The following is a 229,242-nucleotide window of genomic DNA, read 5'->3' as shown; positions in this document are numbered from 1 at the left end:
TACCAGCCGTCCGAGTCCGGCCGCGAGGAGACCCGGAGCGCGCGCCGCGAGGAGGGCGAGGACGCGACCCGGCGCATCGTCGAGGCGGGCGACGACCGGGGCGTCGAGGTAGTCACCGCCATCGAGGAGGGGTCGCCCGCCGAGACCATCGTGTCCTACGCCGACGAGGCGGACGCCGACGTACTCGTGATGGGGACCCACGGGCGCTCGGGCGTCGACCGGTACGTCCTCGGGAGCGTGACCGAGCAGGTCGTCCGCACCAGCGAGGTGCCCGTGCTGACGGTCAACCTCGCGCGCCAGCGCCGGGCGGTCCGCGACGACGAGACCGCCGTCGAGCGCGCCCGCGAGGCCGTCCGGGAGGAGGGCCACGACGTCGCCGGGATACCCGAGGACCCCTACCGGGAGAGCAACACGTGGATAGTTCGGGTCCGGACCGACGACGGCGGAGCCTTCAACGTCCACATCGACGCCGCCTCCGGCGAGGCCCGGGTCGCGCGAATCGGCGGCGACTGAGCGCGGCGGCGACCGAACGCCTCGGCGGCACCCGAGCGCGTCGCGAACATCTGCGCGGCGTTCCCGTCGGCTGGGACCGGCAGGAAACACGTTCGGGGGAAGAGCCACTGTCGCGTTCGGACGAGTTTCGAGCGTGATGACCGCGACACCGACCGACGAATCGAGCCCGGAGTCCGTACCGTGGCCCCAGCAACTGTACGACAGCATCTGGCTGTTGGCGGGTGCCGCCCTGCTGTTTTTCACGCTGTCGTACATCGTCTGGGGGCTGATCGACCTGCTGACCGTGGGGATGGGGTGAGCCATGCGCTCGCCGCTCGACTCCCCCGACGGCGACTGGTGGTCCGAGAAGGTCAATCGTCGGGAGACCATCTGGCTCGGCATCAGCGGCGGCTGGGCCGCCGTGCTGTTCGGCTGGATGGCCGGCTGGACCCAGCTCGGCGACCAGAACCCCACCGGGCCGACCGAGCGCGTCACCCCCGAGGACTACCGCGAGAAGGTCGCGGCCTACAAGGAGGAGGCCGAGGAGACCGACGACGGGCTGGTGCCCCCGAGCGAGGACGTGTTCGTCGGCGCGATGCGCTACGGCTGGGACGGCCTCCCGGCGGTGCTGGAGGCCGGCGAGAGCTACAAGTTCCACATCGGCTCGTACGACGTCCAGCACGGGTTCTCGGTCCGGAAGGGCGACACCCTGAGCAAGCAGATGTCGCTGCAGGTGCTGCCCGAGTACGAGTGGGTCGTCGAGATGGAGTTCGACGACCCCGGCACGTACCACGTCGTCTGCAACGAGTTCTGCGGCGTCGGCCACCGAACAATGCACGGCGCGTTCACGGTGCGGGAGTGATTTCATGTTGGGACGCTTCCGCGGCGACTACGACGCCGACGGCTTCCGGACCTGCTCGGTGACCGGGCTGAACATCCACCGGTCGGCCGAGAACATGGTGAAACTCTACGGCCTCACGAGCGTCGTGGCGCTGCTCGTGGGCGGCATCTTCGCCTTCTTCGTGGCGATGACCCGGTGGGAGGCGGTCGGCCTCCTCGGGGCCGAGGACTTCTACACGTACACCAGCATCCACGCGTGGAACCTGCTCATCTTCTGGATGATATTCATGGAGGTCGCCATCCTCTACGTGGCCGGCCCGTTCGTCCTCGGCCGGAAGCTGGCGATGAAGTCGGTGGCGAAGGTCGCCTACGCCGTGATGGTGGTCGGCGCGCTGGTGATAAACTACGCCATCTGGACCACCGACCAGCCGAATCAGGCTCCGCTTCTGACCTCCTACGTGCCGCTCCCGTCGTCGGCCGACTTCTACCTCGGCGTGGTCGTGTTCCTCGTGGGCGCGCTCGTGGCGGCCGTCCCCTTCCTCGCGACGATATGGAAGGAGAAGCGCGCGAAGCCGAACGCGACCCTCCCGCTGGTCACCTTCGGCGGGTTCATCGCGGCCATCGTCGCGGCCGAGGCCATCGTGGGCGGACTCATCACGTTCGTCCCGACGTACTTCTGGCGCATCGGGGTCGTGGAGTTCCTCGACCCGGCGTGGTACCGCCAGATGTACTGGATTCTGGGCCACGGCACACAGCAGATAAACCTGCTGGCGATGATAACGGTGTGGTACTTCATGACTCACGTCGTCGGCGGCGCGGTCGTCGCCAGCGAGAAGGTGTCCCGGACCGCGTTCGTCCTCTACCTGTTTTTCATCAACATGGGCGCGGCCCACCACCTGATGTCCGACCCCGGCCTCTCGTCGGCGTGGCGCGTGTGGAACACCTCCTACGCGGCGTACGGCGCGGTCATCGCGTCCATGATTCACGCGTTCGCCATCCCGGCCGGCCTCGAAGTCGGCCGCCGGGCCAGAAACGAGGGCGGCGGCACCTTCGGCTGGCTCTGGTCGTCGCCGTGGAAGGACCCCGGCTTCTCCGCGACCATCCTGAGCATCGTGATGTTCGGGTTCCTCGGCGGCATCACCGGCGTCATGATGGGCCAGATGCAGCTCAACGTGACGTGGCACAACACGCTCGCCACGCCCGGCCACTTCCACGCGACGGTGGTGCTGGGCACGACGCTGGCGTTCATGGGCCTGCTGTACTACGTGATACGCCTCGTCTTCCGCAGGGAGTGGGTCGCCAAGCCGCTGGCGACGATTCAGCCGTACCTCTACGGCGGCGCGATGGGCGTCGTCTGCCTGATGATGATGTACCTGGGCGTCCTCTACGGCGTCCCCCGACGCCACCCGTCGGTCACCGACATCCCCGGCACGGAGTTCGACTTCGCGGCGGCCGAGCCGCTGTTCGCCATCTTCGGGGTCGCCGCCGTCCTCGCCGTCGCCGGCGGCGGGCTGTTCCTCGCGCTCGCGGTCGGCTCGCTGCTGTTCGGCGACGACTACGAGGGCGAGCCGGCCCCGACCGGAGCCGGCCCCATCGTCGCGGCCGACGGCGGTGGCGACGCCGACGGGGAGCCGGCAGGCGAGGACGCGAGCCGCGAGGACGACGAACCGGCGGCCGACGACGGGGAAGCGACGAGCGAGGACGCCGCCGATGGCGACGAACCGGCGACCGACGACGGGACCGCGACCGGCGACGGGAGTGCGACGGACGGCGACGCCGGCGGCCTCGCGGTCCACGCGATGAGCATGCGGGGCACCTTCCTGCTCACGCTGGTCTTTTTCGCCACGTTCGTCGTCACCTACGCGCTCAACTGGTACCTGCTCAGCCAACTGTGGAGCATCGGGGGCTGATTCGCGAGTGACGCGCACACTCCTCGCCCGGCTGCTCTCGCTGTTGAAGCCCCGCATCGCCGCGCTCCTCTGCCTGACCGGCGCGTCCGGCGCGCTGGCGGCCGGCGGACTCGGCCCGGTCGCGTTCGCCGGATTCGTCCTCGCGGGCCTGTGCATGGCCGGCGGCGCGGCCGCGCTCAACTGCTGGTACGACCGGGACGTCGACCGGCGGATGGAGCGGACCGCCGACCGACCCCTGCCGCGGGGGGAGCTATCGCCCCGCGTCGCGCTCGGCTTCGCGACGGCCATGCTGGTCGCGGGCACGGCCGTCGGCCTGCTCGCGGTCTCGCCGACCTCGGTGGCCTACATGTGGCTCGGCGTGGCCGCCTACGTCGGCCTCTACACGATCGCGCTCAAGCGCCGCCACTGGGTCGCCACCGTGCTGGGCGGCTCTGCCGGCTCGTTCCCGGTGCTGGCCGGCTGGTCGGCGGTCCGGCCGCTCGAACCCGCCGCGCTGGTCGCGGCCGCGCTGGTGTTCGTCTGGACGCCGGCCCACGCGTGGGCGCTGGCGCAGGTGTACCGCGACGACTTCGAGGCGGCGGGCATCCCGAAGCTTCCCGTGGTCGCGCCCGACGCCGTGGTCCGCAGGCGGGCCGGCGCGTCGGCGCTCGCCACCGTGGCGGTCGCGGCGCTCCTGCTCCCGCTGGCCGGCGTCGCCTACGCGACGGCGTTCGTCGGCGCGGTGCCCGCGTACCTGCTGGCGTACCGCCAGTACCACCGCTCGGGCAGCGACGCGACCGCAGTCCGTGCGTTCTTCACCTCGAACCTGTTCCTGACCGTGCTGTTCGCAGCGTGGGGCGTCGACGGCGTGGTCGACGGCCTCACCTCCGGTACGGCGGTGCTGGCTCCGGTGACGTTCTGGCTGTTCGTGCGGCTGTGGACCGCCCGGCCGTCGCTCCGGGGCGTGTCCGGCGCGGTCGGCGGCGAGTGGCGGTCGGTCCGGACGTGGCTCCCCGCGCCGGACGAGTCGCCCGCCGAGGCGACGCCGACGCCCGGCGACGCGGCCTCGGCGTCGGGCGACGCGACCCCGACCGGCGAGCCGGCTGGACGGGGCGAGTCCGCGCCCGCCGAGTCGGTCGGCGACCCCGGCGACGACTGAGCGCCCACCGGACGAACGGATTCGGGGGAAACCCCTCCGGTTCCGGGCGACAAGCGTCGACCGGGAGGGCCGTCCTTGACGGCGAACGACCGACCATGACCGAACGAACTGGAGCGACGCGACACGATGAGTGACCGAACCGTAACGACGCCGTCACCGGTCGAGTGGACCCGGAGCGTCGTCTCGAACGCGTGGCACACGCTGCGGACCGTCTACTACGCCAACAGCGTCTCGTGGCGCGCGCTCAAGAGCGGCGCGCTCGTGTTCTTCGGGTTCTTCCTCTGGTCGGCGTCGAACATACTGCTGTCGTACCAGCCGTCGTGGACGTTCCTCCACTACCCGATGGCGTACGGCTTCGTCGTCCTGCTCTACGGGCCGATTCACCACAGCGTCGTCATCCCGCTCGCCGTCAGGTTGCGCAAGCGGGGCGGGCTGAAGACCCGAATCGGCCGCCGACTGCCGAACGTCGGGCTCGGGGCGTTCCTCGCGGTCGTGGTGATACTCGGGACGTTCCCGACCGGACCCATGGTGTTCGACTTCGGGGCCGCGTTGGACGACGCGGGGGCCGACGTGAACCCAGACCTGCTGTGTACCAAGTCGGGGCCGACCGACGAGCGGGCGGTCCACTGCCACCTCTCGGAGTCGGCGGGCGTCGACTCGGTGGCCGTCGAGAGCGGCGGGAAGACCATCCACACCGACGACTCGCCGCCGTTCGAGTTCACGGTCGGCGAGGACGAACTCGCCGCCGTCACCGACCAGAAGCAGTTCCAGGTGGTGCTTCGCGACGAGAACGGCGAGACGCTCCGCCGGTACACCCGGACGCTCGGGATGGTCTCGGAGGGGTAGTCGCGTCCGAACCGCCGTCGCTCGACCGGCGACGACACCGAGTCGAGCGCGGGCCAACCGGTAACTAAAAACCGACCAGCGTCGATAGCTGGGACCATGTTCGCGCCCGCTCGGCGACGGCTCGCCGTCGCAGTGGCTCTGGCGTGTTGTCTCTCGATGGTGGCCTCCGTGGCGGCCGTGCCGGCCGGTTCCGCGCAGAGTTCGGCCGACCGACCGAACCCGTGTGCGGGGACCGTCACCGAACCAGCGACCGGCACGACCGTCGTCAGCGTGCAGGGGTTCGAGTTCGGCGAGGACGGCGGCAAGCGCCCCGCGAAACTGGTCGGGGTCGGTCCTTCTGGCGAGATTCGCTGGGTCCACGGGATGGCCGAGAAGTACGACGTGACGTGGGGGTACGACGTCGACCCGCTGGCGAACGGCAACGTCTTCGTGACCGCGACGCTGCCCGACGAGCGGACGCTGGTCTACGAGTTCGACCCCCGGACGCAGGAGCGCGTCTGGAGCCAGACGTTCGACCTGGCCGACACCCACGACGCCGACCTCATCGGCGGCGGCGAGGAGATTCTGATAGCCAACATGCGAAACTACGACGAGGAGACGGGGGAGAACGACGACAGCCTGCGGGTGTACAACCGCACGACCGGTGAGTTCGAGTGGGTCTGGCGGTTCGACGACCACTACGACCCCGACCAACTGGAGGAGAACTACACCGACGACTGGACCCACGTCAACGACGTGGACCGAATCGGCGACGGTCTCTACCTCGCCTCGCCCCGGAACTTCGACCAGGCCATCGTGGTGAACCGCTCGACCGACGAGATAGCGATGAAACTCGGCGCGGACGGCGAGAAAGACGTGCTGAACGAGCAGCACAACCCCGACTACCTCGAAAGCGAGAACGGCACGCCCACCATCCTCGTCGGCGACAGCGAGAACGACCGCATCGCGGAGTACGAACTCGCGGGCGACCCGACCGACGGCACCGACGGCTGGAACCGGACGTGGACGCTCGACGGCGACCTCGACTGGCCCCGCGACGCCGACCGACTCCCCGACGGCGACACGCTGGTCACCGACTCCAGGAACCACCGCGTGGCCGAGGTAACCCCCGAGGGCGAGGTGGTCTGGGAGGTCTACGCGCCGTGGCTGATATACGACGCCGCCCGGCTCCAGACGGGCGAACACGGCGGCCCGACCGCCGAGGACCTGAACGCCACGGGAACCTACGAAATCGACGGCGGCGCGAACCTCCACGCCAACGAGAGCCGACTGACGGCCTGCCACCGGACGCTCGAAAACGTCAGCGGGTGGGCCGAGGGTCAGGCTCCGGAGACGACCGACGGCGCGACCGGCGACGACACCACGGAGGGCGCGCTGGCCGGGAACGGCGACGACGGACGCGCCACCGACCTTCCGGAGAGCGGTGCCGACGTCGACGCGGGCGACGAGACGACCGACGCCGACAATTCGACCGGCGTTCCCGGATTCGCCCCGCTCGCGGCGCTCGCTGGCCTGTTCGTCGCGCTCGTCGGAATCCGGCGACGGGCCGCGTAGCGGCTCCAGAATTCCGTTTCCTCATCGGTGATACGGCCACCACCTCGGCGTCTGCGCGAACGGAGGTGAGTGCAGGCTCGCCATGAACGACGCGACGTGACCTCAGGTTCCACGCTAGCGTACGCTAACTTCACTTTCCACGGTCGGCGCGCGCTGGCGCGACCTCCGTGTCGCGCCAATATGCGCGAGGGAGGGGCGCGTTCATGCGCCCCGAGGCTGGGGAGGCGTGAGGCCTGCCGTCGCGGTGCGGTGGCGGTGCGGTTTCCTCGGCGGACTGAACGGGCGAGGCGGGCTCGCGTTCACGTGGTCGCCTCAGCGACCCCTCTCCGTCGCAACTACGTCCGTCGGAGATGTCGCTGAGCGACCGCGAGCGCGCCGAGGGCGTTCGAGGCTGTGGTTTCGGTCGAAGCGTCGTCACAGTGCGGGCCGAGGGCGTTCGAGGCGTTGTTTGCGGTTCCAGCATTGTCACAGAGCGTGCCGAAGGCGTCCGAGGAGTTGGTTGCGGTTTCTGTGCCGGAGAGTACGCGGAGGGCTTTCGAAACGTCGTTTCCACTCGTGTCCGCGCGTCCAGAAACGACGTTTCTCAGAGCCGGTATCGCTCGCCGTCGACCGCCAGCGGCTCCTCGAACGCCTCCTCGGCCGGGTAGAAGTGCGAGAGGTGGACCAGTCGCGTCTCGTCGGCGTTCAGTTCGTCGGCCAGCGAGAGCGCGCCTTCGCGGGTCATGTGCTTGGTGCCGAACGTCCGGGGCACGCCCGACGAATCGTGGTGGTCGCCGCCGAGCGGGTGGTGGTCGCAGAGGTGTGCGGGCACGATGGCGTCGGCCAGCAGCAGGTCCGCGTCGGCCAGCACGTCGCGACTCTCCTCGGGGACCGCGTAGCTGGTGTCGCCGGTCAGCGCCAACTTCGCCCCCGACTCGGGGTTCTCGATTGCGAGGCCGTAGCAGACCAGCGGCGGATGGTCGACCGGCACCAGCCGCACCTCGAAGCCGCAGGTCTCGAACGGCTCGAACGGTGCGCGGTCGTGGACCGTCACTCGGTCGAGGTAGTCGTACTTCGAGCGAATCGTGTCGGCGACGCTCTCGTCGGTCGCGGGGTCGCGTTCGCTCGCGGCGTGGACCGGCAGGTCATCGAACAGCCGGTAGGCGTTGCCCAGCCCGTCGAGGTGGTCGAAGTGAACGTGGGTGACGATGGCCTCGTCGGGCAGCGCGACGTCGCGGTGGAGGAACTGGTGGCGGAAGTCCGGGCTGAGGTCGACCAGCAGACACTCGTCGGTGCGCTCGTTGCGGACGTGGACCGAAAACCGCGAGCGCTCGATGCCACGTTCTTCGGCCGCCGCGCAGGTGTCACAGTCGCAGCCGGGCGTAGGCGTGCCGGTCGTGTCGCCGGTTCCGAGGAGCGTGACCTGCATTCGCGCGGAGGTAGTCGCTTGGGACACAAAGCTTTCGGGGGACCTGCGTGGAGTGGTGTTCGGATGCGTGGACGTGACCGCAACTAACTCCGCGAACGTCCTCGGAGCGCTCTCAAACCATAGGACAGCAATCACAGCCTCGAACGCCCTCGGCGCGCTCGCCACCGTCGGAGGCAAGCTCCGACGAGCCCTCGTTCGCTTCGCTCACGAGGAGGCCGCTCAGCGACATATCTCGCCCTCTCCGCACCGCCCGGCCGAGATAGGGGTCGCTGAGGCAACTGAACTGCACGCGAGCGCGCCTCGCCCGTTCAGTCCGTCGGCAGACAAACCGCGTCTGCCGAGCCTGCGCGCGCTTCGCTTGCGCAGACGCCAAGGCCAACCGCACCGCACAGCCCCGCACCGCGACGGCGGGCCTCACTCCTCCCCAGCCTCGGGGCGCACGAGCGCGCCCCTCCCTCGCGCATGTCGGCGCGAGATGAACTCGCGCCAGCGCGCGCCAACGTGGAAAATCGAGTCAGCGTACGCCCGTCGCGTTCGAGTTGCATCCGAGGTCCCACTGCGCGTCTGCACACTGCCCTGCGTCGGGGTCACGGGGAGCGACGACGCGTCCCGGTCCGCGACCGGCTGGAACCAAACCTACTTGACACGAGGGGCACAATCCGACGTCATGAACGCGGTCGCAGTCCTCGGCGCGGTCTTCGCACTCATGGGCGTCGGCTTCGGCTGGTACGGACTCCGACCGCTCGCGGTCCTCCCGCGCCTTCTCCGTGCGGAGGTCGTCGACCCGCCGAACGTGTCCGCGGACGACTCGTTCGCGGTCTGTCGCGGTCTGGCCGAGTCGACCGGCGAGTCGGTCGACGCGCCGTTTTCGGGCGAGTCGTGTCTGGGCGTCGAGTACGAGGTCTCCGAGCGCGCGCTCATCCCGTCCGAGATTCCGCTCACGTGGACTCGCATCGACGACGGCGTCGCCGCGGTCGCCTTCGAGTTGCGCGGCAGTGGGGCCAGCGTCGGAATCGACCCCGAGTCGCGGCGGTTCTCGCTCGACACCGCGAGCGAGACGATTACCGTACCGGCGGGCCAGCGCCCGCCCGACAGAGTGGCGTCGTTCGTCGCGGTTCGAGACGGCCTCGACCCCGCATCGACGGGCCCGTTCGCGCGCCTCGGCGTCGGCGCGCGCCGGTACACCGAACGCCGGGTCGACCCCGACGAGCGCCACGTCGTCGCGGGCCGCCCCGAGCGCCGCGACGGACGGACAGTTCTGGCGGGACCGCTCGTGATAGCCGACCGGTCGCCGCGCGCGGTCGCTCGTCGTCGCCTCCGGACGGCGGCGTTCCCGCTCGTCACGGCCGTCCTGTGTCTGGCGTTCGGGGCCGGACTGCTCGCGCTCGCGTAGTTCGGCGACGCGAAACAGGGAATCGTTCGGGGTCGAACGCGGCCCTCACGCCGTCTCGTACTCGGTCTCGTAGATGTCGCCGATTTCGTCGGCGAAGCGGTCGAGGATTTTGCGGCGTTTCTTCTTCATCGTCGGGGTCAGCAGGTCGTTGGCCTCGGTGAACTCCTCGCCCACGAGTCGGAACTGCTTGATTCGCTCGTGGGACTCGAACTGCTCGTTGATGCGCTCGACCTCCTCGTCTATCCACGCCCGCACCCGGTCGTCCCGTCGGAGGTCGGCGTCGTCGTCGGGCAGGTCGACGCCCTCGGCGTCGGCGCGCTTGCGGACGCCCTCGACGTTGGGCACCACCAGCGCGGAGACGAACTTCTGGCCGTCGCCGACCACTATGCACTGCTCGACCACGTCGCTGGCGGCGAACGCGTCCTCGATGGGGCCGGGCGCGACGTTCTTGCCGGTCGAGAGCACCAGCAGTTGCTTGGCGCGCTCGCGGAACTCGACGTAGTCGTCCGGCCGTATCTCCATGATGTCGCCGGTCCGGAACCACGGGTCCCCGCCGTCGTCGGCCTCGGTGAACGCGCGCTCGGTCTCCTCGGGCATCTCCCAGTAGCCGTCGGTGACGTTCGGGCCCCGCACCAGCAACTCGCCGACATCGCCGTCGGTGTCCTCGAAGACCCCCCCGGCGACCACCGACTCGTCCACCCGGACCTCCTGGTCGACCACGGGCGGACCGACGGTACCGACCTTCGGCTCCTCGGGCGGGGTGACCGCGATGACCGGCGAGGTCTCGGTCAGACCGTACCCCTCCAGAATCGGCAGCCCCATCCCGTGGTACAGCGCACACAGCTCGGCCGACAGGCTCCCGCCGCCGCTGATGAAGAAGTCGATGTTCCCCCCGAGCCCGTTCTGGACCGTCCGGAAGACGAGCCGGTCGGCCACCGCGCGCTTGGCCCGCAGGACGGGTCCCGGGTCGTCGGTCTCGAAGTACTCCCGGCCGACGTCGGTCGCCCACGAGAACAGTCGCGCCGAGATCGGCGAGGACTCGGCCTGCTCGCGGATGGCGTCGTACATCCGCTCGTACACGCGCGGGACGCTGGTCGCCGTGGTGGGTTCGACCTGCTGGAAGTCCTCCTGCAGGGTCTCGGGGCTCTCGGCGTAGGCCACGCACGCCCCGCTGGCGAACATGAGGAAGTGGCCCGCCAGCCGCTCGAACACGTGGGCCAGCGGGAGGTACGAGACGGTTCTCGACTCCTCGTCGATGACCGGGACGCCGTTGTCGGCCTTGTCGGGCCGTGGACCGAATCGGCGTCGACACTGGTTGACGTTCGCCCGGAAGTTCCGGTGGGTCAGCTTCACGCCCTTGGGCCGGCCGGTGGTTCCGGAGGTGTATATCAGCGTCGCGAGGTCTTCGGGGTCGCGGGCGTCGACCCACGACTCGTACTCGTCGCGGTCGAAGGCCTCGCGGCCGGTCTCGTAGAGGTCGCCCAGCGTCAGCACCTCGAAGTCGGCCGCTTCGGCGAGGGATTCGCCCCCGGCGTCTGCCCCGCCGAGTTCGTCCATCGTCACCGCAAATTCGAGGTCGAGCGCGTCCTGCACCTCGACCACGCGGTCGAGCAACTCGGCGTTCTCGACCACCACGCCGTCGGCGTCGGGGTCGTCGAGCAGGTACTCGACCTGTCTCGACGAGGACCCGCTGTACACCGTGGTCACGACCGCGCCCGCCGCCAGCAGCGCGAAGTCGGTCTGGGCCCACTCCATCCGGGTGTTGGCGAAGAGGGCCACGCGGTCGTCGGCCCCGACGCCCAACTCCCGGAAGCCGGCCGCGAGCGACCGCACGACGTCGCGCATCTCGTCGTACGCGAGCGTCCGGAACTGCCCGTCGGCCGCCTCCCGGATGGCGGTCCCGACGAGCGACCGGTCGTAGATGCCGCCCTTGTACTGCTGGGCCGGGCGGTTCTCGTGCCGGGCCGCGCTCTCCTCGAACAGCCGAGGGATGGTCGACTCCCCGAGCACCTCGTCGTCGTACGCCCGTTCCGCGTCACGCCAGGCCATACCCCTCCATGAGGGCTCCGCGACAATAAACTCCGCCCGAACGTTGAGCGCGTTCAACCGGGTTTATCCCCGTGGCGTTCGCGTCGGACGCGACGACCGCGACGGACTTTCGGGCCGACGCCACGGGAGTCGACCCTGCGCCGACCGAGACCGCCGAACCGGAGGTCCACATTTATCCGTCATCGGTCCGACGACCGCCTGTGAGCGAGGAGCGCTGGAGTTCGCGCGAGGGCGTCCTCGTCGTCGACGCGACGACCGGTCAGATACAGGCGACCAGCGCCGGGTGTGCCACGCTGCTCGGCTATTCGGCGTCGGAGTTGCGCGGGGCGAACCTCGACGACCTCGCGGTCACCGGGGACCCGCCCGTCGTCGGCGACCGGGGGCGACTCGACCGCGCCCGCGACGACGGTGCCGTCGCGTTCGACTGGCGGGTCGAAACCGGCGGCGGCGACGACGTGGCCGTCGGGGCTCGGGCGAGGCCGCTCGGGCGCGACCGGGACTTGGCGCTGGTCACGCTCCGGGAGCGAGCGGGTCCCGCCCACCCGGCGGGCGTCGGCGACCGGTACCGGACGCTGTTCGAGAACGACGACCTCGTCCTCTGGGAACAGGACTTCTCGGAGGCCAGAGCGTACGCCGAGCGGCTCGCGGACACCGGCGACGAACTCCGCGCGGTCGTCGACCAGAACCCGGCGGAACTGCTGAACATCTTCGAACGCGTCGACGTACACATGGTCAACGACGCCGCTCTCGATTTCTACGGCGCGGACTCGAAGGGCCAACTCGTCTCGAACCTCGGGGAGCTGATGACGCCGGCCACCCGCGAGGGGCTGACCGAGATGTGGCAGGCGGTCCTCGACGGCGAACGGTACGTCCGCAAGGAGTGTCAGTTCGTCCCCCTGGACGGCGAGGAGGTCAGACACGAACTGATGGAGCTGTACGTCCCCGAGCGCCACGCTGACGACTACTCGCTCGTGTTCACCACGGGGACTGACATCACCGAACGGAAGGAGCGCGAACAGCAGTTGGCCGACGCGAAGGCCCGATATCGGCGGATTCTGGACCGCTCCTCGGACTACGTCCTCATCTGCACCCAGGGCGGGACCATCGACTACGTGTCGCCGGGCATCGAATCGACGCTGGGGTACGAACCGTCGGACCTGATCGGCTCGGACGCGTTCGCGCACGTCCATCCCGCCGACAGGGACGACGTTCGCGGAACGTTCGAGGAGATGCTGGCCGCGCCGGAGCCCGACGCCACCGTCGAGTATCGCGTCCGGGCGAAAGACGGCTCCTACCGCTGGGTCGAAGCGCGCGGCGGCAACTACCTCGACGACCCGCTGATCGGGGGCGTCATGGTCACGATTCGGGACATCGTGCGACGCAAACGGCGCGAGCAGGAACTGGCGGCCGAGCGGACCGCACGCAGCACGCTCCAGAAGGAACTGGCGAACGTGGCGTCTGTCGAGCGGTTCGCCAGCGCCGCGTGTGCGGAGCTGGTCGCGATGGACACCATCGCGTTCGCGCAGATCGGGCGAGTGACGCCGACCGACGACGTCGAGCGACTGGCCTCGGCCGGCGACGGTGATCACGGGGACGAACTCGCCGTTCCCGACACACCGGCCGGACGGGACCCGGTACGCGCCGCGCTCCGGGACGACGAGCCCCAGGTTACGCGACGACCGGCCGAGGCCGACAGCGACGACCGTGACGACGGGCTCGGGTCGACGGTCGTGACTGCCCCGGTCACGCACGACGGCGTCGCGCGCGGCGTCCTCGTCGCGTACCGCTCGGCCACCCCCGTCATCGGCGAGGAGCGCCTGTTGGACCTCCTCGAAGAGTCGGCCGACGTCCTCGGCTACGCGATGGCCAGCGACGCCCGCCGTCAGGCGCTGGCGGCCGACGAGTGGGTCCGGCTCACGATCACCGTCGAAACCGCCGGCACGCCGCTCTCACAAGCGGTCGCCGCGACCGGGGCCACCCCGAGAGTGGTCGCCGCGATTCCGCGACGCGACGACGCGGTGTTGTGTTTCCTCGACGTGGCGGACGCCCCCGAGAGCTTCGTCGGCGCGGCACGGGCTACCGAGGGCGTCGACCGCGTCGAACGCGTCGCCGACGACGGGACGCGAGTGCAGGTCGTCGCGTCCGGGACGGTCCCGAGCGCCGTCGTCGCCGACCACGGCGGCAGCGTCGACGAGGCGCGGGTGGCCGAGGAGTCGACGACCCTTTCCGTCCGGTTCCCGCGCGGGACCGCCTTCGATTCGGTGCTCGACGCACTGACCGAGCGGTTCGACGGCGTGACGACGAGCGAGTTCACGACGGCACCGCCCGACGCGGCGAGCAGCGATCCGCTCTCGGCGCTGACCGACCGCCAGCGGGAGGTGATAACGGCCGCGTACCGCGCGGGCTACTTCGAGCAACCGCGTTCCCAGAACGCGAGCGAACTCGCCGAGCAACTCGGCGTCGCCCGCCAGACCTACGGTGAGATACTCCGGGCCGCCCAGCGGAATCTGCTCGCCGGCCTACTCGAGGAGTCGGGATGAGGGGAGTCCCTGCGAGTGCAGGGACGGAATACTCGGTGTCGCCCTCCAAACGGTCCCGGTGAATGAGGCACGTAGAAGCGAACGTGACCGCTGGACGGCGCGGACAGGTATTTCTGGAGACCGACGACGGTCGACCCGTTGCGGCGGCGGGCGCTCTAACGCGGGGTCGATAGCGTGAGTGACGGGACCGCCGAGCGGCTCGACCGCCTGGAATCGCTCGTCGCCGAGCAGCGGGCACTCATCGAGCGACAGCGCGACCGCATCGGGAGCCTGGAAGCCGACACCGACGGCATCGACGCGCCCCTGCTGGCGAACCGCCGGAACGCGCTGAAAGCCGGCGGCCTGCTCGCCCTGCTGTTCGGCGGCGTCGGCACGGCCAGTGCGGACGCGCAGGGACGGGTCGGAACGAGTGGTGATCCGCTGGACGCACTGTACGCCGAGGAGCTGAACGGCGGCGTCACCGATGACAGTGCGATGACGAATCTACTGGGGAACGGACTCGCGCTTTCCGGTAATGCTCTGACCGCCGACTTGGGTAACGGGCTGGGCTTCGACGGCTCGAACCGGGTCACCGTCGAACTCAGCCGACAGGGGTCGGGAACGGCGCTGTTGTCGGACGTTACGACCGACGGCGTCGAACACCGATCAGTGTCGGGCGCGGACGGCATCTCCGTCACCGAGAGCGACGGGACCGTCTCCATCGGGTCGACCCCGACGACCACCGAGACCATCAGTAGCTTCACCAGCGGCGATCTCGCCTCCTCGTCCAACGTGATCATCTCCGACGGCAATCTCGAAGGTGGGAGCGGTCAATCGTCGACAGCGGACAGGCTCCCGGACGGCGGTACATTCAGCAACCAAAACGGGCTTCGGTCCGGAATCGAGATCGAACCGCAGACCGATCTCACCCGCATCTCGGTGATGATCAGTACCAATACCAGTGGCGAAAGTACCGTCTACCTCGTGGATACCGACCTCGACACGATCACACAGGAGCCGTCCCCTGGTGCGGGAAACTCGGTTACGCTCACCGCAGACCTCTCCGCAGGGACGAAATACGGCATACTCGTCGACGCACAGGACGGTGGCGACCGGAGCGACGCGTCGTTCCCGTTTACGTCACAGTACGTCGATATCACCAACGGTGCATACGACCAAGCCGGAACCTACGCGAATATAGAGGACGCGATTTGTGTTAGAAAAGTGACTGGATTTCCCCCGCCGGGTGGAGAGGCGACCATCGAGTGGCCCGACGTGACGCCGGTGAGTTGCTGGGAGACGGCAACGTTTCAGACGGTACAGACCGGCGGGAGCGTCGAGGTCTACGTCGAGACCGACGACGGAAGCGGCTGGTCGACCTGGGGGTCCCATCCGGTCGGTCCCGGAACGGACCTGTCGTCGATACCGGGCGACAGCCGCGTCCGGTTTCGCGTGGAGTTCACCGGGTCCCAGGAGTCCGGCACGCCCAAGCTGACGCTCGCCAGTCGACAGTACCGGCCATGACCGACGACGGGCCGGACGAACGGGCGCGCCGGAACGCTGCTCTCCCGACAGCCACGGACGCGGACGTCGGGAGAAAACGAATCGGGGACGACAGCATGAGCGAGACCCTTCACCATCGACTGGAAACGCTGGTCGAACGGCAACAGTCGACCGCCGAAACGCGACGGTCGGGTATCGCACAACAGCACGGCCGCGTCGACGCGGTGACCGACGCGCGCCTGACCGTCTCGAACCGCGAGACGACCGTCGAGACCGTCCCCTTCGAGAGCGGGGTTTCCGTCGCCGAGAACGGAGCGGGGGTGACGGTCGAGGGATGACCGACGCCTCGCGCAAACTCGCGGCGCTGTACGCCGTGACCGTCCTCGTGGGTGGGACGCTGGCCGGCGCGACGGTCGGCGGTCTCACTGCCGCCGGGGCCACCGCCGGCAACCAGGGCGTCGCGCTGTCCTGCGTCGACAGTTCAGGGGGTGGGGCGTACGTCGCCGCTTCCGGGCTGACCGTCTACGAGAACGCCGCCGACGTCCACTACGCGACGTTCGACGACGGTGGCGGGACCGTCACGCTCCACCGGGCGGGGAACGCGGGGACGGTCGCGCTCTCGGCCGCCGGCAACGCGGCGGCTCGCGTCGACGTGGCGACCGACGCCCGGACGTGTCTCGGGAACGTCGACGGCGGGGACGCCCCCGTCACTGTCGACCCGGTCGGAACGCCCGCGATAGTGGTCGAGTCCGACGTCTCGAAGCTCGCCTACCGCGACCCCGTCTACGACCCGAGCGACGACGGCGCGGACGTGGCGCTGGACGCGACCGGACGGGTCACCCTCTCGGTCGCGTCAACGGGCCTCGACGACGGAACGACCGTCGTCGCCGACACCCCGTCGGGGGTCGAACTCGCCCGGAAGTCGGTCCCGGCAGACGGGTCGGTCGAGTTGACGGTGTCGGCCGGAACCTACCGCATCGACCTCCACACAGCAAGCACTCCGTCAACCACGACGCCGGACGCGGGACCGTCCCAGCCGTCGTCGGGAGGGTCGAACGCAGCCTCGGCGGCGTCCTCGACGACCGCGCCGTCGGAGTCGACGCGGACGGCGGCCTCGACGGTGACGTCACCGTCTACCGAAACCGCTTCCGGGGCGACGACGTCCGGCAGTGACGCGCCTTCGACCGTCGCCGCGACGGCCACGAGCGCCGACTCGGCCACGGCGACGCGAGCCACGTCGGCGCTATCGTCGCCCACGCCCAGTCCGGAGAGTGGCGTTCCGGGGTTCGGCCCGCTCGTCACGGGCCTCGCACTCGCCGCGCTGGTTCTGGCGACCGCGCGTCGCGGCCGCTGAGTCAGCCCTCGCGACGCTCGAGCGCGGTCACCACGCCCCGAACGTTCAGCTTTTCCTCCTCGCGGGCCTTCCGCTCGTTCCACACCTCGCCCATGTCGGTGGCGTCCGCGAAGTGCTCCTCGACCGCGCTCTGGTCGCCCAACTCCTCGTACTCGGCTTCGACCGACTCGACCCACTCCCGGAGGGTCGCGGCGTACTCGTCCAGCAGGTCGGAGTCGTACGCGACCGGGCCGAAGTGCGGGTACAACAGCGCCTTCGGATGGAGGTCCCTGATGGTGTCGAGGTCGGCGAGACACTGGTCGAGGTCGAAGTTCGGCGGCGGCGAGGTCTGGCGGACCGTCTCGCGGTCGGGCACCCAGATGCCCGCCGCGTCGGCGACGAACACCGAATCGTCGTCGCGGTCGTGGTAGACGCACTGGTGGGGCGCGTGGCCCGGCGCGTGGTACACGTCGAGGCGGTGGTCGCCCAGGTCGACGGTGTCGCCCGCGACGAGTTCGACCACGCGGTCCTCCGAGACCGGCTTCGGGTCGACGTAGAACTCCCACTGGTCGCCGACCGCCGCCTTCGTCCCCTCGACGAGTCGGGAGGGGTCGACGAGGTGTGGCGCGCCGATTTCGTGGACCATCACCTCGGCGTTCGGGCACGCCGCCGCGAGGAAGCCAGCGCCGCCCGCGTGGTCGAGGTGGACGTGGGTAGGGAGAATTACCGCCACGTCCTCCCGGGCGATGGAGAGTTCGTCGAGCGCGTCGAGAATCAGGTCGTGGTGGGTGCCGATGCCGGTGTCGACGATGGCGGGCCGCGCGGCGTCGTAGACGTACACCGCGCCGTAGCCGTCGGTGTCGTACATCCCGGTGTCGAGGTAGTACAGATCCGAGCAGTTGCCGGTCGTGACCTCCCGGAGGTCGCCTCTCGTCATGGTCGAGTGTGGGACCGGACGGGGTAAAAGGAGTTCGTCCGCGGAAGTTCAGTCGGCGAGTTCCTCGCCGGCTTCGACCGCGCGGCGATAGAGGCTCGCACTCATCCGGAATCCCTCGCCGGTTAGCGCGTCGAGTTCGTCGACGTACGCCTCGAACGAGAGCCGTTCGCGGTCGAGTGCTTCGAGCAGGACGTAGATGGTCCCGCCGACCGCGACCCCGAGCGACTCCGCCGTCGTCCGCGCGGCGTGGTCGTCGGTGAGACAGCGCGCGTCTTCGGCTTCGGCGAGTGCGATTGCCGTACATTCGCCGCGTTCGAGCCCGGACGACCGCTGAATCTCGTCGGCCCTGTCCTCGATTTCGTCGGGGAGTTCGTGAACGTCGAGGAATCGGTCGGCGGCCGTTTCCACCTGCAGTGCGTCGGCGTACTGCTCCTCGCGGCCTCGGGTGACGACCTCCTCGTAGACCGCGTCGGGTACGAACGCGCTGTCGAACAACGCCTCCAGATACGAGAGGCCATCGAGTTTGGCGAGGTAGATGAGGACCGTCGAGTCGGTGACGACGACCTCACTCATCGTCGCGCACTGCCGCGATATCGGCTTCGAGGTCGCTCTCGTCGTAGTTCGTCTCGACGCCGCGCTCGTCCAGCACGTCGAGGAACCGCCAGACGGAAACGTCCGCGAGTTCCGCTGCGCGACCGAGCGAGACTGTCCCTTCCCGGTAGCGCCTGACCGCCGTCTCGATCTGCCAGTCGCCGACGCCGCGTTCGAGCAGTCTGTTGATGGTCGTCGAACGGTCGGTCTGCTCCTCGTCTTTGATTCGTTCTATCTTCTCGTAGAGGTCCTCGGAGACGCGAGCGGTGACGTGCTTCTGGCTCATGCGTACACATTTGGGGCTATCGTGTATCAACGTTTGGCTCGGTGCCCTCGAAGTTACTAACTCTGCCGGGTAGGTGATTTGACTGTCTAATATACTTCTCTACCGTCTCTCCGTTAACAACCTATACATATTATATATCACAAGGGCGTACATATAGTAGGTTGTGAGGAATGCTGGGCCAAGGGAGGGGATATAATACAGGACATATAAATATGGCTCGGAGACGCTCTGCACGATTCCGGAAAAATTAAAATTAATAAATAAGATTATAATATTTGCCACGTATAGAGATAGCATGGTGGCGAGTATGTATCTATTTATAAGATATTTTGACAATATTCTATAAACTCGCTCCTTTCCCATAGCTGCATTATCACTATTCGACTCATACGGTCTTTCTGAATATAATTTCTACTATTAATATAGTATTAAATATTTATTTATTGGATTTGTATTTCTAGTGGTTTAGGGAAGTGTGGTCGGCTCATCGTACTGGAACGAACACACCAACTTCGTCACCCCTTGCCAACCCCTCTCCCACGAACGATACGGTTTTTTGCCGGGAGCGGGATGTGACACGTAGGAATGCTCGACCGGAACTACGTACGCGAGAACCCCGACGAGGTCCGCGCGGCGCTCGACGACAAGGGCGTCGAGGGCGTGGACTTCGACCGAATCCTCGAACTCGACGCCGAGTGGCGCGACCTGAAGGCGCGGGGCGACGAGCTCCGTCACGAGCGCAACGAGGTCAGCGACCGCATCGGCGAGTTGAAGCAGGCCGGCAAGCACGACGAGGCCGACGAGGCCATCGCGACCTCGCAGGAACTCAAGGCCGAACTCGAAGAGGTCGAGGACCGCGCCGACGAGTTGAAAGCCGACCTCGACGAGGCGATGCTCGAACTCCCGAACGTGCCCCACGAGTCGGTGCCCGTCGGCGACGACGAGGCCGACAACGTCGAGCGGTATCGTGAGGGCTTCGACGACCTCCGGGACCTCCCGGACGACGTGACCCCGCACTACGAACTCGGCGAGGACCTCGACATCCTGGACTTCGAGCGGGGCGCGAAGGTCAGCGGCGGCGGGTTCCAGTTCGTGAAAGGCGACGGCGCGCGCCTCGAACACGCGCTCGTGCAGTTCATGCTCGACGTCCACCGCGAGCAGGGGTACGTCGACGTCCTCCCGCCGATTCCGGTCAACAGCGCCTCGATGCGCGGCACGGGCCAACTGCCGAAGTTCGCCGACGACGCCTACCGCGTGAGCGCCCGGCAGGACGACGAGTACGACGATGACGACCTCTGGTTGTTGCCGACCGCCGAGGTGCCCGTCACCAACATGTACCGCGACGAGATTCTGCTCGACGAGGACCTGCCGGTCAAGCATCAGGCGTTCTCGCCCAACTTCCGGCGCGAGGCGGGCGAACACGGCACCGAGACGCGGGGCTACGTCCGCGTCCACCAGTTCAACAAGGTCGAACTCGTCAACTTCGTCCGCCCCGAGGAGAGTGACGACCGGCTCGAAGGCCTGCTGAGCGAGGCCGAGGAGGTCCTCCAGCGCCTCGACCTCCCGTACCGCGTGCTCACGATGTGTACCGGCGACATGGGGTTCCAGCAGGCCAAGAAGTACGACGTCGAGGTGTGGGCTCCCGGCGACGACATGGACGACGGCCCCGAGGAGGGCGGCCGGTGGCTCGAAGTGTCGTCGGTCTCGAACTTCGAGGACTTCCAGGCCCGGCGCGCCGGACTCAGATATCGGCCCGAGCGCCACGAGTCGGCCGAGTACCTCCACACGCTCAACGGGTCGGGCGTCGCGCTGCCTCGGGTGATGGTCGCCATCCTCGAATACTACCAGAACGACGACGGCACCGTCACGGTACCCGAACCCCTCCGGCCGTACATGGGCGGCCAGGCGGTCATCGAGGGCCACGAGAAGGTCGGCGAGAGCGCGGTCGGCGCGGGCGAGGCGGAGTAGTTCGGTCGCCCGAGACGCTCCGTCACCCCGTCACTGCAACCACGTCGCCACCGCACTCGGGACACGCCTCGCGGTCGGTGAACAGCCGCTCGCCGCAGTCCCGACACTCGTAGTCGGCTTCCTCCGAGGCGGCCGACTGCGAGGCCTGCTTGAACTCCTCGACCTTCTTCCCGAGGTCCCTGAAGAGGCTCATGGGTTCCTAGAGCGAGGGCCGACGGCGTGTTAAAACTTCGCAGTGCCGGCGGAGTCGCGGTACGGTACCCGGAATCGGCCGACGCGGGCCGCCTTTCGCGATCTCGCTCTGTCAGCGTCACACGCGAGCTGTGCCGTCGTGTCCCACGATTGCACGACCTCGCTCACGCTCCTCCCGCACCACGGCCTCCTGGCTCCGGACGGTGCAGGCCCGAACGCCGCCTTCCGGTCGAGAGCCGACGTCACGTCCGGCTCTGGTACAGGAGGACGACGCTGGCGAACCCGACGAAGAGGTCGGGAAGGAACCCCGAAGACACCGATTTCCGGGCGGGGATGGAACCCGAAGACGACCTGCACGAGGGGGTTGGACGTGAACGCGTACAGCAGCAACGCGAGGCTCAACACGAGCAGGCTGCGCGTGTACTTGTTCGGGAGGTCGCGGTAGAGCCGCACGTAGATGCCCGCGAGCGCGACCAGCAGGAGGCGGTTCAGCGTCGTGAAAAACACTTTCGCCACGACGGGGACGGCTTCGACCCCGAGAACGGTTCCGCGCCGCCGAACGGCTCGCCTCCGGACGACGCTGACAGTAACAGCTCACAGTAGCGGCGACGGCCGGCCGTGCTCGGAGACGGCTGACGGATGGGGAGGTTGCGATTCGTGGCGCGCTGTGCCCGGTTTACCCGGCTCACAGGTCGTCTTCGTCGAGTCGCGCGACGTCACCCTCGACGCCGCGGAACTCGAAGCGCGCGCCGCCAGCGTCGCTTTCGGCGAGTCCGAGATTCCAGCCGTGTGCCGACGCGATATCGTCCACGATGTTCAACCCGAACCCGGTCCCCTCGTCGTGAGTCGTGTATCCGACGTCGAACACCTGTTCGCGCTCCGCTTCGGGAATCCCTGGTCCGTCGTCGGCGACGTAGAACCCCGTGTCGTCGAGGACGCCGACTGTCACCGTCACGTCCGCGCCACCGTGCTGTCTCGCGTTCCGGAAGAGGTTCTCGAAGAGCTGGCGGAGCCGACTCGGGTCACAGGCCACCGTCCCGAGGTCGTCGGGGGTGTGGAGCGTCGCCGACTCCGCGCCTGCGACCTCCCAGGCGTCGGCGACGACGGCGGCGAGGTCTACGGTCTCGAACTCGTCGACGGCCTCGCCCTGGCGCGCGAGCGTCAACAGGTCCTCGATGAGGGAGTCCATCCGGTCGAGCGCGTCGCGCACGCGCTCGAAGTCGGCCTCGTCGCCGCTCTCCTGGGCGATGTCGAGGAAGCCATCTGCGACGTTCAGCGGGTTGCGGAGGTCGTGAGAGACGACCGTAGCGAATTCCGCCAGTCGTTCGTTCTGTCGCGCGAGTTCGCGCTCGCGGGTCGCCAGGAGGTCGACCATCTCGATCGACGCGATGGCGTGGCCGAGCGACTCGCCGACCTCGGAGAGGACCTCCGTCTCGCGTTCGTCGAACACGTTCTGGCGGTCCGCGTAGATGCTGAGGAAGCCGTAGACGGTATCAGCGTGGACGATGGGAACGACGGCGAGCGACTCGAAACCGTGTCGCTCGAGGAGCTCCCACCACGGCTCCATCGACGGGTCGGCGTAAACGTCCGGAACCGTCTGGACCTCCCCCGTCCGAATCGCTCGCCCGCCAGCGCCGTCGCCGGTTTCGCTCTCGTCAACCGTGACAACGATAGACTCGACGTAGTCGTCAGGAAGGCCTGCCCACGCCGCCGGTTGGACGACGTCGTCCGCCTCGTGGTAGCGTCCGACCCAGACGCCCTCGTACGGGTCGGACTCCGCAAGACGGTCGCAGACTACCTGCTCGAGCGTCTCCCGGTCGTCCAGCTCGACCATCTCCTGTGTCGCGATGCGCAGCGTCTCGTTGATACGGCTCAACTGCGCGATCGACCGCTGCTGGGCGAGCCGTCGGACGTCGTAGACGCCGACGAAGAACCCGGTAAGCACGCCGAAGGGAATCACGTCGAAGAGCGGCGCGAACACGCCGGGCACTGCGACGCCGAAGAGAGAGACCGTCGTCGGCAACGTGGAGGCGCGCGCGAGGACGCCCGCAAAAATCCACGCGTCGAACGCTGCAATAGCAACGCCGCCGCCCATCGTCCACGCGAGTACGCGACCGACGAACTCGGGCGGTACGAGGCGTTCGTCGGCGACAGCGACGCCGACCGTGACCACGAGGAGCGAAGCGGCGAGCGGGGCGGCGCTGATCGCGGTGCGGGCCGGCGTCTGTTGCAAGCCGAACACGTCGTTGAGGTGGACGGCGACGAATAGAGCCCCAATTGCGGCGATGAACGCACCGACGACGCGGGACGAGAGCCTGAGCATTGTCGGACCGTAAGAGGGGAACCGGCGTATCATATCTGTTACGGACGCTTCGAACGCTCGGTCCGAGAACGCGACGGGAGGTCGAGTCGGACGGTCCCGCGTTCGCACGACTGCACCGGCGACGCTCCCGCCGGACCACGGGGTGGGGTCCGCTCGACGTCTCACCGGGTGTAGGTTCGAATCCGCTCGATTCGGCCGTCTTCGACCTCGAACGCGTCGACGAACTCGAACATGAGGTCGCCGTCGGCGTCGAACAGCCGGCCGCGGGCGGCGTAGCTCCCCTCGCCGTTCCGGTAGGTCGCCCCGACCTCGTGGGCAGTTCCGGTCTGGGGTCGACCGCCGCGCATGAACTCCACCAGCGTCTCGCGGCCCTCGATGGTCCGGTCGGGGCGCTCGTGGACGACGCCGGGCGCGAGCAGGTCGGCGAACCCCTCGTAGTCGCCGGCGTCGATGGCGTCGTAGTAGGCCCGAACCGCGTCCTCGGACGAGTCGGTCATGGCCGGACAGAGACACGGCGACCCCTCAAAGCCTGCGGTGGCGTCGGGGGCCTGCCGAGGGACCGTCGCGTTTATCGGGGTCGCCCGAATTGAGGCGAGTATGGACGCCGTCCACGCCAACTACCCGTTTCTCGACGCCTCGCGCGAGGCGGTCCGGGAGGCGGACCTGGGCCTGGCCGAGCTCGTCACGGCCGGCGGCTCCGGCGACGCCCGCCATCCGGCGGTCGAGCGCGGCGTCCAGCGGGTCGAGCGCGCGCTCCTCGACGGGAGCGTCGACCTGCCCGAGGGCCAGCGTCACCCCGGCGTGCAGGCCGAACTCCTCTCGTACCCGGTCGCGCGGGTGCTGGTCTCGCTGCTCGACGCGCCCGGCGCGATAGACAAGTACGCGACCGCCGAGGCCCGGACGGCCCACGAGCGATTCGTGGCCGACTTCGAGACGCTCGACGACGACGCCCGCGCCCCCGACGACGGGAAGGTCCCGCTCCGGTACGTCCTCCGCGAGTTCGACCTCGCCGACCGGGTCGACCTCTCGGGTCGGGGCGGGGACGGGCGCGACGACCGGACCGAACGCGACGACGGGGTCGCGATGGCGGTGACGGCGTACCTCCGGCTCGCGTCGGGCTTCGAGGGCGAGCGCTGGCGGCTGGTTACCCGAGCGCTCGCGGACGGCTGGGTGTCGCTCGCCCGCGAGGAGCTCCACGAACTCCTCCGGGAGGCAGTCCGCCAGCGGGTCGCCGACGGGCTGCCGACCCGGGTGCCCGAGCAGATCGCGGCGGGACTGACCGACGAGGTGGCCGAACTCGAGGACGCCTTCTCGGAAATCGACGTGACCCGCGACATCGACGTGCTCGCGCCCGAGCGGTTCCCGCCCTGCGCGTCCGGGCTGGTCGAGCGCGCGCAGAGCGGGGCGGACCTCCCGCCCCACGCCGAGTTCGCGCTGGTGTCGTTCCTCGCGAGCGCCAACGCCGACGACGAGCAACTGGCGGCACTCACCGGCGCGGAGACCGAGGCCGAGTTGCGGGCGCTCCGCTATCGCGCCGAGCGCGTGAGCGACGAGTCGGGAGCCCAGTACGCGCCGCCGTCGTGCGCGACGATGCAGGCGTACGGCGAGTGCCCGGTGGCGGACGAGGACAGCAGTATCGAGGACCCTCGTTGCGAGACGATCTCGCACCCGCTGACCTACTACGAGGACGCGCTGGCCGACGCGGAGTAGAGCGACTTCGCAGTTCGTGCGCCCGCCAGACGGTCTTGTTCGCTCGCCAGACGGTCTTGTGCGTCCGCCTACCGGTTTTGCGTCCGGCGCGCGCGAGTAACGTGCGCGAGGGACGAGCGAACGTAGTGAGCGAGGAGGCTGGGGAGGTGTGAGGGTGCGGCTCTCATAGGTTCCGGCAGAAGCTAGCTTGGTCGACTTCGCGTAATTCCGTAGAAGCTAGCTTGGTCGACTTCGCGTAATTCCGTAGAAGCTAGCTTGGTCGACTTCTCGTAAACGTGGACGCAGGTACGACGCTAGCTTCTGCTGATGCCTCTGAGAAGCCACATGGCACCGCAACCACACGCTACCGCAACCGTACAGCACAGCACCGCAACCACACGCTACCGCAACCGTACAGCACAGCACCGCAACCACACGCTACCGCAATCGCGCCGGGCGAGTGCCCGCCGGCTACGCCGGTCGTTTGTCTCGGGGCTACGCCTCGACGCCCAGCACGCGCTCTGCCGCCGCGCCGACCTCGGGAACCCGCTCTTCGGGCGCGTACACGCCCAGTCGCCACTGGGCGCGCCCCGCCGCGCGCAGCCCCTCGACTACCGGCGATTCGTCGGCCAGCCGTCGGACCTCGCCGTCGACGACCACGCGGGTCGAGGTCTCGGGCATCCCTGGGTCGTCGGGCGCGTCGACCAGCACGGCCTCCGGGGCGACGTCGGCCACGTCCGCGATCTCGCGCTCGAACGCCCGGACCTCCTCGTGGTCGGCGGCCACGACCGCGTCGGGCACCGCCTCGCGCTTGGCCCACATCGCGCGCTTGTAGAGGTCGCGGCGTTCGAGCCGCCGGGCGGCGTCGGCGGTGGCGTCGCAGTCCCGGAGCGCGCCCAGCAGGCGGTCGTCGGTCATCCGGGCGAACGTCTCGGCGTCGAGGCCGGTCGAATCCAGCAGGCGCTCGCCGGCGCGTTCGAGCATCGCGCCCGCGATGCGCGAGACGTGATGGCGATACACCGTGGCGTTCATCAGCGCGCGGGCGACCAGCGTCCCCTCGGCGGTCCGGACGTTTCCTTCCGAGAGCACGAGGTCGCCGTCGCGGAACCGGAGCGCCGCCAGCAGCCGCGAGTAGTCGATGGTGCCGTAGGGAACGCCGGTGTGGTGGGCGTCGCGCACGAGGTAGTCCATCCGGTCGACGTCGAGCTCGCCCGCGACGAGCTGGCCCAGCTTCCCCTCGCCCGACACCAGCGCGGCGACCTCGCCGGGGTCGAGGCCGTGCGACGCGAGCACCGCCGCGAGGCGGTCGTCCGCGGGCCGGTCGTCGGCCCGCTGGTCGCCCGCGAGCAGGTCGCCCACCTCGTCGTGGTGGCGGCCCAGCCGGCGCTGGATGATGCCCTCGGTCTGGTGGCCGTACGGCCCGTGGCCGACGTCGTGGAGCAGGGCGGCCGCCCGGACGGTCTTGGCGCGCTCGCCGTCGACGCCGAGGCTGTCGAGCGCGCGCCGGGCGAGGTGGTAGACGCCGAGGCTGTGCTCGAACCGGGTGTGGTTGGCCGAGGGGTAGACCAGCCGGACCGTGCTGAGCTGCTTGACGTGTCGGAGCCGCTGGAGGGCGGGCGTGTCGAGCAGGTCGGCCGCGAGGTCGCAGACGGGGACGTGGTCGTGAACGCTGTCCTTGATGGCCTTCATGGGTCCCGGGTTGACGGACCGGTGGCAAAAAGCCCCGGATACGGGCGGCCCCCGCGACCGGTCACTCCGGGTCGACCACCCAGGTCGTAATCGGTAACGCCACGACGACGAGAAGTAACACGACCAGCGTCGGAACGCGTCCGATTTCGCATACTGTGTGATGGGGCCCCCGACTCAGACAGGACGCCTCGGGGAAGACGAGTGCCGGGACGACGAGGAGGACGCCGACCGCGACGGAAAGGACCAACACCGCCGTTTTGAGGTCGTGCCCGCCCACGAATCGTGACGGTACTTTCCGAACCGGACGCAAAAATCCAGCGGAAGACGAGTTCGACGCCGTCTCTGCGGGTCGAACGAAACGATTGAAGCGCCGGCCGCCCGAACACGCGTGCATGCCCTACGCGGACGCCGACGGCGTCGCGATTCACTACGAGGTCGACGGGGACGGCGCGACCGGGGAGACGGTCGTCCTGCTCGCCGACGCGGGGTACGGCGCGTGGCAGTGGAGCTGGCAGTACCCCGCGCTGGCCGGCCCCTTCGAGGTGGTGATTCCCGACCTGCGGGGTGCGGGCGATTCGGACGCCCCCGACCGGACCGGCGCGTACGGCGTCGCCGCGATGGCCGACGACCTCGACGCGGTGCTGGCCGACTGCGGGACGCGGACGGCCCACCTCGTCGGCGCGGGACTGGGCGGGATGGTCGCACTCCAGTACGCCCGCGAGTACTCGCGGGCCGACTCGCTCGCACTCCTCGGCACCTCGGCCGGCGGTCCGCGGGCCGCCCCGATTCGCCCGGAACTGCGAGAGCGACTGGCTCCGGACCCGGGCGACCCCGACGCCGTCCGGCGGTCGCTCGACCCGGTCGCGGGCGAGGAACTGCTGGCGAGCGACGACCTCGTCGAGCGAATCGTGACGTGGCGGCGCGCCGAGGACGCCGACCGCGAGGCGGCGCGGGCCCGCCTCGACGCGATGGCCGACTTCGACGCCAGCGACTGGCTCTACGAGGTCACGCAACCCGCGCTCGTCCTCCACGGCGCGAGCGACGGGGTGGTCCCGCCCGAGGACGGCCGCCTGCTCGCAGAGGGACTGCCCAAGGGCGAGTTCCGCGAGTTCCCCGGCGAACGCCTCTTCTTCGTGGAACGGTCGAAGGCGGTCAACGACGCGCTGGTCGGATTTCTGGAGGCACAGCGGGCGGACTGAGTGGAGCGCGACGATGGTCCACTCGGCTTCCGACCCCGCGTTCGTCGTCGGTTCGTCGCGGTCCGGTCAGCTACGCAACCCCAACTCCTGTACGGTCGGGACGTGCCAATCGTACGACACCGCGACCAACCGGACCAGGACGGTCGTGCCCGCACACACGGCCGCGGCGACGCCGTCGACGCCCGCGACGCTCGATAGAAGGACGTAGGCGGTCCCGCCCAGCACCGAACAGCTCGCGTAGAAATCCTCGAAGAGGATGAACGGGGACCGATTCAGGAGGACGTCCGCGACCGCACCGCCGCCGACGGCGTTGATGGTCCCGATCGCGACGACGCCGAACGCCGAGACGCCCGCCTCGGTCGCGACGATAGCGCCGGTCGTCGTGAAGGCGGCCAGCCCGATAGCGTCCGAGACGAGCGTAATCGGGTGGGTGTCCGGCGTCGACAGGACCACGTTGAGCCCCATCGCCAACCCGACGCCGAGGAGCCCCAACCAGATTTCTATCGGGGTCTGAAGCGCCAGCGGCACTCGCGTCACGAGGAGGTCCCGGGTCGCCCCGCCGGCGAACGCCATCATCAGCCCGACGATAGCGATTCCGAACAGGTCGAACTCCTCGCGAATCGCCTTCGACGCGCCCACGAGCGCGAACGCGACCAAGCCGACCGTGTTCATGGCGGCGAACGGGTCCCCGAACAGCGCCGTGAGGACGTCTTGACTCACTGGCCGTGGTTACGTGAGCGGGCGTCTTGAGCGCTCCGTCTCCGGACGTCGTCGCCCTCACGCCCTGCCCCGTCCCGCTCGCACCCAGCGGTTACTGTCGCTTGGCGGGGCGACCGGTCGTCCGCTTTCGAGGCGGCGATAGCAGTCGCTCGCGAGCGTTAGAGAGACGGGGTAGGTCGGCAGCGAAACGCACGTGGAGACCACGCGCGTCGAAAGGTCGCTGTTCGACCGTGCCGCCTACCGTCCCTCTCTCCCGCCGGTACAAAACACCTCCGCTCCGAAGCCGCAACAACGCCTACGGTCGCCCGCGTCGAACCGCTGGGCATGACGCTCTCGCTCTCGCGGCGCGCCGACCTCTGGGGGAATCGGACCGCGCTGGTCGACGCCTCGGCCGACCGCCGGGTGAGCTACGCCGACCTCGACGCCGAGGCCGACGCGATGGTCCGGCGGCTGGCCACACTGGGGGTCGAACCGGGCGACGCGGTCGCAGTCCTCTCGCGCAACCGGGTCGAGACGCTGGCGCTTCTGTTCGCGGTCCGCCGTCTCGGTGGCGCGTTCGCGCCCGTCTCCCACCGGCTCACGCCCGCGACCGTCGCGGGGCCGCTGGCGGCCGTCGACCCCGAACTCGTCGTCCACGAGGCGGCCCAGCGCGACCTCGTCCGGGAGGTGGCCGACGACGTGTCGGTCTCGTTCGAGGAACTCGCCCGCGAGGACGCCACCGAGTACGAGCGCGCCGACCCGGCCCCCGCGGACTCGCTGTTGGCCCTCCACGGGACGGCCGACGCCGACCGGCCTGCGGTTGGCGAGGGCGCGCGGAGCAATCGGCCGGGCGAGTCGCTGGACGAGGACCCCCGGACCGCCTCGCGCGTCGCGGACCTCCCGGCCCGCGCGGTCGAGTGGAACTGCGTCACGGCGGTCGCGGCGTGGGGGCTCGGCCGCGACGACTGCGCGCCCGCGCTCCTGCCGTTCTCGGACGCCGACGGGCTGCTGGGGCTGGCGCTCCCGCTGCTGTACGTCGGCGGGCGGGTCGTCGTCCTGCGGGCGTTCGACCCGGAGTCCACCCTCGCGGCCGTCGCCGAGGAGGACGTGACCGCACTGGTCGCCGGCGCGACCGAGTACCGCGAACTGGTCGAGTCCGACGGGTTCGAGGCGACCGACTTCGGGCGCGTGGCGTGGGCCGCCACTCGGTCGGCGCTCCCGGGAGACGTCCGCGCGGCGCTGGCCCGGGAAGTCCCCGTGTGTCGGACCTACGGCCGCGCCGAGACCGGGCCGAACAACCTCCTCGTCCCGCCGGGCCGAGCCGAGGGGGCCCACGACGTCACCGGCCCGGCTCCCGACCGCGTCGGGCGGCCGTTCCCCGACTGCGAGGTTCGACTGGTCGACCCCGAGAGCGGTGACACCGTCGCGGAGGGCGGGATCGGCGAACTCCAGTTCCGCGGGCCCGTGACCGCACGGGGGTACGTACCAGTCGACGGCGAACTGCAAGCGACCGACGAGTTCCCGGAGTGGGTGTCGACGGGCGACCTCGCATCCCGGGAGGACGGCGACTACTACCTGCTCGGCCACGCGAACGAGACCATCGGGGAAGCGAGCCAGCGCGTCCATCCATGCGAAATCGAGCGCGCGCTGGCGGGCCGCGAGGACGTGAGCGCGGCCGGCGTCGTCCCCGACTCGGCGGGCGTGCTGGCGGCGTTCGTCGGCGAGGCGACCCCGGGCGAACTCCGGTCGGTCGTAGCCGACGCGCTCCCCGAGGACGCGACCGTCCGGCGGGTCGAGCGCGCGGCGTCGCTCCCACGGCGGCCGACCGGCGAACTCGACCGGGCGGCGCTTCGCCGGCAGTTCGAGGGCGAGGAGCGATTCGACGAGGGGTGAGGCGTCGGAGACGGAGTCGTCCCGGATACCGGCAGAACTCCCCACTGCGGAACGCCTTTTGGCCTCGGAGCCTCTTGTTCGGGGCAATGAGTCGATTGCGAATCGCGTTCATCAACGCCGCCCACGAGGGCGACGACACCCGGCGGAACTTCCGGCGGGAGCTCGACGCCGACCTCGCGGAGTTCGACGCGACCGGGGGCGACCTCCCCGCTACCCTCGACTTCGACGGCGTGGTCGTCTCCGGGTCGCGGTCGTCGGTGTACTGGGACGAGGAGTGGATTCAGCCCACGAAGGCGTGGGTTCGCGACGCCGTCGAGGCCGGACTACCGTGTCTGGGCGTCTGCTGGGGCCACCAGCTTCTGGCCGACGTCCTCGGCGGCGAGGTGGCCGACATGGGCGAGTACGAAATCGGCTACCGAGAGGTCGAGCACACCGGCGACGCCCGGCTGTTCGAGGGCGTCGACCGGCGGTTCACCGCCTTCACGACCCACTCGGACGCGGTGGTCGACCTGCCGCCGGGCGCGACCGAGATCGCGACCAACGACTATTCGAACCACGGCTTCCGGAAGGGGAACGTCTTCGGCGTCCAGTTCCACCCCGAGTACGACGCCGAGACCGCCGAGACGGTCACGAGGGGCAAGGACCTCCCCGAGGAGCGGCTCGAGGCCGTCCTCGACGGCATCACCGAGGAGAACTACCGCGCGGCCTGCGAGGCCAAACTCGTCTTCGAGAACTTCTGTGCGTTCGCCCGCGAGGTCCGCGAGTCCGACGCCGACCCCGAGGCGACCCTGGCCTGACCGTCGCTCCCGCCTCGTCCCGCTCCTGTCGCGCGGTTCGACCGAGAGCGTACTTGAGTGGTGTGACCTGTGAGCCAGCAGCCACACCCCCGTCGGAGATGTACCTGAGGGTAATGAAAGACGGGTTAGTCGACGGTCACGGAGACGAGTCCCGGAACGCCCCCGGGCCGCGCGACGCCGCCGCGCCCCCACTGACCCAGGACAACGTCTTCGACGCGCTGTCCTCGAAGCGGAGCCGGTACGTCCTCACGTACCTCCGGGGGGTCGAGTCCCCGGCGGAGATTCCGGCGGTGGTCGAGGCGGTCGCGGAGTGGGAGACCGGCAAGCCCATCGGCCTCGTGTCCGAGGAGCACTGCGACCGCGTGCGGACCTCGCTGCGCCACTCCCAGCTACCGAAGCTGTCGATGATGGGGCTGGTCGAGTACGACGAGACCGCCGGCGTGGTCGAGCGCGGCCCGCACGCCGAGCAGGCCGACGCGTACCTGGACGTCGCCACGGACAGGGACGAGAACGTGGCGCTGTAGCCGCGCGTCGGCACCGCCGGGCCGGCAGAGTTCGGCCCGGACCAGATTAATGAAGTATCTGGTACTCCGAAGTGGTCGCATGGGCGACAGTAGCTCCACCCGCAGACGGTCCGGAACCGCAACCCATCGGGACACCGCGCTGACGCTCCTGGAACTGGACTTCGTCGTCGCGACCGTCCTCGTCGCCGGCGTCGCGTTCGTCGCGACCACTCGGACCTCGACCGAGCTCGACCCGTTCCTGAACGCTGCGAGCGTACTCGGCTCTGCGTCGATAGTCGTCTCGACGGCGCTGGCGCTCCTGCTCGTCGTCGAGACCACGTTCGTCGAGGTGACCGAGGAGACCGGCTGGCTGCACGACCACCTCACGGGTCTGGTCGGCGTCACGGTCGTCGTCACGGGGTGGAGCCTCCCGCTGTTCGCCACCGGCGCTATCGTCGGCCACTACGGCGGGTGGGACCTGCCGTCGGCAGCGTCGTGGTTCGTCGCTCTGCTGGCCCTCCTCTACGCCGTGCCGACGGTGTACCTCTTCCGGCGGAGCTACTTCGCGCGGTTCGGCTACCCCTCGAACTCGCCACAGAGCGAGTAGGAGCGTTTTTCACGCTCCCCGCCGGACCTCCCGGCATGCTCGATTACGTTTCACTGGAGTCGGACCTCGAGGAGGAAGAGCGCCTGATTCGGGACACCGCCCGCGAGTTCGTCGACGAGCAGGTCAAGCCCGACATCGGCGACCACTTCGAGGCGGGCACCTTCCCCACCGACCTCATCCCCGAGATGGGCGAGATGGGCTTTTACGCGCCCAACCTGGAGGGGTACGGCTCGCCCAACGTCAGCGAGACGGCGTACGGACTGCTGATGCAGGAGTTGGAGGCCGGCGACTCGGGCATCCGGTCGATGGCGAGCGTGCAGGGCGCGCTCGTGATGTATCCCATCCACGCCTACGGCTCCGAAGAGCAGAAGGAGCGCTGGCTGCCGGGCCTCGGCGAGGGCGAACTGGTCGGCTGTTTCGGCCTCACGGAACCCGAACACGGCTCGAACCCCGCCGGGATGGAGACGCACGCCCAAAAGGACGCCGGCGAGTACGTCCTCAACGGCTCGAAGACGTGGATAACCAACTCGCCCATCGCCGACGTGGCGGTGGTGTGGGCCCGGGACCGCTCGGCCGACGAGAACCCGGTCCGGGGCTTTCTGGTGGAGACCGACCGCGACGGCGTGACCACGAACAAAATCGACGACAAGCTCTCGATGCGCGCGTCGGTGACCGGCGAAATCGGGCTCGACGACGTGTACGTCCCCGAGGACGCCGTCCTGCCCGGCGTCGAGGGGATGAAGGGGCCGCTGTCGTGTCTCACGCAGGCCCGGTACGGCATCGCGTGGGGCGCGGTCGGCGCGGCCCGCGACAGCTTCGAGACCGCTCGGGAGTACGCCACCGACCGCGACCAGTTCGGCGGTCCCATCGCGCGCTTCCAGATGCAACAGGACAAGCTCGCCGAGATGGCGACCCAGATAACGACGAGCCAACTGCTGGCCCACCGGCTCGCGGACCTGAAGGAGCGGGGCGACCTGCGGCCCCAGCACGTCTCGATGGCGAAGCGAAACAACGTCCGGATGGCCCGCGACCAGTCCAGAGTCGCCCGCGAGATGCTGGGCGGCAACGGCATCACCACCGACTACTCGCCGATGCGCCACATGGCGAACATGGAGACGGTGTACACCTACGAGGGCACCCACGACATCCACACGCTGATTCTCGGGGAGGACCTGACAGGGATTCCGGCGTACGAGTGAGCCGATAGGCTCCGAGTAAAACCGGAATGCCTGTCAGCGCCGGGCGTTTCCGGCTGACGAGTGACGCGGTAGAATCCGCGCGAAGCGAGGATTACGCGGCTCCGACGGCCTCGAGTAGTTCGTCGTAGTCGGGCTCGTTCGTGGGGTCGTCGGCGACCCAGCGGTACGCGACCGTCCCGTCCGCGTCGAGGACGAACACCGCGCGATTCGCGACGCCGTGGAGGCCGAGGTCCGCGATGTCGATTTCGAGGTCGTACGCCCGGATGGCGTCGCCCGCCGTGTCGCTGACGAGGTCGAAGTCGAGGCCGTGTTCCGCGCGGAACGCGCCCTGCGCGAACGGCGAGTCCGCGCTCACGCCGAAGACGGTCGCGCCGGCGTCGCGGAGTTCGTCGAGGCGGTCCTGAAGCGCGACCATCTCGTTCGTGCACGGCGGCGTGAACGCGCCGGGGAAGAACGCGAGGACGACGGGGCCCTCGCCGAGATGGTCGTCGAGTTCGAACGTCTCGTGGTCGCTGCCGCGATACGTCGCCGAGAACGTGGGTGCGGTATCGCCGGTCGATGGCATACGTGACGTCGCTTCCGACCCGACCTAATCCCTGGGCCGAACGTGTTGGGCCGTCGAACGCCCGGGCCGGAACGCTGACCCCGCCGTCGCGGACCTCTGGGCCCTTCCTCACCGCTACACTGTAGTTTCGTCGGCGTCACGACCTCGTATGGTACGCCGCGAGACCAAGCTCGTCGGCACGTTCGCCCCGCTCGCGTTCGGTCTCTTTCTCGTCGTCAGCGACTACACGGACCTCGGGGCGGAAGCCGCCATGTTCGTCCTGTTAGTGGTCGGCGTCGTCGTGCCACAGGTGCTGTTGCGGTACACGGAGGTCGGCGGCGGGCGGTAGGTACCCGACCACCGGCTCCGCCGCGCTACCGCACTCGCGCCAGCGCCACGGCCGCGACGACGGCGGCGAGCAGTCCGGCGACGGCGATAGCGGGCGTGAATCCGGGGACGGGGCCGCCGTTCTCGCTGTCGGTGTCGCTCCCGCGAGCGGTCGCTCCGTCGTCGCTCGCGGGGCCGCCAGTCGTCGCGCCGTCGCTCGGCGTCTCTCCACCCGTCGTTTCGGCGCTGGTGGGTTCCGGGTCGGCCGCCTCCGGCGAGGTCACCGCCACGATGCGCTCCGAGAAGTGACTCACGCCGACGCCGACCTCGGCGCTGGCGTTCGCGCCCTCGGCGACCACGTATCGGGACTGCTGGCTGCCGACCGCGCCCGCCAGTTGGCTGTAGGTCGCGGCTTCGGCGGCGGCCTCGCCGTCGACCGTCACGGTCGCCTGGTCGGCGTCCAGCAGGGCCGGCGAGACGCTGGCCAGCAGAATCGTCCCCTCGCGGGTCGTTCGGTTCACCGCGAGCGAGACGTCGCCCTCCCGCACTCGGTCGGCCGTGACGGTGGTGTTGTCGTCGTACGTCACGGCGTCGACGACCGCCCGCGGAGCGTCGCTTGCGCTCTCACCATCGCTCGCGTTTCGGGGGTCGGTCACGCTTCCGGGGTCGTCCGCGTTTCCGGCGTTGCTCGCGTTCCCGGTTCCGTTTGCAGTCCCGCGCTCGGTCGTCACGTACACCTCGGCGCTGGCCGCGCCGTCCGCGAGGAGTCGCTCGCGCTCGTCGTCGGCGGCGTCCTTCCCGGCGGGGTACGACCGGACGGCGAGCCGGGCGTCCTCGCCGAGTCTGGCGGTCACGTCGCCCGCGTCGGTGACGCCGACCGCGCCCTCGCCCACGACGAAGACGGTCGCCTCGGTGCCGTTCTCGGTCGTCACCGCCACCGCCGCGTCGCCGTCGGCCGCCGCGCTCGCGCCCGGCGGGAGGTCCGCGACCGCGTAGTCGGTCCCCTCGCCCGACGCCACCACGAGGACGCCGTGCCGGTTGTCGTGGGCCGCGAGCGTCGCGCCGGTCTCGGCCGCGATGCGGGCCTCGGTCCCGGTGGTCGCGGTCAGGTTCAGTCCGGCACCGTCGACGTGAGTCGCGGCCGACAGCGACGCGTTCGCGTCGACCGGGTCGGACTCCTCGACGCGCTCGCGGGACGCGACGCGGAGCGAGTCGAGAATCGTCTCGCCGTCGACCGCGTAGTCGGTCACGGCCCGGTCGTCCACGTCGAACGAGACGTGCGTGCCCGCGTAGCTGTGGACGCCAGTTCGGTCGGGCGCGCCCGCCGCGCTCGCGGCGGGCGCGACGCTCGCAACGAGGAGGAGTACCAGTAGGTCGGTCGCGAGTCGCTGCATGACGGTCGGGCGTGGACGGCAGTTCAATATAAAATTAGGGTATTCTTTGAATAGTAGGCGTTCGGATAAGCGCGACCGACGGTCGATTGCGCTGGGTGACCCAATCGGCATTCCTGGCGGACTGAAAGGGCGAGGCGCGCTCCGGGAACCCCGACGACGTAAGCACCGCAGGAGCGACGCGACGAGGAGCGCAGCGAGGCGCGGGACCGGAGCGCGCCGAGGGCTTTCGAGGTCACAACCCTACTTTAGCGCGATATCTCCCGGTCGTCCTCGGCCAGCACGCGCTCGACCTCCTCGCGGGTGACCACCGCCACGTCGCCCGGAATCGTGCGCTTGAGCGCGGCCGTGGCCGCGCCGTACGCCAGCGCGGTCGGCACGTCCGCGCCCGCGAGCCGGCGGGCGAGAAACGCCCCGACGAAGGCGTCGCCGGTCCCGATGGGGTCGAGCGTCTCGGTCTCGACGGCGGGTTGCTCGTAGGTCTCGCCGGCGTGGCGGGCGAGCGCGCCGTCCTCGCCGCGAGTCAGTAGCACCGTCTCGAAGTCGAACTCGTCGGCGAGTCCGCCCGCTATCCCGGCGGCGTCGCCATTTCGGGCCAGCACCTCGCGGGCGTCGCGCTCGGCCACGACGAGCCGGTCGACCGCCGGGAACAGGTCGGTCAGCGTCTCGCGGGCTTCCTCGGGACTCCAGAGCTTCGACCGGTAGTTCACGTCGAGCGAGGTGGTCGTCCCGGCCGCGCTGGCCGCTTCGAGCAGGTCGGCGGTCGTCGCTTCGAGCGTCGCCGAGAGCGCGGGCGTGATGCCGGAGGTGTGGAACGCCTCGGCCTCGCGGACGCGCCCGACCGCCAGTTCCTCCGGCTCGGCGGTGGTGACCGCCGCGTCGCGCCGGTCGTAGACGACGTTGGTGCCGCGCGGCTCGCCGCCGTCCTCCAGATAGTAGGTGCCCTGTCGCCCCTCGTCGCTCCACGCCACGTCGGTCTCGACGCCGTGGCGCGCGAGCCCCGAGACCACGCGCCGGCCGAGCGGCGACTCGGGGAGCTTGGAGGTCCACGCGGCGTCCGCGCCGAGGCGGGCCGCCGCGACCGCGACGTTGCTCTCCGCGCCGGCCGCGCGGAGTTCGAGCCGGTCGGCCGCCTCCAGTCGCTCGCTGTCGGGCGGCGAGAGCCGGAGCATCGTCTCGCCGAAGGTCACGAGGTCGGTCATACCTCGTGGGTCGGGGGCGCGCGGCATAATGTACTCGGTCGCGAGTGTCCCGACGTCGCCGGAAGCGTCGCGTCGACCGTCCGGCTTCGAATCGTTTAACCGCCGGAGCGGATACGCGTCGGTCGGGAAACGATGGGTCGCGAGGACGACGAGACGACGTTCGAGGACGACGCGTTGGACGACGAGGACGTCGCCGACGACGAGCGCGAGGCACTGTTGACGATAGCCCACGGTGCGGTCGTGACTTCGGGCGGCGTGTCGGCCCAGCGCGCGCTCGTCTCCGCCACGGAGTTCGTCGTCGCGCGCGGGCTCGGTCCCGTCGCGTACGGCGTGTACGCGCTGGCGTGGCGCATCGCGCAGTTGCTCGTCCGACTGGTCACCTTCGGCAGCGTGCCGACCCTCCAGCGATATCTGCCGGCCTACGACGGGGACCCGGCGCGGCGCTCGCGCGTCGCGGGGCTGGCGTTCGCCACCACGCTCGGGGTCGGCCTGCTCGTCGTGGCGGGCGCGTGGACGCTCGCCCCGTGGATAGACGCCGCGACCGTCGACGACCCGGCGTTTCCGACCGCGATGGGGCTGTTCGGGACGCTCGTCCCGCTGCTCGGACTCGTGATGGTGTGTGCGGCGGTCTTCCGCGCGGTCGGGTCCGCTCGCGGCGAGGTGCTGTTCAACAAGCTCCTCCGACCGGCGGTGCGGCTGGTCGGCGCGAGCGCGGCGGTGGCGCTGGGCTACTCGGTGGTCGGCGTCGCGGGCGCGATACTCGCCTGTACGGTCGTCCTCGTCGCGGTCGGGGTCCCCGCGACGGTTCGGGCGACGGGCGTTCGGCCGTCGCTGCGCGGCGTCGGGAGCGAGGCCCGCCGGTTCTACGACCACGCGGCACCGGTGGCGATGAGCAGCCTCGGCAAGGTGTTCCAGAACCGGGTCGACGTGTTGCTCGTGGGCGCGCTCCTGACGGCGGTGGCGACGGGCATCTACAACGTGGTCCTCGTGTTGGTGTCGATAGCGTGGATACCGCTGCTGTCGTTCAACCAGTTGCTCCCGCCGGTCGCCTCGGACCTCTACGCCGACGACCGGATGGAGACGCTCGGCGCGGTCTACTCGTCGGTGACGCGGCTCATCGTCACCGCGGTCGTGCCGATTCTGGCGGTCCAGTTCGTCTTCGGCCGGGAACTGCTCGCGCTGTTCGGCCCGACGTACGCGCGGGGGTACGTCCCGCTCGCGGTCTACCTCGGCGGCGTGTTCGTCGGGAGCGCGGTCGGCGCGACCGGCTGGCTGCTCATGATGACCGACCACCAGTACGCCCGGATGGCGCTCGACTGGCTGCTCGCCGCGTCGAACGTCGCGCTGACATACCTGTTCGTGCGCGAACTCGGGCTCGCGGGCGCGGCGCTGGGCACCTCGCTGGCCATCGCGGTCCAGAACTCGATTCAGGTCCTGCTGCTCCGGCGCTTCGAGGGGCTGTGGCCGTTCGACGCCGCCTTCGGCAAGCCGGTCGCGGCCGGGGCAATCGCGGGCGCGGTGATGCTGGGCGTCCGCGCGATGGTCGGCGGCCGCCCCGCAGTCGTCTTGGGCACGATTGTCGGACTGGCCGCCTACGTCCTCAGCCTGCACCTGCTGGGAGTCGACCCGCGCGACCGGCTCGTCGTTCGGGAACTCGCGGGCCGGTACCGCGACGACGTGGCCGAGGCGGTGCCGTTCTGAGCGTCGCGCTACCTCGTCCCGTTCCGAATCGCGTCCCGGATGCGCTCGGCCTCGGCCTCGTCGCTGGCCGAGACGACGAACGTGGGGTCGTCGAGGTACGCGCCGGACTCGACGCTCGACGCGAGCCCACGGCTCAGCCCGGCCCCGTACGCGACCTCGCCGTCGAGGACGGTGAGCAGACACCAGCCGGGGTCGTCGTCGTCGGAGTTCCACCGGCAGTTCGCCACGCCCTCGTCGGTGAACCCGTTGTCGGTCAGCACGTCGACGAATCGCCGCGCGGCCGCCTCGGTAGGTTCGACCCGCACCGAGGGCGGCAGGCTCTCGCCTCCGCCTTCCACGGAGCCGACCTCGGCGAAGTCGTCGGACGTGAACACGGTCTCGCGCCGGTAGTCGGGGTCGCTCTCGGACTCTACGGGGTAGCCGGCGACGACCGCGAACGCCGTCTCGTCTTCCCGAGCGGTCGTTCCGTCTTCGCTCGTCGGATCGGCTCTCGGGCGGGTCGACGGCCGCCGAGCAGCCCGCCGTCCACGCCGACAGCGCCGTGCCACTGCACGCCAGAAGGGCCCGTCGTTTCATATCGTCTAAAAATGATTTTTTGGCTACGTCTTCGTTACGATTCCCGGTGCCGTCACTCCGCCCGCCGCCCTCCGTGACCCGGATAGTCGCGCTCGAACCGCTCGCCGATCTCGTCCTCGCTGAACTCGATGATGACGGGCCGGCCGTGCGGGCAGGCGTAGGGGTTCTCGCAGTCGTCCAGCGCCGACAGGAGGTCCACGACCGACCCCTCCCGGAGCGAGGTGTTGCCCGTAATCGAGGGGTAGCACGCGAGGTCCGCGAGCAGGTCGTCGGCCACGGCCTCCACGGTGTCGGCCCGGTCGTCGGGGTCGGTCGAGACGAACTCCGCCAGCGCGTCCCGGAGGCGTTCGGGGTCGAGCGTCTCGTCGAGGACGGTCGGGGCGGTCCGGACGACGACGGTTCGAGTACCCTCACCTTGCTTTGTGGCCCGAAATCCGAGCCGTTCCAGCGGCTCGCGGTACTCGTCGAACACGGCGGCCTCGCCCGCCGTGAGTTCGAGCGTCACTGGCTCGGCCAACATCTGGGCGGTCGCGTCGTCGGCGAACGCTTCGCGGAGCCGCTCGTAGTTGACCCGCTCGTCGGCGGCGTGCTGGTCGACCAGCACGAGGCCGTCCGGCGTCTCGGCCACGAGGTAGGTGTCGTGGAGCTGACCCAGCACGCGCATCCGGGGCAGGCGCTCGAACGCGGGCGTCTCGGTCGTGCCGCCCGACAGCGACGCCGACTCGGTGGCCGGGTCGAACTTCCGGTCCGTGGGTGTCGTCCGGTCGGCGCGGCCCGTCCGGTCGTCCGCCGGCGAGCCGCCGGCGGGCGCGTCCGCACTTGCGAGTGCGGACGCGCCCGCAGACGAGTTCTCGTCCGCACCCGGGTCCGGTTCCGCGTGCGACCGCTCGCCTGCGTCCGGTCCCGCACCCTCGTCCGCGCTCGCGTCCGCTCTCGCGCTCGCGGCCGGGCCTGCGGACGAGTCCGCAGGCCCGGCCGCATCCGATCCCGATGGCGGGTCCGAATCCCCGCGCGAGTCCGACGGGGCGTCCGCGCTGGCGTCGAGCGTGGCCTGCTCGCGCGACTCCGAGGGGACGAGTCTCGCCTGCTCGTCGCCGGAATCGCGGCCGCCGGCGTCGGCCGTCGGGTCGCGCTCGGGAGCGTCGCCGCGCCCAGCCTCGTCGTCCGGGTCGTCGCGCTCGGGTTCGATTCGCGTCTCGTCGGGGCTACTCCGGCCGCGCGGGGCCGACGACCTGACGAGGCCGTGGTCGAGCAGCGCGTCCTCGACCGCCGACTCGACCGCCGCGCGCACGGCGGCCTCGTCGCCCCACCTGACCTCCATCTTGCGCGGGTGGACGTTGACGTCCACCGCCTCGCCCGGCACGTCGACGAACAGGACCGCGAAGGGGTAGCGGTCGGCCGCGAGTTGCTCCCCGTAGGCCGACAGCACCGCCTCGCGGACGACCGACGACCGCACGTACCGGCCGCCGACGAAGGTCGAGAGGTATTCGCGGCTACTTCGGGTCGTCTCGGGGTCGCTGACGTAGCCCGAGACGGCCACCTCGCCGGCCCCGTCGGCCGCCGCCTCGCCCTCGATCGGTATCATCGAGGTGGCGACCTCGCGGCCGTACACCGACAGTAGCGCCGACTGGCGGTCGCCCCGGCCCGCGGTGGCGAACACCTCCCGGCCGTCGTGGGTCAGCGACACCGCCACGTCGGGGTTGGCGAGCGCGTACCGGGTGACGACCGCGTTGACGTGCGAGAACTCCGTGGTCGTGGTCTTGAGGTACTTCCGGCGCGCGGGGGTGTTGTAGAACAGGTCAGTGACCTCGACGGTGGTCCCCGCCGGGCGGCCCGCGGGACCGACCGACTCGACCTCGCCGCCGGCCATCCGGAGTTCGGTCGCGGCCCCGCCCGACGCGGTCGCGGCCCCGCCGTCTCGCGGCTTGGTGGTGATGGTCGTCCGCGAGACCCCGCCGATGGTGTACAGCGCCTCGCCACGGAAGCCGAGGGTCCCGACGCCGGATTCGAGGTCGTCGATGCCCCCGATTTTGCTGGTGGTGTGTTCGCGCACCGCCGCGCGCACGTCGGCCTCGCTCATCCCGACGCCATCGTCGCTGACCGCGATGCGCTCGGTGCCGCCGTCCGCGACGGTCACGTCGATTCGGTCGGCGTCGGCGTCGAGGCTGTTCTCGACCAGTTCCTTGACCACGGACGCCGGGCGCTCGACCACCTCGCCCGCCGCTATCTGTCGGACCGTGTCGTCGTCGAGCCGCCGGATGTTCGTGTCCCCGGTCATTCGGCAAGTCGTCGCGGGCTACGGACCCGGCCCTGATAAAGACCGCGAGCGAACGCCGGGCGCGACGTCCGAGGTAGTTTCGATAACGAACACTGTGATATTTATCCGTGCGTGAATAATGTCGGCTCATGAACCGATTGACCCGCAGGCGGTTGTGCGCCGCCCTCCCCGCGACCGCCGCGCTGGCAGGCTGTCTCGGCGGCGGCGGTCGGCGACACCTGCTCGCCGCGACGTCGGGGACGATAGACGACCGCTTCCTGGTAGACCCGACCCGGAGCGCGCGCCACGTGGCCCGACACGCCGACGAACTCCTCGACGACCTGTTCGCGGACGGCCGACTCGTCACCCTCGACGCGAGCCTCGACGGCGGACTCCGCCACCCGGAGACGCCCGCAGGGGTCCGGCGACGTCGGCCGACCTACGTCGAGCGCGAGGGCACGTACTACCGGCTCCGAGTGACCGACGCCGAATCGACCGACGTCGAGGCGTGGGTGGTGTGGTTCGAGCCGGTCGAAGACGCCTCGGGCGTCGACCCGGTCGACGCCGACACCTTCAGTTCGGACCGGTACGGCGCGCTCGACGCGAACGTCCTGTCGGCCGCGCGCCGGATGGCGATGAACTCGGTCGCGGCCGACGAGGACCACGCCGAGACGCCGCTCCGGGACCGGGGCGTCGTCTTCTTCGACCCGCTCGACCCGGCGGACAGCGACGTGGTTCCCGACCCGCCGTTCGAGTACGGCCGGGTCACCGACGGCCGACCCGGCCTGCCCGACGAGCAGTTGCTCCGGTTGCACGTCGAGCGGGCGAGGATACCCACGACCCGGTACGTCCACGAAATCGAGCGCGTGACCGACGACCCGGCGGCGTTCCGCGAGCGCGTCGAGACGACCCACCTCGACGCGACGTTCGACCGGGACGAGCTCGACGAGGGCGTCCGGGAGATTCTCGACGGACTCGGCGAGGCTCCCTACGAGGAGGACGGCAACGCCTCGAAGTCGCTGGCGACGCTCCTCGAGCGACTCGACCTCTCGTCGGTCGAAGTCGCCGACGGGGAGACGAGAGCGCGGCGCGAGCGCTACTACGCCTACGACGGCTCGTACTACGACGCGACGTACACCCTCGTCGTGGAGTGAACCGGCGCGCTCGCGAAGCCGGGCGCTCCCGGCCCGGCGGGGCGCGAGAGACGGCCGTCAGTACTCGAAGTCGTAGAACTCGTCGAGCAGTCCCCGGACGTAGCCGCCGGTCGACTGCATGCAGTTGTGGGTCTGCTGGTAGACCGTCTCGTCCCACAGCGAGGGGAAGTCGGTGCCGTGGGCCATGAGTTCCTCGAAGATGGACGTCGAGTACTGGGTCGAGGTGTTCGCGAGGTCCTTACACTCCTCCTCGACGCTGGAGATGTAGTAGGGGTAGCTCGCGTCGTCGAACGACTCCTCGAAGGACTCGTCGAGATACGACGCCTCCTCGCCTTCCGGGAAGTTGTCGTAGATGAACCCTTCGTAGCCGTAGTGCAACTGGAAGCGCGGGTCGAGGTACTGGTCGCACCCGGTCGCGCCACAGCCCTCCGGCGACGGGTTGAGCTGCTCCCAGATAGCTCCGGTGTGGAGCGGGACGCCCATGTCCTGCAGGTAGTGAACCGTGTACCCGATGTACTCCCGGGAGCTGTACGAGTCCTCGGCGTTGTCCATCATGTACTGGCCCTCCTGGGGAGCGCCGCCGAACGCCGACGGGCCGATTTCCCACTCCCAGACGTCGAGCGACGGCGGGTCGGGCCAGTAGAAATGGTAGGGCGGCTGCTTCTTGTCGGGGTCGAGGTCGTCGATGGCGCTCTCCAGCGCGTCCTTGAGGAATCCCGGCACGTAGCCCGCTCCCGGCAGCCAGTCGGCGCTACAGTCCTCGCAGCCGAAGTCGTCGGGCTCCCGGGCGGCCTCGGCGACGTCGTCGACCTTGTAGCTGAACACGTCGAAGTCCTCGGCGGCCGACCGGACCTGTCGCTCGTGGTCGCCGGGATTCCACTGCGGTTCGACGTCGCCCTCGGACTCGGCCGCCAGCCCGTCGAACGCGGAGCCGGCGACCTTGCTGAGCGCGGCGCGCCGCTCCTTGCCGAGCGGGTCGACGCTCCCGTCGACAAGCCGATAGGTCAGCTCGTTGCCGTCGCGCTCCTGTTCGACCGCGTAGGTCGAGCGCACCTCGTCGACCATCTCCGCGCGAAGCCGGGTCTCCTCGCCGTCGACGGGCGACAGTTCGAGCAGTTCCCCGATGCGGTCGCGGTCGATGGTCGCCAGCCAGTACTGTGGCCCCAGCGCCTCCCAGACGTCGTCGCCGACGGTCTTGTAGTCCACGTCGGGGTACGGAAGCTCGTCGTCTTCGGGGTCGATGCGGTGGTCGTCGGCGCTGACGGTCCCGACGCCGCCGACCGCCGAGACGCTCGCGACCGCCGAGCCTGCCGCGATACGCTTCAGTACGGTTCTTCTGGACGTGTTATTTTCAGTCATCGCAAGGGATAGTAGAAACTACGGGGCAATATATTTTTCCAAAAGAAAACTGCAGAAATATATTGTCTGCGGTCGTCGAGCGACGCTCCGGGGCGACTCAGAGTCCGGCGTACGGCCCGCCCTTCGCCTCGGTGAGCCGGTCGACCTGTTCCTCCGTGAGGTCGATTTCGGCGGCGGCGAGGTTCTCTTCGAGTTGGTCGACGGTGCGCGCGCCGACGATGGGAGCGCTGACGCCCTCGCGGTGGGTGAGCCACGCGAGCGCGGTCTGAGCGGGCGTGGCGTCGACCTCGTCGGCCACGGCGTCGAGTTCGTCGTGGAGGTCGAAGTTCTCCTCGGTCAGGTAGGCGTCCTCGAAGCGGCTGGACTCGGCGGCCCGGGACTCGCCGGTCAGGCCGTCCTCGCGGTCGTACTTGCCGGTCAGGAAGCCCTGTCCGAGCGGACTCCACGGACAGACCGCGAGGTCCTCGCTCCGCGCGAACTCCAGATAGTCGCCCTCGATTTCGCGGTCCACGAGGTTGTACCGGGGCTGGAGGACGGTGAACGGCTCCCAGCCCTCGTCGCGGGCGAGTTGGTTGGCCTTCGCGACCTTCCACGCGTTCGGGCGCAGGGTGGAGGCTCCGAGGTAGTGGACCTTGCCCGCCTCGACCAGCGCGTTCAGGGTCTTCATCATCTCGCGGGTGGGCGTCTCGTCGTCCCACCGGTGGATGTACAGCACGTCGACGTAGTCGGTGCCGAGCCGGTCGAGCAGTTCGTCGACGCGGTGGCGGACGTTCTTGCGGTTGGTGCCCCGGCTGTTGGGGTCGCCGTCTCGAATCTGCCAGTATATCTTCGAGGCGATGGTGAACCGCTCGCGGTCGCGGTCGGCCAGCCAGTCGCCGATCCACTCCTCGCTCTTGCCGCCGCCGTACACGTCGGCGGTGTCGATGTACCGCCCGCCGGCGGTCTCGTAGGCGTCGAGGAGGTCGTGAGCGCGGGACTCGCCGATTTCGACGTTGCCCTCCTCGGTCTCCTTGCCGAACCGCCACGTCCCGAACTGGAGTTCGCTCGTCTGGATGCCGGTGCCGCCGAGTCGGACGAAGTCGAGGTCGACGTCTTCGAGGTCGGTCATGCCGACCGAACGTAGGTACGACGCGCCCAAAAGGCTTCAGCATCCGGCAGAGGCGGTGGGCGAGAGGCCGTCTCGCCGACCGAGAAGCCGGGTCCCGCGTCGGGCGGCGGACGCCGTCCAGGGGACTATAACCAACTACCGGCCTCGCTCGGTGAACCATCCGGCGTCCTGGTGGACTGAAAGGGCGAGGCGCGGTCGCGTTTACGTGGTCGTCTCAACGACCCCTATTCGACGCAACTACGTCCGTCGAATATGTCGCTGAGCGACCGCGACCGCGCCGAGGGCTTTCGAGGCCGTGGTTGCAGTTTCAGCGTTGTCGCAGAGCGGGACAGGGATTCTTCGCGCGACGCCCGACTACTCGACCTCGCGCGCGACCGCCAGCGACCCGAAGAAGCCGAAGTAGGCGACGACCCCGCCGAACAGCGCGAGGTGGGTCGCCCACCTCGGCGCGCCGAGATAGCCGAACAGCGCCGAGACGGCCGCGACCCACCCGACCGCGAACGCGAGGTCGACGACCATGTCCGACCGGTGGTCCCGAACGTGGTCCCGGACCGCGTCCGCGACGTCGGCCATCACGTCACTCGGCCTCCCGCTCGTCGACCACCAGCACCGACCGGTGGGTCGACCGGAGCACGCGCTCGGTGACGCTTCCGAGCAGCATCCGCCGGACGCCCGACCGGCCGTGGCTCCCCATGACTATCAGGCCGACGTCGCGGTCGGCCGCGAAGTCGGCGACCACGTCGTGGGGCTGGCCCGCCCGGAAGTGCTCGGACACGTCGAGGCCGCGCTCGCGGCCCCGCTCGGCGACGTACTCGGTCGCCTCCCGGGCCTTGGCTTCGAGTTCGTCCATCTCGCCGAACCGCCCGGCCTTGACGCGCTCGACCTGCTCGGTGCCGAGGCTCAGGTCCATCGCGTCGACGTTGACGACGTAGAGGGTGTGGACCTCCGCGTCGAACCTCTCGGCGACTTCGAGCGCCTCCTCGACCGCGACCTCGGCGGTGTCGCTGCCGTCCGTGGGAATCAGGATGCGTTCGTACATGTTCAGTCACCTCGCTGGGGTTCGTCGCCGTCAGCCGATGCGTCCGCCGAGGGTCGGCTCTCTGGGCTTACCCGCCCTCCATCGGTCGCGACCTCCTCGGCGCTCTCCTGCTGGCCCATCGGCTCGGGGCTGTGACATTGCCGGACGATGCGCTTGATGCGCTCGGGCGGCTCCTCGGTCGCCAGCGACACGCCGATGGTGACCGCGAACACGATGGGCGTGCCCGCGAGCGCGGCCCCGACCGCCGGGAACACGTCTGCGTACAGCGGCACGACCGGCCCGGCGTCGGTCGCGAGGACGAGTTCGTTCAGCACGGCGGCGGTCCAGATGACCAGTCCGGTGGTCATCCCGGCCAGCGCGCCCTGCCGGTTGGCGTTCTCCCACCAGAGCCCGAGGAAGAACATCGGGAACAGCACGAGCCCCGCCAGCGAGAACGCCAGCGCGACGAGTTCGCCGACCAGCGCGGGCGGGTCGAGCGCGGTGACGGTCACGATAGCGCCCAGTCCGATGATGGTCGCGCGACCGATGAGCAACTGCTGGCGCTGGGTCGCGTCGGGGTTGACGATGTTGGTGTAGATGTCGTGTGCGGCCGCCGACGAGGCCGAGATGAACAGCCCCGCCGTGGTCGCGATGGCGGCCGCGACCCCGCCGGCCGCCACGAGGCCGACGAACCACTCGGGCAGGTTGGCCAACTGGCTCGCCAGCACGACGATGACGTCGCCCTCCGCGCCGCTCATGCCGTTCGCGCCGTAGACCGGCCCGACGACGTTCGCGTAGAGGTCGGTCCCGAACGCCGCGAACGCGGGCGCGCTCCAGTACAGCAGGCAGATGAAAAAGAGCCCCCAGACGGTCGACCACCGGGCGGTGCGCTCGCTCTCGACCGTGTAGAACCGCACGAGGACGTGGGGCAGTCCGCAGGTGCCCACGATGAGCGAGAACGCGGTCGCCACCCAGAGGTAGAAGCTGTCGGTGGCGAACGGCTCGGTGAACTGGCTGTCGAGTTCGCTCAGCAGCGCGCCGTACTCGATGTGTGGCAGGAAGGTCGAGTAGCCCTGCGTCCAGCCGACCGCGTACAGCCCCGCGAGGAAGGCGACGATGAGGATGACGTACTGGACGGCCATGTTCTTGGTCGCGCCCAACATTCCCGACAGCGCGAGGTAACCGACCGTAATCGACATCATCAGGATGACCATCGTGGTGTAGTCGCCGCCGAACACGTAGATGCCGACCAGCCCCATGCCACGGGCCTGCCCGACCGAGTAGACGAACCCGATGAGGATGGTCGTGAGCGCGGCGATGGCGCGGGCCGCGTCGGAGTCGAACCGGTCGCCGACGAAGTCGGGCGCGGTGTACTTCCCGAACCGACGCATCTGGGCCGCGAGGAAGATGAGCAGGATGAAGTAGCCCGTCGACCACCCGACCACGTACGCCAGCCCGTAGTAGCCCGACAGCGCGATGAGCGCCGCCATCCCGAGGTACGACGCGGCCGACATCCAGTTCGCGCCGATGGCCATCCCGTTCTCGACGTTGCCGATGGACCGGCCGGCGACCCACAGGTCCTCGGTGTCGGCGACCCGGAAGACGTAGCCGATGCCGAGGAACAACAGCAGCATCGCCGAGACCATCACCGCTGGGATGGCCTTGAACGAGGCGTTGAGCGCGTCCGGCAGCAACTGGAGCGGAATCATTCGCCGCCACCTCCGTCGGTCGCGGTCGCCTCCGCGGAGTCGTCACCGCCGGTCGAGTGGTCGATGCCGTACGCCGAGTCGAGTCGGTCCCGTCGTCGCGCGTACACGTACGAGAGGACGAGCGCGCCGGTCGGCGACACGACCGCCGTCAGCAGGTAGTGCAGCGGGAAGCCGAGCACGGTCACGCTCGTCATCGTGTCGGTCGCGAGGTAGGTCGCGACCACGGGGCCGAACACCAGCAGCGCCCACGCCGCGAACATCGCCCAGATTATCCTGAGGTGGTCGCGCATGAACGGCGTCGAGGGCCTGAAGATGTTGACCTCGGCGTCGAGGTAGTCGGCGGTCTCGCGACCGGCGGCGACGCCGCCGTCGGCCGCGACCTGTGGCTGTGAATCTCTATCGTGCGTGTCGTTTTCTGACACGGCTTCGTGCGTGTTGTCTTCGGTCATGGGTTGTGTCTTGGAATCGAGTCGTTCGAAGGGTGAAAACGGTCGTCAGGCGCTCAGTCGTCGACCTGCTGCTGGATGTCCTCGACCACCTCGGGGTTGCGGAGCGTGGAGGTGTTGCCGAGGCCCTCGCCGTTGGCGATGTCCTCCAAGAGGCGACGCATTATCTTGCCCGAGCGCGTCTTGGGGAGCTCGGGGGTGAAGACGACCTGTTCGGGGCGGGCGATGGGACCGATGGCGTCCTCGACGCCGGCGACGATGCGCTCGCGCAGGTCCTCGCCCTCCTCGTAACCGTCCTCGGTGATGACGTAGGCGTAGACGGCTTCGCCTTTGAGGTCGTGGTCGCCGCCGACGACGGCGGCCTCGGCGACGCCCTCGACGCCGACGATGGCCGACTCGATCTCCATGGTGCCGAGGCGATGGCCCGAGACGTTGATGACGTCGTCGACGCGGCCCAGCACGGTGATGTAGCCGTCGTCGTCGAGCTTCGCGCCGTCCTCGGGGAAGTACACCCAGTCGGACGGGTCGTCGCTGTCGGTGTCGGAGTACTCGGCCCAGTACTCGTCGACGTAGCGCTCGTCGTTCCGGTAGAGCGTGCGCAACATTCCGGGCCACGGTTTCTGGACCGTGAGGTAGCCGGCCTGTCCGGGCTCGACCGCCTCGCCCGCCGCGTCGACTATCTGGACGTCGACGCCGGGGAGCGCGGGGCCGGCGCTCCCGGGTTTCATGGTCTTGACGCCCGGCAGCGTCGTGACCATCATGCCGCCGGTCTCGGTCTGCCACCAGGTGTCGACGACCGGGCACTCCTCGTCGCCGACGTGCTTGTAGTACCACTTCCACGCGCGGGGGTTGATGGGCTCGCCGACCGTCCCGAGCAGGCGGAGCGACGAGAGGTCGTGGCGGTCGGGGTACTGCTCGCCCCACTTCATGAACGCCCGAATCGCGGTCGGGGCGGTGTAGAGCTGGGTGACGTCGTAGTCGTCGATGATCTGCCAGAGGCGGTCGCGGTCGGGGTGGTCGGGCGTGCCCTCGTACATGAGGCTCGTCGTCCCGAGCGCGAGCGGGCCGTAGACGATGTACGAGTGGCCGGTTATCCAGCCGATGTCGGCCGAGCAGAAGTAGGTGTCGTCGGGCTTGACGTCGAGAACCGCCTGGGAGGTCCACGCGGCCCACGACAGGTAGCCGCCGGTCGTGTGCTTGACGCCCTTGGGCTTGCCCGTGGTGCCGGACGTGTACATGAGGAACAGCATGTCCTCGGCGTCCCGCGCGACGGGGTCGACGGTCGCGCCGTCGTGGTCGGCGACGAGGCCGTCGTAGTCGTGCTCGTTCGAGTCGAGCGCGTGGCCGTGGTCGTCGTCGCCGAGGCGGTCGACCACCACCACGTCGCTCACCTCGTGGTCGACCCCCGCCAGCCCCTCGCTGGTCTTCTCGTAGTGGTCGAGCGCGTCGCCGCGCCGGTAGTAGCCGTTGGCCGTCACCAGATACTCGGAGTCGGCGGCGTTCATCCGCGTGGCGAGCGCGTCGGCCGAGAAGCCCGCGAACACGACCGAGTGGGGCGCGCCGAGGCGGGCGCACGCCAGCATCGCGATGGGGAGCTCGGGTATCATCGGCATGTACAGCGTGACGACGTCGTCCTCGCCGACGCCCAGCTCCCGGAGCGCGGCCGCGAACTCGTTGACCTCGCGGTGCAGCTCCTCGTAGGTGTAGGTCCGATTGGCCTCGTCGGTCGGCTCGCCGACCCACTCGATGGCGGGCTCGTCGCCGCGCTCGTCGAGGTGGCGGTCGAGGCAGTTCGCCGACGCGTTCAACTCGCCGCCGGTGAACCACTCGAAAAAGGGCGGGTTCGAGTCGTCGAGCACCTGGTCGTACCCCTCGGTCCAGTCGAGGAGGGCGGCCGCCTGCTCCCAGCAGTCGGGCCACTCCGCTTCGAACTCCTCGTATATCGACTCGTCGGCGACGTTCGCCTGCTCGACGAACGCTTCGGGCGGCTCGAACGCGTCCTGTTCGGCCAGCCGCGCTTCGAGTTGTACGTCTTCGTCCTTGTCCGACATGGATACCATTGACCATATCCTAATACTATATAAACAATAGAACTAACTATCACAATTTGCGGCTAACGGGGTTCTGGCGGCCTCTACTCCGAACTCTCGAACCGCTCGGTCGTCGGGCCGGCCAGTCCGCGCTCGGGGTCGCCGGAGGCGGTTAAACAGTTAGTGTGGTCCGGCGTCCGGCGCGCTCCCCTCGGCTTCGTCGAACACCGCGTCGAGCACCTTCTGCTCGGCCTTCCGGAGGTGGTTGTGGAGCGTCGGCGAGGAGACGTCCATCGACGCCGCGAGCTCCTCGGCCGTGCTGCCCCGGGGCCACTCGAAGTAGCCCGCGAGGTAGGCCGCCCGCAGGACCGACCGCTGGCGCTCGGTCAGCCGGTCCCGGACCGTCTCGCGGACGCCGGCCGCGCTCCGCGTCGGCGTCTCGACCTCCCGCTTCGAGCGCAGGTCGGTGTCCGGGAACGACGCCTCCACGGCCTCGACGACCCGCCGGACGTCGACCTCGCGCGAGAAGACGCCCGAGACGTCGAGCCGTCCGTCCTCGGCGGCGAGTTCCCGGACGGTACCGCCGCGCTCGACGAGGACGGTCGCGACCGACTCGCCCGAGACCGCGAACTCGAACAGGGCGCGCTCGCCGCGGTCGCGGATGAGCCGCGCGTCGTCGACCGCGTCGGCGTCGGCCACCCGGTCGAGCACGTCCCCGACGGCGGCCCCGCTGGCGGTGACGAAGTACAGCAGCGAGCGGTCCTCGACCGGGACGACGCCGTCGAGTTCGAACCGGCAGTCGAGGTCGGCCGAGGCCGCCGCGAGGAACGCGCGCTCGTCGGACGTCCGCAACGAGAGCTCCACGCCCGTATCGGCCAGCAGCAGGCGCTTTCGCGCGATGGCCGTGACCGCGCGGCCCGCGCGCCGGCCCGCGTCGGCGAGCAGCGTCCGGTCGCCCGGGCCGAACGAGTCGTGGGCCACGCAGAGCAGGCCGTGGACCGCGTCGCGCGACCGCACGGGTGCCACGGCGACCGACCGCCGCGACGGCGGGCCGTCGGTTGCGACGTCGTCGACGACCGTCACCCCCAAGTCGTCGCTCCCGTCGGACGGGTCCACCGCGTCGACGGCCGCGGTCGGCACCGCGCGGCCGGTCGCAGTGGCGTCGCCCGTCCGACCGCCGTCGTCGGTCGAGGCGGCGCTCGCCCGGACCGTCCCGTCCTCGTCGCAGACCCAGACGGCCCGGTAGACGTCGGCCAGCCGGTCGCAGAGCGCCCGCTCGACCTCCTCGGCGCTGGCGGCGTCGGCGAGCGCCTCGCCCAGCGACGCCGCGCAGTCGAGGCGCGGGTCGTCGCCGTCGCGGCGTGGCTCCCGGCCGCGCCGCCGGTCCTCGGTCGCGGGGAGCGCGTCGCCGGCCGCCCCGTCCGCGAAGGCGTCGACGACCGTGGCCCGACTCGGCGCGTCGAGGTACGGCGCGAGGCTCTCCAGGCTCGCCCAGCCGCCGACCGCCTGGACGACGCGCGGGTCGACGCCCTCCTCGACGAGGTGGCGGTGCGCGAAGTGCTTGCGGAGGTCCCGGCAGGTGACGTCGCCGAGGTCGTCGGTCCGGTCGGTGACCGCCCGGACCAGCATCTGGACCCGTCGGGTCGAGACGTCCACGAGGGGGTCGTCGTCGGCCACGCCGTTGGCGTTGGCGAACTGCCGGAGGGCGTGGGCGACCTCCCGGGGCGCGTAGGCGGTGCGCGTCCCGCCGTCGCCCTCCGGAACGTCGAGCAGGTAGTGGGTCTCGCCGCCGCGCTCGCGCTCGCGCAGGTCGCCGGGCCGGACGCGGACGAGCTCCGAGGCCCGGAGGCCGACCCGCCCCGCGAGCAACACCACCAGCTCCTCCCTGTAGGTCTCGGTCCGTCGCCGGAGGCGCTCGAACTCGTCGGCGGTGAGGTAGTCGTCGTCCGCCATCTCTGTTCGTTCTTTCCACGGAAGACGAATAAAACTTGCTACGGTAGCGCCCATATTGGGCCGTCTCCATTCGAAACCGGCATAAAAAGCGGATACGGTCTGGAAAGCCGTTTCGCTATCTAGAAAGATGGCGAAACGCTATCGGTCGAGCAGCGACTCGAGTTCGCCCACGACCTCCGGGTTGCGGAGCGCGCTGGTGTCCCCGAGGTCCTCGCCGTTGGCGATGGCGGCCAGATAGCGCCGGACCACCTTGCCCGACCGGGTCTTGGGGAGCGAGGGCGCGAACGTCACCACGTCTGGCACCGCGACGGTGCCGATGGTCTCCGCGACCGCCGCCCGGACCCGCTCGCGGAGCGCCCCGTCGCCCGCGACGTTGGCCTCGGGGCTGACGAACGCGTGTATCTCCGACTCCCGCCTCGCGTCGTCCGACCCGACGACCACGGCGGCCTCGGCGACGCCCTCGACGCCCACGATGGTCGACTCGATCTCGGTGGTGCTGAGCCGCCGCCCCGACAGGGTCAACACGTCGTCGGCCCGGCCGAGCAGATGGAGGTAGCCGTCCTCGTCGCGGACCGCGTTGTCGCCGGTGTCGTAGCGCCACTCGCCGTCGACCGTCCGGGTCCGGCGCGCGCCCCAGTCGCTGGCCTCGCACAGCGACCGGGCCATCCCCGGCCACGGGCGCGTGAGGACCAGTCGCCCGGACTCGCCGGCGGGGAGGCGCTCGCCGCCCGGGCCGACCACGGCGGCCTCGATTCCGGGCAGGCTCTTGCCCACCGCGCCGGGCCGCATCCGGTCGACGCCCGGCAGCGTCGAGAGCACGATGCCGCCGGTCTCGGTCTGCCACCACGTGTCGACGACCGGACACTCGCCGTCGCCGACGTGGTCGCGGTACCAGTGCCACGCGGTCTCGTCGATGGGTTCGCCGACCGACCCGAGCAGGCGGAGCGACGAGAGGTCGTGGCGCTCGGGGTGCTCCTCGCCCCACTTCATGAACGCCCGGATGGACGCCGGCGCGGTGTAGAACACGTCGACGTCGTTGCGCTCGATGATGCGCCAGATGCGGTCGGTCTCGGGGTGGTCGGGCGTGCCCTCGTACAGCACCGTGGTCGCGCCCAGCGCGAGCGGGCCGTACACCGCGTACGAGTGGCCGGTTATCCACCCCACGTCGGCCGAACACCAGTGGGTGTCGTCGGGGCCGAGGTCGAGGACCGCGTGGGAGGTCCACGCGACGTGGGCGAGGTAGCCGCCGGTGGTGTGACGCACCAGCGTCGGCTCGCCGGTCGTGCCCGAGGTGTAGATGAGAAAGAGCAGGTCGGTGGCGTCCCGGGACGCGGGCTCGACCGCCGCGCCCTCGTGGTCGGCGACGAGGTCGGCGTACGCGCGGCCGTCGCCCGCCGGTCGCTCGTCGCCGAGCCGGTTCACCACGACCTGCTCGACCGCGTGGTCGACCGACGCGCAGGCGTTGTCGGCCCGTCGCTTCAGGTCCAGTGCGGTCCCGCGCCGGTAGTAGCCGTCGGCGGTCACTAGGAATCCCGAGTCCGCGCCGTCGAGCCGCGTGGCGAGCGCGTCGGCCGAGAAGCCCGCGAACACGACGCTGTGTGGCGCGCCGATGCGGGCACACGCCAGCATCGCTATCGGGAGTTCGGGGAGCATCGGCAGGTAGAGGGTCACCACGTCGCCCTCGCCGACGCCCAGCTCCCGGAGCGCGGCTGCGAACGCGTTCACCTCCTCGGCGAGCTCCCGGTAGGTGTGGGTCCGGGTCTCGTCGAGTTTCCCCTCCCACCGGATAGCGACCTCCTCGCCCCGACCGGCCTCGACGTGGCGGTCGACGCAGTTGTACGCCGCGTTGAGTCGCCCGCCGGGGAACCACCTGACGGTCCCCGCGTCGTCGTACACCGCGTCGTAGGGGTCGTCCCACGCCAGCATCTCGGCGGCGCGCTCCCAGCACCCGGGCCAGCCGGCCCGCTCGAACGCCTCGCGGTCGGCGGCGGTGACGTTGGCCGCCTCGGCGAACCGCTCGGGCGGGTCGACCCACTCGCGCTCGCGGCGGGGTCCGTCCTCGCTGCTGTCGGCCATCGTTCCGGACTTGGCGCAAACACGGGAAAAACGTTCGGCTCGCGTCGGGCGGGTTCGCCGGGCCGCGAGGAGTCAGTCCTCCAGTTCCGACTGCCACTCCTGAATCCTCGTCAGCGCCTCCACCGGCGTCAGGTCGTTGATGGTCGCGTCCTCGACCGCCGACAGCACGCGCTCTTGCTCGGGCGTCAACCCGTCGCCGTCCCCGCCGTCCGACCCGTCGCTCTCGCCCGTCTCGAACTGGCCCGACCCGAGGTCGAACACGACCTGCTTCGTCTCGCCGGCGTCTCCGTCGCTCTCGGCCGCGCTCCCGCGCACGTCGATGGCCTCGTCCTCGCGGAGGCGGGCGAGGACGTCGCGCGAGCGCTCGACCACCGGGTCTGGCACGCCCGCGAGGTCCGCGACGTGGACGCCGTACGAGCGGTCGGTCGGGCCGTCCTCGACGGTCCGGAGGAAGGTCACGCTCTCGTCCGATTCGCCCGCCGAGCGGGACCCCGTCTCCCCGGACGACGGCGGTTCGCCGTCGACTGCGACGTGGACGTTCCGGACGCCGTCGAGTCGGTCGGCCAGGCTCGTGAGTTCGTGGTAGTGGGTCGCAAAGAGGGTCCGCGCTTCGATGCGGTTGGCCAGATACTCCGTGGCGGCCCACGCGATGGAGATGCCGTCGTAGGTCGCGGTGCCCCGGCCCACCTCGTCGAGAATCACCAGCGAGTCCTCGCTCGCCGAGTGGAGGATGTTGCTCAACTCCTGCATCTCGACCATGAACGTCGAGCGGCCCTGCGCGAGTTCGTCGAGCGCGCCGACGCGGGTGTAGATGCCGTCGACCACGCCGACCTCGGCGGCGTCTGCGGGCACGAAGCTCCCGATCTGGGCGAGCAGGGTTATCAGCGCGGCCTGTCGCATGTAGGTCGACTTCCCCGACATGTTCGGCCCCGTGACCACCAGAAAGCGGCGGTCGTCGGTCGCGTGCCCGCCGGCACGCTCCCCGTCCGGCGGCGAAGCCGTCCCGCCCAGTCGGAGGTCGTTGGGCACGAACTCGGTGGTCTGCTCCACGACGGGGTGGCGGCCCGCCTCGATTCGGAGGTCGCCGTGTTCGCGCAACTCGGGGCGGACCCAGTCGTTGTCGACCGCGTGGACCGCGAGGCCGGCGAGCGCGTCGACCGTCGCCAGCGCCCGGCCCGCCGACCGGAGCAGGGCCGCGCGGTCGGCGACCCGCTCGCGCAGGTCGGCGAACAGCTCGTACTCCAGTTGCCCGCGGCGCTCCTCCAGTCGCATGATTTCGCGCTCGCGCTCGTCCAACTCGTCGGTGGTGTACCGCTCGGAGTTCTTCAGGCTCTTGAGCCGGTCGTAGCGGTCGGGCACCTCGTCGGTCTCGCTGTTGCCGACCTGAATGTAGTAGCCGTCGGTCTTGTTGCGGTCGACCTGCAGGTGGGTGATGCCGGTCTCGCGCTTCTCGCGGTCGGGCAGCGCGTCGAGCCACGACTCGACTTCCCGGTGGCGGTCGAGCAACTCGTCGAGGTCGTCGTCGTGGCCCCGGCGAAACAGGCCGCCCTCCGTGACGGTGCCGGGCGGGTCCTCGACGATGGCGTCGAGTTCCTCGCGGAGGCGCTGGGCCGCCTCGCGGTCGGGGCGGTCCAGCACGTCGGCCAGCGGCGAGGCCGCGAGCGTGGGGTCCGAGGCCACCGCGTCGGCGACTTCGGGGACGAGTGCGAGGGTCTCGCGCACCCGCAGGAGGTCGCGGGCGTCGGCGCTCCCGTGGGCGGCCTTGCTGGCGAGTCGTTCGAGGTCGTAGGCTCCGCCGAGCAGGTCGCGTATCGTCTCGCGGGCCAGCGCCGAGTCGGCGAACGCCGCGACCGCGTCCCCGCGCTCGCGGAGCGTCGGGAGGTCCTGTCGGGGCCGCTGGAGCCACTCCCGGAACAACCGTTCGCCCGCGCTGGTCTCGGTGTGGTCGAGGACGTCGAACAGCGACCCCTCGCGGTCGCCCTGCATCGTCTCGGTGAGTTCGAGGTTGCGCTGGGTCGTGGCGTCCAACTCGACGTGGTCGTCGCCCGCGTAGGTCCGCAAGCGCGTCATCGAGGACAGGACGCCCGTGCCGGTCTCCTCGACGTACGACAGCAGCGCGCCCGCCGCCCGAATCCGGGGGTCGTCGCTTCCGTTGGCGTCTCCGTCCGCCAGTCCGACGCTGGCGAGGGTCTCCGCGCCGAACTGGGCCTTCGTCTCGTGGGTCGCCCGGCCGGGCGCGAACGCCTCGGCGCGGTGGTGGGTGACCGTCGCGTCGGTGCGCTCGGCGAGTCGGTCGCGGACCGCGTCGTCCTCCCGGACCGCCGGGCCGGGCAGCACCTCCACGGGGTCGAACCGGTAGAGCTCGGTGAACGCGCGATCGGTCGCCTCGGCGGCGTCCTCGCCGGTGGCGTCGGTCACGAGAAATCGCCCGGTGGTCACGTCCGCGAGCGCCAGCCCGTAGCGGTCGGGCGCGGTTCGGGCGACGGCGGCGAGGTATCGCGCCTCGGCGTCGGTGGCCTCCAGCAGGGTTCCGGGCGTCACGACTCGCGTGAGTTCGCGGGCGTGGCCGTCGTCGGTCTCGTGCTGGTCGGCGACGGCGACCCGGTAGCCCCGCTCGACCAGCCCCTTGAGGTGCGGGGTGAGTTTGTCCACCGGGACGCCAGCCATGGGGTAGCTGGAGCCGTGCGAGGACTTCTCGGAGACCTTCAGGTCGAGGAGGTCGGCGACCCGCCGGGCGTCCTCGCCGAAGAACTCGTAGAAGTCACCGACCTGCATCACGAGGAAGTCGGCGTCGGTCTCGGCCTTCAACTCGAGGAACTCCCCGACGATGCCGCCGACCTCGGCGTCGCCCTCAGCGTCGGCCACGCCGACACCCTCCGCGATAGCGAGACGAAATCATACTCGGTGACAGGTGCGAACCGGACTAAACGGTGGTGGTTCGGCGACCGAGCGCCCCCGCGTCTCCGGGAGCAAGCGGTCGCACACTCGGAATCCCACGTTCGAAATCCTTTTACAGCGCTCGCGGCCAAGTAGTGAGTAACTGAGCGATACACATGGAAGTCGAAATCCTCTCCGAGGAGCAAAATCCCATGCTCCACCGGTCCGAAGTGCGGTTCCAGATCGTCCACGACGACGCCACGCCGTCCCGGCTCTCGGTTCGGGACAGCCTCGCGGCCAAGCTCGACAAGGACTCCAGCGAGGTCGTCGTCCACGAGATGAACACCAAGTTCGGCATGCGCAAGACCGTCGGGTACGCCAAGGTGTACGACAGCGCCGAGGCGGCCCGCGACGTCGAGCAGGACCACATGCTCGACCGCAACAAGATCACGGCCGACGCCGAGGGCGAGGCCGAGGCCGAGGCCGAGGAGGCCGAGTGATGGCGCGAAACGAACTGTACGACGACGACGGCACGACCGACAAGGAGCAGTGCACCCGGTGTGGCGACGCGTTCCTCGCCGACCACGGCGACCGCCTCCACTGCGGTCGGTGTGGCTACACCGAGTGGAAGTAAGGCGATGCGCCGAGCGGACGCGAGGGGCATCGTAAAACCGCGAACGGGGACCGAGGGGCGCGGAGCGCCCCGAAGGGAGCCGTGAGCGAGCCACTGCGCGTCCTCGGCATCGAGGGCACCGCGTGGGCGGCCAGCGCGGCCGTCTACGACGAGGATGCGGACGCCGACCCCGTTTTCATCGAGACCGACGCCTACCAACCGGAGAGCGGCGGCATCCATCCGCGAGAGGCCGCCGAACACATGAGCGACGCGATTCCGCGCGTCGTCGAAACCGCGCTCGCGGACGCCGACGGCCCAATCGACGCGGTCGCGTTCTCGCAGGGGCCGGGGCTTGGTCCCTGCCTGCGGACCGCCGGGACCGCCGCGCGCGCGCTGGCCGGGACCCTCGACGTGCCGCTGGTGGGCGTCAACCACATGGTGGCCCACCTCGAAATCGGCCGCCAACGGTCGGGCTTTTCCTCGCCGGTGTGTCTGAACGCCTCGGGCGCGAACGCTCACGTGCTGGGCTACCGCAACGGCCGGTATCGCGTCCTCGGCGAGACGATGGACACCGGCGTCGGCAACGCCATCGACAAGTTCACCCGCCACCTCGGCTGGTCCCACCCCGGCGGCCCGAAGGTCGAGGAGGCGGCGACCGACGGCGAGTACCTCGACCTCCCGTACGTCGTCAAGGGGATGGACTTCTCGTTTTCGGGCATCATGAGCGCGGCGAAAGACGCCACCGACGACGGGCGGGCAGTCGAGGACGTCTGTTACGCGCTCCAGGAGAACGTCTTCGCCATGCTGGCCGAGGTGGCCGAGCGCGCGCTGTCGCTGACCGGCAGCGACGAACTCGTGCTGGGCGGCGGCGTGGGCCAGAACGCTCGACTCCGGGAGATGCTGGCGACGATGTGCGACCAGCGCGGGGCCGACTTCTTCGCGCCCGAACCCCGATTCCTCCGCGACAACGCCGGGATGATAGCGGTGTTGGGCGCGGAGATGCTCCGGGCGGGCGACACGCTCGAAATCGAGGACTCGGCGGTGGACCCGAACTTCCGGCCCGACGAGGTCGCGGTCGCGTGGCGGGACCCCGACGAGTCGGTCGCCCGGTGGCGCGAGCCGGGCGAGCGCGTGCAGGGCGCGGAGGCGACGGTCGACGTCGGCGCGGAGACGGTCACCAAGCGCCGCCTGCCCAAGCGCTATCGGCATCCCGAACTCGACGCGCGGCTCCGGCGCGAGCGGACGGTCCTCGAAGCCAGACTCACGAGCGAGGCCCGCCGGCACGGCGTGCCCACGCCCGTCGTCTACGACGTGGACCCCCAGGAGGGCACGCTCGTCTTCGAGCGCGTGGGCGAGGCCGACCTCCGGGACGCCCTCGCGGTCGAACGCGTGCGCGCGGTCGCCCGACACCTCGCCGCCGTCCACGGCGCGGGGTTCGTCCACGGCGACCCCACGACCCGGAACGTCCGGGTCGGCGACCGCACCTACCTCATCGACTTCGGACTCGGCTACTACACCGACGACGCCGAGGACTACGCGATGGACCTCCACGTCTTCGGCCGGAGCCTCGCCGGCACGTCCGACGACGCCGACCGACTCGGCCTCGAGTTCGAGGACGCCTACGCGGCGGCCGGCGACGACCCGGCGGGCGTGGACGCCGACGCCGTGCTGGACCGCCTCCGCGAGGTCGAGGGCCGGGGTCGCTATCAGTGAGTTCGCGTGCGTACGGACTCGCACCCGGCGCGGTCGCGATGTGGGTGCGGTCTCTCATCGGCTCAAGCAGTAGCTGGCTTCGTGATTCGGCGAGCATAATATTCCTGTCATTACTCGGGTATCCGACGCTCATCGGACGTCAGAGACGCCGCGCGTCCGTCCGCATCCGACGAGCGACGGTTTCGAGCGTTCACCGGCGCGAAGGTCACACACGAAACACGATTCTCCAGCGACCGTAGCCAAAGCACTTTATTCCTCTCCGCCGTACACCTCTCACATGGCAGACAAGCCCACCACCGGCGAGCTGTTCGGCGTCCCGTACAACTTCGACCGACCCAGCCTCGGACGGATGCTGTCGGCGTACTGGCAGCCCGACGAGGGGATGCTGACCGAGAAGCCGTTCGGCGTCGGCTACACGCTCAACCTCGCCAACTGGCGGTCGTGGATCGTGCTGGCGGTCGCCGGCGCGCTGCTCTGGCGCGAGCGACAGGGCGAGCGCGAGCGCGCGGCGGCCGAGGAGGGCCCGGTCGAGGTCATCGTCGACGACGACTGAACGAAGTCGACTTCGAGGGTTCGGGTTTTGGCTACGTTTCGTGTGAGCCGAGGACTGTGGAGTAGCGTCGGGACCGTGCGGTAGAAAGCCCCCGCCCGCTCTCCGAACCGCAACTGACAGCACCGCGAGGTCGGCCCGGAAAGCCCCCGCCTGCTCTCCGAATCACAACTGACAGCACCCCGAGGTCGCCCAGAAAGCCCCCGCCCGCTCGCGGTCGCTCAGCGACATATCCGACGGACGTAGTTGCGTCGGATAGTGGTCGCTGAGACGACCACGGGCCTGCGGCCCGCGAGCGGGCGGCCCCTTTCAGTCCCGCCACGGCGGCCGCGTCGCGGGGCGCAACTCGGTGGTCCGTGTCACCGAGCGCGGCGGCTCCGAACGTGGCGCGAATCGTCGAAAACCTGCGGTAGTGCCGGATTTCAGTACGCGTAGCTCGGGAGCGAGCCGGGCGTGACGATGCCGGCGTGGTCGTCGTCGGCGTCGAGCTTGTCGAGCGCGGCCTCGAAGTCGGCGTGGCGGACCTCGGTCCGGCCGTCGCGGATGGCGAACATCCCCGCTTCGGTCGTCAGGCTCTCTATGTCCGCGCCGCTCTTGCCCTCGGTCCGGCCCGCGAGCTCCTCGAAGCCGACGTCGTCGGCGACCTGCATGTCGCGGGTGTGGATGTCGAGTATCTTCCGCCGGGCCTCGGCGTCGGGCGCGGGCACCTCGATGAGGCGGTCGAAGCGGCCGGGCCGGAGGATGGCCCGGTCGAGCATGTCGAAGCGATTCGTGGCGGCGATGATGCGAATCTCGCCGCGGTCCTCGAACCCGTCCATCTCGCTGAGCAGTTGCATCATCGTGCGCTGGACCTCCGCGTCGCCCGACGTCTTCGAGTCCGTGCGCTTGGAGGCGACGGCGTCTATCTCGTCGATGAAGACGATGGCCGGCTCGCGCTCGGCCGCGAGTTCGAAGAGGTCCCGGACCAGCTTCGCGCCCTCGCCGATGAACTTCTGGACGAGCTCGGAGCCGGCCATCCGGATGAACGTCGCGTCGGTCCGATTGGCGACCGCCTTCGCCAGCATCGTCTTGCCCGTGCCGGGCGGGCCGTGGAGCAGGACGCCGCTGGGCGGCTCGATGCCCACCGTCTCGAACTGCGCCGGATTTTCGAGGGGCTGCTCGACCGCCTCGCGGACCTCCCGAATCTGGTCGTCGAGGCCGCCGATGTCCCCGTAGGTCACCTCGGGCGAGTCGTCGACCTCCATCGCCTGCGCGCGGGCGTCCTTCTCGGACTCCAGGCGGGTCTGGACGGTAAAGGAGTCGTTGACCGCGACCCGGTCGCCGGACTCTATCCGCTCGCGGAGCTTCGGCGAGACCTCGGTCAGCACCTCCTGGTTGTTGCCGTGTTGCTTGATGACGATGCCGTCGTCGGTCAGCTCTTCGGCGGTGGCGACGTACAGCGAGGTGGTCTTGAGCGTCTCGTTCTCGCGTTCGAGGCGGTCGACCTCCTCGCGGAGGTCCGACCGGCGCTCCCGCGCGGCGTCGAGCCGGTCTTCGAGCGTGGCGTTCACGTCGACGATCTCGCCGTAGTGGTCACGCAGGGCCGCGAGCCGTTCCCTGTCGGTCATTTCGGGGTCGAGTTCGAGTGTGGGTTGGTCTGGAAGAGTCGGGCTACGCGACATGGTCGTTGTTGGTCCCTATGCCACCAGCTTAAAAGTGCCTTTGGGTCCCGGTCGTTCTCCCGCAAAAAAGCGTTCCGGTCGGGCGGCTCGCGCCCGGGCGGTCGGGCTCAGAGCAGCGATTCCATCTCGTCGAGGTGGTCGTCGTAGGCGTCGAGCGCGCGCTGGATGGGCTCGGGCGAGGACATGTCCACGCCCGCAGTCCGAAGCAGGTCGAGCGGGTACTCGGTCGACCCGCTTTGGAGGAACTCGCGGTAGCGCTCGGCGGCGGGCTCGCCCTCCTCGCGGATGTCCTCGGCGAGCGCGACCGCCGCGCTGATGCCCGTGCTGTACTGGTAGACGTAGTACGCCCGGTAGAAGTGGGGGATTCGGGCCCACTCGCGGGCGATGCGGTCGTCGACGACCGCCGGCTCGTAGAACTCCGCTTTGAGGTCGCCGTATATCTCGTCGGCCTTGCCGGGCGTGAGCGCCTCGCCGTCCTCGACCAGTTCGTGGGTCCGGTGTTCGAACTCGGCGAACATGGTCTGGCGGTACAGCGTCGACCGGAAGCGTTCGAGGTACTCGTTGAGGACGTGGCGTCGGAACGTGGGGTCGTCGACGGCGTCGAGCAGGTGGTGGGTCAGCAGCGACTCGTTGACCGTGCTGGCGACCTCCGCGACGAATATCTCGTAGTCGCCGTAGACGTACGGCTGGTTCTCGCTGGTGAGCTGGGAGTGGAGCGAGTGGCCGAGTTCGTGGGCCAGCGTGAACATCGAGGAGATGTCGTCCTGCCAGTTCAGCAGGATAAAGGGCTGGGTGTCGTAGGTGCCGCCGCTGTACGCGCCCGAGCGCTTGTTCTGGGTCTCGTACACGTCGACCCACCGGGAGTCGAGCCCCTCCTCGACGCGGCGCTGGTAGTCGTCGCCGAGCGCGCCCAGCGCCTCCACGACGTGCTCGCGGGCCTCCTCGTACTCGACGTCGGGCGTCTCGGTCTCGGTCATGGGCATGTAGAGGTCCCACATCCGGAGGTCGTCGACGCCCAGACTCTCGCGCTTGAGTTCGGCGTGGCGGTGGAGCTTGTCGAGGTTGTCGTGGACCGTGTCGACGAGGTTGTCGTACACCTCGACGGGGATGTTGGGGCCGTCCATCGCGGCCTCCCGGGCGGTGTCGTAGTTGCGGATTCGGGCGAGGCGCACGTCGGCCTTCACGCTGTTCTTGTACGCGGTGCCGATGGTGTTGTGGACGTCCTCGATGGTGTCGAAAAAGCCCTCGTAGACCGTCCGGCGGAACTCGCGGTCGGGGTCTTTCAGCAGCGTGGTGAGGTTGTTGGTCGTTATCTCGACCGCCTCGCCGTCGGGGTCCTCGACCGTGGGGAACTCCACGTCGGAGTTCATCAGCATGTTGTATATCTCGCCCGACGCGCCCGTGACCTCGCCGAGCTCGGCCAGCACGTTCTCGACCTCGGCCGACCGGGTGTGTTCGGCCTGCCGGAGCACGTCGTGGAGGTAGTGGTCGTAGGTCTCCAGCCCGTCGGTGGTCGCTATCATCTCGTCGAGTTCGTCGCGGTCGAGCGTCTGTACCTCGGGTTCGAAGTAGCTCCCCGCGCTGTTGGCCTCCGACGCCAGCGTGGACGCGCGGCTCGACAGCGCCTGATACTGCTGGTCGGCGGTGTTCTCGTGCTTGCGCATCCGGGCGTAGGACGCGATGGTCTCGACCTGTCGGAACAGCTCCTCGCGGAGTTCGAGCACCTCGAGCAGCGTCTCGCCGTCCTCGGTGGCCCGCCCCTCGTACGCGGACAGTTCGTCGAGGCGCTCCTCGACCGACTCGTAGGCGGCCTCCCACTCGTCGTCGGTGGCGTAGATGCTTTCGAGGTCCCACTTGTACTCGGCGTCTATCTCCGACCGTTCGGGAACCGAACTCATACACATCCGTATGGAAAGCCGCGCCGTAAGCCTTTGTCATTCGGAATCGGGGTTCCGGAACTCGTCCGCGTCCCACAGCAGGGACCGTCACGGAGTCGTGCGACGAGTCGAACCGGAATCCCTTACAGCGCCGGCCCGCTTGACCCGACCATGAGCACGATTCGGGTGGCGCGGGGAACCGGAACCGGCCCCACGGAACTGGCCGCCTACGACGCGGCGCTCGCGGACGCCAACCTCCACGACTACAACCTCGTGACGGTCTCGTCGGTCGTCCCGGCCGACGCCGAGGTGGCGTCGGTCGGCACGGCCCCGGACCTCGGACCGGCGGGCCAGCGCCTCACGGTCGTACAGGCCCGAGCGACTCGCGCGGGTCCCGGCCGCGTCTCGGCCGCGCTCGGGTGGGCGACCGGCGACGGCGACCCGGGGCTGTTCTACGAGGCGGCGGGCGAGACCGACCCCGGGGACGTCGCCGAGCGCGTCCGAGTGGGACTCGAAGCGGGCCTGGACCTCCGGGAGTGGTCGGCGGCCGACGAGCGGGTCGAGACCGCCAGCGTCGACGTCGAGTCGGGCACCTACGGCGGGGCGGTCGTGGTGGCGGCCTACGGCGAGAGCGAGCCGATTCTGTAGCCAGTTCGTTATTCGGCCGTTCCCGCGGCCGGCGACGTTTCCGCGCGGCGCGCGCTGCCGTCACCGCGCCCGTGGCGCGATTTCGCGGTTACTCGTCCGTCCCGACAGATGCTACTTCTTCGACACGGCCATCGGGGACCGGCGGGCCGGGAAGGCTAGCTGTTGTCTCGACCCGTGAGACACCGCAATCCCACGATTGGAGCGCGTCTCACATCTCCCTCGCGTCGCTCGCGCGCCGGCGGTCGGACACAGTCGGAGAGCGGATAACGAGCCAAAGAGCAGGTGCCGGGCTCCGGTGCTGAGAGCAGATTCCAGGGGTCCGAGTGCATCGCGCTCGGAATCCCGCGCCGTCCTCCTCACCTGCCGCAGGCAAGAGCTTTTATCCCCTCGGGCCACTATGGACGTGCGTTAGATGAACGGGAACAACCCCTACGGCGGCGTCCCGGGCGTGACCGACGCCGGCCAGCGCGCGAACGCCGACGTGCCCGACCTCTCGCCCGAACAGAAGGAGTCGCTCCGGACCAGCATCACGACCATCGCCACGCAGACCCGCGAGTTCCTCCCCGACGAGTACGTCGTCGGTTCGACCGTCTCGGACGACGGCAACGGCCCGCAGGCCCAGGTGTCGGTCCAGCCGCCGGTCGGCCACCCGGTCAGCGCGGGCTTCCAGCCCGACGGCGACGACTTCGACGGCGACGAGCTCGACACCCACGAGGAGGGCGAGGTCGCGCGCGGCCTCGCCGCGAGCGCGGCGCTGCAGGTCAAGCAGATGCTGGGCGACGACGTCCCCCCGACCGCGCGGTGACGGGCCCGGGACGGCGTCGGTCCCACTCTACGCTGCCAGCTCGGGGGTCGTCCCGTCGACCGGCACGCTCGCTTCGCTCTTTTCCGACGAGTCTCGGGCCCACGGCGGGTCGCCGGGCGGCCCTCGAGAACAGCGCTCGGCGATAGGACCCGCGGTCGTCGACCGACTGCCGGACCGGACGGCTCGCCCGTCGCTGGCGACGCGGACCGCGGCTATCGTTCGAGGACCGTGCCGCCGGCTCCGACCGCGACGTCGGTCGAGCCCCGGACCACGGCCTGGAGGTTCTCGCCGGTCGGCGTGGCGTCCTGGGTCCACGTGGCGTCGGTCAGGTCGAACACCTTCCCGCCGCCCCCGACGGCGAGTCCGTCCTCGCCGTCGCCCGCGACCGCGAGGTCCCGGAGTCCGGCGTCGCCGAGGCTCTCGGGCGTCCAGTTCGCGCCGTCCCAGTGGAAGACCATGCCGCCACCGCCCGAGACCCACACGTCGTCGGCGGCGTGGCTGTCCACGCCGTAGAAGTTGACGTTCGCGTCGGCGATGCCGATGCCGTTCCACGTCGTGCCGTCGTCGGTCGCGTAGGCGCGCTGGTTCGTGTCCACGACGTGGCCGGAGCGCGCGCCGTGGAAGTCGACGGCCGACAGCGCCGAGCCGCTGCCGGGCGTGAGGTAGTCCCACGTCTGGGACGCGCCGTTCTCGAAGCTGTAGTACAGTTTGCCCGAGTCGCCCGCCACGTAGACGTCGGCCTCGCCGGCCTCGCCCGTCACGGCCACGTCGTTGAAGTTGTTCGTGCTGCCCGTGGGCGCGGAGTGGTCGTAGAGCACGCCGGTCTCGACGTCGTACTCGCCGACCGCGCCGCTCGCCCCGACCAGCCAGAGGCGCTCGCCGTCGTCGGTCACGTCCGCGCCGAACAGCGAGTTGCCGTTGCCGGTGACCCCGCCGTCGAACGCCTTCCGCCAGCCCTTCGCGGTGCGTTCGAGGGCGACGCCGCCCCCGCCGATCGCGTACGCGCCGCCGTCGGTGTGTTTCACGTCGTGGAGGGTGTTACCGGTCGGCGTCTCGGCGATTGTCCAGTCCGTCTCGGCCGCGGCCGCCGTCCCGGTCGCGGGGAGGGCGGTCGCGCCGACCGTTGCGAGCGATGCCGTCAGGAACCGTCGTCGCGTCGTTCGAGTCATGTCCAGTCGGCGGTGAGCCACGGCTCTCACTTCAAGGACCGTTTTCGTTTGTGACGTTTACTCGGTTTAAATCCGGGCGAGAACGCACGAAACCGTATATTTCTAGCGGTAGTGGCGGTTGGTTTCTCCCCGAAAGTTCACGCAGGAAGTTGGATAAACAATGACGAAAACGAGCCGAACTTTCAAGTGCGGAATCCCGCCGGCGGGAATTCACCGCGGTCGGCGGGTCGTCCTTGCCCCTCGCTCACTTGCCCCAGAACGGGTCGCGCTTGCGCCGCTTGTCCAGATACGCGTTGAGCGTCTCCAGCTCGTCGACCGGGATGTCCTCGGACAACTCCTGTTCGAGAATCTTGGCGTGCTTCTCGGGAATTTCGGTCCAGAGTTCGTCGCCCTCCTCTATCTGGCGGCCGACCGTCGGGCCGTCGATGGCGACGGACACGCGGTCGCCCCGCCGGGCCTCGTCGACGTCCTCGCCCTGCTCCTGGATGCCCTTGAGCTGGCCGACCCGGTCGGGTTCGTTGCCCTCGAACAGCGCCACGTTGGAGTTCTTCCGGACGGTGCCCGACAGCACCTCGACGCCGACCACGGCGGGGTCGTTCTGGCGGAAGGTGTGGTCGGGCAGAATCTGGAACCGGGCGGGCCGGGTGATGTTCTCGAGGACGGTCTCCTGCTGGGCGCGTTCGAGTTCCGCGACGTGGTCCTCGTACTCCTCGACCAGTCGGTAGATGACGTCGCTCTCGAAGAGGTTCACGGCGTCGCGCTCGGCCTGCTCGGCCGCGTCGCTCAGCACGTCGACGTTGAACGCGAGGATGGTCCGGTGTTTGTCCTCCTCGGCGGTCGAGGCCACGCTCACGTCCCGCGGGGCGACGTCGCCGACCTCCGCGCGCATGACCGGAATCTCGGCCTCCTCGAGCGCGCTCGCGATGGCCTCCAGACTTCCGAGGGTGTCGGCTTTGACGACGATGCCCTGCTCTTCGGTCGCGACCTCTATCTCGGAGAGTTCCGCCCGGACCTCGGCGACGACGTCGTCGAGGTCGCGGTCCCGAACGACTCGGACGGGTGCGCCCGCCATCGCGTCGTCGAGGTCGGGCGCGGCGATTTTCACCCCCGAGGCGGCCGCGATTTCCCTGACCTTCTCGAACCGGTCCTCGGTGCGTATCTCCTCGAGGTCGCGGGGCTTGAGGAGCGCGCGCACCTCGGTCACGATGGGGTCGTTTTTCGCGCCGACGACGATGGTCTCGTCCTCCTGGACGGTCCCGTCGTACAGCACCACGTCGAGGGTCTTGCCGAACCCCTTCTCGTCTTTGACTTCGAGGACGGTGCCCGCGCCCGGCCCCGAGACGTCGATGGCCATGTCCTCCTTGAGGTAGCGCTGGGCCAGCCCCATCAGGACGGTCAGCACGTCCGGGACGCCCTCGCCGGTCTCGGCGCTGACCGGCACCACGCCGATGTTGCCCCGGAAGTCCTGGACGCGCCAGTACATGTCGGCCGAGAAGCCCTCGTCGCTCAACTCGCCGATTATCTCGTACAGTTGCTCGTCGAGTTTCGAGCGCGCCCGGTCGCTCTGGGCGTCGTACGTCTGCTGGATGGGCGCGTCCTCGTTGGGCTTCCACCCCGGTACGGTGTCGATCTTGTTGGCGGCCACCACGAACGGCGTCTCGGTCCGCTTGAGGATGTCGATGGCTTCGAGCGTCTGGGGCTGGAAGCCGTCGTTGACGTCCACCACGAGGATGGCGATGTCCGCGAGCGCGCCCCCGCGCGAGCGCAGCGTGGTGAACGAGTGGTGGCCGGGCGTGTCGATAAACAGCAGCCCCGGCAGGTCGAAGTCGTCGGGGTTCACCAGGCTGCCCGCGACTTTCGACACCACGTCGAGCGGGATGGCGGTCGCGCCGATGTGCTGGGTGATGGCTCCCGCCTCGCCCTCGATGACGGTCGAGCCGCGAATCTCGTCGAGTAGACTGGTCTTGCCGTGGTCCACGTGTCCCAGGACGGCGACGATGGGCGTGCGTAGACCCGTTTCGTTCTGGCGTGTATCGGTGTCTGACATAGCTACCACCGGGGAGAGAAGGTCTCTTACTAATGCGGTACTTCGCGCGGCATTTAACTGTTGCGAGGCTCGGCCCGCCGTCACGCGGCCGTCGACGCCCTCGCCGCGGGCGAACTGTCTCCCCGGCGGGGCCCGTCGACGCGCCGGCTCGGCGCGGACCGCGTCCGACCGCTCGCCGCGCCCCGTGTCCTTTATATAGAAGCGCTCAGTATCCTCCCGTATGTCAGAAATCCTCGCCGAGAACCTCTCGGGGAAAGCCGTCATGGGGTCGGACGGGACGGAGCTCGGCATGCTGTACAACATCACGATGGACCTCAAGACGGGCGAACTCGCCGACCTGCTCGTCGAGCCCGACGAGCGGTTGAACGCCGACGCGGTGGAGTTCGACTCCGACGAGGAGGGTCGGTTCCAGGTGCCCGTCAAGCGCGTGCAGGCGGTCAAGGATTACATCGTCGTCCAGCGATAACACTCGTTTTCAGGTTCATGTACGTTCTAGACGCCTCCGCGTTCATCGAGGAGTACCACACCACCGACGACATCGCCACCATCCCGATGGTGCGCGAGGAACTCGAGGACGAGAGCGCCTACCGCTTCGACGCCATGGAGGGGTCGGGGATGCACATCCACATTCCCCAGGACGGCGCGGTCGAACGCGTCCGCCGGGCCGCCGAGGAGGTCGGCGACCTCGCGACGCTGTCGACCACCGACGTCCGGCTCGTGGCGGCCGCCTTCGAACTCGACGCCACGCTCGTCACCGACGACTACGCGATGCAGAACGTCGCCGAACACCTCGACGTGAGCGTCGACGTCATCGCCCAGGAGGGCATCGAGGAGCAGCGCGACTGGCTGTTCCAGTGTCAGGGCTGTGGCCGCGAGTTCGACGAGAACAAGGACCGGTGTCCCATCTGCGGGAGCGAACTCACGCGCAAGAATCCCTCGAACGCCTGACGGCGAGACGCCCGGCCCGCCCGAAAGACGGGACGCCCGACCGAGTCGAGCGCCCCGCCCGACCGGACTCCCGGGCCTGAAACGCCGGTCAGACGTCTTCGCCGTCTATCTCCTCGAGGCCCAGCGCGACGAGCTGGTGGAGTACCTCCTGGGTGGTGAGGTCGTACTCGCGGGCCAGCGCCTCGATGCGTCTGGCGAGGTCCTCGTCGCAGTCGATCGCGTAGCGACGCTCCATGCGACTTTCGAAAGTATTTGAAGCTGTTAAATCTACGTCAGACGCGGAGCCGACGCGAGACCGACGTCCGGCACACCTCCGATTCCAAACTGTTCGTCCGACGGCGCGAGTTCCCCGCCTCACGCTCCGCCGGTCACCTGGAGGTACAGCACGAGGAAGGTGATGGCGTCGTACGCGCCGTGGACGAGTATCGGGACCGTCAGGTTCCCCGTCTGCAGGTAGGTCGCCCCGAGGACGACCGAGAGGCCGAGGATGACCACGAGCGTCGTCGCCAGCCCCGACAGGCTGGCTCCGGCCGCGTAGGCCGGGATGTGAGCCAGCGCGAACACCGCGCTGCCGACCGCCACAGCGCCCCACTCGCCGAAGGCGTCGTACAGGTCCTTCTGGACGACGTTTCGGTACAGCAGTTCCTCGCCGGGACCGACCAACAGGAACGCCGCCGGGACGAGCAACAGCAGGAACGTCGGGTTCCCGTTGGCGGCCGACTGCTGGACGCTGTGGTCGGCGGTCGCCACTCCGAGCCGGGCGAACAGCGCCGAGACGCCGAACTGGAAGCCGACCAGTGCGACCGTGCCGCCGACCGCGTAGCCCGCGTCGCGGCGGCTCGGCCACTCGACGTCGAGGAACGACCGCGACTTGCCGGTCCACCGGAAGTACGCCAGCGCGACCGTCCCGGTGCCCAGTCCCAGCGCGACCGAACTCACCACTTGCTGGAGCGCGGTCCCCGGCTCGCCGCCGGCGACGCCCGACACCGCACCGAGGAGGAGGCTGGTCCACGCCGCGATGGCGAACAGCCCGAGATAGCCGACCGCCAGTCCCCACGACGCGGCCTTGACCGCCGGCCCGAGCGACGCGGGGAATCCCCGGAGGTCGCCGTACGCCGCGATTGCGCCGCCGACGCCGCCGGCGAGCCCGAACGCCACGGCCCACCACGAGGGGACGGTCGCTCCGCCCGCCAGCGCGCCGGCGGCGGACAGTCCGAGAAGGCCCACCGCGCCGACGCTCGCGAGTCCGGCGACGACCGAGCCGGGGCCCCGGGCCAACACGCCGTGGCGTCGCAGCGAGAACGCGACGAACGCGACCCCGGCGAGCGCCGCGAGCGGGACGTTCTCGACGGGACCGGCGGCCGGGGCGTCCCACGGCAGCGCGGCCGCAACGAGCGCGAGTCCCGCCAGCGCCACGCCCACGCCGGCCGAAGACGAACGGTCGTCCATGCCAGATTCGAGGGACGGCCGGGCTAAAGGCCCTGCGCTTGCGGGCGCGGCCACGGTCGCACGGGCCCGCCGCGCCCGCGTGGTCTCACTCCACCGTCAGCGTGGTCTTGTCGGCCACCGCGTCGGCCTCCTCGAAGTCGCCGCCGCCGAGCAGCCCGCGCGCCGCCTTCTTGCCCCACTCGACTGCGGGCTGGGTGAACGTCGAGACCTCGGCGAGTTCGCCGTACAGCACGCAGGCGGCCTCCATGCCGTAGAGGAGTTCGCCCAGCCCGCGCTCGTCGACGCGGTCGACCTCGACCCGGACGGTGGGCCGGCCCGCCTCGGCGAGGCTGGCCTCGGTCGCCTCGAACTCCGCGTCGAGCAGGTCCCCGAGGGTCGAGCCGCCGAGGTACGACAGGCCCTCCAGTTCGGTCTCGGGAATCGCGCGGTCGCGACGCTCCTCGGGCCGGACGAGCGTGACCAGTTTGTCCCGAGGCCCCGCGCGATAGAGCTGGAGCTGGGAGTGCTGGTCGGTCGCGCCCAGCGCGCGGGCCGGGGTCTGGCCCCGACCGTCCTTGCCCAGGCTCTCGGCCCACAGTTGCGCGAACCACTCGGCGAACGTCTCCAGCGACTCGGCGTAGGGCATCATCGCGTTCACGCCCGCGCCGCGCTCTTCGAGGGCGTAGGCGGTCGCGCCGTAGGCGTACGCCGGGCTCTCGTACAGCGAGCCCGCGAGCCGGTCGCCCTCGTCGCTCGCGCCCGCCAGAATCGCGTCGAGGTCGTGCCCCTGAATCGCGGCACACGCCAGTCCCACGGTCGAGAGCGCCGAGAACCGCCCCGGGACGCCCTCGGGCACGTCGAGCGCGGGCAGGTCCTCGCGCTCGGCCAGCCGGCGCAGGTTGCCCTCCTCCCCGGTGGTGACGAAGGTGCGGTCGGTCCAGTCGACGCCCGCGTCGGCCATCGCTTCGCGGACCGCGAGGAAGTTCGCGAGCGTCTCGGCGGTCGTGCCCGACCGCGAGACCACGTTCACGGCGGTCGCGTCCAGCGGCAGGTCGTCGAGCAACCGGGAGACGTGTTCGGGGTCGACGTTGTCGAGGAAGTACGCGGGCGTCTCGGCGGGCAACGCACTCGCGAGAGTGGCCGCGCCCAGCGCCGACCCGCCGATGCCGACGGTCACTATCGCCTCCGCGTCGGCGAACGGCTCGACCGCGCGGCGTATCTCGTCGGGGTCGACCGTCTCGGGCAGGTTCAGCGCGGCGTACCCGCGTTCGGCGTCGGCGCGACCGCGCTCGATTCGCTCGTGGGCGTCCGCGACCCGCTCGTCGAGGTCGTCGAGCGCCGCCCGGGAGACGCCGGGCTCCGCGACGCCGGCGAGTGCGTTACCGAGGTCTACGCGCATGGTTGTCGTCTGCATCCGCGGCCGGACGAGACAAAAAGTACGGTGGTCGGCATCGCGCTCGCGAAATCATCAGCGGGCTGTCACTCGGGACGGCGTTTGATAAGTGATGGCGGCGTAACTCGGAGCGTGACCGACGACGCGCCGCGGTTCGACATCCCGCGCCACCCCGAGCGGACCTACCCGCGGGGCGGTGGCGTGGAGTACGAGGGCGGCACGGTGTTCCGGCTCTCGCCCGACGACGGGGCGACCGAGGCGGAACTGGCCGGGGTCGTCGAGCGCGTGCTGGCGGGCGACCGCTACACCTACGGCGACTGGTTCGAGCTCCCGGCCCCGGTGTACCTCGTCCACGACCGCCGCCACGCCACCGCGCTCCGTGTCGTCGTCCGGGACGGGACCGTGGAGTTCCACGTCCTGCCCGACACGGCTCAGGCGGCGCTCCGGGGGCTGTACGCCGGACTCCGCGAGGCGGCCGACTGCTCGTGGCGCGTCGAGTGCGAGACATCGGGCCCGGACTGACGCCGCGCCGACCTGCGGGTGGCGGTCCGCGAGGACCGGAGCGTCCGTCCGCGCGGTATCTTTTTGCCGCACCCGCGTCATCGGGACCGTAATGAGTCTCCCCACGACCGACGACGTGACCCTTCGGACCACCAGCACCGCCGAGGAGATGTGGGACCTCGTAGAGGGCGGCGACCCCGCGACCGCCCGGCGGTCGTACCCGAGCGGCTGGCTGTGGGCGACCGGCGACGAGGCGGTCCGGTCGCTGCTCGACGCGGTCCTCCGGATGGACGCGGGCGACCGCTACGGGCGCGACGACCTCGCGTCGCGCTCGGGGCTGGACGAGGAGGCGGTCGAGCGCGGCGTGGACGCGCTCATCTCGCTGGGCGTGCTGGTGGCCGACGAGGGTGCCTATCGGGTCAACGACCGCTCGATAGTCCGGCACGCGGCCGGGGAGCTGTCGGCGGCGGTCGCGGAGACCGACGCGCCCGACGGCGAGTCGGGCATCCAGTACCTCGCGCGCCACGAGTCGGTGCGGCTCATGGTCGACGCGCTGCTGGAGGTCGACCCCGGGCGCTCGCTCGACCAGGAGGCGGTCCACCGACTCACGGGCGTCTCGCGCAAGCGCGTCTGGCATCACGTCGAGAAACTGGTGGCGCTGGGCGTGCTCGCGGAGTCGGGCGACGAGTACGAGGTCGTTGGCGACGGCCCCGTCCTCCGGACCGTCCAGGCGCTCGACGCGGCGGTCGTCGGGGCGGCGCTCGCGCCGTCGCACCCCTGAGCAGCCGCCGGGTTCCGCTCGCGCGGGGCTACGCGGTGGCTTCCTGTGACAGGTCGACGTACTGGGACTCCCACTCGCGGCGGGCCTCGATCTCGCGGTCGCCCCTGTCGGTCAGCGTGTAGTAGTTGGTGCGGCGGTCGCGCTGGCCCTTCTCGACGAACCCCTTGTCGACGAGGGTGTCGAGGTTGGGGTAGAGACGGCCGTGGTGTATCTCCTTCTCGTAGTAGGTCTCCAGTTCGTCCTTGATGGCCAGCCCGTGCGGTTCGTCCAGCCCGGCGATGACGTACAGCAGGTCTCGTTGAAATCCGGTCAGGTCGTACATCGTTCCCCCTATAGTCTGAAACCTTTGTATCGGCAAAAGGATGATGGCCGGTCGTCCCCGTCGTACCTGTCACGGGGCCGTGACGCCGAAATCCGACGACGGAATCGGGACGACGGCGTTAATCATCCCATACTCGCGGAGTGTCCCCGCCGCCGGACGACGCGGGTCGACCTACTCCACGCTCACCGACTCGAGCCACACGTCGGCGACCGCCGACCCGCCGGTCCTGCTGGCTCGCGGGATGGCGACCAGCCGAATCGACTCGCCGGTCGACGCTGCGTCGACGAGGTCGTGTTCGAGCAGCGCCGTGACGGTCCCCCGGCGGTCGTCGCTCGACTCCCGGCGTTCGCCGCCGGCGTCCCCGCGCCCGCCGTCGGGGTCGCGGAGTTCGACCTCGCGGGCGTCGACGTACTCGCTGGCCGCCGGCGCGAACGAGAGGTAGCCCACCGAGTTGCAGTCGGGGCACTTGGCGTGGCTCCGGAACCGGCGGCCGCGCTGGACGACCTGGCGGGTCACGGCGTCGCACTTCGCACACCGGAACCCCGCGCGGACGACCTTGGGGCGGACCGGTCCCTTTTCGGCGACCGTGCCTCGAACCGTGTAGAGCCGGTTGAGGTGGTCGGCCCGGAGCTCGCCGACCGTCACCTCGCTGTCGCCCGGCAGGTCGGTCACGCGCAGGTACGCATCGCCGAAGTCGCGGTCGCCGACGTCGCGGTCGGTCTCGTCGGCGCAGAACTGCCGAAGCGCAGCCCTGCCCGCCCGCAGCGCCTCGTCGGGGCGGGCCAGCAGCGGCCGCACGAACCGATAGTCGTGACCGACCCGGTCGCAGCTCACCGACAGCGCGCGCTCGTCGGGGTACTGCTCGACGAACCGGCGAACCGACTCCGCGCGGTCGCGGTACACGTACTCGTACCACTTCTCCGTCAGGTCCCCGCTTCGGAGCGACATTGCCGGCCCTTCCCGCGCGTCGGGCTTTGTTACACGCCTCCTGCCGCGAGCCCGGACCGGTTAGCGTCGACCTGCGGGGCCGGCCGCTGAGGACGGAAACGGCCGACTGCGCCACGATTCGCGGGGTCGAGGGTCCCAGCGAGCCCACGTCGTTCTCGCCGCCGACGCCCCGGACCGCGAATCGTCCCGAGACGCCGTCGGGCCGTCCCCCGACCCCCGGCCCGCGCCGCGCTCGCGGCAGGACGGTCGTCGCGGCGCTCGGGCGTCACCGCGCCTGCGCTGGGGAAACCGCCTTCGAAACGCCCTCGTCGATTATTTCTCGTGATACCGACCGGGTGGGTTTAAATTGCTGGAATGCGTTCCCCGAAGCAGTAGCGAAATGCAACCGATGGAAGCCGTGTACGTCGCTCTCAGCGTCGCTCTCGTGGTGGTCGGTCTCGTTCTCGTGGGCATGGCAGCGCGCGCCTACATCCAGACGGACAACCGGGCGATGCTCCTGCTGATGGTCGGGTTCTCGCTCGTCGTCGGGGCGGCGGTCGCCACCACGTTCAGCGCGTTCCTCACGGACTTCTCGGCGAGCCGCATCCTGCTGACGGTCAACTACGCCGTCACGACGGTCGGCTACCTGTTCATCGTCGCGAGCGTCAGGGCGCAGTGAGACGGGCGGGATGCTGTGCGGTGCCGTGGCGGTGGTGAAGTGGCGGCGGTGCCGTGGCGGTGGTGTACGGCGTTTCATCGGTTCAAGCAACAGCTAGCGTCTGTCGTCGCCGATTTCTGCCGTGAATGACTGTCGCCGACTTCTGCCGTGAACGACGGTCGCCGACCTCTGACGTTGACGCCCGTACGTCCGACCCACGAGTGTCCAGGCTAGCTCCGGCTTGAACCACTGCGAAACCGCAGCCCACGGTTCCGGACCCGACGACCCGATTCGGTCGGTCCGACGCCGCGCTCGCCCTGCCGCGTCGCAAACCTACTTGCCCGTGGCCCGCCACGCGTTCGGCATGACCGACGCCGACGAGACGAGCGACTTCCAGCAGCGACTCCGCGACCGCGAGCCCGTGATCGGCCACTGGCTCTCCATCGGCCATCCGGCGGTCGCGGAGGTCTGCGCCCGCGACGCCGACTTCGCGGTGGTCGACACCGAGCACGCGCCGACCGACCTCGAATCGGTGGCGAACGCCGCCCGCGCGGTCGAGGCCGCCGGCGACGCCGTCGCGCTGGCCCGCGTGGCGGACAACGATTCGGTCCGCATCAAGCGCGCGCTCGACACCGGCGTCGGGGGCGTCGTCGTCCCGATGGTCGAGTCCGCCGAGCAGGCCCGAGAGGCGGTCCGGGCCGCGCGCTACCCGCCCGAGGGCGTCCGGGGCATCGCGGGCTCGCGGGCCAACGACTACGGCCGGGACCTCGCCGGGCAGGTCGACGGCGACGCCGACCCCGTGGTCGTCGTGCAGGTCGAGACCGAGCGCGCGGTCGCGGACGCCGCCGACATCGCCGCCGTCTCGGGCGTCGACGCCCTGCTGGTCGGCCCCGCCGACCTCTCGGGGTCGCTCGGTATCTTCGGCGAGTACGACGCCGACGCCTTCCGCGAGGCGGTCGAGACCGTCCTCGACGCGGCCCACGAGTCGGACGTGCCGGTCGGCACGCTGGCGACCAGCGACGAGGACATCCGGCGGTGGGCCGACTACGGCTACGACTACCAGATAGTCGGCGTCGACGCGGGCTACCTCGCGGCCGGGGCCGAGCGCGCCCGGCGCGCCTACGAGGACGCCACGCGATGACTCGACTGACGTGCTACCGGTGTGGCGCGACCGAAGCCGACCTCGACCGCAAGCGGTGTGATTGTGGCGAACCGCTCTGGTTCGACGCCGCCGACGCGGCCGCCGGGTTCGAGTGGCCCGAGTCGACCCCACCCGCCGACGGTTCCGCGCCCGACGCGCCAGCCGAACGCGGCGTCTGGCGCTACCGCGACCTCCTGCCGGTCGACTCGCCCGGACCGAACGCGGGCGTCGTCGCGGCGGCGGGCGACACGCCGCTCGTGCGCGCCGCGCGACTCGACGAGGACGCCGGGTGCCGAGTCTGGCTGAAAGACGAGCGCGCCAACCCCACGGGGAGTTTCAAGGACCGGGGCAGCGCGGTCGGCGCGGCGCGGGTCGCCGGCGCGGACGCGGCGTGGCTCGGCACCGTCTCGCACGGCAACATGGCGGTCAGCGTGGCCGCCACCGCCGCCGGCGTCGGCGCGAGCGCGGTCGTGCTGGTGCCCGCCGACGTGGCCCCGGCGCGACTCGCCGCCATCGCCGAGTACGACCCCGAAATCCTCCGCGTCGCGGGCGACTACGGCGCGCTCTACCGCCGGACCCACGAGGTCGACGCGCCCGTGACCTTCCTCAACTCCGACGCCCCGCTCCGGGTCGCCGGCCAGAAGACCACCGCGCTCGAAATCTGCGAGGCGTTCGTCCGCGGCGCGGCCGGGGACGGGACGAGCGCGCCCGACGCAATCGTCCTGCCGGTCAGCAGCGGCGGCCACGCCAGCGGGGCGTGGAAGGCGCTCCGGGAACTCCGGCGCGCGGACCTGCTCGGCGACGACGCGCCGCGGCTCTACCTCGTGCAGGCCGGGGCCTGCGACCCCATCGCGGCGGCGTTTCGGGCGGACGCCGACGAGGTGACGCCGCTCGCGGATCCCGGCGAGACGGTCGCCTACTCCATCGCCAACCCGGACCCGCCGAGCGGGACGCGGGCGCTCGCGGCGGCCCGAGCCACCGGCGGCGCGGTCGTGTCGGTCCCCGACGACGAGATTCTGGACGCGAGGAGCCGACTGGCTCGCGACGCGGGCTTCGCGGTCGAACCGTCCTCCGCGACGACGCTCGCGGGACTCCGCCGGCTCTCGGCGTCGGGCGAACTCGGGGCCGAGGAGGAGGTCGTCGCGGTGCTGACGGGCCGGGGATTCGGCGCGGCGAGCGACGGGGCGTCGCCGCCCGACCCCGAGACGGTCGACCTCGCGGCCGTCCGCGACCGAATCGAGTCGCTGGTCGCCGGGACGTGACTCGCAGATGACGACTCGCGCTGAGATGACGACTCGCGCTGAGACCTCGAAAATCGCGGTGTGGTTTCGGACGCTGGGACTGTAACTGTATCTTCGAACGCCCTCGGCGCGCTCTCAGACAGCAGAATCGCAACCATATTCTCGAAAGCCCTCGGCGCGGTCGCGGTCGCTCAGCGACATCTCCGACGGACGTAGTTGCGACGGAGAGGGGTCGCTGAGGCGACTGAACTGCACGCGACCGCGCCTCGCCCTTTCAGTCCGCCAAGGTGACCGCGAAGCACCGCACAGCCCCGCACCGCGACGGCGGGCCTCACGCCTCCCCAGCCTCGGCGAGCGCCTGAACGCGCTCGCCTCCCTCGCGCGCGTCGGTGCGGTCACGAGGACCGCACCAGCGCGCGCCGACCGTGGAAAATAACGTCAGCGCGCGGCGAGGGAGAACGATTGCGTATCCGAACACGGCCCTGGAAAGCCGGGCAAACGCTTTAGCGGAAACGCGCCGAAATCGAGCTACGTGCCCGCACTCGAAGACCCCCTCGAAATCGGCGGCGTCGAGCTTCCGAACCGGCTCTACCGCGCGCCGCTGCTGGAGTGTGCCGGCGAGGGACCCGACGCCGCCGAGGCGCTGGCGCGCGAACTCGAACCGGCGGCCGCCGCCGGGGCCGGACTCGTCTTTCAGGGCGCGGCCCCCGTCCGGTCGTCGGGCGGCCGGGTCGCGCCCTCGATGACCGGGTTCGCCGACGGGGAGTTCGTCGCGGGCCTCTCGACGCTGACCGGTGCGATTCACGACCACGGCGGGCGCATCTTCGTCCAGCTCGACCACGGCGGCCTCCGGAGTCTGGAGGCGTGGCACGCCGAGTACCGCCGGGCTAACCCCGACCGCCGGCAACTGGCGGTATCGCGCCCGCCGTGGCCGCTCCGGTTGCTCGACCGGCTCGGCTTCCTCGATGTGGACGCCCGCGTCCTCTCGACCGACGAGGTGTACGACCTCGCAGCCGACTTCGGCCGGTGTGCGGCCTGCGCCGCCGACGCGGGCTACGACGGCATCCACCTCGCGGGAGCGAACATGGGCATCCTCCAGCAGTTCCTCTCGCCGTTCTACAACCGCCGGGACGACGAGTTCGCCGACGGCGTGCGCTTTTTCGAGGTCGTCCGCGAGGAGATACGCGACCGGGCGGGCGACCTCCCGGTGGTCGTCAAGGTGCCCGCCGAGACCGAGGCCCCGCCGTTCGTCCGCCGAGCCATCGGGACCGACGACGCCGTCGGAATCTGCGAGCGACTCGACGAGGCGGGCTACGACGCGCTCGTCCCGGTTCGGGTGTCGACGTTCTGGGACATGAGCATCGTTCGGGGCGAGTTCCCGGCCCGAGCGTGGCGCGACGAGCGCTTCCGCTCGGGGTACGAAGCGGCGTTCGGCAGTCGGTGGCGGGCCGCGCTCGTGGCGGCGGCAAATCGGGCGGAAGCGGTCGTCTACGACTTCGAGCCGGCGTGGAACGCCGACCTCGCGCGCCGGGTCCGCGAGCGCGTGTCGGTGCCGGTCCTGCTGGAGGGCGGCGTCCGGACCCGCGAGCAAATCGACGCGCTCCTCGGGGACCGCCAGCGAGCCGGCGGCGGCGCACGAGCCGCTGACGGCGGGCGAACCGGCGGCGACGGCCGACTCGGGGCCGACTCCGCGCCGGCCTGCGACGCGGTCGGGATGGGCCGACCCTTCTACGCCGAACCCCGGCTGCCGGCCCGGTTGCTCGACGCCGACCGAGACGGCGGGGACGGCCCCACGGCGGTCGTCTGCGAGGACTGCAACAACTGCACCGTCCCGCAGGCGACCGGCGCGGACGGCGTGTGTCGGACGCCAGACGTGCTGGCCGAGCGCGGGCGGCTGGCGCGGGCGGGCGCGTACGAGCGCTCGCCCGACGACGACCGCTAGCCCGACCGACGCCGACCGGTGGTGGGTGCGGGCGGCGTGGGCGACGTCTCGTTCGTCACCGACGACGACGGCAACTACGTCGGAGCCGAGATAGCCGTCGACCGACGGGACGGGCGGCTCGACGTGTTCGTCCGGGACGGGTAGGCGCGGGCGAATCCGGGGGCCGTGCGCTCGACCGGCCAGTAGCGTGCCCTCGGACGCCACGGCCAGGCTCGTCACAAGCGGGGTGCGAAGAGGGCGAGGCTGCCGTGGACGGGGCCGCCGGGGCGTTCGCGGTCACTCGGCTCCGGTCGCTTTTCCGAACACGACCACCCGAGCGGGGCGTACTTCTTTGCACCGGGCGGCCGTAGTCGCCCGACATGGCCGACGATTCCGACGAGTCGCGGTCGCGCGACCCCCACGACGACGAGGCGTCGGCCGGCCTGTCGTTCTCGCTGCCGCCGATCACGCTTCCGGAGGTTCACCTGCCCGAGCGCGTCCGACTCGTCTTTCCGGTGCCCGAGCCCCCCGAGAAGGTCTCGAAGCCGATTCGGGTCGACGCGTCGTGGGGACTGGTCGCGGTGGCGGTCGCGGACGCCCTCGACGCGGTCGCGGTCGTCTGGGCCGGGCCGGAGGCGCTGGCGTGGGCCCGCGCGGCGGTCGGACTCGCCGTCGGCGTCGCGCTGGTCGGCGCGCCCGGCCTGCTCTACGTCTGGGAACTGCTCGCCACCGTCGGTGGGATGGGTTGGCTCGCGCTCGCGCCGACCCTGACCGCGCTGGTCGTGGTCCGGCTGTTCGCCGACGCGGAGTGACTGCGACCGACGACGAGGGCGTGCGGATGCGCCCTCCCGTAGTTTTCGGCAGTAGCTAGCTCCGCCGTCCCCGGCGATTCGTTCCGACGGTCAGTAGCGTCTCCCCGACGGACTCCACGCTCCAAGCCCCGAAACCGACCCACTTTTGGCCCCGCACTCTCGCCAAACCAGCATGGACCGGTCCGCGCTCGTCGCCGTCGTCGCCGGAGCCCTGCAGGGCATCTTCGAGTGGCTGCCCATCTCCAGCGAGGGCAACCTCACCGTCCTCCTGACCGCGCTGGGCGAGTCTCCCGCGGTCGCAGTCCAGTTCTCGCTGTTCCTCCACGTCGGGACCGCGCTCTCGGCCACGGTGTACTACCGCGAGGAACTCGCCGACGTGCTGGCCGCGCTCCCCGACTGGCGGCCGAGGTCGGCGTTCGCATCCTCGACCGACCCGCACGCCGACGAGACGGTCACGCTCTCGTTTCTGGGCGTCGCCACGCTGGCGTCCGGCACGGTCGGCATCGCGGCCTACGCCACGCTCGACCACGTCGTCTCGGCGCTCACGGGCGGGGCGTTCGTCGCGCTCGTGGGCGTCCTGCTGGTGCTGACCGGCGTCCTGTTGCGGGTCGCCGACGACGCCGAGTCGGCGGGCTGGGGCGCTTGGCTCCGCCCCGCCGGCGTGGGCTTCGGCGGCCGGGACGCGCCCGACCTCGTCGACGCCGTGGTGGTGGGCGCGCTGCAGGGACTCGCCATCCTGCCGGGCGTCTCGCGGTCGGGCACCACGGCGTCGGCCCTGCTGTTCCGGGGCCACGACGGCCCCTCGTCGTTCCGGCTCTCGTTTCTGCTGTCGATTCCGGCCGCGCTGGCCGCGGGCGTCCTCGTCGTCGTCGACGAGGGCGTGCCGGCGGTCGCGCCCGTGCCGGCCCTGCTCGCGCTCGGGACCGCCGCGCTCGTGGGCTATCTCACCATCGACGCGCTGATGCGGGTGGTCGAGCGCGTCCCCTTCTGGGGGGTCTGTGTCGGCCTCGGCGCGCTGGCGGTGGCCGGCGGCGCGGGACTGGCGGTGTAGTCGGCGCGCGACTCGCGGCCCACGCCGCAGGTCACCACGTCAGCCCTTCGTAGGTGATGCCCTCGCGGGGCTCGACGATTCGGCGACCGTCCACCACGACCGGGGTCGCCATCCGGTCGAACTCGTCGTCGAGGGCGGCGAACTCGTCCCAGTCGGTGACCACCAGCGCGGCGCTCGCGCCGTCGAGGGCCTCCCCGGCGGCGTCGGCGTACTCGATTTCGGGGAAGCGCTCGCGCATGGTCTCGGTCGCCACCGGGTCGTAGGCCGCGACCGTGGCACCGCGCTCGCGCAGGCCCTCGACGACCGGAATCGCCCGGGAGTTGCGCACGTCGTCAGTGCCGGGCTTGAACGCGAGGCCGAGGACGGCCACGCGCTCGCCGGCGGGGTCGACGTGGTCGTCGAGCAGGTCCAGCATGCGCTCGGGCTGGCGGTCGTTGACCTCGATTGCGGCCGCCAGCATCGCCGGCTCGTAGTCCGCCTCGCGGGCGGCGGCGACCAGCGCGGCCACGTCCTTCGGGAAGCAACTGCCGCCCCAGCCGACGCCGCTCCGGAGGAAGCGCTCGCCGATGCGGTCGTCGAGCCCGATGGCCTCGGCCACCTCGTAGGCGTCGACGCCGTACTCCTTGCAGACGTTCCCGATGTCGTTGACGAGGCTGACCTTCGACGCGAGGAAGGCGTTGTTGGCGTACTTTATCATCTCGGCCTCCCGGATGCCGGTCTCGACCAGCGCGGCCTCGGAATCGGCGAGCAGGTGCTCGAACACGTCCCGGAGGCGCTCGCGCGCGAGGTCGGTGTACGCGCCGAACACTACCTTGTCGGGGTCCCGGAAGTCGGCGACGGCGCTGCCCTCGCGCAGGAACTCGGGGTTCATCGCCACGTGGAGGTCCTCGCCGAGCGTCTTGCCCGAGGTCTCGGCCAGCAGCGGCGCGACCGTCTCCTCGGTGGTTCCCGGAATCACGGTCGACTTGACCACCACGAGGTGTGGGTCGTCCTTGCCGGCGAGCGCCTCGCCGAGCGATCGGACGCCCGCCTCGACCGCGCCGAGGTCGATGCTGCCGTCCTCGCGGGCGGGCGTCGGGAGCGCGAGGAAGGTGACGTCGGTGTCGACGACCGCGCCGTAGTCGGTGGTCGCGTGCAGCCGGTCGCCGCCGTGTTCGGCGAGCAGGTCGTCGAGGCCGGGTTCGTGAATCGGCGCGTCGCCCCCGTTGATGGCGGCGACGACGCCCTCGTCGATGTCGACGTTGGTCACCTCGTGGCCGTCCTCGGCGAGGCAGGCCGCGACCGTGGTGCCGACGTAGCCGCTGCCGACGATGCTGACGTTCATCGTTCGTTCGGTCTTCGGGTATTTCCTTGAGGTTTCGGGTCGATTGACGACGTAGTGTCCCGTTACGGACGAGGCCAGCGGCTCGGTTCCGGCCTCTCGGCGTCTCCGGGAGAACGCCCTCGGACTCGCGGCTCGCGGTTCCGGACTGGCCCCGCTCTCGAACCAAACCCTTACGTGGAGGGTCCAGTGTGGTACGGTAATGGGAACGTCTCACGAACCGGTGGGCGGAGGCGGGGACGAGACGAGCCAACTCACGCTCGAAGTCTGGCATCCCGAGTGCTGGACGCTGGAGACGACGGCGGCGGTCGACGCGGGCCTGCTCGCCCACAGCGTCCACGAGGTCGAGGACCTGATTAACGCCCGGCTCACGGCGTACGCCGACACCCACGACGAGATCGATGCGCTGGTCGAGGCAATCGCCGAGTCCGAACTGACCCAGCGCGTCGAGCGGATTCACCACTTCTTCAATCCGAACCTCCGGACCGACGCCGCGGGTAACGTCACCGAGGAACTGCTTGTGCGCTACGACTCGGCCAACAGCATCCACGACGCGTTCCTCTCTCGGGGGTTCATCCCGGACGAGGAGATACGCATCTCCGACGGCTACGAGTACTGGACCGTGGTCGTCACGGCGTCCCGCCAGACCGTCCGGACTCGCCTCGACGAGATTCGCCGGGAGATGGACGCCGAGATCACCGTTCGGGGGATGAAGTCGCCCGAGACGACTGCGAGCGCGTCCGAGACCGGGAATCGACTCTCCGAGCGCCAGCTGGAGGTGTTCGAACTCGCCCGGCGCGAGGGCTACTACTCGTGGCCCCGCGAGACGTCGGCGACGGAACTCGCCGAACAGTTGGACGTGGCGAAACCGACCGTGCTCGAACACCTCCGGAAGGCCGAGGCGAAGCTCCTCGACCCCGACGGCTGACGCCCTCGACCGGCTCCGAATCGGGGGCCAGTCGACTCCGAGCCGACGAGACCCGGAACGTCCCTTCCATGATAGGTCGTGGCTATATGCTGGTTGATTAGCATTCATCTCGTCGTATGTCAACGAGCGACAGGGGAGCTGACGAGGGACTGTTCGAGCGGCTCACCGAGGGGCCGTTCGGGAAGATACTCCTGCCGGCTATCATCCTCCAGTCGGTGCTCATCGGCGGCGGGTACGCGACGGGGCGGGAGATAGTCACCTACGGCGCACAGTACGGCGCTGCGGGCTGGCTCGCGGTGGTCGGCATCTGGGTCGGGTTCACCGTGATGGCGGTGTTGACCTTCGAGGTCGCACGGACGTTCGGCGTCTACGACTACAAGAGCTTCATCGAGCAGCTCATCGGGCGGCTCTGGCCGGCGTTCGACGTGGTGTTCCTGGTGATGGCGGTGCTGGTCATCGCCATCATGGCGTCGGCGGCGGGCAACATCATGGAACAGACCATCGGCATCCCGTATCTGGTCGGCGTCAGCCTGGTCGTCGTCGTGGTCGGCGTGCTCAGCTACGCCGGCGAGTCGTTCATCGAGCGGTTCAAGACCGGCGGGACGACCTTCCTCTACCTCGCGTACGTCCTGTTCGGCGTCGTGGTGCTCACCCAGACGTGGGGCGACGTCACCGCGGTCTTCGCGTCGGGCGACACGTCGTACGTCGGCGACGCGAGCGCGCTGTCGGTCCTCCAGTCGGGCGTCCTCTACGTCGGGTACAACCTCGTGGTGTTCCCGGCCGTGTTCTTCGCGCTCGACCGCCAGACGTCCCGGCGCGAGTCGGTCGTCTCGGGACTGCTCGCGGGCGCGCTGATGACCATCCCGTTCGCGCTGACGTACGTCTCGTTCATGGGCTTTTACCCGTCCGAGGAGGTCATGGGCGCGTCGGTGCCGTGGCTCCCCGTGTTAGAGAGCGTGGGCGGTCCCGCGCTCATCGCGTTCTACGGCGTCGTGATGGGCTGGACGCTCATCGAGACCAGCGTCGGCCTCATCCACGCGCTGGTCGACCGGGTCGACGAGAACATCGCCGACGTCGGCGTCGGCCCGCTTGAGGGCCAGACCAACCTGTCGAGTCTCCAGGCCGGACTGCTGTCGGTCGGCGTGCTGGTGGGCGCGCTCGTGCTCTCGCGGGTGGGCATCATCGCGCTGGTCTCGCAGGGGTACACGATGATGGCGTACGTCCTCATCGCGCTGTTCGCGGTCCCGCTGCTCACGGTTGGCGTGGTCCGCATCCGCAACCCCGACTGGGGCTCGGGCTTTTTCGGCTCCGACGGGTCGAGCGCCGCGACCGCTCGCTCCGACGACTGACGCTATCGGTCGCTCCTTCCCTCCGTACCTTCTATGAGAGGGGGTGACGTTTAGAAGCGGGCGTCCGAACCCCCGACGCCATGAACCTCCGAGAGCAGTTCGACGTCCCGGTGCCCGCGATCGTCCTCGCGGAGGGCGAGTTCGGCGAGACCGGGGGCAAGACCGCCAACGGAGTCGTCACGCACAGCGAACTCTTCGACGCCCGCGCGGTCGTCGACGCCGAGACCGCCGGCCGGACTCCGGCGGACGTGCTCGGGACCGACGACGCGCCCGACGTTCCCATCGTCGAGTCGGTCGAGGCGGCCCTCGACGCGGCCCCCGATGCGCGGGCGCTGGTGATCGGCGTCGCGCCGGCGGGCGGCGACCTGCCCGACGCCTGGGTCGCCGACATCGAGGACGCGATTCGCGCGGGCTGTGACGTCGTCTCCGGGCTCCACGTCTTCCTCTCGGAGGACGAGCGCTGGACGGAACTGGCCGACGAGCACGGCGCGCGGCTGTTCGACGTCCGGAAACCGCCCGGCGGCGACGAGCTGCGCGTCGGCGACGGCTCGGTCGACGAGGTGGCCGCCGACGTCGTGCTCACGCTGGGCACGGACTGTGCGGTCGGCAAGCGAACGACCACCTTCGAGCTGTATCGGGCCGCCCGCGAGGCGGGCCTGGACGCCGGGTGGGTCGCGACCGGCCAGACCGGCATCATGGTCGGCGCACACGAGGGCGTCGTCGTCGACCGCGTGCCCGCCGACTTCGCGGCGGGCGTCGTCGAGGACGCGGTCGCGGCGGTCGGCGCGGACCACGACCTGGTGTTCGTGGAGGGGCAGGCGTCGCTGACCCACCGCGCCTACTCCGGGGTCACGCTGTCGATACTCCACGGGTCGTGGCCGGACGCGGTCGTGCTCGCCGACGAGCCCGGCCGCACCGCCCGGACCCACTTCGAGTCGTTCGCCGTCGAGGGCGTCGACGCCGAGCGCCGACTGGTCGAGGACCTCTCGGACGCCGACGTGGTCGCCGTCTCGACGTGGGGCGATTCCGCGGTCGAGGGTGAGCGCCACGACCTCCCGGTGGCGAACGTCTACGAGGACGGCGGCCCGGCGGCGCTGCTGTCCGCAGTCCGGGCGGGGCTCGCGGACGGACGCGGGACGGCCGAGGACGCAGGGAGCGTGACCGGCGAATGAGCGAGATCGCCTCCCTGTCGGTCCGGCGGCTGGACCTGCCGCTGGAAGCGCCGTTCGAGATATCGCTGGGCACCCAGCGCGAGGCGTCGAACCTCCTCGCGACCGTCGAGACCGAGTCGGGGACGACGGGCTACGGCGAGGGGTCGCCCCTCCCGCCGGTGACGGGCGAGACCCAGTCGGCGGCCATCGAGACCGCTCGGGCGGCGGCCGACGTGGTCGAGGGCCGCGACGTCGGCGACTACCGCGCGCTGGTCGCGGACCTCCGGTCGACGTTCCCGGGGATGGTCTCGGCGCTGTTCGCGGTCGAGACGGCCGTGCTCGACGCGTACTGTCGGGAGCGCGGACTGGCGCTCTCGGAGCTGTTCGGCGGCCGCCCCGAGCCCGTCGAGACCGACCTGACGATTCCCATCGTCGACCCCGAGACCGCCAGCGAGCGCGCGACCCGCGCGGCCGAATCGGGGTACAGCCACCTCAAGATAAAGACCGGCTCCGAGGTGGCGTCGGACGTCGAGCGGGTCGTCGCGGTGGCCGACGCCGCGCCCGGGGCCGCGCTGAAGGTCGACGCCAATCAGGGCTGGTCGCCCGCGGAGACGGCCCGGTTCGCCGACGCGGTCCGCGAGCGCGGCGTCGACCTCGACCTGATAGAGCAGCCCGTGCCGGCGGCCGACGTCGCCGGGCTCGCGCGAGCCCGCGACCTCGTCCGGGTCCCGATCGCGGCCGACGAGGCGGTGTTCACGCCCGAGGACGCGGTCCGAATCGTCCGCGAGGAGGCCGCCGACGTGCTCAACGCGAAGCTGGGCAAGTCGGGGCCGCTCGCGGTCGCGGACATCGCGGCCGTCGCGCAGGCGGCCAACCTCGATTTGATGGTCGGCTGCATGCTCGAGAGCGCAGTCGGCATCCACACCAGCGCTCACGTCGTCGCCGGGACGGGCGCGTTCTCCTACGTCGACCTCGACGGGAACCGCCTGCTCGCCGAGGACGTCGTCGACAGCGGCGGCGGGCCCACCCATCGCATCTCGGGGCCGGGCCACGGCGTCACGCCCCGCGAGTAGGCGGTCGCCGGCAGGACGCCGAGCGCGCCGCCGGGTCGAGCCGAACCGCGCAGGGGAGCGCTTTTGAGGCCCCCGTCTGAACGTCCTGACATGCGCGTTGTAGCCATCGGCGTCGGCGGTGCGGGCGGGCGCATCGTCGACGCGCTCCGTCGGGACGACGAGTCCCGGTCGGCGTCGTACCTCGCCGGCGTTCGCGCCCTGGACACCGACCGCGCCGCCCTCTCGGACCTCGAGGCCGTCCCCGAGGAGGCACGACACCTCTTCGGACAGGTCGAGACCGGCGGGAACGGAACTGCGGGGAATCGAGCGCGGGCCGCCGCCGCGGTCGAGGCCGACCTCGTCGAGACGCGCCGCGCGGTCGACCCGGCCGTCTCCTCGGACGCGGCCGCCATCGTGCTCGTGGCCGGACTCGGCGGCGGGACCGGCGGGGTCGCGACGCCCGAACTCGCCGAGTCGCTCCGGGAGGTGTACGACCGGCCGGTGTACGCGGTCTCCGTTCTGCCGGCCGCCCACGAGGAGGTCCCGGCCGAGAACGCGGCCCGGGGCCTCCAGTCGCTCCACGGCGCGGTCGACGCCCAGCTCGTCTTCGACAACGACGCGTGGCTCGGCTCCGACGAGTCCATCGCGGACGCGGCCGCCGAGTTGAACCGGACGCTCGCCGAGCGACTCGGCGCGCTGTTCGGCGCGGGCGAGGCCGCGACCGCGGACTCGGTCGGCCAGCGCGTCGTCGACGCCAGCGAGGTCATCGCGACCCTCGAAGCGGGCGGGCTGGCGACCATCGGTTACGCGCGTCAGGCGGTCGGCGACGAGGGGGCGTCGGACGACGACTCGCTACTCGGCCGCGTCCGCGGGCTGGTCTCCTCGACCGAGGAGTCGGTCGACGAGGTGACGGCCATCAAGGCCGTCGAGACGACGCTTCGCCGGGCCGCGAACGGCCGATTGACGTTCGACTGCCCGCTCGACGCGGCGACCAGCGGCCTGCTGGTGGTCGCCGGGCCGCCCGACTGGCTCAACCAGTCGGCCATCTCGGACGGGCAGAACTGGCTGTCCGAGGAGATGGGGTCGGTCCAGTTGCGCACCGGCGATGACCCCGTTCCGGGCGGGGACGAACTCGCCGTGCTGGTCGTGCTGGCCGGGATTCGGGACGCGCCCCGCATCGACGAGTTGCGGACGACCGACGTCTGAGTGGTTGGGCGTCAACGGTTCGCCGTCGGATCGCGGCGAATCCGTGAGCCGGTCGACTCGCCCGAAAACCGAATTGAGGACCTCGAAGACTACCGAGAGCTGTACGACTCCCTTTGGAACACGCCGACCAAGGCGTTCGATGTATCTCCCCCGCGCGAATCGACCCAGGAGGACCTCGGAACAGATGCCGTCACCAGCACGGCACGGCGCTCGCCTGCGAACCTGACGCCTGTCACGCCGCGCTGGTCCCAACTGGACACCCGCATCTCGGGGAGTCCCGTCGGCGTCGACAAGCTAAACGAGACCATGGACACGACGACGCCGATGTTGAGCGGCGCGGTCGGCGCGATGTTCCCGTTCGTCTCGGGCGCGTTCGCCGAGCCCGCAATCGAGTACGGGACGTACGCGCTCAACGAGAGTCCGCTGATTCTCGATCGGTTCAATCGAGAAACGGGCTACTGCATGATGGTCATCGGAACGCTCGGCGCGGGCAAGTCTTTCTCGACGAAACTCCACCACACGCGGCGGGCGATGTACGACGAGGAATCGATTATCGTGATGCTCGACCCCCTGGCGGGATTCGCCGGCGTGAACGACACGCTCGGAGGCGAGCGCGTGACCGTCGGTGGGACGCGAGGATTCAATCCACTCGAATTGAAAGCAACCCCGGCTTCGGTGCTCGCGGACGTCTCCGACTTGGACCCGTGGGGCGAGCAGATAGGGTGGGTACTCACCTTCTTCGAGATGTTCTTCGCCCACGTCGCTACCAACCCGCTCGGCGAACGGAAACAGACGCTACGCCGAGCGGTTCAGGAGGCCTACGAGTGTCGGGGGATTACTCGGGACCCGTCGACGCATGGCAATACGTCGCCGACGGTCCGGGACGTGATTGCAGTCCTCGAAGACTTACTGGACGACCCCGAATCGTTCGGGTACGCGACTGCCGGCGAACAGGAGAGCGTCCAGAGCGACGCCCAGTCGCTGTTGAAGGATCTCCGCCCGTCGTTTCGCATCGACGGTGATCTCGCCAATCTCGCACGGCAGACCGAGTTCGACCTCGACTCGAAAGTCCTCTATCTGGACCTCCACCAAGAGGAGGGAACGCGGGGGCGAACGGAGACGAGTCTGATGATGCAGGTGCTGTTCAACGCGGTGTACGAGCGAGCGAAACAGATCGACAAGCGCGTCGTGTTCGTCATTGACGAAGCTCACTACCTGATGAACGACGCGACCTCGATGGAGTTCCTGGAGACGGCAGTACGGCACAGTCGCCACTACGACCTCTCGATTCAGTTCATCACCCAGACTGGCGGGGAGTTCTCGCTGACACCCGAGGCGCGAACGATTGCGAACCTGTGTTCCGTGACGTTGATTCATCGCGTGAAAGAAGAGGCCGAGAAGCTCGCCGAGTGGTTCGACCTGAACGACCGCGAGGTGAACTGGGTCCGGACCACGAAGGCGGGCAACGAGGACGACGGGTTTTCGGAGGCGTTGCTCGGCATCGACGAAGAGGGGTGGTTCCCGCTTCGGGTTCGAGCGAGTGATTTCGAGACGAAGGTCATTGATGGAGCTAACTAATAAAAATAATAATATATGATTATTTGAATGGTTAAGACGCGCGGCTTAATCTAGCGATTCGTCTGCATTTTCTGCGTTTTCTAGAGAACACACAAAAATCTGGCCACAGCGGTCCGCGATATATTGATAGATTCGTTCACTGATTCTAGAAACCGGTTTGACACGCATCAGCATGACAATGAGCGCAAAAATTCGAAACTGGCGTAATAATTCCCTGAAAGCCCAATATCCTTCATAGGAGTTCTTTTGCTCATCAAAAGCATACATTGCGCCAGTGAAATCCACCTCACCGTAGTCAGACTCTTCAGCGGCTGTGTTTGGTGTGAATTTAATCGACTGATTTATATCTAAATATTTAAATAGGTACAGCGAGCGGACGCAGAAATAACAGTGGTCGTCATACACGATCTCAAGCTGTCGGTCCAGTACGATTTTCTCGTATACTTTATCATAGCTGAAAAAGAGGAAGAGGAAAAGAGGCAGATCGAGAAAGATTAATCCCAAAGACAGGGCGATACCGGTATGCAGGAGACAGAGCCCTATCACGAGTGGTGTGATGGAGAGCCCTGCAATGATAGCGATGATAAACCCAATCTCACTAACGACCGTGAGCCATGCCAATAGTTCAAGTACGTGATGGTTATCGAGCAGGAGTTCTCCGATAACGAATTCTCGATGTAGATCGGTTTTATACTGTAGCAGATATCTACCTTGATTCGCAGCATCTGTCCAAGTCCAAATAGAACCATTAAGGATTTTCGTCAATCCTGCACCAAAGTAAATAACCCCTATCACGAGCAATCCCCACTTTAAGGGAGTAGCAGAGAAGTCTCGGAGAGTTGGTGTTTGGAGATGCGAATTCAGTTCTTGGAGGGTTTTTTGACGAGTGCCTCGAACACTGTCGACCGACAGATAGTCTTGCTCACTATATAATGCGAAGAATATGAGAAAATAGATGGCTATAAATAGCATTTCTGTTTCGCCAGAAATGTTCCATAGGAACTGGATTCCCCCCAGATATGCGATGAAGATGGAACTTATGAACGCAGTCCCCGGGGTTCGATACCCTACGGTGAATAACGTCGCAGTGATGACAAGCGCGTATTTTGCGAGTGGTGCGAGCTGTATAGGATCAGAAATGAGTAACCAGCGGTATCGTTCGTACCCGAGGATGTAGGGCCACTCGTAGAATGCAGTTGTCTCTATTGAGAGCGCACGCCAGACGATATACATTCCGAGAATAATTCGTGCAACAGCAAGGTTGACTGGTGACCCCCGTGTGTCATCCTGGAAATAATTGATGAATATATCTCTAATCATGGTTTTCGAAGTCAAATTCCAACACTAATTCTGTTTCGTGTGTCCTAATTTCGCTCCCGTCTTCTGTATATACAATGCGTTCATCATATACTCGTAATTTCACGAATTCTCCGTATTCCTCTAACTTACTTTCATTCCATCTGTACGCGAGTGCGTGTTGTGGATACGAAAACCGCTCAAGCCGGATAATCGAATCAGATTTGAACTCGTTTCGATATTCGACTGCTTCTTCGAAGAGATAGGCTGCAGCCTGTTGTCGTTTTGCTTCAGTCATCCCGGCCAGCATCTGGTCTCCGATGACGCTTACATAGTTGTCAGCTAGCGGGGGGACTGCTCGTGCGTCATAGGGGAGTTCGTTCCCTTGAGCGTCTACCAGGCGAATATCAGATGTGGCCCGCTCCTCAGGCGCGGAATTCGGGAATTTGTGCATGGATACCGCTGGAAGTACTGGTATTCCAACGATGTTCACGACGATTAAGCACGTGAAGAAAAAGGCAAAGAATGACGGTTTTACGTATGGTTTCTGCCGAAGCCAAATTGCGATACCAGCGATAATGAAGAATCCGAAGAAAAAGCCAACAACGATGTAATCACCGATTGGTGAGAGGAACCGAATCAGTATTTGTATCATTAAAGGTGTCCCGTGAGATAATAAGGACAGCAGTACCATACTCAGTTTCGTTCTAATCGACTGATTTAATTATTTCGATATGCCGATATCAGTTCGGTTAGCGACACCCTGCTGAACTTGGTTCTGACACGCTAAGTCCTATAACACACAGAGAGAGAAGAATGCTAAATTGGTCAACGCGTCCCCCGTCAGATGTGAAGTTGGCCAGCAAACTACGCGATGTCGCCAACCGTATTGTCTATCGTATTCCTGTCACTAGATTCCTAATCAGCGCATTGACAATTTCCCTAGTGGCACTGCTGTCGAACGGGATTTCCCGTACGCCAGTCCGTATCCACGGAAGCTATTCTCATTAACAGTAACAGTAGTTTCGAATATATTTCGGCCTCCCTTCAGAGATATGGAGGCTCCATTCACGGCAACGGTACTTGACCCGATTGCCACGTCCATGAGGTCCGCCGGGCGTTTAACTTGAGCGTCATGTTCTCGAAATTCGTCTCTGGAAGACTCACAGAGACTGTCGATGACCCACGCAGACAACACCTCGTCTCAATAGTCACGTCGCTCGACGCGCTGAACCTGTTCGGTAATTGGATGAGGTCGCCATCCGTAATCTCGCCAAGGACGTTCTGTAGCCCTACCTCAGAACTGACGAGGAATAGCCGTCTCCGAGTTCCAGCCAGCCGTCGGTATTTGTATCCTCTATACATGTCAGTTCAATATCCTGGGTTATAGGTTTGACTTTGAATTGTCTACGGTTGTCGTAGCGTTTAAGCACCCGTCACGAGATTCGACCACCATGACCGACGTGCGCGAGGCGACCGACGACCTCCTCGCGGAGAAACCCCATCTGGAATCGGAGCTCCGCGAGGTCCTCGCGGTCGACGCCGACGCCGAGGGCTGGACCTTCGACGAGGTCCCCGTCGACTCGGGGACCTTCGGCGAACTCGTCTCCCGAGGCGTGGTCGTCGACGACGGCGACGAGTACGAGGTCGCCGACCCTCGCGCTGTCCAAGCGAGTCTCGACGGCGAGACCGACGACGAGGCCGGAGCCGTCCCCGACGACGGACTGCCGTCGCCGTCTCTCTCTGGGGTCTCCGCGTGGCTGCCGTCGGTCTCGCGCGTCGAGGCTGGCGCGCTCGCCGGCGCGCTGGCGTTCGTCGCTCTGATGCGGACGTACATCTTCCCGAGCGTGTTCCGGGGCGAGTACGTCGTCCTCCCGTCGAACGACCCCTACTACTACCGCTATTGGGTCGAACAGCTCGCGTCGGAGGCGACAGGCGTCTTCGACTTTAGTGTCCTCTCCGGACTTCCAAATGCCGTCGCGCAGGGCGAACCCCTGATGGTCGGTACGCTGTGGTGGGTGACGAATCTGCTCGGCGGGGCCGACGTGGCTGGCGCAGTGCTGGCGTGGTATCCCGCCGTCGCGGCCGTCGTCACCGCCGCGCTCGTGTACGTACTCGCGGTCCGCGTCACGGGCGACCCTCGCGTCGGAGTCGCGTCCGTCCTCCTGCTCGCGGTCGTCCCGTCGTTCGCATACCGGACCGGTTTGGGGTTCGCCGACCACCACGCGTTCGACTACCCGTGGCTCGTGCTGACCGCCGTCGCGCTCGCCGGACTGGCGCGCGTGGACCGCGACGACCTCTCGACGCTCGGGCCGTGGCTCGCTGCGGGCGTTCTCGGGTTTGCGGTCACGGGACAGGTGCTAGCGTGGGAGGCAGGTCCGCTCCTCGTCGGCGCAATCGGTGTATACGTCGCAGTTCGGGCCGTAGCCGACGTTCGGGCCGACCGCTCGCCGCTGACGGCGGCCGCTCCGATACTCGCCGGACTGGCGCTCGCGGCGGTCTTCACGCATCTCGCTCACGTCCGATTCGGATGGCATGCCGACGTCGTCGCGTACGCGCCGGTCCTCCTGCTGGTCGGCGTCGCGGGTGTCGCGTTGCTCGGCGAACTCGTTCGCCGTGCCAGGATGCCCGCATTCGTTCTCGGAGCGGCCGAAGTCGCGGGCGGGTTGGGTGGTCTCGCGCTGATATTCACCTTCTTGCCGTCGTACGCGTCGGTGCTGAACGACCGTCTGGATTTCCTCCTGTTCCGGGGTGGCATCGCGGAGAACCAGTCTATCTTCGCGGGCGGCCCGCAGGGGTTCTTCCTCGGGCCGATTCTCGAACTCGGGTTGGTGTGGTTTCTCGGGCTTCCAGTGCTGGCGTTTGCGACGTTGCGGGTCTACCGCCGCGACCACCCGACGTGGCTGGTGTTGGTGACTTACGGCTGGTACTTCCTGCTGCTGGCGTCCCTCCAGCGGCGATTCGTCGGCGAGTTCTCGGCTTTCGTCGCCGTGGCTGCCGGATGGGGGTTCGTCGCGCTCGCGGCCAAACTCGACGTGGCCAGACCCCTCCCGTTCGGCCAAACCGGCGAGGGGCGAGCGCCGGGCGGGCGACCGAGGACGGATGGACGCCCGACGGCCGACGGCGGTCCGGGGCAGGACGGTGGGTCGGCGACGGGAACGGACCGCTCACTCCGGTTGCCGAGCCGAAGCACCGCCAGCGCGCTGGCCGTCATGTTCCTGCTGGTCGCCAGCGTGGGCGGCGTCCAGACGGCGGTCCGCAACGAGCAGGTGAAGATAGACGACGAGCGTTTCCAGGCGGCGACGTGGATGGACGGCGACGCCGACGACCGCGCGCTGGAGTATCCCGACGACTACGTGTTCAGCCAGTGGGGCCGCAACCGGATGTACAACTACTTCGTGAACGGCGAGTCGCGAACGTACGGGTTTGCAGAGGCGAACTACGAGGCGTTCCTAAGCGATACGGACACAGAGACGTGGTACGAGCGACTCCGCGACCGACCGACCGGGTTCGTCGTCACGAAGAACGTCGAAACCGAGGGCGAGGTGTCGCCGGTGACCAACTACGCCACGCTCCACCAGCGCTACGGGAGTAGCGGGCCGAACGACGCCGACGGCGCGGCCCACTTCCGAGCGGTGTACGCCAGCGACGACGAGTCGGTGAAGGCGTTCACCCCCGTTCCGGGTGCGACCATCACCGGGAAAGCCCAACCGAATACGAATCTGACGACGAGTACCGAAGTCGACATCGAGGGCGGGTCGTTCACCTACGAGCGCGCGGTGTCGACGAACGAGTTCGGCATCTACGAGTTCACAGTCCCCTATTCGGGTAGCTACGATATCGGTGACAGAACGGTCGAAGTGTCCGAGGACGACGTTTCGTCGGGCGAGCAAGTGAACTTCCTCGGCGACTCGGGCGCGTACTGGCCCTTCGAGAGTTCTGATGACGACACGGCCTACGACATCTGGTCCGGGAACCACATGAACGTTGGCAGTGGCGAGTGGGTCGAGGGCCACAACCGGAGTGCGATTGCACTGAATCAGAGTGACAGCCTTCGTGCGGACGCCTCGCCGAGTATCGACGGCAACGAGAGCGCAACGCTGTCCACATGGTTCCGGGCCGAGGAGGGCGTCGACTACGAGAACGACGTGAAGTATCCGCGCATCGCGCTCAAGGGTGAACCGACGGCGTTCGAGAACACGACGGGCTACCAGATCTCCATGTCACGCGGCACGTTATTGGGTGGGCTCGGTGACGGTCCCGGCGCAGCGATAGTTCGCGGACCCCGAGTCGACGACGGGGAGTGGCACCACGCGGTGCTGACGTGGAACGGGTCGACGGTGACGCTGTATCTAGACGGTACAGTCGTGGGTCGAGCCCAGTGGAGCGGCGATGTGGGTAACGACGATCCGTTTTCGGTCGGTCAGAGCTTCCCCGGGGCGATAGACGACTTGCGGATCTACGAGCGGCCGCTCTCGACGGACGAGGTTACTGATCTCTACTCCAATAATGGGAACGTAACCAAGACGGATCAGTAGTAGCCAATCGACGATCTAGCTGTCGACTATCCAGACCGAATAGCTGGCCGCCTACGCAAACGTTGCCGCCTGAATAGTTGTCCACAGCTTTTAAGAAAACCCCCTGCGGCGAATAGCGTGATGGTCTCCGGATACCGGTACCGGGTGGCGAGCGTCGTCGGTACCGTCCTCGCGTCGGTCATCGCCGTCGTCGTCGCGAACCTTCCCACAGTCCAATCGGCGGTGTCTACTATGATTCCAGTAGTGCGACGTCTCCCGACGTCTGTCATCAGCGGTAACGCGCTCGTCCTCGGAGTGGTGACGACCGTCGTCGTCGTCCTCGGTTGTCTCCTCCCGTTATTCAAGCCGCGTCCTCGCGCCGCGTTCGACACGGTCCTTCTCACTCAGAAGCGCGTGGTCGTCGCTGGCTTCGCGATGGCGACTGCCGGGTACTTCGACTACACCTACCCGCTTCCCCGGCTGACGCTAGCCCTGACCGTGACGATCCTACTCGTGGTGCTTCCGGCGTGGTTCGTCGCCATCCGACGCCAACCTACCGGTCGTGAGCGGGTGATAGTCGTCGGCGACGATCCCGGCGAGATCCACGACGTGCTCGAAGCGACCGACCTTCCAGTCGTGGGCTACGTCGCACCGCCGAGCCCGTACTATCTCGACGATGAGTCCGAAGACGCTCGAACGATCGTCGCCGACGGAAGTGGAGAGTCGCGGTTGAACGACCTCGAGTACCTCGGTGGTCTCTCGCGCCTCGACGAGGTGCTCGTCGAGTACGACGTCGACACGGCGGTCCTGGCGTTCAAGCAGGCCGACCGGGCGGAGTTCTTCGGCGCACTTCACGCCTGCCACGAGTTCGGGATTCAGGCGCTCGCGCCCCGAAAGCACTCCGAAACCCTATTGACGTCTCTCGACACGGATGACAGTATCGTCGAGATCGATCTCGACCCGTGGGACTGGCAAGACCGACTGTTCAAGCGACTGTTCGACGTGGCGTTCGCCGGAGCGGCGCTGCTCGCCGTCTCCCCGCTCGTCCTCCTGATCGCGTTGGCGATCAAGATCGAGGGACACGGCCCTGTATTCTTCACGCAGGAACGCACCTACCGGTTCGGAGATACGTTCCGTATCTACAAGTTCCGGACATTGAAGCCTGAACCGGATGGTGACGTCGACCTCGACATCGAAACCGACCGGAAGACGCCGCTCGGGGAGTTCCTTCGGAAGACGCACTTCGACGAAATCCCGCAGCTCTGGTCAATTCTCATCGGCGACATGAGCGTCGTCGGTCCCCGTCCGGCGATCACCGAACTCGAGCCGGACTACCTCTCGGAGGTGAACGTCTGGAAGCAACGGTGGTTCGTGAAGCCGGGCCTGACGGGGCTAGCACAGATCAACGACGCGACCGGAAAGGAGCCCGCTCGGAAGATTGAGTACGACCTCGAGTACATCCGCCAGCAGTCGTTCTGGTTCGACGTGACGATCATCGCCCGCCAGTTCTGGCAGGTGTTCCGCGACATCGCTCGCGTCGGACGAAACAATTGAGCGGGCGGCGCGTCGATACGCCAGCAAGCGAAAAGACGAGAGACGAACGCTGCGGATTCTCCCTATTCCCTATCGATTGGGCTTCGAATCGATCTCCTGTTCACGAGCCGCGTCCTCGAATCGGTCGGCCCCTCTGGCTTCGTCGCCGAGGGTGACGACCTCCGCGTCGCCGTCGGTTGGAACCGCGTCGCGCGCGTCGAAGACGAGCGACGCCTGAGACGTGACTTCGTCGAAATCGAAGACGTCGTGATCGACGAGCAGCGCGACAACGTCGGCGTCTTCGAGCGGCACTTCCGAAATCGAGTTGGCGATCACGACGTCGCCCTCATCCGGATGGACGTGCGGGTCGACTGCGACAACCCCCGCGTCCTCGTTCAGTCGCTCCGAGATTTCGAGCGCGGGCGACCGCCGAGTGTCGCCCACGTCCGGCTTGTACGCCACGCCGAGCGTCACGATGGACGCCTCGGCCGGTTCGACGCCCCGTTCGGCGAGCAGTTGCTCGATGCGGTCGACCACGACCGAGGGCATCCACTCGTTGATTCGCTGGGCGTTCTCCACTAACGAGAGTTCGGTCTCGAGTTCCGAGGCCCGCCACGTCAGGAACTGCGGGTCGATAGGGATGCAGTGGCCGCCCACGCCCGGGCCGGGGTAGAACGCCTGGAAGCCGAACGGCTTGGTCGAGGCGGCCTCGATGGCGTCCCACACGTCGGCGTCGAACCGCTCGGCGAACGCGGTGAGTTCGTTGACGAGCGCGATGTTCACCATCCGGTAGGTGTTCTCCAGCGTCTTGGTCAGCTCCGCTGTGGTCGTGGAGTCGACCGGATGGGTGTCGGTCACGAACGACTCGAACAACGTGCGGGCGGCACAGCGTGCGATCTCGTCGTTCGCACCGACGACGAGCGGGATGTCCTCGACTGCGTGGTCAGTACCCGGGTTGAGTCGCTCGGGGACCATCGCGACGTAGGTCTTATCGGGGTCGCGATACTCGCTCAGCAGCGGTGTGACGACCTCGTCGGTCGCACCGGGATAGACGGTGCTGCTGACGACGACGAGCGTGTCCCGGTCGTCCGACTGCTCGCCGACGGTTTCGGTCGCCGCGCGGACCGCACCCATGTCCGGCTCGCCGGCGGAGACGCCGGTGGGGACGGCGACAACGTAGGCGTCACAGTCCGCGACGACTGCGGGGTCGTCGTCGGGCGTGAATCCCGCGTCGAGAGCGCTCGCGAGTTCGGAGTCGCTCACGTCGTCGACGTAGCTCAGGCCGTCCTGCAGGTCCGCGACGCGGTCGGCATCGATGTCGAAGCCCGCGACGGTGTAGCCCGCACGCGTGAGTTCGAGGCTCAGCGGGAGCCCGACGTAACCGAGTCCGATGACGCCGACTTTGGCGGCTCTGTCTTCGAGTCGTGATTGGAGGTTCGTCATTCGGACACGACCGCCTCGTTCGTCCGTTCGTCGATGATGTCGTGCAGGATTCGGTCGAGATTCGATTCCGGAACCCTGCCGAGCGTTTTGCGGAGTTTACTCACGTCGGCCCTGCGGTGATCAGGCTCCTCGAAGTCCTTGCCGTACACTTCCTCGAAGGGAACGTGAGTAATCTCCGAATCGGTGCCCGTGACCTCAATCACTCGCTCGGCGAGGTCGTTTATCGAGGTCGGCTCGGTCGAGCCCACGTTGAACACCTCGCCGTGTGCTACCTCCGCGTCCAGTAGTTCGTGCGTGATTTCGACCGCGTCGGAGACGTGCGTGAAACATCGGGTCTGGGTTCCGTCGCCGTAGACCGTGAGGTCCTCGCCCGCCAGCGCTTGCTCGACGAACGTCGGAACGACCATCCCGTACTGTCCGGTCTGGCGCGGGCCGACGACGTTGAAGAACCGAGCGACCGCGACCGGCAGATCCCGTTCGTCGTGGTAGGCGAGCGCGAGGAACTCGTCGGTCGCCTTTGCGGCCGCGTAGCTCCAGCGCGGGGTCGACGTAGGACCCAACACTCGGTCGTCGTCCTCGCTGAAGGGGAAATCCTCGGACTTGCCGTACACTTCCGACGAGGAGGCGAGGAACACGGGCGTTCGGTCTTCGGCCGCGGCTTCGAGGACGTTCTCGGTACCCTGAAGATTTGTTTGTAAAGACGTCAGGGGCTTCTCGACGATGTTCTTCACGCCGACCGCGGCCGCGAGATGGTAAATAGCGTCCGCGTCGGCGACCGCATCGACGACGGCATCTGCGTCTCGTACGTCGCCATCGCGGATATCGACGCGGTCGGTGTCGAGATGTGCGAGGTTGTCGGCAGTCCCGGTCGAGAGGTCGTCGAAGACGACAACGTCGTCGTTGGTCTCGGAGAGCAGGTGGTCGACGAGGTGCGAGCCGATGAAGCCGCTGCCGCCCGTCACGAGGATAGTCATCTAGGTCCCTCCATCTGTCGTGACTGTGGCGCACTTCGGACAGAAAGCAGTTCCGGAAGTGTGTTGGTACTCCGGTCGCAGATGGGCAGCGAGCGATTTCTTCGAAAGTCACGGAGCGAGATTTCTCGGTGAGTCATTCGCTCCGTAGTTCAGACGTGCGGTTGTACTTGAGCAACTATCGATTTTCCCGAAGTCAATGCTCCATTTCCATCACGAAATAGCGTAGCCAAAATCGGCGGGGAAGTTTGACGAGTAGCACGTTATAATCCTATCATTACTAGAAAATCGCCGTGAATATATTCTAATGGTTTATCTTCTCAAAGATGACGAACCTTGACGAGGAACGTCCGAGAGGAATCAAAAGGCAATTAGTGCTTTTCGGGAACTACCTTCTATGGACGAGTCGAATGAGCCATTCTCGATACTGTTTCTCTCGCAGTACTTCCCGCCCGAAACAGGTGCGCCGCCAACTCGGGTAGACGCCCTGACGAAACGCTGGGCGGACGCTGGCCACGACGTCACGGTCCTGACGTCGGCACCGGACTATCCGGAGGGCGAGATATACGACGGTTACGAGAACGCGTGGCTCCAGCGCGAGGAGCGCGACGGCGTAACCGTCTACATGACGAAGACGCTTCCCGCCTCAACGGAGGGATTCGTTCGGCGCGCTATGAAGTTCCTCTGGTTTATGATTGTTAGCGTAGTGGTCGGGTTGCGAGTTTCCAAACCGGATGTGGTAATTGCTACGTCCCCACAACCATTTACGGGTATTTCAGGATGGCTGATTGCCCGCATACGCCGTGCTAAATTTGTATTTGAAATCCGTGACTTATGGCCCGAATCTATCGAGGAACTGAGTAGTTTAGACGATCCTGTTCTACTCAGTAGCCTTAATATAATTGTCAAATTTATTTATAGCCAAGCGGATAAAATTGCCGCTGTCTCGAGAGGATTCGAATCAGCGTTAACAGCGAAGGGTGTTGAATATAAAGACATTTGGTTTCATCCGAATGGAGTAGAACCCACTTTCTTTGAACACGGGGGCGATCAGTGGAAAATTGATAGGGAGCTCCGTCAGACTCTCGAAAACCACTTCGTCATTTCCCACGTCGGTACGATTGGGAGATCACATGGTTTAGAGGTCGTTATAGATGCTGCAGAGAGACTCCAAAATAAATCGGGATACGATGACGTACTGTTCGTTCTCGTTGGCTACGGTGCAAAGAAAGAGAAGTTAGAGCGATTGGTTGAAACACGGGGAATAAACAACGTGTTATTTGTTGATCGCCGTCCGATGTCAGAGGTTCCGGATTTCCTCGAGCTAACGGACGTATCCCTGGTTCACGTCAAAGACAAGGGGTTAACGAGAGCATCAATGCCTTTCAAAATGTTCGAAGCGATGGCGAGTGGAAATCCGATTGCTCTTGGGGTGTACGGTGAATCAGAACGAATCATCGAAGAAGCAACGGCCGGAATCGTCTTCGAACCTGAGAACGCCGTTCAGTTCGTAGAGAGTATTCAACAACTCTACGATGAACCCGACCGACGCGAACGACTCGGTGAGAACGGAGCGACATACGTCAGAGAACACTTCTCGTGGGACAGCATCGCGGACGACTATCGCCGGAATCTCGAATCGCTCGCCAGGGAGTGACCGACCGCTCGGCGAATCAATGGCTTTAAGCTACCGTCATGGCACCAATGACGTATGCCTTCAGTGGCACTTTTTGGAAGTCGCCCACTCAGTCGGGCCTGCCTCGAACTCCTCCACGACCATCCCGAGATAACCGTCGAAGCGGTCGTGACGTATCCCGAGGACCACGAAGGTTGGTGGGACGGGTCACTTCGAACCGCAGCTGAGGAGAAAGGATATCCAGTCGTCGAGGAAGCAGACGTGTTCGAGTACGACATCGACTACATCATCAGCGTTCTCTACTTCGACATCCTCGGCGAGGACCTGCTCCAGCACCCGACGTACGGCGGCCTCAACCTCCATCAGGCCGAACTCCCGCGGTATCGTGGTAGTAACACCTTCAGCCACGCGATCATGAACGCCCGCGACGACGACTACTGGAAGTACGGCACCACGCTCCACTTCATGTCCGAGGAAGTCGACGAGGGGGACATCGTCGCACGCAAGTTCGTGGACATCACGGAGGACGACACCTCGAAGTCCCTCTACAAGAAGACCGAACGGGCCTCTACCGAGCTGTTCGAGGAACAGCTACCCAACATCGTCTCCGGGAAGGTACGGGCCATGCGGACGCCACAGTCGGAGTTCGACGGGAAGACGTACTTCTACAACAAGACCAGTCTCGACGGCGAGAAGGAGATTCCCCTCGAACGGCTAACCGGCGACGAGTCGCTGGCGGTGTACGACAAGATTCGGGCGCTCGACTTTCCGCCCTTCGAGCCCGCATATACGAGAATCGGCAACCGGAAGGTGTACCTCACCAGGACCTCCTACGAGAACCTTCCGGTGACCGCCCCGGAGCAGACGGACGACGAACACCCGGTCTCCGTAGAACAATGATTTCGATAGCCGCTCCCGAGATGGACCACGAAGAGAAGCAGCGAGTCCAGGAGGTTCTCGATTCGGGGATGCTGGCGGACGGCCCCGAAGTCCGCGAGTTCGAGCGGGAGTTCGCCGACTTCTGTGACACCGACCACGGCGTCGCTACCTCGAACGGGACGACCGCGCTCCACACCGCGCTCGAAGCGCTCGACATCGGTGACGGCGACAAAGTGGTAACGTCGCCGTTCTCGTTCGTCGCGAGCGCGAACGCGATTCGACTCGCGGGCGCGGAACCAATCTTCGCCGACATCGAGCCTGAGACGTTCAACCTCGACCCGAATGCGGTCGAGGAGATCGTCCGCGAGCGGGACGTGGACGCCATCCTCGCGGTCCACCTCTACGGCCTCCCGGCGGACCTGAGCGCACTCCAAGATATTGCGAACGACTACGACCTCGCGTTCGTTGAGGACGCTGCGCAGGCCCACGGCGCGGAGTACGACGGACAGACGGTCGGCTCGTTCGGCGACGTGGGATGTTTCTCCTTTTACCCGACGAAGAACATGACCACGGGCGAGGGCGGGATGATTACCACCGACCGCGAAGACGTCGCCGAGAAAGCTGCGAGCTTCGCCAACCACGGCCGGTCGGCAGACGGCGGGTACGAACACATTCGACTCGGTCACAACTACCGACTCACGAGCGTCGCCGCCGCCATCGGCCGCGCGCAACTGGAGAAACTTCCCGAGTACGTCGAGGCGCGGCGGGCGAACGCCTCGCTCCTCGACCGAGCGCTCGCGAACGTGAACGTCACCACGCCGACTGAACCCGACGACCGAACGCACGCATACCACCAGTACACGATTCGAGCGGACGACCGCGACGGCCTCGCGGAGTTCCTGGAGGACGCCGGTGTCGGTACTGGAATCTACTACCCGACGCCCATCCACGAGCAGCCGGCGTACAGTCACGTCGAGTGCGGCGCGCCGGTCGCGGAACGACTCGCCGACGAAGTGCTGTCGCTCCCCGTCCATCCCGGACTCTCGACGGCCGACGTCGAAACGATAACACAAGCGATGCTCGACTACGAGGCACACCGATGACGGACGAATCCAACGAGACGGACGCTGGCGTGATCGGCGTCGGCAGCATGGGCCAACACCACGCTCGCGTCTACAACGAACTCCCCGAGGCGAACCTCGTGGGCGTGTACGACGTCGACGACGAACAGGCCCGGAAGGTCGCCGAGAAGAACGGGACGAAAGCCCGCGAACTCGACGAACTGCTCGACCGCGCCGACGTGGTCTCCATCGCGGTTCCGACCGCGTACCACTACGAGATGGCCGAGCAAGCCATCGGGCAGGGCGTCGACGTCCTCGTCGAGAAGCCGTTCGTGGACGACCGCGACAAGGGCGAAGAGTTGCTCGCGATGGCCGACCGGAACGACGTCATCGTTCAGGTCGGTCACATAGAGCGGTTCAACCCTGCGGTCATGGCACTTCGAGACATCGTGCCCGACCTCGACATCATCAGCGTCGACGCGAGACGCCTCGGTCCGCCCATCGAACGCCATCTCGGCGATACCGTGGTGCGGGACCTGATGATCCACGATATCGACATCCTGCTCTGGCTCATCGACGGGCGGGTGTCCTCGGTCGCGGCATTCGACACCGACGAGGCGTACACTACCGCCAACTTCGAGTTCGCGGACGGTACTGTCGGGAGTCTGACCGCGAGTCGAGTCACTCAGCGGAAGGTCCGCGAGCTGACAATCACGGCTCACTCCTGCCAGATCGCGGTGGACTACATCGACCAGACGGTCGAGATCTATCGGCACTCGCTGCCCGAGTACATCGAAGAGAACGGCGACATCCGCTACCGCCACGAGAGCATCGTCGAGCGCCCGATGGTCGAGAACGCCGAACCGCTGAAGAGCGAACTTCTGGCGTTCGTCGAAGCGGCTCGCACCGGAAGTACGCCAGTCGTATCTGGCGAGGACGGGCTTCGGGCGGTCGAGTACGTCGACGAAATCGAGCAACTGGCCGGTGAAAGGTCCGGTCGATAGAAAGACCGATGAACGAAACAGAGACGCTACAGTCGATCTATAGCGTAGACGCCACCGAGGAGCAGCGACGCGACGCCCTCACGTCGGGACGGATACCGGTCGCGGTGTACGGTCTCGGCAAGATGGGCCTGCCACTCGCGGCGGTGTACGGCGACGTGACCGGAAACGTCGTCGGTGCAGACATCGATTCGGAGGTCGTCGCTTCTATCGAGCGCGGAGAGAGTCACGTCGACGGAGAGCCGGGACTAGACGACCTCGTCGCGGGTCTCGTAGAGGACGACGCACTTCGAGTAGTCGAAGCCCCCCAGGACGCGGCGTCGGACGCCTCGATACACGTCGTCATCGTCCCGACGCTCATCGACGAGGACAACAGGCCGGACCTCTCGGTCGTTCGCGCAGTAAGCGAGGACATCGGTTCGGGGCTGGACGAGGGTGATCTCGTCATCGTGGAATCGACTGTTCCGCCCCAGACGTGCCGGAACGTCGTCCTCCCGATACTCGAGGAGGAGAGCGGTATGTCGCTCGGCGAGTTCGGGCTGGCGTTCTGTCCTGAGCGAACGGCAAGCGGCCGCGCCCTGAAGGACATCCGGGGCGCGTACCCCAAGGTCGTCGGTGGAGCCGACGAGGAGAGTACGTCCGCGGCGAAAGCCATCTACGAGGAGATAAACAGCGCGGGTGTAATCCCGACCTCGGACGTCACGGTCGCGGAGGCGGTGAAGCTGTTCGAGGGTCTGTACCGCGACGTGAACATCGCACTCGCGAACGAGCTGGCGCGATTCACCGACGAACTCGGCATCGACGTGAACGAAGCCCTCGAAACGGCGAACACCGCACCCTACGTCGACCTACACACGCCTGGCCCGGGCGTGGGCGGCCACTGCATCCCGTACTACCCGTACTTCCTCATCCACCCGTTCGAGACCGACGCTCCCATGTTGCGGACCGCTCGCGAGATCAACGACGGAATGCCCGAGTTCACCGTGGGGAAACTCCGAGAGGAGTTCGCGGCGGAGGGCCGAGATATCGACGGAGCGACGGTACTGGTGCTGGGGCTCACGTATCGGCCCGGCGTGAAGGAGATCCGGGCGACGCCCGCGCTTCCCATCGCGGAGCAACTGGCGGATCTCGGCGCGGACGTACGAATCGTGGATCCGATTCTGGACGACTTTGACGCGTTCGCCGGGACGCCGACCGCACTGGAGGATGTCTACGATTGCGACCCTGACGCCGCGGTGATGGTCACGCCACAGGACGAGTTTGAGGCCATCGAGTGGGAGCGGTTCGACCCGATGGTGGTCGTCGACGGTCGGCAGTCGCTGGACCTCGCCGACACGGACCATCGCGTGTACACCATCGGGAGCGGACTGCAGTAGAACGAACGGCCTTCCGTCAGGTCATTTCGGCGGCCGCTATCGAATAGTATAAGGTGCTTTTTCGTCTGGTCGTCTACCATGCGAATCCTCTCCGTCGTGGGTGCCCGACCGCAGTTCATCAAAGCGTTCTCGGTCTCGCGCGAACTCCGTCCGAAGCACGACGAGATTCTGGTCCACACCGGCCAGCACTACGACGAGGAGATGTCGGACGTGTTCTTCGATGAGCTGGGTATCCCAGAGCCGGACTACAACCTCGGTGTGGGGTCCGATTCACACGCTGAACAGACCGCGGCGATGATGACCGGGCTGGAGGAACTGGTCGACGAGCACGAACCAGACGTCGTTCTCTGTTACGGCGACACCAACTCGACGCTCGCGGCCGGCATCGTCGCGTCGAAGATGGACCCCGAGCTGGCCCACGTCGAGGCAGGGCTCCGGAGCTTCAACCGCGACATGCCCGAGGAGGTAAATCGCGTGCTGACCGACCACGCGTCGGACTACCTGTTCGTCCCGAGCGGGCGCGCGGCGGCGAATCTCCGCGAGGAGGGCGTCGAGGACCGAGTGTACAATACGGGCGACGTGATGTACGACTCCATCCTCTGGGCTCGCGAGCGCGCTGCGGACGCGTCCTCGATTCTAGACGACCTCTCACTTTCGGAAGGCGAGTACGCGCTGGCGACTGTCCACCGGCCGCGGAACACGGACGAACCGGAGCGCCTCGCGACGATTGTCGACGTGCTCGGCGAGGTCTCGCGCGAAGTCGTGCTTCCCGCCCATCCGCGGACCGTCTCCCGGCTGGAGGAACACGGGTTACGTGAGGACGCCGAGAGGGCTGTGACGCTTATCGACCCAGTCGGCTACCTCGACTTCGTCCGACTGCTCGACGGTGCGTGGCGTGTCGTCACCGACTCGGGCGGCGTCCAGAAGGAGGCGTTCTTCCTGGATACGCCCTGTGTGACGCTTCGCGAAGAGACCGAGTGGGACGAGACGGTCGAGAGTGGCTGGAACGTCCTCGTCGGTGCCGACCGGGACGCGATACGGTCGGCGCTGGATCGGGGGTTCGACCTCGACCGGGAGAAGCCCGAGCCCTACGGCGACGGGAACGCAGCGGAGAAGGTCCGTTTGGCGCTCGAAGGACGTTACGAGAGCGAGTCGTAGAGGTCGAGGAGGCGTTCTTTCTCGACTTCCCAGCTGAACTCCGAGCGGACGTACTCCGGACCGTTTTCGCCGAGTGCTTCGCGGCGTTGGTCGTCGATCAGCAGACTCTCGATAGCGTCGGCGTAGTTCTCGGTGGTTGGGTGTTGGACGACAATGCCACAGTCGTCGGGAAAGTACTGGTCAGTGGCGTCGATCTCGGTCACGACAACTGGGAGTTCTGCATACATGTATTCGAACAGTTTCGTCGGGATTCCCCCGCGATAGTGGTCGCGGTCGACGAGTGCGAGACCAACGTCTGCACGTGAGAGGTAGCCGAGAACGTCCTCGTACGCCACGTAGCCGAACAGACGGACGTGGTCGTCGAGATTATTCTCAGCGATGTAGGCTTTGACTTTTCGTTCCGTCTCGTCGGTCATGAACGGCCCGAGCAACCACAGTCCAACGTCGTATCCCTCGTCTCGGAGGCATTTGGTGACTCGGAGCATCCTGTGGACGCCTCGTACCTCCGAGAGCCCGCCGACGTAAGTGAGGACGTACTCGTGGTCGCGTTCGACCGACACGTCGGAGATTGTCATCTGCTCGATTGCTGGGAAGTTGTGGAGGGTAACTACCGGTGAGTGGCCTCTCTGTTTTAACGGTTCAGCTATCCACTCGGTTGCGGCGACTAATGCGTCGAAGCGCCGAGCGATTCGGGACTGTATCCAGGGGTACGTCTTCGATAGAACCGGTCGAATCGGCTTCGGAATCCACTCGCGGGTGGAGATGATGTTCCCGAAGTTCTCGTGTACGTCGTAGACGATGCGGGCGTCTGTTGTTCGCTTCAGCGCAAGACCGACTGGAAGGAGTTCTGGATCGTGGAAGTGATAGATGTCCCCGCTCGCGTTCTTTGCTTTCCGATAAGCTTTCGGTATACTTTGCCATCGCTCGATCCGGCTGTCGGCAGTTCCCAGTGACTGAATTTGGACGCCGTCGACGGTTTCGTCGGCGTCGTAGTGGACGATAAGCGAAACGTCGTAGCCTACCCGATCTAGTGATTTTGCTTCCTTGTGCAAAATTCGGGTGTCGAAAGGTCCATGGGCCGTAGTGAGATGAACAACGTTAGTCACTGGTGAAATCACGCTCGACTGCGACATTAAATATGTCGGATCGTTCTACCCAAACAATTTTCACACATTACTATGTGGTTTGAGTCTCCTCCGCTGTCCTCACAAGCGACAGAACTGTAGACGAATAAATAAACAGTTTTGCGTTTCCTGGAATATCAGAGGAGACGAATGCGTTAAGTAAGAAAAAGACGAATAATGATAGAATTACACCCGACTGGATTGGGTCTCTTCTACCGTACCTAGCAATAATTAACAGTATATATGTGATATAACATATAAACAGAGAAAGTCCTATCACTCCTGACTCTACTAGGAGCTCAAAAAATATATTGTGGGGGTACTGAAAGGGTTTTGAGTAGAGTGTTTGAAATGCGCCCGCACCATGTCCTAATAGAGGGCTTTGAGCGAACATGCCTATACTAGCTACTATCATATCTATCCTTACCATTACGCTACCTCCTGGTTCGTGAACTAACCTTGTTAATCGAATAATGGTTTTGCCTCCATCAAATAGCGCAAAAAGGAAAAAGATAACACATAAAATACTTCCCATTAGAATAATTCCGTTCTTTATCATTTCTTTCGCATTGTTGTTTTTTAGGAAACTCATCCAGATACCGTATATCGAAGTGGCTCCGATTACTGCGATCAGTGGACCTCTTCCACCGGTCTGCGTCATAAGGTATAGATTAATTAATGATGTAACCGTAATGATGGCTCGGAGAGACAGTCGTTTGTACTTCAGTGCAACGAAAATAGAAAGAATTATGCCGAGTCCAAGGATTCTATTTATATTAATATAGTGATTGGAAAACTCCTCAGATACTATTTCTCCAACTACGAGGTATTCGTGTAGTAAAAGTCCTGTGACGAGGAGAGATGAAGCAAGCGTAATTAGATAAAAAATTTTTGTTCTCTTCTCATTGCTTGAAACTACTATCGTACAGAACAGGAATAACACTAGGAGTCTTATTGAGACTAAGTACGACTTACGAATAGCATACGTTGACAATGGAGACCAAATTGCTGTTACTCCGTAGTAAACTACTAGTAACGAAAATAATCCCGCTAAAGACACCGCGACCTTTGGCAGATAGAGGCGAGGGTAAACATATAGCCCACTCGCTAAAATAAAAATTGGTAGTAACGTATAATTCGATAACAGGATGGGCGGAAGAGGTAAGAACCTACTGAACGTATATCTAAAAAAGTAAATAGAAAAAGTAGCTATTGTAAGAAGTATTCCAAATTTCTTTAATTTATCTACGTATTCTGAGAAATTTTCTTTCCTGGTGGGCAGGTCACCGCTTGCGTTCATTATTTGTCACCAAACCTTGTCGGCATATAGTCTCTTTCATATTTCGCTTCAGCATTGAGGATAGAACCGCTCTGGATTTAATAAATTGAGTTACACTGTGGCAGAACTATACTGAGTAGTTAGAAAACCGATGGTAGGACCATTATTGGCTTAATACGGTACTGATCCAAGAAGTCACTTCCAAGCATTTTATTTAAGAGACACAGGTACCAGTGATAGTAATGAGTGGGCGAATCCTGTTCCATACTCCAACAAAGCTCACGGGCAAAGCAGATAGCGGATCAAAAGTTCGGCCTGCGAAGATGTATCAATCTTTTCAAGAATTAGGGTATACTGTGGATCTTATATCCGGTCCAGCAGAGAATCGGCTTCGAGATTTTAAAACGGTCATGGAAAACGACAGAGAATATGTCTTTTGTTACTCAGAACCCAGCACATGGCCAACCAACCCCTTCGTAGATTATCGTATCTACTACTACCTATACAGAAACCGGATTCCGACGGGTATCTTTTACCGAGATATATATTGGAAATTCCCTGAATTGTTCGGTCCAACTGGTCTCAAGAAGTGGGAACTCCAACTTCGCTATCGAAGTGATCTCAAAGTATTCGACACCGTTGCAGATGTCTTGTATTGTCCCTCTACGTCATTTTCTGACTTCTTGGAGGTCTCTACTCAAGTTGAACCACTACCTCCGGCTGGAGTAGATAAAACTCACAATCAACCAGATAACGAAACACCTGATCGCGCTATCTACGTTGGCGGTGTCTCCAAGAGGTACGGAACCGATTTGCTTGCCAAGTCCTTTAAAAAAGTGAACGAGGAATCAGACTTCCAGCTTGAACTTGTCTGTAGAGAAGAGGAGTATTATTCGCTGCCATCAGCTGTTCGTGAGGATTTTGCGGAGGATTGGGTAACTGTTCATCACGTCTCTGGAGAAGAACTTGACGACTTGTATGAAGATGTAGACGTTGGGATTTCACCAATTCGACCGACAGAGTACAATAACGCAGCAATGGCTGTGAAGTTATTTGAATACCTATCTTATGGTCTCCCTATTGTAACTACCAACTGTGATGAGATGGCCTCGTTTGTAAGCGACAACAATTGCGGATTCATCTGTGACGATTCCGCAGAGGCGATGGCGAGTACTCTCCTCTACCTTCAGGCAGATACAGAACGCTTTGTAAAAGCGAAAGAAGAGTCAGTTACAACACTAAAACAAGGAAATTTGTGGATCGATAGAGCAAGATCAGTTGCATCATTTCTCCAGGATTAATTAGAACGAGAAAGCATATAACAACCTCAGAGGGAAGACTATATAAGCGTGCTGCCTCTTGTAGGGCTTAATGGTTATTAACCAAGTTACTGATTTTGCTCAGAACAAAATATTTAAGCCACGTACTATACTCTTCACAACTAGAGAAAAATATGAAAAAGTAGATTTAGATAAGGAAATTAATATTATAACTATATCGAGTAAAGGGGGGCTAAAAGAGGTAGATAACCGTCTCAGGAAGGGGCTTCGACAATTATCCTCCGTTGAAAATATCGAAAGTCGACTTGGCACGCAAGGTTGCTTCTTGTATCTTGCAACAGATGGGGATATATTGATCGGTTATTATTGGTCGATTATCCCTCAAGAGCCAGTATCTCATGATAGCTTCTTCATAAGTCCAGGGGAAGCGTTATTATTTAATGCTTATGTACGTCCACAATTTCGGAGGCAAGGAATCTATACCCAATTACTTGCAAAAGCTCATAATCATGTATTGATTAATTCTAACGCATATATGTCATATACTATTGTTGAGGATAGGAATAAACCCTCCTTACGCGCAAACAATGAATTTGGATTAGATAAATACGGTAAAAATTACCTCATTAAATTATGGGGAAGAAATGTGTTGTCTATCGTATCTTATCCTGATTTTATATCAATTCTCAAAGTATGGAGGGGAGAAAAGATAGGGCACGTTGAGGTGCATTGAACTAAGTTATGGAATGTTCCGAAGAGGGGTCTTGTTTGACCATTTGCTGCCGATATCTTGCAGCGAACCGATCCATATGTCTTGCTCACTTAGATAATTTAAGGTCTTTGAAAATAGCCTCCACCAGGGCTCTTTATGAATATATGAGGGATGCCAAAGCAAAGTTAGGACTCCTCCTACTTCTCTCACATTTTCAATCAGTCTCAACATGTAATCGTACGCTAACTCTTCGTTTAACCGAAGGCCCCTATTCGACCTCAACATTGCTCCATCTTGAATAATTAACGGGATTTCTAAAATCTGGAGTTTTTCATTATTTTCTAAGTCATATATATTCCATGGATAGGAGGTACCGAACCGGAACCCAATGTTATCGTTGAATCCCAATGTTGAGTCGTATTTAAATCCAGCTTTAGCGTGGACTCGAGGTGTCTTGGTGACATCGTAATGTAAATAGTGCTGACGGACACTGACGATTTTGTGACCTACAACGTCCTCCAACTGTCCCTTTTGGAACTTCAGTTCTTCTACGTCGTCGTACGTGTTCCACGTGGGATGTAGTCCGATCTCCCATCCTCTTGCATCGATCTCTCGTATCATTTCTGCTACGGTGTACTGCTCGCCATCAAAAATCACTGTATCCGAGAATCGATAGTCAGAATCTGTTTCATGAGGTTTGTTTGTTTGCTCCGGCATGAAGAAGAACGTCGATTTCGCGTCAACCTTCTCTTCTGCTTCTAACCATCGTTCGTAGCAATGAATCGGGTCCTGTCGCTTTCTAGTTTTCCGTATCGTTCTCATCCCTCCCTTTATCAGGTCTTTCATTGCCTGTCCAGTTGACCGTCGGTGTCTTATTTTCGATACCGTGTTACGTACTTCCTGCCGAGCGGAATACAGAGAAACCTCGTCGACATCGTGAGTCAAACACACGGCAAAGTCTGCGTCATTCGGCCAGTTCGGTTTCTCACCACCTGACGAGAGATGTTCTCTGTCGACTATCGGTTCGTAGAGCAACCCTTCACGGTTCAATACGTTGTATCCAAAATCGGGGACTCTACCGCCGACCTCGTTTTCCGAAGGTCGGTTTTCGGCTTCATACTGTCCGCGAACGAGTTTCTCGAGGTCGATATCGTGATCACAATTGCTTTCCGACATTAGGTTTCACCCAAATACTTCCGTTTTAGTTGACCACCGTTAGACCGCATGAACTTGTACACGGAGTAGAGCCCGGGGGCAGGATCCCTTATATCGAATTCTGCGGTCACTGTTTTGCTCGCCCTTATTGACTGACACCATTCTGCGAATGTCATATCCCACTCCGGATAGCCCGCACGCTCGTTCTTATACAAACAGTTAATCGAATCCTCGAGTAAACGTACCCATTTCACTTCCCCCGTAGAAACCGTGTTCTCTGTGTACGAAATGTCACCGATACCTTTCAAATCAGCGTAAGCAATCCATGGTAGGCTGACGCCACAGGACGGCGTGATTCCCACCCACGACCAGCTTCGCGGGTTTATTTCGATCAGCTTGAATTTCCCCGTAACCTCGTCCCGTTTGAACTCGAATTCGGCGATTCCCGTGTAGCCGAGATCTCTACAGAGTTCTTTTACCATCGTTTTGAGTGACGACGGTAGGTTCTCGGCTTGCCCAAGTTTACAGTCCCCTATATCCGGCGGAAACCCTCGGAGTTTGCGACCGGTAAACATTCCTAGCACCTCGGAGTTTTCATCAGCATAGATCCCTATAGTGTACATCCGATTAGACAATCCCCGAACGTACTCCTGGAAGATGAAATACTGGAGTACGTTTTCATTTTCGTCCTTGAACTCCTGCACCTCGTGACGGTCCTCCAGAATCTCTAACCGCATCTCGTCGAATTTTTGGGACAGTGTTTCCGTGCTTGGTTTGTCACTGGAAACTCGTCTATACTCCGGTTTCGCTGCTACTGGGAACGCGTCGTCCGGAATACGTTCTTCGGTGTCCCAAGAGCGGGGAACGGGGTACTCTCTTTTCGTTGCCCAGTCGTAGAACTGCTGTTTATGTATGAGTTTATTTACCACTGGCCAGTCCGCAACACACAGACGATAGTGTTTGGACAAATCTTCCTTGTGTTTTGAAACCGCCATAGCCCATTGATCGTTAGTGGGGAACAGAACTGGCTTATCTTCTTGGAACTCTCCGATTTCCAAGAGGTATTGTATAAAATCGTCTTCTGCCGTCATCGGATTTGGACACTTTTTGTAGTCTGCATATTTACTAAAAGTTCCCACGGCTCTTGAGGAGTCGAGCGCAAGAACATCTACGCCTTTATGCCCGAGTTCTTGGATGATTCCTAAACCGTTATAATGACAGTTGAAAATAAATGCGGTCATATTCTATAATATGCCTATATCGCAACCAATTCCATACGTAGTTTTCGGTACTAGTTGGGGTTGTAGAGTCAATGGATTACATCACGTGACATCTCTATAAATGGATTCAATCTGGTCAGCGTTCGCTTCCCAAGTGTAATCCTGTTTCACGACTTCTCGGGCACGCTTACCGACCGCTGCCATTTCGTCCGGATCGTCAACCAGATCTGCCAACAATTCGGCTAACTCTGTCTCACCTTCGTCTTCACCGATGAAATATCCGGTTTCACCATCCCTCACGAAATCTTCTGGGCCTTCACTAACACGAGCAACGACTGGAAGTTCGCACGCCATTGCTTCGATGAACGCTACGCCAAACGCTTCGTCTCGACTTGGTAGCACGAATGCGTCCGCGTTCCAAAGATACGCATAGACCCTCTGATGTGAATCTACATATCCGAGGAACGATACCTGGTCAGAAATATCGAGATCGGAGGCGAGTTGTTCAAGGTCATCGCGTTTGGGGCCGCTTCCAACGACGAGATAGTGAATATCGTCGCGGTCAAGAACACTGAGTGCCCTAATCACTGTCTCTTGTTGTTTTCGTTCAATCAAATTACCAACAGAGATGATTACGCGACTACTCTCTGTATTGGGAATAGTAACGTCAAGAGCTCGGGCCTCCTCAATCTCATCAAGTGGGACTCCATTTGGTACGACAACGGGATTATATTCAAAATAGGCCATACCTACATCGCGTAATGTAGTGCTGTTAACCGTTACCACCGAAGACGAATCAAGGACAGTTTGAATCTGCGGTTGACAGCCCGGGGAATCAACTGATTGATAGAAATCAGCACCGTGAATTGTAGTGATGAGGGGGATATCCCAGCGATCAGCTAATGCAGTCGCAGCGTATCCGTTCGGGAGCGCAACATGAGCATGGATGATATCCGGCGTGAACTCCTGCAAAATCTGGGTTTTAGAAAGTGTCCAACGAGCACTACAAGAGCTTATGGCAAGCGTTCGCAGACCAGGGGGTGACAAATAGCGTGGAGTAGTTACTTCGATTCCATTGATGGCATAGCTTTTCGGAATTGACCGGTACTTTGCCCATTTGTTTGGAAGCCAGGGGAGTGGCGGTGCCCATGGACATGGAGAAACAACGCGGACATTGTGGCCCCGATCAGCAAGTGCCCGTGCCTGATAGTGAACGAAAGGACCGGTAGATTTGTCCTCTGGAGAGGGATAGAGTTGCGAAATGACAAGGACGTTCATATTGACTGTAACTGTCTCCTAAAAGTTAATCTACTGGTTTCCAGTTTTCCGGTATACAGTACATCAACATTCACCATTCGACATCATGAGGCCTGTAACGAGTACATCTCTGAATACGTTTCACTATCAGATATAAGGGTACTGTGTGGTCCAGATTCGATTATTTCTCCGTCTTCCATAACATGAATCCGATCCGCATTCGTCACCGTCGACAACCGATGAGCAATAACCACCATGGCGTAGTTGCGTTCCATCGATTCGATCCCGTCGTGGACCTCTTTTTCCAGTCCCGTGTCAAGGTCGCTCGTAGCCTCGTCGAGTACGAGCAGATCCGAGTCCTTGAGTATCGCTCTCGCAATCGCTACGCGCTGGCGTTGTCCCCCCGATAATTTCACGCCCTGATCTCCGAGTTCCGTGTCGTACCCGTTAGGTAGGTTATTGAGGAACTCCGTCACTTGAGCGATTTCACAGGCGTCTTCGATCTCCGCTTGTGACGCATCTCGATTTCCGATGGTGATGTTCCGGCGTAGGGTGTCATTGAAGATGTGCGGGTCTTGGCGAACGACAGACACCCTCGATCGCCAGTCCTCGATGTCCAGACTGCCGAGTGGTGTACCGTCTGCATGGATTTCGCCATCGTCAGGGGTGTACATTCTGCTCAGGAGGGAGACGATGGTCGACTTTCCAGCACCTGATGGCCCGACGAATCCGACGAACTCATTGCGGTCGACGTCAAATGACACTCCTTCAAGGACGGTTTCCTCTTCTTCATCGTAACTAAACCACACGTCTGCAAAAGATACTTTATCAACTCTGTCCGGTACGGATCTCGAAGGTGAATTGGGTTCTCGATTCTGATGTAAATCTTGAACGAACTTCTGTGTTCGAATTAGATGTGGGAGCGAACCCTCTATACGATAGACCAGTTGATTAAGACTGCTCACTTTAGGACCGAGACGGAACATCGCAAACAGAAAAACTCCAAGTGCGCTAAGTGAAAGAGACAAAAACGTCAATGCAGCGTAGATTAGTACGAACACTGTTACCGCGGTTGTAAGTTGATAGAAGTTCGAAATCGCAGACTCGTTTCGACGTAACTGTATTTGGGTTCGTTCGAACTTCTCCACCGCGTCGGAGAATCCTGATCGGAGTTCGTTGGCAACACCGAACAGTTTCACGTCTCGTATACCCTGCGTTCCCGCTTGAGCGTTCTCTTGGATTCCTTCCTTTGCGTCCGCGACCTCATCACCCAGTGAGTATCCACCCTGAAACACATTCCTGAACACCAACGTCACGAATCCTAGAAACGCAGCTGTAGCCACCGTCAGGACTGGTGCAAAATATATCGCGATTACGAGGTACATGAGCGAGAGCAACGCCTGTTCGACTGTCTGTAAGGCGTATCGAATCACCCGTCCGGCGTATTCGGCCTGAGTCACGATAACGTTCAGAATGTCGTCGGACCCCTCTTTGTCGAAGTATCCGATTTTTGCGTCCAGTGCGTGATCGAACGACTCTTCCTGTAGATATCGCACGTACTGTGTCTCGATTGCGCCCCGGAGCCATCCAACGAGGAAACTTGCAGTAAATCGCACTGTCATGGTTCCGGCAACCCCCACTACGAGATATCCCATCGTGAAGGGAATCCCAAGAGTGTCGTACGCGAGCACAAAGAACGCGAGTAGTCCGTCGGCGTTCTCGGGTTGAGTACCGCTCTCTTGCGCGAGTTCGATGATTGGAAGGATAAAGCTCAGCCCGAATCCTTCCAACATCGCTGCCAAGACACTTAATACGACTATACCGGTCGCGTATCGTGGCCGAAACTTCGCAACTCGATATAGAGCATGTCCCTTCTCTCGCCACGAAAGATCTATGTCAATGTCGTCGTTCTCGGTCATAGTAGTAGACGAACCGCTTTCCGGTTGTTGTCCCCTTTCTCAAGTCGAGGTATAAATGCCCGTCGTTTATCAAACGCGTATAGCTGGTTGTATCCAGTCTGCAATGGAAGCTATTAGCGGTCATAATATATCCGCAGGGAGAAGTTACATACTGTGACTCTGCTACTTCAACAGAAATTTATAATATACTAGGTTTACTAATCTTGTGGCTTCAAAACCCGATTCAGAATCTTGTGGCTTCAAAACTCGATTCAGAAACCAGTACCTCATCATCCCATCTCGAAAAACGACTCAGAGTGAGTTCGAGATGTGGAATCAAACAGATTGGTCCTCAAAGTATACGATTCATTCTTCGCCCTCGTTAGAAGTAACATCAGCTACAGACAGTACGATTTCGGCAATACTACTCGGTTACGCCGTTGACCCCAAAACTCCGACGGAGTCCAATCAAGACGTTCTCGACAGACTCACAAAGAACTGCAGTTCTAAAGAGGAACTGTTCGAGTTCGTCCAGCAGCTTTCTGGCCGGTACGTTTTGGTTTATAAAAACGAAACGGAACAGATCGTTCTCCCTGATGCGTGTGCTCTTCGACCGGTCTTCTATGGAACGATAGATTCTACACCCGTCGTAACTTCGAATCTCCGACTGGCACTCGACTGGTTAGACGTAGCGCATTCGATGAGCCCCGAAGTCAGGGAGTTTTGTTCCAAGACGGAGACGATGATCGGCACCGCAACTAGGGACGAACGATTCAGTCGAGTTCTCGCAAATCATTATCTCGACCATAAAAAACTAGAGTCGAAACGTATTCCATATGGACTCCCTCTTCTAGGGGGAGACTCGCCGATTCAGCAAGCAAGTACACTTCTTCGCGGTACCTTGGAGGCGCTAAACAACAGGTACGATCTTACGATTTGGGTTTCCGGTGGACTGGATTCACGAATGCTAATCGCCGCGTCCAGACCGATCCGCGACGACGTGAGGTACGTCGTCTTCGATCGTCCGGAGGTGCCGGATTACGACACTACGATACCGAAACGTCTGGCGTCGGACCTCGGACTATCGGTTGACGTAATCGAAACAAACAATATCTCAACGGACTTTCGAGAAGCCCTAAACGAGGTTTTCCTTATGCCACGAACCAACTCGACTCTCAGAAACGTCCAGTATCATTTTAATCAAGGCACACAGGAAGATTCGGTTATCGCTACTGGAGTCGGCGCAGAGATATTCGAATCGTTTTACGGCCATCCTTTCGAGAACCAATCCACAAGACTTCTCCTTAGATTATCGTCCCTACCGAACACGACCTACAGTAGAAATCAGATTAAAGGATGGTTACGTGATAGCCAACCGTTTGCAAAGAACGCAGGGATCGACTTGCTCGACCTCTATTACTGGGAGCAGAAGATGAGCACGTGGGGGGCACGCGCTGCTCAGGAGATCGACCTCGCTGCCGAGTTCTGTCCACCATTCTCGAATAGAGCCTTGACGTTCTCCATGTTATCAATTCCCAAATCAAAGCGAAGCCCACCGCAGTACGAAGCTTGTCGCTTGCTCATCGAGGAACTCTGGCCCGAATGCCTTAGCGAGCCTATCAACCCGGCCGAGAGCCTCCGCGATAGTTTAGAACGAAAACTCAAACAGAAATCCCGGACCAGTATTCCATTCTTCCTATTGAAAGAAGGATTGAAAGAGGCTCAGGACCGCGTTTCATAGGTGTACTTCTCACTCCTTATATAGTCTCCCCAACACGATACGAAACACAACTGTTTAGCCTTCTATCGCCTACAGCCGAACCAAGTAGACGGAGTCACGCACCTATGAATCTGATCGACGACAAGGGCCACCTCTTCGGCACCATCAATATCATCGACGCGCTCGTCGTCCTACTCGTCCTCGCGGTCGTCGCAGCGGGCGCGGCGTTCGTCCTCCAGTCCAGCGACAGCGGCGACACTCCCACCGAAGCAACCCCCGAAAACGCGACTCGCTACGCCACGCTCGACCTCGGAACGCACCCGGGCTACGTCGCCGACCGGGTCACGGAGAACGACACGACCCCGAACGCCGACCTCGCGATAACCGACGTCTACCGGACGCCCACGGACGACGGCGTCCGCGTCTGGACCCAAGTACGACTCGACGGGCAACTCGTCGAGCGCGAGAACGCCTCCGAGTTCACCTTCGCCGACGCGCCGGTCACCCCCGGCCGAGCACTCCCAATCGCCACGTCCGAGTACGCAGTCAACGGGACCGTCCACGAAGTCTCCGACGAAAACGCCTCGCTCGCCCGCGATACCGCCGAGGTCGCCGTTCGCACCGCAATGACCGCCGAGAAAGCCAGCGCCATCCGGGCGAACGACACCTATACTGTCGCCGGCGAGACCGTCGCCACCGTCGAGTCCGTCGAGTTCTACCCCAGCCAGAACCAGAACCGCACACTGGTCAGCCAGAACCAGAACCGCACACTGGTCAGCCAGAACCAGAACCGCAAACTGGTCACCCTCGGACTGACCCTCGACACGCTCCGGACGACCGGCCACGAGCAGTTCCTCGGCCGGTCGCTCCGAATCGGCGACTCGGTCCCGTTCCGGACCGACGACTACGCCATCGAGACCGAAGTGGTCCATCGCGGCAGCCACGACCTTCCCGGCGAATCGACGACCGTGACCGCGACGGTCGAACTCGCCAACGCCACGCCCGCAGTCGCCGACGCCATCGAGTCCGGGATGACCGAGCGAGGGAGCGACGGCGTCCGCGCTCGCGTCACCGACAAGCACGTCGAGAACGCCACGGTCGTCCTCAAAAGCGAGAGCGGGACCATCCACGAGCGCGAACACCCGCGCAAGCAGAACGTGACGCTCACCGTCGAACTCGACGCCCGGCGGACCGACGCAGGCCTGCACTTCCACGGTCGCCAGCTTCGGATGGGTGACGACCTCGTGCTCGACCTCGACTCGCTTACCGTCCGGGGCCAGGTCGTCGACCTCCAGCAGACACGGCCATAATACCGACATGCCAGAACGCGACTCCACGCCCACCGACACCTCGGTCGTCGTCGCGGTCGCCCGCGACCTGCGGGACCTGAGCCGCTGGCTCGAATCCTCGTCGGTCGCTCGACTCTACCGACGAGCGAGCACCGGAGCCGCCACCGCAGCCACAAACTCGACGCTCGCGTATCTGCTGGGACTGCTCGTCACCTGGACCCGCGAGTCGTTCCTGTACCGCTGGCTCACGAAGGAACCCGACCCGGAGGTGGTCGTCATCGACCTCCGCGAGACGTATACGGTCGGACCGTTCATTGCGATTCTGGACCGCGTCGTCCCGAGCATCCAACGCTGGTGGTCGAACGCCGACACCCGTAACGCGTTCGACAGAACCGTCTCGACCCTTCGGAATGGGCCGATTCGAGCCCTCGGCGTCGTCGTCACCGCCGCCGTCCTGACCGACCTGCTTGCCGTCGCGGTCACGGGGTCGCTCTCGCCGACCGGACTCCTCGCTCGCGCGGTGGCGCTGGCCTGCGCGCTCGCCGCCACGCGCGTCCGGGCGTCGTGGGACGCGCTCGCTCGCGCAAGAACTGTCCAATTACTCGCGTCCGCGCTCGAACCGCCGGAGCCACCCAGGGACGCTTCCAGGGAGTCGCCGGACGATGACGGTCGAAGGTAGGACTCGAACTCGGAACGCAGTCCACGACCCCGTAGATTAACTCCGATGTGGTGATAGTTCACTCGCAGAGGCAATCCTGCGTCCGAGTCAATTCGACGATTTCCTCGTGGAGTGTCGTTGCGAGCCGGTGAATCTGTTCGGCCCGGTACTCTCCTGCAACTCCCGTTCGATAGTACGATTCTGATCGGTTTTCGATCCAGAGTGCTTCGAGTCGGTCAGCGACGTCCCGTCCAAGTCCCGCCCGGACGCCCAGACCGTACACCTCCGTCGTGTCGTTGACCGGGCACGCCGTATCCCTTCTCCTCCACGCAGATCCGATCAGAAAGTCATAGCTCTACGCCGGTTCCGTTCGGAACCGGGTGATTGGAACGTCGTCGACGGCGTCGTAGTCGTCGTCGGCACCGGCGAGGAGCACGCCGTCGACGTGGGCCGCCGTTGCGAGCGCGAACGCGTCGCCCAGTGCTGGCGAATACTCGAACTTGAAGTCGGCCGCGCGCGTCCACGTTTCGTCGGTGTCGACCTGTCGGATACCGGTTTCTTCGAGTATGTCGACGATAGCGTCCGCGCGCTCCTCGCCGTCGATGGCCCGAACGACGTAGTGGACCTCCGCGAGGTTAATCGCCGAAATGAACCCGGTGGTTGCCCCTTCGACGGCATCGAGATACGTCTCGACGGTGTCGCTTCCCGGCTCGTCACAGAAGTAGGCAATGAGCGGTTCGGCGTCGAAGACGACCGCCTCGGGATGGTCAGCTTCCGTCGCCATTCTCGTCACCAGCGTATCGTCGTCGCAACGTCTCCTCGCTGCTCTGGTCACCGTCGCGTTCCGCTCGAAGACGTTCGACCGCCGAGCGTCCCTGCTCGTCAGTTTCGCCAGCTAAGATCCCGCGTAAATCCGTGACCGACTGAATCGGGCGCACCACGATCTCCCCGTCGTCGGTGCGAGCGAACTTGACGCGTCCGGGTGTCTCGATTCCCAACTCTTCCCGGAACTCCTTCGGAATAGTCGCCTGCCCGCGAGAGGACACGGACACCACCTTTTCAGACTCCGATTTACTCATACTATCTCTAGTCATTACTCCGATCTATTCATACAAAAGGCCGTCGGTGGGATGAACTGATCAAACGGCGGACCTCGCGTCCGAGGTGACCGGTCGCGAGAGTGAACTTGCTCCCGCCGAAACCCCTCGACTACTCCACCGTCACGCTCTTGGCCAGGTTCCGGGGCTTGTCGATACTCCGTCCCAGCCGGTTCGCCACGTGATACGCCACCAGTTGCAACTGGACGTTCGCCAGCACCGGAGCCACCCGGGGATGGGTCTCGGGCACCCGCAGCACCTCGTCGGCGTACCGGCCCACGTCCGAGACGCCGTCGGTCACCGCCACCACGGGAGCGTCCCGGGCCTCGACCTCCTTGACGTTCCCGACGGTCTTGGTCGCCTGCTCGTCGTCGCCCGTCGCCAGCGCGAACACCGGGGTCTCGTCGGTCACGAGCGCGAGCGGGCCGTGCTTCAACTCGCCCGCCGGGAACCCCTCGGCGTGCTTGTACGTAATCTCCTTCAGCTTGAGCGCCCCCTCCAGCGCCACCGGATGATGATAGCCCCGACCGATGAAGAAGTAGCCCGCGCCGTCGACGAACCGGTCGGCCACCTGCTCGGCGCGCGAGTCGTCCAGGAGCTCCTGGACCTGTCCCGGCAGGTCCCGGAGCGCCCCGACCACCTCGCGGGCGTCCTCGCCCCTGGCCACCGTCGACGCGAGCAGATTGCACGCCACCACCTGCGAGGAGAACGTCTTGGTCGCGGCCACGCCGATCTCCGGGCCGGCCCGGATCAACAGCGTTCGGTCGCACTCCCGGGTGGCGGTCGAGCCCACGACGTTGGTCATCGCCAGCGTCTCGACGTCCCGGCGGTGGGCCTCCCGGAGCGCCGAGAGGGTGTCGGCGGTCTCGCCGCTCTGGGTCACGCCGACCACGAGCGCGTCGTCGTCGACCGGCGCGGGCGCGGTGGCGTACTCGCTGGCGAGGAACGCCTGTGCTGGGACGCCCTCCTCGCGGAGGAGCTGCGCGCCGTACAGCGCGGCGTGGTAGCTGGTGCCACAGGCCACGAACTGGACCGACGACGGCGACAGCCCGGCCAGCGATTCGACGTCGACCGACCCGGTCATCTCGTCGACCCGGCCCCGGAGCGCCTTCCGGAGCGCGCGCGGTTGCTCGTGAATCTCCTTGAGCATGTAGTGGTCGTAGCCGCTCTTGGCGGTCTCCTCGGCGTCCCACTCGACCCGCGATATCGACTTGTCGAGCAGCCGGCCCTCGGCGTCGGTGACGGTCCACGAGCCGGATTCCAGCCGGGCGAACTCGCCGTCCTCCAGGTACACCACGCGGTCGGTGTACTCGAGGAACGCGGGCACGTCGCTGGCCAGATACGCGGCGTCGTCGCCGACGCCGACCACCAGCGGCGAGTCGTGGCGCGTCGCGAGTATCGCCTCGGAGTCGGCCGTCACGGCGGCCAGCGCGTAGCTGCCCTCCAGCCGGGCGACCGCCGCGCGGAACGCGTCCTCGAAGCTCGCGCCCTCGGCCAGTCGTTCCTCGACGAGGTGGGGGACGACCTCCGAGTCGGTGTCGCTGGTGAACTCGTGGCCGCGTTCTCGCAGTTCGGTCTTCAGTTCCTCGTAGTTCTCGATGATGCCGTTGTGGACGACAGCGACGTCGCCGGTGCAGTCGGTGTGGGGGTGGGCGTTGGCGTCGGTCGGCGGCCCGTGCGTGCTCCACCGCGTGTGCCCGATGCCGACCGGTCCCCGCAGGCCGCCGACCGCCTGCTGGAGGCGCGCTATCTCGCCCTGCTTCTTGCAGACGTCGAGCGAGCCGTTGGCGAGCGCGACGCCAGCCGAGTCGTACCCCCGGTACTCCAGGCCCTCCAGTCCCGAGAGGAGCACGTCGAGGGTGTCCTCGCTCCGGCCCGCGCAGCCGATGATGCCACACATCAGCGGACGACCTCCGCGTGCTCCCGGACGTTCTCCGAGACGGTCACGCCCGCGTGGAGGGTCGCGCTCGGCCCGACCAGCACGCCGGGCGCGAAGCTCACGTCGCCCGCCGCCGAGACGCGGTCGGCCAGTACGGCGCCGAGCCGCTGGTCCTCGTACACGCGGTCGTCGACCCGGACGTCGCCCGGTCCGCCCGGGACGGTCGCCCCCGCCCCGAGCGAGACCCCCTGTCCGGTCACGCAGTCGACCAGCGTGGCGCTCGGGCCGACCCGGGCGTCGGTGTCGAGCACCGACTCGGTCACCACCGCGTTCGCGCCCACGGTGACGTTGCGCCCGAGCGCGGCGTACGGTCCCACGACCGCGCCCGGCCGGACCTCGGTGTCGGGCCCGACCACGGCCGGCCCCTGCAGGGTCGCGTCCTCGTGGACGGTCGCGCTGTCGGCGACCCACACCGACGCCTCGCGCTCGGGTTCGGTCACCCGGCCGTTGAGCAGCAGTTCCCGCGAGACGTCGAGCAGGTCCCACGGGTAGGTGGCGTCGACCCACAGCCCCTCGGTGGTGACGCCGCGAACGGCGGTCCGTGTGGCCGACTCCTCGCCGTCCGCGCTCGCGTCGATGAGCCGGACCAGCGTGTCGGTCAGCGCGAGCTCGCCCCGCACGCGCGGGGTCTCCTCGATTGCGTCGAAGATGGTCTGGTCGAAGGCGTACACGCCGGCGTTGAGCAGGCGGTAGTCGTCGGTGTCGGGCTTCTCGACCAGTTCGACCACGCGGTCGCCCTCGGTCACGACGCCGCCGTAGTGGGAGACGTCGGCCTGCTCGGTGACCGCCAGCGTGGCGCTGGCGTCGTCGTCCTCGAACGCCGCCAGCACGTCGGCGACCATCCGGCGCTCGACCACCTGGTCGCCGTTGACCACGAGGAAGCCGTCCTCGTCGGCGACCGCGTCGCGGGCCTGGAGCAGGGCGTGGCCGCTCCCGAGTTGCTTGTCCTGGTGGACGTAGTCGACCGGTACGTTCCGGTAGGTCGGCCCGAAGTGGTTCTGCACGCGGTCGCGCTTGTAGCCGACGACCACGTGGAGGCGGTCGATGCCGGCCGCGATGAGCGCGTCGAAGACGTGTTCGAGAATCGGGCGGTCGGCGGCGGGGAGCATCGGTTTGGGTCTGTTGCGCGTCAGCGGTCGTAGCCGGGTGCCTTCCCCGGCCGCCAGCACGACGGCGGCGCGTACGGTCATGCGTACAGCAACGGTCACCGGAGGTATCAACGTTCGGCTTGCTCCATCCGACGCGGTGTCGAGCTCGGACCGTCCGCCGGCGATTTTACGATAGTTCAGTAGATATTTACCAATGCGATAGAGACACGGAATATGGGCGTCACAGAGTTCGTCCTCGACCCCTGGTCGTTTCTCGAACATCGGGACGAATCCCGCGTCTCGGTACTGGTACTTCTGCTGGTCGCCGTCGTTCCGGGCGTCGTCTCGGACCTCTACAGCACGTGGTGGTCGCTCAAGGAGGTCCCGGTAGCCGCTGGCGTGGCCACGTACGGCCTCACGGCCATCGTCTCGCTCGTCGTGCCCCTGGCCATCTGGGCCGGGATGGCGATCGCGATCCGTGTCGTCTCCCTGGCCGTGACGATGGACGGGCAGTTCACCAAACTCCTCAAACTCTCGGCGTACGGGATGATTCCGTACGCCATCAGCGGCGTCGTCGGGCTGGTCGCGACCGCCCTCGTCCTCAACGACCTCCAGTCGCCCCAGACGGTCGAAGCGCTCCAGCAAGCCGGCACCCGGATTCAGAACGACCCCCGGGTCAGGACCGCGAATCTGGTCCACCTGGAGTTCCTGCTCTGGAGCGGACTCCTCTGGAGTGCGGCGACCGCGGTCTCGCTCGACGTGACGAAACGGAAGGCGGCACTCCTCGTCGCCGGGCCACTCGCCGCCCTCCTCGGGGTTCAGGCGTTCCTCGTACTGTAGTCACTCGACGGTCGGCGTCGGACTCGCCCGCGCTGGCTCCGAGACTGTTGCCCGACACATACCTGTTCATACAAGTATTCTACTCCCAAGTATACTACTGTGGTAACATAATATTTTAGTACTACCACCGTAATGAGTAAACTGCATGGACGCCGTAAAAGCAGCGGCCGAGATCGATCACAGCAAGAGCGTAGCGTACGACGAGAGCCTGCAGGCGGACTTCGACCCCGGCCTCATCGACGTGGCCAACACCATGTTGTACATGGACGGGGTCGTCTCCCCCGAGATGGTCGACGAGTACGACCTCGTCCCCGAAGACGAGCGTGACGAGGTCATGGGAGACCTGCAGGGCTCGCTGCTGACCCAGGAGCACCTGCCGTTCCTGAGCGAGTCCGAACTCGAGACGTTGCGCGAACAGTCCGACGAATACACGCTCTCCGAGGAACAGGCCGAGACGATGTTCGAGATCGTCTCGTGGTACCAGAACGAGGAGATGCAGTACAACGCCGGTCGGGAGATGGCCGACGAGATGCCCCACGTCGCCTGTACGGCCGTGGCGGTGTGCGCTGCGGCCGCCGCCGTTGGCGTCGCGGTCGTCGCGGGTGCCGCCGTCGCGGCGGTTACCAAGGTCTCGGTCGAGGACGTGACGTAATCCCGACCGCGCGTAGCGAAACCGCCATTCCATCATTATCGTAACCATGAAACCACAGACAGTTTCGGTATTCCTCGATTACAAGTGCAACTTCTCGTGTGGGCACTGTAGCGTCGGGAGCAGCCCGGAAGCGAAGTTCAAGATGGACGACTCGTACCTCGACCAGGTCTTCGAACAGGTCCAGTCGATGCCGTCCGTCGAGGTCATCGTGTTCACCGGTGGCGAGGTCACGCTCCACTGGGAGACGCTGCTCGAAGGCATCGCGCGTGCGAAAGAACTGGGCTACATGACGCGAATCGTCACGAACAGCTGGTGGGCCCACGACATCGAGCGCGCCCGCGACGGCCTCGAAGAGCTGCTCGACGCCGGCCTCGACGAGATCAGCACGAGCTACGACGACTTCCACACCGACTTCACCGACCCCGAGCCGATACTCAACCTGATCGAGGCCGGGATGGAGACCGACCGGCTCAAGAACCTCTCGGTCGCGACCGTCATCGGCCACGAGGACCCCGAGTACGACAAGGCCCGGATGGAAGAACTGCTGTCCGAGCGGTTCGACTGTCCGCCCGAGGAGTTCGACGACCGGCTCGTCCTGATCGAGGACAAGGCCTCGCCGCTGGGTCACGGCGCGCAACTGGACGTGAGCGACCTGGAGCCCGCCGACACGCTGCTGGCGGGTTGCAAAGACGTGATAAACACCGTCTCGGTCCATCCCGACGGGAGCGTGAAGGCGTGTTGTGGCCACGCGCAGTGGTACGTCCCGGACCTGACGCTCGGCTCGCTCGACGAGGAGACGCTCCCCGAAATCGTCGACCGGTCGGGCCAGAACCTCGTCTACTGGCTCATCCACAAGCTCGGGCCCAAGCAGTTGCTCGAGGAGCTCGGCGTCGACAACCACCACAGCGGCATCTGTCACGCGTGTCACGACCTCCTCGGGAACCACCGGGAGGAGTTCCTCGAGTACATCCGCGAGGAGACCGACGACGTCCGCACCATGCTCATCCAGAACGGCAGCTTCAAGACGGACGCACAGGCCATCGTCGAGAAGCGCGAAGAGATCATGGACGCCCTCGAGGACACCGACGACGTCGGTCCCGGTGCTTTACCGAAAATTGTAAGTTGATATCTTCGGAGAGACGAACGCATGAAGACATCGAAGACGAGCATTGATTTTTCGAGTGTCACGGCCGGTTACGGCGACATCGACGTGCTCTCGGACGTCGACCTCGACCTGGAAACCGGCTTTACGGTTCTTCTCGGTCCCAACGGGTGTGGGAAGACGACCCTGTTCCGGGTGGGAGCCGGGATTCTGGAACCCGACCGCGGCGAGGTGTCCATCGGCGGGCGGAACCCCCATCGGGACCCGTCGGTCAAGCGGTCGGTGAGCTACCTGCCCCACCGTCCGGTTCTGCAGTCGTCGATGACGGTTCGACAGAACCTCCAGTTCTGGGGGCGAGTACACGACCTCGACTCGGCGCAGGTCGGCGAGCGCATCGAGACGCTGGCCGAGCGCTTCGAGTTCACCGACCTGCTCGATCGCAACGGCAACAAGCTCAGTCGGGGGCAGGGCCAGCGCGTGTCCATCGGCCAGGCACTGCTTTCGGACCCGTCCGTACTCTTCCTCGACGAGGCGACCACCGGTCTGGACCCGATGATCGCGGGCGACATCCGGTCGTACCTGCGCACGCTGGGGGACGAGCGGACCGTGGTGTACTCCACGCACAATCTGACCGAGGCGGACGAACTCGCCGACCGTCTCGTCATCATGCAGGACGGACGAATCGGGCTGGACAGTTCGATGGAGGAGGTCCGCAACCGCCACCTCTCGACCTCTCGAATCGGCGTCAAGACGAGCAGCGACCCGCAAGACGTCCTCGAAGAACTGGGCTACGACGCACAACGGGACGGCCAGTACTGGGTCGTCGACAAACGCCCCGACCAGGACACGGGCGAGCTGGCGATGGAACTCACGCAGCGCGGACTCAACGTCAAGGAAGTGCGCATGATGGACAACACCGTCGAATCCGTCTACGAGGAGGTCGAGCTCCGCTCATGAGCGATACGCGCCCGGTCGTCAGGTTGCTGGAGGCGCTGCTCTGGCAGCGGTTCCGAGCGCGCGGGTGGAAGATGTTTCTAGTCCCGGTCGGGTTCGGCGTGTTCTTCGTTGGGATAACCATCCTCACATCCCAGTCGCCCGAGACCCTCACTCCCTCGACGCGGGCGGCCGTCGAGCGACAGATCGAACTGTACTTCACGAACGTCGAGAACGTCACCGGGGACATCTTCGGTCTGGCGCTGTTCTTGCTCCAGGGGCCGTACCTCCTCGGCGTCTTCGGTGGCATCCTCGGCGTCCGCGTCGGGCAACGCGTCGCGTCCGCGCTGGTCGACAGCGGACAGTTCGAACTGCTGCTCAGCGCCCCGTACGGCCCGAAGGACGTCTTCCTGGCGCTTTTGGGGACCACGATGTTGCTGACGGGGCTGCACGTCGTCGTCTTCGCCGCTATCAGCATCGGCGGGCCGCTCGCGTATCTGCTGGCCAACGACATCCTGCTCACGAGCAACGTCAACGACCTCGCTCTAGTCGGCTTTCTGCTTCCGATTCCGCTCGCGCTGTGGGCCAACGTCGTCGTCATCCTCAACTCGATGGGCATCGGCGGTGACCGGCTCCAGGGCGCGGAGGACGTGATCACGCTGCTCGGTATCATCCCCGGGGTGATACTGATACTCACGATTAACATCTGGCCGGGAGTGAACGTCCTCTATCTCTCCGGCGGAGCGTTGGGCATCGCCATCCTGGCGGTCATTTCGTGCCTGTACTGGGTGACGAACAACTTCACGGTCGAACGCATCCTGCCCGAATGACGAGCGTGCGACCGTCCGTACCGAACGCGTTCACCGACGACCGATTCAAACGAGACAATGACACGAGAAAGCGCGGTCGAGAACCGAGAATCGACACCGACCGAGGTGCTGGAGAAGCGTGCGATCGACATCACCGAGTCGCTCGCCGACGAGCGATACGACGACCTCGAGTACTTCCCGGATAGGTCCCAGCCGAATATCGTCGACGCGTGGGAGCGAATCACGGGGATACACGGCGAGTTCGACGGCATCGTCGCGACGGACACCGACCCGGACGTCACCACCGACGGGGACAGGCGGGCGATCGTCGTCCACTTCGACCTCGACGGAAGCAAGTTCAAGACCCAGACGGAGTTCCATCCCGACGGTAGCGTGGCCGGGTTCTGGATTCTCCGGGGTCGGGACACGACGGTACTCGACCTGGTCTCGGACACCGGGCTGGTCGCCAAGCAGGAGGCACTCTCGAAGGTCAGTTCGGTGTTCTCGCTGCTGAGCATCACCGACGACGACGACGAGCCCGAACCGGTAGGCGACGAGAAGCGTCAGGTCGTCGAGGAGATTCTGACCGAGTTCGAGGACGAGCGGTTCGACCGAATCCACGACCGGCTGACCCCCGACCTGAAGGACGAAATCACGGCGTCGGAGCTGGGTACCATCTGGAACGACACCGTGACCGATTATCGGGGAATCGACGCGATAGCCCGGCGTGACGAAGTGATCGAGGTCGCGGTCCGGGACGCGGACGGGACGAAGGGCGTCCTGGTTTCGCTGACCGACGACGGAACCGTCGACGCGCTCAGGATCGACACCGCCGAGTGACTCGCGGTCGCGCCCGACTCGGCTCGGGACGCCCGGGTCGGACCGCTCGGCTCCCGTTCCTGTATCGACACGTTCTTGGTCCGCTGCCGTTCGTTTCCGAACGATGCAACGCGTATCATCCGATGACGCGGGCGAACCGCTGCTCGTCGCGCTCGGCGGTGAGGACTGTCCCTGGTGCGAGGCGGGAACGCTGAGACGCGAGACGTTCAAGGGCGACGACGCGGTGGTCTGCGAGGACTGCGGGACGCCCGCGGTTCGGGTCTGGTAGGCGCGACGGCCGACCGGCGGACGTCCTCGGCCGACAGCGACGGGAGCCCCGATGGACGCGAGCCGTCCGGCCGACGCGAACCACCCGTAGCGGCGTCGCCGCGGGTCGTCTCGGGGGCGAACCTTTTGACGGTCGCTCTCGAAGCGCCTCGCATGAGTCAACCGCCCTCGACCGCCAACTCCCGGACGGTCTTCGGCTACCCCCGGTCGGCGGTCGTCGCCGACCTCGCGGGCGTCGCGGCGGTCGGCGTCCTCCTCGTCGCGGTCCACCTCCTCCTCCCGGCGTCGACCAACGACCGGCTGGCGTTCGACCACGCCGCGTTCGCTCCGGTCGCCTCGCTAGCCTCGGACGGGCTGGCCGCGCTCGCGCTCGGGCGGACCCAACTCGACAACCTGCTCACCGCCGCGTACGTCCACGCCGGCCCGGCCCACCTGCTCAGCAACCTGGGCGGATACGCCTCGCTGGCGGCCGTGACCTACCTCGTCTGCCTCCACGCGGGCCGCCGGGCGTGGTTCCGGCGGACCGTCCCCGTCCTCCTGGTGGTCCTGCCCGTGACCGTCAATCTCACCAGTTACGCGCTGCTTGCCGCGCGATTCCCGGACACGTCGCCGATATCCCGGGGGTTCTCGGGCGTGGTCGCGGGCTTCGGCGGCTTCCTGGTCGTTGCGGTCGCGGTCCACCTCCGCCGGACCTACGCCCGCGAGACGGTCTCGCTCGTCGGCCTGTTCGCGACGGCGCTCCTCGTCGGCGAACTCCGCTGGATATACGCGTCCCGGGTCGGCCTCCTCGAAGGCGGGACGGTCGCGGTCGGGCTCGCGCTGTCGGTCTCGGGCATCCTCGCGCGCGGCTACGAGGCCACGTACGCCGACGCCCACTACCGCCGGGTCGGGCAGGACCTGCTGTACGTCGGACTCGTGCTCGCGTTGCTGGTCTGGCTGGTGTATGGCCTCTTCCCGGCCGACCCGCTGGCCGACGGGGCGTTCACCAACGTCTTCGCCCACGGTGCGGGCTTCCTGGAGGGGGGCGCGTTCGCGGCGCTGACCTACGTCGGCGTGCGGTAGCGCGCTCCACGGCCGGAAATCGCCCTACCGCGCATCGAAGGGTTTATCCGCCGCGTGACCCTCAGATTTCGGTAATAACCATGTCCGAGAAGCCCGCCTCGATGTACCGGAACATCAGCAAGCCGTCGTACACCCGACGGGAGTACATCACCGGCATCCCCGGTTCGAAGATCGCACAGCACAACATGGGCAACCTCGAAGCCGACCAGGACGACTACCCCGTCCAGATCAGCCTCATCACCGAGGAGGAGGTCCAGCTCCGCCACGGTGCGCTGGAGGCCTCCCGACTGTCGGCCAACCGCCACCTCATCAAGGAACTCGGCGAGGGCAACTACAAGATGATCCTCCGGAAGTTCCCCCATCAAGTCATCCGAGAGAACAAGCAGGCGACCGGCGCGGGCGCGGACCGCGTCTCCGACGGGATGCGCCAGGCGTTCGGCAAGATCGTCGGCACGGCCGCCCGGATGGGCGCGGGCGAGCGCATCTTTACCGCGTGGTGCCAGCCCGAGCAGGCCGCCGTGGTCAAGGAGGCGCTGCGGCGCTCGTACAACAAGATTTCCCCGCCCTGCCGCATCAAGGTCGAGCGCGGCGAGGAACTGCTGGTCTCGTAAGTCGGCGTCTTCTCTCGATTCGTTCGGCCGGCGTCGATGGTGGAGGGGCGGCTCGTGAGCCGCCAGGCGTTCGGCACGTCGACGGCGGCCTTTCTCTCCTGTTAGTTTACTCCGGCGGTCGAAACGTCGTCGAGCGGATTCTGAAACGTCGCTAATTATATTTCGGACGTCGAAATGTTCCTACTGCCATCTCACTCGGTGTGGGACCACGTCTGAAAGAATCCCGTGGCGATTCCTCGTCGACCCCGCCTGCGAGACGCACCTTTTTACCCCGCCCGCTCCCACCTGTCGCCTATGCTCGACCTCGCGGTCGCTTACCGAGAGGAGACGTTCGAGCGCATCCGCGACCCGCTGGCCGAGCGCGGCGTCCGCGTCCACCACGTCCCCAGCGAGGGCCGCACCGTCGCGCTCGCGGACCCGCCGTGGTCGCCCGACGAGTTCGACGCGGGGTTCGTCTATCCCTCGCGAGCGATGGAGGGCGGCGTCCTCGACGCCGTCCTCGACGTGCCGTGGGTCAACGACCGCGAGGCCGTCCTCCGGTCGCGCAACAAGGCCGGGGTCGTGGCGCGACTGGAGCGGGCCGGCATCCCGGTCCCCGAGACCGTGGTGGTCTCGAACCCCGCCGACGAGGCCGACCTGCTCGACGCCTACGACCGGTTCGACCCGCCGGTGGTCCTCAAGCCCAACTCCACCACTCGGGGCGTCGGCGTGGCGAAGGTCGGCGACGCCGACTCGTTTCTGGGCGTGACCGACTACCTCGACCTGGTCCACGACTACCGAGCGACCGGCGACAAGTCGTTTCTCGTGCAAGAGTACGTCGCCGACGCCACCGACTACCGCGCGATGGTCGTGGACGGCGAGTGCGTCGGCGGCGTCGAGCGCAGCATTTCGGACGAAGCGAGCGAGAACCGCTGGAAGCACAACGTCCATCGCGGTGCGGAAGCGACGGGCGTCGACCTCCCCGCAGAACTCCGGGACCTCGCCGAGCGGACGGCCGACGCGCTCGGCATCGACTTCCTCGGCGTGGACCTGCTGGTTTCCGGGGAGCGCGCGGTCGTCAACGAGACCAACGCCCGGCCGACCGTCGACGCCGAGACGAAGTACGACGAGGGGTTCTACGACCGACTGGCGGCGTTGGTCCGGGCGACGGCGTCGCGTTGAGAGGCTGACTGTCGAGGTGGTTGTGACTGTCGAGAGTGGTTGCAGCGTCGTGCGGTGGCAGTGGTGGTGGCGCTGTGCGGTCGCAGTGGTGTGCAGTTTCCCCGAGGCTTCGGTAGTAGCTAGCTCGCTTCGTCTCGGAACGGCCGTGAACGGTAACACGAAGCGAGCTACTGCCTCGACCGATGAGACCGCGGCCGCACCGCGACCGCACCTCGTCCTCCCCAACCGCTTGCGTTTCTCGGTCGCTGCGCTCCCTGCGATACGCAGCCCTCGCGCGCGTTGCTCGCGCGCGCCGGCCCTGGAATTCAGAAGCGCGACGACTCTGGAACTCGGCAGCGCGACGACCACGAAACTCGGGCGTCGGAACGAAAGCTGGACGGGGAGTCGGGCGGTGACGCGAACACCGGGTCGAAGCCACACGTCCTGTCCGTCGGAACATCCAAATAGACCCCCCGTAGAAACGGACCCCTTTCGCCGAGCTACTGCACGTCGATGTCGGCCGATTCGTCGGACTGCTCGAAGGTCACTTCCAGCACGCCGTTGTTGTACGTCGCGGTCGCGGAGTGTTCGTCGACCTGCGCGGGCAGCCGGACCCGCTCGTCGTACTCGCGGTGGTCGCTGGCCGCGCTGATGGTCAGCACCTCGCCGTCGCACTTGAGGTCGATGTCCTCTTTCACGACGCCCGGGAGGTCCGCGACGACTCGGACCTCGTCGTCGGTCTCGTGGACGTCGACGTGGGTCTCGGTCCCGAAGCCCGTCGAACCACCGCCGGTCCCGCGCTCGACGCGCATGTCGAAGTCCTCGCCCATCATCTCGTTCATCATGCGCTCTATCTCCCGAAAGAGGTCGTCGAAGGGGTCGTCGCGGTCGTCTCGTCGCATGTGCCGAGGTAGGGGGCATGCAAGCAAAAGCCTTTGGCACCCGGGAGTGGTTGCCGCTCGGCGACCAGCGCCAGTCACGTGACCGCCGACGAACGCCTGTCGCGAGACTGCCGACGAACGCCTGTCGCGGAACCGCCGACCAGTCCCGGTCGCGGAACTGCCGACGAGTGTCACCGAGCGCGAGCGGCGTCGGCCGCGAGTGGTTGCGCGAGTCGGGGACGCCGCACGCCACGAAACCGAATATAGTTTCTAAATCCACGAAAAGACACCGTTACTAGTTACTTTATGTGGCTGGAGAACGAGACGTAGCGCATGCGGCGCGTCGGCCGAATCGTCGCTCGCTCGCCCCAGCAGGCGCGACTCCGCGCGGTCGTGAAGACGCTGTGCTACCGCTTGCTGATGGTCGCGGTCACGGTGGCCGTCGCGTGGCTGGTCGTCGGCGACGCGACCGACGCGCTCAACATCGGCGTCGCGGCGAACGTCGTGAAGACCGGGACGTACTACGGCTACGAGCGGCTCTGGGACCGAATCGAGTGGGGGCTGGCGGACAGACGGGACGACGGGAGCGTTTCGGAGGAGTAGGTCGCGACCGTCGCTCAGATTCCCATCCCGAGCGCCTCGTTGGTCGTCGCGACGCTCTCGGCGGCGTCCGCGCTGTTGGTCACGGCGCGAATCGCGTCGACGTTCTCGGGCACCACGTCGCTCTCCTGGTGGATGGCCTGGAACAGGTAGAGGTCCTCGCCCTCCGTCGTGACGGACTCGCCCCAGAGGCAGTTCTCCCAGATGTCGCCGCGGGGGCGACCGACGTCCTGGGCGTACTCCTTCAACTTGCCCGCGCCGTCGATGTCGAAGTGCTCCGGAATGACGAAGACGCGCGACTCGTCTTCGAGCAGATTCCGGACCTCGTCGGCGTCGGCTTCCTCGTCGAGCGTCACGTTGACGCTGTGGACGTGCATCAGCGTCGCGGGCACCTTCAACCCGAGCGTGTCGATGTCGAGGTCCGGGAAGATGGTGTTGACGTCCGGCCCGTGGTGGGACGGCAGCGTGATCGGGTTCGGCAGGATGTCGTTGATGGGCCCCCGACCGGTCTGGGCCGGGTCGCCGCCCCGCCGGACCAGCGTCGTCCGGGCCTTCTCGACGCCGTATTCCTCGCGGAGGGGCGCGAGGAGCCGCGAGAGGCCGGTCGTGTTACAGGAGACCACGCGGACGTGGTCGGCTCCCACCGCCTCCGAGAAGTTCGACCGGGCGTTGAAGCTGGCGTCCACGAAGTCGGCCGACTCCCCGCCCTGGTACAGCGCCGGGGTGTCGTACGCCTCGTACAGTTCGCTGTTCTGCTCGCCGACGCCGGAGGGGCAGGCGTCGACCACCACGTCGCTGGCCTCGACCAGTTGTTCGACCATCCCCGCGAGTTCGACGCCCGCGTCGTCGAACAGCTCCACCCGGTCCTCGACGGCGGCGTAGAGCGGATACCCCTTCGCGACGGCCTGCTCGGCCTCGAAGTTGGGCCGCGTCTTGGCGACGCCGACGACTTCCATGTCCGGTTGGGCGCGCACGGCGTCAGCCACGCGCTTCCCGATGGTTCCGTAGCCGTTGATTCCGACCCGTAGCATGTGGTTGGCGTTGCGACGCCGACGCGCATAACGGTTTCGAGGGCCGACGACGCGAAACAACTCTCGGACGAGTAAGAATACGGGCCCCGAGGGGACGCCCCGTCGATTCCGCGAAGGGAAAACCTAACCCCGACCCGACCCACCACCCGACCATGAGCCTCGAAGACGCGGCCGAGACCGCCATCGAGCAGTGTCTCGCGCTCGACGCGGGCGAGTCGTGTTGCATCGTGACCGACGACGAGCGCCAGCCGATTGGCGAGGCGCTCTACGCGGTCGCCAGCGACGTCACCGACGACGCCAGCGTCGTCCGGTTCCCGCCGGGCGAGAGCCACGGGTCGGAGCCGCCCGAACCCGTCGCGGCCGCGATGGCCGCCGGCGACGTGTTCCTCGCGCCGACCACCAAGAGCCTGAGTCACACCCGCGCCCGCGACGAGGCCAACGCGGCCGGGGCGCGCGGCGCGACCCTGCCCGGCATCACCGAGGAGGTGTTCACGACCGGGCTGGACGCCGACTACGAGTCCATCGCCGACCACTGTCACGACGTGCTCGAACAGGTCGCGGGGGCCGACGAGATTCGGGTCACCTCGCCGCAGGGCACCGACGTCACCTTCGAACCGGGCGACCGCGAGTGGCACGAGGACACCGGCATCGTCCACGAGTCGGGCGACTTCTCGAACCTGCCGGCGGGCGAGGTGTTCGTCAGCCCCGAGGACGCCAACGGTACGTACGTCGTCGACGGGACGATGATGCCCCACGGGCTGCTCGACGAGGGCCAGACGCTCGAATTCGACGTCGAGGACGGGCGGGTCACGCGCATCTCCGACGACGAGGTCCGCGCCGAGTTCGAGGCGGCCGCCGAGGAGGTCGGCGACGCGGCGTACAACCTCGCGGAACTGGGCATCGGCACCAACGTCGCGGTCACCGACCTCGTGGGGTCGGTCCTGCTCGACGAGAAGGCCGGCGGGACGGTCCACGTCGCCATCGGCGACGACGCCAGCATCGGCGGCGACACCGAGGCCCCCATCCACTCGGACGGCATCCTCCGCGAGCCGACCGTCTACGCGGACGGGGAGGTCGTGGACCTCCCCGAACCCTGAATCCGAATGGAGCGCGAAGTCGCCGGAACCCCGGTCCGTGGCGTCGAGGTTGACCCCGAGACGCGGTGTGCCCACTACCACGCCGACCGCGACGTGGTTGCCCTCCGATTCGCCTGCTGTGAGGCCTACTACCCCTGCTTCCGGTGTCACGAGGCCGTCGCGGACCACGACGCCGAGCGCCTGCCGGTCGAGACGCCGGAGCCTGCGGTGCTGTGTGGCGCGTGCGGTGCGGAACTGACCCCGAGGGAGTTCGTGGGCGAGGGAGACGACCACGAGTGTCCCGACTGCGGCGCGGCGTTCAACCCCGGGTGTGCGGACCACTACGAGCGATACTTCGCGTTCGAGGAGTGAGTTCGCCCGAACCGCGACTCCACGCCCTTTTACCCTCCCGGTGCGTATTCGAGTGCATATGAGCGAGACAGCGGAGCGCGTGCCGGCGACCTGCCCCTCGTGTTCACCCGACGTGGAGACGGTCCACGAGGTGCTCTCGGAGGGGAGCGGTCAGGTCACCGTGCGCTGCACGGAGTGCAGTCACGTCCACAAGACGACCATCGAGCGCGAGGAGGAGGTCGAGCGCGACGTGGTGGTCTCGCAGGACGGCGAGTCGTTCACCGCCACCGTCGAGGCCCCGCCCGAGGAGACGGTCGCGGTCGGCGAGGAGTTCGTCCTCGAAACGCCCGAGGCCATCATGGTCGTGCGCATCACCGACCTCCAGCTCGACGACGAGGTCCGGCGCGAAGAGGCGACCGTCGCGGACGTCGAGACGTTCTGGACCCGCGCGGTCGACAACGTCCGGGTGAGCGTCACCGTCAACCCGACCGACGGTCGGCGCGACGAGTCCCGGAGCCTGAAGGTCGACGTGCCCGGCGACTACGAGTTCGAGGTGGGCGAGGTCGAGGAGTTCGGCGACGAGGCGTTCACTGTCAAGTCCATCGCGCTCCGCGACGACGCCGCGGGGTACGACTTCAATCCCCTGGGCGAGGAAGGCGACGCGGCGGTCGCCAAGGACGTCAAGCGACTCTACGGCGACGACGAGACGTCGTCGGCGTGGTCGGCGTGGTGACGTAGCATGGTTCGGGGGGACCGAGGTGACTCCGGTTCGGGGGACCGGAACGATTCGCGAGACGGTGAGGGGAATCGGGACGCTCCGAATGACAACTACCAGCGCGCTCGCGAGCGAATGGTCGACCAGCTAGCGCGCCGCGAGGAGTTCGACGAGTCGACCCTCGATGCCCTGCGGGCGGTCCCGCGCCACGAGTTCGTCCCGCCGAACCGCCGGGACCGCGCCTACGAGGACCGTCCGCTGCCAATCGGGAGCGACCAGACCATCAGCGCGCCCCACATGGTGGCGATGATGGTCGACCTGCTCGACCTCGACCCCGGCGAGCGCGTCCTCGAAGTCGGGACGGGATGCGGCTACCACGCCGCCGCCACGGCCGAGGTGGTTGGGGCGGAGAACGTCTACAGCGTGGAGTACCACGATTCGCTGGCGGCGTCGGCCCGCGAGCGACTCGCCGACCTCGGCTACGGCGACGTGTCGGTCCGGGTCGGCGACGGCCGCGAGGGCTGGCCCGAGCCAGCGCCCTACGACGCCGCCTACCTGACCTGCGCCGCGCGGGCGTTCCCCGAGGCGGTGGTCGAGCAGGTCCGCCCGGCGGGTCGTCTGCTCGCGCCCCTCGAAACCGGCGACCGCCCGAGGAGCCAGCGGCTCGTGTTCGCCCGCCGGCGCGCCGACGGGTCGCTCGACCGCGAACCCCACGGCCGGGTGCGGTTCGTCCCGATGCAGGGGGATTAAGCGCCGGCCGGCCGCACCTCCCGTATGGACTACCGCGAAGCGCTCCTCCTGCGCGCGGCCCGCGAGACGGGACTGCTCGACGCGGTCACGACCGACGCCGGCACTCCCGAGGAGGTCGCCGAGGCGACCGGCGTGACCGAGCGCGCGGCCCGCGTCGTCCTCGACGCGATGGCGGAACTCGGCTACCTCCAGCCGGTCGACGGCGAGTACGAGCCGACCAACCGAGCGCTCGGGTTCCTCGCGACGGCCGACGTGCGCTCTATCGGTCACGCACCCCTCACCCTCGACAGCGTGGAGTTCTGGCTCCAGCTCCCCGAGACCATGCGGACCGGCGACCCGCCCGACCTCCACGACGACTGGACCGACCACTACGTCGGCGGGATGGCGGCCCGGGACGAGGCCGACGTGCGAGCGGTCGTGACCGCCGCCGTCCGCCGGAACCCCGACGCCGAGCGCGTCCTCGACGTGGGCGGCGGGCCGGGGCTCACCAGCACGGAGTTCGCCCGACGCGGGTTGGACGTGACGCTGCTCGACCGCCCCGACGTCGTCGATATCGACCGGGACCTCCTCGCGGGCGAACCCGTCGAACTCGTTGCGGGCGACGCGACCGACGACCTCCCCGGCGGGTTCGACCTCGTGTTCTGCTCGCGGGTCGCCCACGCGCTCGGTCCCGGGGGGACCCGAGCGTTGGTCGCGAACGCGTACGACGCGTTGAACCCCGGCGGCTCGCTCGTCCTCACGGACTTCGTTCGGGGCCGCGCCGAGGACGCCGCCCTGTTCGGCGCGCACGTGTTCGCCATGAACGGGCAGGGCGAGACGTACACCGAGGCCCAGTTCACCGACTGGCTCGCCGACGCCGGATTCGAGGACGTCGAGATACGCGACGTTCCGGGTGTCAGCGACCAGATAATCGCCGGACGGCGGCCGCGCAATTGAAGTTGCTCGGCTGCCACGGTGGCGGTATGGACCTCGCGGTGTTGCGCGACGACATGGTCGACAGCCTCCAGCACCCATCGAAGGGGTGTCTGTCGAGCGAGAGCGTCAGCGCCGCGATGCGGGCGGTCCCGCGCCACGAGTTCGTCGAGGACGACCGACTGGCCTACGCCGACCGGTCGTTCGAACACCGGGGGACGCGCGTGCTCGCGCCCAGCGCGGCGGCCCGCCTGCTGGAGGCCCTCGACGCCGACGCGGGCGACTCGGTGCTGGTCGTCGGTGCCGGCGTGGGCTACACGCCGGCGGTGCTCGCGGAGATCGTCGGCGAGCGAAACGTCCACGCCGTCGACATCACCCGGCCCGTGGTGCTGGCGGCCCGGCGCAACCTCGCGGACGCCGGCTACGAGGGCGTGTTCGTGGACTGCCGGGACGGCGCGGACGGCCTGCCCGAGTACGCCCCGTTCGACCGCATCCTCGTGGAGGCCGCCGTGGCCGAACCGCCGCGAGCGCTGGTCGACCAGCTCGCGCCCGACGGCCGACTGGTCGTCCCGCTCGGCCCCGGCGAGCAGTCGCTGACCGTCCTCCGGGGCGCGGACGCCGGCGAACCCGAGCGCCGCCCGCACGGGACCGTGGCGTTCGCGCCGCTGCTCGTCGAGGGCGAGCAGGTCGGTGCCATCGAGCGCAACCGGACCCGCCGCGAGGACCGCGAGCGGGCCGAGCGCGCTCGCGAGTCCCGGACCGGCTGGGAGCACGACTGGATCGACTGGGACGGGTAGGGGCGCTTTGTCCCTCGTCGGGCTGCCGGGCGACCGCGTCCGTGGTGGTCGTCGGGACGCTGCTGGCGCTGTTCGGGGTCGTCGTCGGCCCACTCGCGGGGCGACTCCGGCGTCGACGCCGGCTCAGGCTCCGCCCTCCAGGACCAGTATCGCGGTGTTCTCGCGGTCGTCGGCGTAGTCGCTCCCGGCGGGTGGTTTGATGGATATCGACAGCGTCCCCTCCCGTTGGTTGGGGCCGAGTTCCGGGTCGACCGAGACGGTCGCGGTCCCGTCGTCGCCGGTGGTCGCGGTCGCGGTCCCGTCGATGGTGGCGGTGTCGCTGGTCACGACGACGGTCGCGTCCGAGACGGGCGCGCCGTCCGGGTCGACGACCGCGACGTCGACGTCCTGCTGGTCGGGGCCGACCACGTCCGGCGAGGGTCGGGCGTCGAGTTCCGTGACGGTGAGGCCGTTCAGTCCCGAGAGCATGTTCATCATCACGCCGAGGCTGGCGACGCCGACCACGAGCGCGATGACGAGCCGGATGGGCAGCCCCTCGATGGCGCGGTCGTCGGACTCAAATCGGTCGAGCGCGTCCGAGCGATCGAGGAGGTCGGGGCGCGGACAGTCGACGTCGTCGTAGTTGCCGAGTACAACGGGCATGAGGCAGTTTCGTCCCGTCCTCGTATTTAAAATTTGAGTTGGTGGGGGGAGGGGGAATAAACTGATTCGGCTCCGCGGCCGATTTCAGGCCCTCGGGCGGGCTTCAGCTCCCCCGAGCGTGATTCTCGGCGGTCCGGCCGTCGCGTCCGTCGTCCGCCAGTCCGACGCGGGCTCTCTGCGTGGGCTACCTGCACGCCATCGCCTCCGGGGCTGGCCTCGTATCGGGGGTAAGCGGAGCTTATGGTGGCGTAAGCGGTCCCTGACGGCAGATGTGCGATTCGGGAGCGACTCGAACGTTCGTGAACGGACCTGAACGGCCGACTACATTATCCGGTCGCGCGGTCAACGTGCTGTAGCGACACACCGACGGCGGACCGTCCGCCGGGGGAGATGGGACTTTCAGGATGACCTCGAACGAGACAGGGGCGACCGCCGAATCGGCAGCCGAAGCTGTCGCCGACCTCTGTGGCGACCGCGAACTCGTCGTGGTATCGAACCGCGAACCGTACAGTCACGACCGCGAGGACGGGGCGGTCGTCGTCGACCGACCGGCCGGCGGGCTCACGGCCGCGCTCGACCCCGTGATGCAGCGCGTCGCGGGGACGTGGGTGGCCTGGGGCGACGGCGACGCCGACCGCGAGATGGTCGGCCCCGACGACGCCGTGGCCGTCCCGCCCGAGGACCCGGCCTACGACCTCCGGCGGGTGTGGCTCTCCGACGAGCAGGTCGAGGGCTACTACCGCGGGTACAGCAATCAGGTGCTGTGGCCGCTCTGTCACCTCGACACGGCCAAGGTCGAGGCCGACCCCGCGTTCTGGGCGGCGTACCGCGACGTCAACCGCGAGTTCGCCGATGCGGTGCTGGACTCGGTCGAGGCCGACCCCGTCGTGTGGTTCCAGGACTACCACCTCGGGCTGGCACCCCGCCGGGTTCGGACCGAGCGCCCCGACGCCTTCCTGGCGCACTTCTGGCACGTCCCGTGGCCGTCGTGGGACGTGTTCCGGGCCGGCCCGCAGTACGAGCAACTGCTCGACGGCCTGCTCGCCAACGACCTCGTGGGCTTTCACACCGACGAGTACTGCCGGAACTTCCTCGACTGCGTCGCGGCGGCGACCGACGCCCGCGTCGACCGGTCGAGTCGGAGCGTCTCCTACCGGGGACGCCGGACCTTCGTGCGGGCGTTCCCGCTGGGCATCGACGCGCGCCGGCAGGCCGAACTCGCCGAGAGCGACGCCGCCGACGAGTGGTGGTCGTCGTTCCGCGAGGAGTACGACGTCGACCCCGACGCCGCGCTCGCGGTGGGGGTCGAGCGCCTCGACTACACCAAGGGCATCGAGGAGCGGCTCGCGGCGCTCGAACGCCTCTGGGAGGCGTCCCCCGAGTGGCGCGGCGATTTGACCTACGTCCAGAAGGGGACCGAGAGCCGGTCGGGCATCGACGCCTACGACCGGCTGCAGGACCGCGTGGCCGCCGAAATAGAGCGCATCAACGACCGGTTCGGCACCGACGACTGGACCCCGATACTCGCGCTCACCGACCACCTGCCGGAGGCGGGCATCACGGCCCTCTACCGGGAGGCCGACGTCGGGCTCGTCACGCCGGTCCGGGACGGGATGAACCTCGTCGCCAAGGAGTTCGTGGCGGCCCAGACCCGCGACCCCGGCGCGCTCGTCCTGAGCGAACTCGCGGGCGCGAGCGAGCAACTTGGCGACGAGGCCGTGCTCGTCCACCCCCGCGACCCCGTGGGCGTCGCCGACCTCCAGCGCGCGGTCCACGCCGAGGACGTGTTCGCGTGGCTCGAATCCACCTTCGAGACCGCTACCGCCATCGAACGCGGGCGACGCTCCGTCCGGGAGCCCGACCCGCGCGCGACCGACGACTGACGGCCGAAGACGACGGACGCGATAGGACAGCCATGACGATGGACGACGCGACGACCGACGCCGAATCGGACCGTCCGGACCCGCTCCGCGAACACCTCTACGCCCTCGTCTCGGCGCTCGCCGCCCACGACGGCCTGCTGGTCGCGCTCGACTTCGACGGCACGCTGGCCGCCATCGCCGACGACCCCGACGCCGCCCGCATTCCCGACGCGACCCGGCAGGCCGTGGCCGCGCTGGCGGCCGAACCGAGCGTCGAGGTCGCGGTCGTCAGCGGGCGGGAACTGGCCGACGTGCGCGAGCGCGTCGGCGTCCCCGACCTCTCCTACGCGGGCAATCACGGCCTCGAACTCCACACCGACGAGTACGTCGCCCACCCCGAGGCGCGGGCCGCCCAGCGGACGGTCGCCGCGGCCGTCGACGACCTCGCGGCCGACCTCGCCGACGTGGCGGGCGCGGCCGTCGAGGACAAGGGCCTGACCGCCACGGTCCACTTTCGGCGGGTGGCCGACGAGCACGTACCGGCCGTCACCGACGCGGTGGAGTCGCTGGTGGGGGCCCGCGAGGACCTGCGGCTCACGACCGGCAAGGCGGTGCTCGAACTCCGCCCGGACGTCGAGTGGGACAAGGGCGCGGCGGTCCGCCGACTCGAAGCCGACCTCGTCCCGGCCGGCGAGGACTGGCTCCCGATGTACGTCGGCGACGACACCACCGACGAGGCGGCGTTCGCGGTGCTGGCCGACCGCGGCATCGCGGTCAAGGTCGGCGCGGACCCCGCGACCGAGGCCCCGTACCGGGTCGCCGACCCCGAGGCGGTCCGGGCACTGCTCGACTGGCTGGGAACCTACGGCCCTGCGTTCCTCTCGGGCGAGCCCGGGGACGCGCCCACGGACCCGCCGTGAGATGCTCTCGACGCACTTTTGCCGGGTAACGCCGCGTTGAACTGCCCCGTCGACCTCGAACGATGTGAACGGTCGGACCGGTTTATTCGCCGAATCGGCCAAGGTCCCGACGACACATGGCTTCCCACGACCGCGACACTGACGGCGAATCGACCGGGGCGGACGAGTCAGAACGCCACGTCTACGCCAACGGCGGCCGGGAGCGAAGCGGTCGGGGTCGACAGGAGCCACCCCGTCGCGGCGACTCCGGCCGTCGAGCGGGCGGGCGCGGTTCGGAAGTGCAGCCGACCGGTCGGCGATACGGCTCCCGACCGTCGGATGGCTCCGGGGGACCGGGCCGCCCGGGCGACGCCCCCGGAGCGCGACGCGAGGGCCGCCCGGACGGGTCGGAGCTCCGACGGCCGTCCTCGGGGAGTCGCGAGTCGAGTTCCGACGACCGCCCGCCGGTCGGCGAGCCGCGCGACTCCTCGGGCCCGGCCGAGCGCCAGCCTAGGCGCACCCGGCCGCCCCGGGAGCCGTCGGACCTCTCGGCGACTGCGGGCGGCGAGCGCGGGAGCGACGTCCCGAAGAGCCAGCGCGGCGAATCGAGCGACCGGGACGACCCCTCCGGCTCCGAAAGCGACGAGGCGTCCGGACCCCAGAAGTACGGCGGCCCGCTCGGTCGAACGCGGGCCCGGGGAGCGAGCGAGCGCGAGCGCGCTCAGCGCGACCACGAGCGGCGGTTCGACCGGCGGCTCGACCGTCAGCGGGACTTCCAGCGGGACAAGAGCGGCGACAGGTACAGACGCAAGTAGATGTCGGGACCGGTGGGGCGGTTCGGGCGAAGCGCTCGGCCGAGTCGCGAGCCGGGGTCGACCGTCAGGGGTGTGGCGGCCGGTTCAGTCGTCGGTGTCGGTCCGGGCGGTCCGCTGGGCCGCGCGCTCGACGAACTCCTCGGGGAGTTCGTCTATCTCGCCGGCCTGCACGCCCCAGAGGTGGGCGTAGAGGCCGTCCTCGTCGAGCAGTTCCCCGTGGGTGCCCCGCTCGACGATGCGGCCGCCTTCGAGGACGACGATCTGGTCGGCGTCCTTGATGGTCGAGAGCCGGTGGGCGATGGCGAACGTGGTCCGGTCCTCGGTGAGGTCGTCGAGGCTGCGCTGGATGAGCATCTCGGTCTCGGTGTCGACGTCACTGGTGGCCTCGTCGAGCACCAGAATCTCGGGGTCCTTGAGCACCGCGCGGGCGATGGAGATGCGCTGGCGCTGACCGCCCGAGAGTTTGACCCCGCGCTCGCCGACCTCGGTGTCGTAGCCCTCCGGCAGGTTCTGGATGAAGTCGTGTGCCTCGGCGGCTTTCGCGGCCTCGACTATCTCCTCGTGGTCGGCGTCGAACGTGCCGTACGCGATGTTCTCGGCGACCGTGCCGTAGAACATGAACGTGTCCTGGCTCACGTAGCCGATGGACTGGCGGAGGCTCGGGATGGTGACGTTGCGCAGGTCCTGGTCGTCGATTTCGATGGCCCCCTCGTCGACGTCGTACATCCGGAGCAGCAGCTTGAGGACCGTGGACTTGCCCGCGCCGGTCGGCCCGACCAGCGCGAGCGTCTCGCCGCCCTCGACCTCGAAGGAGACGTCCTCGACGATGGTCTCGTCGTCGTCGTAGCCGAAGGTGACGTCGTCGTACACCACGTCGCCGTCGTCGACGACGAGTTCGTCGGCGCTGGGGTCTTCCACGATGCGGCTGGGCTCGTCCATCAGCCCGAAGATGCGGGAACTGGACGCGCGAGCGCGCTGGTACATGTTGATGATGGAGCCGAACTGCGCCATCGGCCAGATGAACCGCTGGGTCAGCAGGATGAACACGACGAACTCGCCGCGACTGAGTTCGCCCGTGAAGAACCACGGCGCTTCGCCGTTGAACACCCACAGGCCGCCGACGATGAACGTCAGCGCGAAGCCGAGTCCCGACAGAATCTGGAGCGACGGGAAGAACTTGATGCGCGTGATGATAGCGCCCCAGTTCGCGCCGAAGTACTCGCTCGAGACGTCCTCGACGCGGTCGGACTCGTAGCCCTCGGTGTTGCTCGTCTTGATGACCTGGATGCCGCCGAGGTTGTTCTCCAGCCGCGAGTTGACCTTCCCGACCGTCGAGCGCACGTCGGCGTACTTGGGCTGGATTATCTCCACGAACTTGTACGTGAAGAAGGCGATGAGCGGCACTGGCACCATCGAGACGAGCGCGAGTTGCCAGTTCATGCTGAACAGGATGACCGCGATGGCGACCACCATCACGCCGAGTCGGAACCCGGAGTTCATCCCGTCGTTGAGGAACCGCTCCAGTCGGTTCACGTCGTTCGAGAGGATGGACATCATCTCGCCGGTCTGCTTGTCGGCGAAAAAGTCCATGTTGAGCCGCTGCATCTTGTCGTACGTGTCGGTCCGGACGTCGTGCTGGATGTTCTGGGCGAACGAGTTCCAGCCCCAGTTGCGCGCCCAGTGGAACGCCGCACCGAAGCCGAACGCACCGGCGATGACCGCGACCGAGAACCAAAACTGGTCGGTCCTCCCGACCGGTGCCAGACGTGTCGCGAGGTCCACCGATAGAATCGGAATCTGATTCGAGAGCGCGACCGCGTACTCGACTCCCTCGCCTTCGGCGAAGAGGGCGTCGATAGCGACGCCGAGTATGATGGGCGGCAGGAGGTTGAGTACCCGCGCGAAGATACTCGCCACCACGCCGGTAACGAACGCAAGCCTGTTGTCGCTCCCGTATTCGAGGAACAGCCGCTTCATGGCATTCTCGGCGTTCTCCCGTTGTTCCTCGAACGGGTCGTCGTCTTCGTCAATGAAACTCATTGTGTCTGTGGAGTGGGTCGCCAGTTGAAAAACTTTCCTTCGAATCGAAACATCCGGTTCGCGGGTCAACGCGAGTGCATGGAGTCCGAAGTGACGGAAACCCCGACCTTATCGGTGACGGTCCCTTGGGTGGTCGTCGCACGGACTCGCCTCGCAGAACTGCCGCCCCGCTACAGCGACCGCGCTTCGACTTCGGGGGCCACCCCGGCCGCGTCGAGGTCCTCCCGCACGCGCTCGCGCAGGGGTTCGGGCACCGTGTCTCGGCCCACGGGGACCGCCGTCTCGCCGTCGCCTTTCACCTTCCAGTAGAGCACGCAGTCGCTCGGCGCGTAGTACTCGATGCTGTAGTGGTCGTCCGCGCCCCGATAGTGGACGCGAGCCGCGAACCCCTCGGTCTGCCAGCCGTCCCGTTCGGCGAGTGCTTCGACGCGTTCGTCCATGGGCGGAGGTGGCCTGCAGTCGTGGTAGTGGTTACGGATGCCGACCGAGAGGGTAACAGTTATTTCCGCCGAGGGGCTTGCTTCCGATGCAGGGTTCGTGGTCTAGTTGGTCATGACGCGGCCTTTACAAGGCCGAAGTCGGTGGTTCGAATCCGCCCGAACCCACTGGATTCTGCGACGAGCAGCGCGGCGAGCGCCTCGTACGCTCGCACTTCGCGAGTCGCAAATCGTGTCTGAGGGCGATTCGAACCCAGCAAGTCGTACGCCCGCGCAGCGAAGCGAGCACGTCTTGCTCCGGTTCGAATCCGCCCGAACCCATCGATTCTGCCCGTGAACGGAGTGAGCAGTCGAATCTATTCCGTAAAGAGACTCGAACCAGACGAGACGCACGCCCGGACCGGCGCGAAGCGACCCTCGGTGGACGACCGCTCAGTCGTCGGCCGACGCCACCGACGCGTCGACCTCGGACGCGTCGCCGTACAGCGTCCGGGCGGCCAGCACGCACGCGACCGCGACGAGGCCGACGCAGGCCAGATACGCGACCGTGAACCCGACGGCGTTGGCGACCGGGAGCGCGACCAGCGGGCCGAGCGTCGAGCCCAGGTCGCCGAACACGTTGTACGCGCCGCCGAGCTTGCCCACGTCGTCGTCGGGGCTGATGTCGCCCAGATACGCCAGCAGCGGCGGATTCGTGCCGCCGACGCCGACGCCGATGAGCGCGACCCCGAGCAGCGTGGTTTCGAGCGTCTGGACCAGCGCGAGGAGCGCGAACCCCGACCCGAACACCACGAGTCCGGGGACGGTGAGCGCGGCCCGGTTGGTCAGGCCGTCGGAGTAGCGCCCGACCAGCAGGGTCGTCAGGCTCGACCCGAGCACGCTGACGGCCATCACGAGCCCGCTCGCGCCGACGCCCGACAGCGTGCCGATGCCGATGCCGTACGTCTCGGCGTACAGCACCACGGTCGACAGCAGGACGCCCGCGAACAGGAACCGGATCACGAAGTTGACGGCTCCAACCGCGAAGATGCGGGCGTCGGCCCCGACCAGCGCGGGGAGGTCGCGCAGGCTGGTGGTCTCGCCGATGTCGGCGTTGACGTTCGGCAACACCAGCGCCGCCACGGCGGCCGCGCACAGCCCCGCCGCCCCGGCGACGACGAACGCCGTGGCGTAGCCGAACGCGTCGGTGACGAGCCCGCCCATCACCAGCCCCGCCGGGAAACCGAGGCTCTGGCCGCCGCGCATGTAGCCGACCCACCGGCCGCGGTTCGCGGGCGTCGTGATGTGGGTGATGGTGCTGAACGCGCCGACGAAGACGAACGCCGAACCCAGGCCCCAGCACGCCCGCGAGAGCAGGAAGATGGTCGCGGAGTCGAGCGGAATCGGTCCGGGGTCGAGGCCGAGTACGTAGCCGAACGGGACCAGCCCCTGCACCACGAACCCGGCAATCATCGGGCGGCGCGTGCCGACGGTGTCCAGAATCTGGCCGGCCGGCGTGTTCATCAACAGTCGGGTGAACCGGTTGACCGAGAGGATGACTCCGACGAACAGCGGCGAGATGCCCAACAGCGGGCCGAGCGTCGGCAGCGTGGGGAAGGCCACGCCGCCGCCGACGCCGCCGAGGAACACGCCCGCGACGAGGCTCCCGACGACGTAGGGAACGCTCGGGTCCTCGCCGCCGAACAGCCGACTCATTCGGCGTCGGGCCTCCCGAGCCACGCCAGCCAGCCCTCGACCAGCGCGTCCCGGACGTCCTCGGCCACGTCGACCCCGAGTGTGACCTGATGGAGTCGCGCGCCGTTGATGGTGGCCAGCAGCCACGCCGCCGTCCGGTCGGGGTCGACCGCGCGCAACGCGCCCGACTCGACGCCGTCCGCGACGATCGCGGCGATGGCGGCGGCGACGTACTCGTAGTTGGTCGTGAGCTGTTCGCGGAACGCGTCGTTGTGGGGGGCTTGCGCCCGGACCTCGAGCAGGGCGGTGTGGTACTCCCAGTGGTCGACCTCGGACATCGCGCCGTGCTTGCCGAGCAACAGCGCGTCCACGAGCGCGACGAGTTGGTCCGTGGGCTCGATCGCCTCCCCGGCGTCGTCGGCCGGGTCGGCGTCGACCGTGTCGAGGAACTGGTCGAGCAGGTGGTCGAGGAAGGCGACCAGCAGGTCCTCCTTGGTGTCGTAGTGGTAGTGGAGGACGGCTTTGGTCATGTCGAACTCGTCGGCGATGGCCTGCATCGTGAGGTCGGCGTAGCCGTGTTCGCAGAGCGCGGCGTACGTCGCCTCCATGATGGCGGTGCGGGTGTCCGGGGGTACGCCGTCGGCGTCGTCGCTCATACTGACCAGTTAGTTAACGCGGGTTGAAAGGGTTCGCGGTTCGGTCGGGCGGCCGAAGTCAGTATGGACGCCCTTTTAATCCCGCGAGACCTATCGACGCCCATGATTTTCGAGCACCTCCCGACGACCCCAACGTCGGAGGAGCTGATAGACACCGCCTTCTCGCGGGCCGCGCGGGCGGGTCGGGCCAAGAGCGGCGCGGAGGCCCAGCAGTCGATGCTCCAGACCGCGTCCAACGTCCTGAGCGACAACCTGGGGAACGTCGCCACCGAGTGGCCGGACTTCCGGGAGGTCGACCCCTTCTACTACGAACTCGCCGACGCCATCGTGGACGTCTCCGAGCCACGCTCGGACGGCTCGCCGGACCACCCGTCCGGCGGCGTCGACGAACTCCGCCAGAGCCTCTCCGAAATCCAGTGGGCCAGCCGGAAGACCAAGGAAATCGGCCGCGAGTACCAGGGGAAGCTCACCGGCGACGCCGACACCGACCGCAAGTTCCGCAAGCAGGGGTTCGCCCGGCTGGCGGACGTGGTCGAGGAGGTCGACGAGGACCTCGCGCGCGTCGGGCAGGCGCGAAACGACCTCCGGGACCTGCCCGACATCGACGCCGCCGAGCCGACCATCGTGGTCGCGGGCTACCCCAACGTGGGCAAGTCGTCGTTCGTCAACGCGGTCACCAACGCCAGCAACGAGATCGCCGAGTACCCCTTCACCACCAAGGGCGTTCGCGTGGGCCACTTCGAGCGCGAGCGGATTCGCTATCAGATCGTCGACACGCCCGGCCTGCTCGACCGCCCGGCCGACGAGCGCAACGACATCGAGAATCAGGCGGTGTCGGCGCTCACCCACCTCGCGGACGCCATCCTGTTCGTCGTCGACGCCAGCGGGTACTGTGGCTACCCCCTCGACGCCCAACTCGAATTGCGGGACGACATCGCCGAGCAGTTCGACGACGTGCCCGTGCTGACGGTGGCCAACAAGTCGGACCTCTCGACCGACGTGGACGCCGACGCCTACATGAGCGTCGAGAACGGCGAGAACGTCGACGAGGTGCTGGACGCGGCCGTCGAGGCCGTGGGGTACGAGCCGGAACTGCCGTTCGACGGGGAATAGAACGACCTGTATCGGCGTGTCCGTCCCCCGCTGTACGTGGCGGTCGCCGTGCGGGTTCCTGTGTCTGGAACTACCGAGATTCGTGCGTTCCTCCACAGAAACGGATGGTCCTGCGAAGTCGGCCGTCGCCTCGACCACCGGGGTTCGGAAACGTCCGCCGTACTGCACCAGCAACCACACCGGAGCCGCGAGCCACTACAGCCGAGACCGCCGTGGCGTGTGCCGCCCGTCGACTGCCTGCGGAAGAGGCCCGGCCACCGGAACGTCGGTCATCGACGCCGACCCGGTCGAAGTGCCCGCGACCTCGTAGTCGACGAAGCGGACGCGGACCGAAGGATTCCGGTCCGTGACTCCAGTTATCCGGCGCTGGAGCCGATTCGGGAGGGCCGGGTACTCGCGGTCGGTGGTACGGCTGATGGTGACGGTCACGCCTTCTCTCCCGAGGAGTCCGCTGGTCGACCCGTACTCGACGCTCGACTCGACGAAGGTGAGATTCGCGTACTCGGAGTCGTCAAGCACGTCGTCGACCGCCCGGTTCACGCTGCGCTCGTAGGTGACCTGCTGGTACGTGGCGGCTACCGCTCCGCCGACGACGAGCGCGAGCGCCAGCACCGACACCGCGAACACGGCGGTCGCCGTCGAGTCGCGGGGGTTCCACAGCTTCCGGTCGAACCCGTCGGTCCCGTAGCCGAGATACCGGAGCGTGGCGTAGGCCGCGACGTTGATGGTGAGAAGGGATATCACCAGCAGTATCAGCGACCCCAGCGCGACCAGCGGGAACCCCCACACGACCGCGATACCGGCGGTCGCTGCGGCGGGAATCAGCGCCGCCGCGATCATCACGCCGATGAGCGAGGTCGGCCCCTTGGTCGACAGCCCGAACGCCGACGCGCTCCCGGCGGCGAGTCCGACCGCGAGGGTGAGGACGCTCGGCGCGACGCGGGAACTGATCTGGCCGAGCGCGGTTATCTCCAGTTGCTGGGGGACGAGCGAGAGCGCCCGGAGCGCGTAGCCGAACGCCAGCGAACTGACGACGGCGACGACGATGCCCAGCGCCTGCAACCGGACGCTGTCCCGGAGCATCTCCCGGTCGCCCGTGACCCCGCCGACCGCCGCGGTGAGGACCGGCCCGACGAACGGCGCGATGACCATCGACCCCACCACCACCGCCGGGGAGTCGACCAGCAGCCCGGCGGTGGCGATGAGCGCACTCAGGAGTATCATCCAGACGAACGAGTTCCGGTCGTGGGCCATGTCCCGGGCCTTCGACCGGAGTTCCTGCACTCTGAGCGGGTCGAAGTCGTCGGCGTAGCGGTTCTCCAGGGCCTCCATGGTCGGCGTGGAGGCGGTCTCCGCCGTCCCGATGACCGAGTAGGCGGCGTCGTCGAGTCCGGCGTCGTCGAGCGCGTCCAGCACGTCGCCGACGCCGTCGGACGGGAGCGGGAACTCGACCAGCACCGTCTCCTCGTCGCCGGAGTCGGTCTCGACCACGACGTACTCGACGTCCCTGTCGTCGAGGACGCCGAGCACCGCGTCGCGCCGGTCGCCGGCCACGAGGACGTGTATCAGGCGCACACGGGAGGAACGCCGCATCGACGCAAAAGCGTTCAGGCCGGTGCGAGCCGCCGCGAGGCCGGGTCAGTTCCGTTCGCGCTCGCGTGCCCGGCCGGTCGACCGCCGCGACGAGTCGAGCGCGGCGTCGGCGTCGAGCAGGTCGTCGACCCGCCGCTCGAACTCCTCCTCGGTGATGTCCCCGGCGGCGTACCGGCGCTTGAGCAGTTCGACGGCGTCGTCGGAGTCGTCGGCGTCGCCCCCGGCCGTCGAATCCGTGGCGTCGACCCCGAAGACCGAATCGGCGTCGGTCGCGGTCCGACTCGCGCCGCCGACCGGGTACGCGCTTGCCGACTCCACGTTGCCGATGAGCGAGAGGTACACCGGCCAGAGGGCGACCAGCGCCAGTCCGACGCCCGCGAGTCCGACCGCCGCCGCGAGGGGCGCGAGTATCGGCCAGACGAAGAACGCCAGAAACAGCGCCGTTCCGCCGACCGTCCCGGTGGCGGCGGCGAGCAGGAGGCGACCGAGCCACCCGTCGGGCGTGTAGTGCTCGACGAGTTCGTGCCACGACTGTCGGTTCGACTTGCCGAGTGGAGGGCCGTCCATGGTTCGACGTGTCCGCAGACGACAAAATCAATTCCGGAACCAATTCAGTCCGGGGCTGTCGGTCCCGCCCGGCGCTCCGGCCCTGCTCTTTACCCCGTCGCGTTGTACGTCACGTCGACTTGCGCGGTGACCGTCACCGGGCCGGACTCGACGCTGGTCCGAGCCCCGGCGTTGGGCCCGGCATCGTCGGTCTCGAGCGCCTGCGCGCGAATCGGCTCGAAGTTCAGGTCGCCCGTCGAGGCCGAGTGGACCCCGGTGACGGTGAGGTTCGCGCTCTCGGCGACGACGTCGGCGTTGCCCCGCGCGTTGGCCATCGCGTCGCGGAGCGCGTCGGCCCGGACCGCGCGCCGGCGCTCCTCCGAGAGGGTGAGTTCGACGCGCTCGACCCTGTCGGCTCCGTTCGACACGGCGGCGTCGACGACCGCCCCGACCGCGTCGACGTCCGACAGCGTCAGCTCGAAGGCGTGGCGGCCCTCGACGCCCTCGGCGACGCGGTCGCCGCCGCGCTCGACGTACCGCTGGTCGATGCTGTAGGAGGCGGTGCGGATGGCGTCGTCGCCGACGCCGGCCGCCGCGAGCGCCTCGCGCATCCGGGAGGCGTTCGCCGCGAGCGACTCGCGGACGGTCTCGGCGTCGTCGGCGCTGGCGACGACCGCCACCTGCACGAGTGCCTGGTCGGGTTCGGCCGCCGCCTGTCCGGTCGCCGCGACGCTGACGGTACCGGCGTCGCTCGATTGCTGTGCCCCTGCCTCGTCGGTCGGCCCGATGGTGCCGACGCAGCCGGCGGTCACCACCAGTAGTGCGAGTCCCACGGTCGCGAGCGTTCCCCGTCGCATGGAGCGAGATACGACGAGGGTCGTCAAAAAGGCGCGCTTGGGTGAAACGTCGGTTTGAGTCACGCGTCCGTCGCCCCGTGCGGTGTCCGCCGTGCGCTGGGCGCGTCGGGCGCGCCCCGCCGCGCTACGCCGAGTCGATCTCCACGAACCTGACCTGCACGTCCACCCGGTCGGCGGTGTCGCGGTTGATGCGCTGGCTCAACCGTTCGGCGAGTCCGGGATACTCCTCGTCGGGCGCGCGCCCGACCGTGACGACCACCTCCTGGGACCGTTCGAACGGCAGGGTCCCGCTCCCCTGGAAGCTAACGTCGAGCAGTTCCGGCGTGCCGGGCTGGTCGAGGACGGCCTCGACCTCGCCCTGGGCCCGGTTCTGGAACTCGGAGTTCTGGATGGTCGCGTAAGTCACCCCGCCCAGAAACACCGACAGCACCGCGATGGCGGCCACGAGGACTGCCGCGCGCTTGAACGTGGTCGACCGGGTCTCGTTCGCCTGGAACCAGTTTTTGGGCTTGTAGCCCAGATACCACAGCACGACCAACCCAGCGAGGTTGATGGAGAGGACGTTGACCAGCACGAGGACGAGCGAACTCGCGGCCGCCATCGGGTAGCCCCACGCCAGCGAGATGCCGACGGCGGCTGCGGGCGGCACCAGCGCGGCCGCTATCATCACGCCCACCAGCGCGGCCGACACCCCCGACGCGAGGCTGAACACGCCGGCCGCGCCCGCGGCGAGCGCGACGACCAGCGAGAGGAAGTCCGGGGTCAATCGGCCGCTTATCTGCGGGATGGTCGTCACGTCGGCCCACGGCGGGACGAGGTAGCCGTAGCGTACGCCCAGCGCGAACAGCGCCGACGCCACGATGGTCGCGGCGACGCCGACGAACTGGAACGTCACGCCCTCGCGGAACAGGTCCCGGTCGCTCAGCACGGTGCCCACGCTCGCGCTCATCGCGGGCCCGATGAGCGGCGCGATGACCATCGACCCGACCACGACCGCCGGGGAGTCCAGCAGGAGTCCCGACGTGGCGACCACCGCGCTGAGTATCGTCATCGCCATGAACGTCCGGGTGTCGGGCACCATCTCGTGGGCCTTGGTGATTATCTCCTCCCGGGCGATCTGGTCGGAGGACTCGCTGTCCTCGCTGTAGCGTTTCTCCAACTCCTCGAACCGGCGGGAGGTGTCGGTCTCGGCGTCGATGATGACCGCGTGGTAGTCGTCGCCGAGGCCGGCCTCCTGTAGCTTGTCCAACACGGGCTGGACCGCGCTGGTGGGCAGCGGGAAGTAGGCGATGGCGGTGAACTCCCGGCCGCTGGTCTCGTCGGTCAGCATGTAGTCGATGCCCTCGGATTCGAGGACATCGCTGACCGTCTCCCGCTTGCCCGCCGGAATCGAGACCTGTACGAGCCGCATACGTGCGGGCAAGGGACGGGTGCGGTAAATAAGCCGTGTTGTGGGTCCGGTGCGTGTGAATCGGTGGGTGGGTGACGCGTCGAGTACTTTTCCGGGTCAGTCGAGTTACGGGGCCGCTATCTGACGGGGCGCGCGCTATCTCGACGCTCGGACAGAGGCGTGCTGGCGTGGTTCGATGGCTGACCAGGCGTATGCTGGCGCGGCTCGATGGCCGAACAGGCGCGTGCTGGCGCGACCTCGTGTCGCGCCACGACGCGCGAGGGAGGCGAGCGCGTTCAGGCGCTCGCCGAGGCTGGGGAGGTGTGAGGCTCGCCGTCGCGGTGCGGTTGCGGTGCTGTGCTGTGGAGTCGCGGTCACTCATAGGCTCAAGCAGTAGCTAGCTTCCTCGTCGCTCTCGTCGTCCGATGTCGCTCCGGAGGAAGCTACCTGTTGCCTCGACCGACGAGTGACCGCACAGCACCGCGACCGCACCTCGTCCTCCCCACCCGCCTGCGGTCCTCGCTTCGCTGCGGTCCTCGGCCCTCGCGCGCGTTGCTCGCGCGCGCCAGACACTGCCGTATCTACCATTCGACCTCGACGAATCCGCCGAACGAACGCCACGAACCAAAACCCACTCGTTAAACCCCGTGCCGACCAACCCGGGGTATGTTCGAGAGTCGTCCGGACCGCGCGGACGAGGTCGTCTTCGTCGGGCGGTCGAACGTGGGCAAGTCCACGCTGATGCGCGAGTTGACGGGCCACACCTTCGAGACGGGGGCCAAGCCGGGCGTCACGCGCTCGCCCAACCACTACGACTGGGCCAGCGAGGACTTCGTGCTCACCGACCTGCCGGGGTTCGGGTTCATGTCCGGGGTCAGCGAGGACCGCCGCGAGCAGATCAAGACCGACGTGGTGCAGTACATCGAGGAGTACGCCGACGGGATTCTCGTCGGGGTCCTGGTGGTCGACGCCAAGAGCGCGGTCGACATCATCGACCGCCACTCGGGCGACGACGAGGTGCCCTACGACGTCGAGATGTTCTACTTCCTCCGGGACGTGGGCATCCCGGTCGTCGTGGCCGCGAACAAGATGGACAAGGTCGAGGACCGCGACGACCGCCTTGACGCGCTCGCCGACCGGCTCGGCCTCCACCCGCCGTGGCAGCAGTGGCGCGACACTATCGCGCCCATCTCGGCCAAGCGCGGCAACGTCGGGGCGCTGAAGGAGGCCGTGAGCGACCACCTCCACGACCAGAAGCGCGACGACCTGCTGCAGTTCTTCTCGTAGTGTGGCGGTCGAGGACGTCGGTCTGCCGGCCGGGTCCGGGACGGATTCGCGGTCGACTCCTCCGAGCGCTGACTGGAATCCGCCGGTCCGAGTTCGCCTCCACGACGCCCGTTCACCGCCGCAGCGCGGCGTCAACGACCCGTTACTTTCGGCGACGTGTTCCCGGCCGTAGAGAACGACGTTCAAGCGGAACTTGTCCCGCGCCGAAAACGCACGTGAGACGGTTTACCACGGCCGATTCGGGGTTAGGATAACACAAAGTATTTACCGAACCCACCAGTTGCTTACGACTGTACCCCTACCCATGGTGGCAGAATCGAGTACAGGTGGCCCACATCCGGTGCGGTACCGGGTTCCCCCGAGGGTCAGCGGAAAGATGCTGTCGCCGACCGAATAAACAAACCAAACCATGACAAGCAAATCAGACAAGATTCGCGGACTGTTCCTGTCCGCGATGCTGGTGATGTCTGTGTTCGCGATGGTCCCGATGTCTGCAACCGCGGACTCGGCGGCCAACGATGCGAGCATAAGCGGAGACACCACCATCGACCTGACCAACGTTGACGCGGCAACTCAGACGATTGAGTTGTCCGAGGTCACCGGTGAAACGGACGACGAAATAACCATCGACATCAGCGAAACGACTGACGCTGGCATCACCGTTTCCAGCCCCAGCGTCGAGACGGGTGACGCTGGTGTTGAGCAAGACGGTGATTCTCTCATCGTCACGCTCAACTCGGAGTTCACCAGTGAGGACCTCGATGTTCAGTTCGACCTTGACGTCGAGGATGCCGATGCGGACAACCGCATCCGTCACACCGTCAGCACTGACGAAGACGAGTACACTGTCGCCTACAAGACGTACGAGCGGCAGAGCGTCGTTCTTGGAGCGGATTCCAGCGAGGACACGCTCGGCCCGAACAACCCCGTGACTGTGTACTCCGGTGAAACCATCACCTTCGACAACAATACCCAGGATGCTGTCATTTCGCTCTACGAGAGCGACGGTGACAGCGGCTGGGATCGGGTTGCCCGTATCTCCACTTCGCCTGGTGACGCAGTCAACTACGAGTCTTCCGACCTAGAGGGTGACTACGTCGTCACGTACGACGGAGCAGCCCCTGAAAACGATCCTGGTTCGGACATTGCTGGTAGTGAAACCGAACTCACTGTTGAGGCTCTTGACCTGACCGCTGAGGCTCAGGAGATCAACGTCACGACTGCGGAAGACATCGTGGTTGACGTGTCGTCCGCGGCATTCAACGACGACTTTACCGCAGAGCTCTACGAGGAAGGCGCTGACTTCGAGGACGACGACGCCATCGATACCATCAACGAGCAGTTCGATGGTACCGGTGAGGCGACCGTCAACTTCGGTAACGTCTCGGAGATTGAAGACTACGGTGCCGGTGACTACGTGGTCCGTGCGGTTCACGACAACTCCGGCGTCGACGCGACCACCGACACGCTGAACGTCACCGAAGCCGGTGACGCAGAAGTCGACCTCCCCGGTTCGACGATTACGCAGGAGCGCGGTGACATCGCGGAGATCACCGTCGAGATGTCGAACACCGACGAGGCCTACGTGCAGCTCGGTAGTGCTGACAGCAACTTCATGACGAACTTCACCGCCGTCGACGGTGACAGTGACGGTGAAGTCGTCGTGGAGGTCAACACCTACCAGACTGCTGGTGCGGACGGCGGCCCCGCTGTTACTGACCCCCACCAGTTCGTGAGTGCGTCCGACAGTGACGACAGCATCGAGCGTAGCTCCGTCGGTGAGGGCGGCAACCACAATTCGAGTCAGGGCGTCTTCGTCGGTGGCGACCTCGAACGCGCCACTGACGCCGACAGTGACCTTGGCTCGCCCATCGCCGCGGGGACGTACGACGTGATCGCTGGTATCTCCGACAACACCCGTGACGTCAAGACGGTGCTGAGCGTCTCGGAGCCCGGAGTCGACAGCGTCAACACGTGGGTCCACCCCGACGTGAGCGCGAACAACCTGCCGGACAGCGACGAGCTGGACGAGTTCCTCAGTAGCGTCTCCGAGTCCGACGAGATCGCTAACGAGGACCTCGCTGTGGTCGAGGCCCAGGTCTCGGGTGTCCACGGCTACATCACCGAGGACAACCACTTCGGTAACGGTCAAGACCTCCCTGCTGGTGCAGGTGCCGACTTCGTCTGGATGAACGTCACTCAGACGAACGAGGGTCCGAACGCCAACCCGAACATCGTCTACGGTGACAACGCCGACAACTACTACTTCGACGCCACCAACGACACGATCTACTTCGTGCTCGACACCGACCAGCACAACATCGACGCTGGCGATGAGTACGAGGCTGACTTCCACGTTGGCGAGAACAACTGGGTCTACAGCGACTCGGACAACGAGTCCGCGACCTTCGACGTTGCCGAGCAGAACGTCGAGTTCTCGAACCTGAACGAGAGCGACGTGCTCGAAGTCGAGCAGTCCGAGAACGCGAGCGTCTCCGGCACGAGTAACCTCGCGCCCGGGACGAGCGTCGACGTCGAACTCGAAACCTCGAACACGCTCCTGACCCAGTCCGTCGAAGTCGACGGTGAGGGCGAGTTCAGCACCGAATTTGACACCAGCGACTGGGACACCGGTACTGAACTGAGCGCCACCGCTAGTGCTGCTGACGCCGAGCACAACGTTGACGCCGTGATCGTCGAATCCGTCGACGACGGCGAAGACGAGACGACGACTGAGGAGACGACCGAGGAGACGACCGAGGAAACGACCGAGGAAACGACCGAGGAAACGACCGAGGAAACGACCGAGGAGACCACCACCGAGGAGACCACCGAGGAATCCAGTGGTGAGGACACCACCGAAGAGTCCGAGGAGACCACCACCGACGACGGCGGTAACGGTGCTGGCATCCCCGGCTTCGGCATGGCCGTCTCGCTGGTCGCCCTCGTGGCTGCCGCGCTGCTGGCACTCCGCCGCAGCAACTGAATAGCTGACTAACCACGAACCCTCGCGGGTTCGCTTCGATTCGCGGTTCCATTCTTTCGGACGCCACGCCCGATAGCGACGGCTTCGTGGGCGGCGACGCTACAGAGCAATAGTGTTCAGAGACGCCAGTTCGAGCGACGACGGGTCCGCGAACGCTCTCGACGCGCACTGCGACACTGGAACCGCAAACAACTCTTCGAAAGCCCTCGGCTCGCTCGCGGTCGCTCTGCGGGATATTCTCGCGGCTCGCTTCGCTCGCCGCTTCGAATAGTTGCCCGCAGAGACGACCACGCAAACGCGAGTCCTGTCGGAAGCAAGTTCCGACAACGTCACACTCGCTTCGCTCGCGTGACCCCGCCTCGCCCTTTCAGTCCGCCAGGATGGTGGTTGATTCGCCGAGCGCGAGCAGTCGTTGGCGACGCGTATCTGAACACGACCGGCGAAGCGAGGCAAACGCTATCTGCTGTCCGGCGCAACCCGTACGTAATGGCAAGCAGAGCTACAGACGACGGTCCGGACGGCGTGGAGTTCGTGCAGGAGCCCGATGGCCGCGTCACGGCGACGGACCGCCGGACCGGCGTCGCCTCGTTCGGAGAGACGCGCGTCGAGGCGTTGCGCATGCTCGCCGACGCGCTCGAATCACACGAGGCGGCCGAGGCGTATCCGGATGACGAGGTTCCGGAGAGCGACGCGCCGTGGCTGTAGACGGTGGCGTCGGAGAACATCACCGGCGGACGGGTTCTCGAATCGCCGGCCTATAGCCCGGACAGCCAGAGCGGGTCGACCTTCGCGGGGTCGAACGGGAGCGACTCGATGCGCGTGACGGCCGCTCGGACGTCACCGCCGTCCATGTCCTGTGGAGCCACGAACACGGGAACCGTCGCTTCGAGATGTCCGAAGTCCTTCACGTCGGTCGATAGAATCGCGAACTCGCCTGCTTCGGCGTGTTCGGTGATGGCACTGTCGGCCGCCTCGGGACCGAGCCGGTCCACGTCGCGGCTGTAAACGACCTCGTGGCCGTCACCGCGAAGCGCCGAGACGTACTCTTCCGGAACGTTCGTGTCGGCGAGAATCCGCATCGATAGTCAGTCAGCCTGTTCGCCGGTTTCGCGACGGCCGCTCTCAACCCGTTCGAGAGTCTCGCGCGTTCGCCGTTCGCCGTCGCGACGCGCGGTTTCGGCCTCGCGCTCGCACCGGGCAAACTCGTCACGGTGGTCGTAGTAGTAGGCAAGGGCGTGAAAGACGTCGGCCATCGAGAGGTCGTATTCACCGGCGACGATGTGTGCGTCCTCGTCGTTGTCGATGACGCGCCGCTTGACGTCGAGGACCGTCACCCGGCTGCCCTCGATTCGAAGGCGTCCCGACCGAACGTCGTCGTCCCGAACGATGGCAGTCATGCGAAAAAATAGTGCCGACTCCCTGATAAACCTTCGGAGGACCCGCCCGTTTGGGGCCGCAGTTACTAGATCGCGGACGACTTGAAACTCCATTGGCTCGCTCCGCTTCGCGGTTCCATTCTTTCGGACGCCACGCCCGATAGCGACGGCTTCGTGGGCGGCGACGCTACGGAGCAATAGTTTCAGAGACGCCAGTTCGAGCGACGACGGGTCCGCGAACGCCCTCTGTGCGCACTGCTACGATTCGTACGTCGCCTCGCTCAACCGCCCTGCTTTACGGAGGATGTCTCTTTTCAAGGCGGTGGCACCGTCGCGGGAGTATTTCGACCGCGCCGGCGACCGCGGTCTTGCATACACGGTATCTCTCCGGCTATGCAGAACTAGGGGTCGATTTCCGAGCGCGTGTGTCCTCGTCGCGCTCGGAACCGGCTTCACGGCCCCGGAGAATCAAATCATCCTGTCTATTTCGTCGAGGAACTTCCGAAAGTCGTCTGCACCGGCCTGGTTGGCGATGCTGCGGAGCGTGTCGGTAGACACCTCGTCGTGGAGCGGGACGCTCACGTTCCGCTTCTCGCCCGTGTTCGGGTCGATGTACCGGAGTTTCACGTGGCTCCCTTCCCGATCGACCTTCCGGAAGCCCAGTTGCCGAGCGCTTTGATGATGTCCCGGCCGGAATACGTCCCTCGTGGCACTATCAGTTTATACCGATTGTTGGCATTTAAAGACACCCGTTCGCGGGCGTGCGAGGGCCGCTACAGCCACGGGGCCGTAGACGCTTCCACGACGTCGTCCTCTTCCGGGACCGGACGCTCGTGGAGTGCAAGCGCTTCGGCGAGGTTCGCAAGCGCTTCGGCCTTTGTTTCTCCTTGGCTCGCAACCCCCGTATCCTCGTCTTTGGCGACGTACCACCCGTCGCTTCGAGTGATGACAACGGTGTCGCCATCGGGATTGCGAGATTGGACACCCATACGTCAATGTTAGATTGGTCCCTTCAAAGGTTTTCCGACTGAGCGAGTCTTACGGAGTGTGGTATCATCTCCGGCGTCCGACGAATCTCGAATTTAATGGCAAGCAGAGCTACAGACGACGACCCGGACGGCGTGACGTTCGTCCGGGAGCCGGACGGTAGCACTCATAGAGCAGAATACCGATGAGTACCCGACAGTCCTTCGGCAGACAACGGGGTCCAACTGCGCGACGCGAACTCTCCGATACGCGCCCCACGAATGGGTCTCAGTAACCCGGATGACCCGACGACGAGTCAGGACTGGAGGAAGCTCGGAACGGCCGGGCGGAGCGCGTAGCCAACTCGCTTGCTCGCGCCCCTGAGGTAGTGGCGCGTGCTCCGGCGGAGCGGCTGCCGACGCCCGTGAATCTCCGCGTCGCCGTCGCGGAGGGCGGCGACCAGCGCGTCGCTGTCGAGGTCCGCGACTGACCCGACTCCCTCGACCGTGAGTTCGGTGTAGGCCCGGCCGAGGTACGCGGCCGAGTGGGCGTCGCTGGCGGCGACGCCGGGGTAGTCGTTCCGGGCGGCGAACGCCCGCGCCCGCCGGTTCCGATACCCCGTGAACAGCCACGCGTTGTACACCTCCACCGCGTCGCAGTCGCCGATGCGTCGCTTGCGGACGCCGTGGCGGGTGCGCTGGAACGGGTGGGGAACCACTGCCACCCCGCCGTCCTCGCGCACGGCCTCGACCGTCTCGTCGAACGGCCGCCCCGGCTCGGGGCGCTCGTCGACGCCGATGGCGAGCAGGTGGCCGGCCGCTGTCGACACCTCGACGCCGGGGATGCCGACGAGCCCGTACGCCGGCGCGAGTTCGGCCGCCCGGAGCGACTCCGCGATGGCGTCGTGGTCCGTGACGACGATGCCGTCGAGGCCGATGTCGCTCGCCTGTTCGAGCAGGAGCTCGACCGGTTCGTTGGCGTCGTACGACCCCTCCGAGTGGACGTGCGGGTCGATGGTGACGGTGACCTCCGAGTCCATCCGATTGGCTCGACTTACGCCCGAACCGACAAAAGCGTCCCGACCCGCCCCGCGCCGATTCGGCCGACGTCAGTCGGCGTCCGCGGGGTCGACGACCGACCCGGTCTCGGCGTCGACGCCCACGCGGTCGCAGACGTCCGACAGCGGGCACTCGTCGAGCCCGTCCAGACAGGCGGGCTTGCGGGCCGAACAGTACTCCCGGCCGAACTGGATGCTCGCGGTGTGGCCGAACCCGCACTTTTCGGGCGGGACGTCGCGTTCCAGCACCGCGCGGACCGCTTCGTGGTCGGCGTCCGGGGGTGCGACGCCCAGCCGTCGATAGATGCGGTGGACGTGAGTGTCGACCGGGAACACGCCCGACTGGCCGCCGGCGAACAGCAGCACGCAGTCGGCGGTCTTGGGACCGACGCCCGTCATGTCGAGCAGAGCCTCGCGGACCGCGCTCGGCTCGCCCTCGCGGACGAACTCGTCGAACCCGTCCGCGCCGCCGTACGTCTCGCGCACGCGGCCGGCGAGCCGAATCAGCGTCTCGGATTTCTGGTTGTACAGCCCCGCCGGCCGGATGACGTCGGCGAGTTCCTCGCGGTCGGCGTCGGCGAGCGCGACCGCGAGGTCGGCGTCCTCGCGCTCCGTCTCGTCGGACTGCGGGCCGTATCGCTCGACCAGCGCGTCGTGGGCGGGCTGGCTCGCAACGTCGCTGGTGTTCTGGCTCAGGACGGTCCGGACCAGACACTCGAAGGCGTCCCGGCCGCCGTAGGTCTTCTGCCAGTACAGTTCGCCGAGTCGGTCGACCACCGTCTCGGCGCGAGTGTCGCCGTCTCCGGGGTCGAACTCGGCGAACGCGCTCGCCGCCGGGTCGCCACCGCTGATGTTCTCGGCGGGTTCGGGGTCCGAGGAATCAGCCTCGTCGCTCATGCTCGAAACTGGGGTCTCGTCCCGAGTAAAAGCCTCGCTCCGGAAGCGGGTTCGGGACCCGCACCCTATTCGACCGAGAGCGTCACCGTCAGCTCCGCGCCGTCGGCCAGCGCCGCCACCAGTTCGCGGTCGAACCCCTCGGCAGCGAACTCGGCACCGACCAGAATCGTGCGGTCGTCGACGTAGTCGCTGGTCCGGCCCACGGCGCTCCGGTCGCTCTCGAACGAAAGCTCCGGGTCGCCCCGCCCCGTCAGGGTCTCGACGTGGCCCGCCGCCTCGAATCGTGCGGTGATGGTCGCCTCTGCGTCCCGACAGGCCGCGACGAACGCCGGGTCGAAGTCGGCCGGCGCGCGGTCGGCCTCGACCCCGAGGATGCAGTCGCCCGCCGGCGTGAGGTAGTCGTCGGTCGTCACCTCGAAGGTGCTGGCGTGTTCGCCCGAGACGTTCTCGTGGCCGCGCGCGTGGAGGACCTCCCGCAGCTGTTCTCCGTCCATGTGCCCGAGCGTTCGCGCGGCGGCCACTTCAGCGTCGCCGTTCGGACCGGAGCGTCGTCCGCTCGGCGAACCGGCCCCGGAACCTCACTGCTCGGACTCGGGGCCGGCGGAGTACGCCAGTTCGAGTCTGAGTACCGCCGAACAGGAGACGTTCTCCACGTCGAAGTCGATGCCCTCGACCTGCTCGTTCAGGTAGCCGTTGCACCGCCGCTCCTCGATGATGTTGTCGATGGTCGCCGGGGAGCCACACTCCGGACAGTCGAAGTAGTAGCCGTCGCGGGACTCGTGGATGGCGTCGGGTTCGAGTTCCATCCGCACGGCCTCCTCCCAGTCGACTTCGGCGGGGTCGTCGTCCACCATGGAGTCGGTGACGCGGGGCGGACGGGTAACGGCTACGGCCGGCTTCCGAAACCCACAAGCGCGGCTCGCGCCAACCACGTCCCGATGGAGACACTGGAGCGGTACGAGCCGCTAATCGAGGCGTTCGACGCCTTCCGGGCGGCCTGCGAGCGCCCGCTTCCCTCGGTGGTCCGGGTCAACACCGTCGAGGCGACCCCCGAGCGGGCGAGGCGCGCGCTCGACGAGGAGGGCGTGGGCTGGACCGGCCGGGAGTGGTCGGACGCCGTGCTGGAACTGGACACCGACTCGCCCGGCAGCACGTGGGCTTCCTACCACGGCTGGATTCACGGCCAGGAGGAGGTCTCGGCCATCCCGGCCGAGGTGCTCGCGCCCGAACCCGGCGAGCGCGTCTGGGACGCCTGCGCCGCGCCGGGGTCGAAGACCACGCAACTCGCGGCGCTGATGGACGACGAGGGGCTGGTCGTGGCCAACGACAACAACCTCGGCCGGCTGTCGGCCCTGCGGTTCAACACCGAGCGGCTCGGCGTGACGAACGCGGTCGTCACGAACAGCGACGCCCGGAACTTCTCGCTCGAGCCGTTCGCGTTCGACGCCTTCGACAAGGCGCTCGTGGACGTGCCCTGCTCGTGTGAGGGCACCATCCGGAAGAACCCCACCACGCTCGACGACTGGTCGCTCGACCACGTCCACAGCGTCGCGGGCGTCCAGAAGGGCATCCTCCGGCGCGCGGTCCAGGCCACGAAGCCGGGCGGTACCGTGGTCTACTCCACCTGCACGTTCGCGCCCGAGGAGAACGAGGCCGTCCTCGACCACGTTCTCGGGGCGGAGGACTGCCGACTCGTCGCGTTCGAGTTCCCGCTCGAATCCCGGCCGGGCGTCACCGAGTGGCAGGGCGAGACCTACGACGCGAGCGTCCGGAAGGCCAAGCGGTTCTACCCGCACCACAACGACACCGGCGGGTTCTTCTGCGCGAAACTGGAGGTGGGCGGATGAGCGACGAGTCGAACGACGGCCAGCGGTTCGACCGCCTGCCCGCGACCGACGGCGACCGGGCGGTCGAGGGCCGCGCGACGCGACGGGCGGTCGTCGACTGGTGGGACGAGCGGTTCGGCGTCCCGCCCGAGACGTTCGACGGCTACACGTTCTGGGAGAAGGGCAAGGGCAAAATCTGGATTCTCCACGGCGAGGTCGACTCGCCGATTCGCGTCGAGGCGCTGGGCATGAAGTTCCTCCGCACTCGACAGGAACACTGGAAGCCCACCACGAACGCGGTCCAGCGGTTCGGCGACCGCGCCACGCGGAACGTCCTCGAACTCACCCGCGAGCAGGCCCGGCGGTTCGTCCGGGGCGAGACCCAAGCCCCCGACTGGGACGGCGACTGGGGATATCTGGTCGTGACCCACGACCTCGCCGGCGAGGCCGCGCCGCTCGGCGTGGGGCTGTACGTCCACGACGAACTCCGGAGTCCCGTGCCGAAGGGGCGTCAGCGCGACCTCTAACCTTTCTCCCGCACCGTCCCGCCGCTCAACCCCTCCCACGCCACGGCGAACCCCAGTTCCGACAGGACGGCGCTGGCGTCCTCGATTCCGCGCTCGGTCAGCGCCGTCTCGGCCGCCGAGAAGGCCATCCCGGCCTCGATTTCCTCGCGCAGGTCGTCCAGCACCGCCGGGCGAACGAGCGTTCGCCCCACGCGCTCGTGGTCGGGAAACGACTTGCCCTCGATTGCGTCCTCGCTGACGCCGTACTCGGCCGCGAGGTCGGCCAGCGAAACCACCTCGGCGTCGGGGGTCAGTTCGTCGGGGAGGGCGGCCGCGCTCGCGGCGACCAACTCGTCCTCGTAGCGCCGGAGGGCGTCGCGGACGTCCTTGAGCCGGACGGTCCCCGAGTACGGAATCGCGCGGTGGTCGCGGGCCGCGACTCGCTCGCCCACGCCGAGGCTCTCGTCGACCGCGACCAGCAGTTCCACGTCCTCGACGCTCTCTAACTGGCCGAGCTTCTTCTCGACGTACTCGGGCGTCCAGAAGCCCATTATCTCGAAGAAGACTCGAAAGTCGCCGAACCGGTAGTCGAACGCGAAGTCCGGAATCATCACCCGCGCGCCGGTTTCGAGCGGTTCGGGCTCGCGCACGAGGTCCCAGTCGAGGTCGAGCGACTCGAACCGCGCGGCGAAGTCGGCCTCCACGCCGCTGTCGAAGGTCACGTCCGCGACCGGCTCGGTGCCCGGCACGTCGACCGGGTCGTCGGCCGACAGCGAGAGCGTGCGCTCGGTGCCGTAGTCGTCGACGGTCGCGGTCAGCGTCCACGCGTCGGCCTTTGCGACCGTGCGGAGCAGGCGCGCGAACCGGGTGCCGTACCGCCGGGTCGAGCGAAAGAGGGCGTCCGGCCCGGTCACCACGACCTCGCGGTCCGAGACGCCGGGGTCGCTTTCGTCCGTCTTGCGAATCTCGTACAGCAGTCGGAGGCGCTTGACCGCCGAGACCAGCGCCTTCGGGTCGGCGGTCCGGACCCGGAGTTCGGTCGCGTCGAACAGCGCGGTCTGGGCCAGCGAGAGGTTGTACTGGGCCAGCAACTCGTCGGGGTCCCATCGCGCGTCGAACGACGCCAGCACCTGCCGCTCGTCGAGGTCGGCGTACAGCGCGTCGGCGACCGCCTCGGCGTCCACGCCGAGGCGGTCGCCCGCCCGTCGGAGCGCCGTCTCGCGTTCGGTCTCCGAGACGACGCCGACCGCCTCGCGCTCCTCGAACGCGACCCGGCGGGCGCGCTCGGGGGCGACCGGCGCGCGGGTCTCGAAGACGGCCTCGCGGTCGAGCAGTTTGGCGAACCCGCGGACGAGCTTGAAGTGGTCGGCCTCGGGTTCGAGCGCGGCCAGCGCGTCGTCGAGGTCGCCCCGTGGCTCGCCGACGTGGCCCTGATAGGTTCCGAGGACCCGCGCGGCCAGCGGGCGGTGTTCGCGGCCCGCGAACACCGGCTGGTAGCCGCCGCCGGCTCGGGACACCCTGAGCAGGTCCTTGGTCAGCACGTCCGTTGCTCGGGCGCGAGTCCACAAAAACGGTCGGAAGGCAGAAGACTCATTCCGCTGGACTGGGACCCTCGCCTATGCGCAGACGTGAGGCGCTTTACAGGACCGGGGTTCTCGCGGCGACCGGCGGACTCGCCGCGCTCGCGGGCTGTTCGGGCGGCGGGGACGCCGACACCGAGAGGACGACGTCGGCGTCGCTGTCCCGCGAGGGGTTCGACTACCGGGAGGGCGAGGACGGCAACCTGGTCGTCACGGTCACCATGACCAACTCCGGGTCGAGCGAGGGGACGGGCTACCTCTACGTCACCGCGACCGCAGCTACCCCCACCGCTTCGGAGGCGACCTCCGACGAGGAAACCGTCGACGAGACCGACGCTCCGGTCGACGGGGACGGCGACGGCAGGGTCGCGTCCCGGAAGTCCCGCGAGGTGAGCGTGCCCGCCGGCGAGACGCTGACGGTCGAGGTCCCGTTCGAGATCACCTACGAGCAGTTCACGCGCGCGGGCGGAATCGACGTTGACCTCCGGACGTGAGCGCCCGCCCGACTCGACCGCGGGCCGGCCCGACGACGGGCTACCGACGGCGCTGAGCCACGCGCTCCTCGGCGGTCTCGGCCGTGACTACCTCGTACAGCAGCGCGGCCCGGCCGTCGTCGTTCGGGCGCAAAATTCGGCCGAGTCGCTGGGTGAACTCGCGCTCGCTCCCGCTGCCCGAGAGGACGACCGCGACGTTGGCGTCGGGTACGTCGACGCCCTCGTCGAGCACGTTCGAGGTGACGACCCGCGAGTAGGTCCCCTCGCGGAACCGCTCCAGAATCTCGCGGCGCTCGGCGTCGGGCGTCCGGTGGGTCACGGCGGGGAGGAGGAATCGCTCCGAAAGCCGGTAGACGAGGTCGTTGTGGGCGGTGAACACGATGACCCGGTCGTCGCGGTGGCGGTCGAGCAGGTCGGCCAGCGCGTCGACCTTCCGCTCGCCGTTCATCATCACCTCGCGGGCGCGCTGTTTGGCCAGCAGCGCCTCGCGGGCCTCGGGGTCCCGTCCCGACCGCTTGACGAGCTCCTGGTAGTCGCTCCCGCTCTGCATCCGGATGCCCGACTTCGCGAGGTAGTTCGTGAACACCTCGTTGGCTTTCTCGTAGCGCTCGCGCTCCTCGGGCGTGAGCTCGACCTCGATGCGCTTGAGGTCGTAGGGCGCGAGGTGCTCGCCCGCGAGGTCGTCGGGGTCGATGGCGTAGACGCGCTCGCCCACGAGGTCGGCGACCACCTCGTGTGCGCCGTCGGGGCGCTCGAACGTCGCGGTCAGCCCCATCCGGGCCGGGGCGGCGAGCAGTCGGGCAATGTCCCGATACCCCTCGCCGCCGAGGTGGTGGACCTCGTCGAATATCGCGAGTCCGAACCGGTCGCCCAGCTCGCCCGCCCGGAGGTACGCCGAGTCGTACGTCGAGACGGTCAGGGGTTCGACGGTCTGCTCGCCGCCGCCCAGCTGGCCCACGGGGACGCCGAACTCCGCTTCCAGCTCGCGTCGCCACTGGGCCAGCAGGTCGATGGTCGGCACCACGACGAGGGTCGCGGTGCCGAGCGCCTCGATGGCTTTCAGCCCGATGACGGTCTTGCCGCTCCCGGTCGGGAGCTCGAGGACGCCGCGCCGGTCGGCCGACTCCCACGCGTCGAGGGCGTCGCGCTGGTACTCGCGGAGTTCGTACGCCGACGCGACCGCCGGGAGGGCGGGCGCGTCGAGGACCCCGTCGTCACAATCTACGCCGCGGTCGTCGAGCCACGCCCGGAGCGGGCCGTACCGGACGGCGGGCGCTCGGAGCGTCTTCGACCGGGCGTCGGCCTCGACGAAGGGGCGGCTCGCGAGCGCGTCGGCGACGCCCTCCGCGTCCGGGTCGACCTCGATGCGGACCGTTCCGTCCTCGAAGCGCAGGGTCGCGTCGGCCACTGTTCGGTCGCTCCTCGGTTCTCCGTCGCCTTAAGGGGTGGGTCGCCCCCGGCGCGGGGCGGAGGCGGCGTCGCGGGCGACCGCCATCCCATCGCGGGCGACCGTCACTCGACCCGGCCGGCTGTGAGCCGCACGATTCCGGCGGCGTACTCGCCGTGTGTCGTCTCGGTCGCGCGCTCGCGGAGCGCGGTCCGGGCCGTCGCCACCCGGTCGTCCAGTACGGTCCACGGCGCGGCCGCGTACCCATCAGTTCCGGTCGGCGAGGAAGCGACCACCAGCCCGCGAAACGCCCGATTCACCGGCCAGCCGAACCACCGCCGGCTCTGGGCGGCGTCGAGCAGCGCGAGGCGGCCGCCGGGCGCGAGCGCGTCGGCCCACCGGTCGACGGTCGCGGCGGGGTCGGCCAGCATGCCGACGACGAACGTCGCCAGAATCGCGTCGGGCGGCTCGCGGAACCCGACGCTCGCGGCGTCGGCTTGCACCAGGTGGACGTTCCGCCAGCCCTCGCGGTCGACGCGCTCCCGCGCTCGGTCGAGCATCCCGCGCGTGAAGTCGACGCCGACGACCCGGCCGTCCGGGCCGACGCGCTCGCGGAGGTGCGGGAGGTTCGCGCCGGTGCCACAGCCCATCTCGACCACGGCGTCGCCGGGTGCGAGCGCGAGCGCGTCGGCCGCGCGAGCGCGGAGGCGTCCGAGTCCGGGCGTCGCGCTCGCGAGCAGGTCGTAGAGGTCGGCCCACCGGCCGTAGAACTGCTGTGCGGCGGCGGTCGCGTCGGTGGCCATGGACCCACGTTACGTCGCCGACCGACAAAACGGTGGGGCCGAGCGAGGGCGGCGGTCCGATGCGCGCGACCGTCGCGAGATTTTAAATACGAGCGGGCGGCCAAACCGGCCCGGACGCTTCGCGCGGTTGCGGGCAGGCCGCCGGCGACTCGCCCGGCCCAGCCGACTCGGCGATTTCGCCGCCCGGGCGGCGAAATCGCCCATACCCCGTAACCGCCAGTCCGACTACCCCGAGAGGGCTGAGCCAAGCCGAATCGAGCGCATCGAACCGACGCCGACGGCGTTCCGGTTCGCTTTTCGCCGGGGAGCGACACTGACGGGTATGCGCGTCAGCGAGGGCGAGGTCGAACTCGAAGTGCCCGAACAGGACGGCGAGGGCGTCGGCGACGAGGTGTTCTTCAACCCGGTGCAGGAGCTGAATCGCGACCTCACGGTGGCGACGCTCCGGGCCTACCGCGACCGCGAGCCGCGCGCGGAGACGTACCTCGACGCGATGGCCGCCAGCGGAATCCGGGGCGTGCGCGCGGCCGCCGAGGGCTGGGACGTCACGCTCGCCGACGTCGACGAGGCGGCGGTCGACCTCTGTCGCCGGAATCTGGAGCGCAACGGCCTCGACGCCGAGGTGGCCCACCGCGACGCCAACGCCGTCCTCCACGAGTCGGTGTTCGACGTGGTCGACGTCGACCCCTTCGGGACGCCGATGCCGTTCGCGGACGCCGCGTTCGCGAACACGCGCGACCTCGTGTGCGTCACCGCGACCGACACCGCGCCGCTGTGTGGCGCGCACTTCCACAGCGGGGTCCGCAAGTACAGCGCGGTCCCGCGGAACACCGACTACCACGCCGAGATGGGCGTCCGGATTCTGGTGTCGGCGCTGGCCCGCACGGCCGCGCGCTACGACGTGGGCGTGCGGCCCGTGCTGACCCACGCGACCAACCACTACGTCCGGACCTACCTCGAACTCGACCACGGCGCGAGCGACGCCAACGCCGCGATCGAGGAACTGGGTCACGTCTCCCACTGCGAGGACTGCCTCTACCGCGAGGCCGACGAGGGGCTCATCGCCGACCCCCTCGACGCCTGCCCCGAGTGCGGGAGCGAGCGCGTTCTCGTCGCCGGACCGCTGTGGCTCGGGCCGACCCACGACGCCGAGTTCGTGGCGGCGGTCCGCGAGCAGGTCGACGACGCGATGGGGACGGCGACTCGCGCGCGGCGGCTCCTCGACGACCTCGAAGCCGAACTCCACGAGCCGACCCACTACGACCAGCACCGACTCTGCAAGGAGTGGAGCCGGGCGGCCTCGGGGATGGAGGAGTTCCTCGACGGACTCCGGGACGCCGGCTTCGCGGCCTCGCGGACCCACTACGGCGGCACCACGTTCAAGACCACCGCCGACGTCTCGGAAATCCGAGAGGCGACGCGTCCCGAGTAACTCCCGCGCCGCGACGCGAGACGCCCGAGGCCGACGCCAATGCATATTTGTATCTCGTTGGCGAAACGAGTGGCGTGCCCAGTCGACTCGGAACCGCCGTGGACGTCGGCCGCTCCGTGCTGGCGGAGGCCAGCGAGCAGCAGGTCACGTTCCTCGCCGCGAGCATCGCCTACTACGCGTTCGTCTCGCTCATCCCGGTGCTGGTGCTCGCGTTCGTCGTGGTCTCGTTCGTGGCCGGCGAGGCGTTCGCCGAGCAGGTCGTCCGGCGCGCGTCGAGCCTCCTGACCGCGACCGGCGAGCAGCAGCTCCGGGCGTTCATCCTTGACCCCTCGGGGCGGGGCGGCACGACGGCGGTCGGACTGGTCGTGCTCGCGTGGAGCGCCCTCAAGGTGTTCCGCGGGCTGGACCAGGCGTTCTCGGACATCTACGCCACCGCGAGCGAGGCCAGCATCGTCGACCAACTCCGGGACGCGGCGCTGGTGCTGGCCGCCATCGGGCTGGCGGTGGTGGTCTTCGTGGCGACCGGTGCGGTGACCGCGCTGTTCCCGGACGTCCCGTTCGCGGGCCCCGCGGCGACGCTGGTCCAACTGGTCGCGCTCGTCCCCGTGTTCCTCCCGCTGTACGTCGTCTTCCCCGACGCCGACGTGGGGATTCGGGAGGCGCTCCCGGGGGCCGTGGTCGCCACCGTCGGCTGGACCGTCCTGCAGGTGCTGTTCCAGGTATACGCCGGCATCAGTTCGACCGGCCCGTCCCAGTTCCTCGGAACCGCGCTGTTGCTGGTGACGTGGCTGTACTTCGCGGGCATCCTCCTGTTGCTCGGCGCGGTCGTCAACGTGGTCGTCGCCGAGCGGGGCAACTACGCCGAGCGGACGGCCGAGCCGGCGGAGACGCGGGTCGAGCGCAAGCGAGAACTACTCTCACGATACATGACCGACGACGAATCCGCTCCCGACATCGTGGAACTCCGCGACGAGGTCCGGGAGTTGCGAGCCGAAGTGGAATCGTTCGAGGAGGACATCGAGGACCGGACCGTCGAGAAGCCCGAGGTCGAGTCCGAGTTGAAGGGGTACGTCCGAAAGCGGATGCGCCGGGGCCACGCCCGGGGCTGGGGTCCGTACCTCGTGTTGCTGTACGGCACCGTGATGACCCTCGGCGCGTTCTACTGGCTCCGGAGCTGGTGGGCCATCTTCGCGATGGTCGTGGTCTGGCTCGCCACGCTGGGCCTGTACGCCCTGATGGTGATGCTCGGCTTCGGCGTCGGCCTCGTGAGCCTGCCGGGCCGGGTCACCGACCGCATCGGCAACTTCCGGTCGTAGCGGGGTCGTCACTGCGCTGGACCGGCGTCGTCCGTGGCGATTCCGGCCGCGACGCTGATGGTCGAGCGCGAGAGGAAAGGGGGAAGCCGTGACCTGACTGGGAGTCGCCGTCCGACTGCGCTTCAGAACTTCTCGAGGTACTTCTCTTTCTCCCACTCGGAGACGAAGGCCTTGTAGTCGGCGAAGTCCGCGCGCTTGGCCTCGGCGAACTTGTCGGTGACGTGCTCGCCCAGCGCCTCCGTGATGACCTCGTCGTCTTCGAGCGCGTCGACGGCCTGTCCGAGACTGCCGGGCAGCGTCGTGATGCCGTACTCCTCGCGTTCCTCCTCGCCGAACTCGTAGATGTCCTCGCTGACGGCCTCGCCGGGGTCGGCGTCGTTCTCGATGCCGTCGAGTCCGGCCGCGATGACCGCCGCGTACGCGAGGTAGGGGTTACAGGACGGGTCGGGGCTGCGAATCTCGAACCGGGCGCTCGTGCCCGCCGCGTCGGGCACGCGGATGAGCGCCGAGCGGTTCACGTCGCTCCACGCGACGTACACCGGGGCCTCGTAGCCCGGCACCAGGCGCTTGTAGGAGTTGACGGTCGGGTTCGTGACGGCCGTGAACGCCTGGGCGTGGTCGAGGACGCCGCCCATGAACTTGTAGGCGGTCTCGCTCAGGTTGTAGTCGTCCTCGTCGTCGGCGAAGGCGTTGCCGTCCTCGTCGAAGAGGCTGATGTGGCTGTGCATGCCCGAGCCGTTGATCTCGCCGATGGGCTTGGGCATGAACGTGGCGTGGAGGTCGTTTTGCTCGGCCACGGCGCGGACGACCGCGCGGAACGTCGAGATGTTGTCGGCTGTGCCCAGCGCGTCGTCGTACTTGAAGTTGATCTCGTGTTGTCCCTCGGCGACCTCGTGGTGGCTGGCTTCGATCTCGAAGCCCATCTGTTCGAGCGTGAAGATGATCTCGCGGCGCACGTCCGACGCGAGGTCCTTGGGGGCGAGGTCGAAGTAGCCGCCCGCGTCGTGGGGGTCGGTCGTCGCCTTCCCGTCCTCGTCTTTCTCGAACAGGAAGAACTCGGGCTCGGGACCGATGGAGACCTCGTAGCCCATCTCCTCGGCCTCCGCGAGGACGGTCTTGAGCACCTGCCGGGGGCCGCCCTCGAACGGGGTGCCGTCGGTGTTGACCACGTCGCAGATGAGCCGCGCGCTTGCGGTGTCGCCGTCCGAGCGCCACGGCAGGATGGCGAACGTCTCCGGGTCGGGTTCGAGCCGCATGTCGCTCTCCTGGATGCGAACGAACCCTTCGATGGAAGAGCCGTCGAACCAGATGCCCTCCTCGAAGGCCTTCTCGACCTGCGAGGCGGGGACGCTGACGTTCTTGACGGTGCCGGTGATGTCGGTGAACTGGAGGCGAACGAAGTCGACGTTCTCCTCCTCGATGCGGTCGAGTACGTCCTGTTCGGCGTCGGTCAGTCCGGGGTCTGCTTCGGCTGCGATTTGTCCGTCCGTCATCTTTGTAGACGGTCTATACCACTATACAGAGTATTAAAACGTTACCGGTACGTACAATTCTGTCGCACTCGGCTGAGAATTGGGTATTCGTAAAATTCTAAAGGTGGGGGGACGTCAGTGAACGTAATGACGTACGAAAATCTCGACGCGAAGTTGGTGAACGAACTGCTGGGCGACGGACGGGCGAGCCTCCGGAGTCTGGCCGAAGACCTCGACGTGTCGGTCACGACCGTCTCGAACCACCTCAAGGACCTCGAAGACGACGGCGTCATCGACGGGTACACGCCCAGAGTCGACTACGGCGCGCTCGGCTACGACGTGACCGCCATCGTCCAACTCAAGGTCGAAGGCGACGCCCTCCAGGAAGTGACCGAGAACCTCCGGAGCCACGACCAGATGATAAGCGTCTACGAGGTCACCGGCGACTACGACATCATCGCGGTCGGCAAGTTCGCCGACACCGACGGGATGAATCGGGGCATCAAGACCCTGCTCAACGACCCCGACGTCAAGGAGAGCAACACCAGCGTCGTGCTGAACGCCGCCAGCGAGCACGAGCAGTTCACGCTCGAAGTCGACGACTGATTTTCCGCCGCTCTCATAATGTTTTTGACTATCATCGATAGATTTTCAAACAACCCGGAGAAGTTGTTTCCAATGAGTCTCATCGCCGAGTTCTCCCTGCGGTCCCCGGACCTCGTGCTCTCGGCCGCGCTCGAGGCCGCGCCGGACGTGACGGTCGAACTCGACACGCAGATGGCGGCCGGCGTGGACCCGCCGACGTTTGTCTTCTGGGCGGTCGGCGGCGACGTCGAGGCGCTGGAGGCGGGGCTGGACCGCGACCCGACGGTCCGGTCGGCCACCTGCGTCGAGCGACGCGACGGCAGGCGGCTCTACCGGAGCCGACTCGACGGCGACGAGGCGCTGAGCGTCTACCCGGTGTACCAGCGCCTCGGGGCCGCGCCGATGGCCGCCACGGGGACGGCCGACGGGTGGCGACGCCGGGTCCGGTTCCCCGACCGGGACTCGGTCGTCGAGATGCGGGAGTTTTGCGCCGACCGCGACGTCACCTTCCGGCTCCACCGGCTGTACACGCCGGGCGATTCCGAGGTGGTCGACGAGTTCGGGCTGAGTGCCGAGCAGCGACGGGCGCTGGTCGCGGCCGAGCGCGCGGGCTACTTCGACGTCCCGCGCGGGACCTCGCTCGACGAACTCGGCGACGAACTCGGGGTCAGCGGCCAGTCGGCCTCCGAGCGACTCCGGCGGGGCGTCTCGGAACTCGTGACCCACACGCTGCTCAGCGATTTCTGACAGCCAGTTCGGGTCCGGAAAAGAACGCGACGTTCGAAGCGAGTCGACCCGGCTCGGCGACGAGCCGGGCGGTCGAATCGCGGGGCACCGAGAATGGGCTCGGTCACTCGCCGCGAGCGGGACGCGGCGGCTGGCGGAGTCGGGTGTCGGCCTGCTTCACATCGCGCCGCCCATGCCGCCCATGCCGCCCATGCCACCCATGCCGCCGCCCATGCCGCCGGCACCGCCGGGGCCGCCAGCGCCGCCGTCGCCGCCGTCGTCGCCGTCGACCTGACCGCCCTTCAGGTCGCCGGCGGCGATGACGTCGTCGATGCGCAGCAGCATCACGGCCGCCTCGGTGGCGGACTCGATGGCCTGGGTCTTCACGCGGAGGGGCTCGACCACGCCGTCGTCCTCCATGTTCACGATGTCGCCGGTGTAGGCGTCCAGCCCGGAGCCGAAGTCGCCGGCGTCGTGCTGGCTGCGGAGGTCGACCAGGGAGTCGATGGGGTCGAGACCCGCGTTCTCCGCGAGGGTGCGCGGGATGACTTCGAGGGTGTCGGCGAACGCCTCGACCGCGAGCTGTTCGCGGCCGCCCACGGAGTCGGCGTAGTTGCGGAGTTCGAGCGCGAGCTCGGTCTCGGGCGCGCCGCCGCCGGGGACGACCTGGCCGTCCTCCAGCGTGACCCGCACCACGCCGAGGCTGTCCTCGATGGCGCGCTCGACCTCATCGACGACGTGTTCGGTGCCGCCCCGCAGGATGAGGCTGACCGACTTGGCTTCCTCGACGTCCTCGACGAAGATGCGCTGGTCGCCGCCGACGTCCTTCTGGGCGACCGAGCCCGCGAAGCCGAGGTCGTCCTCGGTGACGTCGTCGACGCTACTCACGACGTTCGCGCCGGTCGAGCGGGCCAGCTTGCTCAGGTCGTCGGACTTGGCGCGCCGGACCGCGATGATGCCCGCTTCCGCGAGGAAGTGCTGGGCCATGTCGTCGATGCCGCCGTCGACGAAGACGACGTCGGTGTCGACCGCTTCGAGCTGGTCGACCATCTCGCGGAGCTGTTCTTCCTCCTGGTCGAGGAAGCTCTGGAGCTGGTCGGGGTCGGTGACGTTGACCTCGGCGTCGATCTCGGTCTCCTGGATTTCGAGGGCGGTGTCGAGCAGCGCGACGTTGGCGTCCTCGACGAAGTAGGGCATGTTCTCGTGGACGCGCTCCTTGTCCACGATGACGCCCTCGACCAGCTCGGACTGGTCGATGGAACCGCCGACGACCGTCTCGACCTTGATGTTGTCGGTGTCGACGCCCTCGTCGTCGGCCACGCTCTGGACCGCGCGCACGACGAGTTCCGCGAGGTAGTCCTTGGAGTTCTCCGCGCCCTTGCCGGTCATCGCGGTCGCGGCGAGGGTTTCGAGGGTCTCGGTGTCGTCGGCGTCGACGTCGATGGCCTTCTCCTCGAGGATGTCCTTGGCTTCCTCGGCGGCCTGCCGGTACCCCTGCGCGAGGGTCGTCGCGTGGATGTCCTGTTCGAGGAGCTCCTCGGCCTTCTCGAGGAGCTCGCCCGCGACGACGACCGCCGTGGTCGTGCCGTCGCCGACCTCGTTCTCCTGTGTCTCCGAGACCTCGACGACCATGTTGGCCGCCGGGTGCTCGATGTCCATCTCCTTGAGGATGGTGACGCCGTCGTTGGTCACGACGACCTCGCCGGTCGAGTCGACGAGCATCTTGTCCATGCCTTTGGGACCGAGCGTGGTCCGGACGGCCTCGGCGACCGCCGTTCCGGCGGTGATGTTCATCGACTGCGCGTCCTCACCGGAGGTGCGCTGGCTGTCCTCGGAGAGTACGATCATCGGCTGGTTGCCCATTCGTTGTGCCATAGTCACTCGATAGATTGATTGGCATTCTATATAAAGGTTCCCCTAACGGCCGGGGAACGGCTGGTAGGGGGCCGGAAACGTGATATGGTATTCCGTGTCACGGGTACTTTTATAAGTGGGTATGGGGGCGAACGCGGGACCCGCGCGATACCCTGGCTACTCGCGGAACGTCTCGGCCGAGTCCCCGCTGAACCCGTCGACGTCCATCTCGCGGGTGACGGCGTACTGCCCGGACGACGCCAGCGTCCCGGTGTTGACCCACAGGCCGGCGTCGTGGGCGACCTCGAGCGCGTTGGTCTCCACGAGGAACTGGTAGGCGAAGTATATCCGGTCGCAGTTCATCGAGACGGCCGTCTCGATGGCGCGGCTCGGGTCGCTCACGCCCACGAGCGCGACGTCCACCTCGTCGGACTCGCGCGCCTCGTCGGCCTGCATCACGACGGTCGGCTGAATCGCCGAGAGGATGGTCTCGTGGTCGTACGCCGAAACCACTTCGAGGACGTCGGCCGCGATGTCGTGCTGTTTGAGTTCGATGTTGACCGCGACGTCGGACGGGACGACGTCGAGCATCTCGGTCAACAGGGGAATCCGCTCGTCGGAGTCCAGCACGCGCAGTTCCCTGAGGTCGTCCCACGACATCTCCGAGACGGTGCCGGTGCCGTCGGTCTTCCCGTCGACCGTCTCGTCGTGGAAGACCACGAGTTCGCCCGAGCCACACCGCTGTACGTCGAATTCGAGCTGGTCGGCGACGTCGACCGCCTCCCGGGCCGCGAGGCGCGTGTTCTCGGGGTGGTCGGCCGCGAAACACCGATGGGCCTGAATCGGCCGGTCGGCGTCGTCGTCCGCGTCTTCGTCGCCGGCCTCGTCGGTGACGGCCGAGCAGCCGGCCATCGACCCCGTGAGACCCGCTACCCCCGACAGCAGGAGCCGCCGCCTCGCGTTCATTCGGCCACCGCCTCCGCGCGGGCCTGCCGGTCTTCCGAGTGATACACCGTCTCGCCGTCGTCCGGGTCGAAGAGGTGGACCCGCCGGTCGTCGACGTCCACGCCGATGGGGTCGCCGATCTCGTACGACGCCCGCGAGTCGGTGAGGACCCGCATCGTGTCGGTTCCGACCCGGCAGTGGACCAGCAAGGCGTCGCCCTGCGGTTCCGTGACCTCGACCGTGCCGTCGATGTGGGCGTTCCCCCGGTCCTCGACGACGTCGAGATCCTCGGGCCGGACGCCCATCGCGAACTGGCGTTCGGTCAGTCCCTCGCCCGACGGGAGCGGCACCTGGAACTGCTCGTGGGACGCGGTCCAGCGGTCGCCGGCCCGCTCGACCAGCACCGGGACGACGTTCATCGCGGGGCTCCCGACGAACTCCGCGGCGAACCGGGTTTCCGGGAAGTCGTACAGCGTTCGGGGCTCGTCGACCTGCTGGATTTCGCCGTCGTTCATCACCGCGACGCGCTCCCCGAGGGTCATCGCTTCGGTCTGGTCGTGGGTGACGTACACGGTCGTCGTGCCGAGCTCCTTGTGGAGTTGCTGTAGCTCCGCTCGCATCTGGTCGCGGAGCTTGGCGTCGAGGTTCGACAGCGGTTCGTCGAGCAGGAAGACGTCGGGGTCGCGCAACAGCGCCCGCCCCATCGCGACCCGCTGTTGCTCGCCGCCCGACAGCGCCGCCGGCTTGCGGTCGAGCAGGTCGGCGATGTCGAGAATCTCGGCGGTCTCCGCCACTCGGGCGTCGATCTCCTCGTCGGTGAACGACCCGACCGAGTTCATCCCGAAGGTCATGTTCCGGCGCGCGGTCATGTGGGGGTACAGCGCGTAGTTCTGGAACACCATCGCCACGTTGCGGTCCTTGGGCTCCCAGTCGGTTACGACGGTGTCGTCCAGCAGGACGTCGCCGTCGGTGGGCGTTTCGAGGCCCGCGATGGTGCGCATGAGCGTGCTCTTGCCACAGCCGCTGGGTCCCACCAGCACGAGGAACTCGCCGTCCTCGATGGTCAGCGAGACGTCGTCGACTGCGGTCAGCGAGTCGAACTCCTTGACCAGTCCGTCTAGTTCGATGCGTGTCATTTTCGTTGGATTCCGTTCGCGTTCTCTCGTCGGTCAGTTCGCTTGGATGCCGAGCGTCCGGACGATGGGCCTGTGGAAGACGACCAGGATGACCAGCGGCGGCAGCAGCGCCAGGACGGACCCGGCCATGATGATGCCCCACTGCGTGAGGCCCGCGTCGGCGGTCCCCTGGATGTAGGAGATGCCGACCTGCACGACCTGCTTTTGCCTGTCGCTCACGATTATCAGCGGCCAGAGGTACTTGTTCCACGCGCTGATGAAGTTGATGACGACGACCCCCGACAGGATGCCCTTCGACATCGGAATCAGCACGTGGACGAGGAACGTGAGCGGGCCGACGCCGTCGAGTTTGGCCGTCTCCAGTATCGAGTCGGGAATCGCCCGGAAGTGCTGGCGCAACAGGAACACCGACGTCGCGCTGGCGACGTAGGGTCCCGACAGGCCCAGCATCGAGTTGCCCCAGCCGAGGTCGGTGACGAGGCTGTAGAGGGGGACGATTCGCACCGGAAACGGGAGCATGAGCGTCAGCAGGATGACGACGAAGACCACGTTCTTGTAGGGGAAGTCGTAGTACACGAGCGCCAGCGCGGCCAGCAGCGAGAACGTGACCTCCCCGACGACGATTATCGTGGCCATTACGACCGTGTTCGGGATGTAGGTCAGGAAGTCGTACTCGGTGAGGACGGTGAGGTAGTTCGACGCGCCCTCGGTCCCCGGAGCGAGGTTGAACACCTGGTATATCTCGACCGTCGACTGCGTGCTCATCAGCACCGCCAGGACGACGGGCGACAGCGACAGCGCCACCAGGACGACCAGCGGAACGTGGACGCTCGCCCACGACGGGATCGACAGGCGGTCGCGGACGGTGGTTCGGTCGGCTCGTTCCGAGTCTCGCGTGATAGTGGGTTTCGACATCCTGGACTCACCCGTAGTAGGCGAACTTCTCGACCTTCCTGAGCTGGACGTACATCAGGACGCTCACGACCAGAAACAGCACGATGGACTGGGCCGACCCCAGGCCGAACTGGTTGTACGTGAACGAGTCCTGATAGAGGTTGAAGATGAGGAGGTTGGTCGCGTCGTTGGGGCCGCCGCCGGTCATGATGTCGACCAGCGAGAACCCGCCGAAGAACGACTGAATGCTGTTGATTATCAGGAGGAAGACGAGCGTCGGCGATATCAGCGGCAGGTAGATGCTGACGAGCCGCCGGGTCCGGCCGATGCCGTCGAGTTCGGCGGCCTCGTCGAGGCTCTCGGGTACCAGCCCGAGCGCGGCCACCAGGAAGATGACGTTGTACCCGACGCTCTTCCAGATGGCCGCCCCGCAGACGAGCAAGAACGCCTGCGTGCCGTCGACGTGCCAGTTGAGCGAGAGTCCGAGCACCACCTCGAGGGCGTTGGTGAAGATGCCCAGCTCGGGGTGGAAGATGAAGTTCAGGATCGACCCGGCCACCGCCATCGGGAGCGCGTACGGCCAGATGGCGGCCACGAGGTACCACGACGACCCGCGAACCGTCTCGTGGATGAGAAACGCCATGTACGTCGAGACCACCAGCGAGCCGACCACGGTGAGCACGGCGAACCACGTGGTGACCCAGAGGCTGTTGCGGTACCTGTCGGAGCCGAACAGCTGTTCGAAGTTCGACAGCCCGACGTACTCGGCGTTGCCGAGCAGCTCCGTCTCCTGGAGCGCGAGGTCGATGGTCTGGGCGAACGGGTAGTAGAGGAACACCCCAAGCACCGCGAGTGTCGGGAGCAACAGGAGCGCCGCCTGCCACTTGGATTCGAATATCTCCTTCCGCTGAATCGTGCTCATAGTTGACGGAGGTGAGGGGAAGAATTACGCCGAGCGTGCGAGGAGGTCGTCGACTTCGGTCTTGACGTCCGAGAGAACCGTGGAGACGTCCTCACCGTCGAACATCCGGTCGGCACCGTTGCTCAGGAGGTCCCTGACCTGTCCGTGGTCCTCGATGAGCGCGCCCCTGGTGGCCGGCGTGTCCTCCGAGTCGAGCAACTGGTCCATGGCGAGTCGCATGCCGTCCTGTTCCTCGAACCAGCCGTCCTCCTCGAGCAGTTCGATGCTGTCCTTGTGGACCGGGTAGTAACCGGTGCCCTTGTGCCAGCGGGCCTGCTGTTCGGGGCTCGCGATCCACTTCGCGAACTCCCCGGCCGCGGTCGCGGTCTGCTCGTCGATGCCCCGCGGCACGAACATCGCGCCGCCGCCGATGAGCGCGCCGGCCCACGTGTTCTCCGCGGAGGGGACCTCCAACAGCCCCATCTCGTAGCCCGCCTCCTCGGCGGCCTGACGCTGCGCGACGATGTTCGACGAGGAGTCGATGAGCATCGCGGCGTCCTGGTTGACGAACGCCTGCCGGGCGTCGCCCCACCCGCTCGAAAGCTGGTAGAGGTCGTCGGCGTAGAGGTCCATCCACCACGTGTAGAACCGCTCGGCGGCCTCGGAGTCGAGGTTGACCTCGGTCGGGGCCTCGGCGCGACCGTTCTCGTTGTTGACGAACGGCTGGTTCTGGAGGGCGAACCAGTTCTCGACGAACCACGTGATGTTGCCCCACGTGGCTCCGGCGTCGAACCCGGCGTCGTCCACGATGGCCTCGCAGACGTTCCGGAACGCCGAGAAGGTCGGCTCGTAGTCCTCGCCTTCGGGGTCGAGTCCGGCGTCCGCGAAGGCGTCCTTGTTGTACATCAGCACGGGCGAGGAGGCGTTGAACGGCAGCGCCATGAACTGGTCGTCGTCGCCGACCCGGTAGTAGTCCAGCGCGGCCCCGATGTAGTCGTCCGGGTTCACGTCGTCGATTATCGACTGGATGGGCTGGAACGACCCGGAGTTGTACGTCGGGACGGTGTGGACCGCGTTGAGGTGCGCGAGCGCGGGCGGGTCGTTGTTCCGGATGCCTCGGAGTGCGGCGTCGAATGTCTCGCCGTAGGACCCCTCGTGGGAGGCACTGAGGGTCACTCCGTCGGTCTCCTCGCCGTACTCCTCCGCCAGCGTCGCGACGAGGTCGCCCTTGTCACCGCCGATAGAGTACCAGACCGACAGCGCGGTGTCGCCGCCCGCGCCGCTGTCGCCGTCCGTGCCACTGTCGCCGTCGCTCCCGTCGCCGCCGGTATCGCTTCCGTCGGCGCTGTCTCCGCCGTCGTCCGCGGTGGTCGCAGCCCCGCCGTCGCCGCCCGACGAACAACCGGCCAGTCCGACTGCTCCCGCCGCGCCCGACGCCACGAGGAACTTGCGACGCGATAGCAGGTCTGACAGACGCTCTGAGTCGTGTGCCATCGGTTGTTCTCGGGGGAAGTGATAATAAACGTCTTAATATGAATGATACGTGGGGGTTCGGACGGGACCGGAGCGATGGATACTCGACATAACCGCGTGATTGATATATAGATTTAAATATATTGAGGGTGTTTAGAGATGGTACTAAGTTATTCTCGGACTAAATATTATAGTTTATGATTCGGGGCGTGGCCCGAGCGGAGGTCGCGGCCGGGTATCGCAGGGGAACCGCTATCGCTGGCGATGACCGCTTTTGGGTCACCACGGCGGGTGGGCGGCGGCAAGCTGGCGGGGCGGGCCGGTCACCCCGGGAACTGGTGGAACTCCATGCCCTGGCGCTTCATCTCGTTGCGCTTGCGTTCGAGGAACGAGTACACCGAGCCGTGGGGCGCGCCGTCGAGAATCATCTCGGCCGCGCTGCGGACCACGTCGACCTGCTTGGGCGTGCCGATGATGCCCATCGTGGTGCCGTAGATGACGACGCTCGCGCCCGTCAACTCCTCCATGAGTTCGCGCGTCCGGCCGTTCTCGCCGATGAGCCGGCCCTTCTGGCGCTCGAGGTCGTTCTTGTTCCGGGCGGCGGCGTCGACGTCGATGAGGTCGAACATCATCATGTCGTCGTCGAGCAGCGAGAGGGCTTCCTCGGGCGGGAACCCGCGACCGATGGCCTTCACGATTTCGGGCCCCTTCAGGCCGCGAACGGGGTCGCCGGTCTGCTCGACCTCGACCTTCCCGTTCTCGGAGTCGACGTCGAGTCGCACCTCCGCGCGACTCTCTATCTCGCGCAACGTCTCACCGCCCTCGCCGATGAGAACGCCGATGCGGTCCTGCGGAATCTTCACGTGTTGCATGGCCGAGCCTACTCGCTCGGAGCGTTTCAAGGCTTCGTCCCGAGGGGACGCGTTCGAGTTTCCGCGTTGGAACCGGGTCAGACGAATCCACCTGCTCCTTGTGGTCGCGCTCGCGCCCGTTCGTCCTCGGTCAGCCGGTACGGCTCCAGTTCGGCTTCGAGGTCGCCGAGCGCCTCGCGTCGCCGCTGGTGGGCGTCGAGGAAGTCGGAGATTCTCTCGGCGGCGTAGGCCTTGAGCTCCCCGCTGAGAAGGTCGCCCGACCGATACTCCCGGGCGAGCCTGTCGAGGGTCGCGTCGTCGTCCTCGAAGAGAAAGGCGAGTAGCTGGTAGGCCACGTCCGCCTCGGGGTCGCCGCCGTGCTCGCGGTGCGCCTCGACGCTCGACCGCCCGCCGGAGTAGGCGTACTGCTGGACCTTCCGCTCGACCGTCTCGCGGTCGTCGGTGAGGTTGATGGCGGGCACGTCGTCGGAACTGCTCATCTTGCCCGGTCCGCCGAGCGTCGGGAGGAACTTGCTCAGTAGCGCGGCGGGCTTGTCCACGTCGAATGCCTCCTTGGCGGCCACGTCGCGGGCGAGCCTGACGTGGGGGTCCTGGTCGACCGCGATGGGGACCACGCTGGCGTGTCGCCCGTGGACCACCTGCGGGAGCAGGAGGTGAGCGATCTGGACGGCCGGGTAGAACGACAGCCCGACGTTGTCCGGGCGGCCATATATCGCCTCCACCGTCGACTGAGTGACCCGTTCGGCGAACTGGACCGCGAGGGGGTACACCACGTCCGCGTCGGCGGTGTCGAGCATGATTCGGGTTCGCTCGGGGTCGAACCCCACCGCGAGGAGGTCCCGGAGATTGTCGCGGGCGTGCTCGCCGACCGCCGCGAACGGGAGTTCTTTGGAGAGGTACTTCTCGTCGTCCGACAGGGGGACGTAGACGTGCGCGCCGGTTCGGTCCTGCAATCGCTTGGCGAAGTAGAACTGCGGGAGGTGACCGAGATGCATCGGTCCCGAGGGACCGATTCCGGTCACGAGCGAGACGGTCCCGCCGTCCTCGACCGCCGACAGGAACCGGTCTACGTCCCGGCCCGCGTAGTACGCCCGCCGCCGGACCATCGGGTGGTCGGGGAGGCGAGCGAGCTGGTCGTCGGTCAGTTCCGCCGCACCGAAGCGGTCGAGGAGTTCGCGGTAGTCGACCTCGCCCTCGACCGCGTAAGGGGTGACGGTGAAGTTCGATTCGTCGGTCGCTGCGTCGGTGTCGCCGGGGGTAGTGCGTTCTGGCATGGCGTCGTGTGAGTTCGTCGTGGTGGCTGTCGCTCGGACGTCGGTGCGCGAAAAAGCGAGTGAGCGCCGCCACCTCGACCGCCCGGTGAAGCCGGTGGGCCTCGGTCACGACACTGTCCGCTCTCCGGGCGACCGCCAGTGCCAGCTTCGGAGAGCGGACTGCATCACGCACTCGTACTGCCCGCACGGATTTGAGCGTTTCGACGACCGCCGACGGCTCACCCGACGTACTCCAGCAGGAATCGCGGAATCACCACGAACGCGTAGACGTCGTTGAGCGCGTGGGCGAGGATGCACGCGCCGAGGTTCCGCCGCCAGACGTACAGCAGCGTGAGCAACAGTGCGTCCACGCCGATCTGTATCGCGCCGCCGAGCCCCCAGAACGGGACGTGGAGCAGCGAGAACAGCAGGAAGGTGAGACCGGCACCGGCCCAGACGGTGCCGGTCAGTTCGGTCAGGCGCTCTATCGGATACGCTCGGTAGAACACCTCCTCGGTCACGGCGGCCGTGAGCGACAGCGCGACCACCAGCTCCAGCGAGAGGCCCGCAAGCGTCTCGATGCCCGTCACGGTCGACTCTAACCCCAGCGACTCGACCAGCGGCGTCGTGACGACGAAACTGAACGCACCGAGCACGAAGACCAGTATCGCCCCTGCGACGTCACGCCAGCCCATCCGCGCGACGCCCAGCGACGCCAGCCCCCGGCGCTCCCAGTAGCAGACGACGCCCAACAGCGCCGCGAACACGGCCCACTTCGCGGCGATTTCGCGGACGACCCCGGCCGCGAATCCGGTCCCGAGTCCGAGCGGTTCGGCGAGCGCGCCCAGCGACAGCGCCAGCAGTGTCGAACCGACGAGTGCGACTGCCAGTCCCACGGCCGTCGGCAATTCGGGCGCGACCGTTCCGAGCGAGGTCCGAGACTCCTTGCGAGCCATGACGGACGCGTCACGCTTCGCGGAGGTAAACCCGGACGCGCAGTCGCTGGAGGCTCGACTCGGCGGAACATTCAAGTACGGTTGCTTCGCTCACCTGTCGGGGTCCGCACGGTCGCGAATCCACGCTTCCAGGTCGTCGCCGCGCACGTCCATCCCCTGTCGACCGAAGAAGGCCGCGACGTTGGCGCAGTCGCGGGTCAGGAACTCGTCGCTGTTGGGGTGGTGAATCGTGACCGCCTGGCCGAGGTCGATGATGCAGAGTTCGCCGTCGTGGACCACGATGTTGTACTCGCTGAGGTCGCCGTGAACGAGTCCGGCGTCGTAGAGCCGGCGCATGTACTCCCGTACCACCTCGAACGCCGTCTCGGGGTTTTCGAGGTGGGCGTCGTCGAGCGTGGGCGCGCGGTCGCCGTCGGTGCCGAGAAACTCCATGACCAGCACGTTGCGCTCGACCGCGACGGGGTCGGGTACCCGGACGCCGGCCTTCTGGGCGCGCTTGAGGTTGGCGAACTCCTTGCGGGTCCACGCGAGGACGACGCGCTTCTTGTCGCCCGACAGCTCCTCGAAGCGGGGGTCGCCGACGAGGTACTCGCGCATGTCCCGGAAGTCCGAGGCGTTGATGCGGTACACCTTCACCGCGACCTCGCCGTGGCCGTCGTCGCGGGACTCCTCGCCGCCGAGCGCGAGATACACGTTCGCTTCCTTGCCCGAGGAGATGGGGCCGCCGAACGCCTCCACGTAGCCGTCCTGGACCAGCTTGTACAGCGCCGCCAGCGTAGCGTCGTCGAACACCGACTGCTCGACCTTGAACTGCTCGGTGTTCTTGAGTCGCTCGCGGAACTCGTCGAACTCCCGGTCGCGCTGGCGCTGGACCTCGTCGGCCGCCGTGTCGGAGACGTCTATCTCCTCCCACTCGTCGCCGACGCCCTCCACGTTGTCGGGTTCGAGCAGGTCGTACTCCTCGGTCATCTACCCCGGCCTAGCGCGGCCAGCGATAAAAGGATGGGCCTCGGAGGTCGGAGTCGCCGAGGCGTTCCGATGGGGGAGGGCCTCGGGAGGCGTTTTCGATATCTTGCTCGCGCGCTCGCGGTCGCACGCGACCGCGAGCGCGCCCGCGAGGCGGATTTCGTGCCGGTGAACCGTTCCACCGGAAAGCGCTCGGTGAACCGTTCCACCGGAAAGCGCCCACCGACACCGTCCACGTAGCGCACCGGCAGTCGTCCACGTAGCGCACCGGCAGTCGTCCACGTAGCGCACCGGCAGTCGTCCCGCGAGCGACGACCGAAGGGAGGAGTGAGCGGCCCAAGGAACCCTCGACGGAGGAGCGACGCGGCTTCGCCGCGTCGCCTCCGACGGAGGGGGTGACGCCGTGGTTTTCATGAACGTTTTGCAAGGGCGGCGCTCTCGTGCGCCGCCGCAGCAAAAGGTTCTATTGAATGTGGCCTTCCTCGCGCAACTGGTCGGCCTCCTGCTTGTCGTAGCGCCACTTGACGTCGGCCTTCTCGTCCTGCCAGTCCCACGGTTCGACCAGCACGACGTCGTCCTCGCGTATCCAGATGCGCTTTTGCATCTTGCCGGGAATCCGGGCCGTGCGTTCCGTGCCGTCGGCGCATCGCACCTTCACCCGGTTCGCACCGAGCATGTTAGTGACGGTGGCGAACACCTCGTCGTCGTCGGGCATGCGGAGGTTCTTCCGCCGTCCGCCGTCGTTGTCACTCATACCTCCGGTTTGGAATCGGGGACGTTTAATTCCTGCGAGGCTCCGTCTCGGTCCCGCGGAGCGAGGCGGTCCGACGCCGCCAGTGACCGACGCCGGCGGAGCAGCGGCCTTTAAGTTCCCGCCGGGCGGACCGCGTGATATGATAGACAAACTCGGCGCGAAAGGCATCGTCGGGATACTCGTGTTGCTCGGCGGTATCGCGGTCATCGCACTTCAGAACCTGCTCATCGCGGCCGGCATCGGACTGGTCGTGCTCGGAGTCGTCCTCGTGGCGTGGGGACTGGTCTCGGGACTGCTGGCGAGTTTCGGCATGGGCGGGATGATGGGCGGCGGCTTCGAGTGAGCCACGACGTTTCTGGGGCCGCGGAAGAGCCGCCGGCCCGTTGAGGACCGACGACCGACCCGCGTCGAGACCGTCGGTCGTCGAGAGCGACGGGGAGCGCGCTATGCTTCCAGTTCCTGCAACTTCTCGCGGCCCGGCGCTATCAACCGGTCGAGGTAGTCGGCCAGCGCCGACTTGGCGTCGGCGGGGTGGAGTTCACCGCTTTCGAGGTCGGTCGCGAGCGACTCGTAGTCGTCGTATTCGAGGTCGCCGCCGTACTCGTCGGGGCGCTCGACCACGACCGTCTCGAACCGCGGGAACACGTGGTACTGGAAGATTTCGAGGACCGGGTTCTCGCGCTCGTTGCCCTCGTCGTCGGGGTCGGGGTCGCGAGTCGGCGGGCAGAACGCCGAATTGACCTTCTCCTCGATGTCCTCGGTGGTGTCCTCCATCGAGATGGTGACGCCCGAACTGCTCGACATCTTGCCAGCGCCCGTGCCGAGGTCCGCGATGATGGGCGTGTGCAGCACCGGCCGGGCGTCGTAGCCGATCTCCGGAAGCTCCTCGCGCATGAGCATGTGGACCTTCCGCTGGTCCATCCCGCCGACCGCCAGGTCGAGGTCGAGGTACTCGATGTCGAGCGCCTGCATCAGGGGGTAGACCACGTGGCTGACCTTCGCGGTCTCGTCGCCCTGAATCTCGGCCATCGCGCGCTGGGCGCGGTTGAGCGTGGTGTCGAGCTCCAGTTCGTGGAGGTCGAGCGCGTAGTCGTCGTCGAGCTGGTACGACGACCCGTAGACGAACTCGGTCCTGTCCTCGTCGAGGCCGTACGCGAGGAACTGCTGGCGCATCTTCTCGGCGGTCTCCTCTATCTCCTCGAACGTCCCCTTCCCGTTGAGGTAGGCGTGGACGTCCGCGAGCAGGACGACGACCTCCATGCCCGCCTCCTGCAGGTCGATGAGTTTGTTCGCGGCGAGCATGTGGCCGACGTGGAGCACGCCCGAGGGCTCGTAGCCGACGTAGACGCGCTTGCCCGCCGGGTCCTCGGCGAGGGCCTGCACCTCCTCGTCGGTGACGACCTCCTCGGCGTTCCGCGTGATGCGTTCGTAGGCGTCCATACGCCAGACGTGGCCCGCGCCCGGCTTTAGCGTTCCGGGACCGTGCCAGCGTGTCGAAAACGCCCGTCCGCGGCGCTGGCTCTGTTCGTCCGGACGCGAACGCGCGAACACCCTACGGGCTCTGCCCGCTGGCCTCCGACCCGTACGTGCGCTCGGCGCGGTGCTCGCTGATGAGTCGGTCGAGTTCCTCGGCCTTCCGCTCCTTGCGGCGCTCCGCCGCCCGGTCGGCCCAGTCGTCGACGACGGCCTCGACCTCGCGCTCGCGGGTCACCGCGAGTTCGTCGACCTCCTGGATGGTCACGTCGTCGGCGGGACCGACCGGGACCTCCTCTTCGAACAGCACTCGGTCGGCGGCGTCCGAGAGGCCGCCGTCCCCGGTCAGCACCACCTTGGGGTCGACCTCGGCGAGCCGCTCGGCGGTCGACCGGCCCGCGCCCGAGGCGTCCCGGAGGTACACCACGTCGTCGGCCGCGAGGCCGAACCGGTCGTGAGCGGACTCGATGGCCCCCTTGGTGAACTTCTCGACGGGCTTGACCGGGACGAGCCCGGCCTTCTTCTCGGCCACGTCGGCGAAGTTCGAGTGGTCGAGCTTCCACAACTCCTTGAGGCGTTCGAGCTTGCCTTCCAACTCCTCGATGCGCTCGTCGCGCTCGTCGAGTTCGCGTTCGAGCCGGCCGTTCTCGCGTTCGAGTCGGGAGACCTCCCGGCGCTCGCGCACGTCCTTGCGCTCCTCGCTGCGGGCGGCGTCGAGGTCGCCCTCCAGTTGGCCGATGCGGCCCTCCTTGCGCTCGATGGTGTCTTCGAGGTCCGCGACGTGGTCCTCCAGTCGCTCGACCTGGGACTCCAGTTGCTTGATGCGCTTCTCCTCGGCGGTGAGTTCCCGCGGCGTATGCTCGGTCTCCTCGTCGTCGGACTCGTCGTCCTCGGCGAGTGCCGCGAGCGCGGTCTCGACGCTGTCGCCGCCCGCGACCACGCGCGCGATGACCTCCCCGAGGTCGACGTTCGGCGGCACCTTCTCGGCGATGCGGTCGAACTGGTCGGCGTGGTCGTCGAACGCGTAGAGGGCGGCCGCCATCGCGTCGCGCTCGTGGTCGTTGTCGTCGTCGTACTCTCGGGTCCGGTGGAGCTTCTCGTCGACCGGCAGGTCCGACGCCGGCGTCCAGCCGGCGGCGTCGAAGCTCCGGCGTATCTTCTCGACGGTCTCGGGCATCGGTTCGACGTCGGCGGCCACGACGACGGGTCGCCCGCGCTCGATTATCCACTCGATGACCTCGGCGGTGTCGGCGGTCCGGGTGCTGAGCACGTCGAGGACCTCGCCGTCGAGGTCGGCCACCGCGACCGCGGTGGTCGTGCCGGGGTCGATGCCGACGAGGACGTGGTCGCGACGCTTCGCGAGCGGTTCGAACTCGATGCCGTCCCGGCGGTCGCGCTCGACCTCGACTCGGACGTCGCCAGAACGTTCGTTCGACACCGGGAGGTCCTCCGGGCGGGCCTCGACCTCGAAGACGGCGTTCGAGAGCCCGCCGTACTTCTCGGTGGCCTCTCTCTCGTAGTCGAGGTTCGCGCCGTCGAGTTCGGACTCGACCTCGCGGGCGCGCTTGCGGACCGCGCCGTGGATGCGCCGGGTGTAGCGGTCCTCGCTCCACCCGCCCTTACCGGTCGAGCGCCCCCGAGAGACCTTGATTTCGGTGGTGTCGGTGAACGCCGACACCTCGTAGCCGACGTTGGCGGCCGCGAGTCGCGCCGCGGCCTCCGCTTCCTTCATCGGCTTCTTGCCGTAGGGGACGCCGTGGCGCGAGGCGACCCGCGAGAGGGGTTCGGGCTGTTCGGCTCCCGTCACTTGCACCAGTCGGGTCCCGTCGGGGAGGTCGCCCAAGAATCCGACGAGCGCGTCCTTGTCGGGCGCGAGTTCGTACATGTTGTCGGTCGCCACCAGCGCGGGCTCCTCGCGTTCGACGAGCCGACGGAGCTTCCGGTGGGAGACCACGTCCCGGTCGAGGTTCTCGCCGTCGAAGGCGACGAGCGCGTAGGAAGGTGCGTCGCCGCGAACGTCCCCGCTCTGGACGTCCACGCCGAAGACGAGCGTGTCGAGCGCACTCGTGCGGGCGTTCACGCGCTGGCGTAGGGTTCGGGCGGATATAAATCCGGCGCGGGTCGACGCTCGACGTCGGCGTCGTCGCGCGATTCTCCCTCGTCCCGTCGTGGGGATCGGCGTCGGACGCGCCGTCACACCGACGTTCGGGCCCTCTCGGCCAGTCGAGCTCGCGCCGGCGAGGTGTTTCAAAGCGTAGCCGTAAATCATTGCTTCTATACTACCCCGTGGGGAACGCCACGCCATGTATCGACCCGCGCCTCCCGGAGGGAACCGGTGACCGGTCGTCGCTCGCGGGCGAGGGCGCTCGTCGTCCTCGCCGCAGTCGCCGGGCTCGTGCTCGTCGGTGGACCCGCCGCTGGGGACTTCCTCTCGGGGCTCGCCGACCGCGATTCGGCTTCCGGCGCGGCCGATTCGACGCCGACGGCCGGCCGGAGCGACGCGACGACCGACGGCCGCGCGGGTGCCGGGACCGACGGCACGGGGACCGCGGACGACGCGCCGGCGGGCGACGCCGAGACGCGGACGCCCGGGTCGGACTCGCGGTACGACTTCGCCATCCAGCGCGTCGAGTCCTGTGGCACCACCTGCCGGAACGTGACGGCTCGACTGTCGAACGAGGGCTCCGAGCCCCGCGAGGACGTCCGGGTAACGACGGCTATCTACGCTGAGGACGACTTGCTCTGGCGGGGCAACGAGACGGTGAGTCGACTCGCCGGGGGCGAGACCTACACCTCCACGCGGCAGGTGACTCTCGGACTCGGCGAGGCGGCGACGATTCAGGGCAACGACGGCTACGTCACCATCGTCACGCTGGTCCGGTCGCCCGACGGCGTCGTCCGGTTCGAGGACCGCCGGCAGGTCGCGTAGCCAGCGATTCCGCCGCGTCGGTCGGCGGGACGCCGAATCAGCCCAGCGACGCGCCGCAGTCCGGACACTCCTCGTCGGCGACGGTCACCTGCGCGTCGCACTCCGAACAGAACTCCAGATAACACGCGGGGTCGCCCATGGATTGTGGTCCGTTGCCGAGGACCAAAGAAATTGCCCCGCGCCGTGGTGGACTTCGAAACGCTTTTCTCTATCTTGGGCCACGTTCCGAGTGCGCCGCCTTAGCTCAGACTGGGAGAGCACTCGACTGAAGATCGAGCTGTCCCCGGTTCAAATCCGGGAGGCGGCATCATACTCACGGTTCAAATGCCCACGGAGCGGTGCGTGGGCGACCCCCTCGGATTCCCTCACGACCAATTCGTTAAACTCGACTCGGTACTCTTCGCGTCCCGCGCGGATTCTCGTCTGTGTTCCAACTGAGAAGAGGCTGGAAGTCACAATCCTTCACCCGGGGGATTCCGACGGTATAGAGGCTGGTTGTAAACTAAAATGCGGAAACTCTTTTAACTGTTAAGACAATATAGTTTACAAGGATGCTTACGAAGGCCGGGCTCGCTATTCTAGACGTGCTGAGTTCCGGGGCGGACGCAACCGCACAAGAGCTGGCCGCAGAAACCGGGTATAGTCGCAAGCAGGTCTACCGCGTCGTTGACGACTTACTCGACAAAGGGGTACTGGACGAGTCCCGAGCGCAGCACAACCAGCGTGTCCTGCGCGCCTCTGACGACCCGATTGTCGAAGCGTACCGGGACCTAACATCGAACCTCGGGCACGTGGACTGGGCGGACCTCCTCTCACCGGCCACGATACAGGTCTGCTGGTACCTTGATGAACCACGCCGCATCACCACGATCGCTGACCGATTAGGAATTACGCGACAGGCTGTCCACAAGGCGTTATCCCCGTTGAAGAACCGAGCGATGCTCGCTCCCGCCGGCCCAGAGTACGCACTCGCCGACGACCTTCACCCCTTACTCGAATTCGCCAACACCGTCGTCAGGCATGGCCACCGCAACCGTGTTCGGCGACTCGCGCCCAGTGCCACAATTGCGTGGTGTGACCCGAAACGCGCGCTCGTCCAAGTACAAACCTCCGAAGACGCGGAGAAACTCCAGAACGCCGACGACTGGGACGTGACTGGATTAGCGGAATTCCAGGCGTACGGCCTGCAGTTCTTCCTTGCAGGAGAACCCGCCTTCTGGTACGCGCCAGACGACGATCTCACCCTTGCAGACATCGTTTGCCATACGCTCGTCCTCAACACTGACTCCCGACGCGTGAGCTACGCGATGCTGCTCATCGAACAGGAACGAATCGAACAGGAAACACTCACCGAGACTGCGACTTGGTACGGTCTGGACTCAATGATACCCCGGATGTATCGTCTTATAGACGAAGGCACTGACGCCGCCGATGAGATGGAGGCGGGAAGTCCCTTGCCGAGTGCTCAAGAATATGCGGCGCTGAAAGATCAGTATGGTGTCGTATAAATGACCGTCTTTAGTGGCGAGGAGGCCATCAAGACGTTTCTTGCCGAGTTTGACGAGTGGCTCTCAGAATCGGTGGACGTGTACCTCCTTGGCGGGTCTGCAATGACAGTTCGCGGGCTGAAAGACCAAACCGAAGATATCGACTTGGCTCTCGGCGTGCCAACCGAATTCGAACACGTCTATCACGCCCTTCGAGAACAAGGGTTTCAGGTGACGGGTGAGCCGACCGCGTCATTCGAAGGGGTTGGAAAAACGGTTGAGCTCTACCATCCTGGCCGCGGGTTTCGGGTTGACTTGTTCGAGCAACAGGTTGTCGGGAAAGTCTGGATCACAGAGAGCATGCACGACCGGGCGGACGAGTTCTGGACAGGGGAGTATGCAACGGCGTACGTGCTCGCTGATGAGGATTTGTTCTTGTTGAAGGCAGTGTCCGGTGGCGACTTAGGGGCTGGCAGACGACGCGACATTGAGGATATGCGGACGTACGCGCAGCGTGGACTCGCCTACGAGGAGATCCTCAACGAGATTGAGGAACAGCGCCCGTTCAATACGGGGTCAATTGAAGCGACGCATATCCGTAATCAATCTCACCCGTTATTTACTATCGAGGTGGCTGTACAGTCGCTTTCCGGGCTGCCATCCTCGTTTACGGATCGCGTGTCGGAGTTCGCAACCGAATTCGAAGTTGAGTACGGTATCTTGGAAGCGGTCGATGAGGGTCTTCGGAGTCCACGCGCGATCAGCGAACGTGTTCTTTCGAACATCCGAGAGCTCTCCGTTGGCGACGAGGAGGCGGTGTCTGCTGGGATCGATCGTCTCGTCGAAAAGGAAATTCTTGACCGAGAAGGGGATACTGTTCACCCCTCGTCCAACTAACTCGGTGCTTTCGAATCTCTCAGTGACGGCACTGGGATGAGGATGGCAAGCGTTCGGCAGTACGTCTCTGGGTACGTACTTGTGTACATCCATGTGTACGTCCACAAGTACGTGTGTACGTACATTCTGCCGAACGTTAGTACTCCCAGCGGAGATCCGATATCGAGGTACTGATAGCGATCATGGACGGAACGCGACCAGAACCAACCTACGTATTAACAATCCAATCCAGCGGTGTAGTGCCGTGGGATTTCCTCGTCTCCGGGCGGGGGAATATGTCCGTCTCGTTCATCGCTGTCGAAGTGTCACCAAGTGTCGGCTACGTATATTCTACTACCGCCCTGCGGCACGGTTTTATTCGTTTCAGACTGCTGCCGTGTGTATGGACGAACTGACAGCGAATATCTCGTTCGACCGATTCGCAGATATGCCGGAATTCTACGGCTCCGGTGCTGCAGAATACCGTCTGGCGATGGTGAAAGAGCGCGCTGACTTTCTTGATCTGTTCGCAGGCGCTCGTCACGTGGATGCCGTGACGTACGCGGAAACGCCCGATCTGATGGTGAAGATGCTGACCGAGTACGACATTGGTTCACTGGACGTACTCATCGGGAACGCCGAAGACTACGCTGACCAGGTGAGCGAAGTATCGACAGCGAGGTCGCTCGTGCGACTGCGACAGGACGACCGACTCACGATTCGATTGAAGAACCGGAAGACAGTCCACTCGAAGATTTACCGAATCGTGATGCCGGACGACACGGTGAAGCTCGTCCAAGGGTCAGCGAACCTCTCACGGAACTCTTGGGAGTACCACACGAACCAGATCTCCGTCATTACGACCGATGTCGGGACCGAACTGGACGAGGAGTTCGAGCGGTTCATCGACGAGTACCGTGACGGGTACAGCGACCAGACACTCCTCGAAGGGCTTGTCGAAGCACTGGAGGAGGCCGATTCAGCGGAAGAGCGGGAGAACCGTATCGAGTACTGGGTTGGTGCGGGTGACCTTGACGTGAGCGACACTGCTGCCCTGAATCAGGACGCCGTCGAGGACCTGAAAGACGTCGCTGATCAGGTTACCGCCGTCGTTGACGACCCTGAGGAGGCCGAGGAGACAGTCGCGTTTGTCGAAGACCCCGAGAACGCCGACCGCAACGTCATCGAACCAGAGGACTCCTCGGACGAGGACGACTCACCCAATGCTCCGGACGAGGACGAGTCTCCGGATATCGGACTCGTTGAGTCAGATCACGAGACGGGGTTGACGGATGGACTCGACCGGCCGCGGGTTCGTGCGCCCGACGAGAAGATACGGATGGGAACCAGCAAGGTGGACAAAGACACTGCAGACGAGTTCGGGGCCGGGCTCCGCGACCGTGGCGCGACCGTTGAGGACCACAGCATCACCGCGCCGCTGAGCGCGTACAACAACCAGGTCAAGGAATCGACGTCCATCCCGACGATGTCCGTCCTTCCAGAGGCCGAGCAGGTTGTGATCGGTGAGGACGATGAAATGATTCTCGTCGCCACTGACGAGCCGACCTCCGAAGTTCTGGATCATTGCCTCAAAACCATCGAAGACTACATCGAGACCGTCCAGAACCACGGTCACACGCAATCCGAGACCGCAGTGATGGCGCAGATGTACGAGGCGTTCCTCTACGGGTTCTGGGCCCCGTTCGCCAACCAGTACGCCGAGGCACTGTCGTCACCGTCACGGACGCTGGACAACGTCCTGCAGCACCTCTATATCGAAGGGAAGAGCGACGCGGGGAAGGACAAACTCACCGAGTACATCCTGCGACTCGTCTCCGACAACACGGTCATCTCCGGGGTAGACGCAGACGACGTCGGCGTCAAGGAAGTCCGCGGCGTCCGCGAGTGGGACACGTGCTTCCCGTACGCCATCATCGACGCGGAGAAAGAGAAGATCCAGCGGTGGAGCCCGATCCGAAACTACTGGGGGGACTGGACGCCCACCAGCGTCGATCAGCCGTGCCTTATCTTCACGACCAACGACGCGCTCCCGAAATCCGAGTTCCGGAACCGAATGAAGATCCTGAGCATGGACGTCTCCTTCCCCTCCAACCCGGAAGACCCGGGCTTCCGCGAAGCGCAACAAGACCTGTCAAGCGTACTGGAACGGCAGAACCCGATCTTCAGTTACGTGGCTCGCCGAATGCTTACCGAACAACCGTGGACCGACGGGAACGGCACTATCGAAGACGTCCGCCGTATTGTCCGCGAATTCTACGACGAAGCCGGTCGAGAGCAACCCGAGTACTTCCCCGCTGACGAGCCGGCCGAGAAGACGTACGACACGGGGCGGTTGAAGTGGCAGCGGGACATCCAAGGCGGCCGTGTCACGTTCGAACCAGAACCGAACGCCATCACGGCCGACTTCGACCGCGAAGAATACGAGGTGTACGACTACGAGAAGCGTCTCCCCAAGCGGTTCATGTCCGAGAAGTCTTCTACTAGTGTCTACATCGGCGCGCCAGAGGAATTCGCTGAGTGGATCGGGTACTCGGTTGATGAGCTACTGAATGGTGCTGCTGAAACAGGATCTGAGATTTCTCAGCAGAATAGAGGTCCAGAAGACAACGGGAACGATAGTGAATCAACTGGCTTCATCGCGCGATTGCTTGGTAGGTAACTGACCTCTCAGTTAGCGACATCACAGAGATTGTTACTCGAAAGTACCAGCCCTGTTCTTGGTCAAGTCAGAGTTCTTGCTGAAGAACTACATTGATACGATCCAGTACTGGGTTGCAGTCGTCGTTCTTTCGTGTTGTCTGCCGCAGTTCGTCGAACAGGCCAGCCAGCGTATTCACCGTTTCACCGCTCATCTTCGGTGGATCAATCGCCGGAACCTGTTCCAATTGATCCGGCTCGATTTTGTCGAACCCCCCATCCCGCGTTTGCTTGTACTCACGAACAACCTCTTCGAAGACGTGGCTATTGAGGTACGCCAGTAACGCTTTCAGTTCGGTCTCAGAAAGCGTGATGTCGTAGAAGCCGTAGCAAGCGCTCGTGTGTCGAATATCTGTTTCGTTCAGGATGAACTTGAACTGATCCCGGCTCGCATTTTGAACAAGGACGCGAGTTGGGTCTTTTCGTCGAGGTCGGTACCAGTACGGACGGTTCGAGAACGTGCTCGTGTCACTAAGCCCGTACTCAATTACACCCTCTCGAAGATACTCTCGCACTTCCGAGTACCCATCCCTAATGACGGATCCCTCACGCGCTTCCCTTCTTGCCGCTTTCGAGACCTCCTGTTTGAACTCCGCAATCGTATTCGGCACTTCGGGTATCCGGTCTGGGTCTAGGAGCCAGACTTCTTCTCCCTTCTCGCGTGCTTCCTTCCAGTCGGCTTCCTGATAGTCGTATCCATCTATCTGACTCGGCTTACGGACGATCCGCGACAGGTGGCGTTCGTCGAGATTGTTCTCATCGACTTCCTGCTGTGACAAGCAGAAGAGATTGACTTCGCCTGTTGTTGGCCCGCGGTGGATGGTGAGGAGTGTCCCAAGAGTCGGGAGGTGACTCGTATCGATCTCGACAGGGTCGAACAGGGCCTGCCAGTTCTTCTCAGGGCAAAGTTCGGATTGTGGGACACGGTTGATGATTCCCCACTCAGTTTCCCCCGGTTCGCCGTTCTCGACTGCGTCACGGATCGTCTTCGACTCGATCTTCTCGTCAACACGAATGAAGCGGGTCTCGCCACCTGTCTCACTATCCGGCTTCGCTTCTAAGAACGTGAGCAGAGCGGTCGTGTCGGCGTTATCGAAGACACAGTAGCTCTCCGGGTTGAATTGTACGAAGGCTTTGATTGCGTAGTTGTCGAGGAGGAACTGTTTGAGTGACTCTCCGTATCGGTTGCTGAGGAAGCTTTGCGGGGTGATGAAGGCCGCACGATCGCTCGGCGACAGGAAAGCGCGTGAGTGGTATATAAAGTAGGCATAGAGCGGTGACCGAGCACTGATTTCGAGTCCTGTGGTCTTCTCCAGTTGCGTGTTAATCCGTTCTTTGTACCAATCCGGGAGTGAATCTCCCTTCGTGTACGGTGGGTTACAGACGATCCCATCCAGATCTTGCTGCAGATCCGAAGGTGGGATATTGAGGAAATCTGTTTCAAGCAGTTCGTGTGGTTGCCCGTACAAGGTCAGCGCAGTGCTTCCCATAAGGAGGGCGAGCTGGCTCTGATCAATCCCGATTACGCGTGCTGAATCGGTACTCAATCGCCAGTCCGGATGAAGCGGGCTCGATAGGACGCCAGCGCCCATCCCAGGATCGACGACGGTGTTGTCGCTTTCCCCTGCCCATAACCGCATCAACTGACCGATGTCAGGTGGTGTCCTGAACTGACTGAGCGATTGTCGGTATTTTTTCGGAATTACTGCCTCGTAGAGGCGACCGATGTCTTCCGCGGGTTGCGTGGACGCAAGCAACCGATCTCGATTCTCGTCGATGACCTCCATCTCCGATTCATCGACATGGAGAAGAAAGTAATCCAACACGCACTCTCCGAAACCTGGATTCGCCCCAACCTCTGCAACACTTTGTGTTATCTCCCACGTATCGGCAGGGAACTCCGGCAACTCACCACGTCGATGATGCCACTCATACACGGTGGCCTTTAGCAACCGGTTGAGGACGGCCTGGCGGGCGACGAGGCGTCTCCTGGTACTGGTAGTCGCATCATTGTATCCGTGAGACAGACACCACGTATCGACTCGTTCGTGGAGTGAGTCTGGGATCTCAGCGAGAGCTGGTGCGAGTCGATCAGCTACCGTTGTGATGATCTCGGCGAGGTGGTCGGTGTCAACTGACCGGCTGAACTCGGGTATCCCGTGATCCTTGTTTATCCACAGGGGATCTGGCGCAGTCGGAGTTATCGGCGATACATTTGCTATGTCCGGCTCAGTCACGGCTAATTCCGGATCTACCGAGGTTTCAGTCCGGCAGCGTCGAAGGTTCGTTTCATTCAACATCGGGGTAGCCTGCCATCATGAACCACCCCTATATAAAGCCTCGTCCGCTGAGTCCGAGGTTTCAACGCTACAGGCCGTTAGAAGCCAAATTCGCATTCACAGCGTAGACATCCTACTGACAGCACGACTATACCGCCGATAATAACAATTGCATGATCAGAACGCCGAGAGTCAGTGGCAAAATAGAGCCCAGACTACCGCGCGCGCGAACCGATCTGCGAGGATCTGTCGACGAAATTTTTGTAATCCCAGCACCGCGCGAGGACCTTCCGTCGACAAGACAGAAACAATCCGAAAGTCACTCTCAGATTGATCACCCGACGACCAACGGGATTTTTAGAGTTTTCGTCGAACTCCGAACCTCGTCAGCAGAGTGCCACACGAATACGTACGACCGACGACGCTGAATCGCTGAACAAAGAAATGGCAAACAGCTCTCGACCCGCACTTTCGAAAACAGTCGTGAACAGCGAACTACGTCGTGTCCCATCGAGGTCCATCAACGACTTCGTCCATGAGGATGTCGCGTCCTTCGTCAGCGGTTCGTTCTGCTTGTTTGACGTTCTCTAGGGTTGGTGTCAGAGTGCTCAAGACGGTGTGAGTAGGTCATCGATGTCCGATACGGTGAACAAGGACCACGAGTTATCGAGTTGTGCTTCGAGGCCGTCGACGAATCCGTTTTTCGAGAACAGGGCGAATTGCTCGTCTCGATCCGGCGGTCCCCATCGGACGTGCTCCGCCTTCGCTCGCAGGCTCTCGACGAGGCTTTCCCCAACTGGCTCAGTCGTCCACTTACATTCGGCAAGGAGGACTCGGTCGTCGTTCGGTGCCAGCCCGACGATATCGATCTCTTCCTCGGCGTACCACCAGCGACCGACTTCCGAGTACGGGTCGAATGTCCCGCGTCGAATCCCTTCCCAGACGGTTTCTTGACACACGTCCTCGAACGTGGTTGCGACGTGCGTTGGGAGGTCCGGCTCAATCGTCCCGTCGTACACGATCTCTGGTGCTTCCTCGATACTGGATCGATTCGGCTCGACGTACCGAAACCAGAACCGAAGGAACTCATCGGCAACCTGGTACCGCGACCGCTTGGATTTCTTCCCCGAGGCCGTGACTGGAACATTTCGTTCGATGAGCCGTAGTCGGCGAAGTGTCTGGAGATACTTCGAGAGCGGTCCCGAATCGATCCCTGTTGCGCCGGAGATTTCGTTCGGCGTCGTATGGCCCAGTGCGACTGCTTCGAGGATGCTCATGTACCGAGCTGGGTTTCGAAGTTCAGTTCGCAGGAGGAACTCGGGTTCGTTATACAGCACCGCAGACGGTGACAGTACGTGCGACTGAATATTCGCCGCGAGCGACTGCGAGTAGTCGAACAGTGTGAGATACATCGGGGTACCACCCGTGACGGCATACGACCGAATCGTATCCTGGATGTCGTACGAGATGACTTCTCGGGCCTGGTGAAACGAAAACGGCGTCACGTCAAGTTGCGCCGTTCGTCGCCCGTAGAGTGGGCTCTCGTGTCCCAGGATCTCTGACTCCATCGTACTCACGCTCGACCCACAGAGTACGAGCATCGAATCCGTCCCATCGAGTTCCTGGTCGACGAACCCTTGCACGTACGATGGGAGCGAGTCGTTCTCTTCGACGAGATACGGGAACTCGTCAATGACGACGATAAGATCCTCACGCTGGAGTTGCTCCCCGAGGTACTCGAACGCCTCGTCCCACCCGTCGATTCTCGGGACGCGCTCGTCGAAGTGGTCTGCGATTTGGTCGAGGAACTTCTCTCGCTGTCGATGTTCGGCCTCCTGCGCAGCGAGGAAATAAATGTGGGGACGATTGGCGCAGAACTCTTTGAGGAGTTCCGTCTTCCCAACTCGACGTCGCCCGTAAACAACGATGAAGTCCGCACCTGGGGACTCCACCGCGTCGGTGAGGGTATCGAGTTCCGCCTCCCGGTCGTAGAAGGTCATACTCTGGGTAATGATTACTACGATAATGACTTAAACATTCGGTCAACCGGGCCCAACCGAGAGTTGCTCGGACTGCGAACAAAGTACCGAACCAAGCCTGGTGAAAGATCCAAGCGAAACAGGGCTGAAGAGACGGGAATACCGGCCGTCAGTTCAATCGCGCGGTTCCGACTGGTCACTCCTCAAATCCTGGACCGACAGTGAACGAATCTGGCGCGCAGGCTAGTTGGTTGTGTTGACACCACTGACAGTGCTCACCAGCAGTGTACCGACCGAACGAGAACTCAGCAATGCGGTTCATCGACGCCGTCACGTCGTCCCTGACCGCCGCCAGGTCACCGTCGCTGAACGCTCGGGATTCGACTTTTGGACCGATGTCTCCGACATAGGCGTATCCCGCACGTGCGACAGGCTCATCGTACAGGTCACGGCACGCTAACAGGTAGATTGGGAGTTGTTTGTCGTCCTGTAGGTCGCGGTGGCGTTCGGTTGCCTTGTAGTCGATGACGACCAGTTCGTCGTCAGGCGTCCGGTAGACGGCGTCAATATAGCCGACGAGTTCGTGCCCATCGATATTGAGTTCGAACTCTCGCTCCGCGTCAATGACCTCGTAGCTGGGAAGATCTAACTCGAAATACCGGTCGATGCACTGTTTTGCCGCCGGGAGCGCGTCCTCAGCGCGGCGCTGACTGGCAAGTCGTCCGCAAATCTCGTACCATTCCTCACGGCGTTCCACGTCTTGATTCGCAGCTTGCTCAGCGGTGTCGTGGAACAACAACCCGATTGTACGTTGCGACACGCCACCCCCGGCGTCACTTGTGGTTTCCTGGTAATCGGGAAATGCGTTGACTACGTAGTCCAAGTAGTGACTTCGCGGGCATTCCTCGTAGGCCGCCAGTGACGTGTAGCTGTGGGAAAGCGACGGCGACGGTGTCGACGGGCCAGTCAGCGACGTAACCCGGAGTATCTCCCGCTCGGCTCTCGGTGAGAGATTCCCGTCGAGGGTGGCCGTTGCCAGGTTTAGCACGCGATCGCGCGCAATCTTAACCGCTAGCTCTTCCCCATCGTGCCTGACGGTACCGCCGATATTTCCGACAGTCTCGCTGGCCAGCGTGTTCGTCCAGTCTACTGCGTCGTCCGGGAGACACTCTTGGACATCGGTCCAGAGCGGGAGATGTCCTCGCTCTGGCTGCCAAGTGATTCGAGATGGGAGAATCTCGCCGACCACTTCCGAAACCGAATCCTCGTCCGCAGCATCGTCTCCTTCCTCGCTGCCACCCTGCAGGACAAGGATGTCCTCGGCACGCGTGATCCCGACGTGGAACACGCGACGGGTCTCACGAGCATCCCGCTCGACGAAGTCCTGCGCGAACGCTGCTTCCGCACCATCCGAGAGGCTGGTTTCGAGCGCGTCGTACGTACGTGAGCTCGGGGCCCATTCATCAGCCGTGATTTGCGGGATGAGGACAACCGGGAAGTCCAGGCCCTTGCTTTTGTGGATGGTCATCACGTTGACCGCGTCGTCAGCGACGTCCGGCTGACTCGTGGGTGTGGTGCCACTCTCGTCGAACAGGGAGTCGTAGTGTTCCAGCGAGTCGATGAACTCCGGGGTGAGCGGTGGTTGGACAGCACTGTCCCCGTACTGTTCGATGACGTCCTCCAGCTGGGCAAGATCCCGGCGCTCCTGTTCGCTGAGGTACCACTCGATGTTCGTGATGTCCATGAGTTCGCGGTACAGGTGACTGAGCGACGCCGAATCACGGATGGCGAGGAGCTCTGTGACGTGTTCGCGGGCTTCTGCGACGCGGTCGGGTTCCGCGAACTCGTTGAGCGGAGTCTCGCGGAGCGTGTCCACGAGCGGGTCGTCGCCCACGTTGAGCGTACGGAGATCCGCATCGCAGAGCCGGTACCGCATCAGGAGGACGCGATTCCAACTCACCTCGTCTTCCGGTCGGGCCAGCGCCTTCAGGTAGGCAGTGACGGTTCCGACGCCGACTGATTCCGTGGCCAGATCGCCAGCAACCTGGTACGGGATGCCAGCATCTTCGAATTCCTCGATGACAGGTGTCGCGTGGGCGTGCTTCCGAACGAGTAACGCGATGTCGCCTGGATCGTACGTCTCATCGAGGTTGTCTGCTACACCGGTCAGTAAATTCTGTACGACAGTACGAAGTTGGGCTGCACCGTCCGAGTCGTCGTCTTCGTCCGGTAGTTCGACGGTAACGACGGTATCTCCGTCGTATGCGGGTTCATCGACGCGAGTGAGCGTCTTGTGCTGTTCACGGTGGTCGAGTTTCTGAATCGCCTCGTTCGCTAGGTTGAGAATCGGCTGACGGGAACGGAAGTTCTCCTCCAGCGGTTCGTCCGTGAGCGCCGCAAACGCTTGGTCCAGTTCGTCGGTGATATTAGCGACGTTCGCGCCGCGCCATTCGTAGATCGCCTGATCGTCGTCCCCGACGACGAACAGATTATCGTCGGTGACGAGTGACGTGACGAGGTCGAACTGAAGGCGATCCGTGTCTTGGAACTCGTCGCAGAATACGTAGTCCCAGCGCTCGGCGATTTCCTCACCAACCGGCGAGTCCATCAGCGCAGCCGTCTCGACCACCAGGCCGTCGAAGTCAATGAGATTGCGCTCGTCCAGTTCTCGCTCGTACGCAGCGTACCCGGCAGTGAGATCTCGGGCAGCAAGACAGTCGGAAACGAACGAGTCGAGGTGGTCCGTGAGTTCAAGATCCAAATCGTCCGGGATCCCTTTCGGAGCACCGCTTGCGTACCCTCCAAACAGGTACTTCGGGAGTTTATACGCGTTGTCTGGCAGATCACGCTCGCCATTCTGGTGGGCCTCGAACGCGGTTTCAAGCGCATCACACAAATCGACGAGCCGGTCGAGGAAATCCCGAGCACTGGCTTCGATCCCGTCCGTACCCAATGCATCGCGTTCCGCGGCGAGCTCATCGCGCACATCGGGGAGTGAATCCAGCACGCTCGACACGGACCGGCCGCCGAGATGATCGCTGGCAATCGTTTCGATGCGTTCCGGCAGGTCGGCGAGATCGTAGACGCGGTCGGCGGGCCCGAGGAACGCGTCGATGTCGTCTGGCGAGATGCCGCTGCGCTTCATCGACCCGATAAAGCTGAGCAGCTTCGACGCAGCTCCGGACGCGTACCCGTCGCTGCCGTACACGTTGGGTTTGACCGACCGGTACTCGATGTCGTCCAGAACATCCAGCACAATAGCGTACTTCTCGGCGTCCGTGGCGACCTCGAAGTCCGGGTCGATCCCGGCTTCGTAGGCGTAGTCAGTGAGAATCTCGTTACAGATCGAGTGGTACGTGTACGCGTCGATGTCGTACCCCGCTGTCCCGAGTTTCGCGTTAAGCTTCTCCCGCATCGAGTCCGCCGCGTTGTTCGTGAACGTCAACGCGAGAATCCGGTCTGGCGAAACGTCTTCCTCGTCGATGAGGTGCTCGATCTTCCGCACCATCGTGAACGTCTTGCCCGTTCCTGCTCCTGCGAGCACACGCATCGGGTACGCATCGGAGTTGATGATTGTCCGCTGTTGCGGCTCTGGGGACACGTCTTCTTCCGGCACCGGGAACCAAGACGGGTACTCGGACTCGTCGCTCATCGTTGCACCTCCGTGGACAGTCGGTCAGCACACATCTCTCGATAGTCGCAGTCCGGGCACGCCTCCTCAGTAATAAGGTCGAGCGGTTCCGGCTCGTACGTCTCACCCGTGATGCCATCGTGGGCATCCCGGATGAGCGCCCAGATCGTGTCGTAGTGGTTCTCGTAGATTTCCGTGGTTTCCCGAGGCCAGCCACGCGCGGACACGTCGTATCCGTTCGGGGTGCTCTCGAACGACGTGCTGTTGAGGATCCCGTAGAAACTGAATCGAACCTCCATCCCGTCCTCGTAGAACGGTTCGTTCTTCACGCCTTCGACGTATGTCGCCGTTTGGAACGCGTTCCGGACTCGCTTCGGTTCGTGGGCTTCTCCGTCGAAATGGTCGCCAAGGTACTCGGCCGTCCCCGACGAAAGAACCCCGTCCGTGTTCCGCTTGTAGTCGAAAATGTGCAGCCCGTCATCAGTCCGGACGACGTTGTCAGCTTTCCCGTGGAGTTCTCGACCATCCACTTCGCACTCCACCCAACATTCCGTGGCGACCGAGTAGCGAGCGTGCTCGATCCCGTCACCGCCGTCCGGATCGAAGAATGACGCGATGGCAGCGCGGTTCTCAGCTCGCTGGTATTCCTGATGCGCAGCGGATTCGTAGTCGTCCGGGGTACTGTGTTCGTCCCATTTTGCATCGAAGACCTGCATCGCCCGGTTGTGTATCGTCTCCGGGTCGTCATCGCGGTCAGTCGCATCACACACGTCCTCGATAGTCTCGTGGTAGATCGTTCCTTGGTTGAGATACAGTTCTGTACGGTCCGGCGCGTTCACGTCTTGCGCGTAGCGGTAGTCGTACAGCCGCGGACACGTCGCGTAGTTCGCTAACCGCGACGGGGAGAGCGACGAACTCATCGCCGCACCTCCCCGTTAGCGAATTCGACACGTGCACGCAACGCTTCTCGGAGCTCGTCTCCTCGGGAGCCGCTTTGTTCGAGCAGGTCCTGAATCTCACCGAGTTCCGCTTCGACCTCGTCAAGCGACACCGCCACGTCCTGACTGTTCGCGCGGCGCACCTCCGCGAGCGCGTCGTCGACCCGCGACAGCAGGTACTGCTCCGCCGCTTTCTCACTCGTAATGTGTGGCTCATCGGCCTCGGTCACCCACGGAAGATCAGCATACGCTGCTGTGAGGAACCGCGATGCCTGCGTACGCTCTTCGAGCGCCGTGTCTTCGTACTCGTAGAGACAACAGTAGAGCCGCTCTGTCGCCGCGCCAGCACCGACAGCCAGCCGTCGCCGCGCGTGCTCCGTGTGGTACTGCGCGAACGGTCGTCCTGACGCTGTCGACGTCGTCGGGAACGTCGCATCCACGTCCGCTCCATCCAGTTCCGTTACGCCAGGGTAGTCTGGCATCGACGCGACTCGCTCGCTCGGGAACAACCGTGTTAGGAACGGGTCGCCGGGGTACTCGCTGTCGACGAGATTCACGAGGAACACCGCGCGGAACGACTCGTTCTTGATCGCTTGCAAGTGATCGACGCGGACGCCGCCGTTGAGATCCGTCGCACTCGTCTGATTCTGCTGCGGTGCGTACTCGTGAGCGCGTTCCAGCATCTCCTTGAACGACTCCCACGTCGCATCCACGAACTCGGTCTCTTCGAGGAACTCGGCCATGCGGAACGCCCGCCGGACGTTCCCGAACTGCGCCCGTGCATCCAACGGGGCCGCCCGCTCCGCGATCCGCTCTTTTAACCCGGAGTCCGTTGCCCACCAGCGAATCGCGTCTTCGAGGCTCTCCGTCTCGCTGACACGGTCTAAGCGGTCCGTGTCGAGCTCTGGACCGTGCTCGGGAACATCATCTTCCTCGTCAGCGAGATGCCGAACGGCCGCCAGGAGTTCCCGAATCGCGGGGTCGTCACCGAACCCCGTGACAGTTGTCGATTCCGTCGGAATCCCGGTGCCTTCGAACGCTTCGATAATGTCCGTCACAGCACTACCACTTTGCTTCGTGGCGACAGCGATGTCGTCGTACCCCCAGTCCGGCTGCACGACGAGCTCTTCAATCTCGTTCGCAATCTCAGCGAGTTGTTCGTCGCTGGAGTCTGTAGCGAGGACGGACACCGACCCGTTTTCCGGATCTTCCGGGACCGTTTCGTCGGCGAAATAAGCTGCCGTCGCAGCTGGTCGCGTCGACGGCGTCCCCGATGCCCCGAGTCGGGACTCGCTGAACGAGACGTAGTCCGTGACTGGCCCTGTCTCGACCCACGTCCGGCGCACACTCGCGTTCTCTTCGGCGACACAGACAAGCTCGCAGTCTCCCGCGAGCGCGTCGAGATACGCGCGATCAAGCGGGAAGAACTCTTCAAACTCGACCGCGAGCACCGCGTCGAAATCAACGACCTCGTCGCGGGCATCCCCGGTGAGGACATCGAGCGCTTCCGAGATGAGTTGCCCGCGTTCCATGTGCCCGTGATCGGCGAGCCACTCGTGGAACGCGTCGAGCGCAGCCGTGATGTCACGGAGTTCTGGAGTATCGTCAGGCGTGACCGTCTGCCAGGAGATCGTGCCCATCACGGCATCCACGTCCTCTATGAACGACGGTTGCGCAGACGCCCGTTGGAGGTACTCCGTTTCCCACTCGTAGTCTGCGAGGAACCGGTACAGGAGTTCCCGCCGTAGGGCGTCGGAGAGAATGACGCGGTCATCGGTCTGGTTGAGGACATCGGTCGCGTGCACCACCGACGACGTCACGTACGGCGTCGCCGCGCCCGGCAGTTCCTCACCTAACGCTTCACGGAACGTGTCTGCGCTCGTCGGCGCACCGGTGATGACGAGCACATCCTCAGAATCGTGCTCGTTGAGAAGCATCCGGTATTCGTTTCGCGCTGTCCGTTCGACGTTTTCGCCCCCGAACGGTACTGTAACTAACGTTCCGGTGAACTGCTGGTAAACAGATGATAGTGACACGGAATCGAACCTCGGATAATTAGAAACGTTGGTTGATTCTGTCATAAGAGTACCCCTACTTCCGCTAGTTCTCTCCATCTGGTCGGGCAGTTTGTTGGCAAAGCGTCTATACCTCCGCGTTGAGTTGTCCGGAGATGATGGTATGACTGAGACAGATGACTTGCGGCGGGAGTTGAAGACGTTCACACGCCGATGGGAGCAACTCACCGCGGTTCCCGAGACACCTCGGTCACTGATGGATGTGATCGAGTACTCGTTAGGAACACAACGGAAGGCCGAGGTGTACATCAACCGCCTCTTCGCATATTTCCTCGACCAGGAGCAGCCACACCGGATGAACTCGGAATTTCTCCGCGTATTTCTCAATGGCCTACCCGACACGTGTGGGTTCGAGGAGGATATCCACGATCTCTCAGACGTCGTTGTCGACGATCAAGTACGGCTCACTGAGCAGGCCGACGGAGAAACAGTATCGTCAGGATTCGTCGACCTGGCAATTCAAGTCCCGAACGAATGGTTCCTTCTGGTCGAACTCAAATTCTCTGCTGAGGACACGCAAACGGAGTTCTATCGACAGGACGTTACGCACATCGACGGTGTTCCGAAGGACGACTACGAGTCTGGCGCGTACTATCTCTATCTACATCAAGGGGACCGACCAGACGCGAACGATCCAGAATTCAGTAACTGGACGTGGACAGCCTTCGTCGAAACCGTCCTGACCGACTTTATTGTCGATAACGCACCACGGTACCCACAACGAACAGTCGTACAACTTCACGAATTCGCTGACGATATTCGATCCATCACAGGTATGTCAGACCCCACCGACAACGTTGACGAGAAGATCGAACTGTATCTCGACCACTACGAGGCCATCGCTGACGTAACGGCCACATTCGAGAACCAGTGGGAGACGTTCTCTCATAACTGGCCCTCTCGCCTTTCTGACCGTCTCGTCACCGCCGATCACGGATCGATCCGCTCGGAGAGCGACTACCACGTATTATTCGAGTGTCCGAACGACGCTGTCGGGGACTGGTGGTTCCGCTCAACGAGTTCCGATTGGGGGATGATCTTCAAACACGGCTGGTGGCGACACACCGATGACCTCTCAGACGTGCTCCACGAGCGACCCGACAATCGGAACGATGCCAGAATCGGATTCCACCACCGCCTCGAAAACGACCGTGAGCAAGCCCTCCGAGACAACACGCTCACACTGTATTTCCGAAACATGGGGGCCAACGATCAATCCTTCATCGATGCTGTTTCTGACCACTTCGATGCGCAAACCGATGCTATCGAAGCCACACTGCCGGATACTGCCAGCCTCACCGGAAACAAACGCAATATGATCTCAGCAGAGTACGATATCGCCCCCGACAAGTATGATGACTTTTTGGCGGCCTATATCGCGGCACTCGAAGAAGGATTCACTGACCTCGTTGTTGACAACCCCAAACTAATCGCTCTCCTCGACGACATCTACACTGACGCCGTCGCGGAGGTCTACGACACCCAGATCACAATGAGCCCCCAACAAAACTGAGTTCGAAGCTCGTGTCGTGCAGGCTTACAACACCGCTCCTGGTGACTCCGGATACTGAATGATTTTCACGTCTTCGTCGCGGTTAGCGGGTGTTTCGCGCGCTAATTCGTCGACGAACAGCAGCCCCTTGACATCGACTGACTCCAGTAGGTCTTCTGCGGATTCAACGTACTCGTCAGTCCCCGACTGTTTGACAAACGCCATGTACTCCAGTAGTTCTCGGAGCCCGGTTGCGACATAGTCGGTATTCTGCGTGTACTTCACTTCACCAAGGAACACTTGTTCAAGTTCCGTCCCACCAGCCTCTGTCTCTCGGTATCGTTCCAGGACGATATCAGGACGGCCGCCCCACAGTGAATCACTGCCGCCACGCCCAAGCAGATCCTCAGAGATCGTTTGCCACCGGGAGAGCACCTCGTTCATACGGTACAAGTACCCGCCAGGCTCGATATCTTCAGAGCCGATTGATTCGCTGAATGAAAGCCCTTGACCAGTCGCATCGTGAGACAAGACGAATCGTGACCCGTCCTGCTCCCACGTAGCGATCGTCGACGGACTATCTCGACTGTCAGTCAACACCCGATACTCCACGCCCTCGTACGAATCAAGTACGCGGAACACCCAGTACAGTTCGAACAGCGTGTCCGTGTTCGCTGGCGCAATGAGTGTGTGATTCAATATATCGCGCGCTTCGGTGCTGTCCAACTCGTGGTTCATCAACTGCCGATACCGATCCAGCAAGACCGCTGCATCCTGATAGAACTGCGAGCGCGAGCGCTTGACTGACTCGATGGTCCTGTCTGTGATATCGGTATCAGCGACGTTGATCCGCTGCAGGTAGATGTTCTGCTCGTAAATCCGGTCAAGCATCTCCGATGCTGACTCTACACCCCGACCACTCCCACCTGTGTGCGGCATCACCCATTCGTTCAGCCAGTCATACCCCTCCGAGTTGTCCAGCGCGTACGCAAGGTCATCCGTAACGATCTCGTGAATAATCGTCAGTAACCGTTTCAGCACGAGATTCTCGTCGATGTTATAGTGCTCTTCAGGCTGCGTACACACAAACAGCGGCTCATCCAGCCGACCAGCGCGTGCCCGTGTCTTCACCGTTCCCTGCCAGTCGATCTGTCCGCGGATCTCACCACGGTACTGGAACGACTCCGGAGCGGTTGTCGTCTTCATCTGCCGAATCCGATCTTCCAACTGCCGCATAAAATCCAGGACACCGACTTCCGAGCTGTCGTCTTCAGCATCGGTCAAGACGAAGTGAATCCGAAGCAGCGTTTCGATGTCGTCGATATCCAGGTCCGCGTGCGCCGACCCGATGACTCGATCGAATCGAACGCCTTTCCGGAGATACGTCTGAAAATCGTCGGCAATCTCTCCCAACAACGCCTCTTCAGTCGTCTTCGCCATTTTCAGTTACTCTCCCCCACCCGGCTGCAGGTCAATCTGGAAGAAATCACGTGCGACTGTCCACAACTCACCAGTCTCGTCGTCAACAATCTCGTCAAGCGCCCCGATCAGCTGCTCTAACTCGTTTCGCCGCAGCCCTTCCAACTGCGGAAACACGTACATAATGATCGGCGAAACATAATCCGCAGTCTCCGTTGAGGGAGCGGCTGCAACGTGTTCATAAATGTCTTCAACGATGGCTGGCCCGATGGCTCGCTGTTCATTAACCGCTCGCCAGATACGCCCGACCGTCTCGTAGTGCTGGTCTGCTTCCGGCACTCCACCGTTTGCCGCCCAGACTGCGACATAGTCCGCGACAAGTGATTTGAGTGCAGAATCATCACCATCCTCACGGGCAGGCAGATCAGGAATTCCAACGGGGACGAACGCCCAGCGCCGCATAAACGCGTAACTCATCTCGTACAGCGACGTCTTGTCGAGCGTGTTCATCGTCGCCATCATCCGCCAGTCCTCAGGGATGAAAAACCGGTTCTGCCCGATCTCCTCGTGGCTGCGGGACGCGTCGAGGATTTCAATCGGATCCCCGGCAGTGTCATCGAACGGTAACGTGACGCTCTCTCCCGTCAATGCCGAGAACAACGACCCGAATGCCTTGTCGATATCTGCCCGGTTGAGTTCGTCGATGACCAACCACTCATTCGCTGGTGTCCCGTCGCCATCTGCTTGGAACCGGTCCAACACAACTCCCGGCCCGAATTCAAGCGTGTTCTGCGTGGTCGTTTGATACCCGCCGACCGTGTCGAACGTCGACCAATCAGCCGACGCTGTCACGAGCTCGTATTTGTTTTCCCCGACTGTCGCCTCACACACTTGCCGTGCCAGCTTTGTCTTCCCCGTGCCCGGTGGGCCGAACAACAAAACGTGATTCCCGTTTGCCAACGCTTGTTCCACCCGTGACTGAATTCGATCCCATTCCTCCTCCGGGAAATGCAAGTGCTCCTGCTCAACCGCGATCTCCGAGTCCGGGACCGTAAGCTCCGAAGCGAAGTCATCAAACCGCGTCATCTCGCATAACTCCAGAATCCGGTCGTACTCACCCTCTGTGAGTTGCGTGATGACGAAGCTGTTGTCAGATTCAACGAGTCGGCTTCCATCTAACTCCGCGTCTGACTTCACATCCCGCCAACTTGCTCCATCTAATGACTTCTCCCATTGGAGCGTGATGCCTTCCACGGGTTCAGAATTACCGGACGTGGAAGCCTCCTCGTGTAATCCACGCACAACATGCGCTCGCCCGACAATCTCCTTCACCGGCGCAATCTGATATATTAATACCTGATCCCCTGGCATCGCCTCCTGATACGCCTCCAGATTCCGTCGCGTTTCACCAGCTGAATTTGTCACCTGATAAAACGACTCACCGCCCTCTTGATGCCAGTCAGTTGCCTCAGCATTCACCCAGAAGTACTGCGTTTCCCCTTCCGGCTCCGGCGGTTCTATTCCTGCTGCGTCCAAAAGAAATGCACCAGCATCCGGTGTGAGGTGGCAAAGATACGCCTGCAACACCTTCCCAGCGTCATTCAATGGGTACCTGGTTTTCTCCTGCCGGACCTCCGGATCAAGCAGCCCGTCACGAATCTCGTTTAGCGGCACTGGATCACTTAATCGGTCTGTCGACAGATCGACGAAGAAGTGTTGTTCACCGTCGAATTCATCCTGATACGCTTCCGCCTCAACGACTGAACACGCACGGATCTCCTGATTCGCGTAGTGGAAAACGACATCCCCCGGATCCAAAACTGTGAGATCGCGTTGCCACTTCGTATCCGTTGACCGAAGATACTCCCCATCTAATTCTTCGTCGTGCGTTTGATTCACCCAATAAAAATCGATGTCGTCCGCGACGTCAGGTAATGCATCGGGTTCGACTGCGTCAGGAGCGAGAAGATCGCTCCAACTCCAAATCATCGTTTGGACGTGCAGCATCGACGGGTCCTCCACCCGCCCTTCAAGCCGCGTTAACAGTTGCGCACACGCCTCGTTTAATTCCTGATACTGACGCGCATCGAACCCTTGATTCACCTTGTAGTCCGCGAACTCACCGAAGAAATCCCGCATCTGCGTCCACTTGTAGTGAACATACTGATCCGGATGGACAAACATCAGAAGACACCCACCGAGTCCAAGCAGCGAACCAGGCGCACTCCCAGCTTCCACATCCGCGTAGAACTCCCGAAACCGGTCTAACCGCTCTACGAGATCTTCAGTCGGATCAAAGAAAAACGAAAGCGTATCGGCAGTTGCTTCGACGTCCGCTTCAGAAACCTCTTTGAACTCATGCCACGCTACACCGCCATTCTGCCCACCACCTAACATATACGCTGGAATTTTCGTGTCGATACTCACCTGCTCATCAAGCACTTCAAGCAGCACCGGAACATCACTCTGCGATAACTCCGTCACCTCCGTGTCCGCTAAGAATTCTGCTTCCAAATGCCGCTGATAATCCCATTTCCACGTTTCCCACCCAACAGGCGACGCCGCATCTTCCTCATACCCACCAGCATCCCACACCTCAACAAACCGATCAACAACATCATCGATTCCATCAAACACAATCTCAGAAGACGATTCACTCATTCATCAACACTGTCTCATCTACTCGCTTAAACGTACCCCAACGAAAATACGACGAGGAGTCATTCTGGCCACAGGGACTCTCGTGGGTGGGGTAAGTATCGTCCAACGGGCCCAGTCGTTCGCAAGTTCACCATCTGAGTTACCGGCAGAATTCCAAGATGCCAGTCTATGATCACCACCTCCGCTGCGTATTCTAGGCCTGGGGTTCGGCGGCCGCGGTGCTCGGCAACGACGTTGTATAACGCCTTGAGCGTAGATGTCGTGATGGTCGCTTCGACGTCGTCACTCACATCGCACGTAACATGTTGGTCAATGAACCATGCCGCGGCCCTGTATGCTTCAATGTAGAGGGGGCCTCTTCGTGATCTTGGTAACCTTGGGCATAGAGCACGAAGAGGACGTAATTGGCGTATTTACCAGGACGTAGTGGATTTGCTGGAGGTAGCGCATCTCAGATAAGATATTATTAATGTCATGTGTGGGTGACACAAAAGATGTTCAACAATCCGGGCACCGATACCTACCGGAACATTTTGGAAGCCTGGCTGAGCGAATGATGACGTGATAATAACCACTCATGAATTTAACTAAATTTCAAGTCGAGACATTCAAACCGATAGAAGAGGACGGCTTCGGATCGATTGAAGAACTCTCAGTACTGATCGGAAAAAACGACGCAGGCAAATCGTCGTTTCTGGAAGCGGTTAGGATCTTCCTCAAGGAGAAGGGGAAGCCCGAGCCCAGTCACTTCCACATGCGCGAAGCGGAAGAGATCGTCTTCTCTGGCCGCTTCGCAGGAGTGCCAGATGAACTCTCAGAGCAGCTCACTGATTCTGTCGACACGTCGGATGGGACTCTGAAAATCGTCCGAAAGTACAGCGAGAATGGGGAACGGGCTCCATCCCGAACGACACTATTGGGAGAAGACGAGCAGGAAACGCTAGGTTCCGGGACAATCGTAGAGGATGGCGAAGAACTCAATAAGGTTCCGTCACGTGAGCGAATCTGGTCATACCTTCCCGAACCTATCTACATTCCCGCGGAGCGGAATATCTCCGAGCAGACAAAGTTCAAGTCAGACACCTGGATCGACCGCCTGCTGAGTCCCCTCCTCAACGATAGCGAGTCGCTCAGCGCAAAGCGCGAATCACTGGAGGAGGAACTTCAAGACGAGATGGGGGTTCTCTCCGGTCTAATCGAAGACCGACTAGTGAGCCGACTGGACTCGATCAGTGAAGTGGAAGTTGATCCTGGGGCAATTGACTTGGGAAAAGCGTTCACTCCATCGATTACGGTCAAGGATCACTCGACCGAAACGTCAGTCCCGGTTGGAGAACGAGGCTCGGGAGTGGGGAGCATGTTCGTTCTTTCACTGGTTGAGGCTTACCGAGAACGGCACGTTGACGAGGGGTACTTCCTACTCTTCGAAGAGCCCGGAGTTTGGCTCCACCCAGAAGCGAAACGAGAGATGCTGGGCTCGCTTAAACAGATTGCCCAGTCCGGGGGACAAATAATGCTATCCACACACTCACCTATCTTCATCGATCGTCGAGGTCATGGTGATCTCCATCTTGTGCAACGAGAAGGCGGAAAAACATCGATTCGGATGATCAACGAAGACTATCTCTCCGCAGTAGAGGAACTTGGCGCTCGAAACAGTGACATCCTCCAAAGCGACTTCGTCATCTACACTGAGGGCCCCAGTGACGCGAGTATTCTCAGAACCGTGGCACGAGAGTACGTAGAAGACTGGGAGCGGAAGAACATCACAATTCAGCACCTCGGGGGGACAGGCAACATCCAGAGCTGCAACCCGGAAGACTTGCAAGGGATCAATCACAACTTCTGCTTCTTGCTGGACAGCGACCGCCGGTCCGAAGATACCCGTCCTTCAGATACCGTACAACAGATTCAGGACGACTGTAGAGAACTTCGAGCATTCGTTCATATCCTGGAAAAACGGGAGATCGAGAACTACTTTTCGCCGACTGGAATCAACCAAACGCTCGGTCTCGACGTAGGTCCAGATTTCGTTGGAAGCTACGAGGACATCCCCGAGAAACTCCATTCAGAGATTGCAGAGACACATATTGGGGAGGAGGGAGCACCCGTAGAGGATCGACAGTGTGACGCGTGCGGCAATATCACTGCTCCTGACGCTGGCAGGCAATATGACAAGAAACGGGGCACAGAAATCGTCGAAGCGATGTACAGGGAAGGCGAAGAAATCGAGGAACTTCACGATTTCTTAGATCGCGTCACTGATCAGTTGTCATAGTCATTCTTCGAATAGTTTCTGTTAACTTTTAGTAGCTAAATCTTCGATTATTTCCCGGTTGATCGACTCGACCATCTTATACCGAACACGGTAACGGGGGTACGATTCTCAGTCCACACTCCAACTAAAGAGTTTCCGGACGGCGACACCTGCGGCCTCGGCTCTGCCCGCGCCATCTACGAGAACTTCGAAGCCCTCGCCGAACGCGCCCGCGACCAACTCCGCGACTGCCACTGCGGCCAACCCAACGGCTGCCCCGCCTACACCTTCGACGAAAACTGCGACAACGATAACAAACCCCTCCTCCGCGCCTCCGCCATCGACGTCCTCAACCAACTCCTCGGCGCGGAAGACCGCGACGGCCTCGCCGAACACCTCCCCGACGACGAACACGGCAGCGACCGCCGCCCCGTCGTCTTCTACTCCTAAAACAAGATCCGGATTACGTCGATTCCAAACTAGGATTGAGCTTCAATCGGTATAGATCCACATTATCATCCGCTACTGCACGCTTCACCCGTGTAGAGAAGTCCTCCGCGATCAGGATACCTCGTACCTCCTCCTCAGCCTGAGTCTCACGCTTCAAATCATTCATATATCCCTTGATCTGACCAACTGCACTATCGTCTGCCTCGCCCTTTTTCAGCTCGACAACTACCCAGCCATCCGAATCTTCAGCGAGGACATCGATATCACCAACAGGAATCGGAGATTCATGCTCTGTAACCGTGAGGCCACTATCTATTTTCTGAAGATTCCTCATCGCCCAAACATGCATATCGTCCTCCGATGATCCTAGCGAGATCGTCGATTCAATTTCCTCGGTCGGAATCTCTGGTGCTCGATTCACCGCCGCTTTGAGATCCTCCCGGGAACCACCAAAGTTAGCTAATGTAGCTGGCGTATAGACTTGAGGGCAGTCAGAGGGCAGTTCGTCCTTAGATACTGGAGTGCCCCAGTCATACCATCTGACGGTACGGTGGTATCGATGGTCATCGAATGGCAGGTTGGGGTGCCTAACGTATTCCGGCTCACCGACCTCACCAACGCCCACTACCAGTCCTTTCGGATTCGGTGCATAGACGATCACTGTGTCGCCTTTGCGCATTCCATCTCCGCGTTTTGTCTTCCCCAGAAAACGGGCTACTTGGCGGCCAGCGCCCGCATCCTTGCTTTTATCTACGATCTTCTCTGCGCTTTGATCCCGGAAATCACCAACTGAGCGTGCCCACCCGACCGTGACAATGTCCTGTTCAAGCCAATCGATAGCTAACGACCCACCATGGCCAGCGGTCATCCTCCACCAATTGTTATCTTGATTTACCATAGCACGACGAACTTGTAGAACTCATTTAAATTTGAATGTCCAGACATCGGAAGTAGGAATATTCCAGTATGACTGTGAGAAATTTGGCAATAAATCAGTCCGGGTAAACGTTATACTGTAGCTGGTAGCTATTTTAGTTGTAGTTGGAATATTGCCGTGAGTGAGAAATTCACCGCCGGGGATCAAACTGAGTCAGAAGAGGCAGATAGTTCGCAAGTCGATGAAACCCCGGAGCTCCAGCCCTCCCGTCAACAGGAGCGTGACCATTCCCCGGATGCGTATTCCTCGGGGTATGATCCGTTTGGTGAGACTCGCGTCGGCATTGGTAGTGCTGGCGGAGAGGTAGAGAAACTCATTCGGCACAATGAAGGCCGGCATCGTTCTGACGGTAATCACAGTACCCGTGAGGCAATCCGCGATAAGGTTCGTGTGACCGAGGCTTTCTGCTCTGCGCTCGATATCCCCGCCCATCAGCAACAAGCGGCAGTCACCGCGATGGCGACGATGAATCTTGATCGATTCGGTCGGCAGAAACGCCTGTCAAAAGTTGCCCTCGCCACGATCAAAGTCGTCGTCGAGTGGGACCGGTTTAATCGGATTCCTGATGAGGCCTTGCCGGACCTCGATGCCGACCGACTCCCGCCGCGGATGCTGGAACAAGACGATTTCCAAACTCTGCTGGAGGAACAAGAGGTTTCGAAATCCGATCTCTATAGCGTTTCACAACTCGTCAAACGCGAACTCAAAAAACACGATCACTTCCCACTATGACTGCGTCTTCGTGCCCGCCGAATTCGCCAAAGAAACCTCCTCGGACAACGGTACTCCCCTATTTGTGCCGGTAAATGCTCAATGGTTATTATCTTTGTGCCTAGAATGCTCGAAAATAATATTCTTTTAAGTATTCCCTGCGACAATATGCGAAATGAGGGTCGTCGGTCGTCGGTTCCGCCATAAGGCGGAGCGACGGCCTGGCTGCCAATTATCGCGCGAAGTTCGCCAGCCCTTCGTTAAGCAGGGTACCAAGTTTGGCCCCTTTGCAACACCTATTCCGAAGTGGCCAGTTCACGAGGACTCTGACTCTGCTTCAGCCACGAAGGGGTTACTCCATTACACACGCGAGCTTCGAGGCTTCGACCCAGCCAACCGCTTCGGTGTACATTCCATCGTACGCGCGAGGTTCACGCATCGCTTCTCGTCGTTAGCCAGCGACGTCCCTTAGAGACCCTTCGACACTCCCTCAGAGAGCTCCATCCCTCTCGACGGCTCACCTCGAAGGGTTTCCTCAACAGTCTGTATCACCGCGCCCAGTGGCAACACTGGCCAGCGCAGATACACTCCCTACGCAGCCACTGGCACTCAGACGACGAGACGCATCACCACGCGACTCCTTCGATCAATGTCCAGCTACACCAACCTCGACCAGACGTATCTTCCGCCGATCAAACAGCACGCCCACGACCGCTGGCACGAACGCTTCCCCACGGACCGCCCGCTCGAAGCTGCCTGGCGCGCCGCCAAACCCGTCGATGCACCCGCAGCCCGCTGCAGCCACGCCCGTCTCTACGAACCCGTCGACGCACTCATTCTCGTCCGCGACGGCTGGATCCGAACCGTCCTCATCAACGACGGTCGCCTCGACACGACCGGCCTCGTGATGTGCGACGCCTGCGACGACCTCGTAGACCCGATCACAGACACGCGCTGCCCAACCTGCGGAGAACCACAACCCGCCGTCCAAACCTGCGGACAAGTCACCGTGATCCGGGGAGGTGGTCACCGATGAGCAGCCCACCGTTCCTCCACATCGACGAGTTCGACGGCACGAACGGGTTCATCAAAACGAAAGCATTCGTCAACTACTCCATTGACCTCAACAGCCACACCCCACACCAGAAGGTCATGCTCGGCAACAGCGACCGCGGCGACGTCCAACGCCCCTGCGTCGTCTTCAACGACGACATCACGCTTGACGAAGGCTGTGGTTACGTCTTCGGTGGCTTCGACAACCTCTGGCCAGACGGCGAAGAGATACAGTTGAAGCTTGCCCAAGGCGCGTGGATCCGGAAGATCTACGACCCGAACGACGAGTAGCGCACCTCTCACCGTTCTGCACTCGAATCGGTATCTGTGCTCGGGCGGATTGACGTCCTGCACGGCCCAATTTAATGACGACCGGTTGAGAAGGGCTGTAGCAATGGCAGCTACACTCACCGAACCTGCCGTTCTCGCTGCCGCAAAGGACACTCTCTACCCTGATCTCGATACGAGCTCAGACCATTACGCTGTCACGGAAACCCAATTCACCAAGCCGAACTGGGGCGGGTGGGAAATCCCAGACGAGTTGCGTCGTCGTCTCGCACCGTACAACACGATTCGTCTTGCCGACGGTGAACCTGATCTCCTCGGCGTCGGGATGCCTGCCCTCGAAGTCTTGAACGCCGACGCCACTACAACGCCTGTCGCCGTCATCGAAGCGAAAGGCCACAACAACGACCCGAGCGCTGCTGACGTCAGAACCGGTATCGATCAAGCGCACGGCCACCTGTCCGAAGTCAACATCGGGTACGTCGCCGCCCCCATACAGAGTATCTCTGATCAGGCACGTGCCCTTGCACGCGATCTAAATATTGGTGTCATCGGCGTCGAAAGCCCGTACGACGCAACGCTCATCGAACCCGCTCGCGTCACCGGCGTCGGTGACTTCTCCACCACTATCGACGCAATCCGGTTTCAAGCCACGACGCACCGACTCACCGAAGGCAGCTTCCCAGTCAATCACCCGAAGAACTACCTCGGCTATGCACTCGCCCTCGCTGCAGATGGCGACACCGCTGACATCTACTCCGAGTACGTGATCAATAGCGTCTCTGGTGGTCGTCGCGGCGCTATCCTCCTCGGTCTCGTCGACAATCGACCTGACGGAGAGACACTCACGCACCTCGGCGCAGAAGTCGTCCGCTTCGCCCGCACTCAACACGGAACCGTCGATGCTGCACTCGACGAATTCGCCTCCTGGAAAGGCCGATCCACACCGTTCACCGACCTCGCATCCCGCTGGGCGCAATTCGCCCGCTCAGTCGCCATCCAGTACGACCCAACGCAACTCATCATCGAAGCACTCGAACGCCTCCACCAACGCGGTATCAAACCCGCAACCATCGACGACGTCGCGCGAGAAGCCTGCCGCATCAACCAACCACTCACCGTGGAAGTCTTCTTCACCCAATCCAGGCGCGAAGACATCCTCACCGCCGACGGTGACATCGACGAATCGGTCCTTATCGATCCGACCGTGTACAAATCGGGCATTCACTTTCAATTCAAATACCATCTCCGGCACATCGGACTGCTCACGGAAGGTGGGACCGATGACAAGGACGAAGTCCTATCGAGCGAGTGGACGCTAAATCAAGCGGTCGGACTCTGACTGGCTCACTCTTCGCTTGACTTACTAACTTCGGTGATGAGATTCCCGAACCGTCGGAGCAGGACTTCTGCATTCTCTTTGGTTGTTGTCGGCTGGTACTGTCCCTCTTCGTACTCCGCCAGTTGGATGCTTGGGTGAGCCAATAGGTTGAGCGACTGTTCAATGACGTGCTGGTCCGGAACCCGCTCCTCATTGTACATGCCTTTCAAAATCAAGCGGAGCCGGTCAGCGGTTCCTTCCTCTGGATTTGCTCGTTGAAGCGCTTCCATCACGGCGAGCAAGTCCTCCGTACCACCGAGACGAGTCCGTAGTTCATCATCGATCTGATCTAAGCGGTCATCTTGGAATGCACCCGGTTCAGTGAGATATGTTGCGAGTGCTTCTGGCGGGATTCCATAGGCATCACGCCGTTCTAGGAGCGCCTGGAGGTGATTGGTCGCAAGGAGGACGATTCCTTGCCGGTCCGCATCTTCAATTGCCGCCGGGGTGAAGCCAGGTGCAACCACAATCGCTTGGTCGGCCGAATGTCGCTCTTTATGCCCTTGGATTCGCGTTGCATCTGGCGATGCCAGCGTCCCACTGCTTCGCGCCTTCACTTCAACGACCGCATGAATCGGTGCCGTAACCTCGACATCCGTATCGTCCCCACCTTCAATCCACCGTGCCTCAAACCCCAACCGAGAGAACGCCTTAGCGACAAGCTCTTCCAACTCCTCATACTGGTCACCATCCCGACTCGCCGCAACGATACGCTCTCCTAGATCGAGTTCCTGTTCCTCTTCAGATTCCTCCTGCGACGGCTCCTCATCAAACTCATGAACTCGGACACCGCTCCCTGTCAACTCATTAACCGCGGTTTCAACGGACTCATACGCATCCTCTATGCCGCGGATACGCGAATCCGACACCCGACTGAACCCCTGCGGGATATAATTATCTTGGTACCCAACAAGCTCGTTGAACGACTCGACATCCACATCAATCTCCACCACACCAGTCAAGAACACCAAATACCGCCACGGACTTTCAGGATCCCACGGATTCCCCTCAGTACGCCAGAGATGCTCAGCTAGGTCGAGATCATCATGTGTCCGAACAACCGTGGCCTGCGCAATGTACCTCCCATCCCGGTAGATTAACGCGATGTCCCCACCCTCCACGAACTGCCACTTCGAATCAACTGAGGTTCCCCAAAGGTGCACCTTCTCTGTCTCTGAATCAGTGACGGCCTCAACTTCGGCGTTAGAAAGATGTTCCTCAAACTCAGCAGGGTCATGCCCTCCCTTCACAGACTGCAGATAATCCTGATAGGCGTCCTCGCGTCCAGCTGTAATAATAGCAATCCCCGTCATTCGTAAGTAAATGAATAACTACTCGGTCAGGAGAAAAATCATAGGGGTAGACCGGGATTCTATCGGTTACTCTGCAGTCTGAATTCCGGAGCGGCGTCCACAACAAACAAGCCACTGTCCGACACCCATTACGTCTGGAGGTCTGTTTAGATGGGCACACTTGTCATCGACATCGAAACCGCGAGCCCGTTCGAAGAGCCGCCCGATAACTCGAACGACACCCAGTACTTCGAATTCTTCGCTGTCAGCCTCGCGTACGCCAGCGACCTGAACGACACACCAGATACCGAAGTATTGTTCCGGCGCGGCGATTGGAACGACCAGTATACGATTGACCTCTACGACCGCCTCTTCGAGTGGTGTGATGACCGCAGCGTAGATCGTCTCCTCACGTACAACGGTACCTGGTTCGACGGCACGCACTTGCTGAACTGGGCCCGCGACATCGACGATAGTGCCGACCGAGACTTCTTCCCACGCACAGAAACATTGTTCGAGAACCACGTTGATGTCGCGCTCGCGGCAGCCGACGAGTACGAAGCCGAGCTGTGGGACGACCAGCACATCCTTCCTGACTGGAAAGTCTACGACCTTACTGGGATCGACAACGACAGCGTCTGGTACGACGACTACGACTTCCCAGACAACTACCTCTCTGGAATCGATGGGAAAGCTGTCCAAGGCAAGCACATCGGGCAAGTCCTCGGCGACAAATATGTGCAAAATGTCGAAGCCGGCATCGAACATACCAGGGTCCACCGTGAACTCACACAACTCCTCAAAGACTACTGCCTCAGCGACGTCGCAGACCTCATCGACCTCTACACAGCACTCGGCGGTTCTGATCTCGACGACACCTACCGGCGGACCGTCGCAAATATCAACTAACGTTCTATAGCAATCTGTGATCTAAACCTATTTCTGGGAGGTTTTTTACACGATCCGATCCAAATATACATTCCCACCGTTTTAGCGACCGATCACCAATGTAAAATAACAGAATCCACCGTTCACCCGATGATTATATCACCGTTAGATGTCAGGTTACGTCATAGTGACCGAGAATATCTTGCGAGCGCCTGATCCAGCCGAACCTGTTGAATTCATTTCGAACGGGCACGAGCGGGGATATCTCGTCACAATCCACGCCAATTGCAGTGTTGAATTCACAGGGAACCGAGAAGGCGAGATCGGTCCGGGGGACCGCGTCATTCTGTGCAAACGAGATGGTGCGGTCGCCGTCCACCGGCCCAGTGGTGCACGCGCTGTCGCTCGCCAAGGTATCCGAAGTTCGTTTGAAGTCTTTCTTGAAAGCGATGTTCCCGTTATCTACGCTGCAAAAGGAAGGAACGAGAGTATTCGAGTTGATATCCATGAGCCAGTGCTTGTAATTCAGTACGTGGCCAACGATGATGCCGCACTCGTTGAGAACCGGACTGAAGAGCAAATGCACGCGTACATCGAATCGAATCCAGAGACAATCGAAGACAACCTCGAATCATAAGCCACGAGCGAGGCACGCCGTATGGTCGTATTGACTTCTTTGCTGCCGATTCCGACGGGAATAACGTAGTTCTCGAAATTAAGACAGCAGCTGCAAAGTACGAAGATGTCGATCAACTCCACCGATATGTCTCGCATTTCCAGAAAACAAAAGAGTCTACAATTCGAGGGATCCTCGTCGCCCCTTACATTGGCGAGAAAATCCAAAACTTACTGCGAGAACATGGATTAGAATGGGTTCGGATGGAAGAGTACGAGAAAACCCATTTTGCACCTGGTCAGACGCTAATAGATGAGTGGGAATAATCCACCTGATTCGATCTGGGAATCTCTGCATTTCATCAGTCTAACCCTCCTGTTGAGAGGTTTCCGCGAGATCAATCGTCGTCACACCACCACGAAACGCCCGGACGAAGGCCTCCCCCCGTCCCTGTTGTCGTCCAACTACTGGAGATACTCACCGACTGTCAAAGTCGGAGTCTCTAAACCAGTAACGCGGGCCCGGTCGTCTCCTGGTTTTGTCAGAGGACCCTCTCCTCCGTAGCCGTGTATTCTGCCGAAGATGACCCTCATGATGAAGAAAACCTCACGCCTGATTGAAACACCTCAACCACTATCCGACTTGGACCTCCCACTCACACCCACTCAAGCGCCGTATTGTGCTGGGCGACATACTTCGGCTTCAAGCTATCATCCGGAATCGAGATCCGTTCCCCTTCCCGGTCGATAATTGTCCGTTGGAGCACATCACTCTCGGTCTCGAACCTCGGATTCACGCACAGCCGGTAGTCCTGATCGATAGTGAAGAGCTCCCGGTCGAACGCCGCGTGATGCGTCTTACTGAGTGCCAACACGTTCGAAATGTCTGCCCTGTGTTCCGGGTAGTCGCTCCACGGCAGGACATGTGCCACGTCTAATAGGCCGGGATGATCCACCCCGGAAACCGGACACGTACGGTCGTGCCGGGACAGTACTGTCGCGCGGAATTCCGGATCGACCGACCGTGCGTGGACAGTCGCTTCGTACGTCCCAGCACGCACCCCGGCATCGCTCACCGACGGTGTCCAGTCCGAATCGGCCCACTCCTCCACCGCGCTCTCAACGAACTGCAGGCCATCATCCGTCAACGCATACTCGTCGCCGCGCTTCTCGACGAGTTCCATACTCCGCAGCCAATTCACCCGCTGTTTCGCCATGTCCGTCTCCCCGCGGCTCCACCCTAACTCTGGATGCGTATCGAGCTGCTGCTCACTCACCTCTGCGAGTGTCATCGGACCAGCAACCAACGCATACAGGAGACTCCGTAACCCGACGGTTCGATCACACATGATTCGTAGCAGCGCCGCCACATCACCCTGCTCAACATACTCTCGACCAGCATCACCGAGCTTTTATTGCTCGTTCACTTGGTGAAGAAACCCGACCTGCTGAAGATAACTCACCCGCCGCATAATCGAATCCCGACTCGACACATTCGAAAACGAACCGCGATGCCACCCCACCAGTTCATCCGACGTCGGCTGATGCGCTTCAACGAACGCAAGAATCGCATCCAACGTCTCAACGTACCGTGTCCCACCACCAAACATCGGGACGATACTACGAAGCCGATCCGAAGGCATGAACAAACAGTAACGTGGCCCGATGATGATCCTTTCCCCGGTAAATCAACTTTGCAGGTCACCTATAAGCACTGTCATATCAATTATTTTATTTAATAGGTAAAGGTTGTGAATATAGAGCTGTCGCACCAGGATGAATCGGTTGTAAATTCGCAGTAGTGCCTGAAATAGTGAAAGACTCTCAGGGTCTAATTAATCAGACCATTCTGAGACACTCGTTCGATTAGTGGCGAATCGTTCGGCCCACTTTGATAGCTCATCCACCGAGTCTATTGATTCGATTACACGCCCCTCGTCGGAGAGTGAAACGAGCGAGCCATCATTTTCACCTTCCGTCCAGCCACAAACCAACCACGGTTCTTCCGATAACTCAGCAATATTCTGTTCATTGTCGTATCCAAACGCTCTTGTTGATAGTACTCGCTCGCCACCCTCATTCATCAGCTTCGTCGAAAGCCATGCGAACAGCGGGCTGCCAGGTGCTAAGTACCGAAGTGACGGATACTGATCAGCTATGTCTGGTGAGAATGTTATTCCGATTCCTCCGTGCTGTTCGGCGATGCTTTCTGCCAGGGTACCTTCATCGGTCCTAACACTCAGTGGAAGATCCTCTGAAGATCGTAAGCAATAGACTCCAGCTGCATGGGAGTCATCGTCGAAGGCGAACTCTGTTTCCAACTCAGATAATTGGTCGAACGTGATGCCAAGTTCGGCGAGTCTGTCGTTTTCCGTGAGCACAGATTCAATAGATTCGACCGAATACGCCGGTTCGCGGGCCTCGTCAGGGTGGCCCACTTCTCCGAGGTCTGGGTGCGAGTACGTATTCCACGCATCAAGCCGTGCTTCCCGAATCACCTGGTCACGGAGTGGTGTATCACTATCAAGATGGGCTAGTGAGTCCTTGAGCTCGATTGGATCGTCTTCATGCTGCTGCTCCTCGATATCCTGTTCAATGTCCTGTTCGAGGTCTTCGTACTCTTTTGTGCCTGATTTTGCACCCGCTTGCATTGTAGCCTGGCGAATCTTCGAACCAACACCGGAGAGAATGGGTTGCATGTCCCCGACGACGTATTCGAACAATCCAATCCGGTCGTCTAATCTGTCGTAGATATCTGATTCGACCGTATCTTCGTAACTATAGTTCAGAATGATGACGTCGTCGTACCGCTGTCCAATACGGTCGATACGGCCGATTCGCTGCTCAACGCGCATTGGATTCCACGGCAGATCGTAGTTGATCAGAGCCCCGCATTCCTGGAGGTTCAGGCCCTCTGAAGCTGAATCTGTACATATAAGAATATCTACATTTCCATCGTCGTCTGCGAATTCTCGCTTTACTCTTTCCTTCCCGACGTTCCGCCAAGTGTCTGCATCTTCATCGTACATCTCGCCGCCGTCTCCGGAGTAGCAAGCGATATTCTCTCCGTATCGCCACCGGAGCTCACGGCGGATGAAATGCATCGTATCCTTATACTGTGTGAATACGATGATCCGGTTACGTCCCCGCCGATCCAGCATATCGAGATCCTCATAAAGCTGGTCCATTTTCGGGTCGCTATCAACCTGCTTGACCTCCTGTATGAAGGACTCCAACTCCTCGATTTCTTCTTCCAGTAACTCGATACCTTCATCGGTGAGGCTTGGGGCAAGTTCGGTCAGATCGACGTTCAATACGTCCTCACCGGCATCTTCCATCTCTGCTATCTCCTCCTCGTCAAAGTTACTGAGAGCGTTCAGTGCTGCCTGACGGTCTTCATCCGCCTCGTCCCGAATTCTCTTGCGACGCTGTAAAACATCTCGCTGCTTCCGTAGCTTCTCAAGCCGTGATGAGAGACTCTGAGAAATTGCGTAGACACTGCTGGTTAAGCGTTGGCGATACGTCGTCATCACGAACCCAATCGCTTGAGTCTCAGTTTCGGACGATTGCTGGGCTTTCTTGTAGAACGTCCGGGTGTACTCGTCGATCCGGTCGTAGACCTGCCGTGTCTCGTCGTTGAGCTCAATCCGACGACGCTTGGGCTTTCGTGTTGGCACTGTCTGATCGAGCAATCCGACCTTCCGGTACTTCCGGAGGGTGTCACGGGTGTTCCTATGGATGCAAGCGTCAATTGGAGTCGCCCAGGAGAACACGTCCTCAAGAACTTTCCAGCCATCTTCGCTGAGTTCGTCGAGAGCGTCCAACCGATCCTTACGGGAGGCGATGATCATCTCAGCATCCAGGACCGGTTCGGGATAGAGAAGTCGCTTGAGTTTCGTATCCTCGTCCGCACCGAATGGGTCTATACGTTCGTCTATCGCCTCATCGACCTTCTCTCGATAGTCACTGTACCGTTGGCCGTAGCTCTGAGCTAACGTACAAGCTTGGAGAAGCCGTTGTTTTGCAACACCGCGTCCCTCGTCTTCCAGTCCGAGTTCGTCAACTAGTCCTTCCAGCACGAGGTCAGCATACTCAGGCGATTTGTTGAACCGATCTTGGAACGATCCTTCCAAGGTTGCTTGAGAGGTTTTCGACGACGTCGAGCGTCCAGATAGGTCGATACCTCCTGTGAGGACACTAGAGAGTGCCTGCCGAGTTTCGAAGAACTCCACGAACTTGTCCCGGTTGTCCCACTCTTCGGGGATGTCCAGTAGCGTGAGTAGGTCGTAGAGTTCGCTGTGGTGCAACTGCATCGGCGTCGCCGTGAGGAGGTAGTAGCAGTGCGTGTGGGCACGTAACCGTTCAAGCAGGTTGTAGAAATTGCTTCCTCGGCGGGCGTTGTGTGACTCGTCCACAACGACGGCGTCCCAGACACCCTCGCGTTCCTCCGTTTCCCGACCACGGCATCCCGCTGGAATGTCTCCTCGACGTCGAGGAACGCCACCATCGGCAGGCGCGACTTGGTCCCAGCGGTCGTCGAGACGAGCTGTATGCCACGACATGATGATGACCGTTGGACCGGATTCCTCGCTTCGTGTATGAACGAACCGCCACAGTGGGCTCGATGTCCATGCTTCATCTCTGCGGTCGGCGTCGATATCGAGATCGGCGGCACCCGGAACGGGGTACTCTTCCCCGAACGGGTCGATGAACGCGTAGTCGTAGTCGCTTCCCCGTTCGTATCGGTACGCGTTGATATTGAACTTCTCCCAGAGTTCTTCCTGCCACTGAACAACGAGGCTGGCGGGAGCGAGTACGAGGCTATTTTCGAGTTCACCAGTCAAACCGAGACGAGAGAGGGTGAGCCCCACTTCGATGGTCTTCCCTAGGCCGACCTCGTCGCACAGGAGGAATGAATTCGGATACGTGTTGACCGCTGTATCAGAGACGACACGTTGGTGAGGCCAGGGGTCAATTGTACTCGCTTCTTCGGCGAGCTGGAGTCCACCAGGTGCTTGAGCTCCGTCAGCCAAGATCATTCCTTTGTCAGCCGGGGTCGGCTCGTCTGGGCTCTGGAGCTTCTCGACGACGGTGTGAATCTCTGTATCTGTGTCCGGCGCTTTCCAGTCAATAATCTCCTCTCGTAGGGCTTCGGGGAGCTCGTATACGTCTACAAACTCGTGATCGTCTTCCCACAACCGTCTGAAGGAATCCTGATCACCGTCTATGTAGTCTGCTTGACCGTCCTTCCACGAGCGATGAACTTTGAATCGCTCGTAGTTTCGAGTCCATCCACCAGCTGTTTCGTTTATGCTCCCCTCAAACGAGATCGTGTCGTCGCCGTCGTAGAAGATTCCGAGCTTTGGATGGAAGATTCCCCAGTCGCCTTGCTTTGGTACGGCGATTTTGATTTCAAGGCGATCTTCCCGAAGTAGCCAGGCGAGTAACTGTAATCGTGCGTCGAGTTCCTCATCGTCCAGATCCTCCAGTGATTCCTTGAGATCGTCTGCGAGGGCTTCGAGAACTGGACGGTCCTTCGGTTGTAACTGAGCACCGACGACGAGCCGCATCGTTCCGTCATTCTCAACGAATGCTTCAATACCGTTGGCAGCGGCAGCTAGAGAGCCGCTATCAAAATATCCTGCAATCCGGTCGTATCGGTTGCTCCGCTCCAATGCCGGAACATAGAATTCGTCTACGAGGAAGGAGATGTCCTCGCTAGGTTGACTCTCGTATATCGACTGCCAATCGTACTCGCGGAGGGAGGGAGAGTCTGCCATCTGGATATCTGATTATGAATCATAGCGGGATGATAAATGGTCGGGAGCGATTAGTACCTCCTCCCTACAGTTGTCCGATAGCGTTGGTCCTCCTCTCAGCGTCTCCCCCCTCAAGAACATTAATTAATTGGCACTGGGATGTCCTGCGTATGGATGTTAAACCGGATTTCTCTGAAACATCGCTTATCGGAGAGCCGTTAGAGGTAGTTTTGCGGGACCGTGTTGCGTCTTTTCGAGGTCTATACAAATATCGTACGTGTTTAGCCCCGTCTGATTTCGTCACTGTCTCGTAGGTGGTGGCCTGTGACAGATACATGGTCTGTCAGCAGGGAGTCAGTCTACATTCTCAGGGATGGTCTCCGCTGCCCGGAGACCATCC

At 65.2% G+C, this 229,242-nt stretch carries 203 protein-coding genes and 2 tRNA genes (1 of these 205 only partly in view); 107 read left to right on the top strand and 98 right to left on the bottom strand.

From position 1 onward, the window contains the following. The 7 genes from EPL03_RS12980 to EPL03_RS12955 all read left to right on the top strand — a co-directional run. Nucleotides 1–513, top strand: the 3' portion of a protein-coding gene (locus tag EPL03_RS12980; protein ID WP_135829764.1) for a universal stress protein. It extends 132 nt beyond the left edge of the window; the window shows 513 of its 645 coding nt (coding positions 133–645); the start codon falls outside the window, past its left edge; it ends in the stop codon at nucleotides 511–513. Between the two features lie 136 nt (nucleotides 514–649). Beyond that, a complete protein-coding gene (locus EPL03_RS20060; RefSeq protein WP_168216258.1) occupies nucleotides 650–811 on the top strand; it encodes a hypothetical protein in 162 nt (53 codons plus the stop codon). A 3-nt stretch (nucleotides 812–814) separates the two neighbouring features. Further along, entirely contained in the window at nucleotides 815–1,354 is a 540-nt protein-coding gene (locus EPL03_RS12975) for a cupredoxin domain-containing protein (protein ID WP_135829763.1), read from the top strand. A gap of 4 nt (nucleotides 1,355–1,358) precedes the next feature. After that, nucleotides 1,359–3,242, top strand: coding sequence for a cytochrome c oxidase subunit I (locus EPL03_RS12970; RefSeq protein WP_135830006.1), 1,884 nt, complete (start codon nucleotides 1,359–1,361; stop codon nucleotides 3,240–3,242). Between the two features lie 7 nt (nucleotides 3,243–3,249). Continuing rightward, entirely contained in the window at nucleotides 3,250–4,380 is a 1,131-nt protein-coding gene (gene cyoE / locus EPL03_RS12965) for a heme o synthase (protein ID WP_135829762.1), read from the top strand. A gap of 126 nt (nucleotides 4,381–4,506) precedes the next feature. Then, entirely contained in the window at nucleotides 4,507–5,226 is a 720-nt protein-coding gene (locus EPL03_RS12960) for a hypothetical protein (RefSeq protein WP_135829761.1), read from the top strand. A gap of 156 nt (nucleotides 5,227–5,382) precedes the next feature. Further along, nucleotides 5,383–6,780 (top strand): aryl-sulfate sulfotransferase, encoded by a 1,398-nt coding sequence (locus tag EPL03_RS12955; protein ID WP_244605272.1) that lies wholly within the window; start codon nucleotides 5,383–5,385, stop codon nucleotides 6,778–6,780. A gap of 583 nt (nucleotides 6,781–7,363) precedes the next feature. Here the strand turns inward: EPL03_RS12955 and EPL03_RS12950 are convergent. Further along, complete coding sequence (locus EPL03_RS12950) at nucleotides 7,364–8,188, bottom strand: MBL fold metallo-hydrolase (protein WP_135829759.1); 825 nt, start codon at nucleotides 8,186–8,188, stop codon at nucleotides 7,364–7,366. Between the two features lie 667 nt (nucleotides 8,189–8,855). On the opposite strand from EPL03_RS12950, the gene EPL03_RS12945 reads away from it, so the two are divergent. Further along, nucleotides 8,856–9,581, top strand: coding sequence for a hypothetical protein (locus tag EPL03_RS12945; protein WP_135829758.1), 726 nt, complete (start codon nucleotides 8,856–8,858; stop codon nucleotides 9,579–9,581). A gap of 45 nt (nucleotides 9,582–9,626) precedes the next feature. On the opposite strand, the gene EPL03_RS12940 is transcribed toward EPL03_RS12945, so the two are convergent. Continuing rightward, nucleotides 9,627–11,630: an AMP-dependent synthetase/ligase gene (locus tag EPL03_RS12940; protein WP_135829757.1), complete on the bottom strand. Its 2,004-nt coding sequence runs from the start codon at nucleotides 11,628–11,630 to the stop codon at nucleotides 9,627–9,629. A 200-nt stretch (nucleotides 11,631–11,830) separates the two neighbouring features. Between EPL03_RS12940 and EPL03_RS12935 the strand changes: the two genes are divergently transcribed. From EPL03_RS12935 to EPL03_RS20055, 4 genes are all read left to right on the top strand, one after another. Continuing rightward, on the top strand, nucleotides 11,831–14,170 hold the full coding sequence (locus EPL03_RS12935; RefSeq protein WP_135829756.1) for a PAS domain S-box protein: 2,340 nt from the start codon (nucleotides 11,831–11,833) through the stop codon (nucleotides 14,168–14,170). Between the two features lie 174 nt (nucleotides 14,171–14,344). Then, nucleotides 14,345–15,673 (top strand): hypothetical protein, encoded by a 1,329-nt coding sequence (locus EPL03_RS12930; protein WP_135829755.1) that lies wholly within the window; start codon nucleotides 14,345–14,347, stop codon nucleotides 15,671–15,673. Then, nucleotides 15,670–15,990, top strand: coding sequence for a hypothetical protein (locus EPL03_RS12925; protein WP_135829754.1), 321 nt, complete (start codon nucleotides 15,670–15,672; stop codon nucleotides 15,988–15,990). The genes EPL03_RS12930 and EPL03_RS12925 overlap by 4 nt, the downstream gene beginning before the upstream one ends. Then, nucleotides 15,987–17,006 carry a hypothetical protein gene (locus tag EPL03_RS20055; RefSeq protein WP_168216257.1) on the top strand — a complete coding sequence of 340 codons (1,020 nt, stop codon included), beginning with the start codon at nucleotides 15,987–15,989 and terminating at the stop codon, nucleotides 17,004–17,006. The genes EPL03_RS12925 and EPL03_RS20055 overlap by 4 nt, the downstream gene beginning before the upstream one ends. A gap of 1 nt (nucleotide 17,007) precedes the next feature. Here EPL03_RS20055 and EPL03_RS12920 read toward each other — a convergent pair whose 3' ends face one another. From EPL03_RS12920 to EPL03_RS12910, 3 genes are read right to left on the bottom strand one after another with little or no spacing between them, the layout of a single operon-like run. Next, nucleotides 17,008–17,922 carry an MBL fold metallo-hydrolase gene (locus EPL03_RS12920; protein WP_135829753.1) on the bottom strand — a complete coding sequence of 305 codons (915 nt, stop codon included), beginning with the start codon at nucleotides 17,920–17,922 and terminating at the stop codon, nucleotides 17,008–17,010. 48 nt (nucleotides 17,923–17,970) lie between these two features. Continuing rightward, the gene (locus EPL03_RS12915) at nucleotides 17,971–18,495 is read right to left on the bottom strand and encodes a PIN domain-containing protein (protein WP_135829752.1); all 525 of its coding nucleotides are present in this window, start codon (nucleotides 18,493–18,495) and stop codon (nucleotides 17,971–17,973) included. Continuing rightward, entirely contained in the window at nucleotides 18,488–18,799 is a 312-nt protein-coding gene (locus EPL03_RS12910; protein ID WP_135829751.1) for a UPF0175 family protein, read from the bottom strand. Before EPL03_RS12910 ends, EPL03_RS12915 begins: the two co-directional genes overlap by 8 nt. A gap of 585 nt (nucleotides 18,800–19,384) precedes the next feature. On the opposite strand from EPL03_RS12910, the gene serS reads away from it, so the two are divergent. Continuing rightward, nucleotides 19,385–20,767, top strand: coding sequence for a serine--tRNA ligase (gene serS, locus EPL03_RS12905; protein WP_135829750.1), 1,383 nt, complete (start codon nucleotides 19,385–19,387; stop codon nucleotides 20,765–20,767). A gap of 22 nt (nucleotides 20,768–20,789) precedes the next feature. Here the strand turns inward: serS and EPL03_RS20050 are convergent, their stop codons facing one another. The 4 genes from EPL03_RS20050 to EPL03_RS12890 form a co-directional block, all read right to left on the bottom strand. Continuing rightward, nucleotides 20,790–20,960, bottom strand: a complete 171-nt coding sequence (locus tag EPL03_RS20050) for a DUF7129 domain-containing putative zinc-binding protein (RefSeq protein ID WP_168216256.1) — start codon at nucleotides 20,958–20,960, stop codon at nucleotides 20,790–20,792. Nucleotides 20,961–20,989: 29 nt separating this feature from the next. Beyond that, nucleotides 20,990–21,475 carry a hypothetical protein gene (locus EPL03_RS20495; protein WP_244605271.1) on the bottom strand — a complete coding sequence of 162 codons (486 nt, stop codon included), beginning with the start codon at nucleotides 21,473–21,475 and terminating at the stop codon, nucleotides 20,990–20,992. A gap of 169 nt (nucleotides 21,476–21,644) precedes the next feature. Next, a complete protein-coding gene (locus EPL03_RS12895) occupies nucleotides 21,645–23,282 on the bottom strand; it encodes a receiver/sensor box histidine kinase (protein ID WP_135829749.1) in 1,638 nt (545 codons plus the stop codon). A 161-nt stretch (nucleotides 23,283–23,443) separates the two neighbouring features. Continuing rightward, nucleotides 23,444–23,779 (bottom strand): nuclear transport factor 2 family protein, encoded by a 336-nt coding sequence (locus tag EPL03_RS12890; protein ID WP_135829748.1) that lies wholly within the window; start codon nucleotides 23,777–23,779, stop codon nucleotides 23,444–23,446. A 100-nt stretch (nucleotides 23,780–23,879) separates the two neighbouring features. On the opposite strand from EPL03_RS12890, the gene EPL03_RS12885 reads away from it, so the two are divergent. Beyond that, entirely contained in the window at nucleotides 23,880–24,992 is a 1,113-nt protein-coding gene (locus EPL03_RS12885; RefSeq protein WP_135829747.1) for a DNA primase large subunit PriL, read from the top strand. Between the two features lie 474 nt (nucleotides 24,993–25,466). On the opposite strand, the gene EPL03_RS12880 is transcribed toward EPL03_RS12885, so the two are convergent. Together EPL03_RS12880 and EPL03_RS12875 are read right to left on the bottom strand one after the other, a co-directional pair. After that, nucleotides 25,467–26,660 (bottom strand): HD domain-containing protein, encoded by a 1,194-nt coding sequence (locus tag EPL03_RS12880; RefSeq protein WP_135829746.1) that lies wholly within the window; start codon nucleotides 26,658–26,660, stop codon nucleotides 25,467–25,469. Between the two features lie 61 nt (nucleotides 26,661–26,721). Beyond that, entirely contained in the window at nucleotides 26,722–26,937 is a 216-nt protein-coding gene (locus EPL03_RS12875) for a hypothetical protein (protein ID WP_135829745.1), read from the bottom strand. A gap of 115 nt (nucleotides 26,938–27,052) precedes the next feature. Between EPL03_RS12875 and EPL03_RS12870 the strand changes: the two genes are divergently transcribed. After that, on the top strand, nucleotides 27,053–27,859 hold the full coding sequence (locus EPL03_RS12870; protein ID WP_135829744.1) for an alpha/beta fold hydrolase: 807 nt from the start codon (nucleotides 27,053–27,055) through the stop codon (nucleotides 27,857–27,859). 66 nt (nucleotides 27,860–27,925) lie between these two features. On the opposite strand, the gene EPL03_RS12865 is transcribed toward EPL03_RS12870, so the two are convergent. Further along, entirely contained in the window at nucleotides 27,926–28,579 is a 654-nt protein-coding gene (locus EPL03_RS12865; RefSeq protein ID WP_135829743.1) for a trimeric intracellular cation channel family protein, read from the bottom strand. A gap of 324 nt (nucleotides 28,580–28,903) precedes the next feature. On the opposite strand from EPL03_RS12865, the gene EPL03_RS12860 reads away from it, so the two are divergent. The 5 genes from EPL03_RS12860 to EPL03_RS12840 all read left to right on the top strand — a co-directional run bounded on the left by EPL03_RS12860 (nucleotide 28,904) and on the right by EPL03_RS12840 (nucleotide 33,557). After that, on the top strand, nucleotides 28,904–30,451 hold the full coding sequence (locus EPL03_RS12860) for a class I adenylate-forming enzyme family protein (RefSeq protein WP_135829742.1): 1,548 nt from the start codon (nucleotides 28,904–28,906) through the stop codon (nucleotides 30,449–30,451). A gap of 86 nt (nucleotides 30,452–30,537) precedes the next feature. After that, nucleotides 30,538–31,248, top strand: a complete 711-nt coding sequence (locus EPL03_RS12855; RefSeq protein ID WP_135829741.1) for a type 1 glutamine amidotransferase — start codon at nucleotides 30,538–30,540, stop codon at nucleotides 31,246–31,248. Between the two features lie 113 nt (nucleotides 31,249–31,361). After that, entirely contained in the window at nucleotides 31,362–31,772 is a 411-nt protein-coding gene (locus EPL03_RS12850; RefSeq protein WP_135829740.1) for a DUF7344 domain-containing protein, read from the top strand. A gap of 79 nt (nucleotides 31,773–31,851) precedes the next feature. Further along, nucleotides 31,852–32,358: a hypothetical protein gene (locus tag EPL03_RS12845; protein WP_135829739.1), complete on the top strand. Its 507-nt coding sequence runs from the start codon at nucleotides 31,852–31,854 to the stop codon at nucleotides 32,356–32,358. A gap of 35 nt (nucleotides 32,359–32,393) precedes the next feature. Next, nucleotides 32,394–33,557 carry an acyl-CoA dehydrogenase family protein gene (locus EPL03_RS12840; protein ID WP_135829738.1) on the top strand — a complete coding sequence of 388 codons (1,164 nt, stop codon included), beginning with the start codon at nucleotides 32,394–32,396 and terminating at the stop codon, nucleotides 33,555–33,557. A gap of 91 nt (nucleotides 33,558–33,648) precedes the next feature. Here the strand turns inward: EPL03_RS12840 and EPL03_RS12835 are convergent, their stop codons facing one another. Continuing rightward, nucleotides 33,649–34,122, bottom strand: a complete 474-nt coding sequence (locus tag EPL03_RS12835) for a redoxin domain-containing protein (protein ID WP_135829737.1) — start codon at nucleotides 34,120–34,122, stop codon at nucleotides 33,649–33,651. Between the two features lie 148 nt (nucleotides 34,123–34,270). Here EPL03_RS12835 and EPL03_RS12830 point away from each other — a divergent pair, with 148 nt between their 5' ends. Next, the gene (locus EPL03_RS12830) at nucleotides 34,271–34,450 is read left to right on the top strand and encodes a hypothetical protein (protein WP_135829736.1); all 180 of its coding nucleotides are present in this window, start codon (nucleotides 34,271–34,273) and stop codon (nucleotides 34,448–34,450) included. Nucleotides 34,451–34,475: 25 nt separating this feature from the next. Here EPL03_RS12830 and EPL03_RS12825 read toward each other — a convergent pair whose 3' ends face one another. Both EPL03_RS12825 and kdgK1 read right to left on the bottom strand, forming a co-directional pair. Beyond that, complete coding sequence (locus tag EPL03_RS12825) at nucleotides 34,476–35,822, bottom strand: hypothetical protein (protein WP_135829735.1); 1,347 nt, start codon at nucleotides 35,820–35,822, stop codon at nucleotides 34,476–34,478. Between the two features lie 245 nt (nucleotides 35,823–36,067). Then, nucleotides 36,068–37,021: a bifunctional 2-dehydro-3-deoxygluconokinase/2-dehydro-3-deoxygalactonokinase gene (kdgK1, locus tag EPL03_RS12820; protein WP_135829734.1), complete on the bottom strand. Its 954-nt coding sequence runs from the start codon at nucleotides 37,019–37,021 to the stop codon at nucleotides 36,068–36,070. Between the two features lie 132 nt (nucleotides 37,022–37,153). Between kdgK1 and EPL03_RS12815 the strand changes: the two genes are divergently transcribed. Beyond that, a complete protein-coding gene (locus tag EPL03_RS12815) occupies nucleotides 37,154–38,722 on the top strand; it encodes a lipopolysaccharide biosynthesis protein (protein WP_135829733.1) in 1,569 nt (522 codons plus the stop codon). Nucleotides 38,723–38,730: 8 nt separating this feature from the next. Here the strand turns inward: EPL03_RS12815 and EPL03_RS12810 are convergent, their stop codons facing one another. Next, the gene (locus tag EPL03_RS12810; RefSeq protein ID WP_135829732.1) at nucleotides 38,731–39,270 is read right to left on the bottom strand and encodes a preprotein translocase subunit SecD family protein; all 540 of its coding nucleotides are present in this window, start codon (nucleotides 39,268–39,270) and stop codon (nucleotides 38,731–38,733) included. An 80-nt stretch (nucleotides 39,271–39,350) separates the two neighbouring features. Beyond that, nucleotides 39,351–41,576, bottom strand: coding sequence for a DNA mismatch repair endonuclease MutL (mutL, locus tag EPL03_RS12805; protein WP_135829731.1), 2,226 nt, complete (start codon nucleotides 41,574–41,576; stop codon nucleotides 39,351–39,353). A 128-nt stretch (nucleotides 41,577–41,704) separates the two neighbouring features. Here mutL and EPL03_RS12800 point away from each other — a divergent pair, with 128 nt between their 5' ends. Beyond that, entirely contained in the window at nucleotides 41,705–42,709 is a 1,005-nt protein-coding gene (locus tag EPL03_RS12800) for a hypothetical protein (protein WP_135829730.1), read from the top strand. A gap of 57 nt (nucleotides 42,710–42,766) precedes the next feature. Here the strand turns inward: EPL03_RS12800 and EPL03_RS12795 are convergent, their stop codons facing one another. The 10 genes from EPL03_RS12795 to mutS form a co-directional block, all read right to left on the bottom strand. Then, the gene (locus EPL03_RS12795) at nucleotides 42,767–44,068 is read right to left on the bottom strand and encodes a phospholipase C/P1 nuclease family protein (protein WP_210424996.1); all 1,302 of its coding nucleotides are present in this window, start codon (nucleotides 44,066–44,068) and stop codon (nucleotides 42,767–42,769) included. A 97-nt stretch (nucleotides 44,069–44,165) separates the two neighbouring features. Continuing rightward, complete coding sequence (locus EPL03_RS12790; protein ID WP_135829729.1) at nucleotides 44,166–45,176, bottom strand: aldo/keto reductase; 1,011 nt, start codon at nucleotides 45,174–45,176, stop codon at nucleotides 44,166–44,168. Nucleotides 45,177–45,530: 354 nt separating this feature from the next. Next, a complete protein-coding gene (locus EPL03_RS12785; protein ID WP_135829728.1) occupies nucleotides 45,531–45,749 on the bottom strand; it encodes a hypothetical protein in 219 nt (72 codons plus the stop codon). Between the two features lie 4 nt (nucleotides 45,750–45,753). Next, a complete protein-coding gene (locus EPL03_RS12780; RefSeq protein ID WP_135829727.1) occupies nucleotides 45,754–46,215 on the bottom strand; it encodes a universal stress protein in 462 nt (153 codons plus the stop codon). Nucleotides 46,216–46,217: 2 nt separating this feature from the next. Beyond that, the gene (locus EPL03_RS12775; RefSeq protein WP_135829726.1) at nucleotides 46,218–47,903 is read right to left on the bottom strand and encodes a VC_2705 family sodium/solute symporter; all 1,686 of its coding nucleotides are present in this window, start codon (nucleotides 47,901–47,903) and stop codon (nucleotides 46,218–46,220) included. After that, a complete protein-coding gene (locus tag EPL03_RS12770; RefSeq protein ID WP_135829725.1) occupies nucleotides 47,900–48,352 on the bottom strand; it encodes a DUF4212 domain-containing protein in 453 nt (150 codons plus the stop codon). The genes EPL03_RS12775 and EPL03_RS12770 overlap by 4 nt, the downstream gene beginning before the upstream one ends. Nucleotides 48,353–48,405: 53 nt before the next feature. Continuing rightward, complete coding sequence (gene acs, locus EPL03_RS12765; RefSeq protein ID WP_135829724.1) at nucleotides 48,406–50,400, bottom strand: acetate--CoA ligase; 1,995 nt, start codon at nucleotides 50,398–50,400, stop codon at nucleotides 48,406–48,408. A 159-nt stretch (nucleotides 50,401–50,559) separates the two neighbouring features. After that, complete coding sequence (locus tag EPL03_RS12760; RefSeq protein ID WP_135829723.1) at nucleotides 50,560–52,332, bottom strand: bacterio-opsin activator domain-containing protein; 1,773 nt, start codon at nucleotides 52,330–52,332, stop codon at nucleotides 50,560–50,562. Between the two features lie 138 nt (nucleotides 52,333–52,470). Continuing rightward, on the bottom strand, nucleotides 52,471–54,408 hold the full coding sequence (locus tag EPL03_RS12755) for an acetate--CoA ligase (protein WP_135829722.1): 1,938 nt from the start codon (nucleotides 54,406–54,408) through the stop codon (nucleotides 52,471–52,473). A gap of 72 nt (nucleotides 54,409–54,480) precedes the next feature. Beyond that, a complete protein-coding gene (gene mutS / locus EPL03_RS12750) occupies nucleotides 54,481–57,273 on the bottom strand; it encodes a DNA mismatch repair protein MutS (RefSeq protein WP_135829721.1) in 2,793 nt (930 codons plus the stop codon). A gap of 188 nt (nucleotides 57,274–57,461) precedes the next feature. On the opposite strand from mutS, the gene EPL03_RS12745 reads away from it, so the two are divergent. From EPL03_RS12745 to EPL03_RS12730, 4 genes are all read left to right on the top strand, one after another. Continuing rightward, nucleotides 57,462–57,785: a 30S ribosomal protein S24e gene (locus EPL03_RS12745; protein WP_135829720.1), complete on the top strand. Its 324-nt coding sequence runs from the start codon at nucleotides 57,462–57,464 to the stop codon at nucleotides 57,783–57,785. Further along, nucleotides 57,785–57,919, top strand: coding sequence for a 30S ribosomal protein S27ae (locus EPL03_RS12740; protein ID WP_135829719.1), 135 nt, complete (start codon nucleotides 57,785–57,787; stop codon nucleotides 57,917–57,919). The genes EPL03_RS12745 and EPL03_RS12740 overlap by 1 nt, the downstream gene beginning before the upstream one ends. 81 nt (nucleotides 57,920–58,000) lie before the next feature. Beyond that, complete coding sequence (locus EPL03_RS12735; RefSeq protein ID WP_135829718.1) at nucleotides 58,001–59,611, top strand: bifunctional N(6)-L-threonylcarbamoyladenine synthase/serine/threonine protein kinase; 1,611 nt, start codon at nucleotides 58,001–58,003, stop codon at nucleotides 59,609–59,611. Nucleotides 59,612–59,888: 277 nt separating this feature from the next. Continuing rightward, nucleotides 59,889–60,164 (top strand): DUF5808 domain-containing protein, encoded by a 276-nt coding sequence (locus EPL03_RS12730; protein ID WP_135829717.1) that lies wholly within the window; start codon nucleotides 59,889–59,891, stop codon nucleotides 60,162–60,164. A 419-nt stretch (nucleotides 60,165–60,583) separates the two neighbouring features. On the opposite strand, the gene pan2 is transcribed toward EPL03_RS12730, so the two are convergent. Both pan2 and pepF read right to left on the bottom strand, forming a co-directional pair. Then, a complete protein-coding gene (pan2, locus tag EPL03_RS12725; RefSeq protein ID WP_135829716.1) occupies nucleotides 60,584–61,822 on the bottom strand; it encodes a proteasome-activating nucleotidase Pan2 in 1,239 nt (412 codons plus the stop codon). Between the two features lie 107 nt (nucleotides 61,823–61,929). After that, a complete protein-coding gene (gene pepF, locus EPL03_RS12720; RefSeq protein WP_135829715.1) occupies nucleotides 61,930–63,720 on the bottom strand; it encodes an oligoendopeptidase F in 1,791 nt (596 codons plus the stop codon). A gap of 150 nt (nucleotides 63,721–63,870) precedes the next feature. Between pepF and EPL03_RS12715 the strand changes: the two genes are divergently transcribed. Beyond that, entirely contained in the window at nucleotides 63,871–64,347 is a 477-nt protein-coding gene (locus EPL03_RS12715) for a pyruvoyl-dependent arginine decarboxylase (RefSeq protein ID WP_135829714.1), read from the top strand. Between the two features lie 412 nt (nucleotides 64,348–64,759). Continuing rightward, the gene (locus EPL03_RS12710; RefSeq protein WP_135829713.1) at nucleotides 64,760–65,152 is read left to right on the top strand and encodes a DUF5811 family protein; all 393 of its coding nucleotides are present in this window, start codon (nucleotides 64,760–64,762) and stop codon (nucleotides 65,150–65,152) included. A 212-nt stretch (nucleotides 65,153–65,364) separates the two neighbouring features. Here the strand turns inward: EPL03_RS12710 and EPL03_RS12705 are convergent, their stop codons facing one another. After that, complete coding sequence (locus EPL03_RS12705) at nucleotides 65,365–66,327, bottom strand: WD40/YVTN/BNR-like repeat-containing protein (protein WP_394346947.1); 963 nt, start codon at nucleotides 66,325–66,327, stop codon at nucleotides 65,365–65,367. A gap of 238 nt (nucleotides 66,328–66,565) precedes the next feature. Further along, nucleotides 66,566–68,368: a translation initiation factor IF-2 gene (infB, locus tag EPL03_RS12700; RefSeq protein WP_135829711.1), complete on the bottom strand. Its 1,803-nt coding sequence runs from the start codon at nucleotides 68,366–68,368 to the stop codon at nucleotides 66,566–66,568. A gap of 220 nt (nucleotides 68,369–68,588) precedes the next feature. Here infB and EPL03_RS12695 point away from each other — a divergent pair, with 220 nt between their 5' ends. Further along, a complete protein-coding gene (locus EPL03_RS12695; protein WP_135829710.1) occupies nucleotides 68,589–68,834 on the top strand; it encodes a PRC-barrel domain-containing protein in 246 nt (81 codons plus the stop codon). A 17-nt stretch (nucleotides 68,835–68,851) separates the two neighbouring features. Next, a complete protein-coding gene (locus tag EPL03_RS12690) occupies nucleotides 68,852–69,316 on the top strand; it encodes an NOB1 family endonuclease (RefSeq protein WP_135829709.1) in 465 nt (154 codons plus the stop codon). A gap of 88 nt (nucleotides 69,317–69,404) precedes the next feature. Here the strand turns inward: EPL03_RS12690 and EPL03_RS12685 are convergent, their stop codons facing one another. The 3 genes from EPL03_RS12685 to EPL03_RS12675 all read right to left on the bottom strand — a co-directional run bounded on the left by EPL03_RS12685 (nucleotide 69,405) and on the right by EPL03_RS12675 (nucleotide 72,143). Then, on the bottom strand, nucleotides 69,405–69,551 hold the full coding sequence (locus tag EPL03_RS12685) for a CopG family transcriptional regulator (protein WP_135829708.1): 147 nt from the start codon (nucleotides 69,549–69,551) through the stop codon (nucleotides 69,405–69,407). Nucleotides 69,552–69,670: 119 nt separating this feature from the next. Beyond that, complete coding sequence (locus EPL03_RS12680) at nucleotides 69,671–70,765, bottom strand: CPBP family intramembrane glutamic endopeptidase (protein ID WP_135829707.1); 1,095 nt, start codon at nucleotides 70,763–70,765, stop codon at nucleotides 69,671–69,673. Between the two features lie 85 nt (nucleotides 70,766–70,850). Beyond that, the gene (locus EPL03_RS12675; RefSeq protein WP_135829706.1) at nucleotides 70,851–72,143 is read right to left on the bottom strand and encodes a glucose-6-phosphate isomerase; all 1,293 of its coding nucleotides are present in this window, start codon (nucleotides 72,141–72,143) and stop codon (nucleotides 70,851–70,853) included. A 126-nt stretch (nucleotides 72,144–72,269) separates the two neighbouring features. Here EPL03_RS12675 and EPL03_RS12670 point away from each other — a divergent pair, with 126 nt between their 5' ends. Continuing rightward, complete coding sequence (locus EPL03_RS12670) at nucleotides 72,270–72,659, top strand: hypothetical protein (protein WP_135829705.1); 390 nt, start codon at nucleotides 72,270–72,272, stop codon at nucleotides 72,657–72,659. A gap of 91 nt (nucleotides 72,660–72,750) precedes the next feature. Next, a complete protein-coding gene (locus EPL03_RS12665; RefSeq protein ID WP_135829704.1) occupies nucleotides 72,751–73,419 on the top strand; it encodes a hypothetical protein in 669 nt (222 codons plus the stop codon). A gap of 28 nt (nucleotides 73,420–73,447) precedes the next feature. Here the strand turns inward: EPL03_RS12665 and EPL03_RS12660 are convergent, their stop codons facing one another. After that, complete coding sequence (locus tag EPL03_RS12660; RefSeq protein WP_135829703.1) at nucleotides 73,448–73,741, bottom strand: PadR family transcriptional regulator; 294 nt, start codon at nucleotides 73,739–73,741, stop codon at nucleotides 73,448–73,450. Nucleotides 73,742–73,912: 171 nt separating this feature from the next. Further along, nucleotides 73,913–74,689 (bottom strand): minichromosome maintenance protein MCM, encoded by a 777-nt coding sequence (locus tag EPL03_RS12655; RefSeq protein WP_135829702.1) that lies wholly within the window; start codon nucleotides 74,687–74,689, stop codon nucleotides 73,913–73,915. Nucleotides 74,690–75,077: 388 nt separating this feature from the next. Between EPL03_RS12655 and EPL03_RS12650 the strand changes: the two genes are divergently transcribed. The 7 genes from EPL03_RS12650 (at nucleotide 75,078) to EPL03_RS12625 (ending at nucleotide 81,492) form a co-directional block, all read left to right on the top strand. After that, nucleotides 75,078–75,347 (top strand): DUF7521 family protein, encoded by a 270-nt coding sequence (locus EPL03_RS12650; protein ID WP_368277077.1) that lies wholly within the window; start codon nucleotides 75,078–75,080, stop codon nucleotides 75,345–75,347. Between the two features lie 343 nt (nucleotides 75,348–75,690). Further along, on the top strand, nucleotides 75,691–76,467 hold the full coding sequence (locus EPL03_RS12645) for an HpcH/HpaI aldolase family protein (RefSeq protein WP_135829700.1): 777 nt from the start codon (nucleotides 75,691–75,693) through the stop codon (nucleotides 76,465–76,467). After that, nucleotides 76,464–77,729, top strand: coding sequence for a threonine synthase (locus EPL03_RS12640; protein ID WP_135829699.1), 1,266 nt, complete (start codon nucleotides 76,464–76,466; stop codon nucleotides 77,727–77,729). Before EPL03_RS12645 ends, EPL03_RS12640 begins: the two co-directional genes overlap by 4 nt. 511 nt (nucleotides 77,730–78,240) lie before the next feature. Continuing rightward, entirely contained in the window at nucleotides 78,241–79,650 is a 1,410-nt protein-coding gene (locus EPL03_RS12635) for an oxidoreductase (RefSeq protein ID WP_135829698.1), read from the top strand. A gap of 18 nt (nucleotides 79,651–79,668) precedes the next feature. After that, nucleotides 79,669–79,794: a hypothetical protein gene (locus EPL03_RS20650; protein WP_280178856.1), complete on the top strand. Its 126-nt coding sequence runs from the start codon at nucleotides 79,669–79,671 to the stop codon at nucleotides 79,792–79,794. Nucleotides 79,795–80,009: 215 nt separating this feature from the next. Next, on the top strand, nucleotides 80,010–80,441 hold the full coding sequence (locus EPL03_RS20045) for a hypothetical protein (protein WP_168216255.1): 432 nt from the start codon (nucleotides 80,010–80,012) through the stop codon (nucleotides 80,439–80,441). A gap of 172 nt (nucleotides 80,442–80,613) precedes the next feature. Next, nucleotides 80,614–81,492, top strand: a complete 879-nt coding sequence (locus tag EPL03_RS12625; RefSeq protein WP_135829697.1) for an undecaprenyl-diphosphate phosphatase — start codon at nucleotides 80,614–80,616, stop codon at nucleotides 81,490–81,492. A 31-nt stretch (nucleotides 81,493–81,523) separates the two neighbouring features. Here the strand turns inward: EPL03_RS12625 and aglM are convergent, their stop codons facing one another. Further along, a complete protein-coding gene (aglM, locus tag EPL03_RS12620; protein ID WP_135829696.1) occupies nucleotides 81,524–82,816 on the bottom strand; it encodes a UDP-glucose 6-dehydrogenase AglM in 1,293 nt (430 codons plus the stop codon). Between the two features lie 199 nt (nucleotides 82,817–83,015). Between aglM and EPL03_RS12615 the strand changes: the two genes are divergently transcribed. From EPL03_RS12615 to EPL03_RS12590, 6 genes are all read left to right on the top strand, one after another. After that, nucleotides 83,016–83,741 carry a helix-turn-helix domain-containing protein gene (locus tag EPL03_RS12615; protein WP_135829695.1) on the top strand — a complete coding sequence of 242 codons (726 nt, stop codon included), beginning with the start codon at nucleotides 83,016–83,018 and terminating at the stop codon, nucleotides 83,739–83,741. 116 nt (nucleotides 83,742–83,857) lie between these two features. After that, a complete protein-coding gene (locus tag EPL03_RS12610) occupies nucleotides 83,858–85,090 on the top strand; it encodes a YkvI family membrane protein (RefSeq protein WP_210424995.1) in 1,233 nt (410 codons plus the stop codon). Between the two features lie 80 nt (nucleotides 85,091–85,170). Then, on the top strand, nucleotides 85,171–86,262 hold the full coding sequence (locus tag EPL03_RS12605; protein ID WP_135829694.1) for a DUF1611 domain-containing protein: 1,092 nt from the start codon (nucleotides 85,171–85,173) through the stop codon (nucleotides 86,260–86,262). Then, nucleotides 86,259–87,314, top strand: a complete 1,056-nt coding sequence (locus tag EPL03_RS12600; RefSeq protein ID WP_135829693.1) for a dipeptide epimerase — start codon at nucleotides 86,259–86,261, stop codon at nucleotides 87,312–87,314. Before EPL03_RS12605 ends, EPL03_RS12600 begins: the two co-directional genes overlap by 4 nt. 90 nt (nucleotides 87,315–87,404) lie before the next feature. Then, nucleotides 87,405–88,499: a tubulin/FtsZ family protein gene (locus EPL03_RS12595; protein ID WP_135829692.1), complete on the top strand. Its 1,095-nt coding sequence runs from the start codon at nucleotides 87,405–87,407 to the stop codon at nucleotides 88,497–88,499. Next, nucleotides 88,500–90,077, top strand: a complete 1,578-nt coding sequence (locus tag EPL03_RS12590; protein ID WP_368277076.1) for a VirB4 family type IV secretion system protein — start codon at nucleotides 88,500–88,502, stop codon at nucleotides 90,075–90,077. It abuts the gene before it with no gap. Between the two features lie 45 nt (nucleotides 90,078–90,122). Here the strand turns inward: EPL03_RS12590 and EPL03_RS12585 are convergent, their stop codons facing one another. Together EPL03_RS12585 and EPL03_RS12580 are read right to left on the bottom strand one after the other, a co-directional pair. Next, nucleotides 90,123–91,397: a DCC1-like thiol-disulfide oxidoreductase family protein gene (locus tag EPL03_RS12585; protein ID WP_135829691.1), complete on the bottom strand. Its 1,275-nt coding sequence runs from the start codon at nucleotides 91,395–91,397 to the stop codon at nucleotides 90,123–90,125. Further along, entirely contained in the window at nucleotides 91,390–92,067 is a 678-nt protein-coding gene (locus EPL03_RS12580; RefSeq protein ID WP_135829690.1) for a hypothetical protein, read from the bottom strand. The genes EPL03_RS12585 and EPL03_RS12580 overlap by 8 nt, the downstream gene beginning before the upstream one ends. Nucleotides 92,068–92,827: 760 nt before the next feature. On the opposite strand from EPL03_RS12580, the gene EPL03_RS12575 reads away from it, so the two are divergent. Together EPL03_RS12575 and EPL03_RS12570 are read left to right on the top strand one after the other, a co-directional pair. Beyond that, a complete protein-coding gene (locus EPL03_RS12575) occupies nucleotides 92,828–95,911 on the top strand; it encodes a LamG-like jellyroll fold domain-containing protein (protein ID WP_135829689.1) in 3,084 nt (1,027 codons plus the stop codon). 120 nt (nucleotides 95,912–96,031) lie between these two features. Further along, nucleotides 96,032–97,444, top strand: coding sequence for a sugar transferase (locus tag EPL03_RS12570; protein WP_135830004.1), 1,413 nt, complete (start codon nucleotides 96,032–96,034; stop codon nucleotides 97,442–97,444). Between the two features lie 69 nt (nucleotides 97,445–97,513). On the opposite strand, the gene EPL03_RS12565 is transcribed toward EPL03_RS12570, so the two are convergent. Together EPL03_RS12565 and EPL03_RS12560 are read right to left on the bottom strand one after the other, a co-directional pair. Continuing rightward, nucleotides 97,514–98,866 carry a nucleotide sugar dehydrogenase gene (locus tag EPL03_RS12565; RefSeq protein ID WP_135829688.1) on the bottom strand — a complete coding sequence of 451 codons (1,353 nt, stop codon included), beginning with the start codon at nucleotides 98,864–98,866 and terminating at the stop codon, nucleotides 97,514–97,516. After that, entirely contained in the window at nucleotides 98,863–99,840 is a 978-nt protein-coding gene (locus tag EPL03_RS12560) for a GDP-mannose 4,6-dehydratase (protein ID WP_135829687.1), read from the bottom strand. The genes EPL03_RS12565 and EPL03_RS12560 overlap by 4 nt, the downstream gene beginning before the upstream one ends. A gap of 394 nt (nucleotides 99,841–100,234) precedes the next feature. Here EPL03_RS12560 and EPL03_RS12555 point away from each other — a divergent pair, with 394 nt between their 5' ends. From EPL03_RS12555 to wecB, 6 genes are all read left to right on the top strand, one after another. After that, nucleotides 100,235–101,494 (top strand): glycosyltransferase family 4 protein, encoded by a 1,260-nt coding sequence (locus EPL03_RS12555; protein ID WP_135829686.1) that lies wholly within the window; start codon nucleotides 100,235–100,237, stop codon nucleotides 101,492–101,494. Between the two features lie 54 nt (nucleotides 101,495–101,548). Further along, entirely contained in the window at nucleotides 101,549–102,373 is an 825-nt protein-coding gene (locus EPL03_RS12550; RefSeq protein ID WP_135829685.1) for a methionyl-tRNA formyltransferase, read from the top strand. Then, on the top strand, nucleotides 102,370–103,455 hold the full coding sequence (locus EPL03_RS12545; protein WP_135829684.1) for a DegT/DnrJ/EryC1/StrS family aminotransferase: 1,086 nt from the start codon (nucleotides 102,370–102,372) through the stop codon (nucleotides 103,453–103,455). Before EPL03_RS12550 ends, EPL03_RS12545 begins: the two co-directional genes overlap by 4 nt. Continuing rightward, nucleotides 103,452–104,417, top strand: coding sequence for a Gfo/Idh/MocA family protein (locus tag EPL03_RS12540; RefSeq protein WP_135829683.1), 966 nt, complete (start codon nucleotides 103,452–103,454; stop codon nucleotides 104,415–104,417). The genes EPL03_RS12545 and EPL03_RS12540 overlap by 4 nt, the downstream gene beginning before the upstream one ends. An 8-nt stretch (nucleotides 104,418–104,425) precedes the next feature. After that, a complete protein-coding gene (locus EPL03_RS12535) occupies nucleotides 104,426–105,790 on the top strand; it encodes a nucleotide sugar dehydrogenase (protein WP_135829682.1) in 1,365 nt (454 codons plus the stop codon). Nucleotides 105,791–105,868: 78 nt separating this feature from the next. Continuing rightward, nucleotides 105,869–106,948 (top strand): non-hydrolyzing UDP-N-acetylglucosamine 2-epimerase, encoded by a 1,080-nt coding sequence (wecB, locus tag EPL03_RS12530; RefSeq protein ID WP_135829681.1) that lies wholly within the window; start codon nucleotides 105,869–105,871, stop codon nucleotides 106,946–106,948. Here wecB and EPL03_RS12525 read toward each other — a convergent pair. Together EPL03_RS12525 and EPL03_RS12520 are read right to left on the bottom strand one after the other, a co-directional pair. Further along, nucleotides 106,930–108,081, bottom strand: a complete 1,152-nt coding sequence (locus EPL03_RS12525) for a glycosyltransferase family 4 protein (protein ID WP_135829680.1) — start codon at nucleotides 108,079–108,081, stop codon at nucleotides 106,930–106,932. The two genes, wecB and EPL03_RS12525, sit on opposite strands and share 19 nt — an antisense overlap. A gap of 43 nt (nucleotides 108,082–108,124) precedes the next feature. Then, entirely contained in the window at nucleotides 108,125–109,372 is a 1,248-nt protein-coding gene (locus tag EPL03_RS12520; RefSeq protein ID WP_135829679.1) for an O-antigen ligase family protein, read from the bottom strand. A 221-nt stretch (nucleotides 109,373–109,593) separates the two neighbouring features. Here EPL03_RS12520 and EPL03_RS12515 point away from each other — a divergent pair, with 221 nt between their 5' ends. Continuing rightward, complete coding sequence (locus EPL03_RS12515; protein WP_135829678.1) at nucleotides 109,594–110,652, top strand: glycosyltransferase; 1,059 nt, start codon at nucleotides 109,594–109,596, stop codon at nucleotides 110,650–110,652. Between the two features lie 70 nt (nucleotides 110,653–110,722). Beyond that, nucleotides 110,723–111,364, top strand: a complete 642-nt coding sequence (locus tag EPL03_RS12510) for a GNAT family N-acetyltransferase (protein ID WP_135829677.1) — start codon at nucleotides 110,723–110,725, stop codon at nucleotides 111,362–111,364. 6 nt (nucleotides 111,365–111,370) lie between these two features. Here the strand turns inward: EPL03_RS12510 and EPL03_RS12505 are convergent, their stop codons facing one another. The 4 genes from EPL03_RS12505 to EPL03_RS12490 all read right to left on the bottom strand — a co-directional run bounded on the left by EPL03_RS12505 (nucleotide 111,371) and on the right by EPL03_RS12490 (nucleotide 116,894). After that, nucleotides 111,371–112,519, bottom strand: a complete 1,149-nt coding sequence (locus EPL03_RS12505) for a polysaccharide deacetylase family protein (protein ID WP_135829676.1) — start codon at nucleotides 112,517–112,519, stop codon at nucleotides 111,371–111,373. Further along, nucleotides 112,519–113,589: a carboxylate--amine ligase gene (locus EPL03_RS12500; RefSeq protein WP_135829675.1), complete on the bottom strand. Its 1,071-nt coding sequence runs from the start codon at nucleotides 113,587–113,589 to the stop codon at nucleotides 112,519–112,521. Before EPL03_RS12500 ends, EPL03_RS12505 begins: the two co-directional genes overlap by 1 nt. Nucleotides 113,590–113,820: 231 nt before the next feature. After that, nucleotides 113,821–114,996, bottom strand: a complete 1,176-nt coding sequence (locus EPL03_RS12495; RefSeq protein ID WP_135829674.1) for a glycosyltransferase — start codon at nucleotides 114,994–114,996, stop codon at nucleotides 113,821–113,823. A gap of 83 nt (nucleotides 114,997–115,079) precedes the next feature. Next, on the bottom strand, nucleotides 115,080–116,894 hold the full coding sequence (locus tag EPL03_RS12490; RefSeq protein ID WP_135829673.1) for an ABC transporter ATP-binding protein: 1,815 nt from the start codon (nucleotides 116,892–116,894) through the stop codon (nucleotides 115,080–115,082). Nucleotides 116,895–117,099: 205 nt separating this feature from the next. On the opposite strand from EPL03_RS12490, the gene EPL03_RS12485 reads away from it, so the two are divergent. The 3 genes from EPL03_RS12485 (at nucleotide 117,100) to EPL03_RS12475 (ending at nucleotide 120,561) form a co-directional block, all read left to right on the top strand. Further along, entirely contained in the window at nucleotides 117,100–118,614 is a 1,515-nt protein-coding gene (locus tag EPL03_RS12485; protein WP_135829672.1) for a hypothetical protein, read from the top strand. Between the two features lie 104 nt (nucleotides 118,615–118,718). Then, complete coding sequence (locus tag EPL03_RS12480) at nucleotides 118,719–119,903, top strand: DUF4330 family protein (RefSeq protein ID WP_135829671.1); 1,185 nt, start codon at nucleotides 118,719–118,721, stop codon at nucleotides 119,901–119,903. 7 nt (nucleotides 119,904–119,910) lie between these two features. Continuing rightward, nucleotides 119,911–120,561, top strand: coding sequence for a hypothetical protein (locus tag EPL03_RS12475; RefSeq protein WP_135829670.1), 651 nt, complete (start codon nucleotides 119,911–119,913; stop codon nucleotides 120,559–120,561). Between the two features lie 334 nt (nucleotides 120,562–120,895). Here the strand turns inward: EPL03_RS12475 and EPL03_RS12465 are convergent, their stop codons facing one another. The 4 genes from EPL03_RS12465 to EPL03_RS12450 form a co-directional block, all read right to left on the bottom strand. Further along, nucleotides 120,896–121,324 carry a PIN domain-containing protein gene (locus EPL03_RS12465; protein WP_135829669.1) on the bottom strand — a complete coding sequence of 143 codons (429 nt, stop codon included), beginning with the start codon at nucleotides 121,322–121,324 and terminating at the stop codon, nucleotides 120,896–120,898. Continuing rightward, on the bottom strand, nucleotides 121,308–121,619 hold the full coding sequence (locus EPL03_RS12460) for an AbrB/MazE/SpoVT family DNA-binding domain-containing protein (RefSeq protein ID WP_135829668.1): 312 nt from the start codon (nucleotides 121,617–121,619) through the stop codon (nucleotides 121,308–121,310). The genes EPL03_RS12465 and EPL03_RS12460 overlap by 17 nt, the downstream gene beginning before the upstream one ends. 130 nt (nucleotides 121,620–121,749) lie before the next feature. Then, nucleotides 121,750–123,537 carry a glutamine--fructose-6-phosphate transaminase (isomerizing) gene (gene glmS, locus EPL03_RS12455; RefSeq protein ID WP_135829667.1) on the bottom strand — a complete coding sequence of 596 codons (1,788 nt, stop codon included), beginning with the start codon at nucleotides 123,535–123,537 and terminating at the stop codon, nucleotides 121,750–121,752. After that, on the bottom strand, nucleotides 123,537–124,766 hold the full coding sequence (locus tag EPL03_RS12450) for a sugar phosphate nucleotidyltransferase (protein ID WP_135829666.1): 1,230 nt from the start codon (nucleotides 124,764–124,766) through the stop codon (nucleotides 123,537–123,539). Before EPL03_RS12450 ends, glmS begins: the two co-directional genes overlap by 1 nt. 132 nt (nucleotides 124,767–124,898) lie before the next feature. Here EPL03_RS12450 and EPL03_RS12445 point away from each other — a divergent pair, with 132 nt between their 5' ends. The 10 genes from EPL03_RS12445 (at nucleotide 124,899) to EPL03_RS12405 (ending at nucleotide 132,941) form a co-directional block, all read left to right on the top strand. After that, a complete protein-coding gene (locus tag EPL03_RS12445) occupies nucleotides 124,899–125,504 on the top strand; it encodes a YIP1 family protein (protein WP_135829665.1) in 606 nt (201 codons plus the stop codon). A 145-nt stretch (nucleotides 125,505–125,649) separates the two neighbouring features. Next, complete coding sequence (locus tag EPL03_RS12440; RefSeq protein WP_135829664.1) at nucleotides 125,650–126,156, top strand: hypothetical protein; 507 nt, start codon at nucleotides 125,650–125,652, stop codon at nucleotides 126,154–126,156. Between the two features lie 46 nt (nucleotides 126,157–126,202). Beyond that, the gene (locus tag EPL03_RS12435) at nucleotides 126,203–127,282 is read left to right on the top strand and encodes a radical SAM protein (protein WP_135829663.1); all 1,080 of its coding nucleotides are present in this window, start codon (nucleotides 126,203–126,205) and stop codon (nucleotides 127,280–127,282) included. 21 nt (nucleotides 127,283–127,303) lie between these two features. Then, nucleotides 127,304–128,215: an ABC transporter ATP-binding protein gene (locus tag EPL03_RS12430; RefSeq protein ID WP_135829662.1), complete on the top strand. Its 912-nt coding sequence runs from the start codon at nucleotides 127,304–127,306 to the stop codon at nucleotides 128,213–128,215. Beyond that, the gene (locus EPL03_RS12425; protein ID WP_135829661.1) at nucleotides 128,212–129,021 is read left to right on the top strand and encodes a hypothetical protein; all 810 of its coding nucleotides are present in this window, start codon (nucleotides 128,212–128,214) and stop codon (nucleotides 129,019–129,021) included. The genes EPL03_RS12430 and EPL03_RS12425 overlap by 4 nt, the downstream gene beginning before the upstream one ends. A gap of 57 nt (nucleotides 129,022–129,078) precedes the next feature. Next, nucleotides 129,079–129,840, top strand: coding sequence for a hypothetical protein (locus tag EPL03_RS12420; protein ID WP_135829660.1), 762 nt, complete (start codon nucleotides 129,079–129,081; stop codon nucleotides 129,838–129,840). Between the two features lie 103 nt (nucleotides 129,841–129,943). Then, nucleotides 129,944–130,108, top strand: coding sequence for an HVO_A0556 family zinc finger protein (locus EPL03_RS20040; RefSeq protein ID WP_168216254.1), 165 nt, complete (start codon nucleotides 129,944–129,946; stop codon nucleotides 130,106–130,108). A 152-nt stretch (nucleotides 130,109–130,260) separates the two neighbouring features. Beyond that, nucleotides 130,261–131,169, top strand: a complete 909-nt coding sequence (locus tag EPL03_RS12415; protein ID WP_135829659.1) for a hypothetical protein — start codon at nucleotides 130,261–130,263, stop codon at nucleotides 131,167–131,169. An 80-nt stretch (nucleotides 131,170–131,249) separates the two neighbouring features. Continuing rightward, nucleotides 131,250–131,780 (top strand): 50S ribosomal protein L16, encoded by a 531-nt coding sequence (locus EPL03_RS12410; protein WP_135829658.1) that lies wholly within the window; start codon nucleotides 131,250–131,252, stop codon nucleotides 131,778–131,780. Between the two features lie 294 nt (nucleotides 131,781–132,074). Then, on the top strand, nucleotides 132,075–132,941 hold the full coding sequence (locus EPL03_RS12405) for an ATP-grasp domain-containing protein (RefSeq protein WP_135829657.1): 867 nt from the start codon (nucleotides 132,075–132,077) through the stop codon (nucleotides 132,939–132,941). Between the two features lie 479 nt (nucleotides 132,942–133,420). Here the strand turns inward: EPL03_RS12405 and EPL03_RS12400 are convergent, their stop codons facing one another. Then, nucleotides 133,421–133,822, bottom strand: a complete 402-nt coding sequence (locus EPL03_RS12400) for an Hsp20/alpha crystallin family protein (RefSeq protein ID WP_135829656.1) — start codon at nucleotides 133,820–133,822, stop codon at nucleotides 133,421–133,423. Between the two features lie 312 nt (nucleotides 133,823–134,134). Here EPL03_RS12400 and EPL03_RS12395 point away from each other — a divergent pair, with 312 nt between their 5' ends. Next, the gene (locus tag EPL03_RS12395) at nucleotides 134,135–134,404 is read left to right on the top strand and encodes a DUF2061 domain-containing protein (protein ID WP_135829655.1); all 270 of its coding nucleotides are present in this window, start codon (nucleotides 134,135–134,137) and stop codon (nucleotides 134,402–134,404) included. A 14-nt stretch (nucleotides 134,405–134,418) separates the two neighbouring features. Here the strand turns inward: EPL03_RS12395 and EPL03_RS12390 are convergent, their stop codons facing one another. Beyond that, nucleotides 134,419–135,432: a type II glyceraldehyde-3-phosphate dehydrogenase gene (locus EPL03_RS12390; RefSeq protein ID WP_135829654.1), complete on the bottom strand. Its 1,014-nt coding sequence runs from the start codon at nucleotides 135,430–135,432 to the stop codon at nucleotides 134,419–134,421. Nucleotides 135,433–135,584: 152 nt separating this feature from the next. Between EPL03_RS12390 and EPL03_RS12385 the strand changes: the two genes are divergently transcribed. From EPL03_RS12385 to EPL03_RS12360, 6 genes are read left to right on the top strand one after another with little or no spacing between them, the layout of a single operon-like run. Continuing rightward, nucleotides 135,585–136,529, top strand: coding sequence for an aminopeptidase (locus tag EPL03_RS12385; protein ID WP_135829653.1), 945 nt, complete (start codon nucleotides 135,585–135,587; stop codon nucleotides 136,527–136,529). 6 nt (nucleotides 136,530–136,535) lie between these two features. After that, nucleotides 136,536–136,880: a CHY zinc finger protein gene (locus tag EPL03_RS12380; RefSeq protein WP_135829652.1), complete on the top strand. Its 345-nt coding sequence runs from the start codon at nucleotides 136,536–136,538 to the stop codon at nucleotides 136,878–136,880. Nucleotides 136,881–136,938: 58 nt separating this feature from the next. Beyond that, nucleotides 136,939–137,592, top strand: a complete 654-nt coding sequence (locus EPL03_RS12375; RefSeq protein ID WP_135829651.1) for an HVO_0476 family zinc finger protein — start codon at nucleotides 136,939–136,941, stop codon at nucleotides 137,590–137,592. A gap of 6 nt (nucleotides 137,593–137,598) precedes the next feature. Beyond that, complete coding sequence (locus tag EPL03_RS12370; RefSeq protein WP_135829650.1) at nucleotides 137,599–138,324, top strand: protein-L-isoaspartate(D-aspartate) O-methyltransferase; 726 nt, start codon at nucleotides 137,599–137,601, stop codon at nucleotides 138,322–138,324. A gap of 24 nt (nucleotides 138,325–138,348) precedes the next feature. After that, a complete protein-coding gene (locus tag EPL03_RS12365; RefSeq protein ID WP_135829649.1) occupies nucleotides 138,349–139,260 on the top strand; it encodes a class I SAM-dependent methyltransferase in 912 nt (303 codons plus the stop codon). Between the two features lie 26 nt (nucleotides 139,261–139,286). Beyond that, nucleotides 139,287–140,033, top strand: a complete 747-nt coding sequence (locus EPL03_RS12360) for a protein-L-isoaspartate O-methyltransferase family protein (RefSeq protein WP_210424994.1) — start codon at nucleotides 139,287–139,289, stop codon at nucleotides 140,031–140,033. A gap of 123 nt (nucleotides 140,034–140,156) precedes the next feature. Here the strand turns inward: EPL03_RS12360 and EPL03_RS12355 are convergent, their stop codons facing one another. Further along, on the bottom strand, nucleotides 140,157–140,675 hold the full coding sequence (locus EPL03_RS12355) for an Ig-like domain-containing protein (RefSeq protein ID WP_244605268.1): 519 nt from the start codon (nucleotides 140,673–140,675) through the stop codon (nucleotides 140,157–140,159). A 404-nt stretch (nucleotides 140,676–141,079) separates the two neighbouring features. Here EPL03_RS12355 and EPL03_RS12350 point away from each other — a divergent pair, with 404 nt between their 5' ends. From EPL03_RS12350 to EPL03_RS12340, 3 genes are all read left to right on the top strand, one after another. Next, complete coding sequence (locus EPL03_RS12350) at nucleotides 141,080–142,558, top strand: alpha,alpha-trehalose-phosphate synthase (UDP-forming) (RefSeq protein WP_135829647.1); 1,479 nt, start codon at nucleotides 141,080–141,082, stop codon at nucleotides 142,556–142,558. 32 nt (nucleotides 142,559–142,590) lie between these two features. Beyond that, complete coding sequence (gene otsB, locus EPL03_RS12345) at nucleotides 142,591–143,457, top strand: trehalose-phosphatase (RefSeq protein ID WP_244605267.1); 867 nt, start codon at nucleotides 142,591–142,593, stop codon at nucleotides 143,455–143,457. A 116-nt stretch (nucleotides 143,458–143,573) separates the two neighbouring features. Continuing rightward, on the top strand, nucleotides 143,574–144,251 hold the full coding sequence (locus EPL03_RS12340) for a hypothetical protein (protein WP_135829646.1): 678 nt from the start codon (nucleotides 143,574–143,576) through the stop codon (nucleotides 144,249–144,251). A gap of 84 nt (nucleotides 144,252–144,335) precedes the next feature. Here EPL03_RS12340 and EPL03_RS12335 read toward each other — a convergent pair whose 3' ends face one another. Then, nucleotides 144,336–146,291 (bottom strand): ABC transporter ATP-binding protein, encoded by a 1,956-nt coding sequence (locus tag EPL03_RS12335; protein WP_135829645.1) that lies wholly within the window; start codon nucleotides 146,289–146,291, stop codon nucleotides 144,336–144,338. A 170-nt stretch (nucleotides 146,292–146,461) separates the two neighbouring features. After that, the gene (locus tag EPL03_RS12330) at nucleotides 146,462–146,731 is read right to left on the bottom strand and encodes a DUF7538 family protein (RefSeq protein WP_135829644.1); all 270 of its coding nucleotides are present in this window, start codon (nucleotides 146,729–146,731) and stop codon (nucleotides 146,462–146,464) included. A 91-nt stretch (nucleotides 146,732–146,822) separates the two neighbouring features. On the opposite strand from EPL03_RS12330, the gene EPL03_RS12325 reads away from it, so the two are divergent. Next, nucleotides 146,823–146,896, top strand: a tRNA-Val gene (locus EPL03_RS12325). Between the two features lie 264 nt (nucleotides 146,897–147,160). On the opposite strand, the gene EPL03_RS12320 is transcribed toward EPL03_RS12325, so the two are convergent. After that, nucleotides 147,161–148,423, bottom strand: a complete 1,263-nt coding sequence (locus EPL03_RS12320) for an MFS transporter (RefSeq protein ID WP_135829643.1) — start codon at nucleotides 148,421–148,423, stop codon at nucleotides 147,161–147,163. Continuing rightward, nucleotides 148,420–149,058 carry a TetR/AcrR family transcriptional regulator gene (locus tag EPL03_RS12315; protein WP_135829642.1) on the bottom strand — a complete coding sequence of 213 codons (639 nt, stop codon included), beginning with the start codon at nucleotides 149,056–149,058 and terminating at the stop codon, nucleotides 148,420–148,422. Before EPL03_RS12315 ends, EPL03_RS12320 begins: the two co-directional genes overlap by 4 nt. Before the next feature lie 102 nt (nucleotides 149,059–149,160). Here EPL03_RS12315 and EPL03_RS12310 point away from each other — a divergent pair, with 102 nt between their 5' ends. Further along, complete coding sequence (locus tag EPL03_RS12310) at nucleotides 149,161–150,171, top strand: NOG1 family protein (RefSeq protein WP_135829641.1); 1,011 nt, start codon at nucleotides 149,161–149,163, stop codon at nucleotides 150,169–150,171. Between the two features lie 195 nt (nucleotides 150,172–150,366). Here the strand turns inward: EPL03_RS12310 and EPL03_RS12305 are convergent, their stop codons facing one another. The 4 genes from EPL03_RS12305 to EPL03_RS12290 all read right to left on the bottom strand — a co-directional run bounded on the left by EPL03_RS12305 (nucleotide 150,367) and on the right by EPL03_RS12290 (nucleotide 154,578). Further along, nucleotides 150,367–151,746 carry a TIGR00341 family protein gene (locus EPL03_RS12305; protein ID WP_135829640.1) on the bottom strand — a complete coding sequence of 460 codons (1,380 nt, stop codon included), beginning with the start codon at nucleotides 151,744–151,746 and terminating at the stop codon, nucleotides 150,367–150,369. Nucleotides 151,747–151,809: 63 nt separating this feature from the next. Continuing rightward, complete coding sequence (locus tag EPL03_RS12300) at nucleotides 151,810–152,331, bottom strand: SHOCT domain-containing protein (protein ID WP_135829639.1); 522 nt, start codon at nucleotides 152,329–152,331, stop codon at nucleotides 151,810–151,812. 89 nt (nucleotides 152,332–152,420) lie between these two features. Beyond that, entirely contained in the window at nucleotides 152,421–153,167 is a 747-nt protein-coding gene (locus tag EPL03_RS12295) for an SIMPL domain-containing protein (protein ID WP_135829638.1), read from the bottom strand. Between the two features lie 124 nt (nucleotides 153,168–153,291). After that, nucleotides 153,292–154,578, bottom strand: coding sequence for a TIGR00341 family protein (locus EPL03_RS12290; protein WP_135829637.1), 1,287 nt, complete (start codon nucleotides 154,576–154,578; stop codon nucleotides 153,292–153,294). 645 nt (nucleotides 154,579–155,223) lie between these two features. Here EPL03_RS12290 and engB point away from each other — a divergent pair. From engB to EPL03_RS12275, 3 genes are all read left to right on the top strand, one after another. After that, entirely contained in the window at nucleotides 155,224–155,844 is a 621-nt protein-coding gene (gene engB, locus EPL03_RS12285) for a GTP-binding protein EngB (RefSeq protein ID WP_135829636.1), read from the top strand. 454 nt (nucleotides 155,845–156,298) lie between these two features. Further along, on the top strand, nucleotides 156,299–158,830 hold the full coding sequence (locus EPL03_RS20035) for a DUF7827 domain-containing protein (RefSeq protein ID WP_210424993.1): 2,532 nt from the start codon (nucleotides 156,299–156,301) through the stop codon (nucleotides 158,828–158,830). Nucleotides 158,831–159,316: 486 nt separating this feature from the next. Beyond that, nucleotides 159,317–159,535, top strand: a complete 219-nt coding sequence (locus EPL03_RS12275; RefSeq protein ID WP_135829635.1) for a type II toxin-antitoxin system HicB family antitoxin — start codon at nucleotides 159,317–159,319, stop codon at nucleotides 159,533–159,535. A gap of 50 nt (nucleotides 159,536–159,585) precedes the next feature. Here EPL03_RS12275 and EPL03_RS12270 read toward each other — a convergent pair whose 3' ends face one another. The 8 genes from EPL03_RS12270 to EPL03_RS12235 form a co-directional block, all read right to left on the bottom strand. Then, complete coding sequence (locus EPL03_RS12270; RefSeq protein ID WP_135829634.1) at nucleotides 159,586–159,909, bottom strand: DUF5615 family PIN-like protein; 324 nt, start codon at nucleotides 159,907–159,909, stop codon at nucleotides 159,586–159,588. Between the two features lie 6 nt (nucleotides 159,910–159,915). Further along, nucleotides 159,916–160,320 (bottom strand): DUF433 domain-containing protein, encoded by a 405-nt coding sequence (locus EPL03_RS12265; RefSeq protein WP_244605266.1) that lies wholly within the window; start codon nucleotides 160,318–160,320, stop codon nucleotides 159,916–159,918. A 354-nt stretch (nucleotides 160,321–160,674) separates the two neighbouring features. After that, on the bottom strand, nucleotides 160,675–160,833 hold the full coding sequence (locus EPL03_RS20750) for a hypothetical protein (protein ID WP_368277075.1): 159 nt from the start codon (nucleotides 160,831–160,833) through the stop codon (nucleotides 160,675–160,677). Nucleotides 160,834–160,979: 146 nt separating this feature from the next. Further along, nucleotides 160,980–161,195, bottom strand: coding sequence for a type II toxin-antitoxin system HicB family antitoxin (locus EPL03_RS12255; RefSeq protein WP_135829631.1), 216 nt, complete (start codon nucleotides 161,193–161,195; stop codon nucleotides 160,980–160,982). A gap of 293 nt (nucleotides 161,196–161,488) precedes the next feature. Further along, a complete protein-coding gene (locus EPL03_RS12250; RefSeq protein WP_135829630.1) occupies nucleotides 161,489–162,211 on the bottom strand; it encodes a CehA/McbA family metallohydrolase in 723 nt (240 codons plus the stop codon). A 69-nt stretch (nucleotides 162,212–162,280) separates the two neighbouring features. Further along, nucleotides 162,281–163,126: an endonuclease III domain-containing protein gene (locus tag EPL03_RS12245; protein ID WP_135829629.1), complete on the bottom strand. Its 846-nt coding sequence runs from the start codon at nucleotides 163,124–163,126 to the stop codon at nucleotides 162,281–162,283. Between the two features lie 65 nt (nucleotides 163,127–163,191). Further along, nucleotides 163,192–163,605 carry a DUF371 domain-containing protein gene (locus EPL03_RS12240; protein WP_135829999.1) on the bottom strand — a complete coding sequence of 138 codons (414 nt, stop codon included), beginning with the start codon at nucleotides 163,603–163,605 and terminating at the stop codon, nucleotides 163,192–163,194. Nucleotides 163,606–163,704: 99 nt separating this feature from the next. After that, complete coding sequence (locus tag EPL03_RS12235) at nucleotides 163,705–163,980, bottom strand: hypothetical protein (protein ID WP_210424991.1); 276 nt, start codon at nucleotides 163,978–163,980, stop codon at nucleotides 163,705–163,707. Between the two features lie 84 nt (nucleotides 163,981–164,064). Here EPL03_RS12235 and EPL03_RS12230 point away from each other — a divergent pair, with 84 nt between their 5' ends. Beyond that, complete coding sequence (locus EPL03_RS12230) at nucleotides 164,065–164,973, top strand: RsmB/NOP family class I SAM-dependent RNA methyltransferase (RefSeq protein ID WP_135829628.1); 909 nt, start codon at nucleotides 164,065–164,067, stop codon at nucleotides 164,971–164,973. Then, the gene (locus EPL03_RS12225; RefSeq protein WP_135829627.1) at nucleotides 164,970–165,479 is read left to right on the top strand and encodes a DUF7122 family protein; all 510 of its coding nucleotides are present in this window, start codon (nucleotides 164,970–164,972) and stop codon (nucleotides 165,477–165,479) included. Before EPL03_RS12230 ends, EPL03_RS12225 begins: the two co-directional genes overlap by 4 nt. On the opposite strand, the gene EPL03_RS12220 is transcribed toward EPL03_RS12225, so the two are convergent. Further along, nucleotides 165,476–166,999, bottom strand: coding sequence for a DUF790 family protein (locus EPL03_RS12220; RefSeq protein WP_135829626.1), 1,524 nt, complete (start codon nucleotides 166,997–166,999; stop codon nucleotides 165,476–165,478). The genes EPL03_RS12225 and EPL03_RS12220 overlap by 4 nt on opposite strands. A gap of 77 nt (nucleotides 167,000–167,076) precedes the next feature. Between EPL03_RS12220 and EPL03_RS12215 the strand changes: the two genes are divergently transcribed. After that, complete coding sequence (locus EPL03_RS12215) at nucleotides 167,077–167,532, top strand: hypothetical protein (protein ID WP_135829625.1); 456 nt, start codon at nucleotides 167,077–167,079, stop codon at nucleotides 167,530–167,532. Between the two features lie 40 nt (nucleotides 167,533–167,572). On the opposite strand, the gene EPL03_RS12210 is transcribed toward EPL03_RS12215, so the two are convergent. Next, nucleotides 167,573–168,940 (bottom strand): DEAD/DEAH box helicase family protein, encoded by a 1,368-nt coding sequence (locus EPL03_RS12210; RefSeq protein WP_135829624.1) that lies wholly within the window; start codon nucleotides 168,938–168,940, stop codon nucleotides 167,573–167,575. Nucleotides 168,941–169,044: 104 nt separating this feature from the next. Next, on the bottom strand, nucleotides 169,045–169,722 hold the full coding sequence (locus tag EPL03_RS12205) for a class I SAM-dependent methyltransferase (RefSeq protein ID WP_135829623.1): 678 nt from the start codon (nucleotides 169,720–169,722) through the stop codon (nucleotides 169,045–169,047). Nucleotides 169,723–170,044: 322 nt separating this feature from the next. Between EPL03_RS12205 and EPL03_RS12200 the strand changes: the two genes are divergently transcribed. After that, nucleotides 170,045–171,154 (top strand): tRNA (guanine(26)-N(2))-dimethyltransferase, encoded by a 1,110-nt coding sequence (locus EPL03_RS12200; RefSeq protein WP_135829622.1) that lies wholly within the window; start codon nucleotides 170,045–170,047, stop codon nucleotides 171,152–171,154. Nucleotides 171,155–171,228: 74 nt separating this feature from the next. Then, nucleotides 171,229–172,470, top strand: coding sequence for a YihY/virulence factor BrkB family protein (locus EPL03_RS12195; protein ID WP_135829621.1), 1,242 nt, complete (start codon nucleotides 171,229–171,231; stop codon nucleotides 172,468–172,470). A gap of 122 nt (nucleotides 172,471–172,592) precedes the next feature. Here the strand turns inward: EPL03_RS12195 and glnA are convergent, their stop codons facing one another. Beyond that, nucleotides 172,593–173,963, bottom strand: coding sequence for a type I glutamate--ammonia ligase (gene glnA, locus EPL03_RS12190; protein ID WP_135829620.1), 1,371 nt, complete (start codon nucleotides 173,961–173,963; stop codon nucleotides 172,593–172,595). Between the two features lie 126 nt (nucleotides 173,964–174,089). Here glnA and lrp point away from each other — a divergent pair, with 126 nt between their 5' ends. Together lrp and EPL03_RS12180 are read left to right on the top strand one after the other, a co-directional pair. Further along, nucleotides 174,090–174,548 carry an HTH-type transcriptional regulator Lrp gene (gene lrp, locus EPL03_RS12185; RefSeq protein ID WP_135829619.1) on the top strand — a complete coding sequence of 153 codons (459 nt, stop codon included), beginning with the start codon at nucleotides 174,090–174,092 and terminating at the stop codon, nucleotides 174,546–174,548. Between the two features lie 72 nt (nucleotides 174,549–174,620). After that, on the top strand, nucleotides 174,621–175,274 hold the full coding sequence (locus tag EPL03_RS12180) for a helix-turn-helix domain-containing protein (protein ID WP_135829618.1): 654 nt from the start codon (nucleotides 174,621–174,623) through the stop codon (nucleotides 175,272–175,274). A gap of 156 nt (nucleotides 175,275–175,430) precedes the next feature. Here the strand turns inward: EPL03_RS12180 and thsA are convergent, their stop codons facing one another. From thsA to eif1A, 11 genes are all read right to left on the bottom strand, one after another. Then, nucleotides 175,431–177,116, bottom strand: a complete 1,686-nt coding sequence (thsA, locus tag EPL03_RS12175; protein WP_135829997.1) for a thermosome subunit alpha — start codon at nucleotides 177,114–177,116, stop codon at nucleotides 175,431–175,433. Between the two features lie 168 nt (nucleotides 177,117–177,284). Continuing rightward, nucleotides 177,285–178,073, bottom strand: coding sequence for a glycerophosphodiester phosphodiesterase (locus tag EPL03_RS12170; RefSeq protein ID WP_135829617.1), 789 nt, complete (start codon nucleotides 178,071–178,073; stop codon nucleotides 177,285–177,287). Then, on the bottom strand, nucleotides 178,070–179,188 hold the full coding sequence (locus EPL03_RS12165; protein ID WP_135829616.1) for an ABC transporter ATP-binding protein: 1,119 nt from the start codon (nucleotides 179,186–179,188) through the stop codon (nucleotides 178,070–178,072). Before EPL03_RS12165 ends, EPL03_RS12170 begins: the two co-directional genes overlap by 4 nt. 33 nt (nucleotides 179,189–179,221) lie before the next feature. Beyond that, on the bottom strand, nucleotides 179,222–180,103 hold the full coding sequence (locus EPL03_RS12160; RefSeq protein WP_135829615.1) for a carbohydrate ABC transporter permease: 882 nt from the start codon (nucleotides 180,101–180,103) through the stop codon (nucleotides 179,222–179,224). A gap of 7 nt (nucleotides 180,104–180,110) precedes the next feature. Next, on the bottom strand, nucleotides 180,111–181,004 hold the full coding sequence (locus EPL03_RS12155; RefSeq protein ID WP_135829614.1) for a carbohydrate ABC transporter permease: 894 nt from the start codon (nucleotides 181,002–181,004) through the stop codon (nucleotides 180,111–180,113). A gap of 24 nt (nucleotides 181,005–181,028) precedes the next feature. After that, complete coding sequence (locus EPL03_RS12150; RefSeq protein ID WP_135829613.1) at nucleotides 181,029–182,477, bottom strand: extracellular solute-binding protein; 1,449 nt, start codon at nucleotides 182,475–182,477, stop codon at nucleotides 181,029–181,031. Nucleotides 182,478–182,779: 302 nt separating this feature from the next. Further along, entirely contained in the window at nucleotides 182,780–183,328 is a 549-nt protein-coding gene (locus tag EPL03_RS12145) for a KH domain-containing protein (protein WP_135829612.1), read from the bottom strand. 77 nt (nucleotides 183,329–183,405) lie between these two features. Continuing rightward, nucleotides 183,406–184,602, bottom strand: a complete 1,197-nt coding sequence (locus EPL03_RS12140; protein WP_135829611.1) for a tryptophan--tRNA ligase — start codon at nucleotides 184,600–184,602, stop codon at nucleotides 183,406–183,408. A 218-nt stretch (nucleotides 184,603–184,820) separates the two neighbouring features. Then, nucleotides 184,821–185,537, bottom strand: coding sequence for a CPBP family intramembrane glutamic endopeptidase (locus tag EPL03_RS12135; protein ID WP_135829610.1), 717 nt, complete (start codon nucleotides 185,535–185,537; stop codon nucleotides 184,821–184,823). A 90-nt stretch (nucleotides 185,538–185,627) separates the two neighbouring features. Further along, a complete protein-coding gene (gene rio1, locus EPL03_RS12130) occupies nucleotides 185,628–186,506 on the bottom strand; it encodes a serine/threonine-protein kinase Rio1 (RefSeq protein WP_135829609.1) in 879 nt (292 codons plus the stop codon). 460 nt (nucleotides 186,507–186,966) lie between these two features. Beyond that, nucleotides 186,967–187,257 (bottom strand): translation initiation factor eIF-1A, encoded by a 291-nt coding sequence (gene eif1A, locus EPL03_RS12125; protein WP_135829608.1) that lies wholly within the window; start codon nucleotides 187,255–187,257, stop codon nucleotides 186,967–186,969. Between the two features lie 139 nt (nucleotides 187,258–187,396). On the opposite strand from eif1A, the gene EPL03_RS12120 reads away from it, so the two are divergent. Further along, a complete protein-coding gene (locus tag EPL03_RS12120; RefSeq protein WP_135829607.1) occupies nucleotides 187,397–187,600 on the top strand; it encodes a DUF7470 family protein in 204 nt (67 codons plus the stop codon). A gap of 101 nt (nucleotides 187,601–187,701) precedes the next feature. Here the strand turns inward: EPL03_RS12120 and EPL03_RS12115 are convergent, their stop codons facing one another. Beyond that, the gene (locus tag EPL03_RS12115; RefSeq protein ID WP_135829606.1) at nucleotides 187,702–188,697 is read right to left on the bottom strand and encodes a tyrosine--tRNA ligase; all 996 of its coding nucleotides are present in this window, start codon (nucleotides 188,695–188,697) and stop codon (nucleotides 187,702–187,704) included. Between the two features lie 112 nt (nucleotides 188,698–188,809). After that, a complete protein-coding gene (locus EPL03_RS12110; RefSeq protein ID WP_135829605.1) occupies nucleotides 188,810–190,810 on the bottom strand; it encodes a DUF460 domain-containing protein in 2,001 nt (666 codons plus the stop codon). Between the two features lie 255 nt (nucleotides 190,811–191,065). Here EPL03_RS12110 and EPL03_RS12105 point away from each other — a divergent pair, with 255 nt between their 5' ends. From EPL03_RS12105 to EPL03_RS12085, 5 genes are all read left to right on the top strand, one after another. Further along, nucleotides 191,066–191,659, top strand: coding sequence for a hypothetical protein (locus EPL03_RS12105; RefSeq protein ID WP_135829604.1), 594 nt, complete (start codon nucleotides 191,066–191,068; stop codon nucleotides 191,657–191,659). Nucleotides 191,660–191,892: 233 nt separating this feature from the next. Then, nucleotides 191,893–191,966 (top strand) — tRNA-Phe (locus EPL03_RS12100). A 244-nt stretch (nucleotides 191,967–192,210) separates the two neighbouring features. Continuing rightward, entirely contained in the window at nucleotides 192,211–193,167 is a 957-nt protein-coding gene (locus tag EPL03_RS12095) for a winged helix-turn-helix transcriptional regulator (RefSeq protein ID WP_135829603.1), read from the top strand. After that, nucleotides 193,168–194,043 carry a hypothetical protein gene (locus EPL03_RS12090; RefSeq protein WP_135829602.1) on the top strand — a complete coding sequence of 292 codons (876 nt, stop codon included), beginning with the start codon at nucleotides 193,168–193,170 and terminating at the stop codon, nucleotides 194,041–194,043. Nucleotides 194,044–194,425: 382 nt separating this feature from the next. Next, nucleotides 194,426–196,702, top strand: coding sequence for a phospholipase D-like domain-containing protein (locus tag EPL03_RS12085; protein ID WP_135829601.1), 2,277 nt, complete (start codon nucleotides 194,426–194,428; stop codon nucleotides 196,700–196,702). 67 nt (nucleotides 196,703–196,769) lie between these two features. On the opposite strand, the gene EPL03_RS12080 is transcribed toward EPL03_RS12085, so the two are convergent. The 5 genes from EPL03_RS12080 to EPL03_RS12060 form a co-directional block, all read right to left on the bottom strand. Further along, nucleotides 196,770–198,977 (bottom strand): Eco57I restriction-modification methylase domain-containing protein, encoded by a 2,208-nt coding sequence (locus EPL03_RS12080; protein ID WP_244605265.1) that lies wholly within the window; start codon nucleotides 198,975–198,977, stop codon nucleotides 196,770–196,772. A gap of 650 nt (nucleotides 198,978–199,627) precedes the next feature. Then, on the bottom strand, nucleotides 199,628–201,019 hold the full coding sequence (locus EPL03_RS12075; RefSeq protein ID WP_135829600.1) for an ATP-binding protein: 1,392 nt from the start codon (nucleotides 201,017–201,019) through the stop codon (nucleotides 199,628–199,630). Between the two features lie 175 nt (nucleotides 201,020–201,194). Next, nucleotides 201,195–204,650: an ATP-dependent helicase gene (locus EPL03_RS12070; RefSeq protein ID WP_135829599.1), complete on the bottom strand. Its 3,456-nt coding sequence runs from the start codon at nucleotides 204,648–204,650 to the stop codon at nucleotides 201,195–201,197. Beyond that, entirely contained in the window at nucleotides 204,647–205,549 is a 903-nt protein-coding gene (locus EPL03_RS12065) for a RecB family exonuclease (protein WP_135829598.1), read from the bottom strand. Before EPL03_RS12065 ends, EPL03_RS12070 begins: the two co-directional genes overlap by 4 nt. Continuing rightward, nucleotides 205,546–207,504 (bottom strand): PD-(D/E)XK nuclease family protein, encoded by a 1,959-nt coding sequence (locus tag EPL03_RS12060; protein ID WP_135829597.1) that lies wholly within the window; start codon nucleotides 207,502–207,504, stop codon nucleotides 205,546–205,548. The genes EPL03_RS12065 and EPL03_RS12060 overlap by 4 nt, the downstream gene beginning before the upstream one ends. A gap of 241 nt (nucleotides 207,505–207,745) precedes the next feature. On the opposite strand from EPL03_RS12060, the gene EPL03_RS12055 reads away from it, so the two are divergent. Then, nucleotides 207,746–209,155: a PD-(D/E)XK nuclease family protein gene (locus EPL03_RS12055; RefSeq protein ID WP_210424988.1), complete on the top strand. Its 1,410-nt coding sequence runs from the start codon at nucleotides 207,746–207,748 to the stop codon at nucleotides 209,153–209,155. 24 nt (nucleotides 209,156–209,179) lie between these two features. Here the strand turns inward: EPL03_RS12055 and EPL03_RS20490 are convergent, their stop codons facing one another. Together EPL03_RS20490 and EPL03_RS12045 are read right to left on the bottom strand one after the other, a co-directional pair. Further along, a complete protein-coding gene (locus EPL03_RS20490) occupies nucleotides 209,180–210,574 on the bottom strand; it encodes a hypothetical protein (RefSeq protein ID WP_135829596.1) in 1,395 nt (464 codons plus the stop codon). Nucleotides 210,575–210,580: 6 nt separating this feature from the next. Next, nucleotides 210,581–213,214, bottom strand: a complete 2,634-nt coding sequence (locus EPL03_RS12045) for an AAA family ATPase (RefSeq protein WP_135829595.1) — start codon at nucleotides 213,212–213,214, stop codon at nucleotides 210,581–210,583. Between the two features lie 577 nt (nucleotides 213,215–213,791). On the opposite strand from EPL03_RS12045, the gene EPL03_RS12040 reads away from it, so the two are divergent. Continuing rightward, a complete protein-coding gene (locus EPL03_RS12040) occupies nucleotides 213,792–215,492 on the top strand; it encodes an ATP-dependent nuclease (protein ID WP_135829594.1) in 1,701 nt (566 codons plus the stop codon). A 39-nt stretch (nucleotides 215,493–215,531) separates the two neighbouring features. Next, complete coding sequence (locus EPL03_RS20810; protein WP_394346946.1) at nucleotides 215,532–215,921, top strand: Zn-binding domain-containing protein; 390 nt, start codon at nucleotides 215,532–215,534, stop codon at nucleotides 215,919–215,921. 13 nt (nucleotides 215,922–215,934) lie between these two features. Here EPL03_RS20810 and EPL03_RS12030 read toward each other — a convergent pair whose 3' ends face one another. Then, nucleotides 215,935–216,819 carry an endonuclease NucS domain-containing protein gene (locus EPL03_RS12030; RefSeq protein ID WP_135829593.1) on the bottom strand — a complete coding sequence of 295 codons (885 nt, stop codon included), beginning with the start codon at nucleotides 216,817–216,819 and terminating at the stop codon, nucleotides 215,935–215,937. A gap of 156 nt (nucleotides 216,820–216,975) precedes the next feature. Between EPL03_RS12030 and EPL03_RS12025 the strand changes: the two genes are divergently transcribed. The 4 genes from EPL03_RS12025 (at nucleotide 216,976) to EPL03_RS12010 (ending at nucleotide 220,249) form a co-directional block, all read left to right on the top strand. Then, nucleotides 216,976–217,590 carry a DNA-directed RNA polymerase subunit epsilon gene (locus tag EPL03_RS12025; protein WP_115795709.1) on the top strand — a complete coding sequence of 205 codons (615 nt, stop codon included), beginning with the start codon at nucleotides 216,976–216,978 and terminating at the stop codon, nucleotides 217,588–217,590. 628 nt (nucleotides 217,591–218,218) lie between these two features. After that, nucleotides 218,219–218,605 (top strand): hypothetical protein, encoded by a 387-nt coding sequence (locus EPL03_RS12020; protein WP_135829592.1) that lies wholly within the window; start codon nucleotides 218,219–218,221, stop codon nucleotides 218,603–218,605. Next, complete coding sequence (locus tag EPL03_RS12015; RefSeq protein WP_115795711.1) at nucleotides 218,602–218,913, top strand: hypothetical protein; 312 nt, start codon at nucleotides 218,602–218,604, stop codon at nucleotides 218,911–218,913. The genes EPL03_RS12020 and EPL03_RS12015 overlap by 4 nt, the downstream gene beginning before the upstream one ends. Before the next feature lie 103 nt (nucleotides 218,914–219,016). Further along, a complete protein-coding gene (locus EPL03_RS12010) occupies nucleotides 219,017–220,249 on the top strand; it encodes a hypothetical protein (protein WP_135829591.1) in 1,233 nt (410 codons plus the stop codon). Nucleotides 220,250–220,254: 5 nt separating this feature from the next. Here EPL03_RS12010 and EPL03_RS12005 read toward each other — a convergent pair whose 3' ends face one another. Further along, nucleotides 220,255–221,601 (bottom strand): restriction endonuclease, encoded by a 1,347-nt coding sequence (locus tag EPL03_RS12005; protein ID WP_135829590.1) that lies wholly within the window; start codon nucleotides 221,599–221,601, stop codon nucleotides 220,255–220,257. Nucleotides 221,602–221,751: 150 nt separating this feature from the next. Here EPL03_RS12005 and EPL03_RS12000 point away from each other — a divergent pair, with 150 nt between their 5' ends. From EPL03_RS12000 to EPL03_RS20745, 3 genes are all read left to right on the top strand, one after another. Further along, complete coding sequence (locus tag EPL03_RS12000; RefSeq protein WP_135829589.1) at nucleotides 221,752–222,489, top strand: hypothetical protein; 738 nt, start codon at nucleotides 221,752–221,754, stop codon at nucleotides 222,487–222,489. A 166-nt stretch (nucleotides 222,490–222,655) separates the two neighbouring features. Continuing rightward, a complete protein-coding gene (locus EPL03_RS11995) occupies nucleotides 222,656–223,105 on the top strand; it encodes a PDDEXK family nuclease (RefSeq protein ID WP_168216251.1) in 450 nt (149 codons plus the stop codon). Continuing rightward, complete coding sequence (locus EPL03_RS20745) at nucleotides 223,066–223,410, top strand: endonuclease NucS domain-containing protein (RefSeq protein ID WP_135829994.1); 345 nt, start codon at nucleotides 223,066–223,068, stop codon at nucleotides 223,408–223,410. The genes EPL03_RS11995 and EPL03_RS20745 overlap by 40 nt, the downstream gene beginning before the upstream one ends. Nucleotides 223,411–223,739: 329 nt before the next feature. Here the strand turns inward: EPL03_RS20745 and EPL03_RS20485 are convergent, their stop codons facing one another. Together EPL03_RS20485 and EPL03_RS11980 are read right to left on the bottom strand one after the other, a co-directional pair. Further along, the gene (locus EPL03_RS20485) at nucleotides 223,740–224,375 is read right to left on the bottom strand and encodes an HNH endonuclease (RefSeq protein WP_244605264.1); all 636 of its coding nucleotides are present in this window, start codon (nucleotides 224,373–224,375) and stop codon (nucleotides 223,740–223,742) included. 543 nt (nucleotides 224,376–224,918) lie between these two features. Next, entirely contained in the window at nucleotides 224,919–228,863 is a 3,945-nt protein-coding gene (locus tag EPL03_RS11980; protein WP_135829587.1) for a helicase-related protein, read from the bottom strand. Between the last annotated feature and the right edge of the window lie 379 nt (nucleotides 228,864–229,242).

Source organism: Halorussus halobius (assembly GCF_004765805.1).
GTDB classification, from domain to species: Archaea; Halobacteriota; Halobacteria; order Halobacteriales; family Haladaptataceae; genus Halorussus; species Halorussus halobius.
Note: the sequence above shows the minus strand (reverse complement) of the source record. Positions and strands in the feature narration are given on the sequence as shown.

Excerpts from the sequence above, each read along its gene's own strand:
- EPL03_RS20060 (WP_168216258.1), top strand. The coding sequence starts at position 650 with ATGACCGCGACACCGACCGACGAATCGAGCCCGGAGTCCGTACCGTGG.
- EPL03_RS12975 (WP_135829763.1), top strand. The coding sequence starts at position 815 with ATGCGCTCGCCGCTCGACTCCCCCGACGGCGACTGGTGGTCCGAGAAG.
- EPL03_RS12970 (WP_135830006.1), top strand. The coding sequence starts at position 1,359 with ATGTTGGGACGCTTCCGCGGCGACTACGACGCCGACGGCTTCCGGACC.
- EPL03_RS12960 (WP_135829761.1), top strand. The coding sequence starts at position 4,507 with ATGAGTGACCGAACCGTAACGACGCCGTCACCGGTCGAGTGGACCCGG.
- EPL03_RS12955 (WP_244605272.1), top strand. The coding sequence starts at position 5,383 with ATGGTGGCCTCCGTGGCGGCCGTGCCGGCCGGTTCCGCGCAGAGTTCG.
- EPL03_RS12950 (WP_135829759.1), bottom strand. The coding sequence starts at position 8,188 with ATGCAGGTCACGCTCCTCGGAACCGGCGACACGACCGGCACGCCTACG.
- EPL03_RS12945 (WP_135829758.1), top strand. The coding sequence starts at position 8,856 with ATGAACGCGGTCGCAGTCCTCGGCGCGGTCTTCGCACTCATGGGCGTC.
- EPL03_RS12940 (WP_135829757.1), bottom strand. The coding sequence starts at position 11,630 with ATGGCCTGGCGTGACGCGGAACGGGCGTACGACGACGAGGTGCTCGGG.
- EPL03_RS12925 (WP_135829754.1), top strand. The coding sequence starts at position 15,670 with ATGACCGACGACGGGCCGGACGAACGGGCGCGCCGGAACGCTGCTCTC.
- EPL03_RS20055 (WP_168216257.1), top strand. The coding sequence starts at position 15,987 with ATGACCGACGCCTCGCGCAAACTCGCGGCGCTGTACGCCGTGACCGTC.
- EPL03_RS12920 (WP_135829753.1), bottom strand. The coding sequence starts at position 17,922 with ATGACGAGAGGCGACCTCCGGGAGGTCACGACCGGCAACTGCTCGGAT.
- EPL03_RS12915 (WP_135829752.1), bottom strand. The coding sequence starts at position 18,495 with ATGAGTGAGGTCGTCGTCACCGACTCGACGGTCCTCATCTACCTCGCC.
- EPL03_RS12910 (WP_135829751.1), bottom strand. The coding sequence starts at position 18,799 with ATGAGCCAGAAGCACGTCACCGCTCGCGTCTCCGAGGACCTCTACGAG.
- serS (WP_135829750.1), top strand. The coding sequence starts at position 19,385 with ATGCTCGACCGGAACTACGTACGCGAGAACCCCGACGAGGTCCGCGCG.
- EPL03_RS20050 (WP_168216256.1), bottom strand. The coding sequence starts at position 20,960 with ATGAGCCTCTTCAGGGACCTCGGGAAGAAGGTCGAGGAGTTCAAGCAG.
- EPL03_RS12895 (WP_135829749.1), bottom strand. The coding sequence starts at position 23,282 with ATGCTCAGGCTCTCGTCCCGCGTCGTCGGTGCGTTCATCGCCGCAATT.
- EPL03_RS12890 (WP_135829748.1), bottom strand. The coding sequence starts at position 23,779 with ATGACCGACTCGTCCGAGGACGCGGTTCGGGCCTACTACGACGCCATC.
- EPL03_RS12885 (WP_135829747.1), top strand. The coding sequence starts at position 23,880 with ATGGACGCCGTCCACGCCAACTACCCGTTTCTCGACGCCTCGCGCGAG.
- EPL03_RS12880 (WP_135829746.1), bottom strand. The coding sequence starts at position 26,660 with ATGAAGGCCATCAAGGACAGCGTTCACGACCACGTCCCCGTCTGCGAC.
- EPL03_RS12870 (WP_135829744.1), top strand. The coding sequence starts at position 27,053 with ATGCCCTACGCGGACGCCGACGGCGTCGCGATTCACTACGAGGTCGAC.
- EPL03_RS12860 (WP_135829742.1), top strand. The coding sequence starts at position 28,904 with ATGACGCTCTCGCTCTCGCGGCGCGCCGACCTCTGGGGGAATCGGACC.
- EPL03_RS12855 (WP_135829741.1), top strand. The coding sequence starts at position 30,538 with ATGAGTCGATTGCGAATCGCGTTCATCAACGCCGCCCACGAGGGCGAC.
- EPL03_RS12850 (WP_135829740.1), top strand. The coding sequence starts at position 31,362 with ATGAAAGACGGGTTAGTCGACGGTCACGGAGACGAGTCCCGGAACGCC.
- EPL03_RS12845 (WP_135829739.1), top strand. The coding sequence starts at position 31,852 with ATGGGCGACAGTAGCTCCACCCGCAGACGGTCCGGAACCGCAACCCAT.
- EPL03_RS12840 (WP_135829738.1), top strand. The coding sequence starts at position 32,394 with ATGCTCGATTACGTTTCACTGGAGTCGGACCTCGAGGAGGAAGAGCGC.
- EPL03_RS12835 (WP_135829737.1), bottom strand. The coding sequence starts at position 34,122 with ATGCCATCGACCGGCGATACCGCACCCACGTTCTCGGCGACGTATCGC.
- EPL03_RS12830 (WP_135829736.1), top strand. The coding sequence starts at position 34,271 with ATGGTACGCCGCGAGACCAAGCTCGTCGGCACGTTCGCCCCGCTCGCG.
- EPL03_RS12825 (WP_135829735.1), bottom strand. The coding sequence starts at position 35,822 with ATGCAGCGACTCGCGACCGACCTACTGGTACTCCTCCTCGTTGCGAGC.
- kdgK1 (WP_135829734.1), bottom strand. The coding sequence starts at position 37,021 with ATGACCGACCTCGTGACCTTCGGCGAGACGATGCTCCGGCTCTCGCCG.
- EPL03_RS12815 (WP_135829733.1), top strand. The coding sequence starts at position 37,154 with ATGGGTCGCGAGGACGACGAGACGACGTTCGAGGACGACGCGTTGGAC.
- mutL (WP_135829731.1), bottom strand. The coding sequence starts at position 41,576 with ATGACCGGGGACACGAACATCCGGCGGCTCGACGACGACACGGTCCGA.
- EPL03_RS12800 (WP_135829730.1), top strand. The coding sequence starts at position 41,705 with ATGAACCGATTGACCCGCAGGCGGTTGTGCGCCGCCCTCCCCGCGACC.
- EPL03_RS12795 (WP_210424996.1), bottom strand. The coding sequence starts at position 44,068 with ATGACTGAAAATAACACGTCCAGAAGAACCGTACTGAAGCGTATCGCG.
- EPL03_RS12790 (WP_135829729.1), bottom strand. The coding sequence starts at position 45,176 with ATGACCGACCTCGAAGACGTCGACCTCGACTTCGTCCGACTCGGCGGC.
- EPL03_RS12785 (WP_135829728.1), bottom strand. The coding sequence starts at position 45,749 with ATGGCCGACGTCGCGGACGCGGTCCGGGACCACGTTCGGGACCACCGG.
- EPL03_RS12780 (WP_135829727.1), bottom strand. The coding sequence starts at position 46,215 with ATGTACGAACGCATCCTGATTCCCACGGACGGCAGCGACACCGCCGAG.
- EPL03_RS12775 (WP_135829726.1), bottom strand. The coding sequence starts at position 47,903 with ATGATTCCGCTCCAGTTGCTGCCGGACGCGCTCAACGCCTCGTTCAAG.
- EPL03_RS12770 (WP_135829725.1), bottom strand. The coding sequence starts at position 48,352 with ATGACCGAAGACAACACGCACGAAGCCGTGTCAGAAAACGACACGCAC.
- acs (WP_135829724.1), bottom strand. The coding sequence starts at position 50,400 with ATGTCGGACAAGGACGAAGACGTACAACTCGAAGCGCGGCTGGCCGAA.
- EPL03_RS12760 (WP_135829723.1), bottom strand. The coding sequence starts at position 52,332 with ATGGCGGACGACGACTACCTCACCGCCGACGAGTTCGAGCGCCTCCGG.
- EPL03_RS12755 (WP_135829722.1), bottom strand. The coding sequence starts at position 54,408 with ATGGCCGACAGCAGCGAGGACGGACCCCGCCGCGAGCGCGAGTGGGTC.
- EPL03_RS12745 (WP_135829720.1), top strand. The coding sequence starts at position 57,462 with ATGGAAGTCGAAATCCTCTCCGAGGAGCAAAATCCCATGCTCCACCGG.
- EPL03_RS12740 (WP_135829719.1), top strand. The coding sequence starts at position 57,785 with ATGGCGCGAAACGAACTGTACGACGACGACGGCACGACCGACAAGGAG.
- EPL03_RS12730 (WP_135829717.1), top strand. The coding sequence starts at position 59,889 with ATGGCAGACAAGCCCACCACCGGCGAGCTGTTCGGCGTCCCGTACAAC.
- pan2 (WP_135829716.1), bottom strand. The coding sequence starts at position 61,822 with ATGTCGCGTAGCCCGACTCTTCCAGACCAACCCACACTCGAACTCGAC.
- pepF (WP_135829715.1), bottom strand. The coding sequence starts at position 63,720 with ATGAGTTCGGTTCCCGAACGGTCGGAGATAGACGCCGAGTACAAGTGG.
- EPL03_RS12715 (WP_135829714.1), top strand. The coding sequence starts at position 63,871 with ATGAGCACGATTCGGGTGGCGCGGGGAACCGGAACCGGCCCCACGGAA.
- EPL03_RS12710 (WP_135829713.1), top strand. The coding sequence starts at position 64,760 with ATGAACGGGAACAACCCCTACGGCGGCGTCCCGGGCGTGACCGACGCC.
- infB (WP_135829711.1), bottom strand. The coding sequence starts at position 68,368 with ATGTCAGACACCGATACACGCCAGAACGAAACGGGTCTACGCACGCCC.
- EPL03_RS12695 (WP_135829710.1), top strand. The coding sequence starts at position 68,589 with ATGTCAGAAATCCTCGCCGAGAACCTCTCGGGGAAAGCCGTCATGGGG.
- EPL03_RS12690 (WP_135829709.1), top strand. The coding sequence starts at position 68,852 with ATGTACGTTCTAGACGCCTCCGCGTTCATCGAGGAGTACCACACCACC.
- EPL03_RS12685 (WP_135829708.1), bottom strand. The coding sequence starts at position 69,551 with ATGGAGCGTCGCTACGCGATCGACTGCGACGAGGACCTCGCCAGACGC.
- EPL03_RS12680 (WP_135829707.1), bottom strand. The coding sequence starts at position 70,765 with ATGGACGACCGTTCGTCTTCGGCCGGCGTGGGCGTGGCGCTGGCGGGA.
- EPL03_RS12675 (WP_135829706.1), bottom strand. The coding sequence starts at position 72,143 with ATGCGCGTAGACCTCGGTAACGCACTCGCCGGCGTCGCGGAGCCCGGC.
- EPL03_RS12665 (WP_135829704.1), top strand. The coding sequence starts at position 72,751 with ATGAGTCTCCCCACGACCGACGACGTGACCCTTCGGACCACCAGCACC.
- EPL03_RS12660 (WP_135829703.1), bottom strand. The coding sequence starts at position 73,741 with ATGTACGACCTGACCGGATTTCAACGAGACCTGCTGTACGTCATCGCC.
- EPL03_RS12655 (WP_135829702.1), bottom strand. The coding sequence starts at position 74,689 with ATGTCGCTCCGAAGCGGGGACCTGACGGAGAAGTGGTACGAGTACGTG.
- EPL03_RS12650 (WP_368277077.1), top strand. The coding sequence starts at position 75,078 with ATGGAAGCCGTGTACGTCGCTCTCAGCGTCGCTCTCGTGGTGGTCGGT.
- EPL03_RS12645 (WP_135829700.1), top strand. The coding sequence starts at position 75,691 with ATGACCGACGCCGACGAGACGAGCGACTTCCAGCAGCGACTCCGCGAC.
- EPL03_RS12640 (WP_135829699.1), top strand. The coding sequence starts at position 76,464 with ATGACTCGACTGACGTGCTACCGGTGTGGCGCGACCGAAGCCGACCTC.
- EPL03_RS20045 (WP_168216255.1), top strand. The coding sequence starts at position 80,010 with ATGGCCGACGATTCCGACGAGTCGCGGTCGCGCGACCCCCACGACGAC.
- EPL03_RS12625 (WP_135829697.1), top strand. The coding sequence starts at position 80,614 with ATGGACCGGTCCGCGCTCGTCGCCGTCGTCGCCGGAGCCCTGCAGGGC.
- aglM (WP_135829696.1), bottom strand. The coding sequence starts at position 82,816 with ATGAACGTCAGCATCGTCGGCAGCGGCTACGTCGGCACCACGGTCGCG.
- EPL03_RS12615 (WP_135829695.1), top strand. The coding sequence starts at position 83,016 with ATGGGAACGTCTCACGAACCGGTGGGCGGAGGCGGGGACGAGACGAGC.
- EPL03_RS12610 (WP_210424995.1), top strand. The coding sequence starts at position 83,858 with ATGTCAACGAGCGACAGGGGAGCTGACGAGGGACTGTTCGAGCGGCTC.
- EPL03_RS12605 (WP_135829694.1), top strand. The coding sequence starts at position 85,171 with ATGAACCTCCGAGAGCAGTTCGACGTCCCGGTGCCCGCGATCGTCCTC.
- EPL03_RS12600 (WP_135829693.1), top strand. The coding sequence starts at position 86,259 with ATGAGCGAGATCGCCTCCCTGTCGGTCCGGCGGCTGGACCTGCCGCTG.
- EPL03_RS12595 (WP_135829692.1), top strand. The coding sequence starts at position 87,405 with ATGCGCGTTGTAGCCATCGGCGTCGGCGGTGCGGGCGGGCGCATCGTC.
- EPL03_RS12585 (WP_135829691.1), bottom strand. The coding sequence starts at position 91,397 with ATGATTAGAGATATATTCATCAATTATTTCCAGGATGACACACGGGGG.
- EPL03_RS12580 (WP_135829690.1), bottom strand. The coding sequence starts at position 92,067 with ATGGTACTGCTGTCCTTATTATCTCACGGGACACCTTTAATGATACAA.
- EPL03_RS12575 (WP_135829689.1), top strand. The coding sequence starts at position 92,828 with ATGACCGACGTGCGCGAGGCGACCGACGACCTCCTCGCGGAGAAACCC.
- EPL03_RS12570 (WP_135830004.1), top strand. The coding sequence starts at position 96,032 with ATGGTCTCCGGATACCGGTACCGGGTGGCGAGCGTCGTCGGTACCGTC.
- EPL03_RS12565 (WP_135829688.1), bottom strand. The coding sequence starts at position 98,866 with ATGACGAACCTCCAATCACGACTCGAAGACAGAGCCGCCAAAGTCGGC.
- EPL03_RS12560 (WP_135829687.1), bottom strand. The coding sequence starts at position 99,840 with ATGACTATCCTCGTGACGGGCGGCAGCGGCTTCATCGGCTCGCACCTC.
- EPL03_RS12555 (WP_135829686.1), top strand. The coding sequence starts at position 100,235 with ATGGACGAGTCGAATGAGCCATTCTCGATACTGTTTCTCTCGCAGTAC.
- EPL03_RS12550 (WP_135829685.1), top strand. The coding sequence starts at position 101,549 with ATGCCTTCAGTGGCACTTTTTGGAAGTCGCCCACTCAGTCGGGCCTGC.
- EPL03_RS12545 (WP_135829684.1), top strand. The coding sequence starts at position 102,370 with ATGATTTCGATAGCCGCTCCCGAGATGGACCACGAAGAGAAGCAGCGA.
- EPL03_RS12540 (WP_135829683.1), top strand. The coding sequence starts at position 103,452 with ATGACGGACGAATCCAACGAGACGGACGCTGGCGTGATCGGCGTCGGC.
- EPL03_RS12535 (WP_135829682.1), top strand. The coding sequence starts at position 104,426 with ATGAACGAAACAGAGACGCTACAGTCGATCTATAGCGTAGACGCCACC.
- wecB (WP_135829681.1), top strand. The coding sequence starts at position 105,869 with ATGCGAATCCTCTCCGTCGTGGGTGCCCGACCGCAGTTCATCAAAGCG.
- EPL03_RS12525 (WP_135829680.1), bottom strand. The coding sequence starts at position 108,081 with ATGTCGCAGTCGAGCGTGATTTCACCAGTGACTAACGTTGTTCATCTC.
- EPL03_RS12520 (WP_135829679.1), bottom strand. The coding sequence starts at position 109,372 with ATGAACGCAAGCGGTGACCTGCCCACCAGGAAAGAAAATTTCTCAGAA.
- EPL03_RS12515 (WP_135829678.1), top strand. The coding sequence starts at position 109,594 with ATGAGTGGGCGAATCCTGTTCCATACTCCAACAAAGCTCACGGGCAAA.
- EPL03_RS12510 (WP_135829677.1), top strand. The coding sequence starts at position 110,723 with ATGGTTATTAACCAAGTTACTGATTTTGCTCAGAACAAAATATTTAAG.
- EPL03_RS12505 (WP_135829676.1), bottom strand. The coding sequence starts at position 112,519 with ATGTCGGAAAGCAATTGTGATCACGATATCGACCTCGAGAAACTCGTT.
- EPL03_RS12500 (WP_135829675.1), bottom strand. The coding sequence starts at position 113,589 with ATGACGGCAGAAGACGATTTTATACAATACCTCTTGGAAATCGGAGAG.
- EPL03_RS12495 (WP_135829674.1), bottom strand. The coding sequence starts at position 114,996 with ATGAACGTCCTTGTCATTTCGCAACTCTATCCCTCTCCAGAGGACAAA.
- EPL03_RS12490 (WP_135829673.1), bottom strand. The coding sequence starts at position 116,894 with ATGACCGAGAACGACGACATTGACATAGATCTTTCGTGGCGAGAGAAG.
- EPL03_RS12480 (WP_135829671.1), top strand. The coding sequence starts at position 118,719 with ATGAATCTGATCGACGACAAGGGCCACCTCTTCGGCACCATCAATATC.
- EPL03_RS12475 (WP_135829670.1), top strand. The coding sequence starts at position 119,911 with ATGCCAGAACGCGACTCCACGCCCACCGACACCTCGGTCGTCGTCGCG.
- EPL03_RS12465 (WP_135829669.1), bottom strand. The coding sequence starts at position 121,324 with ATGGCGACGGAAGCTGACCATCCCGAGGCGGTCGTCTTCGACGCCGAA.
- EPL03_RS12460 (WP_135829668.1), bottom strand. The coding sequence starts at position 121,619 with ATGAGTAAATCGGAGTCTGAAAAGGTGGTGTCCGTGTCCTCTCGCGGG.
- glmS (WP_135829667.1), bottom strand. The coding sequence starts at position 123,537 with ATGTGTGGCATCATCGGCTGCGCGGGCCGGAGCGAGGACACCCTCGAC.
- EPL03_RS12450 (WP_135829666.1), bottom strand. The coding sequence starts at position 124,766 with ATGACCGTACGCGCCGCCGTCGTGCTGGCGGCCGGGGAAGGCACCCGG.
- EPL03_RS12445 (WP_135829665.1), top strand. The coding sequence starts at position 124,899 with ATGGGCGTCACAGAGTTCGTCCTCGACCCCTGGTCGTTTCTCGAACAT.
- EPL03_RS12440 (WP_135829664.1), top strand. The coding sequence starts at position 125,650 with ATGGACGCCGTAAAAGCAGCGGCCGAGATCGATCACAGCAAGAGCGTA.
- EPL03_RS12435 (WP_135829663.1), top strand. The coding sequence starts at position 126,203 with ATGAAACCACAGACAGTTTCGGTATTCCTCGATTACAAGTGCAACTTC.
- EPL03_RS12430 (WP_135829662.1), top strand. The coding sequence starts at position 127,304 with ATGAAGACATCGAAGACGAGCATTGATTTTTCGAGTGTCACGGCCGGT.
- EPL03_RS12425 (WP_135829661.1), top strand. The coding sequence starts at position 128,212 with ATGAGCGATACGCGCCCGGTCGTCAGGTTGCTGGAGGCGCTGCTCTGG.
- EPL03_RS12420 (WP_135829660.1), top strand. The coding sequence starts at position 129,079 with ATGACACGAGAAAGCGCGGTCGAGAACCGAGAATCGACACCGACCGAG.
- EPL03_RS20040 (WP_168216254.1), top strand. The coding sequence starts at position 129,944 with ATGCAACGCGTATCATCCGATGACGCGGGCGAACCGCTGCTCGTCGCG.
- EPL03_RS12415 (WP_135829659.1), top strand. The coding sequence starts at position 130,261 with ATGAGTCAACCGCCCTCGACCGCCAACTCCCGGACGGTCTTCGGCTAC.
- EPL03_RS12410 (WP_135829658.1), top strand. The coding sequence starts at position 131,250 with ATGTCCGAGAAGCCCGCCTCGATGTACCGGAACATCAGCAAGCCGTCG.
- EPL03_RS12405 (WP_135829657.1), top strand. The coding sequence starts at position 132,075 with ATGCTCGACCTCGCGGTCGCTTACCGAGAGGAGACGTTCGAGCGCATC.
- EPL03_RS12400 (WP_135829656.1), bottom strand. The coding sequence starts at position 133,822 with ATGCGACGAGACGACCGCGACGACCCCTTCGACGACCTCTTTCGGGAG.
- EPL03_RS12395 (WP_135829655.1), top strand. The coding sequence starts at position 134,135 with ATGCGGCGCGTCGGCCGAATCGTCGCTCGCTCGCCCCAGCAGGCGCGA.
- EPL03_RS12390 (WP_135829654.1), bottom strand. The coding sequence starts at position 135,432 with ATGCTACGGGTCGGAATCAACGGCTACGGAACCATCGGGAAGCGCGTG.
- EPL03_RS12385 (WP_135829653.1), top strand. The coding sequence starts at position 135,585 with ATGAGCCTCGAAGACGCGGCCGAGACCGCCATCGAGCAGTGTCTCGCG.
- EPL03_RS12380 (WP_135829652.1), top strand. The coding sequence starts at position 136,536 with ATGGAGCGCGAAGTCGCCGGAACCCCGGTCCGTGGCGTCGAGGTTGAC.
- EPL03_RS12375 (WP_135829651.1), top strand. The coding sequence starts at position 136,939 with ATGAGCGAGACAGCGGAGCGCGTGCCGGCGACCTGCCCCTCGTGTTCA.
- EPL03_RS12370 (WP_135829650.1), top strand. The coding sequence starts at position 137,599 with ATGGTTCGGGGGGACCGAGGTGACTCCGGTTCGGGGGACCGGAACGAT.
- EPL03_RS12365 (WP_135829649.1), top strand. The coding sequence starts at position 138,349 with ATGGACTACCGCGAAGCGCTCCTCCTGCGCGCGGCCCGCGAGACGGGA.
- EPL03_RS12360 (WP_210424994.1), top strand. The coding sequence starts at position 139,287 with ATGGACCTCGCGGTGTTGCGCGACGACATGGTCGACAGCCTCCAGCAC.
- EPL03_RS12355 (WP_244605268.1), bottom strand. The coding sequence starts at position 140,675 with ATGCCCGTTGTACTCGGCAACTACGACGACGTCGACTGTCCGCGCCCC.
- EPL03_RS12350 (WP_135829647.1), top strand. The coding sequence starts at position 141,080 with ATGACCTCGAACGAGACAGGGGCGACCGCCGAATCGGCAGCCGAAGCT.
- otsB (WP_244605267.1), top strand. The coding sequence starts at position 142,591 with ATGACGATGGACGACGCGACGACCGACGCCGAATCGGACCGTCCGGAC.
- EPL03_RS12340 (WP_135829646.1), top strand. The coding sequence starts at position 143,574 with ATGGCTTCCCACGACCGCGACACTGACGGCGAATCGACCGGGGCGGAC.
- EPL03_RS12335 (WP_135829645.1), bottom strand. The coding sequence starts at position 146,291 with ATGAGTTTCATTGACGAAGACGACGACCCGTTCGAGGAACAACGGGAG.
- EPL03_RS12330 (WP_135829644.1), bottom strand. The coding sequence starts at position 146,731 with ATGGACGAACGCGTCGAAGCACTCGCCGAACGGGACGGCTGGCAGACC.
- EPL03_RS12320 (WP_135829643.1), bottom strand. The coding sequence starts at position 148,423 with ATGAGTCGGCTGTTCGGCGGCGAGGACCCGAGCGTTCCCTACGTCGTC.
- EPL03_RS12315 (WP_135829642.1), bottom strand. The coding sequence starts at position 149,058 with ATGAGCGACGACGCCGACGGCGTACCCCCGGACACCCGCACCGCCATC.
- EPL03_RS12310 (WP_135829641.1), top strand. The coding sequence starts at position 149,161 with ATGATTTTCGAGCACCTCCCGACGACCCCAACGTCGGAGGAGCTGATA.
- EPL03_RS12300 (WP_135829639.1), bottom strand. The coding sequence starts at position 152,331 with ATGGACGGCCCTCCACTCGGCAAGTCGAACCGACAGTCGTGGCACGAA.
- EPL03_RS12295 (WP_135829638.1), bottom strand. The coding sequence starts at position 153,167 with ATGCGACGGGGAACGCTCGCGACCGTGGGACTCGCACTACTGGTGGTG.
- EPL03_RS12290 (WP_135829637.1), bottom strand. The coding sequence starts at position 154,578 with ATGCGGCTCGTACAGGTCTCGATTCCGGCGGGCAAGCGGGAGACGGTC.
- engB (WP_135829636.1), top strand. The coding sequence starts at position 155,224 with ATGTTCGAGAGTCGTCCGGACCGCGCGGACGAGGTCGTCTTCGTCGGG.
- EPL03_RS20035 (WP_210424993.1), top strand. The coding sequence starts at position 156,299 with ATGCTGGTGATGTCTGTGTTCGCGATGGTCCCGATGTCTGCAACCGCG.
- EPL03_RS12275 (WP_135829635.1), top strand. The coding sequence starts at position 159,317 with ATGGCAAGCAGAGCTACAGACGACGGTCCGGACGGCGTGGAGTTCGTG.
- EPL03_RS12270 (WP_135829634.1), bottom strand. The coding sequence starts at position 159,909 with ATGCGGATTCTCGCCGACACGAACGTTCCGGAAGAGTACGTCTCGGCG.
- EPL03_RS12265 (WP_244605266.1), bottom strand. The coding sequence starts at position 160,320 with ATGGAGTTTCAAGTCGTCCGCGATCTAGTAACTGCGGCCCCAAACGGG.
- EPL03_RS12255 (WP_135829631.1), bottom strand. The coding sequence starts at position 161,195 with ATGGGTGTCCAATCTCGCAATCCCGATGGCGACACCGTTGTCATCACT.
- EPL03_RS12250 (WP_135829630.1), bottom strand. The coding sequence starts at position 162,211 with ATGGACTCGGAGGTCACCGTCACCATCGACCCGCACGTCCACTCGGAG.
- EPL03_RS12245 (WP_135829629.1), bottom strand. The coding sequence starts at position 163,126 with ATGAGCGACGAGGCTGATTCCTCGGACCCCGAACCCGCCGAGAACATC.
- EPL03_RS12235 (WP_210424991.1), bottom strand. The coding sequence starts at position 163,980 with ATGGTGGACGACGACCCCGCCGAAGTCGACTGGGAGGAGGCCGTGCGG.
- EPL03_RS12230 (WP_135829628.1), top strand. The coding sequence starts at position 164,065 with ATGGAGACACTGGAGCGGTACGAGCCGCTAATCGAGGCGTTCGACGCC.
- EPL03_RS12225 (WP_135829627.1), top strand. The coding sequence starts at position 164,970 with ATGAGCGACGAGTCGAACGACGGCCAGCGGTTCGACCGCCTGCCCGCG.
- EPL03_RS12215 (WP_135829625.1), top strand. The coding sequence starts at position 167,077 with ATGCGCAGACGTGAGGCGCTTTACAGGACCGGGGTTCTCGCGGCGACC.
- EPL03_RS12205 (WP_135829623.1), bottom strand. The coding sequence starts at position 169,722 with ATGGCCACCGACGCGACCGCCGCCGCACAGCAGTTCTACGGCCGGTGG.
- EPL03_RS12200 (WP_135829622.1), top strand. The coding sequence starts at position 170,045 with ATGCGCGTCAGCGAGGGCGAGGTCGAACTCGAAGTGCCCGAACAGGAC.
- glnA (WP_135829620.1), bottom strand. The coding sequence starts at position 173,963 with ATGACGGACGGACAAATCGCAGCCGAAGCAGACCCCGGACTGACCGAC.
- lrp (WP_135829619.1), top strand. The coding sequence starts at position 174,090 with ATGACGTACGAAAATCTCGACGCGAAGTTGGTGAACGAACTGCTGGGC.
- EPL03_RS12180 (WP_135829618.1), top strand. The coding sequence starts at position 174,621 with ATGAGTCTCATCGCCGAGTTCTCCCTGCGGTCCCCGGACCTCGTGCTC.
- thsA (WP_135829997.1), bottom strand. The coding sequence starts at position 177,116 with ATGGGCAACCAGCCGATGATCGTACTCTCCGAGGACAGCCAGCGCACC.
- EPL03_RS12170 (WP_135829617.1), bottom strand. The coding sequence starts at position 178,073 with ATGAACGCGAGGCGGCGGCTCCTGCTGTCGGGGGTAGCGGGTCTCACG.
- EPL03_RS12165 (WP_135829616.1), bottom strand. The coding sequence starts at position 179,188 with ATGACACGCATCGAACTAGACGGACTGGTCAAGGAGTTCGACTCGCTG.
- EPL03_RS12160 (WP_135829615.1), bottom strand. The coding sequence starts at position 180,103 with ATGTCGAAACCCACTATCACGCGAGACTCGGAACGAGCCGACCGAACC.
- EPL03_RS12155 (WP_135829614.1), bottom strand. The coding sequence starts at position 181,004 with ATGAGCACGATTCAGCGGAAGGAGATATTCGAATCCAAGTGGCAGGCG.
- EPL03_RS12150 (WP_135829613.1), bottom strand. The coding sequence starts at position 182,477 with ATGGCACACGACTCAGAGCGTCTGTCAGACCTGCTATCGCGTCGCAAG.
- EPL03_RS12145 (WP_135829612.1), bottom strand. The coding sequence starts at position 183,328 with ATGCAACACGTGAAGATTCCGCAGGACCGCATCGGCGTTCTCATCGGC.
- EPL03_RS12140 (WP_135829611.1), bottom strand. The coding sequence starts at position 184,602 with ATGCCAGAACGCACTACCCCCGGCGACACCGACGCAGCGACCGACGAA.
- EPL03_RS12135 (WP_135829610.1), bottom strand. The coding sequence starts at position 185,537 with ATGGCTCGCAAGGAGTCTCGGACCTCGCTCGGAACGGTCGCGCCCGAA.
- rio1 (WP_135829609.1), bottom strand. The coding sequence starts at position 186,506 with ATGACCGAGGAGTACGACCTGCTCGAACCCGACAACGTGGAGGGCGTC.
- eif1A (WP_135829608.1), bottom strand. The coding sequence starts at position 187,257 with ATGAGTGACAACGACGGCGGACGGCGGAAGAACCTCCGCATGCCCGAC.
- EPL03_RS12120 (WP_135829607.1), top strand. The coding sequence starts at position 187,397 with ATGATAGACAAACTCGGCGCGAAAGGCATCGTCGGGATACTCGTGTTG.
- EPL03_RS12115 (WP_135829606.1), bottom strand. The coding sequence starts at position 188,697 with ATGGACGCCTACGAACGCATCACGCGGAACGCCGAGGAGGTCGTCACC.
- EPL03_RS12095 (WP_135829603.1), top strand. The coding sequence starts at position 192,211 with ATGCTTACGAAGGCCGGGCTCGCTATTCTAGACGTGCTGAGTTCCGGG.
- EPL03_RS12090 (WP_135829602.1), top strand. The coding sequence starts at position 193,168 with ATGACCGTCTTTAGTGGCGAGGAGGCCATCAAGACGTTTCTTGCCGAG.
- EPL03_RS12085 (WP_135829601.1), top strand. The coding sequence starts at position 194,426 with ATGGACGAACTGACAGCGAATATCTCGTTCGACCGATTCGCAGATATG.
- EPL03_RS12075 (WP_135829600.1), bottom strand. The coding sequence starts at position 201,019 with ATGACCTTCTACGACCGGGAGGCGGAACTCGATACCCTCACCGACGCG.
- EPL03_RS12070 (WP_135829599.1), bottom strand. The coding sequence starts at position 204,650 with ATGAGCGACGAGTCCGAGTACCCGTCTTGGTTCCCGGTGCCGGAAGAA.
- EPL03_RS12065 (WP_135829598.1), bottom strand. The coding sequence starts at position 205,549 with ATGAGTTCGTCGCTCTCCCCGTCGCGGTTAGCGAACTACGCGACGTGT.
- EPL03_RS12060 (WP_135829597.1), bottom strand. The coding sequence starts at position 207,504 with ATGCTTCTCAACGAGCACGATTCTGAGGATGTGCTCGTCATCACCGGT.
- EPL03_RS12055 (WP_210424988.1), top strand. The coding sequence starts at position 207,746 with ATGACTGAGACAGATGACTTGCGGCGGGAGTTGAAGACGTTCACACGC.
- EPL03_RS20490 (WP_135829596.1), bottom strand. The coding sequence starts at position 210,574 with ATGGCGAAGACGACTGAAGAGGCGTTGTTGGGAGAGATTGCCGACGAT.
- EPL03_RS12045 (WP_135829595.1), bottom strand. The coding sequence starts at position 213,214 with ATGAGTGAATCGTCTTCTGAGATTGTGTTTGATGGAATCGATGATGTT.
- EPL03_RS12040 (WP_135829594.1), top strand. The coding sequence starts at position 213,792 with ATGAATTTAACTAAATTTCAAGTCGAGACATTCAAACCGATAGAAGAG.
- EPL03_RS12030 (WP_135829593.1), bottom strand. The coding sequence starts at position 216,819 with ATGGTAAATCAAGATAACAATTGGTGGAGGATGACCGCTGGCCATGGT.
- EPL03_RS12020 (WP_135829592.1), top strand. The coding sequence starts at position 218,219 with ATGTCCAGCTACACCAACCTCGACCAGACGTATCTTCCGCCGATCAAA.
- EPL03_RS12015 (WP_115795711.1), top strand. The coding sequence starts at position 218,602 with ATGAGCAGCCCACCGTTCCTCCACATCGACGAGTTCGACGGCACGAAC.
- EPL03_RS12010 (WP_135829591.1), top strand. The coding sequence starts at position 219,017 with ATGGCAGCTACACTCACCGAACCTGCCGTTCTCGCTGCCGCAAAGGAC.
- EPL03_RS12005 (WP_135829590.1), bottom strand. The coding sequence starts at position 221,601 with ATGACGGGGATTGCTATTATTACAGCTGGACGCGAGGACGCCTATCAG.
- EPL03_RS12000 (WP_135829589.1), top strand. The coding sequence starts at position 221,752 with ATGGGCACACTTGTCATCGACATCGAAACCGCGAGCCCGTTCGAAGAG.
- EPL03_RS20485 (WP_244605264.1), bottom strand. The coding sequence starts at position 224,375 with ATGACACTCGCAGAGGTGAGTGAGCAGCAGCTCGATACGCATCCAGAG.
- EPL03_RS11980 (WP_135829587.1), bottom strand. The coding sequence starts at position 228,863 with ATGGCAGACTCTCCCTCCCTCCGCGAGTACGATTGGCAGTCGATATAC.